This window comes from Macellibacteroides fermentans, assembly GCF_013409575.1.
Lineage (GTDB): Bacteria > Bacteroidota > Bacteroidia > Bacteroidales > Tannerellaceae > Macellibacteroides > Macellibacteroides fermentans.
This window is the reverse complement of sequence record NZ_JACCCY010000003.1, coordinates 230,686-392,500: the sequence shown is the minus strand read 5'-3', so window position 1 is coordinate 392,500 and position 161,815 is coordinate 230,686. Positions and strand designations below refer to the sequence as shown.

The following is a 161,815-nucleotide window of genomic DNA, read 5'->3' as shown; positions in this document are numbered from 1 at the left end:
CTAAGCAAGATAAAAAATGAAACAGAATATTATTAAAATTTTGAAGAATCCGTTCGTAGCAAACCTGCTGTTGGCCGGTTTGATTACACTGGTTCTTTTAGGAGTTGTAATGGCCTGGTTAAGCAGTTATACCAGACACAACGAGGCGGTTGTCGTTCCTGATGTAAAGGGGCTCAAAATTGAAGAGGCTGCAGCTTTCTTTGAAAGAAGCAACCTGCGTTACAATGTGATTGATTCTGTATTCTCCAGTGAAGTCCCTTCCGGGGCAATCGTAGAGATGGTTCCCGAAGCCGGTTCGAAGGTTAAGGATGGCCGTATCGTGTTTCTTACCATCAATGCTTCCAGTACTCAAACGGCTCCCATCCCTAATGTAAAGGATCTCTCTTTCCGTCAGGCACAGGCATTGTTGCAGGCAACTGGTTTTACATCTGTAGAGATAGAATATGTTCCGGGAGATTATAAAGACCTGGTTATCGGTGTAGAGCACCGGGGCCGTATGTTGAACAGCGGAGAAAAAGTTTCGTTGAAGGCAGCTCTTGTTTTAAAGGTTAGCAGCGGCGAGGCGAATCCATTGGATTCTCTTTCAGATTCGACAGAGGTACAGGAATTGGACAGCGAAGAAGAAAACTGGTTCTGATATGAATAACTCTTGGGAAGAGATAGAAGAGGATCCTTTAAAGGATCTTTTGGCCGACGACGATATTTCTGAAGATGATGAACTGGAGGAGTCTCCAACGCTTTACGAGCACTTCCGTTTTGTTGCAGATAAAGGTCAGTCACTGCTTAGAGTTGATAAGTTTTTGGTGGACCGCATGATGAATGCGACACGTAACCGTATTCAGCTTGCAGCAGAAGCCGGAGCTATTCTGGTAAACGGCACTCCGGTAAAGAGCAATTACAGGGTAAAACCCATGGATGTGGTTACACTCGTGATGACACGCCCCCGGAGGGAGCTCGAAATCATTCCGGAAAACATTCCCCTTAACATTGTATATGAAGATGATGATCTGTTGGTGGTGAACAAGCCTGCGGGCCTTGTTGTGCATCCGGGTCATGGAAATTATACCGGAACGTTGGTGAATGCATTGGCATATTATCTCAAAGACGATCCTTCGTACGATCCTTCCGATCCTCGTTTGGGTTTGGTACATCGGATTGATAAAGATACATCCGGATTGCTTGTCGTAGCAAAGAAGCCCGAAACAAAGGCTAATCTGAGTATGCAGTTTTTCCACAAAACAACCAAACGGAATTACAGAGCGTTGGTTTGGGGGATAGTGCAGGAAAACGAAGGCCGGATAGAAGGAAATATAGGCAGAGATCCGAAAGACAGGATGCAGATGACCGTCTTTCCTGATGGAGATCAGGGTAAGACAGCGGTTACTCATTATACCGTGTTGGAAAGGTTGGGATATGTTACTTTGGTTGAATGCCGGCTGGAAACCGGACGTACACATCAGATAAGGGCGCATATGAAGTATATCGGACATATTCTCTTTAATGATGCGCGGTACGGTGGTAACGATATTCTAAAAGGTACTACATTTTCAAAATATAAACAGTTTGTGCAAAATTGTTTCGCAATTTGCCCAAGACAGGCTTTACATGCCAAAACATTGGGTTTTGTTCATCCATCTACCGGTCAGGAAATGTTTTTTGATACAGATATGCCCGACGATATGACGCAATTGATCAATAAATGGCGAACATATGTAAATAACAAAGAGTTGTAAAAAATGAAAAAGAACATTGCAATAGTTGCAGGGGGAGATTCCTCCGAAGTGGTTGTTTCATTAAAGAGTGCAGAAGGTATTTACTCGTTTATTGACAAGGATAAATTTAACCTGTATGTGGTTATCCTTAAAAAAGGAGATTGGTCTGTAAGGCTGACCGATGGTGGATCGGCTCCGATCAATAAGAACGATTTTAGTTTTGTCGAAAACGGACAAGTGGTGCGTTTCGACTTTGCATATATCACCATACATGGTACTCCGGGAGAAAATGGCTTGTTGCAGGGCTATTTCGACTTGATAGGAATGCCTTATTCCTGCTGTGGTGTGTTGGCTGCCTCCATAACCTTCAACAAATTTGTATGTAACAATTATTTGAAGAGTTTTGGTGTAAATGTTGCTGACTCAGTTCGGTTGTTTAAAGGAGAAGCATGGTCTGATCAGGCTATTGTAGAATATCTGGGCTTACCTGTGTTTGTAAAACCTAACGACGGAGGTTCCAGTTTTGGGGTTACCAAAGTGAAAGAGATTACCGAACTGAACGGGGCGATCGCCAAAGCGTTCGAAGAAGGAGAGGAAGTATTAATTGAGAGCTATATTTCCGGAACAGAAGTAACTTGTGGTTGTTATAAAGTAAAGGGGAAAGAAGTTGTTTTTCCGCTTACGGAGGTAGTTACATCCAATGAGTTTTTTGACTTTGATGCAAAATATAACGGACAGGTCGAGGAGATTACCCCAGCCCGTATTCCGGCAGAACTGGCAGAACGGATTCAACGTGAAACTTTACGTATATACGACATTCTGGGTGCTAAAGGAATCATTCGTGTGGATTACATCATTGAGGCAAACGGTGAACCCAAATTACTTGATATCAATACAACACCGGGTATGACGGCCACCAGTTTTATTCCTCAGCAGGTTCGTGCTGCCGGATTAGACATCAAAGATGTGATGTCTGATATTATCGGAAATGAACTAAATAAGATTTGCCAATAATTTAAAAAAATATGGATAAAGAAACAGTTTCTCCCAATTTTGATGAGATTAGACCTCTCAACAACAATGAGGTGAAAGATGCAATTGAAAAGTTGCTTGCTTCCGACGATTTTGAACGTGCTTTGCGTTACATAATGCCCGATTTGAATTGGACAGAGTTTTCTGCATTGATGCGATCTTTTAAAACGAAAGAAGATTTTAAGTCGGTAATGGCTTATAATGCGGTGATGACAGTTGCAAAAAAAACAACTTTTTCGCTAACGATTTCTGGTAAGAGTCGTTTGCCGAAAGAACCTTGTACTTTTATATCAAATCACAGGGATATTGTTCTGGATGCAGCTTTTCTGAATGTGATGCTTTACGATGTGGGGCACGGTATGACTCAAGTGGCCATCGGCGATAACCTGATGATCCGTCCCTGGATTGAAACGCTGGTTAGGCTTAACAACAGCTTTATAGTTAAAAGAGGAGTGTCTGTACGCCAGATGCTGGAGGTTAGTCAGACTTTATCTGCCTACATGCATCACACAATCAAGGAGACTAAAGAATCTGTATGGATTGCACAACGTGAAGGCAGATCAAAAGATTCGGACGATCGTACCCAGGGAAGCGTTCTGAAGATGTTGAATATGGGGGGGACAAAAGATTTCCTTACCAATATGATGGAACTTAATATTGTTCCGGTAGCTATTTCTTACGAATATGACCCGTGCGATTTTCTGAAAGCGCAGGAGTTCCAGCAAAAACGCGACAATCCTGATTTTGTTAAGAGTCAGCGCGACGATTTACTGGCCATGGAAACAGGTCTTCTTTACAATAAAGGGCGTGTGCATTTTACACTGGGCTCACCCATAAACAAGGAACTGGCCAAGTTGGATCGGGGAATGGAGAAAAGCGAACTGATTACTGCCGTGGCATCGGCCATCGATCAGGAGATTTACAGACATTACCGTTTCTATCCGTGTAACTACCTTGCTTACGATATGTTGTACGGAGGCACACGATTCAGTGCTAATTACGGACAGAAGGATAAGAAAGCCTTTGAAGAATACCTTCAGGGACAGCTTGACAAGATTGTAATACCAAACAAGGACGAAGACTTCCTGCGCACCAAAATATTGCAGATGTATTCGAATCCGCTAAAGAATCACCTTACGGTTCAACCCTAAGTAATCGTACTATGATATATAGAGCCTCCTCTGTTCCTTTCTATGGAACAAGGAGGTTTTTTTATTTAATATGTGTTTCTTAACATAGACTGTAGATTATCATTTTGTTACTTATCATACTATCTTTGAGTATTGTAACCTTTTTACTACTAACAGTATGTGCAATATTTAACAGGATATCGTTATGAAAACAGATGCTTACATTCTTCGGGAGGAGAATTATGGAGCTCACAATTACCATCCGCTTCCGGTGGTGTTGGAGCGGGGAGAAGGCGTTTATGTATGGGATGTGGATGGAAACAGATACATTGATTTCCTTGCAGGATACTCGGCGCTCAGTCAGGGACACTGTCACCCCCGAATTGTAGATGCGTTAGTCGGCCAGGCTCAGAAGCTGGCCCTTGTATCCAGAGCTTTCCATTCGGATGTATTGGGCGAGTATATGGAATATGCCTGTCATTTCTTCGGATACGATAAATTATTACCTATGAATACCGGAGCTGAAGCTGTTGAAACGGCTTTGAAGCTTTGCAGACGTTGGGGATACCGGCGGAAAGGCGTGGCTCCCGACTGCGCCAAGATCATTGTTTGTGGTGATAATTTCCATGGACGTACCATTACCGTGATATCGATGTCGACCGATCCGAGCTCCTATGCCGGATTCGGGCCCTATACTCCGGGATTCATCAAAGTTCCGTATAATGACACCGAGGCTTTGCGTGTTGCTTTACAGGATCCGGATGTCACCGGTTTTTTAGTGGAGCCTATTCAGGGTGAAGCCGGTGTAGTAGTGCCGGACGACGGCTATCTGAAAAGCTGTTACGATCTATGCAAGGCTCATCAGGTGTTATTCATGGCCGATGAGATTCAGACTGGTATCGGGCGGACCGGACGATTGCTTGCTTGCGATTACGAGGATGTACATCCGGATATCCTTATTTTGGGTAAAGCCCTTTCGGGAGGGATGTATCCGGTTTCGGCAGTATTGGCCAATGATGATATTATGCTTACCATAGCTCCGGGAGAACATGGCTCTACCTATGGTGGAAGTCCCATGGCTGCAAGTGTGGCTATCGCATCCTTATCGGTTGTACGCGACGAACAGTTAACACGAAACGCTTTTGAGATGGGTGAATTATTTCGGAACGAGATTGCAAAAATTAATAATCCCATGTTGCTTAAAGTCCGCGGTAAAGGACTGCTCAATGCTGTGGTGACAAGACCGATGGAGCATAAAACGGCATGGGATATTTGTCTCGCATTGAAAGAGAACGGTCTGTTGGCCAAGCCAACTCACGGAGATATCATTCGTTTTACCCCTCCGTTGATTATAACGAAGGAACAAATGATGGACTCCATTGCCATTATCCGGAAAACGCTGGATGCTTTTGGAAAATAATGGCTGATTGAATAAATTAAAAACAAAACCACATGAAAATAAATGTTATCGGTGTACCCCTGAATCTGGGCTGCGATCGGAAGGGAGTGGAAAAGGCTCCTAATTATTTAAGGGAAAGGGGACTGATGAGCCTGATCCGCAGTCACGGACACAAAGCCTTCGACCTGGGAAATTTATATGTTCCTCCTGTTACAGAAGAGGAAAAATACCTGAAGGGTTCGCGGTTGAAGTACCTGGATGTGATTGTAGAAGTTAATAACAACCTGGCTGAACTTGTATATGATACCTTGCGCGGCGGAGCTTTCCCCCTTGTAATAGGCGGCGACCATTCTCTGGGACTGGGTAGTGCATCGGGAGTTGGTAAGTGCTACGATGATTTTGGTATCATCTGGTTGGATGCCCATGGAGATATCAATACGGGAGAGACTTCACCCAGCGGAAATATTCATGGCATGCCTCTAAGTGCACTGATGGGATTGGGAAGCGAAGAGTTGGTGAATGTCTATTCGCCCGGCAATAAAGTGCTTCCCCAGAATGTATTTTTGGTTGGAACACGCAGTCTGGATGAGGGAGAATGCGCACTGATTGAAGAGCAGCACCTCAGCGTATATACCATGGATACCATCCGTGACAAAGGAATTGCCTTTGTTGCCGAAGATATCAAGAATAAATTACGCGAACGGAAAATAAGGAATGTCCATTTCAGCATTGATGTGGACAGCATTGATCCATCGTATGCTCCCGGAACAGGAACCCGAGTGCCGGAAGGATTGATCCCTTCCGAATTTGAAGAGTTTGTAAGTCACATATTGTCGACAAACCTTATCAAGTCGCTGGATCTGGTAGAACTTAATCCCGAATTGGATAGCGATGATAAGACGACCAATCTTTGCTTGTCTGTAATCGATTACATTACCTCCCGCTTATAGAACCCTGTTAAATAAATCTGAAATCCGGCTATATCGGCTGTCTGTTGTTAGAATGGATAGCCGATGGCCAGATGCAGTCCCAGCCCATCTTTAAATCTGGGAATGTTATAATATCCTTTCTTTCCAGTCTCGTAAGGAGTATGTAAGGCGATACCCAGGTCGAGCCGCAGCACAAGGAATTCCAGGTCGTACCGGATACCTGCTCCGGTTCCCAATGCAATGTCGTTTAAAAAGTTTGCCGAGTTAATTAATCCCCCGGGGCGTGCTTCGTCGCTCCGAAGCAGCCAGATATTCCCTGCATCCAGAAAAACAGCACCATGCAGGTTTTCGATCATGCGGAAACGGTATTCGATATTTGCTTCCAGTTTAACATCGCCCGTCTGGTCGATGTAGGAATAGGGATTGTCTATATTGGGACGGAAACGTCCGGGACCGATACTCCTAACCGTAAATGCTCTGATGCTGTTTGCCCCACCGATGTAGAATTGTTCGCTATAGGGGGCGATTGTGGCATTGCCGTAGCTGTAGATGAAACCGCCCATCAACCGCATGGCAAGCCGCTGATTCCGGTCTATTTCATGAGTCACTCTTATTTCGCTGGTAAGTTTGATAAACTGGGCATACGGATTACCCAGGATCGTTTTCCCTTTCGTAAAGCTCTTCCCCGCCAGGGCGTTTATTCCCGAAAGGATATTCCCTGCGGAGGTGATACTGCTTTCCCACCACAATTGGTTTTTCCCCTCTTTAATCATTGCATTGTCGTAGGTGTAGGTATAGCTCATAGCCGGAATGAATTGATTCTTCAAACTAAGGTATAAGGCCGGATTGGCAGCAGTGATGGAATCGAACTCATGCGTGGTGCTCTGCAACAGATTATAGGTTAGTCTGAAGGGAACCAACGTATGTTTGCTGGATGCCGTTGGCTGAAAACTATAGGAAGCACTTCCTCCAAAGGCCAGTAATTTAAAGAAGCGCGACCGGTTGAGCTGGTCGGCATACAATTTGAACGTAGTATTGGCCGGATAGTCGTATATCTTATGTTGGAAGCCGGGGAAAATGATCCGGGGAAAGGTAAGAGTACCCGAGAGTCCCAGTTCATAGCTGTTGATGGAGTTGCTGGCTCCGTTTACCCGGTTGCCGGTCTGCCATTCGTAAGACCCGCGAAGCGTTATTCCCAACACTTCGCCTCCTTTGAAAAGATTCCGGCGGGTAAGGCTGACTACGGCACCCGGACCTGCCTGATTATTGCTTTTAGAGGTAACATTCAGTTCAAGTTCTCCGTCCAGCGGAAGTTCATACATGGCATTTATACGCAGGTTCAGCGTATCGCAGGCTAATGAAGTATCCTTGGGCGTATATTGCATATCGGTATATTGGAAAATGGATAGCCTGTTTAAAGCCGACTGAGTTTTCTCCTGTACGGACTGTTTATAAAGATCCCCTTTTCTAAAGAAGAGTCGGTTGTAAAGTATACGCGGACGAACCCGCAGTTTGCCTTCGTAATAGATCATCAGATCTTTGTACAAGATGGAATCGGTGGGAGTCTCTCCATCGTATCCGTTCAAACTGTAGGAAATATTGCCCACATGCCAGGGGCGTACAGCGGTGGCAGGCAGACCCGGCTTACTGATAACCTTTAATCCTACCCTGCCCGGATAATTTAAGGTGTCTGCCTGATAGGCTATAAAATCGGGACGGAAATAGTAGTACCCCTTGTTTCTCATGATCGATGCCAGCCGCTGTCTCTCTTCTTCCAGCTTGATCACACTGAAATTGTCGTTAGGACGGATAGCCCTTTCTGCTAAAGTCTGCCGGACGATCGAATCGGCTTTGGGTGAGATAGAGGTATAGATTACGGTATCTATCTTATAGGGCTGCCGCATGTCTATCTGATAACTCACTTTAGCTTTCAGGGAGTCTTTTTTGTCGGGCAAAACAGAATAGGAGGCGGTGCCGTTGAAATACCCGTATTCACGCAACAAGTTTTGCACTACCTTGGTTCGTACATCCGGGCTTACAGTAGAGATAAGAACCGGTTTTGCGGCCAGTTTATTAAATATCCATTTGCTGAATTTGCTTTTCTTATTTACAAATCCGTTGTAAATCCACAATCCAAAGGGAAACGGAGTACGTAAAGACGAGCTTCCAAAGATGGCATTGTTGGGAGGATAAGCCAATGCGGCTTCAATCTCTTCGAGCGCAGCCTGTCCGGCCTTGGTGGAGTCTTCGTTCTGAATAGCTATCTTTCGGATTCCGGTGTACAGAACTTCACCATCCGGAAGATTCCGGGTGGTGGAGCAAGCGGATAACAGAATTATAACCATAAGCAGGCTTGCCCAACGAAACAGAGATGTATTATTGATTTGATTCATCATTCGCATTGTTTTCATTTACAGGGGTTATCTTTTTGGGTTTCCTAAAAATAAAGAACTCACCTATATGTTTCATTTTTCTTCTCAACACAATACCGGCCCCGGTTTCGGTAATCTCTCCTTCCAGAATACTTTCGTAGTTCTTGTTGTGGAACAATTTCACATACCGGGTTCCGCTATTATCCAAACGATATTCAAATGAGATATTGTCGATAAAAGTCTGATTCTGTTCCGGTACATTTCCGGTTGAAATTCGTCCCCCCAGCACCACCCGGATACGGTCGTTATAGAACCGTTTGGCAAAGCGGAAAGAATAATCGGTTCGCTTTTCGCCGGTTTCTTCCTCACTGCTTTCAACTCCCAAAGAAATATCTACTGTCTTAAGTGCCGAACCAGCCAGGTTTGTAATTTCCTTTTGCAGGAAACTGTTTAAGGCAGCCCCCATATTCATGTTTACTTTTCCGGTCCCGCTGCCGCTCCCCAGGTACATCCCTGTTACAAGCATGCTTACCGCCTGCTTGCTGCGTTCCTCTTCACCCATTGCACTCAGCTGATTCTGCATGGTCAGATCTTCCGGAGCATTCAACGTAAATTCGAGTTGCATGTCGCTCATACGTTGTTTCAGCGAGATTCCCACATCGAAATTTACCTGCCGGGGAGTCTGTTCATTCAGTGTTACTGCCGTACGCACCCTTTCGGTAGCTTGTAAGTTAAGAACCGGATTCATCGGATCGCCATTCCATTCCACATAGCTGTCCTCCTTGATGGTAAACTTCTTTTTGGGAATTACCGGCAACGTATAGAGGATACTTCCTCCGGACAGGGTATATCTCCCATTTAAAAACATATCCCCCTGAGGCGTATATTGAAAATAAAGATCACCACCTCCTTCCAGCTCAATCCTGCTTTCCTGATCCGCACTCAGGTCGGCCTGCAACCGTACGGCCGGATCAATATGTATGGTAAGGAGCATATCCATTCCTCCCAGTTGTAACGGAGGAATCTCCTCCATGCGATCCGTATACAAAGTATCGGTGAAGGAGGTGAATGTAACCAGATCCGACAGGCGGTCCTGAACCGTGAGGGGTGAATCCTTAAGCACATAGGTAAGATCCGTATTACCCAATAGCTGAAGATTCCCGCGCATGGTAATTGCATCCAATGGTCCCCGTAAAGTAGAATTGAGGTTTACAAACAATTTGCCATAGACCAGGCTCTCCTTGTTCCGTTTAACATCTACCAATTGCAGGTTATCAGCATTTAATTTCAGGTTAGCCAGTACCCGGGCCGGGTCGGAGAAGTTGATATCCCCGTTAATAACAAATGGATTTTTTCCGTATGCGTACAGGTTGTAATTGTTGAACAGAAGCTTGTTGTTCCCAATTTCCAGTTTCTTATTGTCGAAACGGTAAGTCGATCCTGCTGCTACTACGAATACAGAAGCTGAATCCATCTGCAGGAATCCGGCCGCTTTGGGATCGGAGGCACGTCCTTTAATGTCCAGGTTTCCCTGCAGAAAACCCTGCATACGGGCCATTCCGTCGGGAATAAATGGATTGGCCATTTCAAGGGGGAAGTCTGTTATATTGATGGCCCCCGAAACGCTGTCCCGCACCCCCGCCTGATAAAATGCAGTGGCGGAGGAGATCTCTTTCCGGTCTCGCAGGAAGTGGATATCCACCTGATGGCTGTTTTCTGACATAGGAAGGTACACCGCTGATAACTGCATTTCGCCTACTCGTTTATTTTCATAAAACAGCTCGTCTATCCCGGCATCGGCAATCAGCATAAAGGTATTATCCGTTGGAGCATATTGGATATCCGCACTAACGATCCCTCCCATTGAAGGGGCGTTTGGTATATTAGCCGAAAGCAGACTCAGGTCAAGCTGACTTATTTCTGCGTGCATTTCTTGCAGAGCTCCGCTATCAGGCACCGAGTGCAACCAGATGGATGCATTCTGTTCGCCGGTCAGCCGAAGATTGGCCGACATGTTCTTAAGATCCTTATAACGGAGGTAATTATCCTCATTCAGAGTGAATCTGCGAAAGGCTATAATAGGGTGGTCCGGATAAAGCCTGGCAGAAATAAATCCTTCTTTTTCCAGTCGGGCTTCAGTGCCCAGGTGAAGGCCTACCTTGCCGTCGCCATCGGTTACATGAACCAAAGCGTTTACCTCATTTTTCCGGATATGGCCATCCAGGATGCCGTTATAAGCCTTTCTCCAACGGGTCCGGTTCAGTTTTACCTCCCCTTTCAACTTTAATCCGGATGTATCTTCAAACGACTCGATCCGGAGGGTATCCACCATTAATGTGTCTTGTTGGAATTTATGCATGGCTATGTTGACCGACAAGCCCTGAGCGGGAGATGTTGCTGCAGTAAATGAAGTCTCGTTGAATTTTATTTTCTGCAAGGCAAGCAGATCCTGAATAGGATTCTGTTTTCCAATGAATCCCTGTATGTTTACATTGGGTAACAGCGGACGTAAAACGGTAAGATCGAGCTCTTGCTGTTCGTATTGATTCATAAGTCTTTCTGTAATCAGAGAAAGGGAAGCCGACAGCTTTGTGGCACCCTGATCGCTGTTTAACTTCATGAACGCATCTCCGGCAGTTATCTCAAAATAGGTGCTGTCGTGGGTGGTTCCTGCCTCGAACCGGGTATCCTGGGGGTAGTAAGTTTTTTCTTCGCCCGATAGCTCCCATTGAGTGAGCCTGCCTGTCAGATGGAGGATCTCATTAAGGTTACTGCTTGCATTTGCCTCGAAGCGAAAAGCGGTGCTTAACGGAACGTCTACCAGATGCAGACGGTACAGGTTTAGATGCTCTACTTGTGCATCCAGATTCATTTCGGCTTTCTTTCTTTGTAGAATCCCGGAGACAGATGTCTTTAATAACGCTAAAGGATAGCCGCTTTCCAGCTGCAATTCATAGGCATGGTTCTTTAAACGTCCATTTAACTGAATTTCCGAAACAGAGTTTCTGCCATATTTAATATCTGAAATGGTTGCCTGCAGAAGAGAGCTGGTGCGGGCAGAATATAAATCAAAACCTTTCCCTTTTATTGCGGCCGAAGCTGTAAGCCAGTAAAGGGAATCTTTAGGCATGAAATGGTTGGGTTGCAGACTATCGATTGAGACGGTTATCTGGTAGTCTTCCGACTGGCTCTGATAGGATCCATCCAGTTTAACAAGGGCTTTATCCTCCTTAAAAGTAAGATTCGTTTTATAAGCATCCTTTTTGAAAGATACTTCTCCTTTGAGTTCCATCCCATACGGAAGCTCCAGCATGTCTCGTTGTTTTTTATCCAACATGCCGAGTATAAACTCCAGGTTGTAAGAACGGGCATCGATGCGGAAGCTTCCCTGCCGCTGCAGACTGTCGGCAATCTGAATCAGCGTTCCGGATGCATCCATTTTAAAAGCACCCGCAAGCTCAGCTTTAAACCCACGCAACTCCAACTTATCTAAATTCCCTTCGATACCGGCTGTTACCGAAACCGGACGGTTCGGGTAATAGGTCTTGAAATCTTTGGGCAGGTCACCGGCTGCGAGCATCAGATCTCCTTTGCCGATGGATGCAATCAGCAGACTTCGGATGGACCCTTCGGCCTTTTCATCCAGCGAACTCCAGGGTGCACTTACCAGAAGCTGCATTTCAGAGTAGGGAGTCTTAAGTTGAAGATTCGGTATTTCCAGTTGCTTCCCGTCGCTCAGAATACTTCCTTCCAGAGAAGAGAGCTTCAACCCGGATTGTTCTGAAAATGAAAACCGGCGGATATTGATGCCGAATACCTTGTCTTCAAAAGAAAGAGAATCTGCTTCAAACTCCAGACTGTCAATTGCGATATGGTTGGGATCCAGTCCCGCTTTTCTTCCTAACGTATCATTGTCCAACGAGAAAGTTCCCTCCGTAAGTTGAATCTTGCGGGCCGAATAACCTGATCGTCCCAGATCGATCCATCCTTTTGAAAGCAACGCATGGTTCATTCCTCCGCGCATACGGACGGTATCACCCGGAAGTAGAATATCCAGGTTTACCTTATTCAGCACAACCTCGTCAAGCGCAATTTTCCAGTTAAGCGGAGCAGAGGTGGAATCCTTCTCTTCCGCAACTGAATCCATCCGGATAGAAAGCTGCGTATCAGATAATTCCATCGAGTTGAAGGTTGCCATCTCCTTAGTCAGATCGATATGATCTGCCTTGGCATGGAAACGGCCTAATTGTCCGTCAATCTGCAACCCTTCGATAAAGTCGCCCGAGTGAATCTGACCTCCTTTCAAATCAACAGCATCCACTACAACCTTGCTTTTCAGCAAAGGGAGCAATTTAACCCTGACCTCGAGGGACTGAAGTTTAAGCAGGGTGTCTGCCGGAGTGCGCAAGGCCAAAACATCCTGAATGGTAAGGTTGAGGGGAAACGACAGGCGCACCTTCGCAATGCGGATATCAATGCCCGTCGAGGTTGAAGCATAGGCTACAATCTTATTCCGGGCAAAGTCCTGAATGGGAGGGAAGTACAAGAGTACAGACAATAAAAGGATGAGTGCCAGTGGCACCAAGAAAGCAATACCTATCCATTTCATCCATCTCTTCATACGCTGGTACTCCTATTGATCAGAAACAAAGTTATTAAAAAATAGGAAATATCATACCCTTATTTCCCGGTTTTAATAACAATGGCTCCGTTGGCACCCATCGCTCCATATTGTGTGGCGTCTTTCAATACGGTTATCTCTTCAATATCCTGAATCGGAATGGTACGCATAATTCCGGAATCTTGCATCGGGATACCGTTAACCACAATCAGTGCATTGGACGAGCTGTTAAAAGAAGCACCGCCGCGTATGCGAACCGCTCCGCTATTCTGAACCATTACACCGGATAACCTTCTGAGCAGACAGTAGATATCCTGACAACGGGTTTTAAGTATCTCTTCCTTGTTTAATGTGGAAGAACTGATCATCTTCTTACTTTCCCGCTCCAATACTTTTTTAAGATTCTCGTCCGGTTCATAGCGATGGTCTACTTCGAAAGATCCTTCCTTAAGCTGGATGGTAAGAAAAGTATAACCCGATACCGGAACTTTCACCGTTTTGCCGGTCTTGTTCATCTCCACGTATAAGGTATCCTGCAGATTGGCATCGGCAAATACAAATACCCCGTTTTTATCAGTCTTGACAGTCGTACCGGGTGAACTTCCTAAACGTACTTCGTAGCGTTTGATGGCTTTTTCTTTGGAATCTCTTAATACCCCGCTAAGCGTATCACTCTGGGCAATCAGAAAATGAGAGGAAAGAATTGAAAAGATTGAGATTAATAAGGTTGTTTTCATATGAATAAGATTTTAAAATGGATAGGGCAGAAAATATAGCATGTTTAATGGTTCGCCAATGGCGCAGATCGTTGCAAATAGGTTTGTTTCATGTTGTTATAGTATTTAAACAGTTGTCTTACAAATATATATAATTATTGATTAATACGTAAGGTTTATAAGATAATTTTATAAAAAAGTTTGTGTATCTCTCTTTTTCTCTATCTTTGCAGTCGAATGATGGTGTAACGAAGCATGTTCATGTTTCGTTAGTAAAAGGGAATCCGGTGCAATACCGGAGCTGTACCCGCAGCTGTAAGCTCAAGAAAACCTCGGTCTACCATTGCCACTGTCCGCCTGCGGACGGGAAGGCTACCGAACTAAGGGAGCAAGCCAGAAAACCTGCCGCAATTCTTAATACCGATGCTTCGGGTGAAGGTGTCGTAAACGAAATTTTTATGCTGAATAAACAAGTGAAAGTATCTTTTTGGGCAGGACTGTTTTGTCTTGTTTCCAACAACGGATTGATTGCCCAGCAAGACTCCCTGGTACTACGCCACCGTAATCTGAACGAGGTTGAGGTGGTAGAGAAGGTGCGTCCCGCCGTAACGCGGGAAGGCACGCCGGTGCAGATGCTGAATAAAAGCGACATGCTTCGTCTGGGAGTGCAGGAATTATCGGAAGCTGTAAAACGTTTTTCGGGAGTAACGATCAAAGACTATGGAGGTGTTGGAGGGTTGAAGACCGTTTCCGTTCGTAGTCTGGGTGCCCAGCATACAGCGATAAGCTACGACGGTATTACCATTAGTGACGCACAAAGCGGACAGGTGGATATCAGCCGCTTTTCGTTGGATAACGTAGAGCAGGTTCTGCTTTCAATCGGACAGGCAGACGATATCTTCCAAACGGCCCGGATATATGCTTCCGCAGGAGCTTTGCAGATTGAAACATCGCACCCACTGTTTGACGATAAGAAGTATACGCTTGAAGGTCAGCTTAAAGCGGGCTCTTTCGGATATTTCAATCCCTCATTCAGATACGGACAAAAGGTGGGATCCAAAGTTGCTGTTACCATGCATGGCGATTGGCTTACGGCCGATGGCGACTATCCCTTTACATTGGTTAACGGAACCCTGCGGGAAGAGCAAAAGAGACTGAACAGCGACATCAATTCCTGGAGAGGGGAGGCCAACGTATATGCAGATCTGCAGCATGCCGGCCGGTTACAGGTGAAGGCTTACTACTTTGATTCGGAACGAGGCCTTCCGGGATCGGTCAGCCTGTACAATCCGCAGGCGCGCGAACGTTTGTGGGACAGAAATTTCTTTACGCAGACAAGGTACGAGAATAAAATAGGAGAGTATTTGTCGGTTAAAGGTTTGTTGAAGTTCAATCATGCATACAACCGATACCTCGACATAAATAATAAATATGCCGGGGGGAGACAAGACGACCGCTATACGCAGAAAGAATATTATGCATCAGGAGCATTGAAATATGTGCCTGCAGATGTTCTCAGTTTTTCTTTTGCTTCCGACTTCTTTGTTAATACCCTGGATGCAACCATTCCCGAAAGTCCCTACCCAACACGGTATACATCGCTCTCAGTGCTGGCAGCCCAATACCAGGATGCACGTATTACGCTTACCGGAAGTTTGCTGGGAACCTATATCACGGAGAGGGTGAAGACCGGCGACCGACCGGCAGACCGTAAACGGATCTCTCCGGCACTAAGTGGATCGTGGCGGATATGGGAAGAGAAGAATATCCGTGTTAGAGCCTCCATTAAAGATATTTTCAGGGTACCCACCTTCAATGACCTGTATTACCTGCGTATAGGAAATACCGGATTAAGGCCGGAACGTGCTACGCAGTACAATGTGGGGCTTACCTGGAGTGGAAAGCCTTTCAGCGCCTTGGATTACCTCCGGTTTTCGGCCGATGGGTATTATAACCGGGTTAGTGATAAAATTGTGGTGATACCCTCTTTGGCTTTTGCCAGAATGATGAATTTCGGGGAGGTATCCATTAAAGGATTGGATTTAAATCTAGAGGCAGGCATGCCGGTTTCCAATAAACTTTCGTTCCAGCTTGCCGGAACCTATACCTGGCAGAAGGCGGTTGATATAACCGATCCGGCCAAGAAGAATTATAAACATCAGATTCCTTACACTCCGGAACATTCGGGTACAGCCTCTCTTACTGCCGAAACTCCCTGGATTAATGTAGGCTATATGCTTACGGCCGTGGGAAATCGTTACGCTCTACCCCAGAATATCCGCGAAAACCGGATCGATGGCTATATTGAACAGGGCATTTCGGCCAACCGTACCTTCAAACTGGGTAAGGCATCCCTGCGTTTACAAGGCGAAATTATTAACCTGGGTGATATCAATTACGAGGTTATTAAATATTATCCCATGCCCGGGCGATCTTTCCGGGTTTCACTTAAAATAAACTATTAATCGTATTAAAACGTATAGAAATGAAGAAGATTGAATTATTGTTAGGATGGTTGTTTAGTGCTGCTTTCCTTTTTACACTGACCTCTTGCGAAAGTGACGACCAACCTGTTGTGGTTGAAATTCCCGAACAGACAGAGGGTGTGTTTGTACTAAACAGAGGTAACTTCAAAGAAAATAATGCCTCCATATCTTATTTTGATACAGAGAGTAAAACCGTTGTGTCGGATCTGTTTTCTACCTTAAACGGACGTAAGCTGGGTGATTCGGCCCAGGAATTGTTGGTCTACGGAGGTAAGATGTATACAACGGTATACGGCTCTTATCAGATTGAGGTGATGGATAAGAAAGGAAATTCGTTGAAGACGATTACATCCAAAAATACAGATGATTCCTATCACCAGCCGCGTTGCATGGCTTCCGGTAATGGAAAAGTGTATGTTACCTTTTATGATGGCTACGTGGGGATGGTAGATACCACAAGCCTGGAGGTGACAAAAATAGCACCGGTGGGTTTAAATCCGGAACAGCTTACCCTGGTAAATAATAAAATTTATGTGGCGGTATCGGAAGGGATGGCTTCTACTCCCGGAACCAAAGTGGCCGTACTTGACGCCACAACATTAGCAGAGATAACAAAGATTGATGTGTTAATGAATCCGACGGAGATTCTATCGGATAGCCAGGGGGATGTATATGTAATTTCGATGGGAGATTATGGCAATACATTGAATAATACATTACAGCGTATCGATAAGCAGACCCAGAAGTCTACAGTCTTGATGGAGGCTACCACCATGACAATGAAGAATGATACGCTTTATGCTATTAATGCTCTTTGGGGTAAACCTGTGACCGATTATATCAAGTATGATTGCAAGAACGAGTCTGTGATAACAACTAATTTCCTGAAAGATGCTATTACCTATCCGGTAGGTGCAAATCCATCTTGCTTGGCTGTTGATCCTGTAACAGGAAATATCTATATCGGGGTTAGCGATTTTAAAACAAACTCAGACATGCATATTTTCTCTCCGGAAGGAAAACTGCTGCATAAGTTTGAAGTAGGATTAGAGCCAAAATCCATTGCTTTTATTTCAAATAAATAGGTAAATTGGCGTCTTGAAAAAGATCCGTCCAAGTATGATGCATATGAAACAACATGTAGTTTATATCCTTTTGCTCCTTTCCATTTTTACTTCCTGTTCATCGGGAAGTAAGAAGGGAGGGGTTGCAGCGTCCTATTCGGACACCATTCGCTACGCTGCAGGTTTTACGGTTAAACATTATCCGTCTTACCGGGAAGTGGAGGTGCGCGATCCGTGGGATTCAAGCAAGATACTTCAACGGTATATCCTGGTAGACCGGACCAAGGATGTTCCGTCTGATCTTCCGCAGGGAGTGGTGGTTCGTGTACCCGTGAAACGGTTGGCTGTTTACAGTTCTGTACATTGCTCTATGCTGGAACAGCTGCAGGTTGCCAACGAAGTGGTGGGTGTCTGCGAGCCTCGTTACATAGACAGTCCGATTATTCAAAAAGGGATTCAGGCAGGAACGGTAGCCGATTTAGGCGAAGCTACCTCCCCCAATGTGGAGAAGATGATCGACATCAATGTAGAGGCGATTCTGGTTTCTCCGTTTGAAAACGCAGGGTATGGTCCGGCCGAGAAGCTGGGACTCCCAATCATTGAATGTGCCGATTACATGGAGGCCACCCCTTTGGGCCGGGCGGAATGGATTCGTTTCGTTGCTTTATTCTTTGAAAAAGAGGAGGCTGCCCAACGGATCTTCAATGATACCGAAAAGGCTTATCTGGATATAAAGCAGCTGGCGGCAGGGGTGACTTCAAGACCTACCGTGTTGTCTGAAAAGAAATTTGGAGCATCCTGGTTTGTTCCCTGCGGAGACAGTTATATGGCTACCTTGTATGCCGATGCCGGCGCCGATTATATGTTTGCCGATTTGCCCGGTTCAGGCAGTAAACCATTGTCGTTCGAAACCGTACTGGATAAGGCAATGCATGCCGATTACTGGCTGATTAAATTCAATCTGGCCGATGATATGAATTATCAGGCATTTCAGACGGAATACAAACCGTATGCCTCCTTCGATGCATTCAAGAATAAAAAGATCTATTACACCAATACAGGAAAGGTTCCCTACTACGAGGAGGTGCCGATGCATCCCGATTATCTGTTAAAAGATTTGGTTTGGATATTTCATCCTGAATTATTGCCAGGGTACAAGCCAAGGTATTTCAGCCGGATGATGGATTAATTTAGACCGTTCCCCTTTTGTTTAAGCAGAATAATCGTATAGTATAACCGGTTTCAAAACGAACAGCTAATCGTTGGACCATGGTCCAACGATATCTCAACCATGGTCCAACGATATGTTGACCTAGGTCCAACGAAAAAACAACCATGGTCCAACGAATAGATCTATACCGGCAATTTTGTTAAGTTCCTATAGTAAAGCAATAAAATAAGGGAGACAAACCGTTCGTATCGGTATTGTCTCCCTTTTTAATTGGATGAAAGTCCGGCTTATTAATATTCCTGCCAGCTCTTTATCTTGATATCTTCCATCTTCATACTGGTAAATGCTTTTATAAAGGCTCCTGCCAGACGGGCATTTGTAAGCAACGGAATATTGTGATCGATGGCAGCGCGTCTGATCTTATAGCCGTTGGTTAGCTCCCTGCGGCTGTGATCTTTGGGGATATTCACCACCAGGTCGAAGGCATGCTGACTAAACATTTCCATCACGTTGTTCTCTCCCTCTTCGTCGGGCCAGGAAACCGTGGTTACATTCACTCCGTTATCGCGAAGGAAGCTGGCTGTTCCTGCAGTAGCATACAGGTTGTATCCGTTTTTATCAAGCAATTTGCAAGGTTCAAGCAGGTCTACTTTACTTTTAACGCCACCAGATGATACCATGATATTCTTTTGAGGAATGGTATTGCCTACCGCAATCATGGACGAAAGCAACGCTTCATCGAAATCTTCGCCGATACAACCTACTTCACCGGTAGAAGACATGTCCACACCCAGCACCGGGTCTGCGTTATGCAAACGCGAGAAGGAGAACTGAGAGGCCTTTACCCCGATCCAGTCAATATCGAAAGCCGATTTATCAGGTTGGGTATAGGGTGCGTTAAGCATAATCTTGGTCGCTGTTTCGATAAAGTTACGTTTCAGCACCTTAGAAACAAACGGGAAGCTGCGTGATGCACGGAGGTTACATTCGATAACCTTAATCTCGTTGTTCTTTGCCAGATACTGGATATTGAAAGGTCCGCTGATGTTAAGCTCCTTGGCAATCATCTTACTTACCTTCTTAATGCGGCGCGCTGTTTCGAAGTATATTTTTTGAGCCGGGAAAACCAGTGTGGCATCTCCGGAGTGTACTCCGGCAAACTCCACATGTTCCGAGATAGCGTATTCAACTACTTCGCCGTTCTGGGCTACAGCGTCGAATTCTATCTCTTTGGCATCCTGAAGGAATTCGGTTACTACAACCGGATATTCTTTCGATACTTTAGCAGCCAGCTTAAGGAAGGTCTCAACTTGCTCGCGGGTGTGACAAACATTCATGGCAGCACCAGACAGTACGTACGAAGGACGGATAAGCACAGGGAAGCCAACCTTTTCGATAAAGGCATCAATTTCGCCTTCGCTGGTCAGCTCACCCCAGATTGGCTGATCGATACCCAGGTGGTCGAGCATAGCCGAGAATTTATGACGATTTTCGGCCCGGTCGATTGAAAGCGGCGATGTTCCCAATACAGGTACATTCTGTCGGTGCAGCTTCATGGCCAGGTTGTTGGGGATTTGTCCGCCCACAGATACAATAACACCTCTTGGCGTTTCCAGGTCGATTACATCCAATACACGTTCCATGGAAAGTTCGTCGAAATATAGCTTGTCGCACATGTCGTAATCCGTCGAAACCGTTTCAGGGTTGTAATTGATCATGATCGACTTATAGCCAAGGTTACGGGCGGTTTGTGCCGCATTAACCGAACACCAGTCGAATTCTACCGAGCTACCGATACGGTATGCACCCGATCCTAAGATAACCACATTCTTATCGTTCGGGTAGTAAGGGATAGCATGATCAGATCCGTCGTAGGTCAGGTACAGGTAATTGGTAAGGTCCGGATGTTCAGACGCAATCGTGTTGATACGTTTTACACTGGGAAGAATACCCAGTTTTTTACGACAGGCACGTACCTTAAGGTTCTCTTTCTCCATGTTACCCTGCGGTTTTTCTACAAAACGGGCAATCTGGAAATCCGAGAATCCCAATCGTTTTGCCTCACGTAAAACCTCTGCAGGAACCTCTTCTATTTTGTGGTAGCTTTCCAATACCTTCCGGTAATCGTCGATATTTTTCAGCTTGTTAAGGAACCATGGGTTGATTTTGGATAATTCGTATATGCGATCTACTGTATATCCTTTTTCGAAAGCTTTTGCAATGGCAAAAATACGTAAATCGGTAGGGTTGGCCAGTTCTTCATCCAGGTCGTCGAACTCCAGATCATTATTGCCTACAAAACCATGCATACCTTGTCCGATCATACGAAGACCTTTCTGCATGATCTCTTCAAAACTCTGCCCGATAGACATGATTTCACCCACAGATTTCATGCTTGAACCGATCTGACGCGATACACCTTCAAATTTGGTAAGGTCCCAGCGCGGAATCTTTACAATCATATAGTCAACTTCCGGAGCTTTGTAAGCAGAATTGGGAGTTCCCATCTCGCCTATTTCATCCAGGCTATAGCCTAATGCCAGTTTGGCTGCCACAAAAGCAAGCGGGTAACCACTGGCTTTGGATGCCAGTGCCGATGAACGGCTGAGGCGGGCATTTACTTCAATTACACGGTAGTCGTTCGTATAAGAATTGAACGCATACTGGATGTTACATTCTCCCACAATACCCAAGTGACGGATTGTCTTGGTTGAAATCTCCTTAAGCATGGTCAGCTCGTCTTCCGTAAGCGAACAGGTTGGGGCAACCACGATACTTTCGCCGGTATGAACACCCAGAGGGTCTACATTTTCCATGCTTACTACAGTAAAGCAATGGTCTTTACGGTCGCGGATCACTTCAAACTCAATCTCTTTCCATCCTTTGAGCGATTCTTCCACCAGAATTTGTTTAGAGTAGGCAAAAGCACTTTCCGCTAGGTTGCGCAACTCTGTTTCGTTGGCGCAAATACCACTACCCATTCCTCCCAATGCATAAGCAGAGCGTATCATCACCGGAAATCCTATCTTGTAGGCGGCTGCAACTGCATCCGCCATGCTTTCCACAGCCTGACTAACCGGAGTTTTTACCTCTACTTCGTCCAACTTCTTAACAAACAGGTCGCGGTCTTCAGTATACATGATCGCCTCAACGGAAGTACCTAAAACCTGTACACCGTATTTAGCCAACGTACCGCTCAGGTAAAGTTCGGTTCCGCAATTCAAGGCCGTTTGTCCCCCGAAAGCCAGCAGAATACCATCCGGTTGCTCTTTCTTTATAACCTCTTCCACAAAATAAGGGGTGATAGGCAGAAAGTAAACCTTGTCGGCAATACCTTCGGATGTCTGAATTGTTGCGATGTTTGGGTTCAGCAATACTGTATAGATGCCCTCTTCTTTGAGCGCCTTGAGTGCCTGTGAACCTGAGTAGTCAAATTCGCCTGCCTGTCCGATTTTAAGGGCGCCCGAGCCCAGTACAATTACTTTTTTTAGTCCGCTTTTAGCCATTGTAATTGGATTGTTTTGTTTATGAATATATTATTATAGAATGTTCTGTTCGTTTAAAAACAAAAAAAATGCGTTAGTAAAAGTAACTAACGCATGCTATATAAACAAGTTATATTTCCAAAAATAAAGAAATGACCGGTATCGTCTAACAGGTAACCCGAAAAATAGGATGGATTGTCCTTGTATGTTATATCGTTCATGTCTTATCTGTATCTAAAATTTCTGCAAAGGTATTACTTTAATGGATATGAGTCAACCTTTTTTACAAATACTCTGTAAAATTTGCTAACTTTGCCCTTCGAATTTAAAGAATATAAAACGTAGAAACAAGATATGGAAACAGTAGTAAGTGGCATCAGGCCAACTGGAAACCTGCACTTGGGGAACTATTTCGGTGCAGTAAAAAGTTTTCTGCAGATGCAGAATGAGTATAATTGCTTTTTCTTTATCGCAGACTGGCATTCGCTGACTACCCATCCGCATCCCGACAATATTGTTAGTGGTGTAAGGAAGATTTTGGCAGAATACCTGGCTTGTGGTATTGATCCCGAAAAGGCAACCATTTATGTTCAAAGCGATGTTCGCGAGGTGTTGGAGCTCTATCTTTATCTGAATATGAATGCTTATCTGGGAGAGTTGGAACGCACGACGTCATTCAAGGATAAGGCCCGTCAACAGCCGGAAAATGTAAATGCCGGGTTGCTTACATATCCAACGCTGATGGCTTCTGATATTATTATCCATAAGGCAGCTAAGGTGCCCGTTGGAAAAGACCAGGAGCAGAATATGGAGATGGCCCGTAAGTTTGCTCGCAGATTCAATACGTTCTACGGAGTGGATTATTTCCCTGAACCCGCCTCATTCTCTTTGTCGAACAAAGCAGTGAAAGTTCCCGGACTTGATGGTTCAGGAAAGATGGGTAAGTCAGAAGGAAACGCAATTTACCTGATCGACGATGAGAAGACAATTAAGAAGAAGGTAATGAAGGCGGTTACCGATGCAGGCCCAACGGTTCCAAACAGTGAGAAGCCGGAGCCTGTCGAGAACCTGTTTACCATGATGGAGATTGTTTCCTCGCAGGATACATATAACTATTTCAACGAAAAGTATGCCAACTGCGAAATTCGATATGGAGATATGAAGAAGCAGCTGGCCGAAGATATTAACCTGTTCTGTTCTCCTATCCGCGAGCGTATCCTTGATATCGCAGCCAATACGGATTATATGGAGAAGGTGGCACGCCAGGGAGCTGAAAAGGCACGCGAAAGTGCAGCCAAAACGATACAGGATGTACGCCGGATTATAGGTTTCAAGGCTTACTAACAAGTAATCAGATCTAATATATAGCGAAGATGTACCTGAAGAAAGGTATCTCTTCGCTTTTTATTTCATCTGTTTTACAAAACAATACAGGGTTATCCCGTTGTTTTACTACAAGATACGATACAATGGATATGGAAGGATTTGCTGGGAAATATGTTTTTGTAACCGGTGGAGCTAAAGGCATCGGCCGGGCTATTGTCTGTATGTTTGCAAAGGCCGGAGCCAAAGTTGCCTTTTGTGATTATGATAAAGAGGCAGGCGACCAGTTAAGCTCCGAGTTGTCCAATACTGTTTTGTTTTATAAAGTGGATGTTACCGACGAAAACCGGCTGTTGGGGGTGATGGATCTATTGTTTCAGCGCTGGGGTACCCTGGATATTATCATTAATAACGTGGGGATAAGTCAGTTTTCTCCTCTCACAGAAACAACGTTGGAGCAGTTTGACCGGATATTGGCTACCAATCTGCGACCCGTATTTATCACCTCGCAGGCGTTGGCTGTACAACGGAATACGCCGGAGGGAAAGAAACGCTACGGACGTATCGTTAATATAGCCTCTACACGCTACCTGATGAGTGAGCCGGGTTCCGAAGGATATGCTGCCTCTAAAGGAGGGATTGTCTCTTTAACTCATGCGCTTGCAATCTCTTTCAGCGAATATGCAATCACTGTAAATTCAATAAGTCCCGGATGGATTCAGCATACAGCTTACGAAATGTTGTCGGATGCCGATCATAAGCAGCATCCTTCGGGCAGGGTAGGGACGCCCGATGATATTGCGCGGACCTGTATTTTCTTGTGTGCTCCTGAAAACGATTTTATTAATGGACAGAATGTAGTCGTTGACGGAGGGATGACTAAAAAGATGATTTATCTGGATTGATTCATCGTTATAAATCCTTTTGCTGTAACAACTCCTGAATCGTTTTATGTAATACCTCCTTTTTGATCGGTTTGGATAGGTATGAATTGAATCCACTCTCAAGGATGCGTTGTTCATCCTCTCCAAATGCAAAAGCCGTCACCGCAATTACAGGGATGTTATTGTCTGTTTCCCTGATAATCCTAACAGCTTCGTAGCCATCCATTTCAGGCATTTTTATATCCATCAGAATTAAATCGGGATTTATCTCGGAAAAAAACTTTACAGCTTCTTTTCCGTCTTTTGCATGAAAGATGCGGTATTGCTTCAGCATTGCTTCATAAAGCCGGAAATTACTCTCATTATCTTCTGCTATCAACAGCGTATTTTTCTTTTCGGTTGATTCGGAAGCCGCTTTGGGAGCTATCGTGATCGGATCTGTTTTCCTAACAGGTTCGTAGGGTAATGTGAACCAGAAAGTAGAACCTTTACCCTTTTCTGAGTTTACACCGATTGTTCCTCCTAAACGCTCAACAATCATCTGGCAGATGGAGAGCCCAAGTCCCGTTCCCTGCGAGAAACTGTTTAATTTTACAAAGCGTTGAAATACCTTTTGAGCCTCTTTCTCACTAAAGCCACACCCTGTATCGGTTACATAAAAGTAAATTTCATTATCGTACACCCTGTAGCCAAAGGTGATGCTGCCTTCTGTGGTGAATTTAATAGCATTGTTTATGAAATTGGTAATAACCTGCAATACCCGGTTTTTGTCTGTTTTAATTATACAATGCGGTTGTTTTTCAATAAAGGATAGCTGTACCTGCCGGTCAACTTTCAGCTTGTAACTTCCCTCGATTTCCGAGAGAAGATTATTTATATTTACTTCAGTCTTGATAAACTCGAGCGTGCCGGCTTCAATTTTGGCCAAGTCGAGTATGTCGTTGATAAGTTGTAGCAAGACTTCGTTGTTGCTGTTTATAATATGCACGTATTCGTCTTTGTCCTGTTGGTCTGCTGCCGAGGCGAGAAGTCCTGAAAATCCAACAATGGCATTGAGGGGAGTCCGTATTTCATGACTCATGTTGGCTAGAAATGCTGACTTTAAGCGATCCGACTCTTCTGCATGTTCTTTAGCTTCGCGAAGTTCGTTCTCGATACGTTTCTGTTCTGTTACGTCTTCGGCCTTCACCACTACGCCGGTTACATTGTTTTTTTTATCCAGTATCGGATTAGCCAGAATACGGACATATTTTTTTTTCTGGTATTCGTTTGTGACCTCTGCCATCTCTTTGGTATGTATGGCTCTGGTAACCGGACAATTCGGACAGAAGTCTTCGAGTGAACCGGACGAGAGGCAGCTGTATTTCTTGCCATTGATAGAACGGCAGTAAAAGGGCACCTGATTACTCCATTTAACGGTATACTGAGGGGTTACAAACTTAATGGAGGATTTGATGTTGTTCAGAATGATCAGGTTGTCTTTTTCCACGTCCAGCAAGTGATCTTTCAGATTTTTATTCCGAATGTAAAAATAGAGTCCGGTAAAACAAAATATAACCAGCAATATGGTTATCACAACCAGAATCTCATATTTATAGCGGATGAGAGGAGATATGCTTTCTCCTTCAAATACAGAAAACTCGGGTAAAACCTCTCGGGAGATATTCATCTCCTTCAGTTTATTTACCTCAAATTTGTATATATTGGGAATGGTAATCTTCTTTAATTCATTATCCGTATTCTTACGGCTAAGAGTCTGCATGACTTCTTGTGCAAGATCTGCCCCCTGATTACGATATTGAGGAATATGTCCGCCCATTGCCCAATGTCCGAGTCCCACTGATGTGATTGTGAAGGCCGGAATGTGAGGATTGGCAGACATCATGCTGTAAGTTGCATTCCCTATATAGTAACCTTCACTTATGTCTACCCGCCAGGTTCCTAACAGGATGGCGGTGTTGGGTGGAAACTCCTGTATTTGTTTACTTATCTCGTATATATTGTTTTTTCGCCCGTCTAGTCTGATCAATGTCAGTTCCGGATGTTTTTTGAATTCCTGAACTACGATGGATTGGAGTGCCAGGCCTCCAAAGCTGTTATCTGTAACCAATGCTATGTTTTTAGTTTCCGGATACAGTCTTTTTATCAGGTCAATATTCTTTTCAATATTGTATTCGTAAAAGATGCCGTGTATGGGCTGGCTATGCTCGAGTTTATCAATATAAAAAGCTTCGGGTTCCCAAATGTTTACGGAAGGGATGGAGTCGGGAAGCAAGAGGGTGTTACTGCTAACCATTCCGCAGACCAATGGAGTTTCCCTGAATTCGGAAGGATTTACAGATAGATACGATGCCCAGGCTTCCTGCCCCAGGATTACGATTGCGGATGGCTTATTCTCTTCGCTGTATTTAGAAAGAATTCCAGTCATCCGGCTTTTCCAGCTATTAGCCTCTGGCAGGCTTTTGCAGTTCATGTTTTCAATAACAATCTGCTGCTTGCCGCCAAGTTTGTGGTAGGCATCAGCAAAGGTGGTGATACATTGCGTTGTATTCCGGGTATCAGGGTTATAAGAGCTGATAATTAGAATCGGATTTTCTGCCTTTGCAAATGATTGAAAAGGAATGGCTATCCCTATACACAATATAAAGACACGCAGGAATAAGAGAATCGTATGCAAGGGAGGCAGATAATTTTTCATTTCAGGGAACAGATTGCTTATCAGTCAGATTACTTCTCCGGACAAATATAAAGAATAATTAGATTTTTCAATGTCATCCGGTGCTGAAAATATAAGGTTGTGTGGATAACGGTTTCGTGTAGACAAAAAAAGAGCCTTTCTTCACAGAAAAGCTTTTCTTTTAACAAGATCAACTAATAGAAAAACATCTTGTTCTCATCATTATCTTATATGCTTATATAATTAGCAAGTTACTGATATAGCAATTACAGTGTCTAAATTATATAGACAAAGATAGGCTGACCAGATAGCTGATGCAATACCTATCTATATGTATATTTTTTTGTGTGATACCTAGATTGAGGGATATGCAGTAAATCTGTTTCCCAAAGGATGCTGTTTATTGGATATTATTCAGTTCATTTGTGAATAAATTGAAATACTGAACTATTTGTGTAAAATAAATTCCTTCTTCTTTGTTGTATAGTTGAATAAAAGGAAAAAGAAGTATATTTGAAATTAGAATTTTACAAACGATTGATTTATGTACAGGAAAGGAAAATATAGAGAGACTGATAAGATGAGTGACCTGATAGGTGATAATTACCCCATGCTGTTGGTGATGAGCCGTTTTGGGATTCCTCTTGGGTTTGGAGAAAAGAATGTAAAAGAGGTCTGCAAGATGCACCATGTTGATGCCTGCACGTTTCTTACGGTGGTAAATTTCTTATCGGACGATTCACACGATACCCCTATCCTGTCTGATTGCTTTTCAATGGAGGCGCTGATATCTTATTTACAGAATTCTCATACCTATTTTCTTGATTTCAGACTGCCTAATATCCGCGAAAAGCTGGTGAATGCGATCCATAACTGCCCAAAAGATGTTGCCTTTGTCATAATTCGCTTTTTTGATGAATATGCAGAAGAGGTCTTTAAGCACATGCAATACGAAGAGAAGGTTGTTTTCCCTTACGTAAAGGGACTGTTAAAAGGTGAAAAAGACAGCCGGTATAATATTTCCATTTTCAAGAAAAGGCACGACCAGATCGAGATGAAGATTATTGAACTAAAAAACCTGATTATTAAATATTATCCAGCTGAAGGTGGTAATTTACTTAACAGTGTATTATTCGATATTTTTGCTTGCGAACAGGATTTGGCTTCACATAGTAAAGTGGAAGATTATCTGTTTACTCCGGCAATTCTTGAATTGGAAAAAAATCAAAGTTAAGTTATGACCATTAATTTGAATATCGTAGTTGCCGATCCTTCCGTAATTATCAGAAGCGGTATTGAGGCGACGTTGAAACGGATTCAGGGGGTTCGTTTTCATATAGATGAGGTTTCGGCTATCGATACTTTGTATGAATTCCTAAAGAAGCGTAAGCCAGATATTTTAATTATAAATCCAGCATTGTTAGGGTATGCTTCCCTCTCTTTGTTGCGGGAAGAATGTGCCTGTCCCAAACTGAAATGCGTAGCATTACTCTATGCAGTGGCAGAGCGTTCGTTACTGAATCAATACGATGAGTTCATTACTATATATGATTCTGCAGAGGATATTAAAAACAAGCTCGAGAAAATTTCAATCCACGAGGAAGAAGATAAAACGGAAGATGATGACGAGCTGCAAACCTTGAGCAGCCGTGAAAAAGAAATTGTAGTGTGTGTGGTGAAAGGACTTACCAACCGTGAAATAGCAGAGCAGCTTTATTTGTCGGCTCATACGGTAATTACCCATAGGCGCAATATCGCAAGGAAACTCCAGATTCACAGTGCGAGCGGTCTTACTGTTTACGCAATCGTAAATAAATTGGTCGAACTGGGAGATATAAAAAAATAACCGATCAAGTTCTCAATATGAAGCTCGACCGGTTATTTCTTTAATTTTCAGATTTTCTACTTTTTAGAGAAGAATTCTTTCTCTTTCCATTCCCTCATCAGGTCGGACATAGTTTCTTTCACACTCATTATGCGGCTTGCACGGTAGGCATTAGAGCCGGCAAATGCGTATCCATTGTTGAAGTTTCCTTTAAATGCATTGTAAAGCGCAAGCATGATGCAATAAGGACTTTTGGATATATCACATGTTTTAATGCAGTGGAAAGGACATGATTTGGGCTGTTTGATTCCCTCTTTAACCTGTTGAATGAACGAACTGCCAATCGCTCTTCCGGGCATTCCCACAGGGCTTTTTATTATTTCGATATCCTCCTGTCGCGCTTTGATATACTGCTCTTTAAAGGCAGTAGATGCATCGCACTCCTCGGTGGTTACAAAACGGGTTCCTAACTGTACGCCTGATGCTCCAAGTTCCATCATGCGATAAATATCTTCTCCTGTGTAGATTCCTCCTGCTGCTATCACGGGAATTTTTTTGTTGTACTTTTCTTCAAAAAGAGCAACCTCCTGGACTACCTGAGGTAAAATTTCTTCTAAAGAAAAATGTTCATCTTCCAATTGGTTTTCCTTATAACCAAGGTGACCACCGGCTTTTGGACCTTCCACAACCACTGCATCAGGCAGATAATTGTACTGGCTCATCCATTTTTCGCAAATAATGCGAACGGCACGGGCTGAAGATACGATGGGAACAAGCTTGGTCGTGCTGTCTTTCTGCAGAAAGCTTGGCAAGTCGAGCGGAAGACCTGCTCCACTGAAGATAATGTCAGCCTTTTCAGCTATGGCTGTCTTTACCATATCGGCAAAATTCGTCATGGCAACCATCACGTTTACACCGATAATACCTTTAGCTTTCTCACGAGCTTTTTTCAGCTCTTCTTTAAGTCCGAGAATACTTGCTTCACCAAAATTGCTGGAGAGTTTATTATATAAAAGTCCTAATCCGGCGCTGGAGATAACGCCGATGCCTCCTTCGTTTGCGACTGCCGAGGCAAGGCCTGATAAGGAGATACCTACGCCCATCCCACCTTGGATAATGGGTACATGAACCTTTAGGTCTCCGATTGTCAATGTTTTCATCTGAATTGTTTCTAAATACAGGCCACAAAGTTAATACATTATATGGATTCAAGTATATTAATGAAATAAATATTGCACAGGAGGTGCGAAATTGTGCAACAAAAAAAGAGTTGCCTGTTATTGGGCAACTCTTTTCAATATATTTACTGCTAAACAATTAGTTTACGGGGATATATCCGACATCTTTTACTGTTTTCTGACCTTCAGCAGAAAGAATGTGATCGATAAACGGTTTTACTTTTTTCTCATTCTTAACATCGTAGTAATAGAATAGAGGACGTACAACCGGATACGATTTGTTTTTTGCATTGGCAAAAGAGGGTTCTATATACTTTTTACCTTTATCATAGGAAATGTGAATTGGCTTTACCTCCTTATTAAGGTAGGCGAGTCCTACGTAGCCGATGGCTCCTTTAGTCTGACCAACGGACTGAATAATAGCTCCGGTGGCAGGCATGCTTAAGATACCATTCTTATAGTTCTTATTTTTCAGGACACTCTCTTTGAAGAATTCGTATGTTCCTGATGAGGTTTCGCGTGAATAAGCTACAATCTTAAGATCGGCTCCCCCAACTTCCTTCCAGTTGGTTATCTTACCTGTAAAGATTGCTTCTACCTGTTCGCGAGTCAGGTTTGTAACCTTATTTGAAGGGTGAACAACAACTGATAAAGCATCATAGGCTATAATTACCTCTTTCGTAGTTTTTCCTGCTTGTTGTAATTTAACCTTTTCGTCGAATTTCATTTTACGGGAGGACATGGCAATGTCGGTTGTTCCTTCCATCAGGGCAGAAATACCTACTCCGGAACCACCTCCGGTTACTGTTATTCTGGCACTTTTGTTTTTATTCATGTAGTTTTCGGCTTCCGTTTGAGTAAGCGGCAGCACAGTATCACTTCCTTTTATTTTCTGCGCAAATACATTCGAGGTAAGTAGGCAGGCCATAGCTGCCAGTAAAATTGTCTTTTTCATTTTCGAATTGCTTAGTTAATGAATGTAATCTATTAAAATTTATATTGTAAACGTACTGTAAGCACGTTGTCTTTTCTGTCACTTTCGTATCCGCTTACGTTGGCACTTTTCTCATTTGAATTGATTTCATAATATGCCTGCAGTCTCACATTCTTGCTGAAACGGTATAAGGCTCCTATTCCAATGGTGCTTTGCGCCAGATCGGTTTTACTTGTATTTGATCCTGCAAGTCCGACTTCGTCCTTTTGTAAATCGGTATTTGGATCGTAGGTGTCGTATTTCAGCACAGCCGAGAATGGCGACGATCCGATATCTTGTATCAGGTAGAAGAAGTAACCGATAAACGGACGTTTGTATAATGCATTTTCCGGCGAATTTGTGGGACGCGCACTGTAATTCGGACTCTTACTGCTTCCTGCAATTCCTGGTTGTATCCCAAGTAATCCTTCTGCACGCAAGGTTGTTTTACCCATGGCCGTCAGGATGCTGAACTGGCCATCCATGCCTACATATTCACGTTTCATATAAGTGCCTGTTGTTCCTTTATCTACTACCCTAAACTCTTTTCCAACCATTTCATAGGCTGTAGTTGTCGGATTGTAAACACTTCCGTTGTAGTAAGAAACTCCAAGACCCCATTGGGCATAATCTCCAATTGTTTTTTCGGCACCCAGACGTCCGATAAAGTCTTTGCGGCTATCGGTTTCTTTATTGATGCTATTTCCTGCAAAAAGACCGGCCTCCAGCTTTAGAAAATAAAACTTGCTTTCTTTAACCGGTTGCAAAGTAAGCATCGCTCCCAAGTCTCTCTCGTCGGGAAAGAAATCCTGTATGATTGTTGCACGTTCAGGACTTTCAAGGTTACTCGTTGAATAAGGAATTTCGTATCCAAACGGACGGTTAAAAACTCCGACAGTCAGGCTGCTCCTTTTGGTCCAGGGATCTTTCACTCCGATATATAAATCCCGGTAACTTACTCCTTTGTCGTTCACCTCAATCTGAACAGCCCCGGTACCTATCCCATCGTTGTATTCGAACTTGATACGACCACGTCTTATTCCTATGCGGTTAAAGCCTGCATCAGCATTTTCATTCTTGTCGCCAACTTTAAGAGAAGCATCTTCTTCACCATATTGATACTGTCCCTGTATGTAAGCCGAAGCTTTGAATTTACTTAATCCCTTAACGAGCTTATCCAATGTTTCGCTCTGTTCTTCCAGAGCCGTAATTCTTTGTTCCTGGTCGTTTTCCGGTTCTTGGGCAAAACCCAACAGAGGACACAACGCCAATAGCATTGATACAAAAATTTTTCCTGATTTCATCCTAACTTTGTTGGTTACTGTGAATAAATAATTCTAATCACTTTTCCGAGAGCAAAGTAACAGCATATTCGTTTCACACTTATTGCGATGGTGTTACAAGAGTAAATAATATGTGTTACAAAAATATTACACACCAATGCGCAAATCTAATTCATATAATTGTAAAACAAGTAATAAAATACGATTGTTCCGATTGATTAAGCATTCCAGAGCTCTTTTCGGTCGAATTATGAAAAAAGAGCGACTGCCTTTTAAGGGGAGCCGCTCTTCTATAGATTGCTTTATTTTATGCGTGAGTTTCAATCCATTTACGTGCATTTACAAATGCTTCGATCCATGGGGTAACCTGATCGTTTTCCTTGCGATCGTTCGGGTAGTAACCGCACTGCCAAGGGAAAATGGCCCTTTCCGGATGAGGCATCATAGCAAGATGTCTTCCATCTTTGCTGCAAACACCGGCAACGGAATAAGGTGATCCGTTCGGGTTGGCAGGATAGCCATCGTAATTGTATTTGGCAATCACGTTGTATTCCTTTTCTTCGTATGGGAACGAGAACTTTCCTTCTCCGTGTGCAATCCAGACACCTAGCTTGGTTCCGGATAAAGATCCCAGCATGATCGAATTGTTTTTAGGAATTTCCAATCCTACAAAGCCCGATTCAAATTTGTGAGAATCATTATGAACCATCTTGTGTTTCACTTCGTGTTCGGGATAGAGCAATTCAAGTTCCGCCATCAACTGACATCCGTTACAAATACCAAGACTCATTGTATCTTTACGTGCATAGAAATTATCCAGTGCCTTTTTTGCTTTCTCGTTGTACAAGAAACCTCCGGCCCATCCTTTGGCAGAGCCCAATACGTCCGAATTAGAGAATCCGCCGCAGAAAACGATGAAGTTGCAATCTTCCAGTGTTTCCCTGCCGGAAGCCAGGTCGGTCATATGAACATCTTTCACATCAAAGCCAGCGAGATAAAGGGCGTAAGCCATCTCTCGTTCGCCGTTGGTTCCCTTTTCACGGATAATAGCCGCTTTAACACCCGATGGTGTCCGACGATCGGCCGAAATACCATACGAAGTAAGCTTGCCTGTAAAGTTCTTGTGGAACTTATACTGGATCGGCTGCATCTTATAGTTTTCAAAACGATTGCCTGCACAGGTCGATCCGCTCTGCTTAACATCTAATTTGTAAGAAGATTCATACCATACGTCACGCATATAGTCGATTCCGAAATGATATTGAACACCCTCTTTCGAAACCAGGATATGACGTTCGTCTGTTGGTTTAGCAATACGGGCAAAGCCTACGCCGTTTTCTTCCAACAGCTTTTCTACCTCTTTCTTATTTCTTACCTGAATCAGGATACCCGGATTTTCGGCAAACAGAATCTTAACAATATCTTCTTCGGCAATTGTATCCAGGTTAACTTCAAGTCCGCCTTCAACATTGGCAAAGCACATTTCCAGCAATGTGGTAATCATACCACCGGCCGAAATATCGTGACCCGCAAGTACAAGTCCCTTTTCGATCAACTCCTGAACCGAGTTGAATGCATCGCGGAAATATTCGGCATCCTTAACTGTTGGAACCTCGTTACCCAGTTTATTCAATGTCTGAGCGAAAGCAGAGCCTCCAAGTTTGAGAGAATCGAAGGAGAAGTCTATATAATATATGTATGTATTTTTATCGTGTACCAGCACCGGTGATACGATCTTCTTAACATCACTTACTTCAGCTCCGGCAGAGATGATTACAGTTCCGGGTGATAAAACCTTTTCATCACCATATTTTTGTGTCATCGACAATGAGTCCTTACCTGTAGGAATATTGATTCCCAGACTGCAGGCGAAATCCGAAGCCGCTTCAACCGCAGCATACAAACGGGCATCTTCGCCTTCGTTGCGGCACGGCCACATCCAGTTGGCACTTAGGGATACACCCTCAAGCTTGTCGGTAAGAGGAGCGAACACGATGTTGGTCAGCGATTCGGCAATAGCCATAACAGATCCGGCAGCCGGGTCAACCAATGCAACCTGCGGTGCATGGCCGATTGATGTAGCTATACCTGCTTTGCCGCGATAGTCCAATGCTACAGCTCCCAGGTCGCTCAACGGCAACTGAATCTCTCCCTGACATTGCTGACGGGCAACCTTGCCTGTTACAGAACGGTCCACCTTGTTTGTCAACCAATCTTTACATGCCACAGCTTCAAGCTGCAACACGTTTTCAAGCGATTGATGCAGCTCCGATTCTTTATAAACCACCGGTTCGAACGATTCTACAACCGTACTATCGGTCATCACCGTTTTGGGTGCTTTACCAAACATATATTCGAGCTTGATGTCGATGGGTTTAACACCATCGGCCTGTTCGAATACAAATTCCATATCATTAGTCGTTTCACCAACCACGTACATTGGGGCACGTTCACGATCGGCGATACGCTTCATCATTTCAATATCTTTTTCAGGAACAAGAATTCCCATTCGCTCCTGACTCTCGTTTCCTACAATTTCCTTAGCAGAAAGAGTCGGATCACCGATTGGCAATTTGCTCATATCGATATGTCCTCCGGTAGCTTCAACCAATTCCGACAAGCAATTCAAGTGACCGCCGGCACCGTGGTCGTGAATAGATACGATGGGGTTGTTATCCGATTCTGAGATGGTGCGGATTACGTTTGCTGCACGTTTCTGCATCTCGGGATTTGCACGTTGAACTGCATTAAGCTCAATTCCGCTTGTAAACTGACCGGTATTAACCGACGATACGGCACCACCACCCATACCGATACGATAGTTGTCGCCACCCAGCAGAACCACCTTCTCGCCCGGAGCGGGATTTCCTTTCAGGGCATCACGCATATTTGCGTAACCAACACCCCCTGCAAGCATGATTACCTTGTCGTAACCATATTCTTTATTGTTTTCGACATGTTCGAACGTAAGCACCGAGCCGCAAATAAGCGGTTGTCCGAATTTATTTCCAAAATCGGAAGCTCCGTTGGAAGCCTTAATCAATATCTGCTCCGGAGTCTGATATAACCAGGCGCGCGGATTCAGAATGTTTTCCCATGAGCGGGCACCCTCGGTACGAGGATACGAAGTCATATAAACCGCAGTTCCGGCAATAGGCAAACTTGCTTTACCACCACCCAGACGGTCGCGGATTTCACCTCCTGTGCCAGTCGCCGCACCGTTAAAAGGCTCTACGGTGGTAGGGAAGTTGTGTGTTTCCGCTTTCAGGGAGATTACGGTTTTAATATCTTTGATTGTAAAATAATCGGGCTTGTCGCCACTTGCCGGAGCAAATTGCTCAACAACCGGACCTTCATTAAATGCTACGTTATCTTTATATGCAGAAACCAGCCTGTTGGGGTTTTCGGCAGATGTCTTCTTAATGAGGTTGAATAGAGAGCTTTCTTTTTCTTCTCCGTCAATAACAAAAACACCACCGAATATTTTATGACGGCAGTGTTCGGAGTTTACCTGCGCAAAGCCATATACTTCGCTGTCGGTAAGCTTACGGTTTAATTTCTGACTAACTTCGTTAAGGTAAACCACCTCATCCTCGCTAAGAGCCAATCCCTCTTGTTTATTGTATGTTTCAATATCTTCGATATACACAATCGGATCGGGCTGCTTGCTAATCTTAAAGATATCTTGTGTCAGTCCGTTGTAAATACGTTGCAACATCGGATCGTGTTCTGCATTTCCCGAAGCAACCGGGAAATATTCTTCAATACGGAGGATTCCTGAAATTCCCATATTCTGAGTGATTTCCACCGCGTTGGTACTCCAGGGAGTAATCATTTCGCGTCGGGGACCTACATACCAGCCTTCCAGGGTTTCGGACTGAAGAGGAGTAGCCTGGCTGAATAACCAGATAAGTTTCTGGACATCTTCGTTTGAGAAAGGAGCAGCTGTTTCTACAGCCAATACCGTTTGTGTTGAAGACTTGAAAAATAGAATCATATCGTCGATTTATTAGGATAATCAATTGACGGCCCAAGGGCCCTTGAACAAGGTGCAAAGATAGTGAAAAGCTTTCTTAATAACTGCTAATGTGCCATATTTTGTGTTTTAAACCGAGATAAGGAACTATATTTGCACTCAGAAAACAATCGGAGGTACTCATTTTTAACATGCTTGGAATCGTAAGTAAAGGAATAATTATAGGAATTTTAGTCTCTGCCCCCATGGGGCCTGTTGGAATGCTATGCGTGCAAAGGACCTTAAACAAAGGTCGTTTACATGGGTTGGTAACCGGTTTGGGTGCTACTTTGTCGGATATTGTCTATGCGATACTTACCTGTCTTGGTATGGGTGTGGTGGTAAACTTTGTGGAAGCAAACCAGGCGCCACTTCAGTTGCTGGGCAGTATTGTGCTGGGGGTATTCGGATATTATATTTTCCAGACCAATCCGGTACGAAGTCTTCGCAAGCAGCAGGAGAAAAAACTTTCCTTTACGCAAGATTTTATTACAGCCTTTTTCCTTACCTTTAGCAATGTGCTTATAGTACTCCTTTATATAGGTCTTTTCGCCCGGTTCGGATTTGTATTGCCCGAACATTCTCTCTGGACCTTAGCAATGGGTATAGGCGGGATAGGTATTGGAGCGATTAGCTGGTGGTTTTTTATTACGTATATAATATCGAAATTAAGAAAGTGGTTTAATATCCGGGGGATTGGTGTTATGAACAGGATTGTTGGTTTTATTATCGTTGCGCTTTCTATTTTGGGAGCAGTTTCTGTAATATGGCCCTCTTTCCTTAATCTGCCAATGCTTCATATCTATTAAAGTGAAATGAAACGATTAAAGGTTCCTTATTTGAAGACACTAGATGTCCTCGATTTAACATCCATCGGTTTTCTGATGGAAGAAAAAGCCCATCGCGAAAGTATTGACGTCATAAATTGGGATGCTTATCCCTATAAGCCCATTGTCGCTTTTGATGTGGCAAGAGGAGATAAAGATTTGTATATCCGTTACTTTGTAAAGGGTAATTCGCTGCGTGCTATCCATATGGCTGATAATTCACCTGTGCATCAGGACAGCTGTGTTGAGTTTTTTATGCAGGTTCCGGGTGAGTCAACTTACATGAATTTCGAGTTCAACTGTATTGGCACCTGCGATGCGGCACGAAGACGTTCCCGTCAGGATAAAACGTCTCTCACAGAAGAGGAGTATGCGCGCATCAGAAGACAATCCTCCCTCAAGCACACAGCCTTTGATGAAATTCAAGGTGTGCAGTCGTGGGAACTGATTGTTGCCATCCCATTTTCGCTGATGGGGCTGGATCCGAATTTCCTGCCTGAGAAGATCATGGCCAACTTCTATAAATGTGCCGATAATACGGCTTATCCACATTTTGTAAGCTGGAATCCCATCGACCTTCCGGAACCCGACTTCCATTGTCCGCGGTTTTTCGGAGAGCTTTATTTTTAATCCGGATACGTAAAACGAATTTAATTACTGGCATTGCGGGAGCTCACCATCCTGCAATGCTATTTTTTTATCCACCCTGTAAAAGTTATTTATCTTTTTTATGGTGCTACAGGCCGTATAGGCATCGTGGCAATAGATCAAAATCTGGTTTTGCAGCACAGCCTCTTCCAGCATACGTACTTTTTCGTGATAGGATATTACAGGATAGGTGTCGTAAGCCGAAATCCACTCTGCGGATACCGAAGCGGCCAGCGGGATCACATCTCCTGCAAATACTACGGTACCCGAAGGATGATTCATGTATACGGCAAGCTGACCGGGTGTATGGCCGTTGTACAGACGCAACGATACCTCCTGGCACAGATAGGTGTCTTCAGATACAAGGGAAAGCTTCCCCGATTCCTCAACAGGCAGCAGGTTTTCAGGAAAGTAGGCATCTGCTTCCAAAGGGGTGGGGTGGATAAAGTTGTTCCATTGAGTCTCGCCAACCCAATAGGTGGCATTGGGGAAGGCCGGTCGTGCCGAGTGGGAGGATGGATCTTTTACCGTCGCATATCCGCAATGGTCGAAATGCAGATGCGAAAGTACCACGTCCGTCACCATGTCTGCCGTCACTCCTTTCTTTAAAAGAGCCTCTTCCAGATCAATCAACTCCGAGAATTTATAATAAGACAAAGCCTTTAGTTGTTTGTTGCCGGCGCCTGTGTCGACCAATATCACCCTGCCGCATCCGGTTCTTACCAATACGCACCGCATGGTGAGACGACATTGATTTTCGTCGTTGCATGGATAACGTCTTTTCCAGGCCGCTTTGGGGATGGCTCCGAACATAGCTCCTCCGTCTGCCAGGAAGTATCCGCTTTCAATTAGCTCAATTTTCATACAACTTCAGATGATTTGAGATGATCCTTATATGCCCCCTCTTTAATCGAAGCGGCTTTGACCTGTAAATATAGGGAAGTTTAAAAGGATAGCGAAGCTTTTTATTAAAAAGCGACTCCATGGGTTGCCTTCTTCGCTATTTAATCGTACTTTTGCAGCAAAATCTGAGAAATGCGAAAAGTTCATTTAATCTCTGTTACAGAACCTATTGTTCTTGATTTGGCTCTTGCTATCAGAGAGAAGGGATACGAGGTTACTGCTTCAGGGAAAGACGTGTCCGAAGCCGATCGGCTTCGGTTGCGTAGTGCCGGCATTGTTTGTGCCGGTGACGGATGGTTTCCTTCAACTCTTACAAAAGATATCCATTTTGTCGTTTTGGGGGCAGGCGTAAAGCAAGACAACCCCGAATTACAAAAGGCAAAGGAACTTGGCCTTCTCATCCAATCTATCCCTGAATTTATTTATCAGCGAACGAGAGAGAAGACCCGGGTTGTAGTAGCCGGAAGCCGAGGTAAGAAATCGATCATCTCGATGATTATCTATGCTCTGAAAAGGCAGAAACTTGCGTTTGATTATGCATTAAGTAGTGAAATATCGTTGCTACCCAGCAGAATCGGGCTGAGTTATCAGGCTCGTATTGCCCTGATCGAAGGGGACGAACATGCTACATCCGCACTCGAGAAACGTTTTCAGCTGGAGTTTTACAGACCTCATATTGCAGTCCTTTCAAATATTCAGTGGAAAGCAACGCCCGATCATGCTACACCCGAAGCCTACCTGGATACCTATAAAAGGTTCACATTATCCATCGAACGGGAAGGTAAACTAATCTTTTTTGGAGAAGATCAGGTTGTTTCGGAGCTTGCTCAGCATGTACGCGAAGATATCACAGCCATTGCTTACGAACGCCATGTGGCGGAAGAAACAGAGGGAACAATGCAACTTATTACCCGGTATGGGAATTACCCGGTACGTATCCCGGATCGTTTCTTTTTAGAAAATATGAGTGCGGCACGGCTTGTTTGTCGTCACCTCGGGGTGAAAGATTCCGATTTTTATCAAGCAATTTCAGAATATAGTTTATCATTATAGCCTATGATTGTAGCGAATCAGAAACGGAAAGAAAATATAGCAGAGTATCTGCTGTATATGTGGCAGGTTGAAGACCTGATCCGTGCCAACCATTTTGATCTGGAAGCCATCCGTAAACAGGTGGTGGAACGGTATGATCAGCCGGCAGAGGTGAAAGAGGAGATTGCCCGCTGGTATGAAGAGCTGATCCAGATGATGCTTACCGAAGGGGTAAAGGAAGAGGGACATATCCAATTAAATAAGAATGTGATCATAACGCTTACAGATCTTCATCTGCGGTTATTGAGATCGCCCAAAGAGATGATATACGGTGCAGCCTATTACAAGACATTGCCTTATATTGTGGAGCTGAGGAGTAAATCGGGACAGACTAATATACCCGAACTGGAGACCTGCTTTTCGGCTATTTACGGTTACATCCTGCTGAAAATGCAGCAAAAGCCGGTAAGCGACCAGACGATGGAGGCCATTAAGCAGATCAGCAGTTTTCTGGGTATCTTATCCGAGAAGTATCGTATGGAGAAGGAGGGGAAATTAGAAATAGAGGAATAAGAAACATCCTTGTTAAAAACGAATCGTATGAAAAACATATTGGTTACAGGAGCCAACGGTCAGTTGGGCAACGAAGTGAGACTACTGGCTCAGCTCCATCCGCAATTTATCTTTTTCTTTACCGATGTAGATACCTTGGATATCTGTGATAAAGAATCTGTAAAGGCTTACATGGTATCCAACAAGATAGATTATGTATTAAATTGTGCAGCATATACCGCAGTGGATGCCGCAGAAGATAACAGTGCCTTGTGCGACCGGATCAACCGCGATGCTGTGGCAAATCTTGGTGAAGCAGCCGCCCGGGTGGGAGCGAAGGTAATTCATGTGTCGACCGACTATGTGTTTGACGGCACCTCCTGCAAGCCTTACCGCGAAAACGATCAGACCTGTCCGGTTTCTGCCTATGGCCGCTCGAAACTGGCCGGCGAAGAGGCGCTTCTGGCCGTATGCAAAGACTCTGTGGTAATACGTACGGCATGGCTTTATTCACCTTTCGGCAATAATTTCGTGAAAACGATGCTTCGTCTGGGTAAAGAAAAGGAGAAGCTCACGGTGGTGTTCGACCAGGTAGGTACGCCAACCTATGCCGCCGATCTGGCTGCAGCGATGCTTTCGGTGATTGAAAATGCAGAAAAAGGGAGCTTCCTGGCCGGAGTATATCATTACTCCAACGAAGGCGTATGCAGCTGGTACGATTTTACGGTAAAGATACATCAGCTGGCCGGGATAACGGACTGCAAGGTGTTGCCTGTGGGCTCGGATTCGTATCCAACCAAGGCCCGCCGTCCACACTACAGTGTATTGGACAAGAGCAAGATCAAAGATGTCTATCAGCTGGAAATTCCCCATTGGGAAACCAGTCTGCGGAACTGTCTGGAAAGATTAGCCGCATCAAATTAAGTATATACATTATATTATATAGAAATGAGTCAGTTTTCAGAAGAGATCAGAAAGAGAAGAACGTTTGCTATTATCAGTCACCCGGATGCCGGAAAGACAACCCTTACCGAAAAGCTTCTGCTTTTTGGGGGAGCTATTCACGTGGCCGGTGCGGTAAAATCAAACAAGATCAAGAAAACCGCTACATCCGACTGGATGGAGATTGAAAAGCAACGTGGAATCTCGGTTGCTACTTCCGTGATGGGATTCAATTACGACGACTATAAAATCAACATTCTCGATACTCCTGGTCACCAGGACTTTGCCGAAGATACATTCCGTACCCTTACGGCGGTGGATAGTGTTATTATAGTGGTCGACATCGCCAAAGGGGTGGAGGCTCAGACCCGAAAACTGATGGAGGTATGCCGTATGCGTAAAACACCGGTTATTGTTTTTGTAAACAAGCTGGACCGCGACGGAAAGGATCCCTTCGATTTGCTGGACGAGATCGAAGAGGAGCTTCAGATCAATGTACGTCCCCTCAGCTGGCCCATCGATATGGGGCAACGCTTTAAGGGTGTGTACAATATTTTTGAAGAAAAGCTGAACCTGTATACACCTAGTAAGCAGTTCGTAACAGAAAATATTGAATTTAAGGATATCAACAGCCCCGAACTGGAAAACCATATCGGAGCACCTCTGGCTGTCAAATTGCGTAGCGACATCGAACTGATTGAAGGGGTATATCCCGAGTTTGATGTAAACACCTACCTGGCCGGAGATGTTGCCCCGGTGTTCTTTGGTTCGGCACTCAATAACTTTGGGGTAAAAGAGTTGCTCGACTGCTTTGTCCGCATCGCTCCCTCCCCTCGTCCGGTACAGGCAATCGAACGTAAAGTGGAGCCGGAAGAGGATACCTTTTCAGGATTCGTTTTCAAGATACATGCCAATATGGATCCGAACCACCGCAGTTGTATCGCCTTTGTGAAAGTCTGTTCGGGCCGTTTCGAGCGTAATGCCAACTACAAACACATCCGCCACGGAAAGATGATGCGCTTCAGCAGTCCCACAGCCTTCATGGCTCAGAAGAAAGAGGTATTGGATGAGGCGTTTGCCGGAGATATCGTAGGTTTACCCGATACCGGAAACTTTAAGATAGGCGATAGCCTTACAGCCGGCGAAGACCTTCATTTCAAAGGGTTACCCAGCTTCTCACCCGAGATGTTCAAATACATCGAGAACGATGATCCGATGAAGACCAAGCAGTTGAATAAGGGAATCGACCAGCTTATGGACGAAGGCGTTGCCCAGCTGTTTATAAATCAGTTTAACGGCCGTAAGATTATCGGAACCGTTGGCCAGCTTCAGTTTGAAGTTATTCAATACCGTCTGCTTCACGAATACGGAGCGCAGTGCCGTTGGGATCCGATCAGTCTTTACAAAGCCTGTTGGATAGAAAGCGACAATGCCCAGGTACTTGAGAATTTCAAGAAAAGAAAGGTTCAATATATGGCTGTAGACCGCGAAGGCAGAGATGTATTTCTGGCCGATTCGGGGTATGTGCTTATGATGGCGCAGAATGATTTTCCGCAAATCAAGTTCCATTTTACGTCCGAGTTCTGATCGAAATTGTTTGACGTGATTATATGATCAAAACAGGCAGCCTGAGTAGTTTTCTACCCTTGGTTGCCTGTTTAGCTTTTCGCCGGCAGGACTCCTCTTATCCTGCCCGCATCATAAACGTTAAACACACATTTCTTTACCGTTTAGTCTTTCTTTTTAGACATGGAAATCTCAATAATGAAAGAAAGAATCAGTCCCAGACCTCCAAAGAACAAAACCGATGCACCGTATACAATGCCCGAAACTTCGCGCATGTTCCAGTCGTTTCCGAATTGGTTGTAAGGTAAGGCGTTGATGTTGATCAGGAAGCCCACCAGCAGACCCAGTCCGATTCCCGCCAAAAGCAGTCCGGCCTTCAGGCTTGAGAATGAATACTTCTTGGTATAGCTGGGCAGACCCAGTTTACCTTCAAAAGCCGAAGCATCCAGCTTGTCGCCAATCTTTTCGATAATCGCCATACGTTCGTTTCGTCTTACAAAGAGTTCGAACAAGCCGTATATTCCGGCGCAGATAATTGCCATTACTGTTGGCACCATAATAAAGTCTAACATAGTTGTACTGTTTTAATTGATTTGTTTTAATCCTTTGCCTTATTTGACGCACCTGCTTCCCGAAGGTTACAACCGGACACCTCAATACTAAAAACTTTTTTTATTTTTACAATTTTTCTGTATCCGTGTAACCAAACGATGTAACTTGCGTCCAGATTATAGATGGAACTATATACAGATACATATTACATCCAACGTGTCCTTTCCGGAGATACATCCTGCTTTGTCTGTTTGCTGGATAAATACAGTAACCAGGTGCATGCTCTTATCTATAGGGTGGTGCATAACAGGGAAGATGCGGAGGAGCTTACGCAGGATGTATTTGTTAAAGTATTCCAATCGTTGAAGTCGTTCAAGGGGGATTGCAGCTTTTCGACCTGGATCTACCGTATTGCTTACAATACGGCGGTATCTTATACAAGGAAGACAAAATATGAGTACCTTGCCATCGAAGAGGAGCAGCTCTCCAATGTATCGGAAGACGAGGTGAATGAATCCCTGGGACTGATCCGTAACAACGAGCAGATCGAACGGCTTGAAAAAGCTCTCGGCAAAATACCTGCCGACGAGCGTGCACTCATACTTTTGTTCTATATGCAGGAGAAAAGTATGGACGAGATTTCGGTTATCAGCGGTCTTACATTGTCTAATGTTAAAACACGTATGCACCGGGTCCGTAAAAAATTATTTGTGTTATTAAAAGAAATGGAGGATTAACGTATGAATACAACTTCCGATAAAACCGAACTGTTAAACAACCTTTTCAAACAACTCGACAAAGGTTCTTTATCGCCCTCGTTTCGTTCCGATCTGATGGGGCGGGTATTTGCTGAGGCAGCCAAAAAACGGAAAAGAGCGGAGCGGCTGGGATTGATAGCCGTTTGTGCCGCCTCGTTTGTGCTGGTTGTTTTGGCTGTGTTGGGTATGTTGTATACCAAAATTGTATTTCCAAGCATCACCATGCCGGATCAGCCTGTTACCATCTTCTATCTTTTCATTGCCGCTTTGGTTGCTTTATTGTTGTTTGCCGACTATAGACTACGTGTTTTATTTAGACGTAAACAACAAAAAAGTGAATCGGAATAGCTTGTTAATCAGAAAAAAAGGATTAAATTTGCACCCAGTTTTTGAGATATGACAATATAATGTCCAATTTACTAATTAACAAACAGTAGTAACAATTAAAGAATGGAAAATTTGAAGAACATTGTTCCGGTCGACAATTTCGATTGGGATGTATTCGAACAAGGCGAAACTTACGGTAATGTAAGTAAAGATGATCTTGTAAAAACTTATGACGAATCTTTGAGCACCGTAAAGGACAAAGAGGTTGTTATGGGTACTGTAACCTCGTTAAACAAACGTGAAGTTGTGGTTAACATTGGTTTCAAATCAGACGGTGTTGTGTCTATGGCAGAATTCCGTTACAATCCTGAACTTAAGGTAGGCGACGAAGTAGAAGTTTACATCGAAAGTCAGGAAGACAAAAAAGGACAATTAATCCTTTCTCACAAGAAGGCCCGCGCTACCCGTTCATGGGATCGTGTAAACGAAGCGCTTGAGAAAGACGAAATCATCAAGGGCTTTATCAAATGTCGTACAAAGGGTGGTATGATCGTAGACGTATTCGGTATCGAAGCATTCTTGCCGGGTTCTCAGATCGACGTGAAGCCTATCCGCGACTACGATGTATTTGTTGGTAAGACTATGGAATTCAAGATTGTTAAGATCAATCAGGAATTCAAGAACGTGGTTGTTTCACACAAAGCTCTTATCGAAGCTGAACTTGAACAACAGAAGAAAGACATTATCTCTAAGCTTGAAAAAGGACAGGTACTTGAAGGTACTGTTAAAAACATCACTTCATACGGTGTATTCATCGACTTGGGTGGCGTTGACGGCTTGATCCACATCACCGACCTTTCTTGGGGCCGTGTATCACATCCGGAAGAAATCGTTACATTGGACGAAAAGATCAACGTTGTTATCCTTGACTTCGACGACGAAAAGAAACGTATCGCTCTTGGCTTGAAGCAACTTACTCCGCATCCATGGGATGCTTTGGATGCAAACCTGAAGGTTGGCGACAAAGTGAAGGGTAAAGTAGTTGTTATGGCTGATTACGGTGCATTTATCGAAATCGCTCCAGGTGTAGAAGGTTTGATCCACGTTTCTGAAATGTCTTGGACACAGCACCTGCGCAGCGCTCAGGATTTCATGAAGGTAGGCGACGAAATCGAAGCTGTAATCCTTACTTTGGATCGCGACGAGCGTAAGATGTCTCTTGGTATCAAACAATTGAAGTCTGATCCATGGGAAAACATCGAAACACGTTTCGCTGTAGGTTCTAAGCATGCTGCTAAGGTTCGTAACTTCACTAACTTCGGTGTATTCGTAGAAATCGAAGAAGGTGTAGACGGTTTGATCCACATCTCTGACCTTTCTTGGACAAAGAAAATCAAACACCCAAGCGAATTCACTCAGATTGGTGCCGAAATCGAAGTTCAGGTTCTTGAAATCGACAAGGAAAACCGTCGTTTGAGCTTAGGTCACAAGCAATTGGAAGAAAATCCATGGGATGTATTTGAAACAATCTTCACAGTTGGTTCAGTACACGAAGGAACAATCATCGAAGTATTGGATAAGGGTGCTGTAGTATCTTTGCCTTACGGAGTTGAAGGTTTTGCTACTCCAAAACACCTTGTAAAGGAAGATGGCTCACAAGCTGTTGCCGAAGAAAAGATGGAATTCAAAGTAATCGAATTCAACAAGGAAGCAAAACGTATCATCCTTTCTCACAGCCGTATTTTCGAAGATGAGCAAAAGGGTGCTAAGAAGGAAGCTGCTGCAGGCGAAAAGAAACCAGCTGCTGCTAAGCGTAACAAGAAAGAAGACGAAGGAAATCAGGTTGTAACAGGTTCTGTAGAAAAAACTACACTGGGCGACATTGAAGAACTTGCTGCTTTGAAAGAAAAACTTTCTGGAAAGTAATCTTCTGATTTAAATATAGAAGAGGAGGTCTCCGTTGGGGATCTCCTTTTTTTTGTCCGTTACGGATTTGTTGCCAAACGATCTGTCATCTATCATAAATTAGTCCGAATCCCTTTACTGGTGCGGCTTTTGCCAATGACAGATGGGTGGTGACAGATGCCGTGGATCTGTCATTTGTCACCATTCCTCTCCACGGGCTGTATGTGCCTGCCTCCTGCTTGTTATAGTTCCCCGCTTATAGAGTAGGTGTTTCCTCCCTGTATTTAACCCGCAAACCAATCTATCTTAAGCATTTTCTTCGTTGCAGGGCAGACGCATTAAAATTTCTCCACAGAAAGTATGCTTTGGAGAACGTCGTCAGACCATCCTGCTGATTTTCTTTTGCGAGCAATGCTACTTTTACTTTCATAGTGCTTTAACATAGATAAAGCTGTTTTAGAGACAAGCGAAAAGTTGACGGCAGCATTGTTCTTCTTTCTTCCGTAATCTTCATTAAACGAGACATCCAATTGCCAGTGTAAATTATTTTCCACAGACCAGTGTTTTCTGACAGAACTAGCGATTAATTCAGCATCTAAAGCTAATGAAGAAATATAGTATCTGGTTTCTTTTTGTTTACGAGGGCCTTTTTCGCCTGGAACGGTACGCTCTGTAATGACACAGGCAAATGTTTTCAAACCAGCCCATTGAGTGAAGTCTTTAGTATTTAACCAGTATAGGTTGTCACAGGCTATGCAAGTTCTTTTTTCCAAACGACCATGTCCAGTCTCGCTCTTCTCGTAAACGCTTACCCGGTTGGGCTTCTCAGCACTCCAAATGGTGAAAAAATGTTCTATTTCTTTGTATAAATGCATATGGTTGTTTTTCACAGCCAAAACGTAATCAGCTTCTTTGTCTATTATTTTAGATGCTATTGTCTTTTGACATCCCATAGCATCAATAGTGATTATACACTCTTTAATATCTAATGCTTCCAATAGTTCGGGGATAGCGGTAATTTCATTGGATTTTTCTTCTGTCTTGATTTGTCCAAGGCTTATTCCATTGTCTGCGGCCCAGGCACTTACCATGTGAAGTTTATATTTGGGACTCGATGGTTTTAAGTAGGTACCTCTGAATAATTTAGCCTCTTCAGACTCATATGCTCCGCATATTGTTTTGCCGTCGATAGCAACCACGCCTTTATACTTGCCACATATGGATTTAACCCATTCTCTGAATTGATTTTCAAAATATGAGGTATCCAAGACTGTGAAAAATCGGTTAAATGTATCATGTGAGGGTATTCCATTAAAAGAAGGGATCGTACGAGAGAAGAAATCAATTTTACAATGACCAAAGTCTTCTATTTCATTCCATGTCTCGGCCCCGCAAATAACGGCAGCTAACGTAATATAAATAATAGTTTCTGCAGAGTGAACCTTATTTCTGTCAAAACGATAATCTTCGATACTTGAAGCAAAAGCAAGCAATGTCATATTTTATGTATTTAAACTATTGATAATAAGGTAAATATACGATTTTTTACTGAGATATCAATGAGTTTAAGTGATTATTTTGAAGATTTATTATCTTTCTTTTCGTAGTTGTAATTACCGTTTTTGGGCTCTTTTTAGTAATGTCAATATGACTTCAAACTGAACTTAAATATTCTGATTAAAGTTTTAACTTAACAAAGTTGTCGTAGCAAAAAGATACATCCAATTTTTAGAGACGGTTATTATTTTTAAAGCAAATTTTATCACATACAATATGTACGATTAATATTAAATATGGCTATTTTAATCTTATTTTAAATTGACGATGTTTTGATACAATAAATTATGAACGTCAGATATGCTATGTTTAATATATTGAATATCTGCATTATATATATACACATTAAGTAATAATCCTTACTCTTTTAGCTCTAAAATAATATGCGTCTGCCCTGTTCTTCGTTGGGATCTATTCGTTGGACCCAGGTCAACTTATCGTTGGACCATGGTTGAGATATCGTTGGACCTAGGTCCAACGATATCTCAACCATGGTCCAACGATTAAATGTTCGTTAACAAAAATGTTAACTATCACTATCTGAACAATAGAATACTACTACCTTTTAAAGTATATCCTTTATCTCGGTGAGCTGTTTGACTGTGAAGGTTGGCTCAAACCCTTTGGAAGGCAGCCCTTCCGGATTAAACCAAAGCTGATCCATCCCGGCATTAAAGGCTCCGGCAATATCCGCATCCCAGCTGTCGCCTATCATTAAAGACTGGCTGCGTCGTGAATTGGTATTGATAAGTGCAAAGTCGAAAATTTGTTTGTGAGGTTTGTTTATGCCGGCATCTTCGGAAAGAATCATCCGTTCGATATAGGGCGAAAGTCCCGCATTGAAGAGTTTTTTTGATTGTACCTCCCTGAATCCGTTGGATAGGATAAACAGACGGTAGCCGGCCGACTTAAAGTAATCCAATGTCTCAATCGATCCGGGGATAAGGCGGGTTTTCAATGTCGTACGATTCAGGAAATCCCTGTTGAGGGCAATCACATAGGAAGGATCCGATATGCCAAACGGCCGGAGTATATGCAGAAACCTTTCAACGATGAGGGTTTGTTTATCGATAGTGCCCTCGCGGTATTGCTCCCACAAGGAGAGGTTATTCGGCATATAGGTGGCAAAAAAAGCCTCGAAGGAGGCATAAAACCGATCAAATTTATAATCGGTATATACTTCTTCGAGGCATTCTTTATTGTTATGATACGTATCCCAGAGGGTATCGTCCAGATCAATGAATAAATTCTTGTACATCAGTTTTTCATCCAACTTCGATAACAAGATATTTACCCAGACTCCAGAATTGTTTTACATCTGTAATTTTCAGCGTAAGATTGCCATCTTCGTCTTTATCAAATTGATAAGAGCCTTGCGGATGGTTCGATTTAAGCTGAGCCTTGGGTGAGAACAAAGGTATTTCAGATACTTCACGGATATCGATGGTAATGAAATAATCTTTATTGAATCCGCTTTGAAGCACTTTTGATTTGGCAAAAATACCTCCACCGCTAAGAATCTTCTGGTCTTTCAATTCCTTGGAAGTTCCGAAGCAATAGTAAGCCGTATTCAACGCCTTGTCTTGTGCATGAAGCTTCTCCGACTGTGCGGCTGTAGTGCTTGAAAGAGTTTCTACATCCTGCGAAAGTGAACCAACCATTTCGTCCAACTCCTGGATGCGTACGTTCTTGTTAGCCAGATCTTCCTGAAGAGCCACGATCATGGCAGTCTTCTGATCCAGTTCGGAAGCAAGTCTGTCCACCGTCTTCTTCAATTCAGCAGATTTGAAACCGCTTGATTTAAGCTGAGCCTGCAATTTTGCAATCTGCTCTTTATTCTTTTTCAAGGTTTCGGTAACCAGTTGCATGTTGCTTCTGATTTGCTCTTTGCTATTTTGATTAAGCTCTGCACCTCCTTGTTGTTGGATAGACAGGTAATTTTCGGCATCACGGATGGACTGGAAATTAGTTTCCACTTCATTCAGAATTGAAAGCATTTCATTCAACTCAGTAGACGATTTTGCATTTTCTAGTTTAAGCGAGTCGTTTTCTGCCTGTAATTGTTTATAATCCGCAGAGTTCTGCCCGCAAGAGGCGAACATGGCTGCACAGATAATCGTAACTAGTACTTTTTTCATGTTTTTGATTGAATCTTTAATTAAACTTCGTTGACTTTCTCTTTTTCCATCTTGTTATTTAAGCCTGCTAAAACTATAACAATCTCACCTTTAGGTTCGTTCATCGAAAAATGCGATATGACTTCCGAGAGGGTACCTCGAACCGTTTCTTCATGCAATTTTGAAATCTCGCGCGAAACGGATACCTTTCGTTCGGCTCCCATAAATTCACTCAGTTGAGTAAGTGTCTTTACCAGCCGGAAAGGAGATTCATAAAAAATAATTGTACGGGGTTCTACGGCAAGTTCCTTCAACCGGGTCTGCCTTCCCTTTTTCTGGGGAAGAAAGCCTTCAAAACAGAATTTATCGCAAGGTAACCCCGAATTTACAAGAGCCGGGACAAAGGCTGTCGCACCGGGCAGACATTCTACATCCACTCCTTGTTCAACACATGCACGTACAAGCATAAAACCCGGATCGGAGATGGCGGGCGTACCGGCATCGGAAACCAGGGCGATGTTTTCGCCCCCCCGGATTCGGCTTGCCAGCTGGTCAACCGACTTATGCTCATTGAATTTATGATGACTGAGCATCTTGTTCTGTATCTCAAAATGCTTCAATAAGAAACCTGTTGTTCTCGTATCTTCCGCAAGAATAAGATCGGCCTCCTTCAAAACCCTTAAGGCCCTGAGTGTGATGTCTTCCAGATTACCTACCGGAGTGGGAACAATTGTTAATTTTGCCATCAGTAAATATGCTTATATTTATGAAAAACGTTTTTCCAGCAATTTAATAAAATCTGCCACGGCTTCGTCTTCCACATTCCATTTTAATTTTTTGTCGAGATATGTAATCGATTCCTCAAACGATTGCAACTCATTTAAATCGCTGATCGCTTCATTCATCCGCCCTTCGTCTCCCCCGAACAGTTCCCTGCGGAACCTGAAACGGTCGTTCAGACTGAATGCCTTCCTGAAGTCGGCCAGAAACTTTTTCTGTATCACCTCATTCAACGAAATAGAATGGGGGAGCGACTGTTCCAATGTAGTAGCGTGAGAGGATGCAGAAGATAAACTTGAGGCAGGCTCCGATACCGTTTTTTCGGCTACGACCGTAACCTCTGCCGGAGTTGCAACAGATTCTTTTTCTTCATTTAATTCTTCCACGGATGGCAATTCCATCTCTTGCACCGGTTCATAGTTGGATTCCTGCTCCTGCATTTGTGTTACCAGTGCAGCCTCGGCTTCCAGTCTTTCTGCCTTTTTAATCAACGCCCGGTGTTTCTCCATCTGTTCCTTAAACAAGGCAAGCTGATCAGCCTCAATTGATTGCAGATTGTCCACAATCTTTTGGGTGGTGGTATATGCCTGAGAGAAGAATGATACCGGATAAATCTCGGCATCACGCATACTTGCAACGAGCTTCTCAAGTTCGCGTATATCTACCAACAGGTAATCCATTTTTTCTTTATCTCCCATGCCGAATGATCTTTATATTCCGAGCAAAAATAAGTAATTATTATATACATGCATGCCATTTAACCGAAAAAAGTGAAATTAGCCTACAAACTCTTCCGGAAGATTTACCAGATAAAGCCTGTCAGTGGCACGAGTCATCGCCGTATACAGCCACCGGTAGAAGTTCTCGCCCAGCATCTCTTCGGTCATGTAGCCAATATCCAGAAAAACATTCTTCCACTGGCCCCCTTGTGCCTTGTGGCAGGTAATGGCATAGGCATACTTTACCTGAACGACATTGTAATGGGGGTTCTCCTTCATTTTCTTCATCTTTCCGGACTTGGTGGAGATGTCCTGGTAATCTTCCAATATGGTGTAAAAGAGCTTGTCGCTCAGCTCTTTTGGCAGAGCCGGAGCTTCGGTCTGCAGTGTGTCCAGCAGAATCTTGATATCCAGTTCCATGTCGTAATCCTGAAAGCGAACCGTAACGTCGCAAAAACGGAACCCGTACAAATGTGATTCGTTACGCACGCGCAAAACCTGTACAATCTCTCCGTTGGCAATAAAGTCTATCTCTTTGTTGTTGCGGGTCCAGAAGTAATTGTTCTTTACAATCATAAGCCGGTCGCCGGTGGATAGCTCCTCTTCGCGGTATAGTATCTGGTTCCTGATTCCGTTGTTGTAAATATTGGCCCTTTTATTGGAGCGCGAAATAACGATCGTATCATCCAATCCGTCTTTGCTGTAGGCATTGGAAATGGCTTCAATCAACTCGCTTCCGTTAATCATCTGGATGTCGGCAAAACCTTTAACCGTAAGCTTCGGATAAATTTCCACCCGGTTGTTCCGCAGACTGTCCCTTAACAGGGTGGCGTTGTACAGAATGCCCGAATTCAGATCCTGGCGGACCACTTCCGTAAGCTGTATTTCATCTACCTGCAGGTTGTATCCTTTAAGTATGTCGGCCTGCAGCGCGGGACTTTCCACCTGCATCACCGGGGGGAGCTGTGCCGTGTCGCCCATAAGCATCAGCCGGCAGTTTTCGCCCGAATATACATAGTGTACCAGGTCGTCCAGCAGCCTGCCCGACCCGAAGTAATGAGAGTCAATGCCCTGATTTGAAATCATGGAGGCTTCATCTACGATAAAAAGGGTGTCTTTGTGCAGGTTGTCCGACGGATGGAAAGCCGAAAGATCGTTTGAAAAAGCATCCTGCCTGTAAATTTTCTTGTGGATGGTAAATGCCTGCTGACCGGCGTAATTGGATAACACCTTCGCAGCCCTGCCGGTTGGGGCAAGAAGTACGCTTTTTTGCTTTAATCCGCTCATGGTCTTTACAAGGGCTCCTACAAGAGAGGTTTTCCCGGTTCCGGCATAACCTTTTAACAACAACGCCGAATTCTCATTTGCAGATAAAAGAAAGTCTGCCAGGATATTTAGTGCGAAAAGTTGCTCATTAGTTGGCGTATGTGGGAAATTTTGTCTAATTTGGCGGCTTAAATGACTATTTATCATCTTGATTGCAATATTTTTTGCGATAAAGGTAGTTGATTAAATATTCTTTTTTAAATTTGCCGGACGAAATAAATTTAAAAAAAATAATACAAACCATGAAAGTTACATTTAAGATTCTGCTAGTTGCTGCAGTTGTAGTGCTTATTTATATGTGCTACAGAAGTATTATGGCTCCGATTGAGTTCGAACAAGAGAGAGGTGCTCGTGAAAAGGCTATCATTGCTCGTTTGATTGATATCAGAAAGGCTCAGATCGAGTACAAGAACAAGTACAAAGTTCATGCTGCAAGCTTCGAAGAACTTTCTCGCTTCCTGAAAGAAGAAAAAATCCCTTTCTTGAGAAAAGAAGGTGTGCTTACAGATGAGCAGCTTGAAAAGGGTCTGACTGAAAAGGAAGCTGTTAAGCAAGGTCTTATCAAACGTGATACTTTCTGGGTTATTGCTAAAGATACATTGTTCGGTCCTGCATTTAATGTGGACTCTTTGAAATTCGTTCCTGGAACAACTCAACCTTTCTTCATGGACACAGCTTCATTGGTTTCGGGTTCAGGTTATACCATCAAGGTATTCGAGGCTAGCGTATCATACGATACTTATCTGGGTGATTTGGATAAGCAGGAAGTTGCAAACCTGAAGGATGTGGCAACTAAATCAAACAAATTTGCAGGTCTTAAAGTAGGATCACTCGAAGAAATCAACAACAACGCTGGTAACTGGGAGTAATTTAGAACATACAATGGCGATCAGTATTCCTGAACATTTGCATACTGGTAACGCTGAAAATTATAAAATGTCCATCCGGCTTTGTTCGGATGGACTTTCTTTTTCAGGTTACAATCCTTCGGAGAGCGGCTCGTTCTTTTATGGCGAGACAACGTACGACCGAAGCAAGAGCTATATTGCCTGGCTTAAGGATTTGTTCTTTGAAAACGATTTTTTCAACTATCCCTTTGCTGCCATTCATGTTCTGTATTTATCGTCACGCTATACACTGATTCCTAATGTAGTGCTTAAGGATAAAGAGGAGGAGGCATTTCTTTCTTTTACGTTGTCAGGCTCCACTCAGAAAGGAATTCGTAATGCTGTTAGGGGAGAAGAGATGACGGTCGTTTTCGATATGCCGGAAGATATATACGAGTTTTGTGCCCGCTCTTTGTTGAATCCCACCTTTGTACACCATCTTGTTCCTTTCCTTTCCGTATGGAAAAAGCGAAGTGCACAGAGCATTCCGAAGCACATGTATGTTTACATTCACGGCGCCGACCTGGATATTGTCTGTTACGATCAGGGACGTTTACTTTTTGCCAATTCGTTCCCGTTTCAGGATACGACGGATATCATCTATTTCATATTGTATGCATGGCGACAAAACGGAATGGATCAGAAAAAGGATTTGTTGTTACTGGATGCTCCTAAATTGTTGAGGAGTGAGCTGCAGCAGATACTGTCTTCATTTATATTCAAAATGGAATCCATAGGGATACCAACCGAGTTTTATTTACTGGGCTCCGGAACAGACCGGGCTCCCCTTGATTTATTATATTTATCAATATGCGAATAATTAGTGGTATATACCGAAGACGTCGTTTTGATGTGCCCAAGTCATTCAGTGCCAGGCCTACGACCGATTTTGCGAAAGAGAATTTATTTAATGTTCTCTCCAATTTAATCGATCTTGAAGATACCGATGCCCTGGATCTGTTTGCCGGAACAGGTAGCATTACCTTCGAATTGGCTTCCAGAGGTTGTAAAAGGGTTACGGCTGTTGAGAAGAACAATGCCCATGCTTCGTTCATTGCCAAGGTGACGGAGGAGCTTAAGTGTAGTACGATCGACCTGATCAGGGGGGATGCCTTCCGCTTTATTCAGACTGCCCGTCCCGACTCATTTGATTTTATATTTGCAGATCCTCCCTATGCCTTAAAGGAACTGGAAGAAATTCCGCGGTTGATATTGGAACGGGAACTGTTGCGCGAGGATGGCTTGTTTGTTATGGAACATCCCAAGAATTTCGATTTTTCGGCGTTACCCCATTTCTTGCAACACCGCGAATATGGTTCTGTAAATTTCAGTATCTTTCTTAAAGAAGCGGAGAGAACAGACGCATAAAAGATTCGGGTATACGCTGCTTGAAGGATCTTTTAAGCCACCTGGAAGGGATCACCTGCTCGCAGTGATGAATGTCGTGCTGAAATACCTTTTTCATCTTCTGAGCGAATGTAGTGTCGTATACAAAGGCACTGATCTCAAAATTGTGTTCAAAACTACGGAAGTCCATATTTGCTGATCCTATACATGCAATCGAATCATCTATCACCGTTAGCTTGGAGTGCAGGAATCCGGGTTCATACAGGTATACCTTTACACCGGCTTTCAGCATATCATCTATAAAGGAATGGGTGGCCATGTTGGCAGAACGGGCATCCGATCGTTTGGGTAACATCAATCTTACATCCACTCCACCCAGAGCCGCTGTTTGTAAAGCCTGGTTGATTCCTTCGGTGGGAAGGAAATAGGGTGTCTGTATGTAAATATACTTTTTGGCATTGGCAATACAAAAGATGGCGGCTTGAAGCAAGGTTCTCCATTGTCCGGTGGGACCACTGGTGGCTATCTGAATGCAATTATCGCCCAAAGCCGGTGTCACCGGGTAATAATCACGTGATGTGATAAGGTTTTTACTTACCACATACCAGTCGATAAGGAAGGCCGATTGCAATCCCTGTGCTCCTTTACCGGTAATTTTAAAGTGGAGATCGCGCCAGTTTCCCCAGGCAAGTCCTTTAACGTATCTGTCGGCTATGTTCATCCCACCCATAAAGCCTACTTTGCCGTCTATAACAACAATCTTCCGGTGGTTCCGGTAGTTCACCTTACTGGTGAATATCGGAAATACAACCTGAAGGAACGAATAAACCTCTATGCCTGATTCTTTCATTTCGTCGAAAAACTGCCGTTTTACGTTCCAGCTTCCCACGTCGTCGTACAGCACCCTTACCTGAACGCCCTCTTTCGCTTTGGCTATCAGGGCGTTCTTTACCTGATTCCCAATTTCGTCGTCGCAGAAGATGTAATACTGAAGATGGATATGGTGTTGTGCCTTTTCAATTTCCTCCAGAAGGTCCCGGAACTTATCTGTGCCGTTTGTGTATATCTTGATATCACTGCCGTAAAGCAGAGACGATTGATTGGTATTGTTCAGAAGGGTTACAAGGGGTTGAAATTGTTTTGGAACAGCGCATTTATCCTGTGCAAGGACTCTTTCTGAGGGTCTTTTCATAATCCGTTTGTAGGTTCTTCGGGAGATGATCCGTTGTTTACGGTTATCCTGACCAAAGAAAAAGTAAAAGAGGAGTCCTATTCCGGGTGCCAGCAATAAAACAACCACCCAGGAGATGGTTTTAAGCGGGTTGCGGTTTTCTGTTATGATAACGAGTACCAGCCCTAATATAGTTATCGTGTACAATAAGATGAAAATCGTACCTACAATATATTCAATGTAAATGGCTGCCAGCATTTTTCTTTAATTAAAGGAATGCTAAAGATAGGAAAGTATGTGAACAAAAGCAAATCTTTTCAATCATTGCAACAGAGATTATCCTTAATTCATCAAAAACACAAAAAAAGGGATTTACCTGCAGGCAGGTAAATCCCTTTCCGGAATGTATTTCTTTTTTTAGAAGTGTCGCGTAGGAGGTCCCATATGTCCGCCCCGGCCTCTGCCTGGTCCCATTTGAGCATCCGATTGGGTGGCTCCACCTTTAAATATACTGAAACGATATATAAAGTGAACCATGAAGTAACTGTTCAGCGTATTGTATTGTGAGTCGGTGATGCTGCTGGCAGTTACGTTACGGCTGATGTTGCTTCGCTGTTGCAGGATGTCGTACACCTTAAACCGGATGGTTCCCTGATTGTTTTTCAGGAATGTTTTGGAGGCTGACGCATTCCATAACCACTCTTCCTGCTCGTAACCTGCTGAATAACCGGAGTTGGTAGAGAAATTGATGTCACTTTCAATCTTAAAATTAAGCGGAAGGTATAACGTTGTTGTTGCACCTGCTCCGTAGTTGTAGGTTCTTCGGTTGTTCTGCGCCTGGAAGGAGTTGGTAACATTGTTGTACCGGATATTTCCGTTTAGTCCGAAGTCGGCCACATTTGATCTGAAATCAATACCCGCACGTTCCATTACTGTAAAGCTTTTGCTGGTATTTTCGTCCGAGTTGATAAATCCTTTATTGTTGGAATAAGAAAGCATCGTCATTGAATTTACCGAGAATTTTTTATTTTTCAACGGCGTGTTTATTATGGCACGAAGGTTCCCGTTGTAATTTCCATCCACGTTTTTATAAGTAGTGAGTCGCTTACCGCTGGTTCCCTGATAGGTGGTATAGCTTACAATGTCATTTATAACGTAACTTCCGTTGGCAAATACCATGAATGCAGTCTGCTTTTCCGGAATAAATTTCTGGAATCTTAGAAACAGGTTGTTTGTGTACCGCGGATTCAGGTCCGGATTACCGATAACTGTAACCAACGGATCCGAAACGTCTGCTACCGGCTGCAACTGCGTCATGCTGGGCTGACTTGTCTGGCCGCTGTAATTGATACGCAGATTGGTCTGTTTATTGAATATATAATTGAACTGAGCCATTGGAGACAGGTTAACCACACTCCGTTTCAACTCATTCAAATTAATGTCGCCAACAAAATTGATACTCTTCGTGTACGACGGGTCAACATTCAAACCGATGGTATAATTATACTTTTCCCGTTGTGCCTTGAAACTCAGACTGGCTCGTTGGTTGATAAAGTGATTCTTGTAACTCTGGCTGTAAGCCGTATCCAGTACGGAATAGGCTCCGTCTTCTCCCAGAATATACGAATTCTTAAGGGATTCCTGGTTACGCTGACTAAAACTGTAGGTTGCCTGAATAAAATTATTGCGTCCGATGGGTTCTACCCATGAAACATAGGCGCGATAATTGAAGCCTGTATTGTCGTAACGGAATTTCTGATCGATCACCTCAGACGGGTTGGAAGATTGAAAATATTCGGTATTGGAATAGTTTATACCCGTATTATAGGTGTCTTCAAGGCCTCCGGAAAGCGAGGCGCTGAATACGCGGCCTGCATTGTTAAGCTTCCTGCTGAATTCAAGTCGGCCCGAGAGGTTTACCCCTTCTCCATTGGATCTGTATTCTGAAATTCCTTTATTCACCCTGTTTTGAGTATCGTCCAGCGTTTCGAAGTCTACGTTTTCGAAGGTATTGTTCCGGCTATAGCTCATATCCGGAGTAAAAATGATACTGGTAAGTGTATCCGGCTTCCATTCCATACGAAGATTCAGTCCCACGTTGTCGCTTTTAGTACGGCTGATATTGCTCTCGTTGTAGTAGGAACTGCTGTCGTTCTGGAATATATTCTGGGTTTTACTGATGCTTTCTGCATCATTGTCGGAATGAGAATATCTGGCATTACCGCCCAATGTCATTTTTTTGTTGAATTCCTTGCTAAAGTTCAGTCCTGCATTTCCGGAAGATGTGATTCCGTTTCCACTTCCAAACCGGCCGAATCCGCCGCGGCCACCGCCTCCCATACCGGCGAACATGGTTGAGGCAAGGTCGCTGAACCCCATATTGTTTGTGTTGTTAAGTCCTCCCATAAAGGTAAACTGATCATTGTTGATAAATCGGTTTACCATGGCATTCCCTTCATAGCGCTTTTCACTTCCGTATCCGGCAAAAGCATTCCCGAACCATCCTTGTTTCATCCCCGGTTTTACGGTAAGATTGATTACGGTCTCTTCGTTGCCATCGTCGAAGCCGGTCATCATCGCCATATCCGATTTCTTATCCAGCACCTGAACCTTGTCTACCATCTTTGCGGGAAGGTTCTTGGAGGCTACTTTAGGATCGTCCGAGAAGAATTCCTTTCCGTCTATCATGATTTTTTTAATCTCTTTGCCATTTACGGTAACTTTACCGTCTGAAGCAATTTCTACGCCCGGCATCTTTTTCAACAGATCTTCCAGAACGGAGCCCTCGGTAACTTTGTACGAGTCGGCATTATATTCAACCGTATCGTTTCTTACCACAACTTCGTTTGCTTTCCCAACTACAACAGCCTCGCCCAGCTGGATAGCTCCATCGGTAAGTTCGATATTGCCTATCTTAACAGGATTTACCTTCCCTGTAATCTGCAGAGGCTGATAGGTAGGCTCGAATCCTACAAAGGTTACATGCAGCAGATAGCTGCCGGCTTTTATATTTTTAAGCGTGAAATTACCATTTGCCGAACTTACCACACCTCCTACCAAGGTGCTGTCTTTGCCTGTCAGTAATCTTACAGTTGCTTGTTCGACCGGGAGATTATTTCCTCGTTCAACAATTCTACCTGTAACAGTGACTCCCGTTTGTGCCATAGCTGGCAACGTAAAGAGTACTACAATCAACACCAAAAGGATTTTTCCCAGTTTCATAATTATTAGTCTTAACAATTTTTGTTCTGGATAGATAGACATTATTAATTTAATTTGGTTTAATACTAAAACTTCGTTTTTTTTGTAATTAACAATTTTACGTTTAAGATTCACTGCTGTCTGTTTTTTCTTTTATACGGGCTTAAACTATTTGATAAAGAATCAGTCTGTACTTTATGTGTAATTTATTCAATAACTTTTAATTGAATTGGATATGAAAAAATTAATTGGTTTGTTTTTGATTTTGTTTCTGAGCTCCACAGTCTTGATTGCTCAGGAAAACAGAACAGCGAGGAGAGGTGCGGATATGAAGGCTATGCAGGAGCGGATGATCTCCGAACTGAAGCTGGATGAGAAGCAGGCAGCCGAGTATCAGAAGATTTCGGATGAATTCAGGAGCAAGATGCAGAGTGAGCGTGAGAAAATGGGCGGTGACCGGCAGGCCATGTTTGAAAAAATGAAGACCCTTCGTGCGGAACGTGACGAGAAACTTAAAGCGGTTCTGAGCGAAGAGCAATTCAAACAACTCCAGGAAAAGGAAAAACAGATGCAAGGGAACAGAGGTCCCCGTGGAGGTAGATGAGATAAAACAGAAAAAGGAATTATCAACATAGATAATTCCTTTTTCTGTTTATTTATTAGAATTTATTCAGTTCCGTTCTTGCCTGTTGAACCGCCTGGGTAGGATCAGCCTTGGTAAGACCTTCGGGGGTGAATGAAGAAACAAGGGTATTCAACTTTTCAAGCTTGCTCTTGTTATTCTTGTTCTTGAATTCTTCCTTCAGAATGTTTATCTTTTCGTAGTCCTGAATTCCTTCGATCAGTTTTTCCATACGGATGCTTGATCTGTTTTCCGGATATACAATGTAGCAGTCGCCCGCAGCCCAGCTCCGGAAACGGGAGTCCAGCAAGGGCTCTTTGGTCCAGCTGTTGTAGGCCCAGCGTAGATAACCGTCATAGTTTCCGGCCATGGCATGCCAGCCGATCCAGGTTGCCTCTGCCGGAGGAGAGAAGGTGAATGTGTTTGGCAAGGCTTCGGCACAGCAGGTGTACACGGTACTTATTTTACCTTCTTTATCTCTTCTGGCTTTCACATCGGCCGGGAAGTTGTGTCCGAAGGCGAGACATAAATCGTATAAATCTTTTTCTATCTCCGGATGGTAATTTCCTGCCAGCGATATCTTGAAGTCAGGATCTGCATTTTTAATCACCTTAATAGCCTCCTGCATGGCATCTAGTCCTCTTTCATCCATGGCGATAGTAGTTTTGTCGAACCATCCTTTCGATTTCAGATGTCGGGCAAAATCTTTCAGAAACGGTCCCCAATAGTCCTCGTATGCCTTATCTCCCGGTTTTGCCTCAATAAATTGAATACGGTTGGTGGCCTGGTCGAAGTAATCGAAGCGCAATGCCCAGGGAATTAGGGTATAGCAGTTTATCTGTTTGTCTATTCCTACCTCGTTCATCATGAAATTCACCCATTTATCGAAAACATCGTACCTGAATTCCCAGGTTCCGTCCATCTTTTTCATTCTGAAGATCATACTGTCGAAATGATCTTCCGTTTGTCCGTTCCAGGGTTTGTGCATAATGGTGGTGGTAATTACTTTTTGTCCGGCATCGGCCAGTGTCTTCATTACCGGAAGCATGGCATCGAAATGCTCTTTGCTCCATAGCGGAACCTGGTGGTATCGGGCAACCGAATAGGGATTTTGCCACAAATCCAAATGGAAAGCCCAGTTTTTGGGTGCAGGTAAGGTCCGGTTTAGAACCTCTACTTCAAGATTGAGGGTGAGGGCCGACGAGGTATTGTAAGTAAGGGTTACCGTGCCTTTGTATACGCCTGGTTTTGTATTTTCAGGAATCCATGTGTTTATCCAAATTGGCTGGGCAGAACGGGCGTTTACGTCCTTTACCTTGATGATATCCAATACATCGGCAACAACAGACGAGTCCCAATCGGCTTTAACAGGACGGTGTCCGCAACCGCCTTTTCCATCTTTGTTGAGTTCGTCTGTCATAACATAACGTACAAAGTTAGTCCGGATAACCGACGCGGGAATAACCGATTTCCCGTTGGTAAGGTCGGATACCGATAGGCTTACTTTCTCAAGGTTATTGGTCGTCCACAGAATAGCTTGTGCATTTACACGCTCGCCTTTCCAGCCTGAAATCCGCAAACGTTGTGTTTTATTTACCGAAGGAACATTCAGCTTACTGTATCTTACGTCTGTTGATCCCCAGCTGAGTTGAGGTTTACCCGGTTGTTTATCCCAGGCCTCTTTATCAACCAGCTTTGTGTCTGTTAGCTCGGTATAATCGCCCGTTAGTATGTTTCTGGTTTCTTGCCCGTTGGTGACCAGACAGATAACAACCGCAAAATGCAATAGAGCGAGAATTGGGGTAAATGGTTGATAATATGCGTTATACGCAGAAGATCGCAACAGGTTGCTAAGTGGTAAAAATGCAGTTTTTAGTGGTTTTCCGAAGTAGTTACGTTACGATTGTGTTAGCAGTTTTTCGGAATGCAATATGGCGCAATTCAAAACAGCTAATTGTTTGATATTAAGATTGCTATTCGCCATCCTGCGTATATCTTGATAGCGTTCTCCTACTCGTGATAAAGTAATTTTGTGACGTAAAAATCACAGTAAAATTCAGTATTATGAGCGAAGAACTAAAAGTTAGTTTTTATCTCCGACACAAAGAGATAAAAAAGGATGGAACCGTTCCAATTATGGGGCGCATCTCCATCGGCAAACAGATGGCACAATTTAGTGCAAAATTAAGTGTTCCTATATCCCTATGGGATATTAAGGCAGCAAGGGCATTAGGAAAAAGCAAGGTTGCCACTGACCTAAACCGTGCTTTAGATAAGATTGTGGTATCTATTCATGCGAGCCACGAAGAGTTAATTGAGCGAAAAGGTACAGCCACCCCGAAAGAGGTTGCAGTAGCCTTTCAAGGTATGGCATCTGGGCAAGAATCCCTGCTCGGCTATTGTGATAAATTACACAAAATGATGCTTCAGCGTGTTGGTGTCAACCTAAAAGCAAAGAGTTGTGACCAATATCGTATCGCCTTTAAATACTTGAAGGAGTTTCTAAAAGCAAAATACAATCTTAAAGACATTTCATTTGGTGCACTAGATTACTCTTTCATTGAGAAATTCGACCACTACCTACGTGTAGAGCGAAAGTTCAAACCCAATAGCGTTGTCAGTATAATCGGCAAAATTAAGCTGATGGTTAAATCTGCAATTACTGATGATGTAATTGTCTTTGATCCTTTTATATCATTCCGCAGTGAGGGCGAAGAGTCAAAGCCTAAGACCCTAACACGTCAGGAACTTGAACTGATTATGACTACACCTCTTGATATTCCGAGCAGGTATTTGGTTCGAGACCTATTTTTATTCTCTGCTTTCACTGGCATCTCTTTCAGTGATATTCGCAATCTGAAATATAGCGACCTTGCAACAAATGTTGATGGGACGGTATGGATTCACTCTAAACGTATCAAAACAGGCATTGAGTTTCACGTCCCTCTATTAGACCTGCCTATAAAATTGATTGACAAATATAGGGGCTCAACCGATGGCGAACACGTATTCAGAATGTTGAGTAATGTAAAGACCAATCTACACCTAAAAAAGATAGCACAAATGTGCGGTATAGATAAATGTCTGTGCTTTCATACGGCCCGACATTGCTACGCCAGTGTTGTCACTCTGTCTCAAGGCATTCCGATGGAAACCGTGAGTAGAATGCTGGGGCATAGCACGGTAAAATCCACTCGTATCTATGCTCAAATATCATACGAGAAAGTGGATAGTGATATGAAGCGACTCGCCAAAAACATCAACGGAAAGTATCATTTAGCAAACTTATAATATGGAAAAAGTAAAGTATAACACTTTTGCTGTGATGTTTTATATCAACAAAGGACGAATTAAGAAAAATGGCACCACCACTGTTATGGGGCGTATATCTGTTAGTGGTGAGATGGTTCAGTTCTCCACAAAGATAGAGGTTAATCCTACTCTCTGGGATGCTAAAAGATATCGTCTTAAAGGACGAGAGCGTGAATCAATGGAAATCAACAACCAATTACAGGAGCTAACAGATGCCATTGCTGGCTACCACAAAGATTATATTAAGCAGCAAGGATATGTAACGGCAGAGCTTCTTAAAAACAGTGTTTGTAATATCGGACAGAAAACCAATATGTTGCTTGAACTCTTTAGGGAGCATAATGAGCAATACAAACAGATGGTTGGGGTTAATAGAGAGGAGAAAAGCTTTCTGATGTACCACTACGCCATTAACCATATCACTGATTTTGTAAAAGCTCAATATAATGTAGAGGATATAGAGCTAATCAAATTGAATCTAAGATTTTTAGAGGACCTGATGCTCTTTTTAAGAGGTGAAAAGAGATTGTCAATAAATACTGCTAATGGAGTTGCCATTTCTCTAAAACGAGTTATTAAACGTGCAATAAATCAAGGTACGCTCCGTAAAGATCCATTTTTAGGATACAAGTTTGAGGTTGTACCACCAGAATGTCGCCACCAAATAGAAGATGATTTGCACAAGCTAATGACAACAGAGATTAAATCCAAAGCCTTGTGTTTTAGCCGTGATATGTTTATCTTCTCCACGTTTACAGGCACTTCGTTTTCGGATGTTGTAAAATTGACGGATAAAAATATAGGCATTAACAATAAAGGGGATAAATACCTCTCTTTCAAACGGCAGAAGACGGGTACAGAGTGTTATGTTCCTCTGCTGGAAATTCCTTTGAAGATTATTGAAAAATATCGGAGTGAGCGCAAAAGCGATAGATTATTCAATATGACTACGTGGTCTACAATGTATGAGAATCTGGGTAAGATGCAAAAATTATGCGGCCTAAAAGAGCCTATTTCGTACCACCAAAGCCGCCATAATTTTGGAACATTGATTACTCTGCTCAATGATGTGCCTATTGAGACTGTCGCCAAGATGATGGGACACAAGGATCTAAAAACCACCGAAATCTACGCTCGCATGAGCAACAAGAAGGTTGGCGATGACATGAAACGAATAGCGGGGAGCTGTAAAAGGAAGTTTAAGGTTTTTGAAGATAAGGATATGCCGATAGTGGCTGAGTATAACTATTTTGAATTTAGAGATAGATATGAAAAGAAGTATTGTAACAATTAGCGATAATGACACGGTAAGCGTGCCTGCAAATGTACAGATGCGTGATTTTGAGATTGCCGAATTGTTCGAGGTAATGATCCCGACAATACGTTCCAACATACGTGCGATTTTAAAAACCAATATTGTAATGGCTGACTGCACCAACGGTGCAACGTTGGTTGGTTGCAATGTTGTGCCGGACTATCACGGGCTGGATATGGTTGTGGCTCTTGCTTTTTGGATTCAATCGGCACAAGCCGAGGTCTTTCGCAGATGGATAATGCGAAAGATGATGCAGGGCAATACCCAACCAATTTACATTGGGATCAATGAGATGAAAGCGAAAGATAATTTTTGCAATTAATCATATCGGCCACCCTTGCAACTATGGCGAAGGGAAGATTTCGTTTCAGAAAATTCAAGCCCACGCCCTAAAGGGTTGAGCAAAGCTCAAGGCTTGCATATTCTGCCCCAAAATCCAAAGAATGCCATAGCAGCAAGGGCGACCGATATGACGGATAAAAACTTAAAACAAAAGCGATGAACGGTAGATTTTTCAATCTCGGTTCATCGCTTTTCTTTTTTTAATGTTGCAGCTTCAAGCTCCCTCTAATCTGGATAAAACTTACTGCCATGCCTTTAGGTAGTGCTTTTCGAGGAATTTTTGAATATCCGATTCTCGATACAGGACTTTGCCCTTTCTCTCAAATTGGATGTAATCAATCTTACCACTACTTCGCCACTCTTGGGTGGTTCGGTCACTGATTTTAAGCCTTTCTGTCAGCTCGACATCTGAAACATAATACTCACCGCCAAATCGTGGAGCATAGCTATCGGATAGCTTGTCCAATGCCTCCGTCATACGGTCAACAGTGGAGAGAAACCTTGTTACTCTCTCGCTCTTTTGTGTAATAATCTCCGACATCGTTACTCTGCTTTTTTAAGTAGATTTATAACATCGTCGGGGCGATACATTATCACGTTGCCGATTTTAGAGAAGCCAATCTTACCGCTGTCACGGTAGTTCTGCAACTGCCGTTTCTTGATGTTTAGCAAAAAGCATACATCCGTAGCATCCAACCACTCCTTCATTCTTTTGTCGCCGGCATTGCTGCATAGCTGCTCCACCTTTTGGGCAAGAGCCTCAAAACGTGCCATCATCAATTCAAAGGCACTCTCCTCAATATTTAAAATAGTCATTGTTTTAGTGATTTAATCGTTAATAATTTATCGAGTTAAACCACCACTAAAAATCCAAAGTCGTCATTTGCCAAACGGTATCCCTCCGCTTGACACGACTTCGAGGGCAAATGTAGGAAATCTTTTTTGATAATAGCAAATCCGGTACGCCTACGGGTTCTTATTCGCTAAATTGCACCATTTTGCTAACTCAACCGACTGGACTATCCGCACTTTCAGTGTTTGCTCTGCTAACTCCACAAATTCACTCGACTCACAAAGTCATTCCGCAATATAGCGCAAACTAAACCGACCATGACAAGGCTGCCAAGTGCAGTTTACGGCTATATAGTGAAGAGTTATCCGATTCACCTAAGTTGCTTGTATATCGAAAATTAACGCTATTACTTTGCTCTAAAAATCGTGTCGAGCGAGTGAACTCGGCATAGCAAAATAGTATTCATTTAACAAGTTAAAATTATGTCAGACCATTTAGAGCAATTCATCACCCAGTCAAAGAACGGAGACTTGCCAAAAGAGAAAAACCAATCCCTCGCAAGTGAGCAAACCGAACCGATTGAACGAACTGGGCAGAGTGTACCCACTCCACCAATTTCCCCCATTACACAGAGTGACTCCACCAAACGCAGCTCCCCCAAGCAGCGCAAGGCATCCATGGATGAGTATCGACAAACCTACCTCACTACGCCCAAGATAGTGGATAGGCAAACCATCTTTATCAGCCGAACGCTACGTGATGAAGTCGATGTACTCGTCAGACGGTTAGGAGACCGCAAACTGAGCGTATCGGGCTTTGTAGAAAATCTTGTCAAGGCACACCTGAACGACTATGCTAACGAACTCGAACAATGGAAACGAATGTAGCACAGTAATTTATTGAAGATTGATAGGTTCGCCTTTCGGGCGAACTCTATATCTTGATTTAGAGATATAGGCAAGGTGTGTTTTCCGCTGCGGAAAACCTTTTGCGCAACGCAAAAGCCTCGGTCGAGAACGCTCGACACCGAATTAGTTACACACTCCAAAGTCGTATGTAAAATGAATAGAATCAAAAATAAAATGGGTGGCAGACCACCCAAAAACGACCCTGCCACGAATCGCATAAGCGTTAATTTGAGCGATGTTGAGTATGCCGATTTTCTCACATTGTACGAGAAATCGGGAGTCCATAGCAAGGCATCGTTCATCAAAGCCCGGATATTTAACGAGAGTTTTCGGGTGGTAAAAATTGATGGCTCGCTGCTTGAATACACGCAATTACTATCCTCTCTTTACAACCAATACCGATCCGTCGGGGTCAATTACAACCAAACGGTTTCTACTCTAAAGAGCAAATTCGAGGAGCGAAAAGCGCTGGCGATGCTCTATAAATTGGAACAGCAGACCGCAGAATTGGTTCTTGTTAGCCGACAAATTTTAGCATTATCACAAGAATTCAGAAGACTATGGTTGCAAAAATCAGCGTCAGCGGATCACTCGCAGGGGCGATAAATTACAACATGAACAAGCTCAAAGTCGACACCGCCACGATTCTTCTAACCAACAAAATCCTCTGTCCGGAGCTAAACGAGGCGTTTCGGGCAAGCGATATGATGAAAGATTTTGAGCTCTTTATGCCCCAGCGATACCGCACCGAAAACCCCGTTTTCCACGTATCACTTAACCCGCATCCCGATGATAAACTATCAGATGTGGAGCTTTCGCTGGTGGCTGAGGAGTATATGAAACGTATGGGATATGGTGCGCAACCATACGTTGTTTTCAAACATCATGACATCAGCAGGCATCATTTGCATATCGTTTCGGTGCGTGTTAATGCACAAGGAAAGAAGATAAACGACAAGTTCGAGAGGCGAAGAAGCAAAGATATTACTCGCTCGTTGGAGCAAAAATATGGACTTCACACGGCAGAAAAGGTGTCAAAAAAGCGAAAACCGGAGCTGAAAATGGTGGATGTTCATAGCGGAAATGTGAAAGAACAGGTTGAAAATGTTGTTCGGGAGGTGATCGGTAAATACCATTTTCTTACTTTCAATGAGTATAAAGCGGTGCTAACCAAGTTCAATATTGCAGCCGAAGAGGTGAAAGGTTCGCACTATGGCAACTCTTATAGCGGCATCGTTTACTCTGCAACCGACAACGACGACAGCAAAGTTGGCAACCCATTTTCGGCAACCACGCTTGGTAAATTTGCAGGCAGCGAAGCATTGGAGCGTAAGTACCAAGCCTCCAAAGAGCACCTGGAAAAGAGCCGTCCGGGGACTCCACTAAAGAGAGCCATCGACCAAGCTTTCGCAGGAGCAACCACCAAGGAGCAACTCCAGCGCAACCTATTCCAAAGTGGCATCGGCGTAGTTTACCGAGAGAACGCAGCAGGTCGCCTCTACGGTGTTACTTTCATCGATCACAACACAGGCGTAGTACTCAACGGCTCACGCTTAGGTAAAGAATACGCAGCAAACGCAATCGTGGATAGACTTGAGAACCCTCATCAATATGAGCATCTAAGAAGCACTCCGCAATCTCACGGTTCCACCATCAAAGATAACACTCAACCACATCTAACGCAAGAGAGGTTGCCAGTATCTGACCATTCAGCGACCTCCGATTTGATTGGTGGCGGTTTAGGGCTATTCGACCTACCTATTACCCCTCATGGCACTGACCACGAGGAGGATGAGTTCCGCCGAAGAATGCAACGCAAAAAGAAGAAAGGGAGGCGAATGTAGTTAAGATATATGTGTATAATCATCTAGTAATTAGAATTATTCGTAGGCTATTTGTACAAATGCACGGTTCTTTCATTTAAACCTTAACTTATACATATAATCTCCTGTTCCTCTTCTATTTAAGGACTTGCTTAGGTATAAAGTTTCGATCTGTACCAATTAAAAATAAGTGGATAAGCAATAGTTTAAGATACAATCTATCAGGAATATTGAATTTTTCATACGTAAATTAAGTTGTGCTCCCCACTGTCAGGGAGCGTTATAAAACATTTGTTGATAAATTATTTTGAGTTCAGACAAAAGAAAGAACAGCACTTGTCGGTTTGGCAAATGCATGCTGGCTATCGGCATTTTTATGTAAAAACAGCTAAGGATTTAAAATTTCATACACGTGCTCTTGGCGTCACAGTCTTTGCCGCTTAGCTGTTGAAGTCAGTTTCATACTCGGATTCTTTGCTATCCGTAAATAGCGGGTTCCAGTAAAAATCGACCTTAAATTATTCCGTCAAGCGGATTCGGGGATTTTTTCTTTCACCACAAGGTTAACATCATACCCCAGATTCTCCAACTCCTTTTTCAGGTAAGCTTTACGCTTCTTTTCTACCCCCTTGTTGACATGCTCGGCTCCCAGTTCCTTATAATCCTGTCCATCCTTCAAGATATGATAAACCGACTTCAGGATCGAATGTCCTACAGCAATTAATGCTCTTTTCTTGCCTCTGCGGGCTGCTAGTCTATGGTATCTTGCCGAATAAAAAGTATTTTTGGTACGGGTAGCCGCCCAGGCAGCTTCTGTGATTACAGATTTGACCTGTTTATTGCCGTGGGTTATGCGTCCGCTTTTTTTTACCCGCGCTTTCATTGTTACCCGGACACATGCCCACCCAGGAAGCCAAATGTTTTTCCGTGGGAAAAGTGCTCATGTCCAAACCAATCTCAGACACAAGGTCTTCAACGGTCTTTGTGCTTAAACCCGGAATCTTTTTGAGCAATTCCAGTACATTCTCGTAAACGGAAAGCATCTTCTTGATACGTTCATTCAACTTCATTACAATCTGCTCCGTTTGCTCAATGTCCTGACGGATAATACCAAGCATATAGATGTGATGTTCTTCCACCAAACCGTTACAAGACTCATACAAATCCTCTTTGGATGCACTTAGCTTACCGTGATAAACCTGTTCGATGTCAGCCATGGTGATGGACTTACCTGCACAAATCATATCAATCAATTTGGTAGCTGTAACTCCGCTGGTGTCGCAAAGAACACTGGATAGTTTGATGTTACAATCTTCAAGAATACGCATGGTACGATTCTTTTCGGAGAAAATGTGCTGTATAAGCTTGGTGCGATACCGGGTCAAGTCGCGAAGTTCACGCTGCTCACGAGCAGGAATATAACTCGGCTTTAATAAACCGGCAAGTAAAAGCTTGCAAATCCAAGCACTGTCAGCCTTGTCGGTCTTATGACCCGGAACATACTTAATGTGACGGGCATTCACTATCCAGACAGTCAAACCGGAAGGGTCTAAAACGTTATAAACAGGCTTCCAATAAACACCCGTACTCTCCATGGCAACATGGGTAATCTCATTTGCCAATAACCAATCTTTCAATGCTGTCAAAGAACTCGTGAAAGTGTTGAACTCGCGGGTCTCCTTACGAATACCCTCACCGTTAATTGTCGCTACCACCACTTTCTTGTGGATGTCAATACCGCAACCACGCGATACGAAGCTGGGAAATGTTACTGTATTCATGGCTATCTTCATTAGTTACCAAACAAAGGTAGCTATAACCCACAATTTACATCACCTCTGGCGACAAGTTTCTTGTCATGGATGTTTCATACTTTTTTAAATGAAAGAGCTGTGGTACAAATGTGAAATTATTAGCTAAAAATTTTCAAAGTCGTTTTTTTATATATATTTGCTGCCAAGATGTTGAATGATTCATTTTCGATTGTTGTAACAATTAACGAAAATAATATTTGACACTTTAATGTCAAACTTCAAATTATTGATGATTATGAAAAATTTATCTTTAAAAGAAATGAGAAAAGTAGCGGTAATGTTTGTGCTTTTTGTTAGCGTTGCTATTGCATCGATGAGTGCGATTTCTGAAAAACAAAGTGCTGCGCAGCAGGTTGCTGTTGGTTGTGGATATGTGGCAGGAGAAACTGAAGGTGGAGCTTCCGGAGCGTGGAATACAGCTGCGGAAACTTTGGGAGCAACGGCTGCCGGTATGGCGATAAATGGAGCATATCATGCTTATGCAACTACAACAAATCCTGTAGGTTGGGGATATTGGGCTGTTACCGCTTGTGTCGGTTTATAATATTTGTATCATGCATATTTTATTAGAGTCCTTTATTATGCATAATAGATATAGTATAGGTATTATTACTAAAATAATACTTCTGCTGTTACTTTCTTTGTTAATAACTATCGATACCCGAGTTTTGGAAAGTACGGTATTACTCCTCTTTATTCTATTTGCATTTTTGTCCAGCCCAAGAAGCATTGTAATGGACGATGTTGGAATCAGGTATAATTTAGGATGGAAAGAACAATGGAGAGACATTCGCTCTTTTGAAGTTGAGAATAATAACATTACTTTGTTACTATCAAATGACAGAAATAGAATGATTAAAAACATTTCGCCTGATGATTTAACTAAAGTAGTACAATTCATTTCGTCGAAAGTAAAACTTTAGCGAAACGGATATTAGCTGTTTTTAAACATCAGTTATTTCTTAATTATATTACAGCAAGAGAGGGAATACCTTGTATTTAAGGGATGTTTTTCCAGAAAAATAACAAGGAAAGTGACAATCACGAAATTTGAGGTTGTCACTCTCTTTTTGTTGATTTATACAAATTTAGAATGAAAGTATCGCTTAAATATTTTGGAGTAGCATTTTTAATCTGGGTTGTTGGGGCTATGGCAGGAGTTGTATTGAGCACTTCTAATGCTGATGGTTCTTTTAATACGGATCATGGCATAGAACAAGATATAGTCAAGGCTTTGTCTTCAGATAATAATGTCAAAGCCTTTATATTAATTGCTTCAAATAATTTGAAAGTTGCAGCAATTAATATTATTGGCGGGGTTCTATTTGGTATACCAATACACTAGTGTCCCATTAAAAATAGGACGTTATTTATAATTAAATAAATTTGGCCCATTTGGTCCAAATCGTTCTTTGTCATTTTGAAATTTAGTTTTATCAAAGAGGTCTCGAAGAAGAGTTTTATCAGTCAATGAAATGCTTAATATTTGAAGAACTTCGTATGTACTTCTATCCAGTTGCATATCGTGTTGAACGATTGCCACCAGGCAGTATGTACATATGGCTGAATAGATTTGAACCCGGACAGCGTTTTCGGTAGTACCCCAAAACTTCTTGATTTTGAGGTGCTGCTTCAGCCATTTGAAGAACAACTCTACTTGCCAGCGGTTCTTGTAAAGTTCAGCCACCTGAAGAGCAGAAATGTGCATCGCATTGGTTAGAAATACAAACTCTCGTTTTTGTTCTTCATCCCAGTATCTTACAAGCCGGAACTGCTCGGGATAGTATTGCTTGGGATAAAAACCAATCAATTCGATTGTCACATCTGAAAGTACATTCTTGGGGAGTCTGCGTTTCCATTTGATGGATTTGTATTGCAGGTTTTTCTTTGCCCTGACAACGAAGAATGCGTCAATCTGATGAACCTTATACAACATCTTAAAATTGTTATAAGCCCGGTCAAAGATGTAGTAAGAACCAGATTCATAAGGGATTTCTTTCATTGTCTTTGAATCGTGTACTGCCGCTTCAGTGATATGAATGAATGCAGGTATCTGTGTTTCCACATCGTATAGTGTATGTACTTTGATACCACCTTTTTTCTTGCGGAATTTTGCCCACCAGAATACGGCCAGGCACAAATCAATGGTTGTCGAATCGAAGGCATAGATGTTCCCTCCAAGTTTAAAGATTTCCGTGGCTCGCTTTTGTCTTGCTTCGTTTATCAGGTAGTAGGCATACTCTTCAAAGATGTGATAGTCTCTATCTTGATTGGCTCTTGACAGAGATGATCTTGATACATTCCTTCCTATTCCTAAATGATAACATTTAGAGTGATGGGCATCAAGAGCGATAATCAAATCTCTCAAACTTTCACGATTGGAGAGTTGCCCGAACATCAAAGAAAGTAGTTGATTCCAGCAAGTGAAATGCTTGATGTAACGATTCCCTTGGAACTTGTTGACAATACGTCGGAATTTATCTTCATTCAGAAATGAGATCAACTGGGCAAACACATATTTCTCTTTATTCATTGCAGCCTTTATTATGGGCTGCAAAGTTATCAATTGAAATCGTCGCGCTCGAAAAATCTCTATAACTAACTAAATTTCAAATATTTCAAAGAACTATTTTAGATTTTAATGGGACAGCAATGATACCAATAGTATTATCGATGCTATTCAATGGATTCGCCTTCGGCTCAACATACAGTCAACTCTATTCTGCTGGATTTTCTCTTGATTTTATGGCAAAATACACTCTGCCCCATAGTTTTGAGCTAGTTGCGATATGGTGGTCAGCAATGATTGGTTTTATGATAGCCCGAAAACTGATTTTAATAATACGCAAACACCAAATGCCAACTATAAATGAATACAAACTGCTGATAATTAATATATTGACAGTGTGCTGTGTGATCGTTTTGGCTGCATTTGTAGAGGTGTTTATTACTGTTAATCTCTAAATAAACGAAATATATGAGACTGTTTTTAGAAAAATTTTCTTCTCAAAATTACTTAATTCCGATATTGCTTGTCGGAATATATGGTTCATCAATGTTGCTTTTTCAAATGGAGTTAATGTCTCTTAATACAGAATTGTCTTTATCAATATATTCGTCCTTAAGAAATACCATATTGTCTGTTTCATATTCGGTTGCGTTCATAATGGGATATGTTATATGGTTGTTGTTAGGCGTAGTGTTTAGTTTCTCCGCAATTATCTTTGGTGCAGTATCCTTCAACTTATCTAAAACGCTTAAAATAAGCTCTATATCATTTGCTTTTAGTGCTATCATCATCATTGCGTCTATTTTTATGTATGGCAAAAACAATGTAGCTGAAATGATTAACGCCACAAATATTTCTGCTATTGTTTTATATTTGATTTACATTGGAGTAATTAAATTTTCATGCTCCATTGATTGGATTAAAGCATTATTAGCTATAACTACTCCGCTTTTATTGATAGTAGCGCTAACTTATCTATTTAGAGTATTGTTATAAATCCGCTCACTTACGATGGAACTACTCCGCGAGATATTTTACTCCATTAAGCACAATCAAGTTCGGGCTATCTTGTCAGGGTTTGGTGTTTCATGGGGTATATTTATTCTTGTAATTCTGTTGGGTGCAGGTAATGGCTTTGAGAATGCGGTAATGAATATGTTCAGCATATTTGCACAGAAGAGTATTTATGTGTATGGAGGGAGTACAGCAAAGAAATATGGCAATTTAAATGAAGGTCGGATTATAAAGTTTGATAGTGATTACATTGATAGATTGGGAAAACGATTCGATGAAATAGATGCGATATCTGCAGAAATTTCGGGTTATTACACGATACAGAGCAATCAAAAAAGTGGAAATTATCGCATATTGGGAGTGGATGCTGATTATATGCGAATAAAGATATTGACGGTTAACAGTAGCGGACGTAATATAAATAGTTCCGATATAATCAACAGTAGAAATATCGCTATTGTGGGGAAGAATGTCGTAAACACATTGTCTTCGAACAATATAGAATTAGAGAATAATTGGATTGATATTAACGGAGTATCATATAAAGTGGTTGGAGTGTTGAAGAACGATAATATCTTTGGTGCCTCTGAGATTAACTCTGTATATATTCCAATTACATCATATTTCAAAGAGTTAAGTAACGATAGAGAATTCCCCTCGTTTTGCCTCTCTTTGAAAGGCGATACTGATAGTAAAATATTTGAAAATAGTCTCAGGAGTTATATCGCAAATAAATCTGAATTTTCGGAAGATGATACTCAGGCACTATATATTGCCAATTTCGAAACCCAAACCTCTTCATTTGAAAGTCTGTTCAAGGGGGTGAAAATTTTCATTTGGGCTATTGGAATTTGTTTTTTAATCAGTGGGATAGTCGGCATTGGAAATATCATGTTTGTGGCAGTTAAAGAACGTACTAATGAGATAGGAATTCGTTTGGCGGTGGGCGCAATGCCCCGATCAATAATGAATTTGGTACTATTAGAGTCTATTATAGTTACATCAGTTTCTGGGGTTATAGGCTTATTGATGGGTAAGTTTACCCTACTTTTCATTGATTGGCTGCTATCAATATCTTCAAATAATGTTTTGTTGGAGAAGACAATTTTAGAGCTTCCAGTGGCTGTCGCCTCACTAATTATTCTGGTAATATCAGGTGTTATAGCAGGTATGATTCCGGCTGTTAATGCGTCTCGAGTAGAGCCTGTTGATGCAATAAGATACGAAAATAGAAATTAATATGAAAGCATTCAATATAATCGCCATTCTTTTGTTCGTTTCCGTGATTGGATTCATTGCTTACCGAATAACTTCTTCGCAAGAGGAGATATACCGAACTGCATTACCGCAGAAACGAGACATTTCAGAAGTAATACATATCTCAGGTAACGTATATCCATTAAAAGAGATAGAGGTTAAATCTCAATTGTCTGGAATTTTAGAAGAGCTATATGTGAAAATTGGAGATAAGGTAACCTTGCAAACGCCTATTGCATCAATTCGTTTAGTTCCGAATATTTCAGAAATAGAACGTTTAGAGAGCAGTGTAAATAGTGCCCAGATCGAATATGATGCAAGGTTAGTCGAATACAGTCGTGCGAAACGTCTGTATGAATCGAATACTATTTCTGCATCGGAAATGGAAGCTGTCGATAAGAATTTTATGCAGATTAAAGAGCAGTTAAGTTCAGCTAAAAATCAATTAGACATCGTTAAGAAGGGTGAAATTAGGTCAAAAAACATATCAAACCTAGTTGTCTCAAGTACAACAGGAACAATTATAGATATTCCCATTGAGACAGGCTCTTCGGTTATCGAACGCAATAACTACAATCCGGGTACAACCTTGGCGATTATAGCTCAGATGGATAGATTTAAATTCACGGCATATATTGCAGAGCATCACTTGCAGCATATAGAGATGGGAGATACCATATCCCTGACTTTTAATGCTTATGATAATATTTCCACCGACGCCGTAGTCACTCAAATATCGGCAAAAGGGAGTTCCGTAAACGGTATAATGAAGTATTTACTAAATGCTGAATTTGATATAACAGATAACATGCCGACCCTTCGTTCCGGTTATTCCGCCTCTGCGGAGATAGTTATTGCTAGAAAGAATAATCGGCTATCCATAGAGGAGAAATACATAAAATACAGCAAGGATTCAATATATGTGAATGTTTTAGACACACTGACAGGTAAAGCTATGCTTAGAGTTATTGAGTCAGGTATTTCGGATGGAACTTTTACTGAAATTATCAGTGGTATTTCCGATAATGAACAGGTAATTATTGATTAGAGTCTAATGATTGAATTGCAGAATATACATAAATCATACATCACTCAGTATACTAGTCTACATGTACTCCGAGGTATTAACCTCTCTATTGAAAATGGGGAGATGATCTCAATTATGGGTGCTTCCGGCTCCGGTAAGTCCACACTTTTGAATGTTCTTGGTTTATTAGACAGATTTGATGAAGGAAAATATTGTATTGATGGCATTTCAACTAATGGATTGACAATGCAGCAAAGAGCATATTACAGAAATAAATTGCTGGGATTCGTTTTTCAATCTTCGAATTTGATAGCATATAAGAATCTTGTTGAAAATGTTGCTCTGCCTCTTTATTATAGAGGAATTAGCCGTAAACAAAGGAATATATTAGCAATTGAGCAGTTAGATATGCTGGGGTTGAAAGATTGGGCTACGCACTTCCCAAATGAGCTATCAGGAGGTCAGAAGCAACGTGTGGCAATCGCAAGAGCATTGATTGCAAAACCCTCTTTGATACTTGCCGATGAACCTACGGGTCAACTTGATTCGTCCACTGCTATTGAGGTGATAAATCTTTTGAAAGAGATCAATAAAAAGGGTACAACAATGATTATTGTTACACATGAAATTGGGATAGCGCAGCAAACAAACCGTATTATTAAAATCACTGATGGTCAGATTGAATAAAAAAAATATGAACTTACTTAAACCATTAGCCATATTTACTTTTGTATTTCTGTTTTATCAGAATATATCGGCTCAACAAAGAGTTTGGACTTTGCGAGAGTGTATAGATTTTGCAATGGATAACAATGTATCTATCAAACAGGGTAATTTAGGTCTTGAAGCAACTAAAATAGTTTCTCAGCAGGCGAAACTTAGTTATATCCCCGATGGCGGGATTCAATCAGGATATCAATTAAGTATGGGGCGCTCTTTGGATCCGACAACCTATAATTTCATCGAAAACACCTATGTTAATTCAACTAACATAAGTGCAAATATTGGAACCACAATTTTTGACGGATTTAGAAAATACTATACAGTAAAGCGGTCATTATCCGAAATTAAAGTATCTGAAATAGAGGTAGAAGTATTAAAAAACAACATATCCCTAAGCATTACAAGATTTTACTACAATATTCTGCTGAATAAAGAGGTAATCGCCTCGATAGAGAATCAAATCAACATATCCAACGCCAGTATTGCCAAAATGAGCCGTTTGGTGGAAGAAGGAGCAGCACCTGACGAACAACTGCAGAACCTATTAATGCAGCAGCAAAATGAGATATACTCACTGACAGAATCCAAAGGAATGCTTCAGGCTTCGATAGTTGATTTATGTTCTTTACTCAATATCGACAATACTGACGGTTTTGATATAATACAAGATGATGACACAGACATGTATTTGGAAAACTCAATAGAAAACATCATTAATTCGGCAATGACACTACCACAAATTGAGGTGGTAAATCAGAAACTTCTATCTGCCAAGTATGCAATAAAAATAGCTAAGTCAGATCTATATCCGTCTTTATCTTTTAATTCGTCTTATTCAAGTTCTTACTCGAGTACTCGCCGACAAGTTGCTTTTGACGAGAATGGGACTCCGATTATTGTCGATGGAGCCATTGCTTATAAAAATTATCCATTTATAAATCAGATATACGATAACAGAACGGCAATCTTTGGGTTTAATTTGAATATCCCGATTTTGAGTGCGTTTCATGTAAAAAAGAAAATCCAACTATCACGTAACAACTTTAAACAATTACAATACGAGGTTCAAAATGTGGAAAAGAATGTCAAAGATGAAGTCCGCAAACTCTATATTGATGTTCAAACGGCAAAAGAAAAGTATAGTACCTCAATGGCTGCGGTAGACCATGGGACGAAAATTGTGTCATATGCAGAGAATAAGTTAAACAATGGATTAACAACCATAACAGATTACATAATTGCCAAGAACAATATTCTAATATCTGAGGCGCAGTTAAGTAGAGCTAAGTACGAGTATTTGTTAAAGCTCAAAATTCTTAAATTTTACTATACTCAATGTATATATTAGAATTAGGACGTTATGAAAAATGTTGATATACTATATTTAACATCTCTTCTGATCATGGGTGTTGTAGCTGTTTCGATACTTTTCGGAGCATCACTTCCATATATGACAGCTTATGTTGTTGTTCCTCTTTTAATAATATCAATGTATTGTAAGAGAAAAGTGGTCAAATCGCCAATCTCCGGTATTGATTTTTGTCTGGTTGTAATTTTTATTTACGAGATAATAAATCCGCTGCTAGTTGCCAACCACGAGGTTGCATTGTACAGAGGTCTGTTTGTTCCAGCTGCAATTTTAGTATATTATTTAATGCGTAAAACCATAGTTCGGAATGACACTGTAATATATTATCTTTTTTCCGGATTGCTGTTGTTATGTTCGATAGTTATCATTATCTCTTTTCTGTTTTTTACAGCAACTATTGAAGACGGTGGTTTTGGTTTAAATGAATTAATATCGCTACGATACTTGTTTTCCCCAATGAGTGTCTTAATTAATGATTGGGGGCTATTGTTATTGCTACTGTTGCCTTCCCCACTATTGATTGTAGTGAGAATACCTGATAGGTTGAGGCTATACCCACTCGCTCTCTTCACAATAGGGTTGTACGCATTGATACTGACCTTCTCAAGAGGAGCTTATATTGCGGTAATGGTGCTGCTGTTATCTATGCATATTTTAGCAAAAATATACCGTCTCAAGATAATTAGGTTTAGTCGAAAGTCTTTAATTACCCTTTTGGTGTTGTTTATAATAGCACTGTACCCTATAAGAAAACCTCTTTTTGAGATGTTGCCCCATAATACGTCCGTATCTCAAAAAATGAGTACAAATGGCAGAATTGATCAATGGAGTCGCAGTTTAGATGTAATTAAAGAACAGCCTCTATTTGGTGTTGGTGCAAGTGGGTTTAAACAAGCTAACAAGATTATTTCTGATAAGAATCAGATCCCTTATACCATCAAGGTGACCAATAGTTATCTTCAAATTTTTGTAGAGAAAGGTATTGTCGGAATTATTTTATATGGATTATTGATCGTTATGATTGTCTATTTGATTGTATGTAGAATAAGACAAAAAGATAACGACGACAAAAAGTTTGCTAATATAATTATCTCATCATTATTTATAGCAATGGGTGTTAAAGAGTTTGGTTTCTCTACGTTATTTGATAACCAATTTGTATTCTTGGTGTTTACTATGTGGTTATTTATAGTAGCTCATTCATCAAGTAGGTTATTTGTAAGCAAGAGACGCATATTAGATATAGCCATCATTGTAGTAATGATGATATATCTATTTTCATTCTATTTTTACAGTATAACCCATAAATATATCAATCTGAATCAGCGAGGTGTGGCAATGACACATATTTCAAATAAAAAACAAGCTAACGAATTATTCTCAACGATAGATACTGCCAAGATCAACTCACCTGTTGTCTTCTCAAATCTTGCTTTATTATTAGTTACAGAGCAAGATACTATTAATTACAAGCAATTTGCATTAGGAGTAGCTCCATTGTTATATGATTCAATGCGGATAGATTCAATTATCACATTCACCCAAAGAGCATCTGATATTGCCCCGTGCGAATCTTTGTTTCTACAAAATTTAGGGTGGTTGTATATTTTAAAAGGTAATTATACGGATGCTATGGCATCTTTCAATCATGCAATGGCTGTTAACCCTGCCAATTACAATAATATGTTAAGTTTGGGGTTGTGCTTGGAGTTTCTACAAAACAAAAATGCCGCTGAGCAATATTACTCCAAAGCGATCGCCGCATCTCCATTTATAACAGAGAGTATCTTCTTTAATGACTATATCAAGCGTGATTCCATATCTGCCTACACGGTAGTCCAAAATGCTAAAACAATCATTGAGAAAGATTCTTTAAATATCATTTCCAGATCAAAGTTAGCCAAATTATATATGTTTTTGAATGAACAGAACAAGGCTAATATTATATTGGCTGATGTAGTCAAAAAACTTCCAAACCTTAACCGAGCATGGCTTATGTTGGGGGATATTCACATAGCTAACGGTAATTTGACTGAATCTAAAGTATGTTATCAAAAGGCACATCTATTAGATAAGGTAGACAGACTTGTTCTCTACCGTTTATATAAGATATACTCAATAAAGAAGGATAAAGCTTGTCTAGACTATTACAAGAAAATGCTGGATGTAACAAAATCAAATACTTATATGTCAATTTATTTTAAATCAGTTTACTCCTATAGTCATATAGCACAAGAAACATTCCCATATAACGCACAAGAGTATTTCTCACCCATGATAGAGTTAAATTAAATAGATAATTATGGATAGGTTTTTATTTATTGCAGTATTTCTGCTAATCACAGCTTGTTCGAATAATAATGCTTCATATAATAATGCACTTCGAATATCAAAAGAAAACCGTGTAGAAATAGAAAAAATTATTGAGCATTATCGGGATGACACAATCAAACTAAATGCAGCAATGTTTTTGATTGAAAATATGATAAGAAAAGAGTCCATTATATTCCTGAATAAACAGAATAAAGATTCGTTATTGAGTTATATTAAAAAATTAGAAGATCCATATAGTTGGGATCCTCAATATAGTATACTTGCGAAAACAATTGATTCCGTTTTGGCTAGATACCCTCAACAGTATCGTAAAGTTTTTGATTTAGCAAACATAAAATCCAATACTATAATTCAAAATATAGATGATGCATTTGAAGCATGGAATACTTCTAAATGGCATAAGAACTATACATTTAGTGATTTTTGCAATTATGTTTTACCTCATAAAATTAGTAATGAAGATATTGGTAGTTGGCGCTCTAAAGCGACAAATGATCAAATGGTTTCAGAGGACTCAATAAAAGAAAATACTAGTATATATGAGTTTGCAAGAAGAGTTGCAGATCACTCATTTATTCGTTATAATATTGGAATGGATTATTTTTTTGCTCCATTTGGATATGAAGATATCAAAAGAATTGGAGTTGGTTCTTGCTTACACATAGCTCATATGATAATCTACAATAATCGTTCACGAGGAGTCCCTTGTGCAATAGACATGATTCCTGCTTGGGCTAATAGAAAAGGATCTCATATGTGGGCTTCTGTGATATTGCCGAAGAATAAGTCAAAGGGAATATATTTTAATGGGGAAGGAGAAAATGACTTTCAATACAAAGTGTCAAAAATATACCGAAAAACATATGAGCTGCAACCCCAAATGAGTCCTAAATTTTGGGAAAATGTACCTCAATTATTTTCAAATCAAGATCTTATTGATGTGACAGATCAATATAATATGCCTACTTCAACACTTGTTATCCATGGGGTTAGCTCTCACAATGTAAACTACATATATCTTTCGACATTTAACAACAAAGAGTGGACTCCTATAGCTTATGCTAAAAGGCAAGAGGATGAAGCTATTTTTAAAAATATAGGAAGAGGTTTATTGCCTTCTGATAATAATCGAATGATAAAGTATATAGATGAGGGTCATGGCATAGTCTATCTACCTACGATTTGCTCATACACTGGTATTCATCCTGCCAGCGCCCCTTTTATTTTAGATACACTAGGTAATATAAAGCATTTAGTACCGCATAAAACCAAAGAGAATATTCGATTATTTAGGAAATATCCCAAAAATCCAGAGTTGGCAGATTCAGAAAAAGCGCTTGTTGGAGGAGTTGTTGAAGCTGCAAACCAACCAGACTTTTCTGATTCTGAAATAATCTGTGTCATAGAAAAGGTACAAGAACATCCACTTGAATCAATAAAAATTCAAAACAGAAAAAAATTCAAATATGTTCGTTTTATACCTAGGCATGAGGTTATAGTCAGAATCGCAGAATTACAGTTCTTTGATAAACAAGAGCAAAAGATATCAGGAGTCTCAGTGGACAAAAATACGAATAATTGTGGCGAAAAAATATTTGATGGAGATTTGTTGACATGGCAGTATAAAGGTGAAAACTATACTGCGCATTTTACCTTTTGCTTTGATAACGAAAGTGAGATTCATGAAGTCCGGTTTTCGTCACGTACTGATGATAATGAGGTTATGCAGGGGGAGGATTATGAGTTGTTTTACTGGGATAACAAATGGATCTCATTAGGTAGAAGAGTTGCCTCTAATTATTTTCTCAACTATGAAGTACCACAAAACGTTCTTTTATTATTAAAGAATCATACAAAAGGGGTTGAGGAGCGAATTTTTACAATAGAAAACGGAAAGCAAGTCTGGTGGTAAACTATCGTGGATGATATAGTATATTGTAAAAGTTACGATTTGATATGACTGTATTGTCAAACGTTACTAAGTCAAATATATGGGTGTATTTCTTGTAAATTCATCCATTTTTTGTATCTTTGTCTTCACGAGCAAGGAACGCTACAACGGGCAAATATGCTACGTAACCAAAAGCAATCAGCAGAATACACCACGTTGCAAATCCGTTAGCACTTCGCCCTAAGCTCTATTGTAAATATCTGAATTACAAAAACATATAATGCATCCTGTTATATCTTGTCAAAATGCAAATAATAGATAAATAAGGAATCCGTGTTTCATGTTATGAGTTTTAAGTTTAAAAATACTTGGTGTTATTTTGCCACTAAGATACTATTAATTGACAATATACTCAAAATAGTTATGTAAACTTATCCCTAAATGTTTATATTGTAGCAGATTCGCAGGGTTGATATTGTCCGATAAAAGGATTATGAGTACCTTGCGCCCAATTTAAACATATGTAAAACATGAAAGAATTCATACGGATACTCCAACGTTTTGTGCCTCCCTATAAATCGAATATGGTATGGAACATTGTATTTAATGTTCTGTCGGCGATACTTAATTTATTTTCATTTGCATTGATTATTCCTATTCTTCAGATTCTTTTTAAGATAAACGAAGAGGTATACACTTATATGCCATGGAGTTTTGAACCTTCATCATGGGAATCGTGGAAAGGGCTGGCAGAGGCTGGAAAGAATAATTTCTTTTGGTATATTACCAATCTGATCGAGACCGAGGGCGGATCATTTACCCTTATCGTGTTGGGAGTATTCCTTGTGATAATGACTTTCCTAAAGGTGGCTACCATGTATCTGGCATTCTTCCATATGATACCCATCCGTACAGGAGTTGTGAGAGATATACGAAATCAGATCAATAATAAAATTACGCAATTACCCCTTGGATTCTTTTCTGAAGAGCGAAAAGGGGATATCATTGCCCGAATTTCGGGAGATGTGAACGAGATTGAGAACTCGATCATGAGTTCGCTGGATATGCTCTTTAAGAATCCTATTCTAATATTTATTTACCTGACCGGGATGATACTGATCAGCTGGCAACTAACCGTTTTCGTACTTGTTCTTTTGCCCTTGGCTGGTTACATTATGGGACAGGTGGGGAAAAAATTAAAACGCAAATCGTTACTCGGACAGCAGCAGTGGGGCGATTTGATGTCGCAGATCGAAGAGACGTTAAGCGGTCTCCGTATCATCAAAGCTTTTAATGCAGAAAGTAAAATAAGGAACAGATTTGAAAAGAGTAATGATATATTTCGTCGTACAACGATGAAAATATACCGCCGCCAACAAATGGCACACCCCATGAGTGAGTTTTTGGGAACAGCAACCATTGTGATTGTGTTATGGTACGGAGGAACATTGATTCTGGCCAATAATAGCCCCATCGATGCTCCCACATTTATTTATTACCTGGTAATTTTCTATAGTATTATCAATCCTGCAAAGGATTTATCCAAATCGGTCTATGCCATACAGAAAGGATTGGCATCCATGGAGCGTGTGGATAAGATACTGAAAGCAGAAAGTGATATCAATGATCCGATAGATCCGAAACCAATTTCCTTGCAAAAGCAGATAGAATATAAGAATGTATGGTTCAAATATCAGAACGACTGGGTGCTTAAAAATGTAAATCTGACCATCCCTAAAGGAAAGACTGTGGCCCTGGTAGGTCAGTCGGGTTCGGGAAAAAGTACGTTGGTCGACCTCCTGCCTCGCTTTTACGACGTTAACGAAGGTTCTATTACCATCGATGGAACGGATATCCGTGAAAGTACGTTGTATGATTTACGCGGGTTGATGGGTAATGTAAACCAGGAGGCCATCCTTTTCAATGATTCGTTCTTCAATAATATCTCTTTCGGGGTGAAAAATGCAACATTGGAGCAGGTTAAAGAGGCAGCCCGGATTGCCAATGCACATGAATTTATCATGGCAAGCGAACAGGGATACGAAACTAATATTGGCGACAGAGGGGGCAAATTGTCGGGTGGCCAGCGACAACGCATCAGCATTGCCCGTGCCATACTAAAGAATCCTCCCATTTTAATCCTGGATGAGGCTACCTCTGCTTTGGATACCGAGTCGGAACGACTGGTACAGGAAGCCCTTGAGAACCTGATGAAGAATCGTACCACGATTGTGATAGCGCACCGCTTATCTACCATTCGCAATGCAGATGAAATATGCGTGATGCACGGCGGCGAAATTGTAGAACGGGGCACACATGATGCATTGCTGGTATTGGACGGCTTCTATAAGAAGCTTTGTGACATGCAGCAGTTCTGAGGATCTGCTGTGTGTAAATATTTTGTTTAGGAGTAACAGAAAACATAAGTCATGAAAAAAACAATCTTACTAATCTTATCCGCTGTTATGATAGTTTCGGGCGGATGTAAACAAATGGAAGCACCTCCGGGTAAAAGCTGGAGTTATTTTTTTGATAAACCGGCAAAAGTATGGGAAGAAACGCTGCCTTTGGGAAATGGAAGGATTGGATTGATGCCGGATGGACAAATAAACAAAGAAAACATTGTTCTCAATGAAATTTCCATGTGGTCCGGAAGTAAACAGGACACAGATAATCCGGAAGCCTACAAATCGCTTGCTCAGATCCGGAAGCTGTTGTTTGAAGGGAAAAACGACGAAGCACAGTCTCTCATGTATAAAACCTTTGTGTGCAAAGGCCAGGGAAGCGGTCAGGGAAATGGAGCCGATACGCCATATGGAAGCTACCAGCTTCTGGGTAATCTGGTGATTGAATACCAGTATCCCAATGAAACAGATACCATTTCACAATATAAACGGGCGCTCAATCTGAATGATGCGGTTGCATCAACCTCTTTTAAAAGAGGAAATGTACTGTATGCGAGGGAAGTATTTACCTCTTTTGCCGACGATTTAGGGGTGATCCATTTGTCTGCCAGCGAAAAAAGTAAACTTGGTTTTACCATAAAGATGAACCGTCCCGAACGTTACCGGGTTTCAACGGAAGGAAACGACCTGATCATGCAGGGAGAATTAGCCAGCGGAACGGACACCGCAGGACCGCTTTATGGGGCACGTGTACGTGTAATCCTTCCTCAGAACGGTGACATCGTGACTTCCGATAGCTCACTTACCATAACCGATGCGACGGAAGCAACCATTCTGATCTCTATGGCCACCAATTATTTCGGACATCAGGTTCCTGACCAACTGTCTGCTTTGATAGATAAAGCAGAAGGAAAAAGTTTTGACGAACTTAAGGATGACCATATCGCAGCCTACTATCCGAAGTTTAACAGGGTAGATCTGAATCTGGGTGAGAGTGCTGCATCGAAGTTGCCCATAAACAAGCGTCTGACAGAGTTCAACAAAACAAAACAGGATCAGGACCTGATGGCGCTTTACTTTCAGTTTGGTCGCTATCTGTTGATCTCTTCCACCCGTGAAGGTCTGTTGCCCCCCAATTTACAAGGATTGTGGTGTAATACTGTTCGTACGCCCTGGAACGGAGATTATCACCTTAATATTAATCTGCAGATGAATTTATGGCCGGCAGAGGTTACAAATCTTTCTGAATTACACCTTCCGCTGATTGAATGGACCAAAAAACAGGTTTCCAGTGGTGAACAGACGGCCAAAGTCTTTTATAATTCGCGTGGATGGGTTACGCATATCTTAGGAAATCTGTGGGAATTTACCGCTCCGGGAGAGCATCCTTCGTGGGGTGCAACGAATACATCTGCCGCATGGCTTTGTCAGCATCTGTACCATCATTATCTCTTTACGATGGATAAAAAATACCTGGCTGAAGTGTATCCGGTATTGCGGGGAGCCTCTCTGTTCTTTGTGGATATGCTGGTTGAAGATCCCAGGAATGGGTATCTGGTTACGGCTCCTACCACCTCTCCCGAGAATAATTTCAGGATGAGCAATGGAAGTGTTGTAGCTGTTTCGGCCGGCTCCACGATGGACAATCAGTTGATACGTGAACTTTTTGGAAATACGATGGAGGCTGCTGAGATCTTGGGATTGGATAGCGTATTTGTTCAGGAGCTGGCTGCTAAAAGAGATAAGCTTATGCCTACAACGATAGGGAAAGACGGACGAATCATGGAGTGGTTGAATGAATACGAAGAGGCGGAGGTAACACATCGCCATGTATCACATCTGTATGGATTGCATCCCGGAAATGAAATTTCCGTTTCTCAAACGCCGGAACTGGCTAAGGCAGCCCGTGCCACTCTTGAAAAGAGAGGTGATGCAAGTACGGGATGGTCTATGGCATGGAAAGTAAACTTCTGGGCTCGATTGCACGACGGCGACAGAGCTCATAAACTGTTGTCGGATTTACTCAGGCCTTGCCTGAAGTCGGCAGACGAGCCTGAGTATTCAGGCTTTGGAAGCGGAACCTACCCGAACCTCTTCTGTGCGCATCCTCCGTTCCAAATTGATGGAAATTTTGGTGGAACTGCCGGAATTGCAGAAATGCTGATTCAAAGTCAGACGGGTATTATCGAATTGTTGCCAGCCTTACCTTCTGTATGGAAAAACGGTAGTTTCAGAGGCTTGAAAGTTCGGGGAGGAGCAGAGATGGATGTACACTGGACAAACAACCGGGTGGATAATGCAACCCTGAGGGCAGATGTAAACAATACATTTAAAATTAAGATGCCAGCGCATGCACCAAAACTAAGTGTTAAGATAAACGGCGAATCTAAATCATTGCCGGTTAGCGATGGTATATTGTCTCTTACAATGAGCAAAGGTGATATTGCAGATTTCATCTTTTAAGTTTACGTATCTCCAGAATAAACTTTGATAAGATTATAAATAAGAGAGTCCCGGTTAATCGATAACCGGGACTCTCTATTTATAAGTTGTTCTGTTTGGACCTTGATCAGGCGTTATCGTCTGTCAGATTCAGACTCTGATCTACTTTTCCCAAATGCTTCATCACCTTGGCATCCAAATAGAATATAAGTTCTTCCGCTATGTTTGTACAATGATCTCCGTAACGCTCGAGCTTGCGAATCACACCCGATACAAAAATACCTGACAATGCACTTCCCGGATGAGTCTCAATAAAATCGGCAATCAATGAAGCCGAAGCGTGATTTATCTCATCAACCACGGCGTCTTTCGCAAATACTCCGGATGCAATGGAGGAATCCTCTTTTTCGAAGGCCTCTTTTGTGAGAGACATCATTTCCAACACAGCCTTGAGCATCTCTTCAATACGTGTTTTCTTAATAAGCTCCGGATCGATAGGCTCACCGTCCGGTAAATTTCCGGCAAAGCGGGCGATACTTTCGGCAAAGTCGCCGAGACGTTCCAGATTGGTATTGATCTTGTACATGGCCAATACAAAGCGAAGGTCGATGGCTACCGGAGCATACAGAGCAATAATATCTTCGCAATCACTGTCTATCTTAAGCTCAAAAGCATTTACCCTTCGTTCCCTGTTCATCACTTTAAAGGCCAGTTCCTTGTCGCCGGTCAGCAATGCTTCCCCTGCATTATACAATTGCTGGTGTACCAATGCCCACATTTGGCTTATGCTTGCCTTTAATCCATTTATTTCCTCTTCTATTACTTTCATGATGCGTTTGTTTATGGGATAATCCTTACTTTGAAATGAATGCCAAAAAGATCAACCGAAGCGTCCCGTGATATAATTCTGAGTCGACTCCTTCTCCGGATTTGTAAATATCTTTCGCGTATCGCCAAACTCAATCAACTCACCCAGATAGAAGTAGCCGGTTTTGTCACTAACGCGTGCGGCTTGTTGCATATTGTGTGTAACGATTACAATCGTATATTCTTTTTTCAATTCATGGATAAGATCTTCAATCTTGCCTGTTGAAATCGGGTCAAGGGCAGATGCCGGTTCGTCCATAAGCAATATGGATGGCGAGATGGCCAGTGCACGGGCAATACATAAACGTTGTTGTTGACCGCCCGACAGTTCGAAGGCACTTTTCTTTAACTTGTCTTTCACTTCATTCCACAAAGCTGCTTGCTGAAGGGTTTTCAGAACCGTTTCTTCAATGTAGTTCTCATCGCTAATACCATTAACCCGTAAACCATAAGCTACATTTTCGTAGATACTTTTGGGAAATGGATTTGGCTTTTGAAATACCATGCCAACGTTTTTTCTCAGTTGATCTACCTTTTCTCCCTTAGCATATATGTCTCGGCCATCAATTTGGATAGTCCCTTCCAGACGTGTTCCGGAAATTAAATCATTCATTCGGTTAAACAACCGGAGAAAGGTTGATTTACCACATCCCGACGGACCGATAAACGCTGTTGAGGTATTCGATTCAATTTTCATCGAGATGTTTTTCAACGCGTGAAAGTCACCGTAGTAGAAATTTACATTTTGAGTATCAATCTTGATCATATTCTTTGTGGACATTAGTTCATTTTAACTTTCTTTGCGAAATAAGAACGGAGTGCATTGGCTAGTAGATTTACAATCAGCACAATGGCAATCAATACCAGGGCGGTGCCATAAGCCATCCCCCTGGATGCCTCTACATCGGTTCCGCTGGTCGAAATAACATACAAGTGATAAGGCAATGCCATACACTGATCGAAAATACTTCCCGGAAGCTGTGGCAGGAAATAGGCAGCAACCGTGAAAAGAATCGGGGCAGTCTCTCCCGAAACACGTCCGACAGACAAAATCAGACCGGTGATGATATTGGGAAAAGCCATTGGTAGTATTACCTTGCGGATGGTCTGCAGTTTGGTAGCACCTAATGCTAGAGAGCCGTGACGGAATGAATCGTCAATACTTTTCAACGCTTCTTCGGTGGTACGTATTACCAACGGTAGAGACAATAGAGCAAGGGTAAGCGATCCGGCGATGATTGAGTCGCCAAATCCCAAAGTATTTACAAATAGTGCCATCCCGAATAAACCAAATACAACAGAGGGTACACCGCTGAGGTTATTGGTCATGATTCGTATGAATTTGGTTATTTTACCGTTTGTTGCATATTCATTCATGAAGATCCCACTCATTACTCCAATGGGGAAACTGATCAGACTGCTTCCCAATACCAGATATAATGTTCCCACGATGGCGGGATAGATACCTCCGGAAGTCATACCTTCCTCGGGTGATTTGGTTAGGAAATCCCAACTAATCACACTGGCACCTTTAATGATGATAAAGCCGAGTATGACAAACAGAATGAGAACAACCAAATAGCTAAGTGAGGTAAAGAATCCGAAAGCAATTTTTTGCGACCATCGTTTCCTGTTATTCACATTGCCCAATTTTTCTATAGGAGTCATATGTAATTATATTTTTTTCTTGGATGAGATATATTCAACAGCGATACTGAGCACCAGTGTAATCATGAACAGTACGGCACCAAGCAGGAACAGCGATTCATAGTGGGCACCACCTGCCGGAGCTTCTCCGAGTTCTGCAGCAATGGTTGCAGGAATGGTTCGTACAGGTTCAAAGAATGAAGTCGGGATAATGGCTGCATTTCCTGTAACCATCAATACTGCCATTGTTTCACCGATGGCACGCCCGATTCCCAATACAACCGCAGATGTGATTCCGGAACTGGAATAGGGGATTATTACTTTATAGATTGTCTGCCATTGGGTGGCTCCGAGCGCCAGACTCGCCTCCTTCATGGCGCGGGGAGTGGTGCGCATTGCGTCTTCAGCAACTGTGATGATCGTAGGCAAGGCCATGATGGCAAGTACAACGCTACCGGCAAAAGCCGTTTCGCCAACAGGGAGGTTAAACCCTTTCTGTATCAACGGAACGATAACAACCAACCCGAAGAATCCGTAAACAACGGATGGAATCCCTGCTAAAAGCTCAATTACAGGTTTGAGGAATTGGCGTGTCTTGAAATTGGCTATTTCGGCAAGGTATATGGCAACGGCCACACCGAACGGTAAGGATAGGATGATTGCTCCGAAGCTAACCAACAGAGTTCCCAATAACAATGGAATCAGTCCGAATATGGGAGATGGTGTTGCAGTGGGATACCACTGGGTGCCACCAAAAAATTCTCCCGGTCGGATCGGGTCCTTTGAAATTACAGTTCCCTTGAAATCTTTGGCAAGATACATTTCGGGGAAGAATGCAACAATTCCTTTTTCCTTTTGAACGAGCTCGTTGATCTTGTCGGGCACAAATTCAAACTCGGCCCCAAGTTCTTCTTCTGTGTAGAAGTTCGTAAGGTCTGAAAAACGAAAAACCAGAATTTCCTCGTCGTTGCCTCCAAGTTCACTCCAGTTTGTAATTTCCGAATCAAATACCTGTTTTGTATTTTCCGGCGAAAGATGTTTAACAGGATTGCTGCTGTTTACGGCTAGTACATAACCTTCTTCTACAGCGGGACTGTTAAATAGACCGGAAGCCTCTTTGAAAAGGAAAACGATAATCAGAAGGATGGCGAGGCTGGTTACGCTCCCGCTTATCAGTAATCCTCCTTCAACTATTTTTTCAAAAAACTTTCTCACGTTGATCGATTTATTTCTGATGCAAAGTAAGAAAATGAGTATTAAGATGGGGTTAAATAGGTTTGAAGGAAATATTACATATATGTTACAAATATATTACAGGTCACTAGTGTCCGGTTAAAACTACCAGATATTCAACTGGTTAGAACTATTCGGACTGGTTAAATTGTAATTTGTATTTATAAATAGCTCATTTATAGGCATTTTCTCAAACAAAGTCAAGCTGAAAATCTGCAATAAAGTGTAGAGCGGCGGCTCTAATTTCATTTTCTTTTTGACTATTGAGACAAGCAGATACATACAGATTGCTATCCATATTTGGGTGTACACTGCGTTTCTGCTGGTGCCATAAAAAGCTTTTATCCGAAGATGCTGTTTTATCCATTTGAAAAACAGTTCAATCTTCCATCGTTCTTTGTATAACTGAGCAATTGTAAAGGCTGGTAACTCTAAGTTATTCGTCAAGAAAACATAAATCTTGCCGGTTTCGGCATCTTGATATTTTATCCTCCTCAAATAGTCTGGATAATCTTTCTTGATGTAAAAGCCTGTCAGTTTTATAGATTGATCGTATTTGAGTCCGGTGGTCTTGTCCACCTTTCGACTATACACTCTTCTGGCAGCCATGTTATCCTTGGCCCTAGTCACGAAGAACGCGCGTTGTTCGTGGATGATAGTGTAGAACCGAAAGAAATCGACATAACCTTTGTCCATTACATAAATGGCACCAGGCTCGACTACGATATGTTCCATTACATTGACGTCGTGGCATAAACCATCCGTCAAATGTACAAATGTGGGTATGGAGCCCCGCAAGTCCAGCAACGTGTGCATTTTAACAGCACCTTTGTTTTTGCGAAACTTCGCCCATGGAAAAAGACTTAAGCACAAGTCGATGGTGCTGCTGTCCAAGGCGTACACCATGTTTTTGACATCAAGCTTGAACTCGTTATCCTTTTCATAAAGGTGTCGAGCCTCCTTGATCAGAACTTGTGCGTAGTCTGCATAAATTCGCCAATCCCGACTTTCGTTGGCCTCTGCCAATGTGGATTTAGGAACCGGCTGCTTTATGCCTGAATGATATAATTTATTGGAAAACGCTGTCAAGCAAGATTCGATGTCACGTAAACTTTCCCTATAGGTAAGTTGAGCAAAACCCATCACATAAAAGTGTTCCTTACAGGTAAAGTTCCTTACGCGATGGTTACCCTTGTACTTTTCAACACACTTGTTGAATTCATAAGTCGGTAAAAATGACATCAGTTGCGCGAAAACGGTTTTCCCTATATTCATGATTTACGGTATTTTTCGTAAATCTAGGTAATTTCCAATATTTTCAAATCGAAAAATTAAAGAACGTATTTGAAAGCCTTTATCAATGCGGGTTTCAGGAGTTTGTTAAAGTCCTTAACCGGACACTAGTGATTACAGGTTTCTGTAAAGTAACAAGGAGCTGTACGATTCGTACAACTCCTTGTTAATAAAAATGTAATATGTGTTACTTTGCGTATTTGCTCCAGTCAACATTGTGCATGTCGCCACTGGCTGCCAGCTCTTCGTGGAAAGCAAAACTGCATTTCAAATTCTGAGGTGTATGTCCTTTGATACCCATATTCATATATTCAGTAAGCAAAGGTCTGTAATCCGGATGAACACAATTGTTGATAATTGCTTCGGCACGTTGAACCGGAGATTTACCTCTTAAATCGGCTACACCGTACTCTGTGATAATAACCTTTACAGAGTGTTCATTATGGTCAACGTGAGATACCATGGGAACAAATGCACTGATCTTACCATCTTTAGCTGTAGAAGGAGTGGTGAAGATTGACAGGTAAGCAGAACGTGTAAAGTCACCCGAACCACCGATACCGTTCATCATTTTAGTTCCCGATACGTGGGTTGAGTTGATATTACCGAAAATATCAGCTTCCAGCGCGGTGTTGATCGTTATCAAACCTAAACGACGGGCTACTTCCGGGTTGTTGGAGATTTCCTGCGGACGAAGTAATATCTTATCCTTGAAGAAGTCCAAATTTGCATAGATTTCGCGGATCACATCGTTACTTACAGACAATGAACATCCACTGGCAAACTTAACACGACCTTCTTTCATCAAAGAAATAACCGCATCCTGAATTACCTCCGTATACACATTGAAGGCAGGGATTTCCTTATTTTCACCAATAGCAGCAAGTACTGCGTTGGCAACATTACCTACCCCACTTTGCATCGGTAGGAATCCTTCCGGAATGCGACCGGCTTTCAGTTCGCCAGCAAGGAACATAGCCACGTTGTTACCAATAGCCTTTGTAACGTCGTCCAGCGGAGCAAATGCACCACCTTCGTTTGCATTTTCAGTTTCAACCACGCCAACGATCTTAGATGGATCAACCTTTACATAAGGCAATCCAATCCGGTCTGAAGGAGAATAAACGGGTATTTCGCGACGATAAGGAGGATCCAGAGGCTCGTAGATGTCGTGCATCCCTCTGATAGCCTTCGGATGTTTATGGTTAAGTTCCACGATTATTTTATCGGCCAAACGACAGATAGTAGGTGTGATACCTACTCCGCAAGTAGGAACAATCTCTCCGTCTTCAGTTACATCGGCAGCTTCAATAACAGCTACATTTATTTTTCCAAGAAAACCATAACGCAGACTTTGCGCCAGTTCCGATAAATGCATATCATAGTACTGAGCCTTGTGTGCATTAAGTGCAGAACGTAAATCTTTGTTAGATTGATACGGCGTTCTGAATTTGATGGCATTTGCACGGGCAAGTTCGCCGTCTAGTCTGTCTCCGGTAGAAGCTCCGGTAAACATTCCGATCTGAAATGGGTTGCCTTTGGCATGCTCTTCAGCTGCTCTTTTTGCAATAGCCTCCGGAACCGATTTAGGACATCCGGCTGGCGTAAATCCACTGAAACCAACGTTGTCGTCGTTATTCACGAACGCAGCAGCTTCTTCAGCAGTAATGAATTTTAATGACATGGTATAGTAATTTTATTATAAATGTTGACTTCTGGAAAAAACGACGCAAAGTTATTAAAAACCGCTGATTTTCAATATTTGCGGTTAAATATTTCAGAATAAATAACAGCCTTCTTCAAATCATCTGTATCAGTAAATGTAATACCTTGCATTACAGTGTTTTCATCATCCGGTTCTAGTTGAAGTGCCGGAGTCGATTTAATTGCAGATGGGTGCTGACTTTCCGTATTCAGAAACGGGGTGCTTGCATGAGGTTGTTTCTCTTTACTTTTGATTGCAGGTCTGGTTGCTGGTTGTGGAGTTGGCATAGTTTTGGCTTTCGGTTTCTCTTCCTGCATCTCTTCCAGCATTTCCCAGAAACTCTTTTGTGCAGGTTTCTGTGTTTCGGGCTCTATTTCACTGTCCGGCCTGCCAAGAACTTCTGTCTGACGTTTTTTCTTCTTGCCCGAACCGAACAATCCACTGACAGCTGCAACGATTAAAAAAACAATGTAAAGCCAATCTCCAAGGTTATCCATAACTTTTGATTATTTTTGCACCTCAAATGTAGGAAGAAAAAATGAATTATCATAAAGAACAAAAAAATAAGGGTAACTTCCCAGCCACCCTTATCTAGTAATTAACCAAAACCTTAACTATGAAAAAATTTACGTTTTTCATAGGCAAAAATACGCTGATGGTTTTTGTTGACAAAATATTTTGAATCATTTTTTATTGAGAACAATTTGTTTTATATATTTTTAATATTTATCGAATGAGTAATGAAACGAAAGGCGTGGACTTAAAATCTGCTGCCCAGAACGTAGAACGTAAGCTGTTTATTGAAACCTATGGCTGTCAGATGAATGTGGCAGACAGTGAGGTTGTTGCATCCATCATGGAGATGGATGGTTATGCTGTGACCAACAAAATTGAAGAGGCGGATGCCATCTTCGTAAATACCTGCTCTGTGCGCGATAATGCCGAACAGAAGGTGTTAGGGAGGTTGCAGTATTTTCAGTCGTTAAAGCGGAAAAAGAGAACGCTCATTATCGGAGTGCTCGGTTGTATGGCTGAAAGGGTAAAAGAGGAGTTGATCAGCAATCACGGGGTGGATTTGGTGGTTGGTCCCGATTCGTACATGGATCTTCCGAATTTGGTTGGAGCCGTGGAGCATGGAGAGAAAGCAATTAACGTAGAACTTTCTACTCAGGAAACGTATAAAGATGTAATTCCGTTGAAAATAGGCGGAATAAATATCTCCGGATTTATTTCCATTATGCGCGGTTGTAATAATTTCTGCACCTATTGCATTGTTCCCTATACACGTGGAAGGGAGAGAAGCCGCGATGTGGAAAGCATCCTGAATGAGGTGCGGGATATGCGCGATAAAGGTTTCCGCGAGGTTACTCTGTTAGGGCAGAACGTTAATTCGTATCTTTTCAAAAAAGGGGATGAGAGCATAACCTTCCCGATGCTATTGGAGCGGGTGGCTTTGGAAGCTCCTGATATGCGGATCCGTTTCACTACATCACATCCAAAAGACATGAGCGACGATACACTGACTGTAATAGCGAAGTATCCAAACTTGTGCAGGCACATTCATTTGCCGGCTCAATCAGGAAGCTCAAGAATCTTAAAAATCATGAACCGGAAATATACCCGCGAATGGTATATGGACCGGATCGCAGCAATCCGTCGTATTTTACCTGACTGTGCGATTTCGACCGATCTTTTCTGTGGTTTCCACTCCGAAACCCAGGATGAATATGAAGAGACCCTTTCACTGATGCGAGAGGTTGGATACGACTCTGCATTCATGTTTAAATATTCCGAACGTCCGGGTACATTTGCAGCAAAAAATCTGGAAGACAATATTCCGGAAGACGAAAAGGTACGTCGACTTCAAGGGATGATCGATCTGCAAAACAAGCTGTCTGAAGAGAGCAACCTGAGAGATGTCGGTAAAGTATTTGAGGTATTGGTTGAGGGCTTTTCCAAACGTTCGCGCGAGCAATTATTCGGTAGGACAAGTCAGAATAAGGTCGTTATATTTGATAAGCAGAATTTTAAAGTTGGCCAATTTGTAAAAGTACGTGTAACCGGAGCCTCTTCGGCCACTCTGTTTGGTCAACCGATAGAAGCATAAGCAACCTTTCTCATTGAACGGAAGGTTAAATAAATGTAAAAGAGCTGCGTAATTCGTAAATTATGTGTTCTTTTGCAACGAATTTGGGGGGTGTGTTCGCCGGACACACCTTCCAAATTTATTTAACTCTAATTAGGAATAATCAGATGACTGAAAATAAGAAATTTACAACTGTCTCTTTCTTTAATTCTCGCCTTACATCCGTAATTAGCATTGCGTTGGTTCTCTTTTTATTAGGTCTTATCCTTTTGATGGGACTGATGGGTGATACACTTTCGAGGTTTGTAAAGGAAAATATAACTTTTTCTGTAGTGCTGAAAGATGATATGAGTGAGGGTGAAGTAAAACGGATGCAGAAAAAGCTGGAAGCAGAACCATTCATAAAATCTATTGAATATATCTCCAAAGAACAGGCATCCAAAGAACTGGAAGAGGAACTGGGAGAACGCCCCGAAACATTTTTAGGTTTTAATCCGTTGCAAGCTTCACTGGAGGTGAAGTTGCATTCGGAATATGCTAATCCGGACAGTCTGCAACTTATCGAAAAGCAATTCAAGAAATATACCAATGTATCTGAACTATTATATCGCAAAGATATGATGGAGGTTGTGAATGATAATTTAAAACGGATCGGAATTATTCTGCTGTCGCTTGCGGCAGTTCTTATGATTATCTCCTTTGTGCTAATCAGTAACACCATCCGTTTGCTTATCTATTCGAAGCGCTTCCTCATTCATACGATGAAACTTGTAGGGGCTACGCATGGTTTTATCCGTAAACCCTTTATGATATATAATATGGTAAGCGGGATTTATGCTTCTATATTGGCCATGTTACTATTGATGGGGGCCCTTTACTACCTGCAGTCTGAGCTTGCCGGATTTATAGATCTGATAAATACGGATGCTCTGTTGATGGTTTTCGCGGCTGTGCTTGTGCTTGGTATTTTGTTATCGGTCGTAGCAACCTTCTTTGCAGTAAACAAATACCTGAGAATGGGTGTTGATAAATTATATTACATTTAAATAAGAGGTAGAATAAGATGGCTAAAAGAGATTTTGCTTTCGGAAAAGAAAATTTTATACTTATAGCAGTTGCTATTGCTTTTATCGTGATAGGATTCGTATTGATGGGAGGTGGAGCTTCTGAAGATGGCGTATCCTTTAATCCTGAAATATTCAGTACACGCAGAATAGTTGTAGCTCCGGTTATAACCGTGATCGGATTTGTAGCGATGATATATGCAATAGTTCATAAACCCAAAAATAACGAGCAGGAATAAGGATGAATAGTATAGAGGCAATCATTATTGCCATTGTTGAAGGGTTAACAGAGTTTCTTCCCGTTTCTTCTACCGGACATATGATTATTACACAAAATATGTTGGGTGTAGAAAGTACCGATTTTGTAAAGGCTTTTACTGTCATCATCCAGTTCGGTGCCATTCTTTCTGTAGTTTGTCTGTATTGGAATCGTTTTTTCAGGCTTAATCCCTGTAAGATATTCGATGCCGATGCAGTGAAAGGGATGACCGGAGTCTCCAAGTGGAAGACGTACGGAAAACGCTTTCTTTATAAATTCGATTTTTACTGGAAATTATTAGTTGCCTTTTTGCCTGCAGCAGTCATCGGATTCCTTTTCAGTGATGCCATCGATTCTATGTTGGAGAATGTATGGGTGGTAGCTGTCATGCTTGTGATAGGTGGCGTTTTTATGCTCTTTGTTGATAAGCTCTTTAACCGGGTATCTACCGATGAACTAACGGAAAAGAAGGCTCTCTACATAGGCTTTTTTCAATGTATTGCTATGATTCCGGGTGTTTCGCGGTCCATGGCCACTATTGTGGGGGGGATGTCGCAGAAGCTGTCTCGTAAAACGGCCGCCGAGTTTTCCTTCTTTTTGGCAGTGCCCACCATGTTTGCCGCCACAGCTTACAAACTACTAAAACTCATACTTGAACCCGGAGGTTTGGCTATTTTGAACGAAAACGCAGGGATATTGGTTATAGGTAATGTAGTTGCGTTTGTGGTTGCTTTACTGGCAATTAAGTTCTTTATAGGTTTTGTAACCAAGTATGGATTCAAGGCATTTGGGTATTATCGTATTATCGTGGGTGGAATCATTCTGGTTATGTTATGGATGGGGTATAATTTAGAAATAGTTTAATGGATTTTATAGAGGGAGAGATACTTTATTTTAATAAACCTTTACGTTGGACGTCGTTCGACCTGGTAAATAAGTTCAGATACAAACTTTCCAGAAAATTGAAGGTTAAGAAAATTAAAGTTGGACACGCGGGCACCTTAGACCCGCTTGCAACTGGTGTGATGATTATTTGCACAGGCAGAGCAACCAAACGTATTGAAGAGTTTCAGTACCAGACAAAGGAATATGTAGCTACACTTAAACTGGGAGAAACTACACCTTCTTTCGATCTGGAAAAAGAGGTGGACGCTGTGTACCCTACAGAGCACATCAGTTGTTCCATGGTAGAAGAGGTTCTTACCTCGTTTGTAGGAAAGATCCAGCAGGTGCCACCGGTCTTTTCTGCCTGTAAGGTAGATGGTAAAAGAGCTTATGATCTGGCACGTAAGGGCGAAGAAGTTGAACTAAAAGCGAAAACGCTTGTAATTGATGAAATCGAACTGCTGAACTGTGAATTGCCGGTAATAAAAATACGGGTAGTTTGTAGTAAAGGGACCTATATCAGGGCATTGGCCCGCGACATCGGAGTTGCGTTGAATTCGGGTGCGCATCTTATTGCGCTTGAACGTACGCGCATCGGGGATATTACGCTGGATCAGTGTATGAATCCTGAAGATATAGATGCCTTTTTAGATAACGAAGTGAAAATAATAAACGAAAATTAATATAGCACCGTATGAAGCTTTCTAAATTCAAATTTAATTTGCCGTCGGAATTGATTGCACTGCAACCAGCCAAAAACAGGGATGAATCCAGATTAATGGTAGTTCATCGCAAAACGGGAGAAATTGAGCACAGAGTCTTCAAAGACATTTTAGAGTATTTCGGACCCAAAGATGTTTTTATTTTTAACAATACAAAGGTATTTCCTGCCCGGTTGTATGGAAATAAAGAAAAGACTGGAGCCCGGATTGAAGTATTTTTGTTGCGGGAATTGAATGAAGAACTGAGATTATGGGATGTCCTGGTGGATCCGGCTCGTAAAATCCGTATCGGGAATAAACTGTATTTTGGAGAAGATGATTCTATGGTTGCCGAGGTGATAGATAATACGACCTCACGTGGACGTACGTTGCGCTTCCTTTTCGATGGTAATCACGACGAGTTCAAAAAGGCTCTATACGCCTTAGGTGAGACTCCGCTTCCAAAGTATATTGAACGTGAAGTTGAAGAAGACGACGAACAAAGGTATCAAAATATCTATGCATCGGAAGAAGGCGCGGTTGTGGCTCCGGCTGCAGGACTACATTTTAGCCGTGAATTGATGAAACGTCTTGAAATCAAGGATTGTCGGTTTGCATTCCTGACTGTTCATTCGGGCTTAGGTAACTTCCGCGAAATCGATGTGGAGGATCTTACCAAGCATAAAATGGATTCCGAGCAGATGGTTGTGAACGCAGAAGTGGTGAAAACAGTGAACGAGGCGAAAGACAGCAACAACCAGATTTGTGCTGTGGGCACCTCTGTTATGCGTGCCATTGAGACTGCTGTAAGTACGGATGGCCATTTGAAGGAGTTTGAAGGGTGGACCAACAAATTTATCTTCCCTCCATACGATTTCAGTGTTGCAACAAGCATGGTAACAAATTTCCATATGCCGCTTTCAACTTTGTTGATGATGACGGCTTCTTTTGGAGGATACGATCTGATTATGGATGCTTATGATGTGGCTTTAAAAGAGAAATATCGTTTTGGGGCTTATGGTGATGCCATGTTAATCATTTGATTTATAATGGCAGTTGTATATTTTAGTCTCGGAGCAAATATAGGCGACAAGCGTAATAATATGATTACTGCCGTGGCGCTTTTATCAGAAAGGGTGGGGAGTATACTCGCCCTTTCTGATTTATATGAAACTACCCCCTGGGGGTTTGTTTCAGAAAATAATTTTTTAAATGCTGCGCTCATGATGGAGACAACCCTTTCTCCCTATGAGATTCTGGCATTAACACAGGAGATAGAACGTGATATGGGCCGTTCGCAAAAAAGTGAAGGCGAATATCACGACCGTGTTATCGATATTGATATATTAATGTACGACGATTGGGTGATAGATACACCTCTTCTTACGTTGCCGCATCCATTGATGCATCAACGTAGCTTTGTTCTGGGTCCCCTCTCGGAGATTGCTCATACCTGTATTCATCCGGTTCTTAATCGTTCCATAGGTGAATTATATTTAGCACTTCCGACGAATAATAGCCAAGCGAATTCTTAATTGTTTTGAAAAACAGAAAGGTTTGTTTGTATCCTGAAATTAGTTTGTATCTTTGCACCCGAACTGATGTGGATAGATTTGTATGCTTGCAACCACGGGAAAAAATGCTAAAATCAAAGTTCTTATTCCTTTCTATTGCATCTGCCTCATCTACCTGCTCTCAGTTCAAAATATAATATACTTAATTATATAAAAATGAGTTATTTATTTACCTCCGAATCGGTGTCTGAAGGACACCCCGATAAAGTAGCCGATCAGATATCGGATGCTTTGCTTGATGAGTTTCTTGCATACGACAAGAGCTCTAAAGTTGCTTGCGAAACACTTGTAACAACCGGACAGGTTGTTCTGGCTGGAGAAGTTAAATCTAGTGCATACGTTGATGTGCAGGAAGTGGCCCGTGCTGTAATTGAGCGGATTGGTTATACGAAGAGTGAATACCAGTTCGAAGCTAAATCTTGCGGTGTTTTTTCGGCCATACATGAACAAAGCGGTGATATCAACCGGGGTGTTGAACGCCAGGATCCTTACAATCAGGGTGCGGGCGACCAGGGTATGATGTTTGGATATGCAACCAACGAAACAGAAAACTACATGCCGTTGGCCCTTGATTTATCACATTCCTTATTATCAGAACTAGCATTTATACGTAAGAATGAAATAGAAAAAATGCCTTATCTGCGTCCGGATGCTAAGAGTCAGGTTACCATCGAATACGACGATAATGGAACTCCTTTACGTATCGATACCATTGTAATCTCTACGCAGCACGATGAATTCGTTCTTCCTGCGGACGACAGTAAGGCAGCTAAAGATGCAGCCGATAAAGCCATGCAAGATAGAATTGCCGCTGATGTGAAATCTTTATTGATTCCCCGCGTCATGGCGCAATACCCTCCTCAGGTGCAGGCCTTGTTTACTGATAAAATTACCTATCATGTAAATCCTACCGGAAAGTTTGTGATTGGTGGCCCTCATGGAGATACAGGTCTTACCGGAAGAAAAATCATTGTAGATACCTACGGAGGTAAGGGAGCGCACGGTGGTGGAGCTTTCTCCGGAAAGGATCCTTCCAAAGTTGACCGTTCTGCGGCATATGCAGCGCGTCATATTGCCAAGAATCTGGTGGCAGCAGGGGTGGCCGACGAGGTCCTTGTACAGGTATCCTATGCCATTGGTGTGGCAAAGCCAATGAATATCTTTATCAATACCTACGGCCGTTCCAATGTTAAGCTTACGGATGGAGAAATTGCTGAAAAAGTATGGAACTTGTTCGACATGCGACCTAAAGCGATTGAAGACCGGTTGAAATTACGTAATCCTATCTATTTCGAAACAGCTTCGTACGGACACATGGGACGTACCCCTCAGGTTGTAATCAAAGAATTTAATTCACGTTACAATACGGCTCCTGTAATCTGTGAAGTGGAGCTTTTCACTTGGGAGAAGCTTGATTATGTAGATCAGATTAAAGAGGCATTCGGTTTGTAATTATCATAAAACCAAATACTAAAGCCTGCTTATCTTTTATAGAATAAGCAGGCTTTTTTTATTCAAGTTTTTTTCATCAAAACAAACCACGATCCGGGTCAACAAGCCAACAGTATGTTTCGTTATCAGCTTATATCTTATTTAGGCAGCAGACTATTCAATCTTTACGACCTTTTTTTCCTGTTTTATCAGATATTGTTCTTCTTTATAGGTAAATGCAATAAACAAAAAGGACAATGCGCAGGCAGATAGTAATATGAAAAATCCCCAATCCCATCCCAAATGTTCAACTACATATCCCATAACTATATTGGCTAAAATGGCGGTTCCAAAGAAATACCCGAAGAACCCTGTTAGTCCTGCTGCTGTTCCGGCAGCTTTTTTGGGAGCTAAGTCCAGTGCCTGCACCCCTATAAGCATTACCGGCCCATAAATTAGGAAGCCGATAGCAATAAGCGCAATACTGTCCAGTAGCCGGTTGTCCATGTTTTTCCAGTAGATTACCACAAACAGAGCGACTAATACCATATATATCATAGTTGTAATAGCTCTTCTGCCTTTAAAAATCTTGTCACTAAGCCACCCACAAATGAGTGTTCCCGGTATAGCTGCCCATTCGTAGGCAGAATAAGCCCATCCGACTTCTTTAATATCGTATCCTTTCACATCTTTCAGATAAGTTGGCGCCCAGTCAAGTACACCATACCGAACCAGATACACAAAGGCATTTGCAATGGCGATATACCAGAGTATTTTATTATTGAGCACATATTTAAAGAAGATTTCCTTTGCAGATAGCTCTTTCTCCGAACTCGCTGAGTAATTTTTGGGATACTCATTCCTGTATTTTTCTATTGGTGGTAGTCCGCACGATTGGGGAGTATCCCGTATCAAGAGCAAGCCTAGCAGGGATATTAGTATGGCAACTACGGCGGGAAACCAGAAAATACCTGCCTGCCAGGAGCCAAACCATAGAATACCATAGGCTGTCATTGCTCCAACCATACCTCCTCCTACATTATGTGCCACATTCCAGATGGCCATTTTGGTACCCCGTTCCTTTACCGAAAACCAGTGTGTCATAACTCTACCGCAGGGAGGCCATCCCATCCCCTGAAACCATCCGATTAGAAATTGAAGAATAAACATGGTAGATATGGACGATATGCCAGCACTTGTTCCAATCAGGAAGGTGATTAAAGCAGATAGAATAAGACCTAAAGGTAGAAAAAACCTTGCATTACTTCGGTCTGACACGCCTCCCATTAAGAATTTGGAAAATCCGTATGCTATCGCATTAGCAGAAAGAGCCAGTCCGAGGTCTCCTTTATCAAATCCCATTTCTATTAAATAAGGCATGGCAAGAGTAAAATTCTTTCTTACCAGATAATAACCGGCGTATCCTACGAAAATACCGATAAAGACTTGTAATCTGAGTTTCTTATATGTCGGATCTATTGCTTCATTATCCAAGGATGGTTTATGAGCTGCCGGTTTCAAGAAGTTTATCATCATAAATGATTTATAAGGTTACTTTTATTGAATGAAATGACAATCTGTAATAGAATGAAAACAATCATTCTTCTATATTTATTTATAATTTCGATTTAAGACTATATATGTTTTGTATTATTTCGAAAATATCAGATATAGATATTTGTGTATGGAAATGGAAATCATATATAAACGAAACAAAAATAGTATAGAGTAAACAAAGTACCAAATATTATGTATAATAATTTGGTTTAAGATAGAATATAATCTTGATTGTACCATTGCCATAGCGATTCTGGCTTGTTTGATGTGCGATTTTTGACTTTAGTCTCCGTAACTTTTCTCTTAAGCAAAAATTTGCGGGTACATTTACTTCAGAAAGTATATACTTTTTGGAGAAAATGTTATGACTTTTAAAATGAAAAGTACCTGGGATTTTTTATAAATGCTATTAGATTGTTTTTCATTGTTTATTGAGGATTTTAAAAGATCTGGTAACCTTGTTTCAAAGTTAAATATATCGATTTCCAAAATATTGAAATTTAGTTCAATGATAGACTAAGTATTTTTTCAAAGGATACGGACAAATTAGTGTTATGATATGAAAATATTACTATTTCGTTTGGGGTTTTAAATAACCTAGGTAGAGGTGTAGGGATGTTCTTTTATGCTGTTTTAGGATTTATTTTTTCAGAGAAGAGATTTTTTTGTAATGTCAACGATGTTATATTCACTTTTTTTGAGCACTAATTGACAATAGAGCCGTATTTTCTCCTGGCATATTCCGAAATGTTCCTTATTCACGCTGTATTGCACTTTCTCTTAATATATATAATGTACGCGAGGGGAAATGGCTTCGAAACGGGATTTGGGGGGATTGAAAAAAAAGTTTTGTGTGTAATGTGCGGGTATTCAGGGTTTAAGGGGAAATGTGTTAAAAGCCTTGTAAAAATAGTTTGCAAAAGGTTTGGAGTGTATGTTGTAAAGCACTACTTTTGCACCCGCATTCAAGAGAGAACGGCACAGCAACATGATGAGGGAATTTAAATGGATAGCATAAGGTGAGGTTAGCGAGGCTAAGCGATAATCCTGCAGCGACATTAAGATGGCCCGAAACTTTTTTAAAAAAACTTCCGAAAACATTTGGTGGTTTAAAATAAAAAGTCTTATCTTTGCACCCGCTTTCACACCGGATCAAAACGGTTGAAAATGCAACAAACAAGAGTTCTTTGAAAGATTTACATATCAACAAAAAGTAGTACAAGAATTGAGAAGATCAGTAATGATTTTCTTGGACGTAAAGAATCAAAATTAATACCGTCAATTGTAAACTAATAATAGAAGGGAATTCTGAGCAAGAGATATTAAGACAAACAAATTATACAACGAAGAGTTTGATCCTGGCTCAGGATGAACGCTAGCGACAGGCTTAACACATGCAAGTCGAGGGGCAGCACGGGAGTAGCAATACAACTGGTGGCGACCGGCGCACGGGTGAGTAACGCGTATGCAACCTACCTATCAGAGGGGAATAACCCGGCGAAAGTCGGACTAATACCGCATAAAACAGGGGCACCGCATGGTGATATTTGTTAAAGAAATTCGCTGATAGATGGGCATGCGTTCCATTAGGTAGTTGGTGAGGTAACGGCTCACCAAGCCGACGATGGATAGGGGAACTGAGAGGTTGGTCCCCCACACTGGTACTGAGACACGGACCAGACTCCTACGGGAGGCAGCAGTGAGGAATATTGGTCAATGGGCGAGAGCCTGAACCAGCCAAGTCGCGTGAAGGAAGAAGGATCTATGGTTCGTAAACTTCTTTTGCAGGGGAATAAAGTGCAGGACGTGTCCTGTTTTGTATGTACCCTGAGAATAAGGATCGGCTAACTCCGTGCCAGCAGCCGCGGTAATACGGAGGATCCGAGCGTTATCCGGATTTATTGGGTTTAAAGGGTGCGTAGGTGGTTTGATAAGTCAGCGGTGAAAGTTTGCAGCTTAACTGTAAAAATGCCGTTGAAACTGTCGGACTTGAGTGTAAATGAGGTAGGCGGAATGCGTGGTGTAGCGGTGAAATGCATAGATATCACGCAGAACTCCGATTGCGAAGGCAGCTTACTAAGCTACAACTGACACTGAAGCACGAAAGCGTGGGGATCAAACAGGATTAGATACCCTGGTAGTCCACGCAGTAAACGATGATTACTAGCTGTTTGCGATACACAGTAAGCGGCACAGCGAAAGCGTTAAGTAATCCACCTGGGGAGTACGCCGGCAACGGTGAAACTCAAAGGAATTGACGGGGGCCCGCACAAGCGGAGGAACATGTGGTTTAATTCGATGATACGCGAGGAACCTTACCCGGGTTTGAACGTAGGGAGACAGGGGTGGAAACATCCTTTTCAGCAATGACTGCCTACGAGGTGCTGCATGGTTGTCGTCAGCTCGTGCCGTGAGGTGTCGGCTTAAGTGCCATAACGAGCGCAACCCTTATTTCCAGTTACTAACAGGTCAAGCTGAGGACTCTGGAGAGACTGCCAGCGTAAGCTGTGAGGAAGGTGGGGATGACGTCAAATCAGCACGGCCCTTACATCCGGGGCGACACACGTGTTACAATGGTAAGGACAAAGGGCAGCTACCGGGCGACCGGATGCGAATCTCTAAACCTTATCTCAGTTCGGATCGGAGTCTGCAACTCGACTCCGTGAAGCTGGATTCGCTAGTAATCGCGCATCAGCCATGGCGCGGTGAATACGTTCCCGGGCCTTGTACACACCGCCCGTCAAGCCATGGGAGCCGGGGGTACCTGAAGTTCGTAACCGCAAGGATCGACCTAGGGTAAAACTGGTGACTGGGGCTAAGTCGTAACAAGGTAGCCGTACCGGAAGGTGCGGCTGGAACACCTCCTTTCTGGAGCCTGAGTTCCCTTTTACGGTTTGCAAGGTATTAAGGAAGGAACAAAACTTTATGTTCCTTGTACTACTGCTGTTTGATATGATAAACATATATGATCTTATAAAACTGGGAAACCAGAAGAGAAACAAGAGGCTGAAGCGCCGCCCGGATATCTGCCAATAAAGGAAGATAAAGAAAAGGAAAGAGCTTCAGGCAAAGGTAAGAAAGCCAGTCCTATAGCTCAGTTGGTTAGAGCGCTACACTGATAATGTAGAGGTCGGCAGTTCAACTCTGCCTGGGACTACGAACGAAAAGACGGGGGATTAGCTCAGCTGGCTAGAGCATCTGCCTTGCACGCAGAGGGTCAACGGTTCGAATCCGTTATTCTCCACAAAAGTAGGATAAAAAATCTATGATTTTTAATCCTTTCAACGACAACAAGTCGTTGAAAAGAAGATCTTTGACATGATGGACAACAAAGCAATAAAGTAACAAAAAAAGAGCAAGCTTTAAAGATATATCAATCCGACACATGCCTTATGGCAAATATGTGCACGGAAAGAGAAAGTAAGCAAGGGCAGACGGTGGATGCCTTGGCTCTCGGAGGCGAAGAAGGACGTGATAAGCTGCGATAAGCGCGGGGGATGTGCAAATAACAATTGATCCCGCGATTTCCGAATGGGGCAACCCGGCAGGTTGAAGGCCTGTCATTCCGTAAGGAAGGCAAACGTGGGGAACTGAAACATCTAAGTACCCATAGGAGAAGAAAACAAAAGTGATTCCCCAAGTAGTGGCGAGCGAACGGGGAACAGCCCAAACCTATGCTGTTGAGGCAGTATAGGGGTTGTAGGACTACGATGTGGCAAGAAATTAGTAAAGTGGAACGTTTTGGAAAGAACGGCTATATAGGGTGACAGCCCCGTACACGACTTACTGACGAAGCCTAGTAGTATCCTGAGTAGCGCGGGACACGAGAAATCCTGTGTGAAACTGCGGGGCCCATCCCGTAAGGCTAAATACTCCCGAGAGACCGATAGCGAACCAGTACTGTGAAGGAAAGGTGAAAAGAACCTCGAACAGAGGAGTGAAATAGACCCTGAAACCGTCTGCCTACAAGCGGTCGGAGCATCTATATGATGTGACGGCGTGCCTTTTGCATAATGAACCTACGAGTTACTGTCATTGGCAAGGTTAAGGACTTCAGGTCCGGAGCCGAAGCGAAAGCGAGTCTTAATAGGGCGCTTAGTCAGTGGTAGTAGACGCGAAACCAAGTGATCTACCCTTGGTCAGGTTGAAGGTTAGGTAACACTAACTGGAGGACCGAATCGGTAAGCGTTGAAAAGCTTTCGAATGAACTGAGGGTAGGGGTGAAAGGCTAATCAAACTTGGAGATAGCTCGTACTCCCCGAAATGCATTTAGGTGCAGCCTTTGTTATTACTAGTATGAGGTAGAGCGACTGATTGGATGCGAGGGCTTCACCGCCTATCAAGTCCAGATAAACTCCGAATGCGTATTAGTTTAGACAAGGAGTGAGGGCATGGGTGCTAAGGTCCATGTCCGAGAGGAGAAGAATCCAGACCATCAGCTAAGGTCCCCAAATAACAGCTAAGTTGAATTAACGAAGTCAGATTGCAAAGACAGCTAGGATGTTGGCTTGGAAGCAGCCATTCATTTAAAGAGTGCGTAACAGCTCACTAGTCGAGGAATTTGGCGTGGATAATAATCGGGCATAAGCTGTTTACCGAAGCTATGGAATCATTTAATTATGATTGGTAGGGGAGCATTCTGCTCGGCTTAGAAGGTAAGGGGTAACCCTTGCTGGAGCGTGCAGAAAAGCAAATGTAGGTATAAGTAACGATAAAGGAGGTGAGAAACCTCCTCGCCGAAAGACTAAGGATTCCTGATCAACGTTAATCGGATCAGGGTAAGTCGGGACCTAAGGATAAGCCGAACGGCGATTCCGATGGAAGAATGGGTTAATATTCCCATACTACTTTATAGAGCGATGTGGAGACGGAGAAGTGACAGTCCTGCTGCCTGACGGAATAGGTAGTTGAAGGGTGTAGACGTTGATTGGGGTAGGCAAATCCGCCCTGAGAGTCGAACCTGATAGTATGCGGAGTGCTTGCACGAAGCAATATGGATGTAAACAGGCTCCCAAGAAAATCTGCTAAGCATAATTTATAGAGTACCCGTACCGTAAACGGACACACGTAGTTGGGTTGAGTATACTAAGGCGCTCGAGTGATTCACGGTTAAGGAACTAGGCAAAATAGTCCTGTAACTTCGGGAAAAAGGACGCCATCAGCAATGGTGGCCGCAGAGAATAGGCCCAGGCGACTGTTTAACAAAAACACATGGCTATGCAAAATAGAAATATGAAGTATATGGCCTGACACCTGCCCGGTGCTGGAAGGTTAAGAGGAGATGTCATCGCAAGAGAAGCATTGAATTGAAGCCCCAGTAAACGGCGGCCGTAACTATAACGGTCCTAAGGTAGCGAAATTCCTTGTCGGGTAAGTTCCGACCTGCACGAATGGTGTAACGATCTGGGCACTGTCTCAACCGTGAGCTCGGTGAAATTGTAGTATCGGTGAAGATGCCGATTACCCGCGATGGGACGAAAAGACCCCGTGAACCTTTACTATAGCTTTACATTGCATTTGGGTAATTAATGTGTAGGATAGGCCGGAGGCTACGAAGCGGGCACGCCAGTGTTTGTGGAGCCGACGTTGAAATACGGCCCTTTGATTATTTGAATTCTAACTCCCGGAGAGGGAGGACACTGTATGGTGGGTAGTTTGACTGGGGTGGTCGCCTCCAAAAGTGTAACGGAGGCTTCTAAAGGTACCCTCAGGCCGATTGGTAACCGGTCGTAGAGTGTAATGGCATAAGGGTGCTTGACTGGGAGACAAACAAGTCGATCAGGTAGGAAACTAGAGCATAGTGATCCGGTGGTTCCGCATGGAAGGGCCATCGCTCAAAGGATAAAAGGTACTCCGGGGATAACAGGCTGATCGCTCCCAAGAGCTCATATCGACGGAGCGGTTTGGCACCTCGATGTCGGCTCGTCACATCCTGGGGCTGGAGAAGGTCCCAAGGGTTGGGCTGTTCGCCCATTAAAGTGGCACGCGAGCTGGGTTCAGAACGTCGTGAGACAGTTCGGTCTCTATCTATCGTGGGCGTAGGAAATTTGCGAGGCTCTGACACTAGTACGAGAGGACCGTGTTGGACTGACCACTGGTTTACCGGTTGTTCCGCCAGGAGCACTGCCGGGTAGCTAAGTCGGGATTGGATAAGTGCTGAAAGCATCTAAGTACGAAGCCAGCCTCAAGATTAGATTTCCTTATAAGGGTGGTTGTAGACTACGACCTTGATAGGCTACAGGTGTAAGGGCAGTAATGTCGAAGCCGAGTAGTACTAATAGCCCGAAACTTTCATTTCCGTGAAAACGGGTTGATATATTGGATTAGCGAGCTTGAATAAGTGTTGCTATATTGCTTTGTCCAGCATGCAAACATCTTAAAGGTATTAAGGTGGTTATAGCGTTGGGGTTCCACCTCTTCCCATTCCGAACAGAGAAGTTAAGCCCACCCACGCCGATGGTACTGCGTAACAGTGGGAGAGTAGGTAGCCGCCGTTTTTAGAGAAGGAGTTAGTTCAATTGAACTGACTCCTTTTTTTGTTTATATACCCTACTGAATATATACTACCCAAAGCTTGTATCTGTCATACTTATTATATTCAATGTTTATATTATCCCTTTCCAACTTAATCTAAGTCTGTAGAATGTTTTTTATAAGGTTTGTGTCGGCTGTGTCTGTTCAATGAGATTCCGACAGATGAAATACTAAGCAGCATTACTGTGCATTAAAACTTAACGAAGGACTGAATGAAGTTGTTATAGAGAAAAGATACAATACTGGTCGATGGTAAATTGAGAGACAATTTCCTTTTCCTTTATTTTATCGGCAATCATCAATGTGGTGGAGACTACCTCCGCATCAATTGCATTAGGGGCAGAAACAGAAACAATACGTCTGTCGGCGTTATATTGTCCCGTAAATGGATTAAAGATATGTCCGGTGTGACTGGGCATATTTCCGGAAGTTGATAATGTATTATCGCGTAAAGATATGTTTCCTACAATCTTGTCCGGGTTATAAGGATCGTTTATCCCGATAGACCAGCTATCCCCATGAGGATGGCTGCCCAGAGCTAGTACGGAGCTATTTCCGAAGTTTATTAAAGCCTGGGTTATAGAATGGTTGACAAGGATCTTTCTGATGCTTTCGAGGGCGTATCCTTTCGCATATCCCCCAAGATCAAGTTGGATGCCCGTGTCAGTAAAGTACACCGTATGGCATTCATTGTCAAATTCTACTTTTGAATAATCTTTTAAGCTTATATCAAAGTATCCATAGGTACGTTCATAATATTGTTCACAGTCAGCCAGAATTTTCCACAACTCTTCGCTAACAGAACAAGGAGAGTGAATTGCCTTGTTATTCACTCGATACAATTCACTCTCCTTGTCAAATTTATTAAGCATCTTATTTAATCTTACCAACTCATCTTTCACCTCTTCCCATACCTTGTTGGCCAAGGTAGGTCCGGCGCCAAGAATCAAGGCATCCAGACGTGTACCCATAATTTGCATGAGCGACCCATGTAAAAGGTTGGAGGATTCGTAGTAGTTTAAATAATTGCCGATCATTTCTCCTCTTTTCTTGCAATTTCAAGTGCTTCAGTTGTGATGAAATACTTGGTTAACATATTAGGAACCTCCCATTCCGGCATCTCTCTGGAAACCAGAAATCCAAAAAACTTTTCGGCTACATGTGAGAAGTGAGCTTCGTGACCGTCTTTATGTTTGTCTGAAATTACAATTTCGTACATTCCATTATCAGCCAACTGAGCCCCAATGTCGTAGTTTTTCTTTAATCCGGTTATTACATGATCAAGATGCAATTTAAAATCAGCCTCGCTTACCTGATCTGCTTTCTTTATATATAACTTGGGTGAATATCCTTGTTCTTTCCCCTGCAAAATATAAATAGAGGCCTTGGTCCCTTTGATTATAGAACTATGAGTATCTCCGGCACCTTCGGGAGCCTGGAAATTCCATACCACTGAAATGCCTACATTTACGTCCCTTACCTGATAGTTGATTTCTCCGTTTGCATAAACAAATAAGGTGGAATCTTTAACGTCTTTATTCAGGTAATCTGGAAATTCCGTTGCTGAAGTAGATTTCGAGAAATCACTTAAGCTAAGAGGAGTCGCCCAATGCTTAGCCCCGGTAATACGGATGTCTTTTTTATAGTCTAGGATTGTTTCAGGAAAACATTTCCAATGAATCAAATCTATCAGATGAGTTGTAACATCGACAATCCCTTCACCTTGTTGCATCACATCGTAATACCATACAGGTCTGACCAGAGGTTTACCGGATACTAGCTTGTAAAAATGATGAACACTTTCCAACTTAACGGCAGGATCTTGGGGTGTACCGGTTTGGATGTCGCCAAACAGCTCTTTATGCTGCATAAGCACCCTATTCACTATGTTAAGGATATCATAGCGTTCTGTCATGATGTCGTAAAGTAATACATCCTTTTTATTGGCTAGCTCAAAAGCCTCTTCCAGTTTATGGAATGAAGATTTATCAATTGCCATCGGTTTGTCGGCAAGTACATTCATCCCTGCCGCAACCGACTGAAGAATGTAGGATGTCTTGTCTTTGTTGTTACCCGCAAGAATCACAACATTTCCTTTCTTATCATTCAGCATCTTTGTGAGATAGTCGTCTCCAATATAGACCTCTTCATCCCAACATGTAGGATTTTCGCTGCGATTGTTGAAAGAGTTGATAAGAGCCAGATGGGCATCAACCTCCGGACCGGCAGGAGCATAGACCTGTACCTTTTTATCAAGCTGTTTCAACATCGTTTTTTGAAGAAGAGCTGCATGGAAATGGCCCGGAGCCAAGGTGATAATTTTGATTTCACCTTCTGCTCCGGTAAATTTCTTGTTTTCTGATTTGGGCTGACAGGCCATTAATACTATGAGTAACAGAAACAGTATATGCTTCATATTAATATTTCTTAGCTTTTAGAACCTTTTGAGCGGCTTTTGTACAGCGTTCAAGTGTCTCCTGCATTGATACGGGTTTCCCTCCCAATCGCTTGCTTTGGTTGGAAGCTTCCATAAAAGTAAATATTTCTATGGTCTCCTGCTCAGTTACCGGAACCTTTTTTGTCTTGAAGAATGTAAGAATTTCCGTTAGCAGATCTTTAAATCCAATGTATCCACCTGCTGCAACCGTTTTTGATTCGCAGAAAGCGGTACCACCAAAGTCAGCTTTACCTGTACGGAGTCCTCTGAATGTTCCGATACGTCCGTCGTTCCATAATCCCACTACAACATCTGTACCTTCGGCAGATACACGGGTTACCTGCTTGCAGCCACCACCCATAACGGTGAACAAGGTTTCAACACCATGGATCCCGTACCATGAGAAATCGGCATGAGAAGGTTCGTTTGTTGCCGGTGAAAAACAGTCGGCACCCAAAACCTTACCGTGTTCTCCTCTTTTAAGCTCTTGATTTCTTGGAGTAAACCGTAAGGTAGATGAAGAAAACATAGGAGAGTTGTATTTTTTAGCCAACGAGAAAATAGCAATCGCATCGGTTAGAGTGGCGGCTACCGGTTTATCAATAAACATGGGTTTGCCGGTTTTCAAGACTTCAACAGCCTGATCAAGATGCAGATTACCGTCATTGGTCTCAAGCATAACACAATCCACTTTCTCCAAAAGTTCAGCAATAGACCCTACTATTTCAACTCCATGCTTCTGAGCCTCTTCCGTATATCCTGGGATACGTTTGTAGCTGCTTTCGATTGTTTTCGATCCATAGGGATAGGCAGCAACAATCTTAAAACCCTTATGTTCCGGTAGAGGATCATTGCTGTTTAACAATTTAATAAATGCTGGAGCATGTGATGTGTCCAGACCAATTATACCTATTTTGATTACTTCCTGTGCATGTAGCAAACCAGCGGATGTAATCAGCAAACATAACAATGCAATGATTTTTAATTTCATGATATGTAAATTTAAAAGGTTTTTGTCTCTATTAATGACGCACTATTTGCATCGAGATACAAAGTTACATTATCTTTTGTTCGTAAAACAGAGGCTGGACAATTTATACTAATTTCACCGTACAATGTATGGTATACAGCATTTGCCTTGCTTTCGCCAGGAACAATACAATACATATAGTCGGCCGAAAGCAGTGCCGGTATGGTTAAAGTATAGGCGTGAGTTGGTACTTCATTGATGGATTGAAAGCATCCGTCGTTGACTTGTTGCTGCCTGCAGGCCTGATCCAGATCAACAACTTTAACAGCCTGAGGGTCTTTGAAATCAGCCACGTGCGGATCATTGAATGCAATATGACCATTTTCTCCTATTCCTAAGCAAACAATGTCTGCAGGATATTGTTTTAAAAGCGCTTCGTATCGGGCACATTCTTCGGAAGGAAGAGCTTTCCCGTTGATATAATTAACCTGTTTGAAGGGAACTTTCCCGAAAATGCTCTCTTTTAAGAAATGTCCGAATCTTTGAGGAGCATCCTCTTCCAACCCTATGTATTCGTCCATGTGAAAGGCATTTATTCTGCTCCAGTCGATCCGGTTTTCTTTGACTAATGAAGCCAAAAATTCATTTTGAGAAGGAGCTGCTGCAAATATTATGTTTATTTCATCTTTTACGAGTAGCAACTCTTGAATTTTAGCTGCTGTGTCGCTTGCTGCTATTTCTCCCATCTCTTTACGGGAATCATAAAGCTTTACTGTTATTTTATCTTTTGTGAAAATCATTTTTTTCTACGTATTTTAGTGAGTTTTTTTATACACAACCTTACCATTTATTATGGTAGTATTGATATTGATATCTTTATCGAAAAGAACAAGGTCGGCTTCTTTTCCTATTTCTATTGAACCTTTTGTTTTATCTATCTTTAATATACGAGCCGGAGTAAGTGTAATCATTCTGATTGCCTCTTCCAGGGGTACATCCGCCAATCCGATCATGGTACGGATAAGTCGGTCGGCTGTAGCAACGCTTCCCGCAAAGGCTGTGCGGTCGGGTAGTTTGGCAACGCCATCCTCAATTATTACTTTTTGTCCTCCTTGCAGACTGCCCAGGATTGACTCTCCATCCGGCATACCTGCCCCCCGCATTGAGTCTGTACATAAAGCAATTTTATCAGGCCCCTTGAACTTATATACATACCGCAACAGCGATTTGGGCAGATGGACTCCATCCGCAATAATCTCGACTGTCATCTCATCTATCAGATACGTAGCTTCCAACGCTCCGGCATATCGGTATGCGTTGCGGCGTGTGATGGTAGACATACAGGAATACAGATGCGTTACATGAGTAAAACCTGCGTCAAAAGCCTCTTCCACCTCTTCGCATATGGCATCTGTATGGGCAATGGATGGCAAGATATTTTTAGATCGAAGTACTTTGCCAAACTCAATCGCCCCCTTTAATTCGGGAGCCAGACTCCAACGCATTATATCATCGGAGGCTTCCAGGATGGCATTGTATTCTTCGGGTTCTGGATTCCGAAGGTACTTGGGGTCTTGTGCTCCTTTTTGCCCGTATGCAAAATAGGGACCTTCCAGATGTAAACCTAAAAAGGAGGCGCCTTCCGTATTTTTTGCCTTTGCTTCTTTGTATATACTGAATGTTTTGAGTAATTCTTCATTCGTACTTGTAAGCGTTGTTGGCAATAGGGAAGTAGTTCCATGTTTTGCATGCATTTTGGCAGCGCCCAGATAGGCTTCAACAGTTCCATCCATAAAGTCATATCCTCCGGCTCCATGTGTGTGCATATCAATAAACCCAGGTGATACATAAAGTCCACCAGCATTTATAATCTCATCACTTTCAGTAGCAGGAAAATATCCCTGCCCGATCTGAGTAATGATTCCGCCTTCGCAAACAACATATCCCTTTTCCGAAATTCGACCCGGAAGAATGATAATTGCGTCGTTTATAACTAGTCTATGCTTCATTTTTTTATTTATTTAGCGGGCGACCAGCTTTTAATCTTGTGCCCGTGGACTGCAAAAAATATCAGGTACAGATAACAGGGAACCAATAACCAGTAAGCTGCCTGCACGTCCCATACATCTGCCAAATATCCATAAAGGACTGGCATTATAGCATTTCCACATAATCCCATAATCAAGAGTGATGATCCGATTTTTGTAAATCGGCCTAATCCCTTAATTGACAATGGCCATATTCCTGCATAAATAAGAGAGTTTGGAAATCCAAGTGATGCTAAAAACCAGATTGACAGATTACTTTGGTGTCCCAGAATTGTAACGTCGTAATCGGCCAAAATTACCCCAAGAGATAGAAAAAGTCCTAATGTGCAGCAAAAACGCAGTGCATTGGTCTGTGAAATGTACTTCGGAATAAGAATTATTCCAAGTAAATAACCCGCAATCGTAGCTGTTAACGTGTAGGAGGGGAATGCTTTTGCTTCCAATAAATCCATACCCATCGTTCCGGCGTATCCGATAATCGTATCAATGGCTACCACCTGAGTCCCAACATGCAGAAACAATGCAAATGCTCCCAGAATAAGATACGGAAAATCCAGTATAGATTTCTTTCCATTATTTGAAGCAGCTTCTTCTTTAGTTTCGTGCTCAGGATTAATTTCCGGTAATACTGAAAAACGAATAAACAATCCGAATGCAAAGAGTAAAGCCGACAATACGCTATAGGGAAGAATCACACGCCTGATCAGTTCGTCCAGCATGTTGTTTTTTGCCACTTCATCTAATGTGCCGGATTCCAACAGAGTAAACATATCACTGTCTGAAACTTTAAGTACAACTGCTGCAAAAATCAACGGAGATACAATCCCGGCAAATTTGTTACATACCCCCATAATACTCATCCGCTTGGCCGCACTTTCTATAGGTCCGACAATCGTAATGTACGGATTTGCAGCTGATTGAAGAATGGCTAATCCTGTGCCGATTGTAAATAAGCCTGTAAGAAATATGCCATATGTACGGGTAAGGGCAGCAGGGACAAATATCAATGCTCCCGCAGCCATAAAGAAGAATCCGACCATCATCCCTTTTTTATATCCGACTCTCTTTAAAAGAAAGGCAGAAGGGACAGACATAACCAGGTATGCAATGTAAAAAGCAAATGCAACAAAATAAGATTCGAAATGAGTTAATTCACAGGCAATTTTAAAATAAGGAATAAGTATCGCATTTACCCACGATACCAGACCGAATATAAAGAACATAGCTCCAATTATAATTACAGCTATGACTGTTGATCTTTTATCGAGGGTATTACTGCTTACGGTTTCGTTCGACATATCTATTTTATAAAATGTATATTAAAGTTTCATTTCCCAACCTTGTTCGTAGTCTCTGTTCCAAAGCTTCATGGCGATACTATCTTGTTGAATGCGACCATTCAGCGGATCAATATCGAGCGATCTTCCTACTCGCTGGGAGATATTACCTAATTGCATAAGCAGTGTGCTTTTATGACCCGAAGTAATATCCGAATTGAGTGCAGCACTTTTACGAATGCCGTCGAAGAAGTTTTGAATATGGTAAGCATCCAGCCTTTCTGCCGGATTCATCAGATTTCTGGGATCAATCGCAATCTTACTGGTTTGCTCCTTAATAACTTTGTCATCTAATCCGAATATTTTATATCCATCGCTTCCTGTTATCAACATGCTGCCTTTATCTCCGTAAAACATACATCCAACAGTACTACCTTCAATAGAACGTCCATTACAGCTTCTACCTTCCCAAGTCATGGATTTACTTTTGCCAAATTCAATATTTATAACCTGTGTATCAGGAGTCTCCCAATCATCTTTATGAAAATAACGTCCTCCTGCTGAATTAACCATTGTAGGATAGTCTACATCCATACCCCAACGAAGGATGTCGATCATGTGGGTTCCGTTGTTCAAAGCTTCCCCTGTACCCCATCTCCAGAACCAATGCCAGTTATAATGTACAAAGTTATCCTTAAATGCTACTCTGGGTGCAGGTCCCTGCCACAAATCCCAATCCAGCCATTCAGGAACTGCTACCTCTTTACCAATACCGATAGATGGTCTGTTGTTAGTATACCAGGCTTTACCAAAGTGAACATTTCCAATTATACCTTCCTTAAGTGCCTTGATTCCTACCTGAACATTCGGCCATGAACGGCGCTGGTTTCCCATCTGCAATACTCTGCCATATTTAGCTGCTGCCTGAATAAGTATTTCTCCTTCGGCAGGGGCGTAACTACAGGGCTTTTCAAGATATACCTCTTTACCCGCTTTTAGGGCATAGAGAGCTGCCGGCGCATGCCAATGATCGGGAGTTGCAACGATCACGGCATCTACATCTTTGGATTCGACCATCTTACGTAAATCCTTTTCCCCTTTGGGCTTGTAAGATGCAGCCTTTTCGATAGATGTGATACATTTTGCAATGGCTCTTGAATCAACATCGCAAATTCTTGTAATTTCGCAACCTTGTTGTTTGGCAAAATTGGTTGCAAGTGCCATCCCTCTTGAGTTTACGCCGATGGCGCCAACTCTTATTTTATCATTTGCTCCAATAATGTTACTGTAACTCTTCGCGCTGAACCCAGGAAGTACTCCACCGACAGTTAGCGCTGCGGTACCCATGGCTGCTTTTTTAATAAAATTTCGTCTTGATGTCATAATACTAGTTATTTAAGTTGTTTCTAATTTGTTGATTAACGTTTTATCCAGGCATTTTAAATACTCGAGCAATAGCTAAGTTACGCCAATCAGCTCCGGAATTGTAGGCCGGATAAAAAGCCCGGCCTACTAATTTCCATAAGAGAGAGTCGATTTGCGTTATATCATCCAGCGTGTTATTTTCCGCTATTTTAATTCCCATGATCCAATGTTGATCAAGAGTATCTAAAATTCTGCATTTTAATTTACATGAATGATACATTGAGTCTGAATTCTATAGTAAATAATCATAAGGTTGCATTTTTTACAAAAATATCCCTTAATCTACTATTTAGAATCTCAAAATACGTATCGATATCCTCAAAAAACGTCAATGTTCAATTTCTTCAACCGATGAGTTGCATTTGTAACGTTTTCTGTATTCGGCAGGAGATAGTGATTTGTATTTTCTAAAAATTCGGGACACGTTTTTGTAATTTTCAAATCCGGATTGAAGTGCAGCCTCAAAAAGGGAATAGTCGGTTGTTATAAGTAATCTGGTGAATTGATCTATCCTATAGTTCTGTATATATTGATATAAGGATTCGCCGGTCTCTTCCTTGAACTTTTTCTCTAGTACCCTTCTTGATAGCGGGACCTGTTTTACCAATTCTTCAACGGAAAGGTGATTGGCATAGTTTTTTTCAATATAATTTAGAATTGTTCGGATATTTTTATCCGAAACAGCATACTTCTCCGTAGATTTGCGGCGCTCAATGATTAGAGGATTGACTACGATATTAAATGGTTCGGTTATTTCTTTTGTTATCAATTGATGCAAAAGTTTGCCTGCATTGTATCCTCCGTTTTCAACATCTAAAACAATTGAAGATAGGGGTGGATCAGAAATATTACATAGAAGATCGTCATTATCAACGCCAAGTATAGCTATGTCATCTGGTACATTAATATTATAGACATTGCATGTTTCGGATATTTGTAATGCAAAATGGTCGTCGCAGGCAAAGAGGGCAACAGGCTTAGGTAAAGATTGAAGCCAGTTTCCCAAAACTGTATGATTGTAGCTCCACTCTTCTTTGTCTTTGTTGTCGTTTTCCAGTACTGCAAGCTTATATCCCTGTTTTTCAATTTCGTGGCTATAACCATCGGCCCTTTCTCTTGACCAAATCGCTCCCTTAAATCCATAAAAAGCAAAGTTCCGGTATCCTCTGTTAAGAAAAAACTTAGCCGCCATTACCCCGGTATTAAAATAATCGCCTGTAAGATTGGAGACAGCCTTGTTCCTATCTCTGTAATTCTGAACAATGATAGGAATATTCAGATCATTTAAAAGTTCGATGTTCACGTCTGAAAGTTGGGCGATGATTGCATCGGCCTGCCATTTCTTGGCCCATTCTACAACCCCGTTTTCACCGTATAGCATGCGATAGTACAATGGCATTCGTTGGAATGACCAGTTGCCGACCTCTTTTGAATATCTTACGATTCCCTTTAACAGGTTTCGGCTGTATCCGCTTGAAAAGTCTGTAAGGAGTAGAATCTTTGCCATCGTCGTGAAATTTAGATTAAGAGTAACTCATTTACAAACTTACTTAAAAATAATGATTTTTAAATATGACAAATAAAAATTTGCACGTGTTTTTATTAAAAAATAAGCTTAGAATTTCGATATAAATTATTTCTAGTTGAATATAATAATTGTAATTATAAACAAACTATAATTGTGGCCAAAGTTAAGCCAGTTGAATTACACAGGATTTTATATCTATTTTAAGAAGTATTCGAAAAAAGAGTAAATAACCTCGTTTGATGCGATTGTTGGAGAATGATCCGGCCTGTTACTCATCCCTACCCTGTTTTCATAGCCCAGCAATCGATACACTTCAATCGTTCTGTTTAAAGGAATCCAACGTTCATCCGGATCTTCCGAACCTCCTGAAACCAAGAAAGGTCTTGGGGCCATCAAGGCATGTAATTCATGCAGATCGAAGCCCTTTTTCCTCAACTCGGGATACAATCCCTTGGCCGGATTATCTTTACTTATAACGCCTCTTGGCCTCCAGGGCTGCGGGTGGTAACCCAGATAGTAAGGCTCCCAGTAGTTTACAGATTCCCTTGTTTCGTCAAATACAATACCGGGGTCCGACCAGGCAGCACAGGCAAATTTATCGAACAGACAAGAGGCAAACATCGCCCATTTGCCACCGAAGGAATGACCAACAATTCCGATACGTGTAGAATCTACATCGGGAAACCGTGACAATGCATCCCATGCGTTTGCAGCGGCATAGGCCAGCACAGACAGAGGCTGGATGGTTGCATGGTTTAATTCAGGATAGAACAGTGCATATGTTTTTGCTTCGGAGGCCTCTTTGGTCCCGATGGAAAGGGTGATAAATCCCCTTTTCACAAGCTGGTAAGCAAAATCACGGTTCGGTTTATCGCTCAGTCCGATGGCCGTTTCCGGCTCATAGAAAACAGTAATCACGGCCGGTTTTTTCCCTTCCCCAACGGGCACAAGCAGGTAGCCTGTGGTAAATTCATTCGGGGTCCACCGGAAGCGCACTGTATACTGTATAAAGTCTTCACGTAACACCTTGCTGATAATCTGCAGGTTGTTATTTTCAATCAATGGCGGCCACACTCCCAGCATGGCATTCCATTTCGCTACGATTTCATTCCTGCGGCTTTTCCATTCCGTGGGGTTGGCAACCGTATCTCCATTATAGAACCGTAACGCCGACCGATAATCACCCACGCTGTCCCTGAACCGGGCAGGAGGTGTAAAACAGGATTCTATATGCCTCCATGCCCTATCCTTATTTGAAAGACTTTCCTGTGAACAAAGATTAGGGGTAACTGTAATTATGGCTAGTAAAAAGGTTATGCAAGGTTGTTTCATAAATTATACCGTTTGATTTAGATAAAAAAGGAAGATATTTTGTTTATTGTTTATATTTTGGAATCCAGAGATAAATGAATTATTTCTGGATTCCAAAGACCTACAAACGACTGAATTACTTTAACATATTAATAGTAATATTCTAGAATGTATAATGAGGGTTTTGTACTAAAGCTCTATTCTTAGTCCAAGCTTCAGTTGGGATAGGGAATAAAATAGGTTTTGTATGTAACCATGGCTTGGCATCAATGCCTAATTCTTGGAAGTCAGGTCTGTTTTTCTTGATAAATTCAATGAATCGTCCTCTTCTGTTCAAATCATTAAAGCCTCCTGTCGGCTCCCAAATAAATTCAAAACGTCTTTCTTCAAAAATTGCATCAAGCACAAGTTCTTTCGATAGATTAACCGATTTGGGTTCTAATTTAGCTCTAATTCTTACTTGATTAACCAATCTCATGGCATCATCGGATTTTCCTTTTTCATTTAGAGCTTCTGCATAATTTAGCAATACCTCTGAATATCTAAGTATTGGAGCGTTTATTCCTGAATTTTGTATTGGGGGCATAAACCAGTATTTTGTTACTATATAGCCTGTTTTTGTCATCCCAGCAGGAGGAACAGCTGGTAATTGATATCCATTTTCGGGATGAATCTCTGTTGGGCCTAGAATTACAGAATAACGATCATCTTTTATAGTATTGTCTGTGTTTTTTTCCATAGCATTTACCCAATGTCTATTTGGTACAAAATTACTCCAAGCAGCAGGACCAGTGTATTTTGAAGGAGCTCCTCGTGGAGCAGTTCTTGCAACTAAATTATTTTGTTCTCCTTGCAAAGTACTAAATTGAGTAGAAAATACCATCTCTGCATTGTTCTCATTTTCTTCTCTAAAAATATCTCGAAATCCTGTTTCAATTAACGAATGTTGCCCAGAAGATACTATTTTTTCGCTATAAATTATAGCATCATCCCACTTTTCTCTCCAAAGGAATGCTTTAACTAGAAAACCCCATGCGGAAGTTTTTGTAACTCTTCCTTTATCAATGTCATTGTCCCATTTAATAGGTAATAAAGATGAAGCATCTATCATGTCTTTTTCTACTTGATCCCAGACTTCATCTGCTGAATTTCTTGGTAACTGAAGATCATCAGAGGCTGAAAGAGGTGTTGTAATCAATGGAACTCCGCCAAAGAAATGAACAAGATTATAGTAATAGAGACCTCGAATAAAAAGGGCTTGTCCAATAATTTGATCTTTTGTTTCTTGACTAATAGGAGATTTTGATATCTTATCAACAACCACATTTGCCCTACTAATGCCTAAATATGAATTTTGATATATATCACGTAAAATCGTATTGCTTGCAGGAAAACGTAATGAGTGCAATTCAATTCGATTAGCACTTCTATCCATTTCATATAAATCGCCAGTAATTGCCCATTCGATGTCAGCCGCATTTCGCACATTTGTAAAAGTTGCTTCATTCTGCAAAGTTGCATACACACCAGCTAATGCAGAATAAGCATCTTCTTGTGTAATAAAAAATGCACTTTCTGTAACTGTATCTTTTGATGATAAAGATAAAAAGTCATCACCGCAGGAGCTAAATGTTAAAATCAAAAATATAAAAATTAAAAAATTATTTATAGGTTTCATATTTATTTAGTATTATAGTTAGAAACTTAAGTTTATACCTGCTAGGAACGTCCGAGGAACAGGGTACACTCCGTCATCTATACCTGAGTTTATTGGATTTGAAGAACTTACCTCAGGGTCGAATCCTGAATAATTAGTAAATGTAAATAGATTTTGGACACTAATATATAATCTACAAGAAGTGACAATTTGAGTAGTTATAATATTCTTTGGGATTGTGTATCCTAATGTTATATTTCTTATGCGCATAAAGCTTCCATCTTCGACGTAGAATGTAGAGCTATTACCGTAATTCCCATTAGCATCATTATAAATTAATCGAGGAATTTCATTCCGACCACTGCCTGGGGTCCATCTATTTAAAATATTCTTTGAAGCATTTACAACTCCCGATCCACCAAAGTATTTCATGGGATAGGTGTTTATTTTGTTTGCGTTAAAAATATCATTTCCAGAGACTCCGGTTATTGATAAGTTAAAATCAAAACCTTTATATTCTAAATCAATATTCGCACCATATGTAAAATTAGGCCATGGACTTCCAATTTTAGTTTTATCCTCGTCTGTAAGAACTCCATCATTGTTTATATCCCTAAATTTAAAATCACCAGCCTTTGCATTTGGTTGAAATTCTAGGTCAACATCTGAATCAGATTGATATATTCCATCAACAATGTATCCTTTAAAATATCCAACTTCTTCTCCGACTTCAGTATAAGTAGCAGGTAAGCTAATATAACTTGAAACGCTACTTCCAGTAATAGGCAATCCAATACCTAGGCTTGTCACCTTATTACTTACTGATGAAAGATTACCAGATATACTCCAATTTAAATCACCTATTTTTTCTCTAAATCCCATAGTAAGTTCAAGCCCTTTATTGCTTATGCTACCTCCGTTAATTGAAGGTGCTGATTGGAAGCCTGCTTCGAAAGAAACAGGAAGAGATATAAGCATATCTTTGGTCTCCTTCACGTAGTAATCTACATTAGCTGTTAGTTTTCCATTAAAGAATGAGGCATCCATCCCAATATTTAATTGTTCACTTGCCTCCCATTTTAAATCAGGGTTCCCTGGCCTTAATATAGATGCACCTGTTATTAGACCTTGATTTTTACCTAATATATAATTATCTGCATTGTTTCCAATTCTTACAGTGCTGTAATATCCAAATGCTCCAATATTATCATTGCCTAACTGCCCCCAACTTCCACGAAGTTTTAAAGAATAAATAAATTTTAGATTCTTCATAAATTCTTCTTCAGAAATATTCCAGCCAATTGATGTTGAGGGAAATACGCCCCATTTGTTATTTGGTCCAAAGTTTGATGAACCATCTCTTCTTATACTTAAAGAGAATAAATATCTATCGTTTAATGAATAATTAATACGACCAAGATATGATGCTAAAGTATATTCAGATTTTGTGCCAGATGTTGTTCTTTCGCTCGACTTACTACCATCAATAACTTGTATTGTTTCATTAATATATTCTTTTCCAACAGATGATAAATAGTCCTGTCTATTTTTTTGGGCTGTTTGTCCAACTAATGCAGAAATACGATGTTTGTCGAAAACTCCAGAATAACTCAATGTGTTTTCTAGAACCCAATTAAATCCTCTATTATTTTGATCGGTTAATCTTGCCTGTAGATTTCTGTAATGTCCTCTTTGGACCTTAGGTTCCCAAGAAGTATTTTTTGTATTATAACTATCGAGGCCAATAGTAGATCGCAATTTTAATCCCTTAAATATTTCTAATTCAGCAAATGAATTTCCATACAATCTTAAGTTTTCCATTCTATTGTCTATTGATTTAGCACGTAAGACGGGATTGTCTGCTTGAGAAGTATAATAAGCTGTTGAACCATCAATAACATCATTAATTCCTAAATTAGGATACATTTGTTGTGCTAAGTTGAAAATTCCAACTCTAAGTTCATTGTTTCTTTGACCCTTTGCCTGGGTGTTAGTAAATGCTAATGAAGATCCGAATTTCAAATAATTATTCGCAACCAAATCAAGAGTTAATCTTCCAGTATATCTTTTATACCAAGTTTCAATCATTGTTCCGTCTTGATCTAAGTATCCTAAGGATAATGAGGCTTTTGTATTTTTAGTCCCTCCAGATACAGACAAATCATGGTTTTGAGTAAATCCAGTTTGAAATATAGCGTCTATCCAATCAGTTCCTTTACCTAGCGATTCGGGGTTGGAAAATTCTGGATTTGCTTCCATATTACTATTAGCAAAAAGTTCATTTGCTAATGTGGCGAATTCTCTTGCATTTAAGAAATCAGGTTTCTTCCATAATTCTTCAAGTGCAATATAAGAGTTATAGTTGATTTTTGCCAGACCTTCGCTACCTCTTTTCGTTGTGATAAGAATAACTCCATTTGCAGCTCTTGCTCCATATATCGCTGCAGCTGCTGCATCTTTAAGAACTTCAATTGATTCGATGTCATTCGGATTGACAATAGACAATCCACTAATATTATCACTACTTCCACTAATAGACATATTTGACCCTCCAATAGGGAGTCCGTCAATTACATATAAAGGTTCATTAGCTCCTGTTGTGCCAACTCCACGTATTCTTACTGAACTTCCTGCTCCAGGCGCTCCACTTGATTGACTAATTTGAACCCCAGGAATTTTTCCTTGTAAAGAATTTGTGAACGAATTTGTAGCTATTTTTATTATTTCATCAGACTTAAGGGATGTCACAGATCCCGTTAATTCTTTTTTTCGTTGAGTTCCATAACCAACAACTACAACTTCTTCTAAATTCTGATTATCACTAATTAATTTGATCTCATAATGAGATTTAGATTGGAGCTTGATTTCTTGTTTAATATATCCTATATATGAGATTTGAATTATATCATTATCATTGATGTTTTCTATCGCAAATTCTCCATTAATGTCAGTTACAGTTCCATTATTTGATTCTTTTACAATAATATTTGCTCCTATAATAGCCTCTCCATTGCTGTCAACTATTTTCCCAGTTATTTTGCGATTTTGTTGATTTGTAATGCTCTCCTTGTCAAGATTTAATCGATGTGTATATAACGATTCCGCTGGATTTGCATAAGATAGATATAAATTGGTAAATGATAATAGTAAAAGTAACTTGAGTTTATTCTGCAATTTTATATCCTTTAATTGCTTGTTTATATTCATAAGTATTTTGTTTTAAAGTTATAATTTGAAATATCTAACGTTTAGTAGAAAGTCGTAAGACATGTATAATATTATATCAATTTATTTTTTCTTTCTCATAGGCTTTGTTGTATTAATTGTTAATGATTATTGTTGATTATAATTGTAGATTTTATTCATTCAGATATTTAAATAAAAGATATATAGGAATTTATAAATGCAAAAATATTATATGCAGATTTATTCATCATCTCAAATCGCGAAATAAAGGCCTCAGATTGCGAATAATATCTGGTTGATAATGTTTTTCTATATGTAAGAAGTGTTTTGAAAAATAATTAGGTTAAATTTGAAGCCTTAATTCCTGATTGAAATGAATAAAAATGTTATTTTATTACTCTTTACGCTTCTTTTTTCATTAGCCACCCGTGCCGAGGTAAAACCAGATTCAACCTCGATTAAAATATTACTTACCGGTGCATCATTTGCCGAAAAGTCAAATTCATGGTTTGAAATGGGATGCGAACAATTAGGAGCTATCCCGTTGAACCGGGCAAAAGGGGGAGAGGCCATTGCTAATACCGCCAACAGAATGTACGAGGGTGTTTTGTATACAAAAGAAGAACTGGAGGAGATAGACGCATTTGTGATTATGCAGGTGCATAACAGGGATGTGTACGAAGATTCGCAGATAAAGCCGGCCTATACCGATTATCAGATGCCTATCGATCGTTCCAACTATGCGGCAGCCTACGATTATGTAATAAAGCGTTACCTATCTGATTGCTATAATCTAAAATTCGACAAGAATTCGCGTTATTACGGATCGCTAACAGGCAAGCCTGCGTTGGTTGTATTGTGTACCGACTGGCACGATGCCCGTACCCTGTACAACGAATCTGTACGCAAACTGGCTGCCAAATGGGGATTCCCTTTGGTGGAATTTGATAAGTATGCGGGTTTTTCGAAGAATCAGCTTCATCCGGTTACCGGAGCGCAGACCAGTCTTATCTATTCTACAGATAAACAGGTGATAGACGGTGTTACCTACGGATGGCATCCTTTGCGCGGAAGACATCAGCCGGTTCAGCAGCGTATGGCAGCTGTTTTTGCCGATCTTATGCATAAACTCCTGTTAGTTAAATAATCTGGCCACAGCGTTGATTGTTCAACAACAGGAAAAACAATAAGTCAGCATCCAGCCTTGATTACCACTGTATGGTGAGTAATTGAGGGTTATTGCTTACAAGACCGTTTCTCGGCCAAGGCATATAAGCGGAATTAAATACAAAGAAAAGGGCACTTTCATACGTGAAAGCGCCCTTTTTTTGCAATCATACTACTTTGGCAGACAAGGCTCGGTACTTTTGAGGAGCAAATATACCAGGTTTGAAGTTGAAAGATATATCTTTTGGATGCAGAATAAGCTGGTTTTGTCTCAGAAGTCCCTTGTTTGCTCGCTGTAAATACGCTTTCTTCTCATTTATTCTCCCAGTATACTTTTTAAATGATCGTTTTTTTATTTACAAAACGTTGATGAAACCACGGAAAGGCAAACGAGAAAATTGAGAGGTAAGCAGTAGATCGGTTTATCAAAAACAAATTGTTCCCATTAGGGAGAGATGAACAATAAACTGATTATCTCCAACTTGCCGAGAAAGCCCCCGGTACAGCTTCCCGTAGCTGGAGCCAGCTGCAGCTTATCCATAAAGAGTTGTTTTGCCATTTTGTTATTTTGTCTTTTCGACAAACAGACCTGCAATGCTGCGACCTGCACTAATTAATTTGCGCTTCAGGTACGCAGGTTCACGCTTTTTTGTATAATATTGTGGCCGTTCCGTCGTTTGTTAAGTATTGAAAAGAAATACCATGAGCAGCATTTACGATTCCCGTCAGCGTCTTAAATATATTTTTATCGTTACAGCCGTACTGATTGCCATCGCTTCGGTGGTGGTATCCGATTCTCTTATTAAGAATCTTGCCAACGAAGAACGCCAGAAAATTGAGGTCTGGGCGGAGGCAACGCGGGTTATGACCAACGAGAATCCGAGTCTGGATATGAACCTGATTTTGAAAATTATCCAGGGAAATACCTCCATCCCGGTTGTGCTGTGCGACGAACAAGACCGGGTTTTATCCTACAATAATATACAGGTTCCGGAAAATGAGCCGGAAACTTACCTGAAAGAGGTGGTAAAAAAGTTAAAGCATAAGAACGACCCCATTGTGGTTGATATGGAAGACGGAACCTATCAGTATATCTATTACGACGACTCCATTATCCTGAAAAGACTGCTTATCTATCCGTATGCCCAGCTTACCGTTGTCTTTATATTTATCCTGATTGCCTTCCTGGCATTGGCCAGCACGAAGAAAGCCGAACAGAACAAGGTGTGGGTGGGATTGTCGAAGGAAACGGCCCATCAACTGGGTACACCTATCTCGTCGCTTATTGCCTGGATAGAATACCTTAAGTCGAAAGAAATCGACGCATCCTATTTAAATGAGATGGAAAAAGATGTAAAGCGGCTCGAGACCATTGCCGACCGCTTTTCAAAAATAGGCTCCGATCCTAAACCGGAGGCTGTTGATATCTGCCTGTCCTTACAGCAGGCACTGGACTATATGAATACACGCATCTCCCAAAAAGTAAAAATTGAAACCCAATTTCCGGCATCTCCTGTTTTGGTTCTTATGAACGAATCGCTTTTTGCCTGGGTGGTCGAAAACCTTACCAAGAATGCTGTGGACGCCATGGAAGGGCAGGGCGAGATCGTTTTCAGGGTGGAAGACCGTAAAACAAATGTAAGGATAGATATCACCGATACAGGAAAAGGGATTCCAAAGTCCAAATTCAAAACCGTCTTCAATCCCGGCTACACAACCAAACAGAGGGGATGGGGTCTGGGCCTGTCGTTGGTTAAAAGAATTGTTGAATCTTACCACGGTGGAAAGATTTATGTAAAAAGTTCCGAACCCGGTAAAGGCACCACTTTCCGCATAGAATTAAGGAAGTTCAAAGCTTAAATAAGACCTATGTAAAAAATAATAAGAATAGGTGTTGCATATATGTTTAGTTTTTTCGTACCTTTGCAAGGTTTTTACACTAAAAGGCTTTGGGAAAATTTGATTTATATAAAGTAGAATTAAAGAACCTCTCCCCGGGAGTACATGAATACGAGTACTTTCTGGAGAATAAGTTTTTTGTGGACATTGACGGAGACGAAGTCCAGAAGGGCAAAGTGAAGGTAAACCTCACGGTAAAACGTACGTCGATGGTGTTTGATATGAACTTTCAGCTGGAGGGTATTGTTTATGTTCCGTGCGACAGATGTCTGGACGACATGGAACTCCCCGTTAGCACTCAGAACAAGCTTGTCGTTAAGTTTGGAAAAGAATATGCCGAAGAAAGCGAAGAGATCGTAATTATTCCTGAAGAGGAAGGCGAAATCAACCTGGCATGGTTTATTTATGAATTCATTGCCCTGGCAATTCCGATGAAACATATACATGCTCCCGGAAAATGTAATAAGGCGATGTCTTCTAAACTTAAAAAACACACAGCCAGAAGAGCTGATGATGAAGACGAGTTTGACGAAGAAGCGGCAGATGAGATCGTAGTTGACGACGATGCAGCCGATATGCCTTCGGATCCGCGCTGGGATGCACTGAAAGGATTGGTAGAGAATGATAACAATTAAATAAACTAAAAATGGCACATCCTAAAAGAAGACAATCGAAAACAAGAACAGCCAAGAGAAGAACTCACGACAAGGCTGTTACTCCTACAATGGCTATTTGCCCTAACTGTGGCGCATGGCATATTTACCATACTGTATGCGGCGAATGCGGATACTACAGAGGTAAATTAGCTATCGAAAAAGAAGCTGCAGTATAAGGTTCGTCAAATCCGAGAGATTTGGATGACCAAAAGAAATAGCCCTAAAAACACTTTTAGGGCTTTTTTTTAATTTTGAGACATTTGTCTCTGCATATTATTTAGTTATGGATAAAATCAATGCGGTAATAACAGGAATCGGGGGATTTGTACCAGAAGATGTGTTGACTAACAGCGATATTTCAAAGATGGTCGACACAAGTGAAGAGTGGATAATGACCCGTGTCGGGATTAAAGAACGCCGAATTCTCCGTGGCGAAGGTTTAGGTACTTCCTATATGGGAATACAGGCAGTTAATCAACTGTTTAAAAAAACCGGCGTAAAACCGGAAGAGATCGAGGTGTTGCTTTGCGCTACCACTACTCCTGATTATCATTTTCCAACTTCTGCTTCAATCATTGCTTACAATACCGGTTGTAACAATGCCTTTACATTTGATGTACAAGGAGCATGCGCCGGATTTTTATATGCCCTGGAAACCGGATCGAATTACATTCGTTCGGGAAGGTATAAAAAGGTATTGATTGTTGCTGGTGATAACATGACATCCATTACGGATTATACAGATCGTACCACCTGTCCTTTGTTTGGTGATGCCTGCGGAGCAGTGCTGCTTGAACCTACAACGGAAGATTTCGGTGTGATCGATACAATCCTGAAGACCGATGGCGTTGGATTACCGCACTTGCAGATGAAGGCCGGAGGTTCTGCCTATCCAGCCACGCATGAGACAATAGACAAGCACCAGCACTATGTCTACCAGGAGGGTAAAGTTGTGTTTAAATATGCTGTTTCTTACATGGCGGATGCTTCGGCCGAAATCATGCAAAGAAATGGTCTCACAAATGAAGATGTGGATTGGTTTGTACCTCATCAGGCGAACCTGCGCATCATTGATGCCGCAGCCAAACGAATGGAGCTGCCAATCGAAAAGGTAATGATTAATATAGAAAAATATGGTAATACGAGTGCCGGTACCATTCCAATTTGTTTATGGGAATGGGAAGACAAGCTGAAGAAGGGGGATAACATAATCCTTGCTGCTTTCGGTGCAGGCTTCACCTGGGGCTCGATCTACCTCAAATGGGGATATGATGGAAAAAAAGCATAAATCTGGTTTCGTAAATATCGTTGGTAACCCAAATGTGGGTAAGTCCACATTAATGAATATTCTGGTGGGCGAGCGTGTGTCTATCATTACGTCTAAAGCGCAGACTACACGTCACCGTATCCTGGGAATCGTTAATACCGACGATATGCAGATTGTATATTCGGACACGCCCGGCGTGCTAACTCCCAATTACAAGCTGCAGGAATCTATGCTTAACTTTTCAAATTCAGCCCTTGGGGATGCCGATGTATTATTGTATGTAACGGACGTCGTTGAGACGGTAGACAAAAATGAAGCGTTCCTTCAGAAGGTTCAGAATATAGACTGTCCGGTTCTGTTGATTATTAATAAGATTGATCTTAGCAACCAGGCCGACCTGGAAAAGATGGTTGCTCTCTGGAAAGAACTTCTTCCAAAGGCAGAAATAATTCCTGTATCGGCTCAGTCAAAGTTTAACGTTGACTATATCAAACGCCGTATCGAGGATTTGATGCCTGAATCTCCTCCTTATTTTGAAAAAGATGCGCTTACAGATAAGCCTGCGCGTTTTTTTGTAACGGAAATCATACGAGAAAAGATCCTTCTCTACTATCAAAAAGAGATTCCCTATGCCTGCGAAGTGGTGGTGGAGCTCTTTAAAGAAGAGGCGGAGCTGATTCATATCAAGTCGTTGATTATCGTAGAACGCGATTCGCAGAAGGGAATTATCATTGGTCATCAGGGCCAGGCACTAAAGAAGGTGGGTGCGATGGCCAGAAAAGACATCGAACGCTTTTTTGGTAAGAAGGTTTTTCTGGAAATGTTCGTTAAAGTGGAAAAGGATTGGAGAAACCGTGATAACTTGTTGCGAAACTTTGGTTATCAGCTGGATTAATAACAGCACACAGAAAGGAAAAATTTATGGGAAATATAGTAGCAATTGTTGGGAGACCCAACGTAGGAAAGTCCACCTTGTTTAATCGTCTGACGCAGACCCGCCAGGCTATTGTAGACGACGAGGCCGGAACTACCCGCGACCGTAATTACGGTAAGGTAGAGTGGACAGGAAAGAAGTTTTCGCTGATTGATACCGGCGGATGGGTAGTTAATTCGGATGATATTTTTGAGGAAGAGATAAATAAACAGGTTCATATAGCGATTGAAGAGGCGGATGTGATTCTATTTGTGGTAGACGTACTGAACGGCATCACAGATTTGGATACACAAGTGGCTCAAATTCTTCGTCGCTCTAAGAAACCGTTGGTTTTAGTGGCAAACAAGGCCGACAACTTCGATCTGCATTATTCGGCAGCCGAGTTTTATGCTTTCGGATTAGGCGATCCTTTTTGTGTTTCAGCGATAAACGGCTCGGGTAGCGGTGATTTGCTGGATGCCATTATTGCCAAGTTCAAGGAGGAGAAAGAGGAAGAGGTGTTGGAGGAATTGCCGCGTATTGCTGTAATTGGTCGTCCTAATGCCGGTAAATCTTCTTTGATCAACGCTTTTATCGGCGAAGATCGTCACATTGTAACGGATATTGCGGGTACTACGCGCGATTCAATTTTTACCAAATACAATAAGTTTGGATTGAACTTTTACCTTGTGGATACCGCCGGTATACGTAAGAAGGGTAAAGTGAACGAAGATCTTGAATATTATTCTGTGATTCGTTCCATCAAGGCGATTGAAAATTCGGATGTATGTATTCTTATGCTGGACGCAACCCGGGGGATTGAGAGTCAGGATCTCAATATTTTCTCCCTTGTACAGAAAAACAGTAAAGGGTTGGTGGTATGTGTTAACAAGTGGGACTTGGTTGAAGATAAAAGTCAGAAGGCCATTGATACCTATCTGCAGGCTATCCGTAACCGGTTAGCTCCGTTTACCGATTTCCCAATCCTGTTTATCTCGGCGCAGACCAAGCAACGTATTTTAAAGGTGTTGGAAACGGCAAAAGAGGTGTACGACAATCGTCATACGCGTATCTCTACAGCAAAACTGAATGAGCTGATGCTGCCTCTGATCGAAAATTATCCTCCTCCTGCATGGAAAGGAAAATATATCAAGATCAAGTATGTTACTCAGTTACCTAATGTACATACGCCCTCGTTTGTTTTCTTTGCAAACCTGCCTCAATGGGTAAAAGAACCTTACAAGCGTTTCCTTGAGAATAAGATCCGCGAGAACTTTAATTTTACGGGAACACCCATCAATATTTTTATCCGCGAGAAATAAGAACGCAACACGGTATGTACCGGTTGTTTATATATAAAAAGGAAGGGCGCTGCCAGTAATGGAGCGCCCTTCCTTTTTTGTATCTAGTTTGTTGTTTGTTATCCTTCGTTGTTGAACATCTCGTTTTCTTTAACCTTCTTGAACAGGTCTGAAGCAAATACAAAGTCATTTAGTGCTTTGTTGGTAGAGTTTATAACCTGATCCTTATTGCCTTCCCATTCTTTTACACCCTCTTTGATAAAAATAATATTGTCGCCAATATTCATTACGGAGTTCATATCGTGGGTGTTGATAACCGTAGTCATCTTATATTCGATCGTGATGCTGTGGATCAGGTCGTCTATAAGCAACGAGGTCTTAGGGTCAAGACCCGAGTTAGGCTCATCACAAAAAAGATATTTGGGTTTCAATGCAATGGCGCGTGCGATGGCGGCCCGCTTCATCATCCCTCCACTAATCTCGGAAGGAAAGAGGTTTCCTGCTTCTGTAAGGTTTACACGATCCAGACAGAATTGAGCTCTAGCAAGCTTCTCTTTCTTGGATTCTTTGGAGAACATTTCGAGAGGGAACATTACATTTTCCAACACAGTCATACTGTCGAACAGAGCAGAACCCTGGAAAAGCATTCCCATTTCACGACGCACATCGTGGAGTTCCTTTTTATTCATGCATGTAAAATCCCGGTTGTCGTATAATATTTGTCCGGAATCCGGCTTTATCAGTCCGATGATACTTTTTATCATCACCGTCTTGCCCGATCCGCTACGGCCAATAATCAGATTGGTTTTACCGGTTTCAAAAACGGCACTGATGTTGTTCAGTACAACTCTTCCTTCAAACGACTTTATAATGTTTTTTACTTCAATCATAACTACGTAAGCATTAGTTGTGTCATAATAACGTCTGCCATCAGGATCATGATGCTGCTCATAACCACCGCATTTGTACTCGCCTTACCCACATCAAGAGCTCCTCCTTTTACATTGTAGCCAAAATAAGCAGCGATGGACGATATAATAAATGCATACACAACCGATTTAATAATGGAGTAGGTAACATAGTACGAGTTAAACCAATACTGCAAACCGTATTCGAAGGCGCTGGTGGGCAGCGACGGGGTAACCATACTGGCAAGATATCCACCTACAATACCTGTAAACATACTGAAAATTACAAGTACCGGAATAAATATCATTAATCCTACCATTTTAGGCAAGATCAGAAAGTTGGCAGAGTTCACACCCATTATCTCCATTGCATCAATCTGCTCGGTTACCCTCATGGTGCCTATCTCTGAAGCAATGTTGCTTCCGATTTTCCCGGCCAGGATCAAACACATAATTGACGAAGAAAATTCAAGTAATATAATTTCACGGGTGGTGTATCCGATGGTGAACTTAGGAATCAACGGCGAGCTGATGTTCAAAGAGATCTGAATCGCTATAACGGTACCGATAAATATGGAAATGATAATAACAATCCAAATGGAATCTACACCTAATTTGTATATCTCCTTTATTAATTGTTTGAAAAACATATTCCATCTGTCAGGTAAAGAAATAGCTTTAGTCATCAGCAGCGTATATTCCCCTAGTCTGTGTAATGCTTTATTCATTCGATATAATACTATTATTATGATGCAAAGATAGCGGAAAATCTCAGAAGGCTTGTAATAATTTAATTATTTCCGTTACTTTGCATCAAATCTAAGGTTATGGCAGACGAGCAGCAGATGGTTCTCAGAACAGAGGATCTGGTAAAGAAATACAGAACGAGAACGGTTGTTAATCATGTTTCAATCAACGTGAAGCAGGGTGAGATTGTAGGATTGCTTGGCCCTAACGGTGCCGGCAAGACGACTACATTCTATATGACTGTAGGCCTTGTAACACCCAATGAGGGCAAAATATTTCTGAACGACAAAGAGATTACAAACTTCCCGGTTTACATGCGTGCCCGCCATGGAATAGGCTATCTGGCCCAGGAGGCTTCCATATTCAGGAAGATGACTGTGGAGGATAATATCCGTGCGGTATTGGAGATGACAGACACAGACGCTGCATATCAGAAAGAAAAGCTGGAAAGCCTGCTTACCGAATTCGGTCTTCATAAAGTTCGTAAAAACCTGGGCGATCAACTCTCCGGGGGCGAAAGGCGCAGAGCCGAAATTGCACGCTGCCTGGCCATCAATCCCAAATTTATAATGCTTGATGAACCCTTTGCCGGAGTCGATCCTATTGCCGTTCAGGATATCCAGAGTATTGTTGCCAAGTTGAAACACAAGAATATCGGTATTCTGATTACGGACCACAACGTTTACGAGACCCTAAGTATAACAGACCGTGCCTACCTGCTTTTTGAAGGTAAAGTATTGTTTCAGGGAACTGCCGAGCAGCTTGCGGAAAATGAAATTGTGAGAGAAAAATATTTAGGGAAAGATTTTCAACTTCGCAAGAAAAACCTCTGATTATCTCCCTCCGTCAAAGTCTTTTTCAGGGAGGTGCTGCAGAAGAAAAACAGTAGAAGGAATCCCAATGCCATCGCTGCGAACGGAAGTAAATTCTCTGGAGAAACATTTCCGGTTATATATTCGTTTTCAGAAAGTCGGGGATTCGTCAGGCTTACTACTCCAAGAAAGTTATTGGTGAAGTGTGCGATTACCGGTATCCAGATATTGTTTCCCCAAAGCAGCATATAACCGAAATAGGCTCCAAGCAACATCCTTGGAATGAATCCGTAGAATTGTAAATGGAACAAACTGAATATTATGGCGGTGAGCCAGATGATAAGATGCTGATTGGCGGTCGACTTCTCCAAAATACGGCGAAGAGCTCCTCTGAACAGAAATTCTTCGGTGATGGCAGCTACTACGGCTACAACAAAAAGGTTTTGTATCAATGTCGATATTCCATCGCCCGAGAGCATGAGGGTGGTAAGTCTTTCGGCCTCCTCCTCTTTTTGTAACATCCATGATTCGACAGGATCCAGAAATCCGGGTAGCTGTATCATCTTATTTAATACCCCCGTTAGGCTGATGAAGGGAGAAATGAGGAACATACTTCCAACAGTTAAGAGTATGGCTTTTAATCCGGGAAGCCTGGTTATGAATAAATAGCTGCTCATTCTGTTGCTGCAGAAGAAGGCCATCAATAAGGCGGGCAGAAGGAATGTTCCCAGGGCGGAGATAAACTGGATAATCCGAAGCATTTCCGGATTCTCCATTAGGTTGACTGCATCACCCTTCAGCATCGAAAGCATACCTAGTCCAAGGAAGGAAGACAGAAGTCCGCCCAGCAAGATCAGAAACAACAGTAGCAGTAACTGAAAAAAAGCCGGTTTTCCGGCAAATACTCCTCGCATAACCATCGGTTTGTAAATAAAAAAACTTCTGCCAAAGATAGACAGAAGTTTTTTAATTCTTCAGAAGATTCTAATTACATTTTTGGTCTGGCTTCTTTAACTACCATCTGGCGACCTTCATATTCAGCTTCATTCAATTCTTCAATAGCTCTTTTTCCCTCAGCATCATTCGGCATTTCTACAAATGCGAAACCTTTGGATTTACCTGTTTCACGGTCAATGATGATCTTTACAGAATCAACAACTCCGTATTCTTCCATTACTTGTTTTAAATCTTCTTCCCGAACACGATAGTTCAGGTTACCAATGTAAATGTTCATAAAAATAGAAATAATTAAATAAGAAATAATTTTTTATATGAAAGTCGGAACCGGAATTCTGTAACAACAATGGTAGATAAATCCACAAGAAATGAAGAAATAAAAACAATGTTATGTAGGTTCAAGGTTTATCCCCTTTCACAATGCAAAGGAAGCCAATTATTTGAGATTAGCAAATCTTTTAGTCATAAATTTAGATAGGCTGCTAATCGGTTGGTTTTGCCCCTTCTGAGTCATTTCGGAAGTATAACGGGCAAAAACAGAATGTATTAGATAGTATTGACTGCTATTTTTGATTGGTTACGAACAATTTAAAGCTACAATTTGCGAGATTAAAAGAATAGGATTAATTTTGCACCCTAAAATCCGATACGAATATTAATTAAATAAATCATTCAGAATGAACGTTTCGCTTAAAAACATTGATGCCGTAAGCGGTATTGTTAAAGTAGAGATTGTGAAAGCCGACTATGCCGAAAAGGTAGAGAAAGGGCTGCGTAACTTCCGCCAAAAAGCAAATGTGCCGGGATTCCGTAAGGGTATGGTGCCAATGGGTATGGTAAAAAAAATGTATGGTAAATCGGTGTTGGCTGAAGAGGTGAACAAATTGGTTTCAGAAGGTCTTTTTGGATATATCCGCGAGAATGAGCTAAATATTTTAGGCGAACCTCTTCCAAACGAATCAGAACAAAAAGAGATCAATTTTGATACACAGGAAGATTTCGAATTCTGTTTTGATGTTGCTATCGCTCCTGAAATCAATGTTTCGTTAGGTAAGGAAGATACTCTTCCCTATTTCTCGATTGCAGTAAGCGACGATATGGTTGAAAAGCAGATCGCTTCATACCGTGCAAACTTTGGTAATTACGACCAGGTTGAAGAGGTTGAAGAAAAGGATATGATTAAAGGAACCGTTGCAGAACTGGAAAATGGCGAGATAAAAGCTGGTGGCCTGGTTGTTGAGAACGCAGTTATCATGCCTCTGTACGTAAAGGATGCTGAAGAAAAGGCAAAATTTATGGGAGCCAAGGTTAATTCGGTTGTAGTATTTAATCCTTCTAAAGCTTACGAAGGTGCCGAAGCCGAAATTGCTGCATTCCTGAAAGTAGAAAAAGACCAGGTTGCTACCTACACCGGAGATTTCAGTTTTGAAATTAATGAAATTACCCGTCATAAAGAAGCCGAGCTGAACGAAGAACTGTTTACGCGCGTATTTGGTGAAGGTGTTGTTTCTACAGCAGAAGAATTCACTGCAAAGATCAAAGAATCGTTGGCAGAACAATTCGCTCCTGAAAGCGATTTTAAATTCTTGTCGGATGCAAAAGATCTTTTAGTAGCAAAAGCTGGCGACCTTCCTTTTGCCGAAGGTATACTGAAACGCTTTATGCTTGCTCAGGATGAGAAAAGAACAGCAGAGTCTATCGATGAAGATTTTCCTAAAGTAATTGAAGATCTTAAATTCCACCTTATTAAAGAGAAGTTGGTTAAGGAAAATAATCTGAAGGTAGAAGAAGCTGATATCACTGCATTTGGAAAACGTGTAGCAAAAGCTCAGTTTGCTCAGTATGGAATGATTTCTGTTCCAGAAGATGTATTGGAAAACTACGCTAAGGATATGTTGAAAAACAAGGAAACATTGCGTAATGTAGTTGACCGTGCTGTTGAAGAAAAGCTGTCTTCATGGTTAAAAGAGCAGGTGACATTAGACGTGAAAGAGGTCTCTGCCGAAGAATTTGGTAAGATTGTTGAGTAATACTCGCTTTTAATATACGGCTAACATGCTGTTAGCTAGCGAGAAGGGGTTTCTCTCTGAAAAAATATCTTTACGGGTACAAAATAAATTGTTTCATTCAGAAATTTATTTATAACTTTGTTTATCTGTAAAGGAAAGAGAGGAATCCCTTTCTTGTGCCTTAACTGCGTAATAACATAATATACAATATGGAAGATTTTAGAAAGTATGCAACGAAACATTTGCGGATGAATGGATCAGCGCTGGATAGCTATATGAACATCAGCAGTAGTTACATTTCACCAACAATCATTGAGGAACGTCAGCTAAACGTAGCCCAGATGGATGTGTTTTCAAGATTAATGATGGATCGCATTATTTTTCTTGGTACGCAGATTGATGATTACACTGCCAATGTAATTCAGGCGCAGCTGCTGTATCTTGACTCAAGCGATCCTGGAAAAGATATATCTATTTATATTAATTCTCCCGGAGGTTCGGTATATGCCGGTTACGGTATTTACGATACTATGCAATTTATCAGTAGCAATGTTTCTACAATTTGTACAGGAATCGCAGCTTCCATGGCATCCGTATTATTGGTGGCAGGAACAAAGGGAAAGCGTTTTGCCTTAAAGCACTCCAGGGTGATGATTCACCAGCCGTTGGGAGGAACTCAGGGCCAGGCATCAGATATCGAAATTGCTGCGCGCGAAATTATCAAGGTGAAAAAAGAATTATACACCATTATTTCCAACCATTCTGGTAAGCCTTTTGAAGAGGTTGAAAAAGACAGCGACCGTGATTACTGGATGACTTCCGAAGAGGCTAAGGCATACGGTATGATTGACGATGTGCTGGTACGTAAATAATTAATTTGAAGAAAGATTTTATGGCCAAATCAGGCGACATATGTACTTTTTGTGGGAAGAGCAGAAAAGATGCTAATTTATTAATCACAGGTATTTCCGGGGCTATTTGCGATGACTGTGCAAAACAGGCTTACGAAATAGTTACGGAAGAGAGCCGTACTGCCGGGAAGTCCACATTCGGACTTTCTCAGAAAGATCTTCCCAAACCTCAGGATATTAAGGCTTTCCTTGATCAATATATAATAGGTCAGCAGGACGCCAAAAGATATTTGTCCGTTTCCGTTTACAATCATTACAAACGATTGCTTCAGAAGGTGACTTCGGATGATGTGGAAATCGAAAAATCGAATATCATAATGGTCGGAGCAACAGGTACCGGTAAGACTTTACTGGCCAGGACTATTGCTAAACTACTCCATGTCCCATTCGCGATTGTGGATGCGACTGTGTTGACCGAGGCTGGTTACGTGGGTGAAGATATTGAAAGTATCCTTACCCGTTTATTGCAGGCTGCCGATTATAATGTGGAAGCAGCTCAGCGCGGGATTGTTTTTATTGATGAGATTGACAAGATTGCCCGAAAAGGAGATAATCCTTCCATAACCAGAGATGTTAGTGGTGAGGGAGTTCAGCAAGGATTGCTTAAGCTGCTTGAAGGATCAATTGTAAACGTGCCGCCTCAAGGTGGTCGTAAGCATCCTGACCAAAAGATGATTGCGGTTGATACCAAGAATATCCTTTTTATTTGCGGTGGAGCTTTTGACGGGATCGAGAAAAAAATCGCCCAACGTCTTAATACCCGCGTGGTAGGATATGCAGCAAGCAAAGAGGTGGATCTGGTAGACAAACATAATTTGTTGAAGTATATCACGCCCACAGATCTTAAATCCTTTGGTTTGATTCCTGAAATAATAGGTCGTTTGCCCATTCTTACGTATTTGAATCCGTTGGATCGGGAAACGCTTCGCAATATCCTTACAGAGCCCAAAAATTCGATTGTGAAACAATATATCAAGCTTTTCAAAATGGACGGCGTCGACTTGTCCTTCGATGAGAACGTGTACGAATATATTGTGGATAAGGCCCTCGAATTTAAACTGGGTGCCCGTGGATTGAGATCGATTGTAGAAGCTGTAATGATGGATGCAATGTATACCATGCCATCAAAAGAGGAGAAAGAGCTCCATGTTACCTTGGATTATGCGGTTGAAAAGTTTGAAAAATCTGATGTAAATCGTTTGAAGATTGCTTAAAGTAAGTGATTTAATAATATAAATGTTGTATGGCAAAGAAAGACAGCTTGACTGAGGAGCTAAAAAAGCATTTTGGTTTCGATACTTTTAAAGGGAATCAAAAAGCTATAATAGAAAATGTATTGTCTGGAAATGATACATTTGTGCTTATGCCAACCGGAGGGGGGAAATCTTTATGTTATCAGCTACCTTCATTATTGATGGAGGGAACTGCTATTGTAATTTCTCCTCTTATTGCATTGATGAAGAACCAGGTGGATGCCATGCGTAACTTCAGTGAAGAAGATGGAGTGGCTCACTTTATAAATTCTTCACTTAATAAGACGGCTATTGATCAGGTTAAGGAGGATATCACTTCCGGACGAACTAAGTTATTGTATGTAGCTCCGGAATCGCTAACTAAGGAAGAGAATGTAGACTTTCTCCGTCAGTGTAATATTTCATTTTATGCTGTAGACGAAGCGCATTGTATTTCTGAGTGGGGACATGATTTCCGTCCGGAGTACCGTCGGATCAGGCCTATTATCAATGAGATCGGTAAAAGGCCGCTTATAGCTCTTACAGCCACAGCAACCCCAAAAGTACAGCATGATATTCAGAAGAATTTAGGGATGATTGATGCTACGGTGTTTAAATCATCGTTCAACCGAACTAATCTGTATTATGAAATAAGACCCAAAAACGCGAATGTAGATAGAGAGATAATTAAGTATATTAAATCGCAGGAAGGCAAATCGGGGATTATTTATTGTTTAAGCCGTAAGAAGGTTGAAGAATTCACAGATATTTTAAAAGCTAACGGAATTAATGCGCTGGCTTACCACGCAGGAATGGATTCTCAGCAAAGGACTGAAAACCAGGATGCATTTCTGATGGAAAAGGTAGATGTGATTGTAGCCACCATTGCTTTTGGGATGGGGATCGATAAACCGGATGTTCGTTATGTGATTCATTACGATATTCCAAAAAGTCTGGAAGGCTACTATCAGGAGACTGGTCGTGCAGGTCGTGATGGCGGAGAAGGGCAATGCATTGCTTTCTATGCCTATAAAGACTTGCAGAAACTAGAAAAATTTATGCAGGGAAAACCTGTGGCGGAACAGGAAATAGGTAAACAGCTGTTGCTTGAAACAGCTGCTTATGCAGAGACTTCCGTTTGCCGCAGAAAGGTTTTACTGCATTATTTCGGTGAAGAATATCTCGAAGATAATTGTGCTTGTTGCGATAACTGTTTGAATCCGAAAAAACAAGTGGAAGCGAAAGAGTTGTTGACAGCCGTACTCGAAGTTGTGAGTACTTTAAAAGAAAAATTCAAGGTAGACTATGTTGTGAATATGCTGGTAGGTAAGGAAACCTCCGAAATTCAATCATATAAACATCACGAACTGGAGATATTTGGCTCTGGACAGGATGAAGATGAGAAGACATGGAATGCCGTAATCAGACAAGCTTTGATTGCTGGTTATCTGACAAAGGATATTGAAAATTACGGGTTACTGAAGATCTCCAAAAAAGGGAAGGATTTCATGGATAAACCTGTTTCATTTAAAATTACTGAAGATAACGAGTTTGACGAAGAGGATGAAGAGGTGCCGGTTAGAGGCGGTGCTTCGTGTGCCGTTGACCCGGTTTTGTATTCCATGATGAAAGATCTTCGAAAGAAGCTTTCTAAGAAACTGGAAGTCCCTCCTTTTGTTATATTTCAAGATCCTTCCCTCGAAGCCATGGCTACCACTTATCCGGTAACATTGGATGAGTTGCAGAATATCCCAGGTGTGGGTGCCGGTAAGGCCAAGCGTTACGGACAGGAGTTTGTTACGCTTATCAAAAAACATGTGGAGGAAAATGAAATTGAACGTCCGGAAGATCTTCGGGTACGTACCGTGGCTAACAAGTCCAAATTAAAAGTGTGGATTGTGCAAAGCATTGACCGTAAGGTGGCCTTGGATGATATTGCCATGACGAAAGGACTTGAATTTACGGAACTGCTTGATGAAATTGAGGCAATCGTTTATTCTGGAACGAAAATAAATATTGATTATTTCCTGAATGATGTGATGGACGAAGATCATATACAGGATATATATGAATATTTTAAGGATTCGGAAACAGATAAGCTGGCGGATGCCATAGATGAACTGGGTTCGGATTATACCGAAGAAGAGATTCGGTTGGTTCGTATCAAATTTTTATCTGAAATGGCAAACTAAAATACAAATTTATAGCTGCAGCGAATCAATAATTATGGCTCCTGTTCTATAAAAAACACTAATTTAACGCATTGGCACACTTAAGTTGTTCTTAATTCGTTAGATTAGTGTTATTTTTGTAATCTGATACAAGGTATGGAAAAAAGGTTTCATTTTAGAAAATTACTTGTTTCACTCTTAGTTGCTGCAAGTGTTGTAGTGAAGGCACAGACATCAGTCGACCCCACGGTGATGAATGTTGCAGGGAAAGATGTGCCTTTATCTGAGTTTGTTTATATAGCCGGCAAAAACAGTGAGGTTAATCTGGCTGATTCAGCATCGTTAGGCACATATTTGGAGCTTTTTAAAAAGTTTAAATTAAAAGTAGCCGAGGCAGAGTCTTTGGGTATGGATACCACACAGAACTTTGTAAACGAACTGAAAGGATATCAGGAACAGCTGTTGAAAAGCTATTCAAAAGATTCAGGAGAAGTTCTCACCCCGGATAAAATCAGATACATTGAGCAGAATTATCCTGAATACAAACATCTAATGCAGGAATACAGGGATGGAATCCTTCTTTTTGAGGTTAGCGATCGTGAAGTCTGGAGCAGAGCCTCATCTGATGCTGCCGGTCTTGAGACTTTTTTTGAGCAGACTAAACAGAAGTATACATCAGGCAACCTGGATGCTGTTCGCGGCGAAGTGATCGCAGATTATCAAAGCTGGTTGGATAACCAGTGGACGAAGCGCCTGGCTGATAAATACCCCATTAAGGTGTATTGAGAGGTATTAAAGAAACTAACAAAATGATTCTATGGTAAGAGTTTACTTCATTTTATTGACATTGTCAGTCAGTTTGTTTGCTTGCAAAAAGGCAATACAGACCGACGAGCCGGATGCGTTAGTCAAAGTGAACGACCGTATTCTGACACGAAATGAAGTAGAATCGTTAATTCCAAAAGGAACAACAAGTGCCGACAGTCTTCTTTTGGCTGAAAGCTATATAAAAAAGTGGGTTAAGGATGAATTGGTCCTTAAGATTGCCCAGCGTAATCTGGGTAGCGACAAGGAGACAATTGATAAATTGGTTGATGCTTACCGGCGTTCGTTACTTCGTTACCGGTATCAGGAGAAACTGATCCAGGAAAAACTTTCGGACGAAATACAGGAATCGGATGTATTAACCTATTACGATACAAATAAAGAAAAATTTGTACTGGACAAAAATCTCATAAAAGGCCTTTTTCTTAAAGTTCCGGCCGATGCTCCCAATTTATCCGAAGTAAAAACATGGTATAAGTCGGGTAACGTGGCCTCTCTCGAGAAAATTGAAAAATATAGCATTCAAAATGCCGCCATATATGAATATTTTTTTGATAAATGGGTAGATTTTGATGAGATACGGAATAATATTCCAAATCAGATCTCAAATCCGGAATCTTTTTTGCGCACAAACAAAACCTTGGAAGTGACTGACAGCTCTTACTGTTATTTACTGAATATCCGCCAGGTACTGTTAAAAGGACAGGTAGAGCCTTTTGAGTATGCCGAACCGCGAATCCGGGAGATTTTGATTAATCAGCGTAAATTGGATTTTATAAAAGAATTTGAAGAAGAATTATATAACGATGCGCTGGATGGCGGAGATGTAATATTTTACAACAAGCCATAAGCAATATTAAAGGGTAGACATAATGAAAAAGATTTTAATTTTATTTTTTCTTGCCTGTTGTTCTTATGCAGGTCATGCGCAGAACAACGTTATTGATGAAATTGTGTGGGTGGTTGGAGATGATGCTATTTTGCGTTCGGATGTCGAGGCGCAACGGCTTTCACTTCAAGTTGAGGGGCAGAAGTTAGATGGCGATCCCTATTGTGTAATCCCGGAGCAGATAGCTATTCAGAAGCTTTATTTGCACCAGGCAAAGATTGACAGTATTGAAGTAAACGAAAATCAGGTAATCCAACAAGTGGAGCAATGGATGAACTGGGCTACCAATCAGATCGGCTCGAAAGAGAAGATGGAAGAATACTTCAACAAGAAAAGTTCTCAGATAAAGGAAGAACGTAAGGAGATGATCAAAGAGCAGCAGATTGTACAGCAGATGCAGAGAAAGCTGGTTGGCGAGATTAAGCTGACTCCTTCGGAAGTACGTAAGTACTATAGTAAACTTCCGCAAGACAGTCTTCCTTACATCCCTACGACTGTCGAAGTGCAGATTGTAACTATGGAGCCTAAGATTCCTTTTGATGTAACGGATGCCATCAAGGCACGTCTGAGAGATTATACTGATCAGGTTACCTCCGGGAAAATAGAATTTTCAACGTTAGCCCGTCTTTATTCGGAAGATCCGGAGTCGGCTAAAAGAGGCGGTGAACTTGGCTTTATGGGGAAAGGACAGCTTTTACCGGAGTTTGCCAATGTGGCATTTAATCTGAACGATCCTAAGAGGGTTTCTAAAATAGTTGAAACAGAATATGGATTTCATATAATCCAGTTGGTTGAAAAGAGAGGAGACCGTATAAATTGCCGTCATATTTTGTTGAAACCTAAAGTATCAAGCAAGGAACTGACGGATGCCACCCAGCGTCTGGATTCATTGTACAAAGACCTTCAGGCAAATAAATTTACCTTCGAAGATGCTGCCACCTTTGTTTCGTACGATAAAGAAACGCGCAACAATAAAGGTTTGATGGTGAATAAGAATATGGAAAGTGCACATTCCGGTACACCCAAGTTTGAACTTCAGGAGTTACCTCAGGAGATAAGTAAGATTGTCTACAACATGAAACCGGGTGATATCTCGAAGCCATTTACAATGATAACAGATAAGCAGAAAGAAGTAGTCGCTATTGTAAAGCTTAAGGCAAGAATAGAAGGCCATAAAGCAAATATGGCAGATGATTTCCAGGCGTTGAAGTCCATTGTGGAAACAAAAAAGAGAGAAGAGCTGTTAAACAACTGGATTGCCAAAAAACAGAAAGATACCTATGTTCGTATCAGTGACGGTTGGAAGAATTGTGATTTTAAGTATCCGGGTTGGATTAAAGAATGAATAAAGCAGAAAAAGTAATTTTCTTTGTTCTTTTGTGTGTATCGGTCATCGGACTCTCGGCTCAGTCGAAAGACAACGTTCCCGCAAAAAAAACAAAGGTATATCTGGAGCATGCCAATACATTGTCGTTCGACAAGGCGTTTATGCCAGACGTGCAGGTGCTGAATGGTGATGTTTGTTTTCGCCACGATAGCTCGTACATGTACTGTGATAGTGCCTATTTCTATGAGCAGACAAATTCACTTGAGGCATTCAGTAACGTCCGGATGGAGCAGGGAGATACCCTTTTCGTTTATGGGAATTACCTGCACTACGATGGAAACACACAGATGGCTCGATTGAGGGAAAATGTTCGTATGGAGAACCGTCCTGACAGCGTAACGCTTTTTACAGACAGCCTCAATTACGACCGGGTGGCAAACATCGGCTATTATTTTAACGGGGGACTTATTGTGGACATGGAGAATGAGCTTTCTTCCTTCTACGGACAATATGCCCCTTCCACTAAAATGACGGTCTTCAACGACAGTGTACGTTTGGTAAATCCTAAGTTCACCTTGTATTCAGACACACTCCAGTATAATACGGAATCAAAAATAGCTACTATATTGGGGCCTTCTACCATTGTTTCAGACTCCGGGACTGTTTACACCTCCAGAGGATGGTATAACACAGTAGAAAATACCTCTTTATTGCTGGACCGATCCAAGGTAGTGTCCGGAAGTAAAATCCTTATTGGTGATTCCATTTCATACAACAGAGGCATGAGTTATGGCGAAGCATTCGGGAATGTATTCCTGCAGGATACAACCCAGAAGGTGATGCTGTTGGGTAATTACGCCTATTACAATGAGAAAGATGGGTCTGCTTTAGCAACGGATAGCGCCCAATTTATTGAATTTTCGCAGAAAGATTCTCTTTTCTTGCATGCCGATACGCTGCGTATGATCACAATAGATTCCACAGCGCGTGAAATCAAGGCCTATTATGGAGTCCGTTTTTATAGGGTAGATTTGCAGGGAGTTTGCGATTCGATGCAATTCAATACAAAAGATTCTGTATTGAATATGTATAAAAATCCGGTTCTCTGGAATGAACAATATCAGCTCTACGGAGATACGATTGAAGTATACATGAACGACAGTACCATAGATCACGCGCATGTCAAGCAGTTTGCTTTTGCCGTACAGCATGTCGATTCTATGTACTATAACCAGTTGAAGGGAAACGATCTCAAAGCCCGGTTCGAAGGTAAGGAGCTACGCCAGATTGAGGTGAGCGGCAGTGCGGAATCAATCTTTTATCCATTGGAAGACGACGGATCGAAAGTCGGGCTAAACGAAACAAAGAGTGGTTTCCTTACGATGTGGATTAAAGAAAATAAATTAGATAAATTGTTGCTGCTTACGAATCCGGTAGGGAGTATAACGCCTATTCCGGATATAGATCCGTCTAAAAAGACGCTGAAAGACTTCTATTGGTTTGATTATCTACGGCCTCAAAATAAAGAAGATATATTTAAGGTTGTGGAAAGAAAGGCACAGGATGTGCCCAAAAGAAGTAATAAATTTGTACATTAGCACATTGTTTCATCCGTAAATAACTAAAGTTATGGGAATGTTCTCTTTTTACAATAACAGACGTCCTCGTCAGTTTGACCACAAACCAATATATTTTGATCCGCATAAGGAAGCTATGGAAGAACGTGTAAGACGGATCAAGAAAGAGATGGGTCTGATAGAGGATGATGAAGATTACAAGACTTCAATAAAAGGATCTTTTGTTGAAGGGACTTCACATCTTAAAAAAAGAAGGGCAAAAGGAGAGACTTCTTCCAGCCGTTCAAGTAAAAGTATTTTACTTATTGTAGCAGTAGTAGTTTTAGTCATACTTGGCTGGTATTTATTTTTTAAATGAGCGATGTAATTCATTTACTCCCGGACAGTATAGCAAACCAGATCGCTGCGGGAGAAGTTATTCAACGGCCGGCTTCAGTAGTGAAGGAGCTGGTAGAAAATGCTGTTGATGCCGGAGCTCAACAGATACAGGTTCATATAAAAGATGCCGGAAAGACGCTGGTTCAGGTAATAGATAATGGCAAGGGGATGTCCGAAACCGATGCACGAATGGCATTCGAAAGACATGCTACCTCCAAGATCTCTACAGCCAACGATCTTTTTGCCCTGCAGACAATGGGGTTCAGAGGGGAAGCGCTCGCTTCCATAGCTGCTGTAGCACATGTAGAACTACGTACCCGTCAGAGAGGGTCCGATCTTGGATCCAAGATTGCAATTGCGGGATCGGAAGTGGAATCTTCCGAACCGGATGCCTGTCCTGAAGGAAGTATTTTTTCTGTGAAGAATCTGTTCTTTAATGTCCCGGCCAGACGTAAATTCTTAAAATCCAACGAGACCGAATTCAGAAACATCATTAATGAATTCGAACGTATCGCATTGGTCAACCAGCACATTTCCATGTCGTTGCATCACAATGACACCGAAATACTAAATCTTCCTGAATCGGGATTACGTCAACGTATTGTCAATATTTACGGAAAGGCTTTGAACCAAAAATTGCTTACGCTGGAAGCGCAAAGCAGCCTGGTGACTATTTCCGGGTTTGTGGGTCGCCCCGATTCTGTAAGGAAAAGAGGTGCTTTACAATTCTTTTTTGTAAACGGACGCTTTATGAAGCACAGTTATTTTCATAAAGCGGTGATGCAGGCCTACGATCAATTGATCCCTGCAGGTGAGATGCCCGACTACTTTATCTATTTCACGCTTGATCCTGCAACCATCGATGTGAATATACATCCAACCAAGACGGAGATTAAATTTGAAAATGAACAACCGGTCTGGCAAATTCTTTGTGCCGCTGTAAGAGAGGCCATTGCTAAATCAAGTTCCATCCCCACAATCGACTTTGATGTGGATGGCTCTATAGACATTCCGGTCTTTAATGCTCCATCTTCTACCTTCAAGGCTCCATCGGTTCAGGTAAATTCGGATTATAATCCGTTTAAACCGGATACCAGCTATCAACAGCCATCGTTCGACTGGTCCAAACTCTATAAGGGTTTTGAAGAAGACCGGGCAGCAGCCTTTGCCGACGAATCCATAGAGGCTATATATCCCGAAAATCAGGAGTTATCCTCCGGACTTATTTCTGATCCGGCACCTGATGCACTTTTTCCAGAAGTGTCCAGCCTTTGTTACCAATATAAAGGGCGCTATATCATAACATCCTTAAAGTCGGGATTGCTGATTATTGACCAGCATCGGGCCCATGTACGGGTTTTGTTTGACCAGTATCTTACAAACATACGGAATCAGCAAGGTGTATCACAGCAGTTATTGTTCCCGGAGATTGTCACATTTACTCCGGCCGAAGCAACACTTGTTCCCAGCTTACTGGAAGATTTGCGCTACATCGGCTTCGATTTAAGCAATTTAGGAAACAACAGTTACGCTATAAATGGTCTGCCGTCGGGTGTGGAAAATCTGGATCCGGTAGCTTTGGTTAAAGATGCGGTAAGCCGGGCGATAGACACAGGTTGTCAGGTTCACGAAGAAATTTGCGATGCTCTGGCCCTCTCGCTGGCAAAGGCCGCGGCTATTCGCCCCGGACAATCCCTGTCTTCCGAAGAGATGGATAATCTGATTGCTTCTCTGTTTTCCTCCTCCTCATCCAGCTATACTCCGGATGGGAAGGTGATTCTGTCGAAGCTTACAGACGACGAACTGGATAAACGTTTTAAGTAATACCATCATGCACGCGATTAATTTACACCCGATATTGCCTGTAAGAGCAGAGGCTTCCGAACGTAGTGAACAGGTAACGCAACTCCTTTTTGGAGAGCAGTTTCTTACCGGCGACCAGAAAGAAGGTTTTGTAGCCATCTCCAATCTGGCGGATGGATATACCGGATGGGTGGACAGCCGGATGATCGATTTTATAGATCAGTCAACCTGGCAGCAATTGGCCGCAGCACCTAAGTGGCTCTCCTCTTTACCGGTAACGGAAGCTGTCTCGCTCAGCGACCAGCATGTAATCCGGCTCAGCTGTGGAAGTATCCTGCCGGGATACAATCAGGAAACCCGGATGTTTGGGTTCGGAGAGAGAGTCTGGTCGCTTACCTCCTGCCAGCCTAAAGCTCCCGGAGAACCAGGTTTGGAAGGAATAAAAGAAACAGCCATGCAATTTCTTCATACACCCTATTTATGGGGCGGTAAAGGAATTTTTGGGATCGACTGTTCCGGATTCACACAGATTGTGTATAGCCTGCACGGCGTATCTATTCCCCGAGATGCCAAAGATCAGGCAATGTGTGGAACCGTAATTACTTCTTTACAGGAGGGACAAGCGGGCGATCTTGTATTCTTTGCGGCTGAGGGTAAAGGTATTTCCCATGTTGGTATATTGTTGGATGATAATATGGTAATACATGCTTCGGGGTCGGTACGACTGGATAAAATAACGCAGGATGGCCTTGTGTCTACACCGCAGGTTACCTATACCAAACCGTTGGTCAGAATCTGCAGGTATATCTAACGTCTCCTATTATCTCTGATCACCAGGGGTGATGATTTTTCAGCTCTTTACGTAAAGCTAAGGCTTTGTTGCCGGTTACTTCATCCAGTATTTTCCAGAAACGCGCACTGTGGTTCATCTCTTTGGTGTGGCAAAGCTCATGAAGCAACACATAGTCGATCAGATGTGCAGGTAAAAGCATCAGGTTATAGGAGAGATTAATGCTTTTTCTACCCGTACAACTACCCCAGGAGGTCCGGCTTCCTGTAATCTTGATATCGCTGAAATTAAACCCATGCAGATTGGCAAGTTGTTTTAACCGGTCGGGCAACAACCTGCATGCTTCATGTCTCAATGCTTTCTTAAAGAGTTGCAGCAGGACCTTTTGTACCCGTTCATCTTCAAAATTAGTCTTCTCCGGACAAGCAATGTGTAATACTCCTCCCTGCAACGACATATAGTAACCGGATCGATCGGTCCGGAATATATGCAAAGAAAATGAAAAGGTTTGCAGTTCTAATTTGTCGGATAGTATTTCCCTGGCCGGGTGTCTTTTCAGTGACGCAAGTAGCTTGGCGCGGTTTTCTTCGATAAAGTGAAGCATGCGTTTTTCAGATCCTCCTATAGGAATTACCCCCACAATTTCTCCCCTGGATATTTTCAGGGTGTATCGGGTGGCACGTGCACTTTCACGAATTGTAATTCTGCCTAATTGCTTATCATCAATCTTCCTTTCCATAATGATTGCAAAAGTAATAGATTAGAGCAAACAATATTAGCTTGGAAATAGTTATCTTTGCAGATCAGAAAGAAACAAATATAAATATAATATAAATAAACAAAGATGAGCAAGAAAGCACTTTTAGTCATTTGCGACGGTTGGGGAATTGGCAACCATTCAAAATCCGATGTTATTTACAATACACCTACTCCTTATTGGGATTCTCTTCTTAAGAATTATCCTGTTTCTCAATTGCTGGCATCCGGCGAAAACGTTGGTTTGCCCGACGGACAGATGGGAAATTCGGAAGTTGGTCACCTCAATATCGGAGCCGGACGGGTTGTTTACCAGGATTTGGTTAAGATCAATATCGCTTGCCGCGAAAATAAGATTCAACAAAATCCTGAAATCATCAAGGCATACAGCTACGCAAAAGATAACAATAAGAATATTCACTTCCTGGGATTGGTATCCGATGGCGGTGTACACAGTTCACTGGAGCATCTGTTTAAATTAACAGACATAGCCAAGGAATACGGAATCAGCAAGTCTTTTGTTCATTGTTTCATGGATGGACGTGATACCGACCCCAAAAGCGGAAAAGGCTTTATCGAACAGCTGGAAGCTCACCTGGCAACAACCGGTGGTAAAATCGCATCGATTGTAGGTCGTTATTATGCTATGGACCGTGACAAACGCTGGGAACGTGTTAAGATTGCTTACGACTTGTTGGTGAACGGTACAGGCAAGCAGGCCGAATGTATGGTTACTGCAATGGGCGAATCTTATAAAGCGGGTGTGACCGACGAATTTGTAAATCCCATCGTACACGTAGAAAACGGCAAGCCGGTAGGAGTTATTGAAGAGGGAGACGTGGTTATCTTCTTCAACTATCGTAACGACCGTGCTAAGGAACTTACCATTGTACTTACACAGCAGGATATGCCGGAAGCCGGAATGAAGACCATTCCAAATCTTCAGTACTTTACAATGACACCTTACGATGCGACCTTCAAGGGACTTCACATCTTATACGATAAGGACAATGTAAGCAATACCCTGGGTGAATATCTGGCTGAAAATGGCAAGACACAGCTTCACATGGCAGAAACAGAAAAGTATGCACACGTAACCTTCTTCTTTAACGGTGGACGCGAAGCTCCGTTTGAAGGTGAAGACCGTATCCTGGTTCCTTCTCCCAAAGTGGCAACCTACGACCTTAAGCCTGAGATGAGTGCTTTCGAAATTAAGGATGCATTGGTAGATGCGTTGAACAAACAGCAGCACGACTTTATCGTTGTTAACTTTGCAAACGGCGATATGGTTGGACATACAGGTATTTACGAAGCAATCCAAAAAGCGGTGAAGACGGTGGATGCCTGCCTGGCTGAAACAGTAGAAGCAGCAAAGGCTAACGGATACGAAGTGATTATCATTGCCGATCACGGTAATGCGGATAATGCGTTGAACGAAGACGGATCTGTTAATACAGCTCACTCGCTGAATCCGGTTCCTTTCGTTTACATAAGCGAAAATAAGAATGCAAAGGTGTCGGACGGTATTCTTGCCGATGTGGCTCCTTCTATCCTTAAAATCATGGGCCTTCCTCAGCCGGCAGAAATGACCGGTAAGGCGCTGATTGATTAATAAAACTAATTTTACCTTTACGGGAGAAGGCCTTCTAAAGGGTTTTCTCCCGTTTTTTTACCATAGAATATGATTGAGATAGACGATACGATTGTAAGTCTGGATATTGTGCAGGATTATTTCCTTTGCGACCTTGCCCGTTGTAAAGGAGCCTGTTGTGTGGAGGGAGATTCGGGAGCTCCGCTCGAGAAAGAGGAGATAGCCAAGCTTGAAGCGGCATTGCCCCATGTTTGGGATGATCTTTCACCCAAAGCACGTGAGGTGATCGACCGTCAGGGTGTTGCCTACGTAGATACAGAGGGCGACATAGTTACTTCGATTGTGAACGGCAAAGATTGTGTTTTTACCTATTACGATCAGACCGGGACATGCAAATGTGCCGTCGAAAAAGCATATCGTGAAGGAAAGATTGATTTTTACAAGCCTGTTTCATGCCACCTTTATCCCATCAGAGTTACACAATACAGAGATTTTAAAGCTGTAAACTACCACCGGTGGAGTGTTTGCAAACCGGCCATTCTGTTGGGAAGGAAAGAAGAATTACGTATATTTAAATTTCTGAAAGAGCCTTTAATCCGTAAATTCGGCGAAAGCTGGTACCAGGCTTTGGATACGTGTGCTGTAGAATTGGATAAACAGTCTGGTAGCGAAAAATACTGAAAACATCTGTCATCTGTCATTTTAGATGCCAGATCCCTTTGCCAGAGCGGAGTTTGACGATGAGAGATACCTTGTGACAGATGCAATGTATCTCTCATCTATCATTTCTTATTATTCAGTTTTGCGAATTAATTCAGCACCCTGGCACTCTTCCTTGAGAAAGGTTTCGATGTGCCTTTTCTTTTTCTCAACCAGAATTTCGTTGATGTCAATCAGGATGCCGGTCTCTTCTACATTTCCGAACTCATGATTAATCGCTGTGCCGAACACGCGCATTTTCGGCGAAAGACTCATGTAGGCATTAACCAGCGGCGGTACATTAATTCCGAATTTTCGAACCTCCTGGTTTAGTACCTTGTAGTTTTCCTTAAAACAATCGTATTTAAATAAAGACTTCATTTTATCTATGTCCGTCCCGGTTTCCAGCGGATGCACCGGAGTCACCAGATCTTCGTGATCGTTAAAATGAAGGTTTAGAAAATAAAGAATCATATTACGGGCTTCGGGGTTATAGGTATTGTACATTGTTACCTTGCCGAAGTAATATTTTAGCGTAGGATCTACAACCGAAAGTGCACCTAAACCATCCCATAGATTGTCTAAAACAAATAGCCCTTTGGAACAGCCCGAACGGGTGGATTGATATTCGAGGGTTACGAAAGACCTGCCCAGTTCCACTGTATAGGGAAGGTAGTCTTTTACAAACTTGTCGGAGAAATTAAACAAATGGGAGGTCGCCAGCATGGGCTTTCCGTTTTCATCGAATTTAACATCCGATCCGCATAAGAAACGATAGCCTCCTAAAATCTGTTCTTCCACCGGATCCCATACAATGAGCTGGCGATAAGCATCTTCCATGGTGTCGTACTCGTCGATATCCACAGGCAGACCCGTGCCTCCACCATAATATCTGAAGGCAATTTCCCGTAGCCGGCCAATTTCCTGCATAACATTAGGAGAGTCGTGATGCGTAATTATATAGATCTCGTTATTCGATTTATTAGTGCTTCGTAACTTCTTTTCTTTCGTTAATTCAGCTTTAATAATAGCCTTGTCTACAGGCTGACAAATTTCTTGCATAATCATATCTTATTTTGCGGCAAGTTTATAAACAATTTCTTTTACATAATCGGCCCATTCGGCAGGTTTCTTGCTTGTGTCGAATGTTTGCCAGGGAATCGGTTTACCGAAGTAAATCCGAAACGTCTTGTGTTTGCTCGAAAACATCTCATCAGGCAGATATATCATCTCGTAGTTCATCTTAATACCCAAAGCCTTGCGAATATTGGCAAACCGGTAAAAAAAATTTGAGTTTCGCCCTTCAAAGTAAACAGGAACAACGTCTCTTTTGTACTCAACCGCTTTTTGGATAAAAGACTTTTTCCACTCAAGATCCTGAATTTTCCCATTTATTTTGCGGGAGCACATTCCCGCAGGAAAAGTAATAATCTGATTTTCCGACGCGTAAGCATCCTCTATCAGACGGGCTGCATGTTTAGCCTGCCCACCGTGCTTGTTTATAGGAACAAAAATAGATTTTAAATTCTCGAGGTAAAGAAGAAGATCGTTTACCAGGTATCTTATTTTCCCGTCAAATTTATTGCCTATGACTGCCGAAAGGCATATTCCGTCCAATCCTCCCAATGGATGGTTGGATGCAAAAATATAACGACCTTCTTTCGAAAAATCGTTTTGATTTACCAACTCCAGAGTAAGGTCGAAATACGAAATCAGCTCTTTCATAAAATCGGCACCCTGCTTATCGTGGTACCGTCTTAAGATATCATTTAGTTCATCCTGATGGACTGTCCGTATCAGATAATTTATAATAAAACCGGGAATCTTTCCCGAAATCTTCGGCGCTTTTTGCCGTAGAATTTGTTTTATGTTTATCTGCGCGATGTGTTTTTCTGCCATTATGCATTACGTTGTCAGAGGCAAAGATATAGCTATTTCTTAAAAAACAGAAAACCGCTTCTCTTTATTTTTAGTTTCATTATGTATCCAGTTATCTTATGCCCTGTTTTTGATCTAAATTAATTTTTAGATTATGGATTTTATGGATGAAATAATAAACGGACACCTGTATTAATTAAATGAGGACAAATTCGGGTCAGTCGTTTTTGGCAGGAATAAGGCTAAAATAAAGAATACACTTCATTTCCTTTTTTATATAGTATATTATTGGTGAAAAATTGAGATTAATAGATTAGATCATATGCTTTAATGTGCATATATTCAGTGTATTATGTGACTGTTGAAAACTTTTTGGGAAATTCTCGTTTAAATATTGTGGCATACTTATGGAAATGTTTAATTTTACCTTCTGATTGAGAGAAGCGTAATTTGCTTTTAAGGGTTAAGATTAAGATTTAAAGAAAGAAATGTAAATGAGTAATAAGGAGGTTTGCTATCATATTCCGGTGATGCTTAACGAGTGCATGGAAGGTCTGGCTATTAAGCCCGATGGGGTCTATGTGGATGTAACATTTGGTGGAGGCGGACATTCCAGAGAGATTCTCAGCAGACTTGGTAAAAAGGGAACTCTTTATGGCTTTGATCAGGATGCGGATGCCGAAAATAACATTCCGGAAGACGACCGTTTTGTTTTTGTGCGCAGTAATTTCCGTTACCTGTCCAACTTCATGCGTTTCCATGGCGAGACCGAAATAGACGGACTGTTGGCCGATCTGGGAGTTTCTTCCCATCATTTTGATGATAAAGACCGGGGCTTCTCTTTCCGTTTTCAGGGAATGCTGGACATGCGGATGAATACCCGTGCCGGCAAAACAGCCGCCGATATTTTAAATACCTATACGGAAGAGGCTCTTTCGACCCTCTTTTACCTTTATGGTGAATTGAAGAACTCGCGGAAACTGGCCTCTGTGATTGTAAAAGCCCGTGAAACCAAACCTCTTGAAACGACCGATGAATTTCTGGCCCTGATAACACCCTATATCGGAAAAGATAAAGAAAAAAAAATGCTTGCTCAGGTTTTTCAGGCATTGCGGATTGAGGTAAACGACGAGATGCGCGCTTTACGGGAGATGTTGCAGCAGGCCATGCGCCTTCTTAAACCGGGGGGACGTCTGGTGGTGATGACTTACCATTCGCTCGAAGACCGTTTGGTGAAGAATTTTTTTAAGTCGGGTAACTTTGAAGGAACGATCAGCCAGGATTTCTTTGGAAATATCCAGTCTCCATTTCGCCTGATAAATAACAAGGTTATAACTCCATCGTCCGAAGAGGTGGAGGTAAACCCGCGTTCACGCAGTGCTAAGCTTCGGATAGCAGAAAAACTGTAAAGTAAAACCGGATTTCTATGGACGAGAAGCAAAAGAAAACAAGGAAAAAGGAAAAAAAGCTTTCGCTTTTGTATGTGTTGGGAGGCGGAATCCTGAAAGAGGATTTTATCGTCAAACATACAAGAATGATTGTCCTGATCGTAATTCTGATGTTCTTCTTTATCGGAAACAGATATACCTGCATGCAAAAACTGAGAGAAATAGACCGGTTGCAGCAGCAGCTCAGGGATGTGCGCTTTGAAGCACTTTCCATCTCTTCCGAACTTACCGGCAATAGCCGTCAGTCGCAAATAGAGTTACTTATTGAAGAACAAGGTGTTGAACTGGAAGGGGCGAAGACTCCTCCCTATGAATTGTATAAATAACCATGGCCGAAGAGAATCAACCTAAAGATATTGAGCCGAAAAATAATAGGATTCTGGCCTATTATTTTATTGTCGTACTACTCTTGGGGCTTGTGGTGACAGGGATACTTGTGCGTATGTTCGATACGGCCTTCGTCGAGAAGGAAAAATGGGAAAAAGTAGCCGAAAGTCAGAAACGTCCCAACCGGCTGGTATTGCCTGGAAGAGGAAATATCTATTCTGCCGACGGAAAATTGATGGCTACCAGCGTACCCCGTTACTACATGTATATTGATTTTAAGGCCGACGGACTTCAAGCCGATACACTGAAGCATTATGTGGATTCGCTATCGTATTACCTGTCCAAAAAACTAAAAAACAGAACAGCCGCAGGATATAAGGCACACTTGTTACGCGGACTAAGAAGTAAAAGCCGACAGTATCCGGTCTATGAAGGACGAGTATCTTATACCGACCTGAAAGAGATAAAGACCTACCCGTTCCTGCGTTTAAGCAAGTACAAAAGCGGCTTTTATACCAAAGAGATGGTGCAGCGCCAGAAACCCTTCGGTTCGCTGGCTTCACGAACCATCGGCGATATTTACGGCGAAATTGAAGAGGGCGGTACCACCAAAGGAAAGAACGGACTGGAACTTCAATACGATTCCCTGTTACGGGGGCAGGCCGGACTAAGTTCCGTACGCCGTGTAGGGGGAGGGTGGACCAACGTGATCGAGATCGAACCGGTGAACGGGATGGATATCCGTACCACCATTGATATCGATATTCAGGACATAACCGAAAAGTCGCTGGTGGATATGCTAAAGGAAATTGATGCTGAGTCGGGAACGGCTGTGGTTATGGAGGTAGCTACCGGCGAAATCAAGGCGATCACCAATATGGGCCGTATTCGTGAAGGTATTTACGGCGAGACTAAAAACCATGCGGTGGCAGACGAATCGGAACCCGGATCCACCTTTAAGGTGGCATCCATGATGGTTGCCCTGGAGGATGGTGTTTGTACGCCAACCGATTCGGTAGACACCGGGAATGGAATATTCATGTATAAAGGGGCACGGATGACCGACCATAACGCCAATAAAGGCGGATATCATATGATAACGGCCGAAAAGGCCATCTGGAACTCGTCCAATATCGGGGTTGCCAAGCTGATTTTGAGAGGATACGAAAAGAACCCGTCCAAATTTGTGGAAGGGTTGTACCGTATCGGAATCAATACCCCGTTGAATCTCGAAATACCCGGAGCGGGAAGGGCCAAGATACGTAAACCCTCCGACTCGACACGGTACTGGTCAAAGACCACCCTGCCCTGGATGTCGTTCGGATACGAAACGCAGATACCGCCCATCTATACGCTCACCTTTTTCAATGCCATCGCCAATGGGGGGAAACAGGTGCGCCCTATGTTTACCAAGGAGATTCTTCGCGATGGCGAAGTGGTGAAAAGTTTTTCTACCGAGGTGTTAAACCCGGCTATCTGTTCGGAGAAAACCCTGACGCAGATTAAAAGCATGCTGGTAGGAGTTGTGGAAGAGGGAACCGGACAGGCGGTACGCTCGGACATAGTGAGCATTGCGGGTAAGACCGGAACAGCTCAGCTATCGCAGGGATCGGCCGGTTACAAAGCCGCGGGAGTCAGTCACCAGGTCTCCTTCTGTGGTTATTTTCCTGCCGACAAGCCTGTATATTCCTGTATTGTGGTGATACGCAGGCCCCGTATCGGATATCCTTCGGGAGGAACCATGGCGGGAGGTGTTTTTAAATCCATCGCCGAAAAGATATTTGCCGGAACGGTTTCCTACAACCTGGATAAGATGCCCGCAGATTCTGCGGCAGTTAAAATCCCTCAGGTAAAAGGAGGCGATCTGCAGGCGTTGGAAAATGTAATGAAACAATTCGGAATCCGTCTGGGTACCGATAGTGTGGAAAGTCCCTGGGTGATGACCGGTATAAAGGAGACCGGCATAAGTCTGAAAAATGTATCGGAAAAGAAGGGCGTTGTCCCTCACGTAGTAGGAATGGGGGCCAAAGACGCTGTCTTCTTGCTCGAAAACCAGGGATTGAGAGTCTCCATCTCCGGAATGGGGAAAGTCACCTCCCAGTCCATTCCTCCGGGAAGCCGGGCAATAAAGGGACAAACGATTGCTATTGTTTTGAATTAAATGATAAAAAAGCTTATGGAACTGAAAAGCTTGATGAAGGTGCTGCAAGTTCAGAATCTTACAGGTACCGATGATTTACATATACAGAGTATAGCTGCCGATTCACGTAAAGTTACGGATGGCAGTCTGTTTGTAGCCGTTAAGGGGACTGCCTCCGACGGACACGATTACATCCCGGTGGCGATTGCCAACGGAGCCAGGGCAATTGTGTGCGAAGTATTACCGGCTGCTTTATCCGAAACCGTTACTTATATTGTGGTTCCCGATACAGCCGAAGCTTTGGGTAAGCTGGCGTCGGCCTGGTACGAGTTCCCTTCAGATAACCTTGTGGTTGTAGGGGTTACCGGTACCAACGGAAAAACTACCATTGCTACGTTACTATACGACATGTTCCGGAAGATGGGCCACAAGGCAGGTCTGCTTTCCACCGTGTGCAATTATATAGACGGCGAAGCCGTTCCCGCCACCCATACCACCCCCGATGCACTTACTTTGCACGAACTGATGGCGCGTATGGTTGATGCCGGATGCGAGTATCTGTTTATGGAGGTCAGCTCCCATGCAGTAGATCAGAAGCGCATCAGCGGAATCTCCTTCGATGGCGGCATATTCACGAACCTTACCCGCGATCACCTCGATTACCACCTTACGGTAGAAAACTACCTGAAGGCAAAAAAGCAGTTCTTTGATAACCTGCCTGCATCGGCATTCGCCCTTACCAATGCCGATGATAAATCGGGACTGGTCATGCTTCAGAACACGGCTGCCACGAAACTCACCTATTCGTTGCGCACGCTGGCAGATGTAAAAGGCCGAATCCTCGAATCCCATTTCGAAGGTACCCTGCTTACCATCAACGACAAGGAGGTGATGGTGCATTTTGTAGGCCGTTTCAATGCTTACAACTTACTGGCGGTTTACGGAGCGGCAGTTGCTTTGGGAAAAGAACCCGAAGAGGTGCTGCTTGCCCTAAGTACGTTACATTCGGTGTCGGGACGTTTCGAAACCATCCAGTCTCCTCTGGGATATACGGCCATTGTGGATTATGCCCATACGCCCGATGCCCTTAACAATGTGCTCAACGGTATACATGAAGTCCTTGATAGCAGAGGCCGTATCCTTACCGTGGTAGGTGCCGGAGGAAACAGAGATAAAGGCAAGCGTCCCCTGATGGCCAAAGAGGCTGTGAAGCTGAGCGACCAGGTGATCCTTACCTCAGATAACCCCCGATTCGAAGAACCCGAAGATATCATAAATGATATGGTAGCCGGGTTGAACAACGAAGAGAAGCAACGTACCCTTTGCATTACGGATCGTAGTCAGGCCATTAAAACCGCCGCCTTACTCGCAAAAAAGGGCGATGTGATTCTTATTGCCGGTAAAGGGCACGAAGATTATCAGGATGTGAAGGGGGTGAAACATCATTTCGACGACCGCGAAATAGTGAGAGAGATATTCGGAACACAACAAAAACAATAAAGGCAAGCGCATGTTATACTATCTTTTTAATTTTTTGGATCAGCTTGATTTCCCGGGTGCCGGCATGTTCAAATATGTTTCGTTCCGATCGGGACTGGCATTAATATTATCGCTGTTTATTTCTACAGCCATCGGTCGCCGTATTATCAACCGGTTGCAGATGCTCCAGATTGGTGAGACAGTCCGCAACCTGGGGTTGGAAGGTCAGATGAGTAAGAAAGGAACCCCCACCATGGGAGGGATCATCATAATCATAGCCATTCTGGTGCCAACGATTCTTTGCGCCAAATTAAACAATATTTACCTGTTGCTGATGATTGTCACCACACTTTGGCTGGGATCCATCGGCTTCCTCGACGATTACATCAAGGTGTTCCGTAAAAACAAAGAGGGGCTGCATGGCCGTTTTAAGATTGTGGGTCAGGTAGGCCTCGGACTTATTGTGGGGGTAACCCTGTATCTTAGTCCGGATGTGGTAATCAAGGAGAATATGGAGGTGCGCCGCAACAACGTCATCGAAGAGGTTAATTACCATCAGGTGGAGACCAAGTCGACCAAAACCACCATTCCGTTCCTGAAGAACAACAACTTCGACTATGCAAAACTGGTGGATTGGGCAGGCGAATATAAAGTGGAAGCCGCATGGCTGGTATTTGTGCTGATGACCATCTTTGTGGTTACCGCCGTATCCAACGGAGCAAACCTTACCGACGGTCTGGACGGACTGGCGGCCGGAAGTTCGGCTATCATCGGGGTGGCGTTGGGCGTGTTGGCCTATATGTCTTCCCACTTTGAATTTGCCTCATTCCTCAACATCATGTTTATTCCGGGAGCAGAAGAGCTGGTGGTGTTTGCCGCCGCATTCATCGGAGCCACCGTTGGCTTCCTTTGGTATAATTCCTATCCCGCCCAGGTATTTATGGGAGATACCGGCAGTCTTACCCTCGGTGGTATTATTGCAGTATTCGCC

The 161,815-nt window shown here is 42.0% G+C and carries 129 protein-coding genes, 2 tRNA genes, 3 rRNA genes and 1 riboswitch (1 of these 135 cut by a window edge); of the genes, 83 read left to right on the top strand and 51 right to left on the bottom strand.

All coding sequences use genetic code 11. From position 1 onward, the window contains the following. Window positions 1-16: 16 nt before the first annotated feature. The 6 genes from F5613_RS11055 to rocF all read left to right on the top strand — a co-directional run bounded on the left by F5613_RS11055 (window position 17) and on the right by rocF (window position 6,223). A complete protein-coding gene (locus F5613_RS11055) occupies window positions 17-637 on the top strand; it encodes a PASTA domain-containing protein (RefSeq protein WP_179399795.1) in 621 nt (206 codons plus the stop codon). Window position 638: 1 nt separating this feature from the next. Beyond that, window positions 639-1,733 carry an RluA family pseudouridine synthase gene (locus tag F5613_RS11050; RefSeq protein WP_079684202.1) on the top strand — a complete coding sequence of 365 codons (1,095 nt, stop codon included), beginning with the start codon at window positions 639-641 and terminating at the stop codon, window positions 1,731-1,733. Between the two features lie 3 nt (window positions 1,734-1,736). Then, window positions 1,737-2,726, top strand: a complete 990-nt coding sequence (locus F5613_RS11045) for a D-alanine--D-alanine ligase (RefSeq protein WP_179399794.1) — start codon at window positions 1,737-1,739, stop codon at window positions 2,724-2,726. A gap of 11 nt (window positions 2,727-2,737) precedes the next feature. Next, window positions 2,738-3,895 carry a 1-acyl-sn-glycerol-3-phosphate acyltransferase gene (locus F5613_RS11040; protein ID WP_179399793.1) on the top strand — a complete coding sequence of 386 codons (1,158 nt, stop codon included), beginning with the start codon at window positions 2,738-2,740 and terminating at the stop codon, window positions 3,893-3,895. Between the two features lie 184 nt (window positions 3,896-4,079). Beyond that, window positions 4,080-5,294 (top strand): ornithine--oxo-acid transaminase, encoded by a 1,215-nt coding sequence (rocD, locus tag F5613_RS11035; protein ID WP_179399792.1) that lies wholly within the window; start codon window positions 4,080-4,082, stop codon window positions 5,292-5,294. Between the two features lie 32 nt (window positions 5,295-5,326). Next, a complete protein-coding gene (rocF, locus tag F5613_RS11030) occupies window positions 5,327-6,223 on the top strand; it encodes an arginase (protein ID WP_079684198.1) in 897 nt (298 codons plus the stop codon). A gap of 47 nt (window positions 6,224-6,270) precedes the next feature. On the opposite strand, the gene tamL is transcribed toward rocF, so the two are convergent. The 3 genes from tamL to F5613_RS11015 are packed head-to-tail and all read right to left on the bottom strand — an operon-like array spanning window position 6,271 to window position 13,932. Next, window positions 6,271-8,613 carry a translocation and assembly module lipoprotein TamL gene (tamL, locus tag F5613_RS11025; protein ID WP_394353466.1) on the bottom strand — a complete coding sequence of 781 codons (2,343 nt, stop codon included), beginning with the start codon at window positions 8,611-8,613 and terminating at the stop codon, window positions 6,271-6,273. Continuing rightward, on the bottom strand, window positions 8,579-13,195 hold the full coding sequence (locus F5613_RS11020) for a translocation/assembly module TamB domain-containing protein (RefSeq protein WP_179399791.1): 4,617 nt from the start codon (window positions 13,193-13,195) through the stop codon (window positions 8,579-8,581). The genes tamL and F5613_RS11020 overlap by 35 nt, the downstream gene beginning before the upstream one ends. Window positions 13,196-13,254: 59 nt before the next feature. Then, window positions 13,255-13,932 (bottom strand): TonB-dependent receptor plug domain-containing protein, encoded by a 678-nt coding sequence (locus F5613_RS11015; protein WP_068184593.1) that lies wholly within the window; start codon window positions 13,930-13,932, stop codon window positions 13,255-13,257. Window positions 13,933-14,135: 203 nt separating this feature from the next. Next, a riboswitch (cobalamin riboswitch) is annotated at window positions 14,136-14,335 on the top strand. Between the two features lie 34 nt (window positions 14,336-14,369). Here F5613_RS11015 and F5613_RS11010 point away from each other — a divergent pair. The 3 genes from F5613_RS11010 to F5613_RS11000 are packed head-to-tail and all read left to right on the top strand — an operon-like array spanning window position 14,370 to window position 18,650. Further along, window positions 14,370-16,376, top strand: coding sequence for a TonB-dependent receptor plug domain-containing protein (locus F5613_RS11010; protein ID WP_179399790.1), 2,007 nt, complete (start codon window positions 14,370-14,372; stop codon window positions 16,374-16,376). A gap of 20 nt (window positions 16,377-16,396) precedes the next feature. After that, complete coding sequence (locus tag F5613_RS11005) at window positions 16,397-17,482, top strand: DUF5074 domain-containing protein (RefSeq protein WP_179399789.1); 1,086 nt, start codon at window positions 16,397-16,399, stop codon at window positions 17,480-17,482. Window positions 17,483-17,525: 43 nt separating this feature from the next. Beyond that, entirely contained in the window at window positions 17,526-18,650 is a 1,125-nt protein-coding gene (locus F5613_RS11000; protein WP_068184630.1) for an ABC transporter substrate-binding protein, read from the top strand. Between the two features lie 272 nt (window positions 18,651-18,922). Here F5613_RS11000 and carB read toward each other — a convergent pair whose 3' ends face one another. Further along, window positions 18,923-22,138 (bottom strand): carbamoyl-phosphate synthase (glutamine-hydrolyzing) large subunit, encoded by a 3,216-nt coding sequence (carB, locus tag F5613_RS10995; RefSeq protein ID WP_179399788.1) that lies wholly within the window; start codon window positions 22,136-22,138, stop codon window positions 18,923-18,925. Window positions 22,139-22,471: 333 nt separating this feature from the next. On the opposite strand from carB, the gene trpS reads away from it, so the two are divergent. After that, window positions 22,472-23,461 carry a tryptophan--tRNA ligase gene (trpS, locus tag F5613_RS10990; RefSeq protein ID WP_068184585.1) on the top strand — a complete coding sequence of 330 codons (990 nt, stop codon included), beginning with the start codon at window positions 22,472-22,474 and terminating at the stop codon, window positions 23,459-23,461. A gap of 125 nt (window positions 23,462-23,586) precedes the next feature. Continuing rightward, window positions 23,587-24,345 carry an SDR family NAD(P)-dependent oxidoreductase gene (locus F5613_RS10985; protein WP_179400021.1) on the top strand — a complete coding sequence of 253 codons (759 nt, stop codon included), beginning with the start codon at window positions 23,587-23,589 and terminating at the stop codon, window positions 24,343-24,345. Between the two features lie 7 nt (window positions 24,346-24,352). On the opposite strand, the gene F5613_RS10980 is transcribed toward F5613_RS10985, so the two are convergent. Continuing rightward, a complete protein-coding gene (locus F5613_RS10980) occupies window positions 24,353-27,022 on the bottom strand; it encodes an ATP-binding protein (protein ID WP_179399787.1) in 2,670 nt (889 codons plus the stop codon). Window positions 27,023-27,545: 523 nt separating this feature from the next. Between F5613_RS10980 and F5613_RS10975 the strand changes: the two genes are divergently transcribed. Both F5613_RS10975 and F5613_RS10970 read left to right on the top strand, forming a co-directional pair. Next, on the top strand, window positions 27,546-28,235 hold the full coding sequence (locus tag F5613_RS10975) for a hemerythrin domain-containing protein (protein WP_179399786.1): 690 nt from the start codon (window positions 27,546-27,548) through the stop codon (window positions 28,233-28,235). Window positions 28,236-28,238: 3 nt separating this feature from the next. Next, complete coding sequence (locus F5613_RS10970) at window positions 28,239-28,847, top strand: LuxR C-terminal-related transcriptional regulator (RefSeq protein WP_179399785.1); 609 nt, start codon at window positions 28,239-28,241, stop codon at window positions 28,845-28,847. Window positions 28,848-28,903: 56 nt separating this feature from the next. Here F5613_RS10970 and F5613_RS10965 read toward each other — a convergent pair whose 3' ends face one another. From F5613_RS10965 to purL, 4 genes are all read right to left on the bottom strand, one after another. Next, the gene (locus tag F5613_RS10965; RefSeq protein WP_179399784.1) at window positions 28,904-29,986 is read right to left on the bottom strand and encodes an NAD(P)H-dependent flavin oxidoreductase; all 1,083 of its coding nucleotides are present in this window, start codon (window positions 29,984-29,986) and stop codon (window positions 28,904-28,906) included. A 157-nt stretch (window positions 29,987-30,143) separates the two neighbouring features. Continuing rightward, on the bottom strand, window positions 30,144-30,959 hold the full coding sequence (locus F5613_RS10960; RefSeq protein ID WP_079684188.1) for a PstS family phosphate ABC transporter substrate-binding protein: 816 nt from the start codon (window positions 30,957-30,959) through the stop codon (window positions 30,144-30,146). Between the two features lie 32 nt (window positions 30,960-30,991). Next, window positions 30,992-32,281, bottom strand: coding sequence for a porin family protein (locus F5613_RS10955; RefSeq protein WP_079684187.1), 1,290 nt, complete (start codon window positions 32,279-32,281; stop codon window positions 30,992-30,994). A gap of 286 nt (window positions 32,282-32,567) precedes the next feature. Continuing rightward, window positions 32,568-36,257, bottom strand: coding sequence for a phosphoribosylformylglycinamidine synthase (purL, locus tag F5613_RS10950; protein ID WP_179399783.1), 3,690 nt, complete (start codon window positions 36,255-36,257; stop codon window positions 32,568-32,570). Between the two features lie 170 nt (window positions 36,258-36,427). Here purL and F5613_RS10945 point away from each other — a divergent pair, with 170 nt between their 5' ends. Together F5613_RS10945 and F5613_RS10940 are read left to right on the top strand one after the other, a co-directional pair. After that, window positions 36,428-37,084: a LysE family translocator gene (locus tag F5613_RS10945; RefSeq protein WP_179399782.1), complete on the top strand. Its 657-nt coding sequence runs from the start codon at window positions 36,428-36,430 to the stop codon at window positions 37,082-37,084. 6 nt (window positions 37,085-37,090) lie between these two features. Beyond that, window positions 37,091-37,732 carry a carbohydrate-binding family 9-like protein gene (locus F5613_RS10940; RefSeq protein WP_179399781.1) on the top strand — a complete coding sequence of 214 codons (642 nt, stop codon included), beginning with the start codon at window positions 37,091-37,093 and terminating at the stop codon, window positions 37,730-37,732. 24 nt (window positions 37,733-37,756) lie between these two features. On the opposite strand, the gene F5613_RS10935 is transcribed toward F5613_RS10940, so the two are convergent. After that, window positions 37,757-38,614 carry an MBL fold metallo-hydrolase gene (locus F5613_RS10935; protein ID WP_179399780.1) on the bottom strand — a complete coding sequence of 286 codons (858 nt, stop codon included), beginning with the start codon at window positions 38,612-38,614 and terminating at the stop codon, window positions 37,757-37,759. A 171-nt stretch (window positions 38,615-38,785) separates the two neighbouring features. Here F5613_RS10935 and F5613_RS10930 point away from each other — a divergent pair, with 171 nt between their 5' ends. Genes F5613_RS10930 through F5613_RS10915 form a run of 4 tightly spaced genes read left to right on the top strand, consistent with a single transcriptional unit; the run spans window position 38,786 to window position 42,766 of the window. Further along, window positions 38,786-39,706, top strand: a complete 921-nt coding sequence (locus F5613_RS10930; protein ID WP_179399779.1) for a Mur ligase family protein — start codon at window positions 38,786-38,788, stop codon at window positions 39,704-39,706. 3 nt (window positions 39,707-39,709) lie between these two features. After that, a complete protein-coding gene (locus F5613_RS10925) occupies window positions 39,710-40,258 on the top strand; it encodes a DUF4924 family protein (RefSeq protein ID WP_068184555.1) in 549 nt (182 codons plus the stop codon). Between the two features lie 27 nt (window positions 40,259-40,285). After that, window positions 40,286-41,161 carry a dTDP-4-dehydrorhamnose reductase gene (gene rfbD / locus F5613_RS10920; RefSeq protein ID WP_179399778.1) on the top strand — a complete coding sequence of 292 codons (876 nt, stop codon included), beginning with the start codon at window positions 40,286-40,288 and terminating at the stop codon, window positions 41,159-41,161. A 24-nt stretch (window positions 41,162-41,185) separates the two neighbouring features. After that, on the top strand, window positions 41,186-42,766 hold the full coding sequence (locus F5613_RS10915) for a peptide chain release factor 3 (protein WP_079684180.1): 1,581 nt from the start codon (window positions 41,186-41,188) through the stop codon (window positions 42,764-42,766). A 143-nt stretch (window positions 42,767-42,909) separates the two neighbouring features. Here F5613_RS10915 and F5613_RS10910 read toward each other — a convergent pair whose 3' ends face one another. Next, window positions 42,910-43,317 (bottom strand): DUF6249 domain-containing protein, encoded by a 408-nt coding sequence (locus tag F5613_RS10910; protein WP_079684178.1) that lies wholly within the window; start codon window positions 43,315-43,317, stop codon window positions 42,910-42,912. Between the two features lie 162 nt (window positions 43,318-43,479). On the opposite strand from F5613_RS10910, the gene F5613_RS10905 reads away from it, so the two are divergent. From F5613_RS10905 to rpsA, 3 genes are all read left to right on the top strand, one after another. Continuing rightward, window positions 43,480-44,034, top strand: coding sequence for an RNA polymerase sigma factor (locus tag F5613_RS10905; RefSeq protein WP_179399777.1), 555 nt, complete (start codon window positions 43,480-43,482; stop codon window positions 44,032-44,034). A gap of 3 nt (window positions 44,035-44,037) precedes the next feature. Then, entirely contained in the window at window positions 44,038-44,403 is a 366-nt protein-coding gene (locus F5613_RS10900; protein ID WP_179399776.1) for a hypothetical protein, read from the top strand. A 102-nt stretch (window positions 44,404-44,505) separates the two neighbouring features. Next, complete coding sequence (rpsA, locus tag F5613_RS10895) at window positions 44,506-46,308, top strand: 30S ribosomal protein S1 (RefSeq protein ID WP_179399775.1); 1,803 nt, start codon at window positions 44,506-44,508, stop codon at window positions 46,306-46,308. Between the two features lie 317 nt (window positions 46,309-46,625). Here rpsA and F5613_RS10890 read toward each other — a convergent pair whose 3' ends face one another. From F5613_RS10890 to F5613_RS10865, 6 genes are all read right to left on the bottom strand, one after another. Beyond that, window positions 46,626-47,786, bottom strand: a complete 1,161-nt coding sequence (locus tag F5613_RS10890) for an ISAs1 family transposase (protein WP_179398492.1) — start codon at window positions 47,784-47,786, stop codon at window positions 46,626-46,628. 623 nt (window positions 47,787-48,409) lie between these two features. After that, window positions 48,410-49,105, bottom strand: a complete 696-nt coding sequence (locus tag F5613_RS10885; protein WP_179400020.1) for a YjjG family noncanonical pyrimidine nucleotidase — start codon at window positions 49,103-49,105, stop codon at window positions 48,410-48,412. A 4-nt stretch (window positions 49,106-49,109) separates the two neighbouring features. Then, entirely contained in the window at window positions 49,110-49,982 is an 873-nt protein-coding gene (locus F5613_RS10880; RefSeq protein WP_179399774.1) for a Cbp1 family collagen-binding glycoprotein adhesin, read from the bottom strand. Between the two features lie 20 nt (window positions 49,983-50,002). Further along, complete coding sequence (rsmI, locus tag F5613_RS10875) at window positions 50,003-50,707, bottom strand: 16S rRNA (cytidine(1402)-2'-O)-methyltransferase (RefSeq protein ID WP_179399773.1); 705 nt, start codon at window positions 50,705-50,707, stop codon at window positions 50,003-50,005. A gap of 18 nt (window positions 50,708-50,725) precedes the next feature. Continuing rightward, window positions 50,726-51,439 (bottom strand): hypothetical protein, encoded by a 714-nt coding sequence (locus tag F5613_RS10870; protein ID WP_179399772.1) that lies wholly within the window; start codon window positions 51,437-51,439, stop codon window positions 50,726-50,728. A 78-nt stretch (window positions 51,440-51,517) separates the two neighbouring features. Continuing rightward, entirely contained in the window at window positions 51,518-52,933 is a 1,416-nt protein-coding gene (locus tag F5613_RS10865; RefSeq protein WP_179399771.1) for an ATP-dependent DNA helicase, read from the bottom strand. 95 nt (window positions 52,934-53,028) lie between these two features. Between F5613_RS10865 and F5613_RS10860 the strand changes: the two genes are divergently transcribed. Genes F5613_RS10860 through rsmD form a run of 3 tightly spaced genes read left to right on the top strand, consistent with a single transcriptional unit; the run spans window position 53,029 to window position 55,041 of the window. Next, window positions 53,029-53,655 carry a hypothetical protein gene (locus tag F5613_RS10860; RefSeq protein WP_179399770.1) on the top strand — a complete coding sequence of 209 codons (627 nt, stop codon included), beginning with the start codon at window positions 53,029-53,031 and terminating at the stop codon, window positions 53,653-53,655. A 13-nt stretch (window positions 53,656-53,668) separates the two neighbouring features. Continuing rightward, window positions 53,669-54,493: a DUF3822 family protein gene (locus F5613_RS10855; protein WP_179399769.1), complete on the top strand. Its 825-nt coding sequence runs from the start codon at window positions 53,669-53,671 to the stop codon at window positions 54,491-54,493. Next, window positions 54,484-55,041 (top strand): 16S rRNA (guanine(966)-N(2))-methyltransferase RsmD, encoded by a 558-nt coding sequence (gene rsmD, locus F5613_RS10850; RefSeq protein ID WP_079684167.1) that lies wholly within the window; start codon window positions 54,484-54,486, stop codon window positions 55,039-55,041. Before F5613_RS10855 ends, rsmD begins: the two co-directional genes overlap by 10 nt. On the opposite strand, the gene cls is transcribed toward rsmD, so the two are convergent. Next, entirely contained in the window at window positions 55,013-56,449 is a 1,437-nt protein-coding gene (cls, locus tag F5613_RS10845) for a cardiolipin synthase (RefSeq protein WP_179399768.1), read from the bottom strand. The genes rsmD and cls overlap by 29 nt on opposite strands. Window positions 56,450-56,608: 159 nt before the next feature. Beyond that, on the bottom strand, window positions 56,609-59,413 hold the full coding sequence (locus F5613_RS10840) for a TonB-dependent receptor (RefSeq protein ID WP_179399767.1): 2,805 nt from the start codon (window positions 59,411-59,413) through the stop codon (window positions 56,609-56,611). 214 nt (window positions 59,414-59,627) lie between these two features. On the opposite strand from F5613_RS10840, the gene F5613_RS10835 reads away from it, so the two are divergent. Continuing rightward, window positions 59,628-59,996 carry a hypothetical protein gene (locus F5613_RS10835; RefSeq protein WP_179399766.1) on the top strand — a complete coding sequence of 123 codons (369 nt, stop codon included), beginning with the start codon at window positions 59,628-59,630 and terminating at the stop codon, window positions 59,994-59,996. Between the two features lie 55 nt (window positions 59,997-60,051). Here F5613_RS10835 and F5613_RS10830 read toward each other — a convergent pair whose 3' ends face one another. Then, the gene (locus F5613_RS10830) at window positions 60,052-61,800 is read right to left on the bottom strand and encodes a DUF4091 domain-containing protein (RefSeq protein ID WP_179399765.1); all 1,749 of its coding nucleotides are present in this window, start codon (window positions 61,798-61,800) and stop codon (window positions 60,052-60,054) included. A 278-nt stretch (window positions 61,801-62,078) separates the two neighbouring features. On the opposite strand from F5613_RS10830, the gene F5613_RS10825 reads away from it, so the two are divergent. The 3 genes from F5613_RS10825 to F5613_RS10815 are packed head-to-tail and all read left to right on the top strand — an operon-like array spanning window position 62,079 to window position 64,963. Continuing rightward, window positions 62,079-63,305: a site-specific integrase gene (locus F5613_RS10825; RefSeq protein ID WP_179399764.1), complete on the top strand. Its 1,227-nt coding sequence runs from the start codon at window positions 62,079-62,081 to the stop codon at window positions 63,303-63,305. A 1-nt stretch (window position 63,306) separates the two neighbouring features. Continuing rightward, window positions 63,307-64,620 (top strand): site-specific integrase, encoded by a 1,314-nt coding sequence (locus F5613_RS10820; RefSeq protein WP_179399763.1) that lies wholly within the window; start codon window positions 63,307-63,309, stop codon window positions 64,618-64,620. Beyond that, the gene (locus tag F5613_RS10815; RefSeq protein ID WP_179399762.1) at window positions 64,595-64,963 is read left to right on the top strand and encodes a hypothetical protein; all 369 of its coding nucleotides are present in this window, start codon (window positions 64,595-64,597) and stop codon (window positions 64,961-64,963) included. Before F5613_RS10820 ends, F5613_RS10815 begins: the two co-directional genes overlap by 26 nt. 261 nt (window positions 64,964-65,224) lie before the next feature. Here F5613_RS10815 and F5613_RS10810 read toward each other — a convergent pair whose 3' ends face one another. After that, window positions 65,225-65,524 carry a helix-turn-helix domain-containing protein gene (locus F5613_RS10810; protein ID WP_179399761.1) on the bottom strand — a complete coding sequence of 100 codons (300 nt, stop codon included), beginning with the start codon at window positions 65,522-65,524 and terminating at the stop codon, window positions 65,225-65,227. Window positions 65,525-65,526: 2 nt separating this feature from the next. Beyond that, window positions 65,527-65,799 (bottom strand): helix-turn-helix domain-containing protein, encoded by a 273-nt coding sequence (locus tag F5613_RS10805; protein ID WP_179399760.1) that lies wholly within the window; start codon window positions 65,797-65,799, stop codon window positions 65,527-65,529. A gap of 459 nt (window positions 65,800-66,258) precedes the next feature. On the opposite strand from F5613_RS10805, the gene F5613_RS10800 reads away from it, so the two are divergent. The 3 genes from F5613_RS10800 (at window position 66,259) to mobB (ending at window position 68,528) form a co-directional block, all read left to right on the top strand. Further along, a complete protein-coding gene (locus F5613_RS10800) occupies window positions 66,259-66,663 on the top strand; it encodes a DUF3408 domain-containing protein (RefSeq protein WP_179399759.1) in 405 nt (134 codons plus the stop codon). Window positions 66,664-66,837: 174 nt separating this feature from the next. Further along, entirely contained in the window at window positions 66,838-67,290 is a 453-nt protein-coding gene (gene mobA / locus F5613_RS10795; protein ID WP_179399758.1) for a conjugal transfer protein MobA, read from the top strand. After that, window positions 67,245-68,528: a conjugal transfer protein MobB gene (mobB, locus tag F5613_RS10790; RefSeq protein WP_179399757.1), complete on the top strand. Its 1,284-nt coding sequence runs from the start codon at window positions 67,245-67,247 to the stop codon at window positions 68,526-68,528. The genes mobA and mobB overlap by 46 nt, the downstream gene beginning before the upstream one ends. A 505-nt stretch (window positions 68,529-69,033) precedes the next feature. Here mobB and F5613_RS10785 read toward each other — a convergent pair. Both F5613_RS10785 and F5613_RS10780 read right to left on the bottom strand, forming a co-directional pair. After that, window positions 69,034-69,390, bottom strand: coding sequence for a hypothetical protein (locus tag F5613_RS10785; RefSeq protein ID WP_179399756.1), 357 nt, complete (start codon window positions 69,388-69,390; stop codon window positions 69,034-69,036). Then, a complete protein-coding gene (locus F5613_RS10780; protein ID WP_179399755.1) occupies window positions 69,344-70,288 on the bottom strand; it encodes an IS110 family RNA-guided transposase in 945 nt (314 codons plus the stop codon). Before F5613_RS10780 ends, F5613_RS10785 begins: the two co-directional genes overlap by 47 nt. Before the next feature lie 292 nt (window positions 70,289-70,580). Here F5613_RS10780 and F5613_RS10775 point away from each other — a divergent pair, with 292 nt between their 5' ends. Both F5613_RS10775 and F5613_RS10770 read left to right on the top strand, forming a co-directional pair. Then, window positions 70,581-70,865 carry a hypothetical protein gene (locus F5613_RS10775; RefSeq protein WP_179399754.1) on the top strand — a complete coding sequence of 95 codons (285 nt, stop codon included), beginning with the start codon at window positions 70,581-70,583 and terminating at the stop codon, window positions 70,863-70,865. A gap of 549 nt (window positions 70,866-71,414) precedes the next feature. Then, complete coding sequence (locus tag F5613_RS10770; RefSeq protein ID WP_179399753.1) at window positions 71,415-71,666, top strand: stage II sporulation protein M; 252 nt, start codon at window positions 71,415-71,417, stop codon at window positions 71,664-71,666. A 21-nt stretch (window positions 71,667-71,687) separates the two neighbouring features. On the opposite strand, the gene F5613_RS10765 is transcribed toward F5613_RS10770, so the two are convergent. Beyond that, window positions 71,688-72,854 carry an IS4 family transposase gene (locus F5613_RS10765; protein ID WP_179398356.1) on the bottom strand — a complete coding sequence of 389 codons (1,167 nt, stop codon included), beginning with the start codon at window positions 72,852-72,854 and terminating at the stop codon, window positions 71,688-71,690. A 119-nt stretch (window positions 72,855-72,973) separates the two neighbouring features. On the opposite strand from F5613_RS10765, the gene F5613_RS10760 reads away from it, so the two are divergent. From F5613_RS10760 to F5613_RS10715, 10 genes are all read left to right on the top strand, one after another. Beyond that, window positions 72,974-73,285 (top strand): stage II sporulation protein M, encoded by a 312-nt coding sequence (locus F5613_RS10760; protein WP_179399752.1) that lies wholly within the window; start codon window positions 72,974-72,976, stop codon window positions 73,283-73,285. Between the two features lie 13 nt (window positions 73,286-73,298). Further along, a complete protein-coding gene (locus F5613_RS10755) occupies window positions 73,299-73,826 on the top strand; it encodes a hypothetical protein (RefSeq protein ID WP_179399751.1) in 528 nt (175 codons plus the stop codon). A gap of 15 nt (window positions 73,827-73,841) precedes the next feature. Then, on the top strand, window positions 73,842-75,083 hold the full coding sequence (locus F5613_RS10750; protein ID WP_179399750.1) for an ABC transporter permease: 1,242 nt from the start codon (window positions 73,842-73,844) through the stop codon (window positions 75,081-75,083). A gap of 1 nt (window position 75,084) precedes the next feature. Beyond that, window positions 75,085-76,149: an efflux RND transporter periplasmic adaptor subunit gene (locus F5613_RS10745; RefSeq protein ID WP_179399749.1), complete on the top strand. Its 1,065-nt coding sequence runs from the start codon at window positions 75,085-75,087 to the stop codon at window positions 76,147-76,149. Window positions 76,150-76,155: 6 nt separating this feature from the next. Further along, window positions 76,156-76,815, top strand: coding sequence for an ABC transporter ATP-binding protein (locus tag F5613_RS10740; RefSeq protein ID WP_179399748.1), 660 nt, complete (start codon window positions 76,156-76,158; stop codon window positions 76,813-76,815). A 7-nt stretch (window positions 76,816-76,822) separates the two neighbouring features. Then, on the top strand, window positions 76,823-78,199 hold the full coding sequence (locus tag F5613_RS10735) for a TolC family protein (protein ID WP_179399747.1): 1,377 nt from the start codon (window positions 76,823-76,825) through the stop codon (window positions 78,197-78,199). A 12-nt stretch (window positions 78,200-78,211) separates the two neighbouring features. Next, a complete protein-coding gene (locus F5613_RS10730) occupies window positions 78,212-80,512 on the top strand; it encodes an O-antigen ligase family protein (protein ID WP_179399746.1) in 2,301 nt (766 codons plus the stop codon). 10 nt (window positions 80,513-80,522) lie between these two features. Then, window positions 80,523-82,466 (top strand): hypothetical protein, encoded by a 1,944-nt coding sequence (locus F5613_RS10725; protein ID WP_179399745.1) that lies wholly within the window; start codon window positions 80,523-80,525, stop codon window positions 82,464-82,466. A gap of 509 nt (window positions 82,467-82,975) precedes the next feature. After that, window positions 82,976-84,823 carry an ABC transporter ATP-binding protein gene (locus F5613_RS10720; protein WP_179399744.1) on the top strand — a complete coding sequence of 616 codons (1,848 nt, stop codon included), beginning with the start codon at window positions 82,976-82,978 and terminating at the stop codon, window positions 84,821-84,823. A gap of 51 nt (window positions 84,824-84,874) precedes the next feature. Beyond that, the gene (locus tag F5613_RS10715) at window positions 84,875-87,313 is read left to right on the top strand and encodes a glycoside hydrolase family 95 protein (RefSeq protein WP_179399743.1); all 2,439 of its coding nucleotides are present in this window, start codon (window positions 84,875-84,877) and stop codon (window positions 87,311-87,313) included. A 106-nt stretch (window positions 87,314-87,419) separates the two neighbouring features. Here the strand turns inward: F5613_RS10715 and phoU are convergent, their stop codons facing one another. The 7 genes from phoU to F5613_RS10680 form a co-directional block, all read right to left on the bottom strand. Continuing rightward, window positions 87,420-88,121 (bottom strand): phosphate signaling complex protein PhoU, encoded by a 702-nt coding sequence (gene phoU / locus F5613_RS10710; protein ID WP_179399742.1) that lies wholly within the window; start codon window positions 88,119-88,121, stop codon window positions 87,420-87,422. Window positions 88,122-88,172: 51 nt separating this feature from the next. Then, window positions 88,173-88,925, bottom strand: coding sequence for a phosphate ABC transporter ATP-binding protein PstB (gene pstB, locus F5613_RS10705; RefSeq protein WP_179400019.1), 753 nt, complete (start codon window positions 88,923-88,925; stop codon window positions 88,173-88,175). A gap of 14 nt (window positions 88,926-88,939) precedes the next feature. After that, window positions 88,940-89,827, bottom strand: a complete 888-nt coding sequence (gene pstA / locus F5613_RS10700; RefSeq protein ID WP_068184496.1) for a phosphate ABC transporter permease PstA — start codon at window positions 89,825-89,827, stop codon at window positions 88,940-88,942. Window positions 89,828-89,833: 6 nt separating this feature from the next. Next, complete coding sequence (gene pstC, locus F5613_RS10695) at window positions 89,834-91,021, bottom strand: phosphate ABC transporter permease subunit PstC (protein WP_079684154.1); 1,188 nt, start codon at window positions 91,019-91,021, stop codon at window positions 89,834-89,836. Between the two features lie 123 nt (window positions 91,022-91,144). Next, the gene (locus tag F5613_RS10690; protein WP_179398827.1) at window positions 91,145-92,314 is read right to left on the bottom strand and encodes an IS4 family transposase; all 1,170 of its coding nucleotides are present in this window, start codon (window positions 92,312-92,314) and stop codon (window positions 91,145-91,147) included. Window positions 92,315-92,519: 205 nt separating this feature from the next. Further along, window positions 92,520-94,016, bottom strand: coding sequence for an acetyl-CoA hydrolase/transferase family protein (locus tag F5613_RS10685; RefSeq protein WP_079684153.1), 1,497 nt, complete (start codon window positions 94,014-94,016; stop codon window positions 92,520-92,522). Window positions 94,017-94,087: 71 nt separating this feature from the next. Then, on the bottom strand, window positions 94,088-94,534 hold the full coding sequence (locus tag F5613_RS10680; RefSeq protein WP_079684151.1) for a hypothetical protein: 447 nt from the start codon (window positions 94,532-94,534) through the stop codon (window positions 94,088-94,090). Window positions 94,535-94,770: 236 nt separating this feature from the next. Between F5613_RS10680 and miaB the strand changes: the two genes are divergently transcribed. The 8 genes from miaB (at window position 94,771) to metK (ending at window position 102,058) form a co-directional block, all read left to right on the top strand. Further along, entirely contained in the window at window positions 94,771-96,144 is a 1,374-nt protein-coding gene (gene miaB, locus F5613_RS10675) for a tRNA (N6-isopentenyl adenosine(37)-C2)-methylthiotransferase MiaB (protein WP_079684150.1), read from the top strand. Window positions 96,145-96,290: 146 nt separating this feature from the next. Next, entirely contained in the window at window positions 96,291-97,169 is an 879-nt protein-coding gene (locus F5613_RS10670) for a cell division protein FtsX (RefSeq protein ID WP_079684149.1), read from the top strand. A gap of 17 nt (window positions 97,170-97,186) precedes the next feature. Beyond that, window positions 97,187-97,426 (top strand): DUF3098 domain-containing protein, encoded by a 240-nt coding sequence (locus tag F5613_RS10665; RefSeq protein ID WP_068184473.1) that lies wholly within the window; start codon window positions 97,187-97,189, stop codon window positions 97,424-97,426. 2 nt (window positions 97,427-97,428) lie between these two features. Next, entirely contained in the window at window positions 97,429-98,310 is an 882-nt protein-coding gene (locus F5613_RS10660; RefSeq protein WP_179399741.1) for an undecaprenyl-diphosphate phosphatase, read from the top strand. Continuing rightward, window positions 98,310-99,014: a tRNA pseudouridine(55) synthase TruB gene (gene truB, locus F5613_RS10655; RefSeq protein WP_179399740.1), complete on the top strand. Its 705-nt coding sequence runs from the start codon at window positions 98,310-98,312 to the stop codon at window positions 99,012-99,014. Before F5613_RS10660 ends, truB begins: the two co-directional genes overlap by 1 nt. An 11-nt stretch (window positions 99,015-99,025) precedes the next feature. Then, complete coding sequence (gene queA, locus F5613_RS10650; RefSeq protein ID WP_079684144.1) at window positions 99,026-100,075, top strand: tRNA preQ1(34) S-adenosylmethionine ribosyltransferase-isomerase QueA; 1,050 nt, start codon at window positions 99,026-99,028, stop codon at window positions 100,073-100,075. A 6-nt stretch (window positions 100,076-100,081) separates the two neighbouring features. After that, complete coding sequence (folK, locus tag F5613_RS10645; protein ID WP_079684143.1) at window positions 100,082-100,567, top strand: 2-amino-4-hydroxy-6-hydroxymethyldihydropteridine diphosphokinase; 486 nt, start codon at window positions 100,082-100,084, stop codon at window positions 100,565-100,567. A gap of 195 nt (window positions 100,568-100,762) precedes the next feature. Continuing rightward, entirely contained in the window at window positions 100,763-102,058 is a 1,296-nt protein-coding gene (gene metK / locus F5613_RS10640; protein WP_179399739.1) for a methionine adenosyltransferase, read from the top strand. 153 nt (window positions 102,059-102,211) lie between these two features. Here metK and glpT read toward each other — a convergent pair whose 3' ends face one another. Continuing rightward, window positions 102,212-103,570, bottom strand: a complete 1,359-nt coding sequence (gene glpT / locus F5613_RS10635; RefSeq protein ID WP_179400018.1) for a glycerol-3-phosphate transporter — start codon at window positions 103,568-103,570, stop codon at window positions 102,212-102,214. A gap of 1,364 nt (window positions 103,571-104,934) precedes the next feature. Between glpT and F5613_RS10630 the strand changes: the two genes are divergently transcribed. The 5 genes from F5613_RS10630 (at window position 104,935) to rrf (ending at window position 110,091) form a co-directional block, all read left to right on the top strand. Beyond that, window positions 104,935-106,462: ribosomal RNA gene (locus tag F5613_RS10630) — 16S ribosomal RNA — on the top strand. 215 nt (window positions 106,463-106,677) lie between these two features. Beyond that, window positions 106,678-106,751: transfer RNA gene (locus F5613_RS10625), tRNA-Ile, on the top strand. Between the two features lie 13 nt (window positions 106,752-106,764). After that, window positions 106,765-106,838: transfer RNA gene (locus F5613_RS10620), tRNA-Ala, on the top strand. A gap of 170 nt (window positions 106,839-107,008) precedes the next feature. Further along, window positions 107,009-109,891, top strand: a 23S ribosomal RNA gene (locus tag F5613_RS10615). A gap of 89 nt (window positions 109,892-109,980) precedes the next feature. Further along, window positions 109,981-110,091 (top strand): 5S ribosomal RNA (gene rrf / locus F5613_RS10610). Together the 16S, 23S and 5S rRNA genes with 2 tRNA genes alongside form the textbook arrangement of a ribosomal RNA operon. A gap of 258 nt (window positions 110,092-110,349) precedes the next feature. On the opposite strand, the gene F5613_RS10605 is transcribed toward rrf, so the two are convergent. The 11 genes from F5613_RS10605 to F5613_RS10555 all read right to left on the bottom strand — a co-directional run bounded on the left by F5613_RS10605 (window position 110,350) and on the right by F5613_RS10555 (window position 125,988). Next, on the bottom strand, window positions 110,350-111,165 hold the full coding sequence (locus tag F5613_RS10605) for an FAD:protein FMN transferase (protein ID WP_179399738.1): 816 nt from the start codon (window positions 111,163-111,165) through the stop codon (window positions 110,350-110,352). After that, on the bottom strand, window positions 111,162-112,544 hold the full coding sequence (locus F5613_RS10600) for a putative oxidoreductase C-terminal domain-containing protein (protein ID WP_179399737.1): 1,383 nt from the start codon (window positions 112,542-112,544) through the stop codon (window positions 111,162-111,164). The genes F5613_RS10605 and F5613_RS10600 overlap by 4 nt, the downstream gene beginning before the upstream one ends. Window position 112,545: 1 nt before the next feature. After that, the gene (locus F5613_RS10595) at window positions 112,546-113,556 is read right to left on the bottom strand and encodes a Gfo/Idh/MocA family protein (protein ID WP_079682719.1); all 1,011 of its coding nucleotides are present in this window, start codon (window positions 113,554-113,556) and stop codon (window positions 112,546-112,548) included. An 11-nt stretch (window positions 113,557-113,567) separates the two neighbouring features. After that, window positions 113,568-114,335: a glucosamine-6-phosphate deaminase gene (locus F5613_RS10590; protein WP_179399736.1), complete on the bottom strand. Its 768-nt coding sequence runs from the start codon at window positions 114,333-114,335 to the stop codon at window positions 113,568-113,570. Between the two features lie 15 nt (window positions 114,336-114,350). Then, complete coding sequence (nagA, locus tag F5613_RS10585; RefSeq protein WP_179399735.1) at window positions 114,351-115,544, bottom strand: N-acetylglucosamine-6-phosphate deacetylase; 1,194 nt, start codon at window positions 115,542-115,544, stop codon at window positions 114,351-114,353. A gap of 8 nt (window positions 115,545-115,552) precedes the next feature. Beyond that, window positions 115,553-116,881, bottom strand: coding sequence for a sugar MFS transporter (locus tag F5613_RS10580; protein ID WP_079682716.1), 1,329 nt, complete (start codon window positions 116,879-116,881; stop codon window positions 115,553-115,555). A 21-nt stretch (window positions 116,882-116,902) separates the two neighbouring features. Continuing rightward, a complete protein-coding gene (locus F5613_RS10575) occupies window positions 116,903-118,243 on the bottom strand; it encodes a Gfo/Idh/MocA family oxidoreductase (protein ID WP_179399734.1) in 1,341 nt (446 codons plus the stop codon). Between the two features lie 370 nt (window positions 118,244-118,613). Next, window positions 118,614-119,792, bottom strand: coding sequence for an AraC family transcriptional regulator (locus F5613_RS10570; protein ID WP_179399733.1), 1,179 nt, complete (start codon window positions 119,790-119,792; stop codon window positions 118,614-118,616). 216 nt (window positions 119,793-120,008) lie between these two features. After that, a complete protein-coding gene (locus F5613_RS10565) occupies window positions 120,009-121,145 on the bottom strand; it encodes a sialidase (protein ID WP_179399732.1) in 1,137 nt (378 codons plus the stop codon). A 142-nt stretch (window positions 121,146-121,287) separates the two neighbouring features. Then, window positions 121,288-122,802 (bottom strand): RagB/SusD family nutrient uptake outer membrane protein, encoded by a 1,515-nt coding sequence (locus F5613_RS10560; RefSeq protein ID WP_179399731.1) that lies wholly within the window; start codon window positions 122,800-122,802, stop codon window positions 121,288-121,290. 18 nt (window positions 122,803-122,820) lie between these two features. After that, a complete protein-coding gene (locus F5613_RS10555) occupies window positions 122,821-125,988 on the bottom strand; it encodes a SusC/RagA family TonB-linked outer membrane protein (protein ID WP_179399730.1) in 3,168 nt (1,055 codons plus the stop codon). Between the two features lie 352 nt (window positions 125,989-126,340). Between F5613_RS10555 and F5613_RS10550 the strand changes: the two genes are divergently transcribed. The 7 genes from F5613_RS10550 to der all read left to right on the top strand — a co-directional run bounded on the left by F5613_RS10550 (window position 126,341) and on the right by der (window position 133,191). After that, a complete protein-coding gene (locus F5613_RS10550; RefSeq protein WP_179399729.1) occupies window positions 126,341-127,114 on the top strand; it encodes a DUF5040 domain-containing protein in 774 nt (257 codons plus the stop codon). 722 nt (window positions 127,115-127,836) lie between these two features. Further along, window positions 127,837-128,994 carry a sensor histidine kinase gene (locus F5613_RS10545; RefSeq protein WP_179399728.1) on the top strand — a complete coding sequence of 386 codons (1,158 nt, stop codon included), beginning with the start codon at window positions 127,837-127,839 and terminating at the stop codon, window positions 128,992-128,994. A gap of 89 nt (window positions 128,995-129,083) precedes the next feature. Beyond that, window positions 129,084-129,668 (top strand): YceD family protein, encoded by a 585-nt coding sequence (locus tag F5613_RS10540; protein WP_179399727.1) that lies wholly within the window; start codon window positions 129,084-129,086, stop codon window positions 129,666-129,668. Between the two features lie 11 nt (window positions 129,669-129,679). Further along, on the top strand, window positions 129,680-129,865 hold the full coding sequence (gene rpmF, locus F5613_RS10535; RefSeq protein WP_079682699.1) for a 50S ribosomal protein L32: 186 nt from the start codon (window positions 129,680-129,682) through the stop codon (window positions 129,863-129,865). Window positions 129,866-129,972: 107 nt separating this feature from the next. Next, window positions 129,973-130,977 carry a beta-ketoacyl-ACP synthase III gene (locus F5613_RS10530; protein ID WP_179399726.1) on the top strand — a complete coding sequence of 335 codons (1,005 nt, stop codon included), beginning with the start codon at window positions 129,973-129,975 and terminating at the stop codon, window positions 130,975-130,977. Next, the gene (gene era / locus F5613_RS10525) at window positions 130,961-131,851 is read left to right on the top strand and encodes a GTPase Era (protein WP_079682733.1); all 891 of its coding nucleotides are present in this window, start codon (window positions 130,961-130,963) and stop codon (window positions 131,849-131,851) included. The genes F5613_RS10530 and era overlap by 17 nt, the downstream gene beginning before the upstream one ends. A gap of 26 nt (window positions 131,852-131,877) precedes the next feature. Further along, entirely contained in the window at window positions 131,878-133,191 is a 1,314-nt protein-coding gene (gene der, locus F5613_RS10520) for a ribosome biogenesis GTPase Der (protein ID WP_079682697.1), read from the top strand. Between the two features lie 98 nt (window positions 133,192-133,289). Here the strand turns inward: der and F5613_RS10515 are convergent, their stop codons facing one another. Both F5613_RS10515 and F5613_RS10510 read right to left on the bottom strand, forming a co-directional pair. Beyond that, window positions 133,290-134,060: an ABC transporter ATP-binding protein gene (locus F5613_RS10515; RefSeq protein WP_179399725.1), complete on the bottom strand. Its 771-nt coding sequence runs from the start codon at window positions 134,058-134,060 to the stop codon at window positions 133,290-133,292. A gap of 2 nt (window positions 134,061-134,062) precedes the next feature. After that, window positions 134,063-134,806: an MlaE family ABC transporter permease gene (locus F5613_RS10510; RefSeq protein WP_079682695.1), complete on the bottom strand. Its 744-nt coding sequence runs from the start codon at window positions 134,804-134,806 to the stop codon at window positions 134,063-134,065. A gap of 99 nt (window positions 134,807-134,905) precedes the next feature. Here F5613_RS10510 and lptB point away from each other — a divergent pair, with 99 nt between their 5' ends. Beyond that, window positions 134,906-135,658, top strand: coding sequence for an LPS export ABC transporter ATP-binding protein (gene lptB, locus F5613_RS10505; RefSeq protein ID WP_068184100.1), 753 nt, complete (start codon window positions 134,906-134,908; stop codon window positions 135,656-135,658). On the opposite strand, the gene F5613_RS10500 is transcribed toward lptB, so the two are convergent. Together F5613_RS10500 and F5613_RS10495 are read right to left on the bottom strand one after the other, a co-directional pair. Continuing rightward, a complete protein-coding gene (locus F5613_RS10500) occupies window positions 135,634-136,551 on the bottom strand; it encodes a CPBP family intramembrane glutamic endopeptidase (RefSeq protein ID WP_246303396.1) in 918 nt (305 codons plus the stop codon). The two genes, lptB and F5613_RS10500, sit on opposite strands and share 25 nt — an antisense overlap. A gap of 74 nt (window positions 136,552-136,625) precedes the next feature. Then, window positions 136,626-136,871, bottom strand: coding sequence for an RNA recognition motif domain-containing protein (locus F5613_RS10495; protein WP_179399723.1), 246 nt, complete (start codon window positions 136,869-136,871; stop codon window positions 136,626-136,628). Window positions 136,872-137,271: 400 nt separating this feature from the next. Here F5613_RS10495 and tig point away from each other — a divergent pair, with 400 nt between their 5' ends. The 11 genes from tig (at window position 137,272) to F5613_RS10440 (ending at window position 150,527) form a co-directional block, all read left to right on the top strand. Beyond that, entirely contained in the window at window positions 137,272-138,624 is a 1,353-nt protein-coding gene (gene tig / locus F5613_RS10490; protein ID WP_179399722.1) for a trigger factor, read from the top strand. 188 nt (window positions 138,625-138,812) lie between these two features. Further along, complete coding sequence (clpP, locus tag F5613_RS10485; RefSeq protein ID WP_079682693.1) at window positions 138,813-139,475, top strand: ATP-dependent Clp endopeptidase proteolytic subunit ClpP; 663 nt, start codon at window positions 138,813-138,815, stop codon at window positions 139,473-139,475. Between the two features lie 20 nt (window positions 139,476-139,495). After that, entirely contained in the window at window positions 139,496-140,728 is a 1,233-nt protein-coding gene (clpX, locus tag F5613_RS10480) for an ATP-dependent Clp protease ATP-binding subunit ClpX (protein WP_079682692.1), read from the top strand. Window positions 140,729-140,757: 29 nt separating this feature from the next. Beyond that, window positions 140,758-142,938 (top strand): DNA helicase RecQ, encoded by a 2,181-nt coding sequence (recQ, locus tag F5613_RS10475; RefSeq protein WP_179399721.1) that lies wholly within the window; start codon window positions 140,758-140,760, stop codon window positions 142,936-142,938. 135 nt (window positions 142,939-143,073) lie between these two features. Further along, window positions 143,074-143,703: a hypothetical protein gene (locus tag F5613_RS10470; protein WP_179399720.1), complete on the top strand. Its 630-nt coding sequence runs from the start codon at window positions 143,074-143,076 to the stop codon at window positions 143,701-143,703. A 31-nt stretch (window positions 143,704-143,734) separates the two neighbouring features. After that, the gene (locus F5613_RS10465; protein WP_179399719.1) at window positions 143,735-144,592 is read left to right on the top strand and encodes a peptidylprolyl isomerase; all 858 of its coding nucleotides are present in this window, start codon (window positions 143,735-143,737) and stop codon (window positions 144,590-144,592) included. A 19-nt stretch (window positions 144,593-144,611) separates the two neighbouring features. Beyond that, on the top strand, window positions 144,612-145,976 hold the full coding sequence (locus F5613_RS10460) for a peptidylprolyl isomerase (RefSeq protein ID WP_394333149.1): 1,365 nt from the start codon (window positions 144,612-144,614) through the stop codon (window positions 145,974-145,976). Continuing rightward, complete coding sequence (locus F5613_RS10455) at window positions 145,973-147,556, top strand: OstA-like protein (RefSeq protein ID WP_079682687.1); 1,584 nt, start codon at window positions 145,973-145,975, stop codon at window positions 147,554-147,556. Before F5613_RS10460 ends, F5613_RS10455 begins: the two co-directional genes overlap by 4 nt. Before the next feature lie 31 nt (window positions 147,557-147,587). Beyond that, a complete protein-coding gene (locus F5613_RS10450; protein WP_179399718.1) occupies window positions 147,588-147,893 on the top strand; it encodes a hypothetical protein in 306 nt (101 codons plus the stop codon). Beyond that, window positions 147,890-149,737 (top strand): DNA mismatch repair endonuclease MutL, encoded by a 1,848-nt coding sequence (gene mutL, locus F5613_RS10445; RefSeq protein ID WP_179399717.1) that lies wholly within the window; start codon window positions 147,890-147,892, stop codon window positions 149,735-149,737. The genes F5613_RS10450 and mutL overlap by 4 nt, the downstream gene beginning before the upstream one ends. Before the next feature lie 7 nt (window positions 149,738-149,744). Next, window positions 149,745-150,527: a C40 family peptidase gene (locus F5613_RS10440; protein ID WP_179399716.1), complete on the top strand. Its 783-nt coding sequence runs from the start codon at window positions 149,745-149,747 to the stop codon at window positions 150,525-150,527. Window positions 150,528-150,546: 19 nt separating this feature from the next. On the opposite strand, the gene F5613_RS10435 is transcribed toward F5613_RS10440, so the two are convergent. Then, complete coding sequence (locus F5613_RS10435; protein WP_179399715.1) at window positions 150,547-151,245, bottom strand: M48 family metallopeptidase; 699 nt, start codon at window positions 151,243-151,245, stop codon at window positions 150,547-150,549. Window positions 151,246-151,350: 105 nt separating this feature from the next. Here F5613_RS10435 and gpmI point away from each other — a divergent pair, with 105 nt between their 5' ends. Both gpmI and F5613_RS10425 read left to right on the top strand, forming a co-directional pair. Further along, window positions 151,351-152,874 carry a 2,3-bisphosphoglycerate-independent phosphoglycerate mutase gene (gpmI, locus tag F5613_RS10430; protein WP_179399714.1) on the top strand — a complete coding sequence of 508 codons (1,524 nt, stop codon included), beginning with the start codon at window positions 151,351-151,353 and terminating at the stop codon, window positions 152,872-152,874. Between the two features lie 69 nt (window positions 152,875-152,943). Then, window positions 152,944-153,534: a DUF3109 family protein gene (locus tag F5613_RS10425; protein WP_179399713.1), complete on the top strand. Its 591-nt coding sequence runs from the start codon at window positions 152,944-152,946 to the stop codon at window positions 153,532-153,534. A 111-nt stretch (window positions 153,535-153,645) separates the two neighbouring features. Here F5613_RS10425 and F5613_RS10420 read toward each other — a convergent pair whose 3' ends face one another. Together F5613_RS10420 and F5613_RS10415 are read right to left on the bottom strand one after the other, a co-directional pair. Beyond that, window positions 153,646-154,614: a GNAT family N-acetyltransferase gene (locus F5613_RS10420; protein WP_179399712.1), complete on the bottom strand. Its 969-nt coding sequence runs from the start codon at window positions 154,612-154,614 to the stop codon at window positions 153,646-153,648. 9 nt (window positions 154,615-154,623) lie between these two features. Continuing rightward, window positions 154,624-155,451, bottom strand: a complete 828-nt coding sequence (locus F5613_RS10415) for a 1-acyl-sn-glycerol-3-phosphate acyltransferase (RefSeq protein WP_179399711.1) — start codon at window positions 155,449-155,451, stop codon at window positions 154,624-154,626. A 473-nt stretch (window positions 155,452-155,924) separates the two neighbouring features. Here F5613_RS10415 and rsmH point away from each other — a divergent pair, with 473 nt between their 5' ends. The 5 genes in view from rsmH to mraY are tightly spaced (at most 17 nt apart) and all read left to right on the top strand, a layout consistent with a single transcriptional unit that may run on beyond the window. Continuing rightward, window positions 155,925-156,839 (top strand): 16S rRNA (cytosine(1402)-N(4))-methyltransferase RsmH, encoded by a 915-nt coding sequence (rsmH, locus tag F5613_RS10410; protein ID WP_179399710.1) that lies wholly within the window; start codon window positions 155,925-155,927, stop codon window positions 156,837-156,839. 17 nt (window positions 156,840-156,856) lie between these two features. Next, window positions 156,857-157,204: an FtsL-like putative cell division protein gene (locus F5613_RS10405; protein ID WP_068184046.1), complete on the top strand. Its 348-nt coding sequence runs from the start codon at window positions 156,857-156,859 to the stop codon at window positions 157,202-157,204. A gap of 2 nt (window positions 157,205-157,206) precedes the next feature. Continuing rightward, entirely contained in the window at window positions 157,207-159,366 is a 2,160-nt protein-coding gene (locus F5613_RS10400; RefSeq protein ID WP_179399709.1) for a penicillin-binding protein, read from the top strand. 15 nt (window positions 159,367-159,381) lie between these two features. Further along, window positions 159,382-160,845 (top strand): UDP-N-acetylmuramoyl-L-alanyl-D-glutamate--2,6-diaminopimelate ligase, encoded by a 1,464-nt coding sequence (locus tag F5613_RS10395; protein WP_179399708.1) that lies wholly within the window; start codon window positions 159,382-159,384, stop codon window positions 160,843-160,845. Between the two features lie 10 nt (window positions 160,846-160,855). Next, window positions 160,856-161,815, top strand: partial view of a phospho-N-acetylmuramoyl-pentapeptide-transferase gene (gene mraY, locus F5613_RS10390; protein WP_179399707.1) — the 5' portion only. 300 nt of this gene lie beyond the right edge of the window; the window shows 960 of its 1,260 coding nt (coding positions 1-960); its start codon is at window positions 160,856-160,858; the stop codon falls past the right edge of the window.

Coding starts and splice junctions, on each gene's coding strand:
- F5613_RS11055 (WP_179399795.1), top strand. CDS start 17: ATGAAACAGAATATTATTAAAATTTTGAAGAATCCGTTCGTAGCAAAC.
- F5613_RS11050 (WP_079684202.1), top strand. CDS start 639: ATGAATAACTCTTGGGAAGAGATAGAAGAGGATCCTTTAAAGGATCTT.
- F5613_RS11045 (WP_179399794.1), top strand. CDS start 1,737: ATGAAAAAGAACATTGCAATAGTTGCAGGGGGAGATTCCTCCGAAGTG.
- F5613_RS11040 (WP_179399793.1), top strand. CDS start 2,738: ATGGATAAAGAAACAGTTTCTCCCAATTTTGATGAGATTAGACCTCTC.
- rocD (WP_179399792.1), top strand. CDS start 4,080: ATGAAAACAGATGCTTACATTCTTCGGGAGGAGAATTATGGAGCTCAC.
- rocF (WP_079684198.1), top strand. CDS start 5,327: ATGAAAATAAATGTTATCGGTGTACCCCTGAATCTGGGCTGCGATCGG.
- tamL (WP_394353466.1), bottom strand. CDS start 8,613: ATGAAAACAATGCGAATGATGAATCAAATCAATAATACATCTCTGTTT.
- F5613_RS11020 (WP_179399791.1), bottom strand. CDS start 13,195: ATGAAGAGATGGATGAAATGGATAGGTATTGCTTTCTTGGTGCCACTG.
- F5613_RS11015 (WP_068184593.1), bottom strand. CDS start 13,932: ATGAAAACAACCTTATTAATCTCAATCTTTTCAATTCTTTCCTCTCAT.
- F5613_RS11010 (WP_179399790.1), top strand. CDS start 14,370: ATGCTGAATAAACAAGTGAAAGTATCTTTTTGGGCAGGACTGTTTTGT.
- F5613_RS11005 (WP_179399789.1), top strand. CDS start 16,397: ATGAAGAAGATTGAATTATTGTTAGGATGGTTGTTTAGTGCTGCTTTC.
- F5613_RS11000 (WP_068184630.1), top strand. CDS start 17,526: ATGAAACAACATGTAGTTTATATCCTTTTGCTCCTTTCCATTTTTACT.
- carB (WP_179399788.1), bottom strand. CDS start 22,138: ATGGCTAAAAGCGGACTAAAAAAAGTAATTGTACTGGGCTCGGGCGCC.
- trpS (WP_068184585.1), top strand. CDS start 22,472: ATGGAAACAGTAGTAAGTGGCATCAGGCCAACTGGAAACCTGCACTTG.
- F5613_RS10985 (WP_179400021.1), top strand. CDS start 23,587: ATGGATATGGAAGGATTTGCTGGGAAATATGTTTTTGTAACCGGTGGA.
- F5613_RS10980 (WP_179399787.1), bottom strand. CDS start 27,022: ATGAAAAATTATCTGCCTCCCTTGCATACGATTCTCTTATTCCTGCGT.
- F5613_RS10975 (WP_179399786.1), top strand. CDS start 27,546: ATGTACAGGAAAGGAAAATATAGAGAGACTGATAAGATGAGTGACCTG.
- F5613_RS10970 (WP_179399785.1), top strand. CDS start 28,239: ATGACCATTAATTTGAATATCGTAGTTGCCGATCCTTCCGTAATTATC.
- F5613_RS10965 (WP_179399784.1), bottom strand. CDS start 29,986: ATGAAAACATTGACAATCGGAGACCTAAAGGTTCATGTACCCATTATC.
- F5613_RS10960 (WP_079684188.1), bottom strand. CDS start 30,959: ATGAAAAAGACAATTTTACTGGCAGCTATGGCCTGCCTACTTACCTCG.
- F5613_RS10955 (WP_079684187.1), bottom strand. CDS start 32,281: ATGAAATCAGGAAAAATTTTTGTATCAATGCTATTGGCGTTGTGTCCT.
- purL (WP_179399783.1), bottom strand. CDS start 36,257: ATGATTCTATTTTTCAAGTCTTCAACACAAACGGTATTGGCTGTAGAA.
- F5613_RS10945 (WP_179399782.1), top strand. CDS start 36,428: ATGCTTGGAATCGTAAGTAAAGGAATAATTATAGGAATTTTAGTCTCT.
- F5613_RS10940 (WP_179399781.1), top strand. CDS start 37,091: ATGAAACGATTAAAGGTTCCTTATTTGAAGACACTAGATGTCCTCGAT.
- F5613_RS10935 (WP_179399780.1), bottom strand. CDS start 38,614: ATGAAAATTGAGCTAATTGAAAGCGGATACTTCCTGGCAGACGGAGGA.
- F5613_RS10930 (WP_179399779.1), top strand. CDS start 38,786: ATGCGAAAAGTTCATTTAATCTCTGTTACAGAACCTATTGTTCTTGAT.
- F5613_RS10925 (WP_068184555.1), top strand. CDS start 39,710: ATGATTGTAGCGAATCAGAAACGGAAAGAAAATATAGCAGAGTATCTG.
- rfbD (WP_179399778.1), top strand. CDS start 40,286: ATGAAAAACATATTGGTTACAGGAGCCAACGGTCAGTTGGGCAACGAA.
- F5613_RS10915 (WP_079684180.1), top strand. CDS start 41,186: ATGAGTCAGTTTTCAGAAGAGATCAGAAAGAGAAGAACGTTTGCTATT.
- F5613_RS10910 (WP_079684178.1), bottom strand. CDS start 43,317: ATGTTAGACTTTATTATGGTGCCAACAGTAATGGCAATTATCTGCGCC.
- F5613_RS10905 (WP_179399777.1), top strand. CDS start 43,480: ATGGAACTATATACAGATACATATTACATCCAACGTGTCCTTTCCGGA.
- F5613_RS10900 (WP_179399776.1), top strand. CDS start 44,038: ATGAATACAACTTCCGATAAAACCGAACTGTTAAACAACCTTTTCAAA.
- rpsA (WP_179399775.1), top strand. CDS start 44,506: ATGGAAAATTTGAAGAACATTGTTCCGGTCGACAATTTCGATTGGGAT.
- F5613_RS10890 (WP_179398492.1), bottom strand. CDS start 47,786: ATGACATTGCTTGCTTTTGCTTCAAGTATCGAAGATTATCGTTTTGAC.
- F5613_RS10880 (WP_179399774.1), bottom strand. CDS start 49,982: ATGAAAAAAGTACTAGTTACGATTATCTGTGCAGCCATGTTCGCCTCT.
- rsmI (WP_179399773.1), bottom strand. CDS start 50,707: ATGGCAAAATTAACAATTGTTCCCACTCCGGTAGGTAATCTGGAAGAC.
- F5613_RS10870 (WP_179399772.1), bottom strand. CDS start 51,439: ATGGGAGATAAAGAAAAAATGGATTACCTGTTGGTAGATATACGCGAA.
- F5613_RS10865 (WP_179399771.1), bottom strand. CDS start 52,933: ATGATAAATAGTCATTTAAGCCGCCAAATTAGACAAAATTTCCCACAT.
- F5613_RS10860 (WP_179399770.1), top strand. CDS start 53,029: ATGAAAGTTACATTTAAGATTCTGCTAGTTGCTGCAGTTGTAGTGCTT.
- F5613_RS10855 (WP_179399769.1), top strand. CDS start 53,669: ATGGCGATCAGTATTCCTGAACATTTGCATACTGGTAACGCTGAAAAT.
- rsmD (WP_079684167.1), top strand. CDS start 54,484: ATGCGAATAATTAGTGGTATATACCGAAGACGTCGTTTTGATGTGCCC.
- cls (WP_179399768.1), bottom strand. CDS start 56,449: ATGCTGGCAGCCATTTACATTGAATATATTGTAGGTACGATTTTCATC.
- F5613_RS10840 (WP_179399767.1), bottom strand. CDS start 59,413: ATGAAACTGGGAAAAATCCTTTTGGTGTTGATTGTAGTACTCTTTACG.
- F5613_RS10835 (WP_179399766.1), top strand. CDS start 59,628: ATGAAAAAATTAATTGGTTTGTTTTTGATTTTGTTTCTGAGCTCCACA.
- F5613_RS10825 (WP_179399764.1), top strand. CDS start 62,079: ATGAGCGAAGAACTAAAAGTTAGTTTTTATCTCCGACACAAAGAGATA.
- F5613_RS10820 (WP_179399763.1), top strand. CDS start 63,307: ATGGAAAAAGTAAAGTATAACACTTTTGCTGTGATGTTTTATATCAAC.
- F5613_RS10815 (WP_179399762.1), top strand. CDS start 64,595: ATGAAAAGAAGTATTGTAACAATTAGCGATAATGACACGGTAAGCGTG.
- F5613_RS10810 (WP_179399761.1), bottom strand. CDS start 65,524: ATGTCGGAGATTATTACACAAAAGAGCGAGAGAGTAACAAGGTTTCTC.
- F5613_RS10805 (WP_179399760.1), bottom strand. CDS start 65,799: ATGACTATTTTAAATATTGAGGAGAGTGCCTTTGAATTGATGATGGCA.
- F5613_RS10800 (WP_179399759.1), top strand. CDS start 66,259: ATGTCAGACCATTTAGAGCAATTCATCACCCAGTCAAAGAACGGAGAC.
- mobA (WP_179399758.1), top strand. CDS start 66,838: ATGAATAGAATCAAAAATAAAATGGGTGGCAGACCACCCAAAAACGAC.
- mobB (WP_179399757.1), top strand. CDS start 67,245: ATGGTTGCAAAAATCAGCGTCAGCGGATCACTCGCAGGGGCGATAAAT.
- F5613_RS10785 (WP_179399756.1), bottom strand. CDS start 69,390: ATGAAAGCGCGGGTAAAAAAAAGCGGACGCATAACCCACGGCAATAAA.
- F5613_RS10780 (WP_179399755.1), bottom strand. CDS start 70,288: ATGAATACAGTAACATTTCCCAGCTTCGTATCGCGTGGTTGCGGTATT.
- F5613_RS10775 (WP_179399754.1), top strand. CDS start 70,581: ATGAGAAAAGTAGCGGTAATGTTTGTGCTTTTTGTTAGCGTTGCTATT.
- F5613_RS10770 (WP_179399753.1), top strand. CDS start 71,415: ATGAAAGTATCGCTTAAATATTTTGGAGTAGCATTTTTAATCTGGGTT.
- F5613_RS10765 (WP_179398356.1), bottom strand. CDS start 72,854: ATGAATAAAGAGAAATATGTGTTTGCCCAGTTGATCTCATTTCTGAAT.
- F5613_RS10760 (WP_179399752.1), top strand. CDS start 72,974: ATGATACCAATAGTATTATCGATGCTATTCAATGGATTCGCCTTCGGC.
- F5613_RS10755 (WP_179399751.1), top strand. CDS start 73,299: ATGAGACTGTTTTTAGAAAAATTTTCTTCTCAAAATTACTTAATTCCG.
- F5613_RS10750 (WP_179399750.1), top strand. CDS start 73,842: ATGGAACTACTCCGCGAGATATTTTACTCCATTAAGCACAATCAAGTT.
- F5613_RS10745 (WP_179399749.1), top strand. CDS start 75,085: ATGAAAGCATTCAATATAATCGCCATTCTTTTGTTCGTTTCCGTGATT.
- F5613_RS10740 (WP_179399748.1), top strand. CDS start 76,156: ATGATTGAATTGCAGAATATACATAAATCATACATCACTCAGTATACT.
- F5613_RS10735 (WP_179399747.1), top strand. CDS start 76,823: ATGAACTTACTTAAACCATTAGCCATATTTACTTTTGTATTTCTGTTT.
- F5613_RS10730 (WP_179399746.1), top strand. CDS start 78,212: ATGAAAAATGTTGATATACTATATTTAACATCTCTTCTGATCATGGGT.
- F5613_RS10725 (WP_179399745.1), top strand. CDS start 80,523: ATGGATAGGTTTTTATTTATTGCAGTATTTCTGCTAATCACAGCTTGT.
- F5613_RS10720 (WP_179399744.1), top strand. CDS start 82,976: ATGAAAGAATTCATACGGATACTCCAACGTTTTGTGCCTCCCTATAAA.
- F5613_RS10715 (WP_179399743.1), top strand. CDS start 84,875: ATGAAAAAAACAATCTTACTAATCTTATCCGCTGTTATGATAGTTTCG.
- phoU (WP_179399742.1), bottom strand. CDS start 88,121: ATGAAAGTAATAGAAGAGGAAATAAATGGATTAAAGGCAAGCATAAGC.
- pstB (WP_179400019.1), bottom strand. CDS start 88,925: ATGATCAAGATTGATACTCAAAATGTAAATTTCTACTACGGTGACTTT.
- pstA (WP_068184496.1), bottom strand. CDS start 89,827: ATGACTCCTATAGAAAAATTGGGCAATGTGAATAACAGGAAACGATGG.
- F5613_RS10690 (WP_179398827.1), bottom strand. CDS start 92,314: ATGAATATAGGGAAAACCGTTTTCGCGCAACTGATGTCATTTTTACCG.
- F5613_RS10685 (WP_079684153.1), bottom strand. CDS start 94,016: ATGTCATTAAAATTCATTACTGCTGAAGAAGCTGCTGCGTTCGTGAAT.
- F5613_RS10680 (WP_079684151.1), bottom strand. CDS start 94,534: ATGGATAACCTTGGAGATTGGCTTTACATTGTTTTTTTAATCGTTGCA.
- miaB (WP_079684150.1), top strand. CDS start 94,771: ATGAGTAATGAAACGAAAGGCGTGGACTTAAAATCTGCTGCCCAGAAC.
- F5613_RS10670 (WP_079684149.1), top strand. CDS start 96,291: ATGACTGAAAATAAGAAATTTACAACTGTCTCTTTCTTTAATTCTCGC.
- F5613_RS10665 (WP_068184473.1), top strand. CDS start 97,187: ATGGCTAAAAGAGATTTTGCTTTCGGAAAAGAAAATTTTATACTTATA.
- F5613_RS10660 (WP_179399741.1), top strand. CDS start 97,429: ATGAATAGTATAGAGGCAATCATTATTGCCATTGTTGAAGGGTTAACA.
- truB (WP_179399740.1), top strand. CDS start 98,310: ATGGATTTTATAGAGGGAGAGATACTTTATTTTAATAAACCTTTACGT.
- queA (WP_079684144.1), top strand. CDS start 99,026: ATGAAGCTTTCTAAATTCAAATTTAATTTGCCGTCGGAATTGATTGCA.
- folK (WP_079684143.1), top strand. CDS start 100,082: ATGGCAGTTGTATATTTTAGTCTCGGAGCAAATATAGGCGACAAGCGT.
- metK (WP_179399739.1), top strand. CDS start 100,763: ATGAGTTATTTATTTACCTCCGAATCGGTGTCTGAAGGACACCCCGAT.
- glpT (WP_179400018.1), bottom strand. CDS start 103,570: ATGATAAACTTCTTGAAACCGGCAGCTCATAAACCATCCTTGGATAAT.
- F5613_RS10605 (WP_179399738.1), bottom strand. CDS start 111,165: ATGATCGGCAATTATTTAAACTACTACGAATCCTCCAACCTTTTACAT.
- F5613_RS10600 (WP_179399737.1), bottom strand. CDS start 112,544: ATGAAGCATATACTGTTTCTGTTACTCATAGTATTAATGGCCTGTCAG.
- F5613_RS10595 (WP_079682719.1), bottom strand. CDS start 113,556: ATGAAATTAAAAATCATTGCATTGTTATGTTTGCTGATTACATCCGCT.
- F5613_RS10590 (WP_179399736.1), bottom strand. CDS start 114,335: ATGATTTTCACAAAAGATAAAATAACAGTAAAGCTTTATGATTCCCGT.
- nagA (WP_179399735.1), bottom strand. CDS start 115,544: ATGAAGCATAGACTAGTTATAAACGACGCAATTATCATTCTTCCGGGT.
- F5613_RS10580 (WP_079682716.1), bottom strand. CDS start 116,881: ATGTCGAACGAAACCGTAAGCAGTAATACCCTCGATAAAAGATCAACA.
- F5613_RS10575 (WP_179399734.1), bottom strand. CDS start 118,243: ATGACATCAAGACGAAATTTTATTAAAAAAGCAGCCATGGGTACCGCA.
- F5613_RS10570 (WP_179399733.1), bottom strand. CDS start 119,792: ATGGCAAAGATTCTACTCCTTACAGACTTTTCAAGCGGATACAGCCGA.
- F5613_RS10565 (WP_179399732.1), bottom strand. CDS start 121,145: ATGAAACAACCTTGCATAACCTTTTTACTAGCCATAATTACAGTTACC.
- F5613_RS10560 (WP_179399731.1), bottom strand. CDS start 122,802: ATGAAACCTATAAATAATTTTTTAATTTTTATATTTTTGATTTTAACA.
- F5613_RS10555 (WP_179399730.1), bottom strand. CDS start 125,988: ATGAATATAAACAAGCAATTAAAGGATATAAAATTGCAGAATAAACTC.
- F5613_RS10550 (WP_179399729.1), top strand. CDS start 126,341: ATGAATAAAAATGTTATTTTATTACTCTTTACGCTTCTTTTTTCATTA.
- F5613_RS10545 (WP_179399728.1), top strand. CDS start 127,837: ATGAGCAGCATTTACGATTCCCGTCAGCGTCTTAAATATATTTTTATC.
- rpmF (WP_079682699.1), top strand. CDS start 129,680: ATGGCACATCCTAAAAGAAGACAATCGAAAACAAGAACAGCCAAGAGA.
- F5613_RS10530 (WP_179399726.1), top strand. CDS start 129,973: ATGGATAAAATCAATGCGGTAATAACAGGAATCGGGGGATTTGTACCA.
- era (WP_079682733.1), top strand. CDS start 130,961: ATGGAAAAAAAGCATAAATCTGGTTTCGTAAATATCGTTGGTAACCCA.
- der (WP_079682697.1), top strand. CDS start 131,878: ATGGGAAATATAGTAGCAATTGTTGGGAGACCCAACGTAGGAAAGTCC.
- F5613_RS10515 (WP_179399725.1), bottom strand. CDS start 134,060: ATGATTGAAGTAAAAAACATTATAAAGTCGTTTGAAGGAAGAGTTGTA.
- F5613_RS10510 (WP_079682695.1), bottom strand. CDS start 134,806: ATGAATAAAGCATTACACAGACTAGGGGAATATACGCTGCTGATGACT.
- lptB (WP_068184100.1), top strand. CDS start 134,906: ATGGCAGACGAGCAGCAGATGGTTCTCAGAACAGAGGATCTGGTAAAG.
- F5613_RS10500 (WP_246303396.1), bottom strand. CDS start 136,551: ATGCGAGGAGTATTTGCCGGAAAACCGGCTTTTTTTCAGTTACTGCTA.
- F5613_RS10495 (WP_179399723.1), bottom strand. CDS start 136,871: ATGAACATTTACATTGGTAACCTGAACTATCGTGTTCGGGAAGAAGAT.
- tig (WP_179399722.1), top strand. CDS start 137,272: ATGAACGTTTCGCTTAAAAACATTGATGCCGTAAGCGGTATTGTTAAA.
- clpP (WP_079682693.1), top strand. CDS start 138,813: ATGGAAGATTTTAGAAAGTATGCAACGAAACATTTGCGGATGAATGGA.
- clpX (WP_079682692.1), top strand. CDS start 139,496: ATGGCCAAATCAGGCGACATATGTACTTTTTGTGGGAAGAGCAGAAAA.
- recQ (WP_179399721.1), top strand. CDS start 140,758: ATGGCAAAGAAAGACAGCTTGACTGAGGAGCTAAAAAAGCATTTTGGT.
- F5613_RS10470 (WP_179399720.1), top strand. CDS start 143,074: ATGGAAAAAAGGTTTCATTTTAGAAAATTACTTGTTTCACTCTTAGTT.
- F5613_RS10465 (WP_179399719.1), top strand. CDS start 143,735: ATGGTAAGAGTTTACTTCATTTTATTGACATTGTCAGTCAGTTTGTTT.
- F5613_RS10455 (WP_079682687.1), top strand. CDS start 145,973: ATGAATAAAGCAGAAAAAGTAATTTTCTTTGTTCTTTTGTGTGTATCG.
- F5613_RS10450 (WP_179399718.1), top strand. CDS start 147,588: ATGGGAATGTTCTCTTTTTACAATAACAGACGTCCTCGTCAGTTTGAC.
- mutL (WP_179399717.1), top strand. CDS start 147,890: ATGAGCGATGTAATTCATTTACTCCCGGACAGTATAGCAAACCAGATC.
- F5613_RS10440 (WP_179399716.1), top strand. CDS start 149,745: ATGCACGCGATTAATTTACACCCGATATTGCCTGTAAGAGCAGAGGCT.
- F5613_RS10435 (WP_179399715.1), bottom strand. CDS start 151,245: ATGGAAAGGAAGATTGATGATAAGCAATTAGGCAGAATTACAATTCGT.
- gpmI (WP_179399714.1), top strand. CDS start 151,351: ATGAGCAAGAAAGCACTTTTAGTCATTTGCGACGGTTGGGGAATTGGC.
- F5613_RS10425 (WP_179399713.1), top strand. CDS start 152,944: ATGATTGAGATAGACGATACGATTGTAAGTCTGGATATTGTGCAGGAT.
- F5613_RS10420 (WP_179399712.1), bottom strand. CDS start 154,614: ATGCAAGAAATTTGTCAGCCTGTAGACAAGGCTATTATTAAAGCTGAA.
- F5613_RS10415 (WP_179399711.1), bottom strand. CDS start 155,451: ATGGCAGAAAAACACATCGCGCAGATAAACATAAAACAAATTCTACGG.
- rsmH (WP_179399710.1), top strand. CDS start 155,925: ATGAGTAATAAGGAGGTTTGCTATCATATTCCGGTGATGCTTAACGAG.
- F5613_RS10405 (WP_068184046.1), top strand. CDS start 156,857: ATGGACGAGAAGCAAAAGAAAACAAGGAAAAAGGAAAAAAAGCTTTCG.
- F5613_RS10400 (WP_179399709.1), top strand. CDS start 157,207: ATGGCCGAAGAGAATCAACCTAAAGATATTGAGCCGAAAAATAATAGG.
- F5613_RS10395 (WP_179399708.1), top strand. CDS start 159,382: ATGGAACTGAAAAGCTTGATGAAGGTGCTGCAAGTTCAGAATCTTACA.